The organism is Microbacterium rhizophilum (assembly GCF_039605615.1).
In the GTDB taxonomy this organism is placed as follows: Bacteria; Actinomycetota; Actinomycetes; order Actinomycetales; family Microbacteriaceae; genus Microbacterium; species Microbacterium rhizophilus.
Genome location: NZ_JBCNUN010000004.1, coordinates 83,566 through 289,517, shown reverse-complemented (window position 1 = coordinate 289,517; position 205,952 = coordinate 83,566). Strand labels below are relative to the sequence as shown.

Here is a 205,952-nt window from a genome sequence, read left to right as displayed (position 1 = left end):
TGTCACCGATGTCCTGATGCAGGAACCGTCACCGATGTCCTGATGCAGTTCCGTCACCGATGTCCTGAGACATCACACGCGGTTTCTGGCGCGAAAAGGCGTGTCCTCGCTGAGAGCACGTGTTCTCAGGGAAGAGAAGCCCGCGCGGGGGTCAGTCCTCTTCGACGTCGTTCTGGTTGCGCAGGGCCTCGTCGTCGAGGAGGGCGAGGTCGGCGCGCGTGACGAGCTGGGACGTCACGGCGTACTCCACGAGCCGCGCGCGGCGGTTCGTGGCGAGCTTGCCGGGGCCGCCGCGCAGGCCCTGCACGCCCATCCGGTCGAGCTTGTCGCACACGTTGTCGAGCTTGCGGTTGAACTTGCTCATGGTCCAGCCGAGGCGCTGCGCCGCGGCGCTCGACGACGGCAGCTCGCTCATGCTGACACCCTCGCGGCGCAGCATGGGCTCGGCGAGCGCGACGATCAGCAGCTTCTGCAGCGGCGTGAAGCTCACGGGCATGACCGTGGTCTCGCCGCTCATGGACGCCTCGATCTGGCTCGAGACGGCGTACTGCGCCTCCTCCGTGTAGAGCGTCAGCTCGTACGTCGTGGGGCCGGCGGTGAAGACGATCACGCTCTGCGCGAAGACGATCGGCATGCGCGCGCCGGGCGAGAGCCACGACTGCACGGCGCCGCCGGCGCTGGAGATCGTGGCGGCCAGGCGCGATCCGACGTTCGCGAGCCACCACAGGCCGTCGTGGTACTGCAGCTCGAGGAACTGGCGGTGGAGGTACTGGTTGTCGTCGATCTCGAGGTCACCCTCGCGGCCGATGACGAACGGGCGCCCCATGGGCACCTCGATCCACTCGCCCGCGAATTCGACGCGCAGCGGCGCGATCCTGCCCGGCATGGTGTTGACCTCGACCTCGTCGAACTCCCCCGTCGACGAATTCACATCTGCCAAGATTCGACCCCCTCCCCGGGACATATTGTCATGCCCGGCGTGTCACCGCCCGCTCCGGGGTCAGGGTCAGAGCACGTCGGCGACGCGATCGCCGAACAGGATGCGGTCTCCCGCGGTCACGCGGACGGCCGCGCCGGGCGGGACGGGGATGGTCGCGCCGCCGCGCAGGATGCTCGTGCCGTTCGTCGAGCCGCGGTCGCTCACGAACAGTCCGTGCGCGTCGACCGCGAACGCGAAGTGCGTCTTGGAGATCGAGCGGGCCTCGTCGGCGATCGGCACCACGTGCATGACGACCTCCTCGGCTGCGGCGACGGGCGCGCGGCCCGCGAGGCCCGGGCCGTGGACGTCGACGAGCTCCCCGGTGTCGAAGCGCAGGCGCACGGTCTGCGGGGTCGGGGCGACGGGCGCGGGCGCGGCCTGAGCCGGCGGCACGGCGCTCGGCGCAGGCGCCGCCTGGGCCGGGGCGCCCGCGGCGACGCTGCGGACGCGGGCGCGGCCCCGCGCGGCCTCGAACGCGACCGGATCGGCGGGGTCGACCGCGTCCAGGTCGATCAGCCACGCGCGCGCCGCGTGGTCGTGCCAGCCGCGGCCGCGCTGCTCGATGTCGAGCAGCGGCGAGATCAGCATCACGGCGGATCCGACGAGCGGCACGATGCCCGATGCCGCGACGATCAGCGCGCGCAGCAGCGCGCGTGCGAAGCCGATCGGCTTCAGCGTGGCGGGGTCGAGCGTGCGCAGCCGCGTCAGCTGCTTCCCGAAGGTCTGCCCGCGCCGTCCGTTCGAGGCCAGCTGGATCAGCCCGTACACGACCAGCAGCACGACGCAGATCGCGCCGACCAGGATCGCCCACAGCTCGCCCGTGAGGAGGAGCGGCAGCGTGAACGGCAGCGGCAGGAGGAACAGGATCGCGGGGATCGCGTCGATGATCGCGGCGATCACCCGGCGGCCCGTGGGCGCGGGCGCGATGCCGAGCAGAGCGGCGCGCTCGATGCTCACGGGCGCGGGCTCGGGCGCCGCCTCGCGCTCGTTGATGATCGCCCAGCCGCTCACTCGATCCCTCCCACGGTCGTCATCCTGTCACGCGCGCGGGGGCCGCGCGGGAGACGCGGGCGTCACCACCCCGGCATGCCGGCGCAGGCGATCGAGAGCTGCTGCAGGCCGAGGCGGGGGTCGCTCAGGATCGCGCGGGCGGCGGGGACGTCGCCGTTCTCGAGCTCGCGCGCGACCGAGGCGAGCATGTCGTCCGCGGTCGCATGCCACTGCAGGTATGCCGCCGAGGCGATGCCGTCGGTGCCCTCGGCAAGGATGTCCCGCAGCCTCTGCACGGCTCGTAGCGCGGGCTGCGCGGCCGAGGCGTCGAAGCCCGCGCTGACCGCGGCGCCCATGAGCTCGAGCACCGGCCGCACCAGGTCGCCGCAGCGCTGTTCGATCGTCGTCACGTCGTCTCCGATGCGCTCAGGCCGTTGCGAGATCGCCCGTGAACCGGTCGATCCGGATGGACACGGGCGCCGCCGCCGTGAGCCGCTCGCGCGCGTCCCGCTCGAGCGCGGCGGTCTGCTCGGGGCCGACCTTCTCGTCCGGCGCGATCTCGAACACGGCGCGCACGGTGCGGCCGTCGACGTCGAACGAGTGCCACAGGGCGAACGTCGTCCCGGGCAGGAACACGACCTCCTGCTCCTCCCGCGCGGCGGAGAACAGCGACACGTCGCGGCCGTTCCGCGACGCGATGGCGTAGACGTCGGGCGACTGCGCGAGAGCCCCCTCCCTCTTCGTCGCCGACACGAGGCCCCGCGCGACGGCGACCTGCCCGTCGCGCACGAACTCGGCGCCGTCGGGGCAGGCCCGGAACACGAGGCCCTCGTACGCCGGGAGCTTCTCCAGGCCGGCGATCAGGTTCTGCACCTGCGAACCGCTCATGAGGTCTCCTCGCTGGTCATCGGTCCATCCTCTCCGTCGGCCGCGAACGGCGCGAGCGCCGCGGTGCGCGCCTCCTCGCCCAGCCGGTCGCCGGCGAGGATCGCGGTGCCCGCTCGCGCAACGGCGCCGGAGAACGCCTGCCACGCCTCGCCCCGACCGACCTCATCGAGTATGCCCGGGGTGTCCGAGACCCGGCGGGTGAACATGCGCAGCCGCATCAGGTCCTCGTCCTGCAGGCGCAGCTCCTGCCACTCGCCTCGCGCCTCGGCCGACAGGTCCGCCGGCCAGGCCGCCGCCCGCCGGACGGCGAGCTGCCGCTCGGCCGGCGACTGCGCCACCAGCCGCCGCCCGAGCCGGTCGAGCAGGACCTCCCGGTCGTCGTCCGCCGTCACTGCGCGGGCCCCTCGGGGATCTCGCGGACCGTGAGGTGCCGGATGCCGTCGGCATCGGGCCCGTGCCAGTCGAGCACCTCGAATCGCTCGCCCGGAGCCAGCAGGATCTCCGCCTCGCCGCCGCGGTACGCCGAGAACGGATCCACGTTCGCCCCCGTCGCGGACTCGTACGTGATGATCGTCGGGTACTCCGGGTCGTACTTCAGCCCGCCCTTGAACCGGTCGGCGACCGCCGGATCGGTGGAGGTGCTCGAGAACGCCAGGTCTCGATAGGTCGGATCGCCGGCGTCCAGCGCGACGACGACGTGCTCGGGCAGGTCCGTGCCGCGGTACAGCGGGCCGGTGTACTGCGGCAGCGCCTCGCGGCCCGACATCGCGTTCGTGAGGCGGTCCAGCATGGCCTCGTCGACGACGCGCGGATTGCGGAGCGCATCGTTGATCTCCCGGTACGCGCCGGTCGTGTACTCCCACATGCCGCGGATCTGCTCCTTGGACAGCTCCGGGTGCAGCGCGTGGGTCTCATCGATCCACTGCTGCACCGAGGGGTCGTCGAGCGGGGTGCCGTCCGCGGGAGGCTGGGGCACGTCGTCGTAGCGATGCAGCGCCTCGTGGTTCGGATCCGCCGGCGGCACGCCGTCGGAATCGGCGGCGCCGTCCGGATCAGCGGCGCCGTCCGGATCGGCATCGCCGTCGGGCGCGGAGGCGTCCTCGGCCGGGCCGCCGGGCTGGTCGGCGTCACCGGGGCCGTCGGGCTGGGTGTCGTTCGCGGCGGCGTCGGCCACCTCGTCGGCGATCGCGTCGTCCATCCGGTCGCCGAGGCGGTCGATCGCGCTCGCGTCGGGCACGTCGATGTCGGCGACCGGCACGATCCCGGGAGCCGCCGCGCCCGCCCCCGCGGGCGTCGGCGTGTCGTCCGCGCCGTGATCCGGCGTCGGATCCGTGCCGTGCGGCGCGGAGTCGGGGCTCGGCTGGACGCGATCGGCACCCTGCGGCGTCGGATCGGCCTGGTCGGCGCCCGGCGCGTCGCCGCCGCCGGCCGGCGCATCGCCGTCCACACCGGCGGGCGAGACCGGGGCGTCGCCCGGCAGGTCGGATGCGGCCGGAAGGTCCGATCCCGCCGGAGCATCGGGCGAGGCCGGAGCATCGGGCGAGGCCGGAGCATCGGGCGCGGCCGGAGCGTCGGGCGCGACCGGAGCGTCGGGCGCGGCCGGGGCACCCGAGGAGTCCGGCGCGTCGCCGCCGCCCGGCAGATCGCCGTCGCCCACGGGGCTGACACCCGGCACGTCGACGCCGCCGCTGTCGCCGCCGAGACCGCCGGCATCGCCCGCGCCGGCGGGGGTCGGGGCGTCGATGTCCGGGGTGGTGGCACCACCCGCGTTCCCGGCGGGGGAACCCGAGGGACCGCCGGCACCGCCGGGCGCCGGCGGGTCGAGCGGACTGCCCGGGCCGCCGGGTCCGCCCGCGCCGCCGCCGGGCGTCGAGCTCGGGGACGGTCCGCTGCCGCCGAAGTGCAGGCCGAGCGGATTCAGCGTGTTCGGCAGGAGGCCGCCGAGCTTCGTCGCGCCCATGGCGCCGCCCGACATCACCCCGCCCGTCAGGACGCCCATCACGGCCGCGTTCAGCGGGTTGAACCCGCCGCCGTCGACCGCGTCGGCGGTCACCTCTCCCGCGACGCTGCCGGCGACGTCGCCGCCGAACGTCCGGAACGGCGAGCTCCCGCCCGGGTCTCCCGTCACGCCGCGTGTGATGGGACCGGATCCGCCCCCGACGTACCGCGTGACGGTCGACGAGACCGACGAGCTCAGTCCGCCGACGATCGCGGCCTGGAACACGCTCTGCTGCTGGTAGTAGGGGTCGTTCCTGTTGGTCGCGTTCATGATCAGCGTCGAGCCGCTCGAGGCCACCGCGCCGATCGCGCCCTGCTTGAGGGCGCTCGTGATGTACTTCAGCTTGCGCAGATCGCTCGCCGAGCTGCCGAGGCGGAAGAGCGTGCGCAGCAGGTCGCGCAGGTCGTCGATCAGCTTCTTGATCTTGTTCACGAAGCGGACGATCGTCAGCATGATCTTGCCCGCGCCGGCCGCCGCGCCGAGGCCGGCGGTGAAGATCGACACGACGACCGTGGCGCCGATCTCGATGCCGACCTCGATCACCATCTGACGCATCGTGTCGGCGATCTGCTCGCGCGTCGCCTTCAGCTGCTCCTTGTAGTTGCGGCACTTGCCGAGCAGGTAGACGGCGGTGCCGCGCGCGGACTGGATGATGTCGAACAGCGCGTCGATCGCCTGACCGATGTCCGTCTTCTGGGGCAGGTCGGCGCCCGGAAGCGGATCGAAGCCCAGCAGCTCCGCGTTCGCGCTGTTGAGGGCGATGCCGAGGTCGCGCCAGGCCGACTCGGCCGTCTCGAGCAGGTCGGGGTCGCCCGAGGGCAGCTTGACGCCCACCTTGTCGAGGCCGTCCTGGATCCAGTTGTCGAACCCCCCGAGGTCGAACGGCATCGCGGTCCCGCCGTCGCCGAAGGCGCTCGGCACGAAGACCGATCCGCCGGCCGTGGTCGCCGGCACGGGGGTGATCGTCGGCTTCTCCCCGGCGCCGGGCTTCTGGGCGGCGTCGTACGTGTGGGCGGTGTTGGTGATCGCCGCCTCGAGCATGTAGACGAGGTCGGCGGCGGCCAGCGCGCCCTCGAGCGCCTTCCGCGAGAGGTCGTCATAGCCGGAGCTCTCTCCTCCGACGGACTCGTGGCAGAACAGCTGCCCGAGGTCGGAGTCGCCCGCCATGCTGCCGGTGCCGGACAGGGCCGCCTGCGCGGTCCCCACGGCCGTCTCGATCCGGTTGGCGATGCCCCGCAGCTGGGCGGCCTGCCCGATCACGGTCGCGGGATCGATCTCGATCGTCGTCATGTCAGCCCCCCAGCTGGCCCAGGATCCGGGTCCAGCGCTGATCCTCCGCCTCGATCGCGGAGGTGTACGCCGCCTCGGCCGCGCCGGCCTGGCCCCACAGCGACTCGGCCACGGTCCGCATCCCCTGCGCGCCGACCGCCCAGGCCTCGAACTGCGCCATGAAGCGCTGCGACGCCGGGCCCTGCCAGTCGTTCGGCAGCATGTAGGCGAAGCCCGAGGCCCCCAGGCGCAGCGCCTCGCAGTACTCCATGAGCGACTGCAGCGTCTGCTTCAGCGCGCGCAGCTCATCCGTGTCCGCCCTCTGCTCGGCCATCAGCCGCGCTCCCCTTCGAACGTGAGGCGCGCATCGCGCCCGCCGCGGCGGTCGCCGTCACCCCGGTCGCCGTCGTGCGCCGCCTCGTTCTTCTCCGTGGAGGGTCCGGGCTCGCCGCCGTCGGCGCCCGGCACGCCGTTCAGCTCGTCCACGCTGTCCTGCAGCAGGAACGGCCCCGCGCCGATGCCGTCCGAGTCGCCGTCGCCGTCCGTGTCCTCCGTGCCGCCGCCCGAGTAGCGCCCGGCGCCTGCGCGCACCGCGCCGCCGCCGAACTGCTCCCTTTCGCGGTCGCCCGCGTAGTCGCGGCCGAAGAACTCGGCCATGTCCTCCGCGCGCGCCTCGCCCGCGCCGACCGCCCTGCCGTGCGCCGCGCTGTATCTGCGGACCGCCGAGACCGTCGGGCGGGCGGTCGCGAAGCCGCGGCTGACGCCCGCCTCCGTCGTGTCATAGCCGGCGCTCGCGGCCATCAGACCGCCCTGCAGCGCGGTCAACGACATCCGCACGGCGTCGGCCATCGCCGTGAACGCCTTCCAGTGCTCGGCGAACGACTCCTGGTCATCGCCCTTCCATGTCGGCAGGACGCCGTTCACCTGGGACTCGACGGCCGCGAGATTGCCGTCGAACGTCGCGATGACCGACCCGAGGTGGGCGGCCACCTCGGTGAGCGACTCCGCCCTGACCCTGAACTGCACCATCAGATCCCCCCTGACACGCGAGAAGCCGCGCCGATTCCGGAGCCCGCGACCGCCTCAGGCGAGGCGGCCCGCCGGGCCTTCCGCTGCTGCGGCTCAGCCGTTGAAGGTCGAGGCGATCGCGGTCTCGCTGTCCTCGTACGACAGCGACGCCTGGTTCAGCAGGTCGCTGATGCCCTGCAGCGACTCCTTGAGCTGCTGACCGGCCTGGTCCCACTGCGAGTACAGCTCGTTGAACGCGACCGATGCCGAGCTCGTGACCCAGTCGCCCGAGACGAGGCCGTCGACGAGCGACTTCAGGTTGGCCAGCTGCGACTCGATCGACTGCGATCCGCTCGAGAGCTGACCGGCGACGCTGGCGAGCGACTCCGATGTGACCTTGATGTCTGCCATTTCCCTACCTCCGTGTGTGAGCGGTGCCGTCGAGGCCCGCACGTTCGGTGAAAGCGATCGGATCCTGCGCTCCGCACCTCACGGATCCCCCCGATCGACGACAACGCTAACCGCGACTGAGATATCTGTCTGTGGGGATCGCTCCCCCGGGCACCGCGACCGGGGGAACCTCGACCCCGGGGAGCGCTGCCCATCCCGCTCACCGGCGCTCAGCCGAGCCCCTGCACCAGGAACGCGACCACGGCGACCACCGCGCCGAGGATCAGCAGGCAGCCGAGCCCCGACCAGTCGCGCGAGCGGCGCAGCCTCGGCGAAGCCGGCACCCCGTCCGCCGCGGCGGCGTCGTCTGAGGTCACGCCGCGCCAGCCATCCCACTGGTCGAGCTTGGCGGTCACCGCCTGCACGATCGACCCGACCTGCTCCCAGCGCCCCGGGTTCAGGGTCGAGAACCGCTTCGGCGCGTAGACCAACAGCCACGGACCGACGATCTCGACGTAGTGACCCTCGGCGCCATCCACGAACCGCGCCATGACGTCCGGGGTGAACAGGTACAGCGCATCGCGCTCGGCGCCCGCGGGGCAGTACAGCGTGTACCAGCGGTCGAAGTCGCCCTCCAGGGAGAGGTGCTGGCTGCCGATCAGCGGATCGGGGAACGCGACGCCGTTGCCGACGCGCGGCTCGAGCACGATGTGGGGCAGGCTCGTGCGCAGACGCACCGCGATGTAGCCGAACACCTCTCCCGCGTTCGCGCCCTTCCCGCCGGCGGTGACGATCGCGTTGCCGACCTCGACGTGCCGCGGCGCGTCCACCGAGTACACCTCGACGGCGCGCACGCCGAGGGGGCCGTCGAACAGCGCGCCCGGCGGTCGCTCGCCCTGCCGCTCGGCATCGAAGCGCAGGCCGTTGGCGGCCGCGAACCGCGTGCGCGCATCCGGCGCCGCGAGCACCATCCGCCCGCCCGGCGCCACCAGCTGCCACACCACGATCGCGACGAACGGCAGCGCGAACACCGCGAGCCACCATCCCCCGAACGACAGCGCCAGGATGTACCCCACGACGCCGAAGGTGGGCAGGTACAGCAGGCCGAACAGACCGAGGATCCTCGGGAGCTGGCGGATCCGCTCGCCCCAGCCGGGGACGTCGTGCGTGCGCTCGACCAGGCGGTCGTGGCCGAACTCGTCCTCGGCGCCGGCGAGCGCCGACGTGTCGAGCCGCCCCGGGGCGAAGGGCGAGCTCACAGCGGAGCCGCCTCGACGCGCACGTCGCCGACCCACAGCACGTCGCCGCGCAGCACCGTGACCCGCTCGCCCGTGCCGGGGAGCGGGATCCGCCGGCCGCCGCGCTCGATCGCGGATCCGTTGCTCGATCCGGCGTCGCCCACGCGCAGCTCGCCGTCGCCGAGGTCGAGGAACAGGTGCACGCGGGACATCGAGCGCGTGTCGTCGGCGACCTCGATCGCCTGAGCGCCCATGTTCACGGCCGTCTGCTCGGGCTTGCGGCCGATGACGGCCGCGCCCGCCACCGCGATGCGCTGCCCCGTCGAGAACGTCAGCTGCACGCGATCCGGCCACCCCTTCGCGACGGGCACGGGGGCGGACACGTGTGCCGCCGGGGCCGCGGGGCGCGGCGGCCGGGGCGGCGGCGCCCAGCCGGTCGCGGCCTCGTCGCGCGCGGCGCCGGGCAGGATCAGCTGCCCGCAGCCCAGGCAGTACATCGTGTTGGGTTCGAGCGTCGCGCCGCAGTGGGCGCAGCGTGCGGAGGCCAAGAGTCGCTCCTCGGTCGGGATCGGATCGTCAGGATCGGATCGGGCGGGTCATTGACGGAGATCCGGCACCCGCACCTGGATCCATCCGGCGGGGGTCATGAGCACGCCGCCGCCCGCGGGGACGGCGCCGAGCATGAACTTCGGGATGGGCATGCCGGCGGTCTGCGTGCCGTACATGGCGGACTGGGGCTGCAGCACGAGGGCGCGGCGGGCGCGCTTGGCCTCGACGAACGGGCCGCCGAACAGCGTGGAGACCGACTCGATGTCGGCCGCCACGATGAACCGCGCGCGGTGCTTGACGCCCGTCAGCGCGTGCTCGATGGCCGCGTTCTTGAACTGCTCCGCGTCGTCCACCACGACCGTGACGACCTGCTCGCCGAACGGCGCGAGCAGCTCGTCGAGCTCGGGCGGGGTGAGCGTGCCGTTCTCGATCACGGGCACGCCGGACGCCCGCGCGGTCTCCGTCAGCACCGACGGACGCGGGGCCGCCACCACGACCGGCGCGCGACGCGCCGCGAGCTGCGCGACGACCAGCGCGAGCGTCGACGAGCGCCCGGACCGGCGGCCGCCCACGGCGATGAAGCCGCCGTCCTCGGGCCACTCGAGCGTGTACCGCTCGAGGCGATCGCCGCCCACGCCCACCACGACGCCGTGCGGGGCGCTGTCGTGCGCGACCGGCAGGTCCGCCGCCGTGCTCATCGCCACGTACTTGGGCATCGGGTCCACGCGGAACGGCGCGGGCGCCGTCGACGGCTGGGACAGCTCCTCCGCCGCCTGATCCCACGCGTCGCGCACCGCCTCGACGATCCGGCGCAGCGCGGTCGTCTGGGCCTCGCCGCTCGTGTCGCGGCCGAGCACCGCGAGCTGCGCCTCGGCGGCGTCGGCGCCGAACAGCACACGACCGGCGGGCAGGTTCGTGGGGATGTCCTTGGCGTAGATGCCCGCGGCGCGGTAGTCGCCCACGTCGCGCACGGGCAGCACGTACTGCGTGTCGATGAAGGTGGCGATCTTGTCTCCCGGGACACCGCGGTCCGCCGTCATCACCACGCGCACGCCGACCGCCGGGCCCTCCCGCAGCAGGCGCAGGAACTGGTCGCGGAACGCGATGAGCTGGTCCGGGTTCATGGTCGAGAGCATCCGCTCCCAGCCGTCGACCGCGACGATCGCGAACGGCAGCGCGCCGCCGGGCGCCGCGCCGCGGCGCTGCTCGGCGATGTTGCCGACGCCCGCGTCCGACAGCACCGCCTGCCGGCTCGCGAGGTCCTCGAGCAGCCGCCGCATCAGGCGCGGCAGCCGCTCGGAGTCGAGCTGCGTGACGACCGCGCCGCAGTGCGGCGCGTCGGCCAGCGGCAGCAGCGCGCCGTTGCCGAAGTCGGCGGCGTAGACGTGCACATCCGCGGGGCGGAAGCGCTGCACGACCTGCGCGAGCACGGTGCGCACGGCGCTCGTGCGGCCGGACATGGCGCCGCCGAAGAAGAGCAGGTGCGATCCCGTCGCGAGATCCCAGGTGAGCGTGCGCTGCGCCTGATCCTCCGGCACGTCCTCGAGGCCCAGCACCAGCTCGGTCTCCCCGCGCTCCTCCACCTCGAAGCGCTCCAGCGGCAGCGTGGCGGGCAGCGGCATGAGCCAGGGGCTCGGGTTCTTCGGGATGCCGAGCTGCTCGGTCGCCGCGGCGACGAGGTTCACGAGGGCCCGCAGGTCCGTGTCGTCGTGGTCGTGGTTCTCGGCCTTGGCCGATTGCGGGTACTTGGGCGGGAAGCCCAGCGAGTCCCACTCGAGGGGCGCCTTGGGCGGCAGCACCTTGACGGCGCGCTGCACGCCCGGCCGGATGCCCGCCACGCGCGCCGTCTGGAACGGCGACGGCGCGGACGACGGGCTGAGTCGCGCGAAGCCGCGACCGGGCGTGGAGGGCGCGATGAGCGCCGCCTCGCCCGAGCCGAGGACATCGCTCGAGTCGCTGCGGTCCACCACGCGCAGCGCGATGCGCAGGTTGATGTTCGACTGCATCTCGGGTGTCACCACGCCCGAGGGGCGCTGCGTCGCGAGCACCAGGTTGACGCCCAGCGACCGGCCCACGCGGGCGATCCGCACGAGGCCGTCGATGAACTCCGGCAGCTCCGTGCGCAGCTCGGCGAACTCGTCGATCACGAGCATCAGGCGCGCGAGCCCGCGCTGCGCGGCGGTCTCGGCGTCCTTCGCCCAGGCCGCGTCGATGTCCTTGGCGCCCATCTCGCGCAGCACCTGCTCGCGGCGCTTCAGCTCCGCGTCGAGCGACGCCAGGGCGCGCTCGGTCTCGCGCGCGTCGAGGTTCGTGACCATGCCGACCGTGTGCGGCAGGCGCTCGCAGTCGGCGAAGGCCGATCCGCCCTTGTAGTCGATCAGCACGAAGTTGAGCGCATCCGGCCGGTTCGCCATCGCCAGGCCGATCACGAGCGCCTGCAGGAACTCGGACTTGCCGGATCCGGTCGTGCCGGCCACGAGCGCGTGCGGCCCGTCGCGCGAGATGTCGAGCGCGAACTCGCCGTCCGCGTTCGCGCCGACGACCACGTAGGTGTTGCGCGGCTGCTGGGTCCACCGGCGCACGAGCGGCGAGGGGTCGTCGAGATCGATGCCGAGCAGGTCGACCATCCGGACGCTCGTGGGGAGCATGGCCTCGTCGCCGACGCCCGACACGTGCTGGATGGAGCACAGGCTGCGGGCGATCCGCTCGCACTCCGGCACCGACAGCCCGTCGAGCAGGACCGCCGGGAAGTAGCCCGCCGGCGTCTCGAGCGTGGCGAGCGACGCATCGGCGGGATCGACCACGACCAGGCTCTTGGCCTCCTCCGGCAGGCGCGAGCGGTCGCTGTCGAGCGCGATCACGTGGATGCCGTGCGCGGGGCCGTGCTCGAGCAGCGGCACCATGCCGGGCAGCATGCGGAACCGGCGCGCGCCGTCCACGACCACGAGCACATCCGTCGGCGCCTCGTACCCGCGCTGCCCGGACATCCTCATCCGCAGGTCGAGCGCGACGGCGATCTCGCGCAGCCGCTCGCGACGCGTGTCGTCGTCGTTGCCGACCATGGCCGGCACCTCGTCGGCCAGGTGCGTGTGCGGCAGCCAGGCGGTCCAGCCCCACTCCGCGTCCTGCGCCTCGTCGCACAGCACGATCAGCTCGGCGTCGCGGGGGCTCCGCAGCGTCGCGAACGACGCGACCATGGCGCGCGCGGTCGCCCGCACGGCGTCGGCGGGTCCCGCGAGGCCCACGACGCCCTGGCGCAGGTCCACCGCGACGGGCGCGGGCGACACCCCCACGCGCTGTTCCGTGCCGCGGTCCCGGCCGCCGCCCTCGAAGCGCACGTCCAGGTCGATCTCCGTCACGCCCACGCGCAGCTGCGCCGCGTCCGCGTCCCGGCGGCGGCGCTCCCACAGGCGCGACAGCGGCCGCAGCGCGATGTCGCGGATCACCACCGGATCCGGGAAGCGGTACCAGGCCTCCAGGCGCTGTCGCTTCACGAGCTCCCGGATGCGCTCGCCCGCGCGGCCGATCTCCTCGATCCACTGCGCCTCGGTCTTCAGGCCCTTCTTCCTGGCCTGGCGCTGCTGGGTGACGAAGGAGCCGACCACCATGATCGGGCTCGCGGCCGCCATCAGCAGCATGACGGGACGCTGGAAGACCATGGCCATCGTCACTCCGAGGATCACCGGGATCAGCGCCGACAGCCACGGCAGCGGCGAGGCGTCCTGATCGTCCGGCTTGTCTCCCGGCAGCGGGATCATGGGCTGCGGCCGCTGCGGCTGGATGCGCGAGGGCCGGTTGAAACCGCGCGCGCCGAGGGCGTCGGTGAGGTCGGCGTCGGAGCCCGGCGCGATGCCGATCCGGATGAGCATGCTGCCCAGCTGCACGAGGTCGGCGGGCACGATGCGCTCGGCCGTCCGGATCTCGATCCCGTTCACCAGGACGACGGCGCCCGGGGCCGGCGTGACGGTCGCCAGGAGCGGATCGGCGGGTCCGCCGAGGGAGATCTGCATCGTGAGGTGCCCCGCGCCGAGCGACGGATCCGCGACACGCACGTCGTCGCCCTCGCCCGCCCCGATCGTGATCGCCTGGCCGCGCTCGAGCGGCACGGTCGCGCCCGCGAACGGGCCGCCGATGACCTCCAGCCGCACCGTGCCGGGCGCCGGCTCGGGCGCCGAGACGGGCGGGATGATCGACCCGGAGAGCAGACCGGCCTCGGTGAGCGGCGTGGCGGGCTCGGCGTCGCGCACGAGCAGCTGCGGGCTCACGCCGAGCGACTCGGCGACCTCGCCGACCGTGGTGGCCTCGTCGACCCTCAGCAGCCACGACCTGCCGTCGCGCTCCGCCGGCGAATCCCGCAGCGTCAGCCGCACGCTCATCGGCTCCTCCTCGTCATCGATCCTGTCCTCATCGTGCCCCGACGCGGTCGAGCAGCTCCACGAGCGGCGCGAAGACGCCGGTCTGCGCGCCGCGGTCCTCGGGGGGCGCGGGCGGCGCGATCGCGGTGGCCACGCGCAGCAGCACGTACTCCTGGGGCTGCTCCTCCTCTTCGGGCTCGCCCTCGCCCGATCCGTCCGGACCGGCGGAGGCCGATGCGTCCGCCGGCTCCTCGCTCTCCCGCGCGTCCGGGTCCGGGGAGGGTGCCGGGCGCGGCGTCGTGCGCGGCTCCGCAGGCGCGAGGCCGGGGGCGGGCAGGTGCACGTCGGCGCCGTCCGCGACGAGCGTGACGGATCCGGTGACGAGGTCCCCGCCGCGCGCGACGTGGAAGGAGAACTGGTCGACGGCGGCCCTCTCGAACGGCCGGTAGGTCGCGACGCCGGCCGCGTCGCACACGACCGTGCCGTGGATCGCGCCGCCGCACAGCACGTGCGACTCCGCCTCGGCGGCGCCCGCCGGCACGTGGATCAGCTCGCGCAGGTCGATCTCGCCGCCCTTCGCGGGCAGGGGCCGCTGCACGTGCTGGGCGAGCGGCGCATCGCCGCCCTGCCGCGACACCGGCACCGTCAGCGCGGTCGGCTGCGACCAGCCGTCGTACCCGTCGCCGAAGCGGATCGTGATCTCGAGCGGGCCCTCGAACGACGGCTTGGGCCGCACCACGAGGTGCGTCTCGGTGGGCAGCACGGTCGCGACGCCCTCGGGGGCGAAGGACGTGACCTCGAGGCCGCCGCCGTCGGCGCACGCGGTGCACTGCACGCCCAGGTCGCTGATCGGGATGAGCAGCACGCCGCCCGCCGGCGCCGGGAACGGGTACGTCGCGGTCGGCAGCTCGGGCGCGGCGGGCGGCTCCAGCCCGAGGACGTAGTCGATCGTCGTGCTCGAGCGGCCGTTCGACATCGCCACGGGCACGACGACGTCCTCGAACTCCGGGTCGTAGCCGGGCGAGACCACCGTGAACCCCTCGGCGGGGTCGCACGCCGCGACGAGCGGCGCGCCCGCGGCGAGCACCGCCGGGCAGTCGCGGAGGCTCCAGCCCTCGGCGGGCTTGACGACCTTCTCGCCCGTGTAGGGGACGGCGATCGCGTTGGGCCCCGCGTAGCCGGCGGCGTTCGCGGGAGCGCCCGGGGCACCCGCGCCGCCGAGCACCAGGAACGCGGCCGCGGCGAACGCGCCGAGGACGACCGCGATCCGCGCGCGCATCCGATCCCCCTCCCGGCGGCCGCCCCCGCAGCCGACGCGCTCCATGCTAGGCCGCACGGCGGGCGCGGCCGGGGTGGAGGCCTCCCCGGCCGTCGGCATGCGGTCTCGCGGCGATCCGTGCAGGATGGGATCCGGGGCCGCGTCCGCGGTCCGGACGACCGAGGGGGATCGGGCATGGCGGACTCGCGACGCGCGCTGCGCGACCGCAGCGCGCCCGCCCCGGCTCACGCCCCCGCGCCGGCTCCGACCCCCGCCCCGCGGCCCGCGCCCCGGCCCGGCCCCGGCACCCTGCTCGGCGTCGAGCCGGGACAGCCGGCCCTGCGCTCGGTCGTGCCGAAGCCGCCCCTCGGGCGCGGCGGCTGGCCGCTCCCGACGCTGAGCGCGCGCGAGCAGCGGCCTCGCCGCTGGTGGGCGCATCCGGCGTTCATCGTGTCGGCGGTGCTCACGTTCCTCTCGATGGCGGGCATGGCGGCCTGGATGATCGTGGCCGCGGTGACCGCGACGGACGTCGTCGTGTCGAGCCTGGCCGTGACGGAGGCCGGCGGGGCGCTGCACCTCGACTGGGAGGGCCCCGACGCGTCCTACAGCCTGTACGCGCTGCACGGCGACGGGCAGGTCGTCGACGTCTCGACGGCGATCCGCGGCGGCACGGACGCATGGCTGCCGTCGGCCGCGGGCCTGTACGACCCCGAGACGTGCTTCGTCGTGCGCGAGGCGGGCCTGGAGGCCGAGGTGACCCTGAACGCCGCCGACCTGGAGGCGCAGGGCGGACGCAGCGCGTGCGTCGCGGACGCGCGCGCCGAGGGATGATGCGGGTCGCGCGTCCGGCCGCCGTCGCGGCGGGGATCCTGGCGCTCGCGCTGGCGCTCGCGGGCTGCCGCGGCGACGACGGCGAGACGCCCCCGCCGCCGGCCGCGCCCGAGGCCGACGCATCGCGGTGGGATCCGGACAGCGGCGACAACGGCCTGTGGCTGCTGAGCGGGCCCTCCGCCATCGCGCAGATCGTGCGGGCCATGCGCGACGCCGGACCCGTGACGGTGAAGGGCGAGGTCACCGAGCTCGTCACGCCGGAGGACGCCCAGCAGGACCCGTTCCCCGGCCGCCGGATCGCGGTCGACTACGCGGGCGAGTACGGGCACCTGCGCGCCGCGGTCGACGCGGGCGACGTGTCGATCGAGGTCGTGATGACGGATGGGCGCGCCTACGTGCGCGGCAACGCGGCGCTCGCGGAGCGCACGGGCGTCGCGGCGTTCCGCAAGGGCTGGGTGTGCACGACCTCGCCCGACGTCCTGCTCGGAGACTGGGCGCCGCTGCTGGAACCCGCGGCGCTCGTCGAGACCCTGGCGTCCGGCGCCGAGGAGTTCGCGGTCATGGAGCCCGAGCCCGGGGCCGAGACGACCGAGGCCGTGATCGGGGCGAGCGAGAGCCCGTTCGGCACCCTGACGGTCGCGTCCGTCGGCCCTCCGCTGCCGCAGGCGTTCCTCGCGGGAGACGTGTCGGGCGACGGATCCTTCACGTTCGGCGACTGGGGGACGTCCCCCGAGATCGCCGTCCCGACGGACGTGTCCCAGCCCTGCGACTGACCCGGATCAGCCCCGCGGCTCGTCCTCGCCCGTGTTGTCCTTGGGAAGCAGCACGGGGCGGTCGATCGTCTTCTCGCGATCGGCGGGGTCCACGACGAGCAGCAGCAGCGACAGGCCCAGCAGCACCACGATGAACGCCACGCCCGCCACGATGCCCGCGGTCGACCACGCGCGCGCGATCTGATCGGCAGGAAGCGCCTGGAACGCGCCCATCACCATGGCCGTCACGAAGCCCCCGAACAGGGCGGCGGCGAACGCGATGCCCAGCAGCTGGGCGGGGCGCATCAGGTCGCGGCGGGTGGGCTTGTCGGTCACGGGCGGTCCTCCTGCGCCGTCGCGGCGCTCGCGGTCTCGGCGGCGGCTGGCTGCGGGGAGAGCCCCGCGATGCCCAGGTACACCGCGACGACGGCGGCGTACCCGCCGAGCAGGCCGACCGCGATGATCGTCCCGGTCAGCGTGAAGCCGCGTCCGGCGTCCTCGATGAAGTAGTTCAGCGTGTAGTCCGCCGGGACGAACAGCAGGGCGACTCCCAGCAGGATCGTCAGCGCGCCGACCACGACGGCGTCGCGCGACTCGCTGCGGCCGAGGCGCGCGCGCTGCCGGATGCCGACGAGCAGCTCCGTCAGGCCCGCGATCAGCGCCCACGCGATCGTCACGACGAAGAACAGCGTCCCCGAGCGCAGGGTGACGGCGCTGGCCGCCATGCCGGCGACGAGATACAGCGAGCCGAGCAGGATCGCGGCGCCCCGGTGCCCCGCGGGAGACACGAGCCACGCGGACACGGCGAACACGAGGGCGGTCGCGATGCCGAACCCGCCGAACACCGCGAGTCCGACCTCGGCCGAGTGATCGGGCGAGAACGTGACCATCAGCGCCGCGAGCGCCGCGAACAGCGCACGCAGCAGCTGGATGTGACGCGCGGTCACTCGCAGGGGGGCGCTGGGCATGGTGGATCCGGGATCAGGCTCGAAGGGACGGATCCAGTCTAGGCGCGCGAGTCTGTGCGCTTTCTCTGGTCTGCCCGCTTCGCGGGGTAGAGCATCACGCGTCATCGATCGCTCGACTGTTCCTCTCCCGCTTCGCGGGGGTAGTGCAGTGAACGTCATCGATCGCTCGTCGGACGCTTCGCGCCGGAACTCGGGATCGATCGCTGTCGCTTCGCTCCATCGAGGGCGGATCTCGCGTTTCGAGATGGCCGGCAGTCGGTGCGCTCCACGCTCCGCGCTGGGCGCGTCGCACAGGGGCACACGTTCTGGAGGCGTCGCGGCCCGTGAGCCGGAGCGAGCCCCAGGCGGGCCCTGCTACAGCGCGGCGAGAGCCTGGTCGAGGTCGGCGAGCAGGTCGTCGACGTGCTCGATGCCGACGGACAGGCGCACGACGTCGTCGGGCACCGCGAGCTCGGTGCCGCGCACCGACGCGTGCGTCATCTCGTCGGGGTAGTTGACGAGCGACTCCACGCCGCCGAGCGACTCGGCCAGCGTGAACAGGTGCGTGGACTCCGCGAAGCGGCGCGCCGACGCGGCGTCGCCCAGCGCGACCGAGACGATGCCGCCGAAGCCGGTCATCTGCGCGGCCGCGATGTCGTGGCCGGGGTGCGACGCGAGGCCCGGGTAGTAGACGCGCGCGACGCGGTCGTGGCCCTCGAGGAACCCGGCGACGGCCTGGCCGTTCGAGGAGTGCCGCTCCATCCGGATCGCGAGGGTCTTGATGCCGCGCGTGGTGAGCCACGCGTCGAGCGGCCCCGAGACCGCGCCGGCCGCGAACTGCAGGAACTGCGGCTGCTCGGCGAGCGCCGCGTCGGCGAACACGAGCGCGCCGCCGACGACGTCCGAGTGGCCGCCGAGGTACTTGGTGGTGGAGTGCACGACGACGTCGGCGCCGAGCGCGATCGGCTGCTGCAGCGCGGGCGAGGCGAACGTGTTGTCGACGACCACGACGGATCCGGCCGCGTGCGCCTTGTCGGCGAGCGCGCGGATGTCGGTGATCCGCAGCAGGGGGTTGCTGGGCGTCTCGACCCACACGATCTGCGGCGCGCGCTCGGCGAGCGCGGCGTCCACGGCGGCGGGGTCGCTCAGGTCGACCACGCGCAGCTTCACGCCCCACGGGCCGAGCACGCGGGCGAGGAGGCGGTGGGTGCCGCCGTAGACGTCGTTGCCGAGCAGCACCTCGTCGCCGGGGCGAAGCAGGCCGCGCAGCAGCGCGTCCTCGGCGGCCAGGCCCGACGCGAACGACAGCGCGCGGGCGCCGCCCTCGAGCGCGGCCAGCTGCGTCTCGAGCGCGGTGCGCGTCGGGTTGCCCGCGCGGCCGTACTCGTACCCGTTTCGCAGCCCGCCGATGCCGTCCTGCGCGTACGTCGTCGAGAAGTGCACGGGCGGGATCACCGCTCCCGTCGTCTCGTCCGGCGTCTGCCCCGCGTGGACGGCAGCGGTGTCGAACTTGCGCGAACTGGTCATGCGATGCTCCCTGCGGTTGCCTCATCGGTCGGAATCGGGGCGGCGGCGGCCGCGAGCTCGGCGTGCAGCGACGCGGGCACGAGCGGCGCCGGACCGTCGACCTCGAAGCCGTGCGCACGCATCCAGTCGTCGTCGAACACCTTGCCGAGATACCCGCGGCCGTGGTCGGGCAGCAGCACGACCACCACCGCCTCGGCGGGCAGGTCGCGCGCGGCGCGAAGCGCGGCGACCACGGCCATGCCGCTCGAGCCGCCGACCAGCAGGCCCTCCTCGCGCGCGAGCCGCCGGGTCATCGCGAACGACTCGGCGTCGCCGATCCGGTGGATCTCATCGACCACGGTGGGATCGTAGGCGCCGGGCCAGAAGTCCTCGCCGACGCCCTCGACGAGGTAGCCGTGCACGCCCGAGGCGTCGTCCGCCGAGTAGATGGATCCGACCGGATCCGCTCCGACGATGCGCACGCGCCCCTCGGACGCCTGCTTCAGGAAGCGGCCGGTGCCGGTGATGGTGCCGCCGGTGCCGACGCCCGCGACGAAGTGCGTCACGCGCCGGTCGGTGTCCCGCCAGATCTCGGGGCCGGTCGAGCCGAAGTGGCTGCGCGGCGCGTTCTGGTTCGAGTACTGGTCGGGCTTGTAGGCGCCCGGGATCTCGCGCACGAGCCGGTCGGACACGCTGTAGTACGAGTGCGGGTCGTCCGGCTCGACGTTCGTCGGGGTCACCACGACCTCGGCGCCGTACGCGCGCAGCACGTTGCGCTTGTCCTCGGAGACCTTGTCGGGCACGACGAACACCGTGCGATAGCCGCGCTGCTGGGCCACGAGCGCGAGCCCGACGCCCGTGTTGCCGCTGGTCGGCTCGACGATCACGCCGCCGGGGGCGAGCTTCCCCTCCCGCTCGGCCGCGTCGATGATGCTGCCGGCGATGCGGTCCTTGGAGGAGCCGCCGGGGTTGAAGTACTCGACCTTGGCGAGCACGGTGGCGGCGATGCCCTCCGTGACGCGATTCAGGCGGACGAGCGGGGTGGAGCCGACGAGGCCGTCGACCGAGTGTGCGTAACGCAAGAGTGTGTCCTCAGGGGTGATGCACGGCGGAATGGTCGTCGCCGTGGAAGCTGTCGATGGTCGTTCTGGGGCGCGCTCGAAGAGGGAGCGCGCGGGCCTCAGCGACAACAGCGACAGGTGTGCACGCGACCACGGTAACGCGCGTCCCCCGCATCCGCCAATCCCCCGGCCTCCCCGCCGCCCGTCGTTGACCCGATCGGCCCGGATTCCAGGCCGAATTCGGGCCGATCGGGTCAACGGGCGGCCCGGGGTGCGCGTCGTGCGGGCCAGACTGGAGGCATGACAAGCGCCAAGGTCTACGCGATCCACGAGAACCCCGAGTGGTGGCCGCCGTTCGCGGCCGCGTTCGAGGCGCAGGGCGTTCCGGCCGAGCAGTGGCTGCTGACGGACGGGTCGATCGACCTGTCGTCCGAGCCGCCGGAGGGCGTGTTCTGGTCGCGCCTGTCGGCCTCCGCGCACACGCGCGACCACGCGGCGTCCAAGGAGTACGGGCGCGCCGTGCTGCGCTGGCTCGAGTCATGGGGGCGCACGGTGATCGGCGGCAGCGGCACGCTCGAGTTCGAGATGAGCAAGGTCGCGCAGCACGCCGGGCTGCGCGCCGCGGGCGTGGACGTGCCGCGCACCGTCGCGGTGTTCGGCGCGGGAGACCTGAAGCGGCGGGCGCGCGAGTTCCCGGTGCCGTTCATCAGCAAGCACAACCAGGGCGGCAAGGGCCTGGGCGTGCGCCGCTGGGACGCGCACGCCGACTTCGAGGCGTGGGTGGACGGCCCCGGCTTCGAGCCCTCGCCGGACGGCATCACCCTGATCCAGGAGTTCCTCGCGACGCGCGAGCCGTTCGTCACGCGCGCGGAGTACGTCGACGGCGAGTTCGTCTACGCCGTGCGGGTCGACACCAGCGCGGGCAGCTTCGAGCTGTGTCCGGCCGACGCGTGCGCGATCGACGGCGAGGCGCTGCCGCCCTTCGCGCTGCGCGCCGAGGTCGGGGCGGATCATCCGCTCGTCGCCCGGCACCGCGCGTTCCTCGCGGCATCCGGCATCCGGATCGCCGGCATCGAGTTCGCCGAGACGGTCGACGGGCGCCTGGTCACGTACGACGTCAACACCAACACGAACTACAACCCCGATGTGGAGGCGACCGCGCCCCGCTCGGGGCCGGGCGAGATCGCCCGCTTCCTCGGCGGGCTGCTCGCGGCCGAGGCGGCGGTCCCGGCCTGAGAGAAGGCGGGCCGCGCGGGGACGTTCACCACAAGCGTCCCCGCGCGACCCCGTGTTCTCGCCTCACCACCGCAGAGGAGTGAAGGAGCAGCGGCCAGGCGAGAGTCTCAGGCGGTGATCTCGAACTCCGCGCGCAGCAGGTCGTCGTCGCGCGAGGACGGGCCGATCCGCAGCTCGAACCGCCCGGGTTCCACCACGCGGCGAGCGCGCGCGTCGACGATCGTGCAGGCCGAGGCCGGCAGCTCGAGCCCGACCACGCGCTCCTCGCCGGGGGCGAGCGGCACCTGCGTGAAGTGCTTGAGCTCCTTGTCGGCCCAGCTCACGGACGTCACGATGTCGCTCACGTAGACCTGCACGGTCTCCAGCGCGGGGCGCGATCCGGTGTTGCGCACCGTCACCTCGGCGCGGACCGTGCCGTCCGCCGTCACGGTCGGCGTCAGGATCCGGGCGTCCGCGTACTCCACGGTCGTGTACGACAGCCCCTCGCCGAACACCCAGGCCGGGGCCTGCGTCAGGTCGGCGTACCGGTCGCCGTGCTGGCCGCGGATCTGGTTGTAGTACGTCGGCTGCTGGCCCACGTGCCGCGCGAACGACAGCGGCAGGCGGCCGCTCGGCTCGATCAGCCCCAGCAGCAGCTCGGCGATCGCCCGCCCGCCCCGCATGCCCGGGTTCGCGACCCACAGGATCGCGGACGCGCCCAGAGCGGACGGCGGCAGCACGAGCGGCTTCGACGCGAGCAGCACCACGATCAGCGGCTTCCCGGTCGCGGCCAGCGCGTCCAGCAGCGCGACCTGGGCGCCGACCAGCTCGAGCGTCGCGGTCGAGCGCGCCTCGCCGACCAGCTCGATCCGGTCGCCCACGACCGCGACGACGTAGTCCGCGTCGGACGCGCGCTCCACCGCCTCGGCGATCATGGCGGCGTCCGGCTCCGCGGGCTCCACGACGAACGGCCGCGGCTGCCCGTCCGGGAACAGCGCGCCCGCGGGATCCGGCACGAGCGAGAGGATCTCCGCGCCCTCCGCGAACGAGACGTCCCAGTCCGCCGGCGCGTGCGCGCGCAGACCGTCGAGCACGGTCGTGATCATGTCGCGCGGCTGACCGTCGGGCAGCCATCCCGCCTGTCCCGAGCTGCCGGCCCAGTCGCCGAGCTGCGTCTGCGCGGCGTCCGCGAGCGGCCCGACCACGGCGATCCGGCGCTTCCCGGACCCGCCCGTGGCGCGCCCGTGCGCATCGGCGGCGAGCCCGCCCTCCAGCGGCAGCACCCCGTCGTTGCGCAGCAGCACGAGCGAGCGGCGCGCGATCTCGAGGTTCAGGTCGGCGTGCTCTGCCGCGCCGAGCACCTCGGTCATCCGCCCGAGGTCGGGGTGGCGCGGCCGCTCGAACAGCCCCAGCTCGAATTTGAGCGTCAGGATGCGCGCGACCGCGTCATCCAGATCCGACTCCGCGAGCATCCCGCGCTCGAGTGCCTCGAGCGCGCCCTCGAAGAACGTCGGCGTGGTCATGATCATGTCGTTGCCGGCCTTCACCGCCGCGGCCGCGGCGTGCGCGATGTCGGGCTGCACCTTCTGCTCCCACACCATCCGGCCGACGTTGTCCCAGTCGGTGATGAGCGTGCCGGTGTAGCCCCACTCGCCGCGCAGCACGTCGCTGAGCAGCCACTCGTTGATCGTGATCGGGATGCCGTCCGTGGTCTGGTAGCCCAGCATGAACGTGCGGCAGCCCTCGCGCGCGACGCGCTCGAACGGCGGCAGGAACCACGAGCGCATCTTGCGCCGCGAGATGTCGGCCTCGCTCGCGTCGCGCCCGCCCTGTGTCTCGGAGTAGCCCGCGAAGTGCTTGGCGGACGCGAGGATCGCCGTCTGGTCCGTGAGCCCGTCGCCCTGGTAGCCGCGCACCATGGCGCTGGCGAGCTCGCCGATCAGGTGCGGATCCTCGCCGAACGTCTCGTTCACGCGGCCCCAGCGCAGATCGCGCGTGATGCACAGCACGGGCGAGAAGGTCCAGTGCACGCCGGTCGCGGCCACCTCCACGGCGGTCGCGCGCGCGGCCCGCTCGAGCAGCGAGGCGTCCCACGTCGCCGCCATGCCGAGCTGGGTCGGGAAGATCGTCGCGCCCTCGCAGAACGAGTGCCCGTGGATGCAGTCCTCCGCGACGACCAGGGGGATCCGCAGGCGCGTCCGAGCGGTGAGCGCGTGCGCGCGCTCGAGCCGCTCGGGCGACGTGTGCAGGATGGACCCCGCCTGCCGGCGCAGGATGTGGTCGTCGAGGTCGTCGCGCGCGTCGAGCTGCAGCATCTGCCCGATCTTCTCCTCGACCGTCATGCGGGCCAGCAGGTCGGCGACGCGCTCCGCGACCGGCAGCGACGCGTCGAGGTAGGCGGCGGTCGCGGTGTCGGTCGTCGTCATGAGGATTCCTTGCTCGCGGGGCGGACCGCGGTGACGGCGGAGGTCGCGCTCAGGCCCCGCTTCTTCAGGGCGCGGGCGCGCTCGCCGGCCGAACGGAGGCGGGGGTTCACGTACTCGTCGATGCCGAAGTTCACGAGCGACAGCGCCACGCCCAGGATGGCGATGCACAGGCCGGCCGGGACGTACCACCACCAGTACGCCGGGAAGGCGCCGTTCTGCTGGGCCCAGAACAGGATGGTGCCCCAGTTCAGGTTGGTGATCGGGATCACGCCGATGAAGGCGAGCGTGGTCAGGCCGAGCACGGCGGCCGTCACCGTGCCGACGAAGCTCGACGCGATGATGGCGAGCAGGTTCGGCAGCATCTCGACCAGGATCAGCCGCGGCAGCGACTCGCCGTTGGCGCGCGCGGCCTGGATGAAGTCGCGGTTGCGCAGCGACATGGTCTGCGCGCGCAGCACGCGCGCGCCCCACGCCCAGCCCGTCACGGCGAGCGTGAGCGCGATGATCCACAGCGGCGGGTCCTCGAACGACGACGCGACGATGATGATGAGCGGCAGGCCCGGGATCACGAGGAACACGTTCGTGAGCGCCGACAGCGACTCGCTGCGCCAGCCGCGCGTGTAGCCGGCGACGACGCCGACGAGCACCGCGATGATCGTGCCCATCAGCCCCGCGAGGAAGCCGACGACGAGCACGCCGCGCGTGCCGAACACGATCTGGCTGAAGATGTCCTCCCCCATGTGGGTCGTGCCGAGCAGGTGCGTCGCGGAGGGCGCCTGGCGCAGCGCCTGGTAGTCCTTCTCCATCGGGCCGAACGGCGCGATCAGGTCGCCGAACAGGGCGACCAGCACGAACACGCCGATGATGATCAGGCCCGCGAGCGACTTCGGGTTGCGGAACATCGCGAACGACGCGGCGATCTGCCCCGCGAACGTCTTGCGCCGGGGCGGCTCGCCGCCCGCGGTCGAGCGGATGGTCGCCGTCTCGGGCACGCCGATCCCGGCGGCCGGGACCTCTGCGGCAGCGGTGTTGGTCATCTCAGGCCTCCGACTGACGGGTGCGGGGATCGAGGATCGCGTGCGCGATGTCCGCGAGGATGTTCGCGCACAGCACGGCGAGCGTGATGATGAGGAACAGGCCCTGCATCAGCGGGTAGTCCTTCGCGGCGGTCGCGTCGAGCAGCATCTTGCCGACGCCCGGGTACGAGAACACGAGCTCCATCACGATCGTGCCGCTGACGATGAAGCCGATCGACAGCGCGAAGCTCGACAGCTGCGGCAGCACGGCGTTGCGGGCGGCGTAGCGCCACAGCACACGCCGGTTCGGCATGCCCTTGGCCTGCGCGACCGTGATGTAGTCCTCGTCGAGCACCGTCAGCATCATGTTGCGCATGCCGAGGATCCATCCGCCGAGAGACGCGATCAGGATCGTGATGAGCGGCAGCGCGCCGTGCGCGATCACCTGCCCGATGAAGTCGAGCGTGAACTCCGGGGCGGACCCCTTGTCGTACGCGTGCGACGCGGGGAACAGCCCGAGCGTGGACGAGAACACCGCGATCGCGATGAGGCCCAGCCAGAAGTACGGCACGGTCGAGAAGAACGTCGTGATCGGCACGATGACGTCGGCGCGGCTGCCGCGCTTCCACCCGACCACCGCGCCGAGCACGGTGCCGGTCAGGAACGACAGCACCGTCGCGAGCCCCACCAGGCCGATCGTCCACGGCAGCGCGACGGCGATGACGTCGCCCACGGGGGCGAGGCCGTTCGAGAACGACCGCCCGAGGTCGCCCCGCAGCAGCAGCCCCCAGTAGTCGGCGTACTGCTGCCAGAGCGAGGTGTCCTCGTCCAGGCCGAACAGCGTGCGGATGGCGTGCTCGGCCTCCGGCGTGATCTGGCCGCGGTACTTGTTCATGTACGCGCTGACCGGGTCGCCCTTCATCATGCGCGGCACGAGGAAGTTGATCGTGATCGCTGCCCAGAGGGTGAACAGGTAGAACGCGGCGCGGTTCAGGATGAACCGGAGCGGGATCCTCACGCGATGCCTCCGTCCGTGTGGTCGGCTGCGAGCCCGGGCGCCGACGCGAAGTGCTTCTCCGGGTCGGGCGAGGCCGCGCGCAGCTCGCGCGTGTACTCGTGCTGGGGATTCAGGATGACGTCGTCGGCGGGCCCCGACTCGACCACGCGGCCGTGGTGCAGCACCATGATCTCGTCGGAGAAGTGGCGCGCGGTCGCGAGATCGTGCGTGATGTAGAGCACGCCGAGACCCTCGTCGCGCTGCAGCTCGGCGAGCAGGTTCAGCACGCCGACGCGGATCGACACGTCGAGCATCGACACGGGCTCGTCGGCCACGAGCAGGCTCGGCCGGGATGCCAGCGCGCGGGCGATCGCCACGCGCTGCCGCTGGCCGCCGGACAGCTCGTGCGGGCGGCGGTCGATCACAGCGTCGGCATCCAGACGCACGCGCTCGAGCAGGCGCCGCACCTCGGCCTCGGTCTCGGCCTTCGGCACGACGGCGTCGAGGCGCAGCGGCCGCTCGAGGTGATAGCGGATGGAGTGGTAGGGGTTCAGCGAGGCGAACGGGTCCTGGAACACCATCCGGAGCTTCTGGCGATAGGCGCGCAGCCCGCGGCCGCGCTGCGGGATCGGCTTGCCGTCGAGCAGCACCTCGCCGCTCGTCGGTGTCTCCAGCTGCGTGAGGATCTTCGCGATCGTGGACTTGCCGGATCCGGACTGGCCGACGAGCGCGATCGTGCGGCGCTCGCGCAGCGTGAAGCTGACGTCGTCGAGCGCGAGGATCGGATCCGCGCCGCGGACCCGGTAGCGCTTCGTGACGTTGCGGAACTCGAGCGTGGTCATCGCGTGAGCACCCCCCGGGCGCCGGTGAGGCGCGGGAAGGAGCTGAGCAGCTTGCGCGTGTACTCGTGCTGCGGGCGCTCCCAGATGTCGCGGGAGGCGGCGAGCTCCACGATCTCGCCCTCGCGCATGATCGCGATCCGGTCGCTGATCTCCAGCAGCAGCGGCAGGTCGTGCGTGATGAAGATGACCGAGAAGCCGAACTCGTGGCGCAGCTCGGAGATCTGACGGAGGATCTCGCGCTGCACGAGCACATCGAGCGCGGTGGTCGGCTCGTCCATCACCATCAGCTGCGGCCGCAGGGCCAGCGCCATCGCGATCATGACGCGCTGGCGCATGCCGCCCGACAGCTCGTGCGGATAGGAGCGGTAGCGCTCTCGCCCCACGGCGACGATCTCGAGCAGCTCCTCGCACTCGCGCCGCCGGGCCGCCTTGGTCATTCCGGGGCGGTGCACGACGAACACGTCGTCCAATTGGGATCCGATCGTGGCGACGGGGTTGAGCGCGTTCATCGCGCCCTGGAACACCATCGACACCTTGTCCCAGCGGAAGCGCTGCATATCGTGCACGTCGAGGCCGTTGATGTCGATGTCGCCTTCGGCGGCGTCGTGGAACACGACGCCGCCGCCGGTGATGACGGCCGGCGCGCGCAGCAGCCGCTGCACGCCGTAGGCGAGCGTCGTCTTGCCGCAGCCGCTCTCGCCGGCGAGACCCAGGATCTCGCCGCGCTGCAGCTCGAGGGACACGTTCTTCACCGCCTCGACGGGAGGGGTGACGTCGTACACGACCGAGAAGTCGCGCACGGTGAGCAGGGGGTCTGGCATCGGGATCGCTTTCATCACGGCGCACGCGCGCAGGAGGTGCCCGCGCGGGCACCGGTGGCTGGGGACGCGGGAGGCGGGGGCCCGGCGCACGCCGGGCCCCCGCCGGGAGATCACTCCGCGGGCTTCAGGTGCATCAGCACCTGGACCGCGGCGACCTGCAGCGGGTCGCCGGGCGCGTACGGGTCCTCGTCGCTCGGCCAGCCGACGTAGTTGCGCGTGTTGAACTCGGCCAGGATCGGGTGCGTGCCGACCGGGATGACCGGGACGTCCTCGACGAAGGCCTTCTGCACCTGCTCGATGGCCGCCGTGCGGTCGTCGTCGCTGGACGCGTTCGCGTACGTGTTCAGCAGCTCCGTGACCTCGGGGTTGTCGTAGCGGCCGAAGTTGTAGTCGACGAGCTCGCCCGCCTTGAGCCAGCGGCCGTCCATCGTGTCGGAGTACAGGTCGTACGGCGTCGTGCCCGAGTCGGTCCAGTGCATGATCGCGTCGAACGTGCCGGCGCGCTTGTTCTGCGTCCACGTGTCGACGTCGGGGGTGTCGACCTTGGCGTCGGCGCCGAGGGTCTTCTTGACCTGGTCGGCGATCAGGCTGATGCCGGTGACGTAGTCGTTCCAGCCCTGCGGGACCTGGAGCGTGAACTCGACGGGCTCTCCGTCGGGGTCGACCAGGGCCTCGCCCTCCCACGTGTAGCCGGCGTCCTCGAGCACGGCCTTGGCGCCGTCCACGTCGATCTCGAACTCCTCGCCCTGGTACTCGGGGGCGATGTACTGCTCGCCGACCGGGGTGGGCAGGCCCGTCACGCTCGTGAGCTGCGATCCGGCGTTCTCGCGCGCGATCGTGGTGTGCGCCTCGCGGTCGATGACCATGTTGACGGCCTTGCGGAACGCGACGTCGTCGAACGGCTTCTCCTGCGTGTTGAGGAACAGCACATCGGGGGCCATCACGTTGGCCGGCCAGAAGATGTTGTTCTCGTCCTTCGACAGGTACTGGTTGTCGATGTCCGAGATGAACGCCTGGGCCCAGTCGGCCTCGCCGCTCGCGAGCGCGGTGGTCAGCGCGGTGTTGTCGTTGTACGAGACGTAGTACAGCGTCGGGACGGCGGGCTCGCCGCCCCAGTAGTCGTCGCGCGCGGTCAGCGTGACCGACTGCGAGCTGAAGCTGTCGAGCACGTACGGGCCGGTGCCGACGGGGTTCTCGTTCGTGAACGTGGTCGGGTCCTCGACGTCCTTCCAGATGTGCTCCGGCACCATCTGGATGTTCAGGACCTGGGCCTGCTTGACGAACTTCGACTCGGCGAACGACAGCACGACGTTCTCGCCGTCCTTCTGGATGTCGGTGAGCTGGATGTTGCCGGTGTCGAACGCGGGGGTGTTCCGGATCAGATCGAACGTGAAGACGATGTCGTCGGCGGTGAAGTCCTCGCCGTCGTTCCACGTCACGCCCGTGCGGGGCGTGATCGTGAGCTGCGTGTAGTCCTCGTTCCACTCGACCTTCTCGGCCAGCCACGGCGTGGTCTCGTTGCTGCCGGTCGGGTTCACGATCGCGAGCGGCTCGAACACGACGTTCTTGTAGCCGAGCTTGTTGGCCGACGAGTCGCCGACCCACGGGTTGTTCGACTCGGTGGTGATGGCACCGTCGGGCTTCGCGATCGTGAGTGCGGCGCCGCTCTCGGGCGCGCCCGATGACGACTCCTTCGGTCCCGAGCCGCCGGCGGCGCATCCGCTGAGGGCCAACGCGGTGACCAGGCCGACCGCGAAGACCAGTGACTTCTTCTTCATCGCTTCTCCTTCGAAGAGACGTTTTCCTGTGATTGCAGGGTTGGCTCCCGGGACGTTCCGGAGGCGCTTCCATGAACTTACTCAGCAGTAAGTAACTTGTAAAGCAGAGGATGATGTAGACAGGCCCGACGAGAAGGAATCGTGATCATGGCGAAGAGGCAGGCGAGGTCTCGACCGGAGACGCTGCGCAAGCGCGCGGAGATCCTGCACGCCGCGATGGAGATCTTCGGCGCCAAGGGGTTCGCGAACGGCACGCTCGCCGACATCGCGGACCAGGTCGACATGACCCACGCGGGCGTGCTGCACCACTTCGGCTCCAAGACGCAGCTGCTGCTGGAGGTGCTCACCTACCGCGACGAGACGGATGTCGCGGATCTCGTCGAGCAGCACATCCCGGGCGGGCTCGAGCTGTTCCGCCACCTCGTGCGCACGGCGTTCGTGAACGCGCACCGCGCGGGCATCGTGCAGACGTTCGCGGTGCTGTCGGGCGAGTCGGTGACGGACGATCATCCGGCCCGCGCGTACTTTCAGGAGCGCTATCGCAACCTGCGCGCCGAGGTCGGCCGGGCGTTCGAGACGGTGTGCGCCGAACGCGGCGTGACCGCGCCCGACACGGTCGGGCACGCGTCGGCCGCCATCCTCGCGGTGATGGACGGCCTGCAGGTGCAGTGGCTGCTGGATCCCGAGGCGGTGGACCTGGGACCCGCGAGCGAGTTCGCGATCGAGGCGATCGTCTCGGCGGTGCTCGACCCCCGGCCGCCCGCGATCGCGACGCCGGATCTGCCGCGCTGAGACCGCGGCGCGCCGGTATGTTGCGCTGGACGACGGGATTCTGCCCTCGGCCCCCGCACGTGAGTATCGTCGAGTCATGACCGAGACGAATGCGCAGCGGATCCCGGACGGCTACGACGAGTCGCGCGGCCGCCTCGCCGGCGACCTCCTGACCGTGCCCGGCGCGCTCGATGCCGACGGCTTCAAGTCGCTGTTCCGCGGCCACCCCGGCGGCGTCTCCGTGATCACGGCCGAGGGGCCCGACGGACCCGTCGCTCTCACCGCGACGTCCGTGGCGTCGGTCAGCGTCGATCCGCCGATCCTGATCTTCTCGGTGTCGTCGCTGTCTTCGGCCACGCCCGCGATCCTCGCCGCCGACTCGATCGTCGTGCACCTGCTGGATGCGGAGGACATCGACCTCGCGAAGCTCGCATCGACCAGCGGCGTCGACCGCTTCGCCGACACGTCGGCATGGACGCGCCTGCCCACGGGCGAGCCGCTCTTCCCCGGCGTGCGCGCCTGGACGCGCTGCGCGATCGTCAGCCGCCTCGAGGCCGGCGGATCGACCGTGATCGCCGCGCACGCGCTGCAGGGTCAGACCAACCGCGGCCCCGCCGACGACACCCCGCTGGTGTACCACAACCGCGCCTGGCACGCGCTAGGAGAGCACTCGAAGCTCCCCTAGCCGCGCGAGTCGATCGCTCGGCCGACGCTCCGCGCCGATCAGCGGGGGCTGACGGGGATGGTGCCGGTGTAGCCCTCGCGGGTGGCGGCGGCCTCCATGATCTTCCTGCGGGCGGCATACCAGCCCGCGATCAGCATGGGGATCCAGACGACGAGCGACGCGAGCACCCAGCGCCCGGTCTCCGAGAAGCCCATCGTCACGAGCACGAACGCGAGGAATGCGAGCGTCAGGTACGACGTGAACGGCGCCCCGAACAGCCGGAACGACGGGCGCCGGGCGAGGCCCTGACGCGTCCACCGCACGAACCTGATGTGGCAGATCATGATCGTGGCCCAGCCGCCGACGATGCCGAGCGCCGACACCTCGAGCACGATCTCGAAGGCCTGCGACGGCCACAGCGCGTTGATCCCCACACCGAGCAGCGTGACCGCACCGGTGAGCAGGATGCCGCCGAACGGCACGCCCGAGCGGCTCATGGAGCCCGTGAACGCCGGGGCCGATCCGTTCACCGACATCGAGCGCAGGATGCGGCCGGTGGAGTACAGGCCGGCGTTCAGGCTCGACAGCGCCGCGGTCAGCACGACGAAGTTCATGACGGATCCCGCGATCGCACCCGCCTCGGGCGACCCGATGTTCGCGAAGAACGTCACGAACGGCGACTCGCCCTCCTGGTACGCCGTGAACGGCATCAGCAGCGACAGCAGCAGCACGGAGCCGACGTAGAACACCGCGATCCGGATCACGACGGTGTTGATCGCGCGCGGCATCACCTTGGCGGGGTTCTTCGTCTCGCCCGCGGCGGTGCCGACGAGCTCGATCGCTGCGTACGCGAACACGACGCCGGAGATCGCGAGGATCGGCGCGAGGCCGCCCGCCGGGAACAGGCCGCCGTTGCCCGCGATCACCCCGAAGCCCGTGTCACCGGCGCGCGTGGCGCCGCCGAAGATCAGGAAGCAGATGCCGAAGACGAGGAACAGCACGAGCGCGCCGACCTTGATCGCGGCGAACCAGAACTCCATCTCGCCGAACACCTTCACCGACACGAGGTTGAGCGACAGCACGACCACGAGCGCGATGAGGGCGACGAGCCACTGCGGGATCTCCGCCAGCGGCGGCCAGTACCGGCCCCAGAACCTCACGTACAGCGCGGCCGCGGTGACGTCCACGATCGCGGTCATGGCCCAGTTGACGACGTACATCCAGCCGGAGGCGAACGCGAGCTTCTCTCCGAAGAACTCCCGTGCGTACGACACGAAGGATCCCGACGACGGGCGGTGCAGCACGAGCTCGCCGAGCGCGCGCAGGATCAGGAACGCGAAGAAGCCGCACACGGCGTAGACGAGGATGAGCGACGGGCCCGAGCTCTCCAGGCGCCCGCCGGCGCCCATGAACAGTCCGGTGCCGATCGCGCCGCCGATGGCGATCATCTGGATCTGCCGCGGGCGCAGCGACTTGTGGTAGCCGGCGTCCTCGTCGGAGAAGTCCTGCGCCGCCATCAGGCGGTCGCCGGTCAGCTCGCGATCCGACTCCAGATCGTCCGCCAGGTCGCGGCGGTGCGTGGGCTCGGTCATGGGGGTCCCCTCCCGGAAGCAGGGCGAGGCTCGCCCTTGGCCGAAGGGTGCAACCCTTGCGCACTCGGATCAAGGTCGTGTGCGAGTCCCCTGGCAACGTGCGTGTCGGGTTGCGGGGCCGCGGGCGCACCGGTATTTCGCGCGGGGATCCCGCTAGATCCGGCCGAACAGCGACAGCGGCGACTCGATCGCGTCGACCACCTGGCGCAGGAACCGCGCCGCGTAGCCGCCGTCGCACACGCGGTGGTCGAACACCAGCGAGAGCTGCGCGATCCGGCGCGGCGTCATGACGCCGTCCACGACCCACGGCCGTTCGAGCACCCGCCCGACGCCCAGGATCGCGACCTCCGGGTGGTTGATGATCGCGGCGGACCCGTCGACCCCGAACGCGCCGTAGTTGTTGAGCGTGAACGTGGATCCGGACAGCCGCGCGGGCGGGAGCGATCCGGCTCGCGCGTCCTCGGCGAGCGCGCGCAGCGACGCGTCGAGCTCGGCCACGGACATCCGGTCGGCGCGCGGCAGGACGGGCACCATCAGGCCGCGCGGGGTGTCGGTCGCGACGCCGAGATTCACTCCCTCGAACGTGACGAGCTCCTCGCCCTCCACGCGCCCGGCCAGGAGCGGATGATCCTGCAGCGCGAGCAGGACGAAGCGCGCCAGCAGGGCCGTGAAGGACGGCGGCCGCTCCCCCATCGCGGGGCGCAGGGTCCACAGCTCGGTCGCGTCGACGTCGACCCACACCGTCGCCTCGGGGATCTCGGAGCGGCTGCGCACGTAGGTCGCCGACGCGGCGCGATGCAGCATCGACATCCGCTCGCGCGAGGCCTCGGCGAGGCCGGGCTGCGGGAGCGCGGTCTGACGGGCCGGAGGGGCGGATGTGCGCGTGTCGGCCCCGGGAGGCGCCTGCCGTCCCGCGGGCCCGTCAGTCGGCACGGCGGCGCGCAGCACGTCGTCGCGCGTCACGTCGCCGTCCGGTCCGGTGGGGGTGATGGCGGCGACGTCGACGCCCAGGTCGCGGGCCAGCCGCCGCACCAGCGGCGAGCGCACGGTCGGCTTCTCCGGTGCCGTCTGACGGGCCGGCGGTGCGGCCGTGCGCGTGTCGGCCACGGCAGCGGTCCGTGGCCCCACGGGCCCGGCAGGCCGCTCGGGCCGGGGCCGCCGGCGGCGCACGCCGGACGACGCGGACGTGCCGTAGCCGATCAGGACGTTGCCGGATCCGGCCCGCTCCTCGGTCCGGTGCGCCTCGAGCTCGGTGGTGTCGGACGCGGCCTCCGCGGGCTCGGCTCCGGTCGGCTCCGCATCGCTCCGCTCGCCCACCGGGGCATCCGCACCCGCGACCTCGAGCACCGGCTCGCCCACCGCGAGGGCGGATCCGGGCTCGCCGTGCAGCGCGACGACCGTCCCGGCGAACGGCGAGGGCAGCTCGACCACGCTCTTGGCGGTCTCGACCTCGGCGATGGCCTGGTCCACGCGCACGACGTCGCCGACCCGTACGAGCCACTGCACGAGCTCGGCCTCCGTGAGCCCCTCGCCGAGATCCGGCAGCCGGAACACCTGCCTGGTCGCGGTCGTCATCGGTCCTCCCAGTTCAGGGTGTCGATCGCGTCGAGCACGCGATCGAGGTCGGGCAGGTGGAAGCGCTCGAGCTTCGGCGGCGCGTACGGGATGTCGAACCCGGTCACGCGGCGGACGGGCGCCTCGAGGTGCGCGAAGCAGTGCTCGGAGATGCGCGCCGCCAGCTCCGACGCGACGCTCGCGAAGCCGGGGGCCTCGGCGATCACGACCGCTCGCCCCGTCCCGCGCACGGCCGCGAACAGCGTCTCGTCGTCCAGCGGCGCCAGCGTCCGGACGTCCACGACCTGCACGCTGCGACCCTCCGACGCGGCGACCTCGGCCGCGTCCAGCGCGACGCCGACGGAGTTGCCGTACGCGACGAGCGTGACGTCCGTCCCGGGCCGCGCGACGCGCGCGTGGCCGAGCGCGGCCGGGGCGGTCACGTCGACCGGCGCCTTCGTCCAGTAGAGCTTCTTGGGCTCGAGGAAGATGACCGGATCCGGGTGCTCGATCGCGGCGCGCAGCAGGCCGTAGGCGTCCTGCGGGGTCGCGGGGCAGACGACCGTGAGGCCCGGCGTGTGCGCGTAGTAGGCCTCGGACGAGTCGCAGTGGTGCTCCACCCCGCCGATGCCGCCGCCCGTCGGGATCCGGATCACCATCGGCAGGCGGACGGCGCCGCGGGTGCGGTTCGCCGTCTTCGCCACGTGACTGACGATCTGCTCGAACGCGGGGAACGCGAACGCGTCGAACTGCATCTCGACGACCGGGCGCATCCCGTTCATGGCCATGCCGACGGCCGTGCCGACGATGCCCGACTCGGCGAGCGGGGTGTCGAAGCAGCGGTCGGCGCCGAAACGGGCCGCGAGCCCGTCGGTGACGCGGAACACGCCCCCGAGCGCGCCGACGTCCTCCCCGAAGACGAGGACGGACGGATCCGCCTCCATCGCATCGGCGAGCGCGCGGTTGATCGCGGCGGCCATCGTGAGGGTCGGCGCCTCGGTCGCCGTCGGGGCGGGCTCGAGCATGGTCATGATGTCGCCTCCCGGCTCAGTTCGTCCTGCAGCAGACGCCGCTGCGCGTCCAGCTGCGGCGAGCGCGCCGCGTGGACGAAGCGGAAGAGGTCGTCGGGGTCGGGCCGCACGTCGCGGTTCATCGCGTCGCGCAGGGCCGCGGCGGTCTCCTCCGCCTCGGCCGCGAAGCGCGCCTCGGTCTCGACGTCGAGCGCTCCCGACTCGGTCAGGTGCGCGCGCATCCGGAGCAGCGGATCGCGATCCGCCCACGCCTGCACCTCGGCGCGCTCGCGGTAGCGCGTGTCGTCGTCCGCGTTGGTGTGGGCCTGCATGCGGTAGGTGTGAGCCTCGATCAGCGCGGGGCCGCCGCCCTCGCGCGCGTTCTCCACCGCATCGCCGAGCACCGCCAGCAGCGCCGCGGCGTCGTTGCCGTCCACGCGCTGCCCGGGCATGCCGTAGCCGATCGCCTTGTGCGCGAGCGACGGCGCCGCGGTCTGGCGCGAGAGCGGCACCGAGATCGCGAACTCGTTGTTCTGCACGAAGAACACGACCGGCAGGTGGAACACGGCCGCGAAGTTCAGCGCCTCGTGGAAGTCGCCCTCGCTCGTCGCGCCGTCGCCGCACATCGCCACGACCACGGTGTCCTCGCCGCGCAGCCTGGCCGCGTGCGCGAGCCCGACGGCATGCAGCAGCTGGGTCGCGAGCGGCGTCGCCTGGGGCGCGACGCGGTATCGATGGGGGTCGTAGCCCGAGTGCCAGTCGCCGCGCAGCAGGACGAGCGCCTCCTCCGGGTCGACGCCGCGCGTGATGACCGAGACCGAGTCGCGGTACGTGGGGAAGAGCCAGTCGCCCTCGCGCAGCACGAGCGCCGCGGCGACCTGACAGGCCTCCTGCCCGTGCGAGGAGGGGTAGACCGCGAGCCGGCCCTGGCGCACGAGCGCGCCTGCCTGCTCGTTGATGCGGCGGCCGCGCACGAGCGCGCGGTATGCGTCCAGCAGGCGCTCGGCCGAGGGCGCCGGGTACCGGTCGTCGGCGGTGAGCCGGCCGGTCTCGTCGATGAGCCGCACCGGGTGCTCGCGCGGCAGCAGGTCGTCGTGCATCTCGTCTCCACGTCGTCGGGGATGCCTTCAGGATGCCCGCCGTGGATCAATCCGTCTTCCCCGGCCGCGGATGCTTCGGACGATCCGACGCTCGAGCGCTACATTGAGTGCATATCGTCCAGCGTCCACCGGAAGGATCGCCATGGAGTTGGATCAGACGGATCGCGCGATCCTGGCCGCGCTGCGCCGCGACGGCCGCGCGTCCATCAGCGACATCGCCGCCACCGTGAAGGTCTCGCGCGCGAGCGCGTACGCGCGCGTGAAGCGGATGGAGGACACGGGCGTCATCCAGGGCTTCACGGTGCGCACCGACCCCGTGCTGGAGGGCATGCACGCGAGCGCGTACGTCGGCCTCAACGTCGAGCAGGCCGACTGGCAGGATCTGCGCGAGCGGCTCACGCGGATCCCGGAGGTGCATCACGCGGCGCTGCTGGGTGGCGACTTCGACGTGCTGCTGCTCGTGCGGGCGCGGGACAGCCGCGACCTGCGCCGCGTCGTCCTGGAGGAGCTGCAGGGCATCCCCGCCGTCCGCTCGACCCGCACGTTCATCGTGTTCGAGGACCTGCCGACCATCTCGTGACCCCGGTCGATCCGGTGGTTCACCCGGCCCGGCGAGCGACGACAGCGGCGTGAGGGCGCGCCTCCGCCGTGCGACGACGGACAACCTCCTCGATGCGGAAGCCGGCGCGGTCCAGCTCCTCGCCGAGCCGCTCCGGCGGCCAGAACCAGGCGGGAGCGACCGCGTGGGCGAACTGCTCCACCTCCCCGCCGTCGAAGAAGCCGACGAGCAGCGCGCCGCCCGGGCGCAGGACGCGCGCGATCTCGGCGAGCGCCGCGGTCAGTTCGTCGGGTGCCAGATGGATCAGCGAGTACCAGGCGAGGACTCCTGCCACGGAGCCGCCCGGCAGGTCGAGTCGGCGCGCATCGCCGGCACGGAACTCGAGTTGCGGATGACGCGACCGCGCGATCGCGACGAACTCGGGCGTCGGGTCGACGCCCGAGATCTCCGCACCGTGCGCGTGGAGGAAGTCGGTCCACTGACCGGGGCCGCAGCCGAGATCGACGACGGGACCGTCGAGGCCGCGTGCCCACTCGGCGACGAGCGCGCGGTCGTCGGGGTGCGCCGAGGCGATGTCGCCGAACAGCGAGGTGTACTCGTCGGACCGTGCGCCGTAGGCGGCGGTGACCGTGCTCTCGGGCACGGGCTCAGCCGCGGAGGGAGTCGAGGATCTTCGCGATGCGGCGGTCGCGCGTCGCGTCCTGCTTCGCCTCGGCGACGGAGCGGGCGGCCTCCTTGCGATTCGTGAAGGAGAGCCTGTCGAACGCCGCGCGGGCGGCGGGGTCCGCATCGAGTGCGGCGCGCAGCGCCTCCGGGATCTCCACGGTGCGCTCGGCCGCGTCGAGCTCGATGAGCACCTCGATCTCGTCGCCCGCCTCGATGCCGAGCTCGCGGCGCGCGGCCTTGCTGAGGCCGATCAGGATGTCGTCGCCCATCCGCCCCACGCGCAGACGCGCGGAGCGGTCGCCGACCGTCACGATGACCGGCGGGGTCTTCGCCGGACCCAGCACCGCGACCTGCTCGGCCGTGAGCGGGATCGCGGCGGCGGGTCCGTACTCCACGACGGTGGTCTCGAGCGACAGCGACGTCATGCGCTCAGCGTAGGCGCCCCGCGGATGCCTCGGCAGACCCGCACAGCGCGCGTCCGGCGCCGCGATGCGCCATCTGGGATGCTGAGCGCATGAGGCGGACCGGCGCATGGGGACTCGTGGCGATCGCGGCGGCGCTGACCGCGTGCACGCCGGCGCCCGCCGGCGCCGCGGACGTCGAGGCGCGCTTCCTCGAGGCGCTGCCCGCGTCCGCGACAGGGGCGAGGTGCGGGTGTCGGACATCCTGCCCGACGCGCGCTGGGACCGCCTCACGCTCGTCTGCTCCTACGAGGAGTCCTGGCTGATCCACGACCGCCTGCAGGCGTGGGCGGGGCCGGTCGTGCCGGAGCTGCGGGACCGCGACGACCGGCAGGCCCTCGTGCTCGCGCGCGGCGACGAGATCGCGCAGGTGTGGACGTTCGGCCGCGACCGCATCGACCTGTGCGGTCGGAGCACGCGCGGCGAGGTGCTCGTGCGCGACGACAGCGGGATCTCGTTCACGCGCGAGCCGGACGGCCGCTGGGCCGCCGACTGACACCGCGGCCCGGCGCCCTGCTTCGCGCGCGGTCTTCGCGTCGGCGACGATCGCGCTTGCATGACCGTGCCCGAGCCCGTTCGCGCCCTTGAGCCAGGCGACCCGCCGGCGCCGCGGCGGCGGGCGGTGGCTTAGCCTTGGATGTCGCGGCCGAAGGGAGAGGGATGTCGGGCAGTCCGCTCTCCGCCTCGGCGTACGAGGTACTCGGCGTCGCGCCGACCGCGACCGACGAGGAGCTGCGGCGCGCGTATCGCCTGCGGCTGCGGCAGACGCACCCCGACACCGGCGGCGACGCGGCCGCGTTCATCCGGGTCCGGCACGCGTGGGGGCTCGTGGGCGACCCCGTCGCGCGCGCCGCGTACGACCGCGGGCAGGGCGTCTCCCCCGCCGAGGCCGAGTGGCGCGTCGCCACGCCCGCCGCGCCGGCGCGCGATTCGCGGCCGCGCGCCCGCTCGTACGGGCATCCGGGCGGCTGGCACCGGGCGCGCTACCTCGAGCTCGTGCGCGAGTGGGCCGGCCGCGGCGCCGACCTCCGCGATCCGTACGCGCCGGAGATCGTGCGCGCGGCGCCGCTCGAACTGCGCGAGCTGCTCGCGCAGGCGCTGGCGGAGGAGGCCACGGCGCGGACGGTCGCCGAGCTCGGGATGGGCTACACCGCCTGGCACGATGTCGCGACCGGTGGGCGACCCGAGCACAAGCTCGACCACATCGTCCTGAGCCCGTCGGGTCTGTACGGCATGTCGTCGTCGGACTTCGGCGAGGAGGCGCGCTTCCGGCGCGGCGAGATCATCGGCGAGCGGGTCGCCCCGCGGGCCCCCGTCGCGACGCTGATGTCCGGCATGCGGGCGGTCGCGCGCGAGGCCAAGGTGCGCTTCGGCGGCGCGATCATCGTGCTGCCGGACGAGGACCTGATGCAGCCGATCAACGCGCTCGGCAGCGTGCGCGGCGTCCCCGTCGTTGTCGTGCGCCGCGGCGTGCTGGGCCATCTGCTGCGCACCGGCGTCCCGGGCGCGCGCGACATCGGCGGCAACGAGCTGTTCGACGTGCGCACGCGCCTGCAGCAGGCCGTCCGCTTCGTCTGACCCGGCTCCGCGCCTCGCTCGCCCGGCCCTAGGCGAGGTGATCTCCCCGATCGAGGACGGATCCGGATCGGACGCCCTCGACCGCGGAGAATTCCTCGGTGGGTGGCGGCGCCGTCAGTGCTCGTGCTCGCCCTCGCCCTCGCCCTCGCCCTCGCCCTCGCCCTCGAGCAGCATCCCGACCGACGTGGCGCACGCGTCGCCGCGCCATGCCTCGACGCCCTCGCGCACCGCGAATCCCGCGATCACGAGGCCCGCGACCGCGTCCGCCCACCACCATCCGAGCAGGCTGTCGAGCATCAGCCCAGCGAGCACGGCGGCCGACAGGTACGCGCAGATCAGCGTCTGCGTCGAGTCGGCGACCGCCGTCGCCGAGCCCAGCTCACGGCCGGCGACGCGCTCCGCGCGCGACAGGAACGGCATCACGACCAGGCTGAGCGAGGTCAGGACGATGCCGACGGGCGAGTGCGCGGCATCCGACCCGGTCAGCAGGGCGATCGCCGACGACGCGGTGACATACCCGGCGAGCGCGAAGAAGGCCGCGGCGATCACCCGGAGCGTGTCCCTCTCCCAGCGCTCGGGGTCGCGTCGCGTGAACTGCCAGGCCACCGCGGCAGCGGACAGCACCTCGACCGTCGAGTCCAACCCGAAGCCGATGAGCGCGCCGGAGGACGCGGCGGCTCCCGCGGCCAGCGCGACGACCGCCTCCACCACGTTGTACGCGATGGTGCCCGCGACGATCCAGCGGATCCGACGGTGCAGCAGATCGCGCCGCTCGACGGAGACGGCGGTCACGCGCAGCACTCGCACGCGTCGTCGCCGCACGGCGCGCCCTCGTCGACCGCGACCACAGCCTCGAGCAGCTGCCGCAGCCCGCGCGTCAGGTGCGGATCGGAGATGTCGTAGCGGGTGCGGCGGCCCTCGGCAGTGGCGACGATCAGGCCGCATCCGCGCAGGCAGGTCAGATGGTTCGACACGTTGGTGCGCGTGAGCCCGAGGTCGCGCGCGATCTCGCCGGGATAGCCGGGCCCCTCGAGGAGGGCGAGCAGGATGCGCGCGCGCGTCGGATCCGCCATCGCCCGGCCCAGCCGGTGCATGACATCGAGGCGCGAGGCGATGGTCAGCATCTGCTGACCATACAGCAAGCGCTGACCAATTGACGACCGCCGACCCGCCGCTGCGCGAGGAGATCTCCCGGTTCGAGGACGGATCCGGATTCGGCGGCCCTCGGCGGAGGATATCTCCTCGCCCGACGGTGCGTCGGCGCTCCCGGGCTCAGCCCCGCACAGCCTCCACCGCGAGCTCGGCCATCCGGTATCCGCCCGCGTGGTCGTCGGCCGTGACCGTGACGACCGCGTCGCCCGCGAACACGACGAGCTGGCCGTGCGCGCCGTGCAGGCGCCAGGCGTCGCCCGGCCCCGCCCAGCCCGACAGCGCGTAGCGGTCGTAGCCCGGCGAGCCGCCCGTGGCGATCCAGTCGGTGTGCATCGCATCGGTCCACGCGGCGCCGACGACCCGGCGGCCGTGCCACACGCCTCGGTCGCGGATCAGCCGGCCGATGCGGGCGAGCTCCTCGGTCCGCAGGCGCAGACCGTCGCCGGCGCGGATCCACCCGAGCGGGCAGCGATCCCACTCCGGCGCGTCGATGCCGAGCGGCGCGAACAGACGCGGGACGAGGTACTCGCGGACGTCGCCGACCGCCGCGGCGAGCGCCCGCATCGCCGTGTAGGTGCTGGCGTTGGAGTAGTCCATGACCCGACCCGAGGAGGGGCGACGCAGGAACTCGCGCGCGAGATCCGGCCATTCCTCGAACATGGTCTCCGACCACGGCAGGTCGATGCCGCTCGTCATGGCGAGCAGATGCCGCGTCGTCACGTCTCCCACGCCGTCGCCGAGCTCGAAGCCGGGCAGGTACCGGGCCACGGGCGCGTCGACGTCGAACAGGCGCTCGTCCGAGGCGATGCCCGCGGCGAGGACGCAGACCCCCTTGGCGACCGAGTGGACGTCGGCGCGCACGTCGTCGGCCCAGCGGTGGGACGCGGCGTCGTCGCCGATCAGGACGTGCGCGCCGAGCGCCCCGAGGCCCTCCTCGTCGACGCGGCAGGCGAAGCGGTCGACGGCGGCCCGGGCGGAGATCATCCGCTCAGTCTTCCAGGCCCCCGCGCACCCGCCGACGTGCACGTTTGCCCGGCGTCGCGGATCGACTCTTGCCACGCGCCGCGCGCGGGGCCAGCATGCGAGGAGGAGCCCCCCGAAGATCCTCGGCGAAGAGGGTCTGGCCCCACCCCGAGTCGAAGGAGACCCGCGCATGAAGAAGCTCATCAACTCCCCGGACACCGTGCTGGCGGACGCCCTGCGAGGCGTCGCGGCCGCGCACCCCGAGCTCACGGTGGATCTGGAGAACCGCGTCGTCGCCGCCCCGCGCACGAGCGAGCCCCACGTCGCGCTCGTCTCGGGCGGCGGATCCGGACACGAGCCGCTGCACAGCGGGTTCGTCGGCGAGGGGATGCTCGACGCGGCCTGCGCGGGCGAGATCTTCACGTCGCCGACGCCGGATCAGATGCTCGCCGCCGCGCAGCTGGTCCACTCGGACCAGGGCGTGCTCTTCATCGTCAAGAACTACACGGGCGACGTCCTGAACTTCGAGATGGCCGCGGACCTCGCACGCGAGGAGGGCATCGAGGTCGAGTCGGTGCTCGTCGCCGACGACGTCTCGGTCGAGGACTCGACGTGGACCGCGGGGCGCCGCGGCGTCGGAACGACCGTGATCGTGGAGAAGATCGCGGGCGCCGCCGCGGCCGAGGGGCGCTCGCTCGCGGACGTGAAGGCGATCGCCGAGAAGGTCAGCAGGGCCGGACGCTCCATGGGCGTCGCCCTCACGAGCTGCACCGTGCCCGCCGTCGGCAAGCCCAGCTTCGACCTGCCCGAGGACGAGATGGAGGTGGGCGTCGGCATCCACGGCGAGCCGGGCCGCCACCGCGAGCCGCTGGCCTCGGTGCACGACATCGCCGAGACGATCGTCGACGCGATCGCGGCCGACCTCGACTTCACGGGAGCGCCCGTGATCGCGCTGCTGTCGGGGCTCGGCGGCACACCCCTGATCGAGCTCTACGCGGCGTACGGCGAGATCGCGGCGGCGCTCGAGCAGCGCGGCATCACGGTCGCCCGCTCGCTCGTGGGCGACTACATCACGAGCCTCGACATGGCGGGCGCCTCGCTGACCCTGGTGCGCGCGGACGACGAGATCCTGCGGCTGTGGGACGCGCCGGTCGTCACCCCCGGCCTGCGGTGGGGCCGCTGACATGGCGGGAGCGTTCACGACCGACGCCGCCGTCGCCTGGCTGCACGGTTTCGGCGAGAAGGTGGCGGCGCAGGCCGAGTACCTGACGCAGCTCGATTCGGCGATCGGCGATGCGGACCACGGCACGAACCTCAAGCGCGGGATGGCCGCCGTCGAGCCGAAGCTGGAGGGCGCCGAGAGCCTGCAGGCGCTGGTGAAGGCGGTCGGCATGACGTTCATCTCGAAGGTGGGCGGGGCGAGCGGCTCGCTGTACGGCTCGTTCTTCCTCGAGGTCGCCAAGGCGCTGCCCGACGGCGCGGAGGCGGAGGCATCCGACGTCGAGGCCGCCCTGCGCGCCGGGCTCGGCAGCATCGTCGCGCGCGGCAAGGCGGAGCCGGGCGACAAGACGATGGTCGACGCGCTGCGGCCCGCGCTCGAGGCGCTCGGCGCCTCGCTCGCGGGCGGCGGCTCGCTCGCCGACGCGGCCGCCGCCGCCGCCGCGGCCGCCGCCGAGGGACGCGATGCCACCGAGCCGCTCGTGGCCCGCAAGGGACGGGCGTCGTACCTCGGCGAGCGCAGCGCCGGGCACATCGACCCGGGCGCGGCCTCGTCCGCTCTCCTGCTCGAGGCGCTGGCGGAGGCCGTCGCGGCATGATCGGGCTGGTGATCGTCTCCCACAGCGAGCCGCTCGCCCGGGCGACGGTCGACCTCGCGATGCAGATGGCGCAGGGCGAGCGGCCGGAGGTGCGGATCGCGGCGGGCGCCGACGGCGGCTTCGGCACCGACGCGGCCGCGATCGCCGCGGCGATCGACGAGCTGGCGGATCTCGAGGGCGTGCTGGTGATGACGGACCTCGGCTCCGCCGCGCTCAGCACGGATCTCGCGCTCGACCTGCGCGAGAGCACGCAGCCGGTCCGGATCAGCGACGGCCCGCTCGTCGAGGGCACGACGGCCGCGTTCGTGCGCGCGGCCACGGGCGGCACGCTCGACGAGGTCGCCGCGGAGGCGGCGAACGCCCTCGCGGCCAAGCGGCGGGAGGAGGAGCCCTCGACGCCGGCGCCCGAGCCGGCGCCAGAGCCCGCGGCCGCCGAGGCGAGCGCCGAGGCCACGCTGGTCAACCCGCTCGGCGTGCACTCGCGCCCCGCCGCGGCCCTCGCGCGCACCGCGGGCGGCTACGACGCGCGGATCCGGATCCGCAACGTCACCGCGGACCGCGGGCCGGTCAACGGCGCGAGCCTCGTCGGGCTGCTCTCGCTCGCGGCGGCAAAGGACCACGTACTGCGGATCGACGCGCAGGGCCCGGATGCCGCGACCGCGGTCGAGGAGCTGCGGAAGCTGATCGCCGACGGCCTCGGCGAGGCCTGAGCCCCGGCGCGAGGAGATATCCACGCTCGAGGACGGATCCGGCCGGATCCGTCCTCGATTGCGGATATCTCCTGCCCGCGCGGCGAGCGGACGGATCAGCGCGCGGGCGCGATCCAGATCGTCGTCTCGGCGGGGACGGATCCAGCCGTCCCGCCGTCGCTCGACAGCACGACCTCGCCGTCGCCGGACGCGAGCTCGGACGGCCCCAACTCGTAGGGCTCGGTGCCGAAGTTCGTCACGACCTGCCAGCCGTTGGGGCGCCGGAAGCGGAGCACGTCGTCGCGGCCGGTCTCGATCCAGTCGAGCTGCTCGCCGCTCTGCAGGTCGTGGCGCAGCCCCAGCGCGCGGCGGTAGAGCGACAGGGTCGACGCGGCGTCGGCCTCCTGGCTCTCGACCGCGTACTGCGCGAACCACCCCGGCTGCGGCAGGTGCGCACCCTCCGGGCCGAAGCCGAACGAGGGCCCCGACGCGGTCCACGGCAGAGGCACGCGGCATCCGTCGCGCCCGATCTCCGCTCCCCCGGTGCGGAAGAACGTCGGGTCCTGACGCTCCTCCTCGGGGATGTCGGCCACCTCGTGCAGGCCGAGCTCCTCGCCCTGGTACAGGTAGGCCGAGCCGGGCAGGCCGAGCAGGAACAGCGTGGCCGCCCTCGCGCGTCGCGCGCCGCGCTCGCGGTCGAGCAGCGCCTCGTCCCCGCCGCCCAGCAGCCACTCGCCGCCGTGCCGCGCGGGCGCCGTCGAGTCGGCCGGCGCGGGCGGCAGGCCGTAGCGGGTCGCGTGGCGCACGACGTCGTGGTTCGACAGCACCCAGGTGCTGGACGAGCCGGACTGCGCCGCGAGCGCGAGGTTGTCGGTCACGATCCGCCGGAACGACGGCGCGTCGAAGTCGGCCTCGAGCAGGTCGAAGTTGAACGACTGGCCGAGGCTCTCCGGGCTCGCATAGCGCGGCACGCGGTCGGAGGCCACCCACGCCTCGGCGACCGCCGTGCGCGGCGGGTCGTACGAGTTGAACAGCTGCCGCCACTCGGCGTAGATCTCGTGGACGTCGTCGCGGTCGATCAGCGGGTGGTTGCCGTCGATCGGGATCCGCGTGAGCTCCTCGCGCGAGGGCAGCGGCTCGGTGAGGTCCTTCGTGAGCATGTGGGCGACGTCGATGCGGAAGCCGTCGACGCCGCGGTCCGACCAGAACCGCAGGGTCGTCAGGAAGTCCTGGCGCACCTCCGGGTTGTCCCAGTTCAGGTCGGGCTGCTCCTTGGCGAAGTTGTGGAAGTACCACTGGCCGTCCTCCACGCGGTGCCACGCGGGACCGCCGAACACGGACAGCCAGTCGGTCGGCGGCTCGGCGCCATCCGGTCCCGTGCCCTCGCGGAAGATGTACCGCTCGCGCGCGGCGGATCCGCGGCCCGCGGCGAGCGCCTCCTGGAACCACTCGTGCAGGTCGGACGTGTGGTTCGGCACGATGTCCACGACGACCTTGATGCCGCGCGCGTGCAGCGCCGCGACCATCGCGTCGAAGTCGTCGAGCGTGCCCAGGCGCGGGTCGACGTCGCGGTAGTCGGCCACGTCGTATCCGCCGTCCGCGAGGGCCGACGGGTAGAACGGGCTCAGCCACACGGCGTCCACGCCGAGCTCGGCGAGGTAGTCGACGCGGGTCAGGATGCCGGGCAGGTCGCCCAGCCCGTCGCCGTTCGCGTCGGCGAAGCTGCGCGGGTAGATCTGGTAGACGACGGCCTGGCGCCACCAGACGGCGGCGGGGTCGGCTTCACGGGTCTCGGCGGGCAGCACTTCGGTCATGAAGCGGGAGCTCCTTCTGTGTCGGGTTCGGTGCGTGCGACGTGCGGGTTCAGCCCTTGACGGCGCCCTGCGTGACGCCCTCCATCACCCAGCGCTGTGTGAACAGATAGGCGACGATCGCGGGCGCCATGGCCATCAGGTACGAGGCGAAGGCGACGTTGTAGTTGTTGCTGAACTGATTCTGGAACAGGTTCTGCCGCACGGGCAGGGTCTGCAGGGCCGGATCCGAGATGATCAGCGACGGCATCATGAAGTCGTTCCAGGCGTACAGGAACGCGAAGATGCCGACCGTCGCGCTCATCGGCGCGAGCAGCGGGAAGATCAGCTTCCAGAACGTCTGCCACGTGGTCGCGCCGTCGATCCGGGCGCTCTCCTCCAGCTCGAGCGGGATCGAGCGCAGGAACGCCGTGAACAGCAGCACGCTGAAGCTCAGCTGGAACATCGTGGCCAGCAGGATGACGCCCACGGGGTTGTCGAGGCCCACGCGGCCGGTCAGCTGGATCTGCGGGAGCGCCACCACCGGGAACGGGATGAACATCGCCGCCAGCAGGTAGAAGAACGAGTACCGGAACAGGCGGCGGTCCCAGTTGCGCACGATCGCGTAGGACGCGAACGCGGCCAGCAGGATCGTCAGGACGACGGTGCCGGCGGTGACGAACAGCGAGATGCCGGCGCCGACGGGGAACCGCGTCAGGTTCCACGCCTCGACGAAGCCGTCGACGCTGAACGGCGCGGGCAGCGAGAACGCGTTGCCGTCGACCGCCTGGCTCGAGGTCTTGAACGCCATGGAGATCGTGACGTACAGCGGCAGCACCACGGTGACCGCGCACAGCAGGAGCAGGATCGTGCCGGACCAGTTGATCCGCTCGGCGCCGACGCGCGAGGTGCGCGGCGACGTGGCGATGTCCGCGGTGGAGGGCGAGGTGGAGGTGTCGGTGGACATCAGAACGTGTTCCTTCCGCGGGTCAGCGACAGCTGGAGGAGGGAGATGAGCACCGCGACGACGAAGAAGATCGTCGCGTTGGCCATCTGGTAGGCGTAGTCACCGCCGAAGAAGCCCTGCACGATCGTCATCGCGACGCTGCGGGTGGCGGTTCCTGGGCCGCCGTTCGTCAGGCCGACGATGATGTCGTACGAGTTCAGGAAGTTCTTGAAGCCGAGGATCACATTGATCACGACGTAGCCGGCGACGAGCGGGACCGTGATCCGGAACAGCTGCTGCGTCCTGCTGGCGCCGTCGATGTCGGCCGCCTCGTACACGTCGCCCGGCACGGAGAGCAGGCCGGCGATGTAGATGAGCAGCGTGCCCGGCACGGCCTGCCACGCGGTCACGATCACGATCGCCACCCACGCGAGATCCGGATTCGCCAGCAGGCTCTCCGCGAGCCACGGCACGCCGATCGCCGATCCCGCGGCCGGGAGCGAGTTCGAGAACAGGAAGTTGAAGACGTAGGCGATGATGATGCCCGAGATCACCATGGGGATCACGAACACCGTCCGCAGGCCCGTCTTCAGCCGGATCCGGGAGGTCAGCCCGATCGCCAGCAGGAACGCGATGACGTTCACCACGATCACGGTCGCGATCGAGAACCCGAACGTGAAGAGGTAGCTCTGCAGGATGGCCGGATCGCTGAACATCGCGACGTAGTTCGTCACGCCGTTGAAGCTCCACTCGCCGATGCCGATCGAGTCGGTGAAGCTGAAGAAGATGCCGACGATGCCGGGCACCGTGATCGCCAGCGTGAACAGCACGAGGCTCGGCAGCAGGAACAGGTAGTAGATCGGCTCGACGCGGCGGGAGCTGCGGGACGTCCGCCGGTCCCCGCCCGTGACGATCGTCGTGGTGGTGGTCATCCTGCGGACTCCTTCGTCTCGCCGCCTGCGCTGTCGCTGCGGGGCGCGGGCGCCCGGAAGGCGAGGCGCGCCCAGTCGGCGTCCATGATGCGCAGGGTCGCGCCGGGATCCGACCCGAGCACCATGGCCTGCGCGTAGTTGAAGACGGGGATCGTCTTGGGCACGAGCACCGACGGTCCCTGGAAGATGCGTCCCTCGTCGTAGTACTCGGCCATGCCCTCGATGCGCGGGTCGTCCGGCGCCGGGGCGTCATCCGTGGGCGTGAAGCCGAGCTGCGATGCGTTGTACGCCTCGATGTTCTCGGGCTGGTACAGGTACTCGAGGAAGTCGCGGGCGGCCTCCTGGTGGCGCGACTCCTCGGGGATCATCGCCGCGAGGTCCATGTTGACGCGCACCGCGAGGTCCTCGGGATCGTCCGTCATCGGCAGCGGGAACGTACCCAGCTCGAGGTCGGGCGAGGTCTTGGCGATCTCGCTGAAGGCCCACGGGCCCTGCAGGTACATGGCGGCCTCGCCGTTGGCGAACGCCGTGTTGCCGTCGTTGTACCCGCGGCTGTCGGCGTCGTCGTTCACGTGGCCGGCGAGCTCGAGCATCCGGTCCATGGGCTCGGCGAAGTCCTTCTGGAACGACACCTCCGAGTCCGGCCCGACATCGGCGCCCTGCGCCGCGAGCCGGTCGAAGAAGTCGAGCACGTCGATCGATCCGCCGAGCGCGTAGTCGTACCAGCCTTGCGCCACGGTCCAGTCGTCCTTGAACGTGGCGTAGATCGGCGTGACGTCCGCGGCCTCCAGCTCCTCGCACACCGCCAGCAGCTCGTCCCAGGTCTGCGGCACCTCGAGGTCGTGCTCGGCGAAGATCTCCTTGTTGTAGATGACCGAGGCGGCCATCACCGAGAACGGCAGCGCGCTGACGCGCCCCTCGCATGTCCCGTACTGGTCCATGAGGGGCTGGAGGTCGTCGCGGATGCTCGCCGCCGCGTCGGAGTCGGACAGGTCCGTGAGCGCGCAGCGCTGCACGAAGCGCGCGACCTCGTAGTTGTAGTTGGCGAGCATGATGTCAGGCGGATTGCCGCGCACGAAGCTCGCCGAGATGACGTCGACGCCGGAGGTGTCGACCTCGACGCGGACCTCGTCCTGCGAGTCGTTGTACTCGGCGACGAGCTCGGTCATGAACTCGATCGCCTCGCGCTTGTTGAAGGTGAAGCGGATGGTCTCGCGCCCGTCCGCGGAGCAGCCGGCGAGCATCGCGCCGGCGAGCGTGAGCGCGGCCCCGGCCGCCAGCGGCCGGATCAGCCGGGTGGTTCTGGAAGACACCGTTGTCCTTTCCTGCCGACCAGCATCGGAGCTCGCGCTTCGCCGCGGAGTAGATTTACTGGTCGAATCAATTGGATTGGGGAAGACTCTCTCAGGACGCACGCGAAAGGTCAAGGGGATGGCGCGGAGGGCAGCACCGGATCTCGGCACGGGCCGAGCCAGCCTCGGTCGCGTGCTCGAGTTCGCCTGGGACGCGGGGGTGTTCACCGCGAGCGACGCCATGTCGGCCACGTCGCTGACGAGGTCGACGACGATCGACGCGATCGACACGCTCGTCGAGGCGCGCGTGCTGCGCGAGCTCCCCAATGCCCGCGACGCCGGGGAGTACCGCGCCGGACGGCCGGCCCGCCGCTTCGAGCTGCCCGCGGATCTCGGCCTGGTCGCCGGCCTCGACGCGGGCGACTCGCACCTCAGCCTGACGGTCGCCGACCTCGCCGGCCGGGCGATCCTGCACCGGCGGGTGGAGATCGATCCGGCCCACTCGATCCCGCAGCGGCAGGAGGCGGTGCTCCACCTCCTCGAGTCCGCCGTCGCCGAGACCGACGTGCCCCGCGACGCGCTGCTCGCCCTGTGCGTCGGCGTGGCCGCGCCGGTGAACCGCGACGGCCACTCCCCGCCGCACCCGGAGGGGTTCTGGGAGCGCACCAACGCGGGACTCGTCGACCTGCTCGCGGACCGCGCGCGCGTCGTCGAGGTCAAGAACGACGCGCAGCTGGCCGCCACGGCCGAGGGCACGACGGGCGGCGCCGTGGACTGCCGCGACTACGTCGCGCTGCTGGCCGGCGAACGGCTCGGCGCCGGGGTCGTGATCGACGGCCACCTGCTGCACGGCATGCACGGCGGCGTCGGCGAGATGTTCGCGTTCGACTACGTCCGCGGCGTCGATTCGGCGTTCGGCCTCGGCACGATCATCGAGCAGCGGGCCCGCGCCATGATCGCCGCGGGCGAGGCGGCGCCGGACGGTGCGCTCGCCGCGCTGCGCCCGGGTGAGATCGACGCACGCCACGTGCTGGCGCTCGCCGCCGACGGCGACCCCGACGCCTCGAGCATCGCGCGCGTCGCGGGCGAGAGCCTCGCCCGCATCGTGGGCGTGCTCGGGAGCATGTTCGACCCCGAGCGCGTGATCGTGTGCGGCGCGATCGCGGACGGCGTGGAGCCGGTCCTGGAGGCCGCGCGCGCCGCCCTCGGCCCACACCTGCACCTGCCCGCCCCGAGCCTCGTCCGCTCGCGTCTCGGCGCGGACATCGTCACGCAGGGCGCCGTGCTGCGTGCGCTCGACAGCGCGCGCCACGTGGCACTCCCCCGCCTCGCGGAGGAGCGCCTGCGCGGCGCCGCGGCGCGGGTGTAGGCGCGAGGATCATCGGCGGCCCGCCCGGGCGGGCGGATCGCTACTGGAAGTCGTTCGCCGGGGCCATGTCCGCGAAGCGCGAGAAGTGGCCTTGGAAGGCGACCTCGATCGTGGCGGTGGGGCCGTTGCGGTGCTTGGCGACGATCAGGTCGGCCTCGCCCGGGCGGGTGTCCTTGTCGTACACCGAGTCGCGGTGCAGCAGGATCACCATGTCGGCGTCCTGCTCGATCGAGCCCGACTCGCGCAGGTCGCTCACCTGCGGGCGCTTGTCGGTGCGCTGCTCGGATCCGCGGTTCAGCTGCGACAGCGCGATGACCGGCACCTGCAGCTCCTTCGCGAGCAGCTTCAGAGCACGCGAGAACTCGCTGACCTCCTGCTGACGCGACTCGACCTTCTTGCCGCTCGTCATCAGCTGCAGGTAGTCGATGATGACCATCTTGAGCCCCGCGCGCTGCTTGAGCCGGCGGCACTTCGCGCGGATCTCCACGAGCGTCATGTTCGGGCTGTCGTCGATGAACAGCGGCGCCTCGTGGATGCGACCGCGCGTCTGCGCGATGTTCGTCCAGTCGCGCGAGTCGAGCGTGCCCTTGCGGATGTTCTGCAGCGGGATGGCGCCCTCGGCGCTGAGCAGGCGCATCGCGATCTCGGCCTTGCCCATCTCGAGCGAGAAGAACACGGCGGGCATGTTGTTCTTGATCGCCGCGGCGCGGGCGAAGTCGAGCGCGAGCGTCGACTTTCCCATGGCGGGACGCGCGGCGACGACGATCATCTGACCGCCGTGCAGGCCGTTGGTCAGCTCGTCCAGCTCGTTGAAGCCGGTGGGCACGCCCGTCATGCCGCCGTCGCGGCCGCCGGCGGCCTCGATCTCCTCCATCGCGGCGTCCACCGCGATCGAGAGCGGCACGTAGTCCTCGGTGCGCTCGGTGCCCGTGACGCTGTAGATCTCGGCCTGCGCGTTGTTGACCAGGTCGACGGCCTCGCCCTCGCCGGCGTACCCCATCTGCACGATGCGCGTGCCGGCGTCGACCAGGCGGCGCAGCAGCGCGCGCTCGGCGACGATGTTGGCGTAGTAGCCGGCGTTCGCGGCGGTCGGGACGATCGACGTGAGCGAGTGCAGGTAGTCGGCGCCGCCCGCCCTCTGCAGGTCGCCAGTCTTGATGAGCTCGTCGGTGACCGCGACCACGTCGGTGGGCTCGCCGTGCGAGTACAGCGACAGCACGGCCTCGAAGATCAGCTCGTGCTTCGGGATGTAGAAGTCGGCGCCGCGCAGCGACTCGATGACGTCGGCCACCGCGTCCTTCGACAGCAGCATGCCGCCCAGCGTCGACTGCTCGGCGAGGAGGTCGTGCGGGGGCGTGCGCTCGTGCTCGCGGCGCCCGCCCATGCGCTCGTCGGAGATGTCGGCGATCGACACGTGGACTTCCTTTCCTCCCGGGCATGGGATGCGGGCGCGGGCGCGCTGCTCGGGTTCGGGGATCCGGCTGGGGTGATCCGGATCGGGACGCGCTGCGACCAGGGAAGCAGGGGCCTCCGACATCCGCCCGTTCACCGTAGGGTCGGGGTTCTCCCCAAGCAAACCGGCCTGTGGATAACTCTGTGGAAGAGTTGCGGAAACCGCCGACGCAGGTGTGGAAACCTCCTGTGGAGAAAAGCGACGCGCCCGGGAGCGCGCCTGCTTTATTTCATCCCCGACCAGGGATTCGCAGTTCCCACATCCTGTGGATGACGTTGTGATTAAACAACTGCTTGAAGGTTGGTCGAACCATGCCCGGGTGTGAACAACTCCGGGGCGACCGGTCCCCCGGAAGGCCGATATGTCAAGTGCGGATGAACGGGATCTGACCACAAAGAATCCTCGGCTCCCGCTGTGGCTCCGCACATCCCCGGGCACCCGTCGGCCGACACGCTCCCGCCGCCCTCACGGGCACCGGATCGCCCAGCCCGGGGTCGATCGACCCATGCCCGTCGCCGGAGGCCGCGGCCCGGGTGGACGCCATGTCCGCTCCGGTCCACGGTGATTCAGGCGGGTCCGCCCCATGCAGATCGCCCCCGCATCCCGCGATCACGCCGCTCCGGCACGACGAAAGCGGGGCGGATCCCGAAGGATCCGCCCCGCTTCGAGAGCGTCGGACGCTTACTTCTTGAGCGCGACGACCTGCAGCGAGATCACTGCGGTGACGTCGTCGTGCAGGCGCACGACGGCCTCGTGGTCGCCCACCGACTTGATGGCGGCGGGGATGGTGATCTTGCGCTTGTCCAGCGAGCCCAGACCGGCCTCGGACACCGCGTCGGCGATGTCACCGGTCTTGACCGAACCGAAGAGACGACCCTCGGCGCCCGCCTTGACGGCGAGCTTGACCTTGGCGCCCTCGATCGTGTTCTTCAGGGCGACGGCCTCCTCGTGCGTCGCGATGGCGCGAGCCTCGCGGGCGGCACGGATCGACGTGACCTGCTTCTCCCCACCGCGCGTCCACGCGGTGGCGAAGCCCTGGGGGATGAGGTAGTTGCGGGCGTACCCGTCCTTGACCTCGACGACGTCGCCGGCAGAACCCAGGCCGTCGACCTCATGCGTGAGAATCAGCTTTGCCATGGTTGCTCCTTAGCGGCCGGCGCCGGCGTAGGGCAGGAGCGCCATCTCGCGCGCGTTCTTGATCGCCTTGGCGATCAGACGCTGCTCCTGCACCGACACACCGGTGATACGACGGGCGCGGATCTTCCCGCGCTCCGAGATGAACTTGCGAAGGGTGGCGACATCCTTGTAATCGATGAGGCCGACCCGGATCGACTTCGCGGGAGCGGCGTTCTTCGCGCCCTTCCGCGGCTTGCGGCGGTCGCCGCTCGACTTTCCAGCCATTATTGGTCCTTAGAGATTTGCTTCGGATGCCGCGAGCGGCATCCAGAGGTTCAGAACGGGGTGTCGTCTCCGAACGACCCCGGGGTGCTCCATGCGTCGGCGCCCGTCTGCGACCCAGGGGTCGACCACGGCTCCTGCGAGGCCTGCTGGCGCGGCTGACCGCCGCCGCCGAACTGGCCCTGCTGACCGCCGCCCTGACCGCCCGCGGCGCGGGTGACCTGTGCGGTGGCGTAGCGCAGCGACGGCCCGATCTCATCGATCTCGAGCTCGATCGTGGTGCGCTTCTCGCCTTCCTTCGTCTCGTAGGAGCGCTGACGCAGACGGCCCTGCGCGATGACGCGCATGCCCTTCGTCAGCGTGCCCGCGACGTGCTCGGCGAACTCGCGCCACACGCTGGCGCGCAGGAAGAGAGCCTCGCCGTCCTTCCACTCGCCGGACGCGCGATCGAAGTTGCGCGGCGTCGAGGCGATCGTGAAGTTCGCCACGGGCAGTCCGTTCTGCGTGTAACGCAGCTCGGGGTCAGCCGTGAGGTTCCCCACGACGGTGATGACGGTTTCGCCGGCCATGGGACTTAGGCCTTCGCCGCCGTCTTGCGAGCAGCCCGCTCCTCGGCGCGCTTGGCCTCGGAGGCGATCATGGCGATGGCCTCCTCGGCGCGCAGCACCTTGGTGCGCATGATCTGCTCGTTCAGGCCGAGCTGGCGGTCCAGCTCCTGGGTGGCCTCGCTGGTCGCGGTGAAGTTGACGACGGCGTAGATGCCCTCGTTCTTCTTCTGGATCTCGTAGGCCAGACGGCGCTTGCCCCAGATGTCGATGTTCTCGATCGAACCACCGGACTCGGTGATCACGGTCAGGAACTTGTCGACGATCGTGGGAACCTGGCGCTCGTCGATCTCCGGCTGCAGGATGGCCATGAGCTCGTACTGGTGCGTCACTTACCCACCTCCTTCGGACTTGATCGGCTGCCGGGCATTTCCCGACAGCAGGAGGGTGTTGTGCACGTCATGCGGGCGAGCGCGAGCGCGCGCGGATCCGCACAACCTGGACAGTCTATCGGACCGGGGCGGGCCCCGCGAGACGAGCTCCCAGGATCGATGCGGATCATCCGTCGGGCGCCGGATCCGCGCGCTACCGTGACGAGCGTGAGCCTGCCTCCCCCCGCCCCGCGCGCGTTCCCCTTCGAGGCGCGGCCGCTGCTGGATCCGGTGGATCGGCAGGACGTGCGCCGCTTCCACGAGGAGCTGAAGCGCCGCTTCCCCACCTCGGGCGCGAACGTCGTGGTCATCGTCGTGCTGGGCGTGATCTTCGTCCCGGTCGTCCTGGTGGTGCTCGGGATCTTCGCGACGGTGATCGGGTCGTTCGTCCGCGACGGCCGGGGCCTGATCGCGCTGCCCTTCCTGCTCGTCATCCTGGCGGGCCTCTCCGTGGCGGTCTGGGCGATCGTGCGGCACGTGCTCGGCGGCCGACGGGAGCGGCGCTACCGGCTGGACCGGTTCGCGCGGGCGAACGGCCTGGCCTACATCCCGAAGCTGGATGCGCCGCCGCTGCCGGGCCTGATCTTCGACGACGGCCACTCGAGGGTCGCGACCGATCTCCTGCGCGGCGAGCAGCCGCGGTTCGTGGAGTTCGCGAACTACCAGTACACGACCGGATCCGGGAAGAACCAGCAGACCCACCGCTGGGGCTACGTCGCGATCCACACCGGCACGCCGCTGCCGCACATCGTGCTCGACGCCGTGGGCAACAACTCGGTGTTCGGCTCGAACCTGCCGGCCCGCTTCGCCAAGGCGCAGCGCCTGAGCCTCGAGGGCGACTTCGACCGGTACTTCACGCTGTACTGCCCCGAGGGGTACGAGCGCGATGCGCTGTACCTCTTCACCCCCGACGTCATGGCGCGGTTCGTCGACAGCGCCGCGCAGCTCGACGTCGAGATCATCGACGAATGGCTCTTCCTCTACACGGGGCGCCCGGTCTCCACGACGGATCCGGCCACATGGGCCTGGCTGTTCTCGGCGGTGTCCGCGCTGACCGACAAGCTGGCGCAGTGGCAGCGCTGGCGCGACGAGCGGCTCGTCCCCACCGCCGCGGCGCTCCCGTTCCACACCGCCTCGGCCGCCACGCCGCCGCCCGCGGGCGACTGGCTCGGACCGAGGGGTGTCGCGCAACCGGGCCGCCGGCTCAAGGGCGGCATCCCCTGGATCGCGATCGTCGTGATCCTGCTGGCGCTCGGCGTCTTCGCGGGCCCGCCGCTGCTCGGCGCGCTCGGGCTCCTCTTCGCCCGCTGAGCCCGCGGGGCCGGAGGGGAAGAGTCAGGGCCCGGAAGTCCTCCCCCGAGGCATCCGGGCCCCGCACGGCCGGTCTCGTCCGGGCCGCACAGCCTGACACGGAGCCCCCCGGCATCACGCGTCTGGCGACGTCTTCACTCAGAGAGACGCGCGCGGTGCGGATCGGTTACGCGACTTCCGGGATTTTCTCAGAGGTCTTCCGGGTGCCCCTCGAAGGGGCGCAGGATCCGGTCGAGGAACCGCCGCGTGCGCTCGTTCTGCGGGTCGCGGAAGATCTGCGCCGGTGCGCCGCGCTCGGCGACCACTCCGCCGTCGAGAAAGAGCACCTCGTCGGCGACCTCGCGCGCGAACTGCAGCTCGTGCGTGACGACGACCATGGTCCAGCCCTCGTCGGCGAGCTCCTTCATCACGACGAGCACCTCGCCCACGAGCTCGGGGTCGAGGGCCGACGTCGGCTCGTCGAACAGCAGCAGGTCGGGCCGCAGCGCGAGCGCGCGCACGATGCCCACGCGCTGCTGCTGACCTCCCGACAGCTCGTGCGGGTACGCGTCGCGCTTGGCCGCGAGGCCGACGCGGTCGAGCAGCTCCTCGGCGTTCGCGAGGGCCTCCGCCCTCGGCACGCCCTGCACCGTCACGGGGCCCTCGATCACGTTCTGGATCACCGTGCGGTGCGGGAAGAGGTTGTGGTGCTGGAACACCATCGCGGAGCGGTCCCGGATGGCGAACCGCTGCGGTGTGGAGATCCCGCCCGCGAAGTCGACCTCCGGGCCGCCGTCGAACGCGAGCGTGCCGGCATCCGGCGTCTCGAGGCCGTTCAGCGAGCGCAGCACGGTCGTCTTGCCCGAGCCCGACGGCCCGATCAGCGCGACGACCTCGCCGCGGCGCACCTCGAGGTCGATGCCGCGCAGCACCTCGTGGTCGCCGAATCTCTTGCGCAGGCCCGTGGCCCTCAGCAGCACGGGTCCGTCAGTGCGCGACATAGCGATCCAGCCTCTTCTCCACGCGGCCCTGCACGGCGGCCAGCACCGTGCAGAACAGCCAGTAGACGAACGCGGCCACGAGGTAGATCGTCATGAACTCGCTCGAGAAGGTCGCGATCCGCTGGGCCTCCTTGAACATCTCCGTGACGAGGATCGTGGACGCCAGCGACGTGTCCTTCACGAGCGAGATGAACGTGTTGGACAGCGGCGGCACGCTCACGCGCGCGGCCTGCGGCAGGATGATCCGGCGCAGCGTGACGGCGTTCGACATGCCGATCGTGTACCCGGCCTCCCACTGCCCGCGCGGCACCGACAGGATCGCCGCGCGGATGATCTCGGCCGCGTAGCCGCCGACGTTGAGCGAGAGCGCGATGATGGCCGAGGGCCAGGGCGGCAGCGTGACGCCGAGCGAGGGCAGGCCGTAGAAGATCACGAACAGCTGCACCAGCAGCGGCGTGCCGCGGATGACCGAGACGTACGCGCGGCCGATCCACGACAGCACGGGGTTCGACGACAGCCGCAGCAGAGCGATCCCGAGCGCGATCACGAGGCCGAGCGCGAACGAGGCGAGCGTCAGGGGGATCGTGCCGGTCAGGCCGCCGAGCACGAGCGGCCAGAACGACTGCAGGATGAGCTCCCAGTCCACGCCGATCTCCCTCTCATCGCCCTCGCTCCGCGGGGCATGTCCCAGTCTCGGCCCGAAAGCCGATCACCGTGTCCCACTTGACGCCGTCATGCCATCGCATTCGGGCGCCGAGTGGGACACGGGCGGATCACTTGCTCACGTCGGCGCCGAAGAACTCCTGGCCGAGCTCGGCGAGCGTGCCGTCCTCGGCCAGCTCCGCCAGCGCGCCGTCGATCGCCTCGGCGAGGTCGGCGTCGTCCTTCGCGAAGACGAACGCCATCTCGCCCTTCTCGGGCGTCTCGGCGGCGATCTTCAGGCCCGCGTCGGGGTTCTGCGCGACGTAGTCGAGGTAGGTCAGCTTGTCGTTGATGGTGGCGTCCACGCGGCCCTGCGCGAGCAGCTCGACCGACTGCGCCCAGCCCTCGACGGCCTCGACCTTCGCGCCCGACTCCTCGGCGAGCGCGTACCAGTTGCTCGACAGCGACTGCGCGGTGGTCTTGCCGTCCAGGTCGTCGAACGACGCGATGTCCGTGTTGTCCTCGGGCACGACGATCACACCGGGCGAGACGGTGTACGGCGCCGAGAAGGTGTACTTCGCCTTGCGGTCGTCGTTGATCGTGACCTGGTTGGCGATCGTCTCGAAGCGTCCCGCGTCGAGGCCCGCGAAGATCGCGTCCCACTGCGTCTCCTCGAACTGGATCTCGACGCCGAGCTTCTCGCCGACCGCCTTGGCGACCTCGACGTCGTAGCCCGTGAGCTCGCCCGCGCCGTCCTCGTGGAAGCTGAAGGGAGGGTAGGTGCCCTCGGTCGCGACGATGAGGGTGCCGTCGGCGAGCGCCGCGGGGCCGTCGGCGTTCGCGCCGCTCCCGGGCTGTCCGCTGCAGCCGGCGAGGGCGAGCACGGTGAGCGAGGCGGCGGCGACGGAGGCGATGCGGGTCATGCGCATGAGTGGATCCTTCGTGAGGAGACGGTACGGGCGACGGCCCGACCATCAAGCTCAGCACGCGGGCCCAGGGGTTGTCGAACCGGGATGACGCCGTGTTTCTTCCCCGGGACGCGGATCCGGGCCTCAGAACACCACGACCGGCTTGATCACCTCGCCCGACTCGGAGTCGGCGAAGGCCGCGTTGATCTCGCCGAACGGGTAGCTCCGCACGAGCCGGTCGAACGGGAAGTGGCCGGCACGGTGCAGCGCGATCAGCTCGGGGATGAACAGCTGCGGCACGGCGTCGCCCTCGACGACCCAGGTGACCCGGATGCCGCGCGACAGCGCCGTGGGCAGGTCGATGACGCCCTCGCTGCCGGCCGCGGCCGCGCCGAGCGCCCCCGCGTGACCGGCGACGCCGAGCGCGTCGATCATCTGCCGGAACACGCGCGCGTTGCCGGTGGTGTCGAGCGCAGTCTGCACGCCGCCGCCGGTGATCTCCTGGATCCGCGCGACGGCGTCCTCACTCGCGCCGTTGATCACGTGCGTCGCGCCGAGCTCGGTCGCCAGGCTCAGCCGGTCGTCGTTGATGTCGACCGCGATGACCGTGCCCACGCGGGCGGCGACGGCGGCGAGCAGGGCCGAGAGGCCGACGGCGCCCGCGCCGAACACGACGAAGCTGCCGCCGGGGGCGGGGCGCAGCACGTTGAGCACCGCGCCGGCGCCCGTCTGGACGCCGCAGCCGAGCGGGCCCGCGAGCTCGAGCGGGAAGTCCTCGGGGATCTTCACGACGCTGCGCACCGACGCGTTGACGACCTCGGCGAAGGACGACTGGCCGAAGAAGTGCGACAGCACCGGAGATCCCTCGCCGGTCGCGAACGCGGCGGTGCCGTCGGGGCGCCCGCCCGCGAAGTTGTGGACGTAGATGTTCTCGCAGTACGCGGGGTGACCGCCGAAGCACGAGCGGCACGCGCCGCAGCTGTTCACGCTGAGCACGACGCGGTCGCCGGGGCTCAGGTGGCTCACGGCCGAGCCGACGCGCTCCACGATCCCCGCGCCCTCGTGGCCCAGGACGATCGGCAGCCCGCTCGTGGGGATCCATCCGTCCCGCACCACGGCGTCGGTGTGGCACACGCCCGTCGCGACGAGGCGCACCTGCACCTCGTCGGCGCGCGGTTCGTCGAGCGCGAGCTCGCGGATCTCGAGCGGCTTCCCGATCTCCTCCAGGACGGCGGCCTTCACGTTCATCCGGAACCTCCTCGTCTCCGGGGCGCCCCGTCGCGCCCGCCGCCGGACTCTACGCCCGGAGCCCGGACGCGGTCGAGGCGTCCTTCCGTTGAAGTGGAGCCGCGCGGTTGGGCTCCGCGGGGCGCCGGGTTGCCTCTAACTGACGCCGTTCGGTCGATCGGGCGTCACATCGAGGCAAGCGGCCGCGCGACCGGGCTATGCGGCGGGGCCGGGCGCGCGGGCCTCGTCGCGGCGGCGGATGAGGTCGCGCCGGGTGCGGGAGGTGAGGAGGGACGGATCGCCCAGGGCCGGCAGTGACGGCCAGGACTCCGGATCGCCCACGCCGAGCGCCGCGAGGTACGCGCCCGCGCGGGCGGCCGGCGTTCCGCCGCGCAGCCCCAGGGTCGCCATGAGCGCGGCCGGATCGGCCGCGCCGGCGGGGGCGAACGCGTCGTTCGCGGTGCCGGCGATCCACGCGATCGCGGCGGCCGCCAGCTCGGGCTTGCCCTTCGCGAACAGGCGCGGGTCGGTGTCGGCGAGGAGGTCGGCGATCCGGGTGGCCGAGATGGCGAGCTCGGGATCCGCGAACAGCTCGCCGCACGCGCGCTCGATCAGGGCGCGCACCCGCTCGACACCGGCCCGGGCGCGCTCGTCGAGGCCCCGGTGATCCGGCACGACGCGGGTCATGGGCACGGCGTCGAGCGCGTCCAGGTGGCGACGGCCGCCGACGCGCGCCGCCAGCAGCGTGAGCTCGTGGTCGCCGCCCGCCGGCGCCTCGTCGTCGAGCTCGAGGAGGTCCAGGAGCGCGTCCTCGAGCTCGTCGACCGCCTCGAGCGACCGCGCCGTGAGCCGGTCGGCGACGCCCGCGCGCGCGTGTCCCTCCTCGATCAGGATCTTCAGCGCGGCCAGCATCCCCTCGGGCTCGGCCTCCGTCTGCTCCTCGAACGGCAACAGCTCGAGCAGCAGCGCCTCGACGAACGTGTCGCTCCACAGTCGCGGGTCGCCCGCGCCGCTGTGCTCGCGGTTGAGGGCGATCAGCAGACGCGCGTGCGCCTCCGCGTCCGGCTCGCGGCGCGCGACCGCGCCGGCGAGCTCGTCGTCCAGCGCCGCATCCGCGGCGGGGCGCGGGAACCCGCTGCCCCCGTCGGGCAGCGCCCGCAGGATCCAGGCGAGCAGCGGCCGCGACGACGGCCACGTCGCGGTGACGAGCGGCGGCTCGAGGGTCAGGTCGTCCGCGACCGCCCGCTCGACGCGGGCCCGGGCATCCGCCGCGGAGATCTCCACGCGGGGGAACTCGTCGGCGTCCACGCCGCGCCCGCCCGCGGCGAGCGCGGCCTGCAGGGTCTCGGGCGCGAGGAACGCGTCGCCGATCGTGCCGCCGCCGTCGCGATCGATGAACACGGTGGCGGTCACGGGTGTGCCGTCGGCGAGGATCGCGCCGATCAGGATCGTGGCGTCCGCGCCCAGCACGTGGTCGAACGCGGCGACGCCGGTGATCTCGGGCGCCCCGCCCTGCGCGATCCATCCGGGCAGCGTCCGCCAGCGCCCGGCGGCCTCCGTGCGGACCCGCTCCGCCAGCGCGGTGTCCCCGGATCCGGATCCCTCGAGCAGCGTCGCCATCGCCAGCAGCAGCGCGTCGGACTGCCGCACGGCGTCGGCCAGCGTGCGGTCCACCATCTCCGCGAGCGTCGGCATCCCCGACACGGGATTGCCCTCCGCGTCGAGCGGGCGGCGCAGCATCTCGAGCACGGTGCTCGCGTAGGCCATCAGGTCGAACGCGTCACCCCGCAGCGCCTCGTCGACGTTGCGGATGAGATCGAGGTCGCGGCGGGGCATGCATCGAGGGTATCCGCGGGGTCGCACGCCCCCAGCCCGTGCACGAGAACACGTCCTCTCAGCGGCGACATGCCCGATCTGCGCGGATTCGGCGTGGCCTCGCTGAGAGGACGTGTTCTCGCGGGAGGAGGCCACGGCCTCTCGCGGGCGGAGGCCATGGCCTCTCGCGGGGGCACCCGGGCGACCGTCATACCGGGCGCGGATAGACTGGATCCCCGTCCGGCCCGCCGCCCGTCGAGGAGCCTCCCGCGTGACCACCCCCACCATCGACACCGTCGCCAACGCGGCCGCCACGCCCGAGCGCGAGCAGCCCTACGAGGCGCTCGGCCTCAAGCCCGACGAGTACGCGAGGATCCGCGACATCCTCGGCCGCCGCCCCACCTCGGGTGAGCTGGCGATGTACTCCGTGATGTGGTCGGAGCACTGCTCCTACAAGTCGAGCAAGATCTACCTGCGCCGCTTCGGCGACAAGGTCTCGGACGAGATGCGCAAGCGCCTCATGGTCGGCATGGGCCAGAACGCCGGCGTGGTCGACGTGGGCGAGGGCTGGGCCGTGACGTTCAAGGTCGAGTCGCACAACCACCCCTCGTACATCGAGCCGTTCCAGGGCGCCGCGACCGGCGTCGGCGGCATCGTGCGCGACATCATCTCGATGGGCGCGCGCCCCGTCGCCGTCATGGACCAGCTGCGCTTCGGCGCCATCGACCACCCCGACACCGCGCGCGTCGTGCACGGCGTCGTGTCGGGCATCTCCTCGTACGGCAACTGCCTGGGACTTCCGAACATCGGCGGCGAGACCGTGTTCGACTCCGTCTACCAGGCCAACCCGCTCGTCAACGCGCTCGCGGTCGGCGTCATGCGCCACGAGGACATCCGCCTCGCCAACGCCACCGGCGCCGGCAACAAGATCGTGCTGTTCGGCGCGCGCACGGGCGGCGACGGCATCGGCGGCGCGTCGATCCTCGCCTCCGACACCTTCGCCGACGGCGGGCCCACCAAGCGCCCCGCGGTGCAGGTGGGCGACCCGTTCGCCGAGAAGGTGCTCATCGAGTGCTGCCTCGAGCTCTACGCGGGCGACCTCGTCGAGGCGATCCAGGATCTCGGCGCCGCCGGCATCTCGTGCGCGACCAGCGAGCTCGCCGCCAACGGCGGGTCCGGGATGAACGTCGAGCTCACGAACGTGCTGCTGCGCGACCCCTCGCTGACCGCCGAGGAGATCCTCATGAGCGAGTCGCAGGAGCGGATGATGGCGATCGTCGCACCCGAGAAGCTCGACGCGTTCCTCGCGGTCGTGAAGAAGTGGGACGTCGAGACCAGCGTGCTCGGCGAGGTCACCGGCGACGGCCGCCTCGTCATCACGTGGGACGGCGAGACCATCGTCGACGTCGATCCCTCCACCGTCGCGGTCGACGGCCCGGTCTACGAGCGCCCCGTCGCCTACCCGGCCTGGATCGACGCGCTGCAGGCCGACTCCGCCGCGTCCCTCCTGCGCCCGACCGAGGGCGCGGAGATCGTGGATCAGCTGAAGCGGCTGACCGCGTCGCCGAACCTCGCCGACGCGTCCTGGATCACCAACCAGTACGACTACTACGTGCTCGGCAACACGGCGCTGGCGTTCCCGGACGACGCCGGCATGATCCGCGTGGACGAGGCCTCGGGCCTCGGCGTCTCGATCGCCACGGACGCGAACGGCCGCTACTGCCAGCTCGACCCGTATGCGGGCGCGCAGCTGGCCCTGGCCGAGGCGTACCGCAACGTCGCCGTCACGGGCGCGATGCCGACCGCCGTGACCGACTGCCTGAACTTCGGCTCGCCGGAGAACCCCGAGGTCATGTGGCAGTTCTCGCAGGCCGTCGACGGCCTGTCGGACGCCTGCCTCGAGCTCGGCGTTCCCGTCACGGGCGGCAACGTGTCGTTCTACAACCAGACCGGCGACACCCCGATCCACCCGACCCCGGTGGTCGGCGTGCTCGGCATCATCGACGACGTCTCCCGCCGCATCCCGAGCGGATGGCAGGACGCCGGCGAGAACATCTACCTGCTCGGCACGACGGCCACCGAGCTGGACGGATCGGCATGGGCCGGCACGATCCACGGCCACCTCGGCGGGCGCCCGCCGCGGGTCGACCTCGCGGGCGAGCGCACGCTGGCCGGGCTCATCCAGGCCGCGAAGGACGAGATGCTCGTCTCCAGCGCGCACGACCTGTCGGAGGGCGGTCTCGCGCAGGCGCTGGTCGACGCCGTGCTGCGCTTCGGCGTCGGGGCCCGCGTCTGGCTGCGCGAGATCATCGAGCGCGACGGCGTGGATGCCGCGACCGCCCTGTTCTCGGAGTCGACCGGACGCGTCATCGTCACCGTGCCGCGCGAGGAGGATGTGAAGTTCCGCGGCCTGTGCGAGGGCCGCGGCTACCCCGTGCTGCGCATCGGCGTGACCGACAGCGAGCCCACGCTCGAGGTGACCGACCTGTTCCAGGTGCCGGTCGCCGAGCTGCGCGCGCTGTCGTCCGGCACGCTGCCCGCCGCGTTCGGGCCGACCGTCGTGGAGCCGGCGGCATGACGCTGATCAACCACAGCGAGCTCGAGCCCGACGGCGAGGCGGCGGACCACTGGTCGGAGCGGCGCAATCGTCGGATCCGCGTGGTCGCGTGGATCGTGATCGGCGCGCTGATCGTGACGGGCGGCGGGGCCACGCTGTTCGCCCTGCTCGTCGGCTGACGCGCACCGGCACGCACGGGCCGGTGCGGCGGCCTCCCCCGCGCCCTAGAGTCTGAGCGTGGGCGAGATCCTCGGCGCCGTCGGCGACTTCATCGGCGGCAACTGGTGGCTGTGGTTCGTGTTCGGCGGATCCATCATCGGCGGCGTCCGCGGCATCGCGGCATGGTCCGAGCGGGCCGCGAAGCGGCGCCACAGGCGCCGCCTCGAGGTCATCCGCGCCAAGGCCGAGGCGAAGGCGCTCACCGCGACGCCGCTGCCGGCGGGCGTCGAGGAGTCGGACCAGCGCTCGCGCGCCGACCGGCTGCAGCGCCTGATGGACGCGCACGACGACGTCACGCGGCGGTGGCTCGACTACGAGCTGGACGTGGCGAAGCTCATCGCGTTCCCGACCATGAGCGACGGCCGCGAGGCCCTCACCGCGGCGTTCCTGCGCGCGAAGAAGGCGGCGGACGGGCTGCGCCCCGCATCGGCCGACGCGCGCGTCGACGCGGATTCGCTCGCGGAGTACCGCGACGCCGTGCACGACTACGAGGTCGCGTTCGACGTGGCGGAGCAGGATGCCCGCCGCGTGCGCGACAGCGGATTCACCGAGGCCGAGCGCAAGCGCCTCGACCGCGCGCAGCAGCTGCTGCAGGTCGCCGTCGACCAGTCGGCCACGGCGGCCGAGCGCCGGCTCGCGTACAGGCGGGTGCGCGACGAGCTCGACGGCCTGATCGCGATCTCGGACGAGGCGATCCGGGTGCTCGAGAAGAAGGTCGCCCCGCCCATCGAGCGGCGCCGTCCGCCCGAGCCGGCCTGACCGGCCCGCGCTCCTCCACCCACCCGGCATCCGATCTCGCGCGGGTTCGACGACGAGCGTGAATGTCGGACATGCGTCGTAGCGTTGTCGGTGATGTCCCAGGCAGCTCCTCCCGCTTCTCGCGCGCGCTCCCGGCCCGACCGACGGGCGGGCGCGTCGACGCATGCGCCCGGACGTCCGGCATGGCGTCGGCTCGACTGGCGGCGCCTGCGGAGCGTCGCGTCGTTCTCCGCGATCCTCCTCCTCGTCGCGGGTGCGACCGGCCAGGCGGCCGGAACCGTGATCGCCGGCCGGCTCGCCGGCGGCCCCACGTCGGGCGCGCTCCTGCTCTTCGCTCTGTGCGTCGTCGGCGGGGCGGCGCTCGACAGCGTCGGCCAGGTGCTGTGGGCCGGGGTCGTCGACCGCGCCGAGGGTCGCCTGCGCGGCGACCTCCTGACGGCAGCGATGAGCCAGCCACTGTCCGTCCTGTCCGAGCAGGCCGTCGGCGAGGTGATGGACCGGGTGGACGACGACACGCGCGCGGTCGGCTCGCTCGTCCGGCGTCAGCTCTGGGGAGCGGGCCGCACGGTCGCGGGCGTCGTGCCGCTCTGGGTGGTCGCGAGCGTGGCATGGTGGCCCGCCTGGATCATGTTCCCGGTGCTCGGCGTGCTGGTGGCGCTGGTGGCGCGTCCCCTGCTGCGCGAGATCGCGCGCCGCAAGGTGGTCGAGGAGGAGGCCTGGACGGATCATGCGGCCGCGTTCGAGGAGGCGGTGGCAGCTCGGAACGACCTGCGCACCAGCCTGGGGCAGGCGTTCGCCGTGCGGCGCCTCGCGCAGATCTCCGCCGTCGTGCATGCCCGACTGCGGGACCTCACCGGCCTGGAGATGCGGCTGATCAACCGGGCGGAGCTGCTGCTGCACGCTCTCCTGGGCGGCGTCGCCGTCGTGGGAGCCGTGCTCGCGTTCGGCGGCAGCCTGCCCGTGGAGCAGCTCGTCACGCTGTTCCTGGCGACAGCGCTGCTCGTCGGATCGGTGTCGAACCTGGTGCATCACCTCCCGGACATTCAGGAGGGGGTCGGCGCTCTGGTCCGCATCCGGCAGATGCTCGAGGTCGAGCCGGAACCGGTCGGCGGCCTCGACCTGCCGGCCGGGCCCGTCGGCCTGGAGGTGCGCGATCTGGACTTCGCGTACGCAGAGGGCGAGTTCGCGCTGAAGGACGTGTCACTTGAGGTGCCCGCCGGAGAGACCGTGGCGCTCGTCGGGAGGACGGGGTCGGGCAAGTCGACGCTCGCCGCGCTGATCTCCCGTGCCCAGGAGCCCGCCCCAGGGACGGTGTTCCTGGGCGGGACCGACGTGCGCGCCCTGGACCTGCAGAAGCTGCGCGCCGCCGTGGGCGTCGTCACCCAGCGCACCGAGATCCTCGCCGGGACCCTGGCCGAGAACATCGCCCTGTTCGCACCGGTCGGGCGCGGCGAGATCGAGGCCGCCGTGGCCGAGCTCGGACTCGCGGACTGGGTCGCAGGTCTCCCCGACGGGCTCGACACCGCGCTCGGCCCTGGCGGCACGGCCCTGTCCGCCGGCGAGGAGCAGCTCGTCGCCTTCGCGCGGCTGCTCGTGCGACACGTCCAGGTGGTCGTGCTCGACGAGGCGACCGCCCGCATGGACCCGCTCACGGAGGCGCGCGTCGTCGCGGCCTCCGAGCGGCTGCTGACCGGGAGGACGGGCGTGCTCGTCGCGCACCGGCTCACCACGATCGAGCGCGCCGGCCTCGTCGCCGTGCTCGACCACGGGCGCGTCGTGCAGCAGGGGCCGCGAGCGACCCTCGCCGCGGAGGACGGACCGTTCCGGCGCCTGCGGGAGGCCGCCGCATCGGAGGGCGTGATCGATGACGCCGCGGACGGCGAGCGCGCAGACGCCCCGAGCGTCGGGGCCGATCCGGCGACGGGCGACACGACAGAAGCCGTCGGGACCCGGCGCCGCACCGGCACGCCGCCGGATCTCGCCGCACCCGGCGACGGGCCCTCGCTCGCGCGCGGCATCCTGCACGTCCTGTTCGTGCGGCCCCGGTGGGGCGTGCTCGGCGCGGCGCTGTTCCTGGTGTCTGCGCTCGCGTCGGCCCAGGGTGCGCTGACCGGGTTCCTGTGGGGTCGGACGGTGGAGGCCCTGCAGGAGGGCGACCTGCCGTGGGCGCTGCTCGCGGGGCTCGTGACGCTGGTGCTCATCAGCCCGCTCGCGCTCGGCCGGGCGATCTACCTCTACCCGAGCTGGTGGGTCGAGAATCTGCTGCGGGTCCGCATGCGCGTCATGTTCGGGCAGACACGGCAGCACCGCCTGCCGACCACGCCGCCGGGCGAGATCGTCGCTCGCGCGATGGATGCCGACCGCTACGTCATGTACGCCGACCGCTGGGTCGATTTCGTCAACGGCCTGATCATCGCGGGCGTCACCGCGCTCGTATCGCGATCCTGGCTCGCGGGCGGCGTGCTGCTCGGGGTCATGGTGGTGTCGGCGCTGGCGGCCGCCGTCGGCCGGCCCGTCGCCGGGCGTTCGGCGACGCGGTCGTCCGCCGCCCGCGCGCGGTTCGGGCGCTCGCTCGTGTCCGCGCTCGACGCGGCCCGCACGGTCAAGCTCGCGGCCCGCACCCCCGACGTGCACCGGCACCTGCAGGAGGTCGACAGCGGCCGCGTGCGGGCGGCGATCTTCGAGCACCGCGTCCAGGCCGTGCTCGACGGCGTGCCGATCGTCGCGCTGCACATCGGCGCGGTGGCCGCGTGGGCGGCATTCCTCGCGGACGTCTGGAACCTGGCGACCACGCTTCTCGTCGCGAACGCGGTGACCGGCTTCGGCTGGTTCGGCGTGGTCGCGGGCGCCGTCGTGACCGAGGCGCCGGGGACGCGCAGCTGGCAGCAGGCGACCGCCCGCTTCGCGGGCGGCGTCGACCTCGTCGACCGGGTGCCCGGGGTCGACCTCGTCGCCGGCACCGCACCCGAGCCTTCCACCGCCCGGCGGGAGCCGCTGCAGACCCTGGAGCTCGCGGGCGTCACCGCCGTGCACGACGACGGGACGCTCGGGGTCACCGGCGTCGATCTCGTGGTCCGGCGCGGCGAGCTGGTCCTGCTGCTCGGGCAGGTCGGCTCCGGGAAGTCGAGTCTGCTCGCGGCCCTCGCGGGCCTCATGGAGCACACCGGCGAGATCCGATGGAACGGCGCCGAGATCGCCGACGCCGAGGCGTTCCTGCGCCCCGGCCAGGTGGCGCACGTCGCACAGGTGCCGCGCGTCCTCAGCGGGACCTTCGCCGACAACGTCCGCCTCGACCACGAGCGCGACGTCGACGGACCGATCGACGGCGCGCGACTCGGCCAGGACGTGAGCGAGGCGGGCGGCTCGCACGCGCTGGTCGGGCACCGCGGGGTGCGGCTGTCCGGCGGGCAGGTGCAGCGCCTCGCGCTCGCGCGTGCGCTGGCCGCCGATGCCGAGCTGCTGCTCGCCGACGATGTGTCCTCGGCGCTGGACGCGCGCACCGAGATCGAGCTCTGGCAGGCCCTGCGAGACCGCGGCACGACCGTCATCGGCGCCACCTCCAAGCGGGCCGCACTCGCCCGCGCGGATCGGGTCGTCGTGCTGTCGGACGGCGAGGTCGCGGCCGACGGCCCGTGGCGCGAGCTCGCCGCACGCTGGAGCCACCTGGCCGGCTGACCCCGCCGACGGCCCTGCGGATCGACGTCCGGACCCTCTTGAATTCGGATCGCGAGAACGTGTCGAATCGACGGGGGCGCATTCGTAGCTCTCATGAGGACCGCCGCAGGCGATCGAAGGGAGCGCGATCATGGCGCGGTATCTGCTGTCGGTCATGGGCCGCCAGGACCACACCGCCTTCGGGGGCTACGACTCGGAGGAGGAGATGCGCGAGGGGATGGCCGAGACCGGCGCCTTCAACGCGCGGCTGGCCGAGCGCGGCGTGCTCGTGTTCGTCGACGGCCTCGAAGCGCCGGCCACCGCGACGGTCGTCGACGGCCGAGGATCGGCGCCGATCCTCACGGACGGCCCCTTCATCGAATCGAAGGAGGGCCTGAACGGTCTGTGGATCATCGAGGTCCCCGACCTGGACGAGGCGCTGACGATCGCGCAGGAGGCGTCGCGTGCGTGCCGCGAGCTGGTCGAGGTCCGTCCGTTCGCCCGCGACTGGTGATGACCGAGACCGTCGAGGCCACGATCGCCAGGACCCACCGCGACGAGTGGGCGCGGGTCGTGGCGGGGCTCGCGCGGCGCTACGGCGACCTCGACCTGGCCGGGGACATGGCCGCCGAGGCCTTCGCCACCGCGATCGAGCGCTGGCCCGCCGACGGCGTGCCGCCGAACCCCGGCGCCTGGATCACCACGACCGCGCACCGCAAGGCGATCGACCGGCTGCGTCGAGAGAACCGCCGCGACGAGAAGCACAAGGAGGCGTTCATGCTGCAGGACGACTCCCCGGTAGGGCCTCTCGGCGCCGTTGAAGACGACCGGCTCCGGCTGGTGTTCACGTGCTGCCACCCCGCCCTCTCGACGGACGCGCGCGTCGCGCTCACGCTCCGGATCGTCGGCGGTCTGACGGTCGCCGAGATCGCGCACGCGTTCCTCGTGCGGGAGACCACGATGGGACAGCGGATCAGCCGGGCGAAGGCGAAGATCAAGGCTGCCCGGATCCCGTACCGCGTTCCCGAGACCGCCGACCTCCCCGCCCGCGTCGCCGGCGTCCTGTCGGTCCTGTACCTGATCTTCAACGAGGGCTATCTCGCTTCCGGCGCGCAGTCGGGTCCGATCCGACGCGACCTGACGGGCGAGGCGATCCGACTCACCCGGCTTGTGCGCGAACTGCTGCCTGCCGGCTCCGCGGAGCGCGGGGAGGCGACCGGGCTGCTGGCGCTGATGCTGCTCACGGAGGCCCGCGCCGCCGCGCGCGTCTCGGCCGACGGCGAGCTCGTGCGCCTCGACGAGCAGGATCGCGGATCCTGGGACCGCGCGCTGATCGAGGAGGGGATCGGGTTCGTGAACGCGCGGATCGACGCGGTCGCCCGAGGCGAGGGCGCGCCCGGCCGGTATCAGCTCCTCGCCGCGATCAACGCCGTGCATGTCTCCGCGCCGCACGCGCGCGACACCGACTGGTCGCGGATCGTGGCGCTGTATGGGCAGCTGGAGCGAGTCGATCCGAACCCGATCGTCACGCTCAACAAGGCCATCGCGGTCTCCGAGCTCGACTCGCCGGAGGTCGGCCTCGCCATCGTCGAACGGCTCGACGACGCGCTGTCCGGATACCACGCGTTCCACGCGACGCGCGCCGAACTGCTGCGGCTGCTCGGACGGTCGCACGACGCGCGCGCCGCGTACGACCGGGCGATCGAGCTGGCGGGGAACACCGCCGAGGTCGCCCACCTGACCCGCCGCCGCGGCCAGCTCGCGGCGACCGCCCCGAAAGGAGAAGCACCATGACCGAGAAGTTCCTCGTCCTCCACCTCACCGACCCGACGGGATCCGACCTGCCGCCGGAGGAGGACCAGCGCATGCTGGAGGCCTGGGCCGACGAGGGCGAGGCGGCCGGCACCCTCGGCGCGGGCGCCCCCGTCGCGGGACGGGATCGGGCCAGGTCCGTCGTCGTGCGCGACGGAGAGTCGATCGTCACCGACGGCCCGTTCCCCGAGTTCAAGGAGTGGTTCGCCGGCTACGACCAGCTCGAGGCCGATTCCATCGACGAGGCCGCCGCCTACATGGCGAAGCACCCGTCCGCCGTGCTCGGACGGATCCTGATCCTGCCGGTCGTGAAGCTGCCGTGGGAGCAGGACGCATGAGCGCCGGCATCCCGCCCGTCGTCGACCGGACGGCGTGGCAGGCGGCGCGGGACGAGCTGCTCGTGCGCGAGAAGGCGCACACGCGCGAGGGCGACGCGATCGCGGCGGCCCGGCGCCGGCTGCCGATGGCGGAGATCGACGCGGCCGTCGAGGTCACGGGCCCGGACGGCCCGGTGCCCTTCGTCTCGCTGTTCCAGGGCCGAGACGAGCTGCTCGTCTACAAGCACATGTGGCACGACGGCGCGCCCTTCCAGGGCCAGTGCGAGGGCTGCACGGTGTCGGCCTGGCACATGCGCGACGCCGTGTACCTCGAGGCGCGCGGGGTGTCGTTCGCGATCCTGTGCGAGGGTCCGTGGGACGAGATCGCGCCCTACCTCTCGTTCATGGGGTACACGCAGCCGTGGTTCTCGGTGCGCGGTGCAGCCGAGCCGCTCGGCGGCGCGATGGGCCACATCACGGTGTTCCTGCGCGACGGCGAGCGGGTGTTCCTCACCTACGACACGACCGGACGCGGCACCGAGGCGATGGACTCGTCGTTCGCGCTGCTCGACATGACGCCGTACGGCCGCCGCGAGGCGTGGCAGGACGTGCCGGACGGCTGGCCCGAGGGCCGCCCCGCGTGCTGGTACTGGCGCACCGACGAGGAGGGCTCCGGCGGCTTCACCGAGACGAGCCGCCCCACGCCGCAGTGGACGCGCCCCGGCGCCGGTCCCGTCGACCATCTCGGCCGCCACGCGCACCATCACTGATCCGGATCCGCGGGACGACCCCGGCCGTCGGCAGGCGGGCCCGAGTCACTCCTCCGCGACGGCGTCGCGCGCGCGGCGCGCGGCCTCGCGGGCGATCTGCGGCGCGAGCCCGACATGGCCGGCGGGATCGAGCAGCTGCCGGATCCGCGCGGGAGGCAGCGCCGCGATGACCCGCGGATCGGACACCAGCAGCCCCTCGAAGTCCTCGCCCTCCGTCGCGCAGCGCATGGCGGCCTCGTACACGATGCGGTGCGCCTCGTCGCGGCCGATCTCCTCGCCGAGCGCGAGCATGACCGCCTCCGAGCCGATCAGGTTGCCGCTCAGCTCGAGATTGCGCCGCATCCGCTTCGGGAACAGCTCCAGCCCCTCGAGGATCACCTTCAGCCGCATCAGCAGGTCGCCCATCGCGACGAGGCTGTTCTGCATCGCCGCGTCGAGCTTCGCCGTCGCGCCGCCGTCGGCCTCGTGCGGGTGGATCACCGCCGCGACCGCCTCGGGCGCGGTGGAGCGCACGAACGCCGCGAGGTCGAGCACGTCGGCCGAGAGCTTCGGGTTGCGCTTGTGCGGCATGGTCGAGCTGCCGACGGACCCCTCCGGCACGGGCTCGGACACCTCGCCGAACTCGGTCTGCATCATGGTCTCGACCTCGATCGCGATGCGCGCGCAGGATGCCGCCACGATCGCGAGGTCGGAGATGTAGCCCGACTGCGGCGACAGCAGCGCGCGCGACGGCACCGGCATGGGGTCGAGGCCGAGCAGGTCGGCGACGCGGCGCTGCACCTTCGGGCCCACCTCGCCGAGTGACGCGAAGCTGCCGACGGCGCCCGCCATCATGACGCGCAGGCACGGCCGCACGCCGTGCTCGATGCGGTCATGACCGCGCAGCAGATCATCGATCCACGTGGCCACCTTGAGGCCGAACGTGATCGGCACCGCGTGCTGCCCGTGCGTGCGACCGGGCATGATCATGGTCGCCGAGCGCTCGGCGAGGTCGGCGAGGGCGGCGAGGCAGTCGAGCAGCAGGCGGCTGACGATCGCGTGGGCGCGGCCGATCAGGATCGCGTGCCCCGACTGCATGATGTTCTGGCTCGTCGCGCCCCAGTGCACCCATCCCCCGGCGCCGTCGCCCGCGGCCTCGGCGAGCTCCTCGATCAGCGGGACGAGCGGATGCCCCTGCACCCGCATCCCGGCGATGACCTTCTCGCGGTCGAGGTGCGAGAGCCGGCCGACCTGCGCGATCCGGCGCGCCGCGTCCTCCGGCACGATGCCGACCTCGGCCTCCGCGCGCGCGAGCGCCACCTCGACGTCCAGCCACGACTGCCAGATGCTCTCCGTCGTGTAGAGCGCGCGGATGCCGGCGTCCGGCACGCTGTAGTCGGTGAACCTCCCCGCGTCGCCCGCGACCTCTGCGATCGTGAGGTCGCTCGCGAGCGTGCCGAGGGAGGAGACCGCGGGGTACGGCGGGATCGCGACGGGCGGACTGTCCGGATCGGCGGAGGACACGATCACACCCCCGCGGCGGCGGATTCGAGTCGGGCGTGCTCGGAGGCCATGCCAGCAGAGTAGAACGCCCCGCGCACCGGGCGCGCCGCCGCGGGCGATTTCCGCGTAGACACTTGACAGTCGAGGTGTTAGATGGTTACTTACTCAAGTAAGTAACCAGACCACCGGAGGATCGGGTTGATCGAAGAGGGCAAGCCGCTGTTCGTGCAGATCGCCGAGCAGATCGAGGACTCCATCGTGGACGGCAGTCTCGCCGAGCAGGCGCAGGCGCCGTCCACGAACGAGCTCGCCGCCTTCTACCGGATCAACCCGGCCACCGCCGCGAAGGGAGTGGCGATGCTCGTCGAGAAGGACGTGCTGCACAAGCGCCGCGGCATCGGCATGTTCGTCGCCGACGGCGCCCGCGACCTGCTGCTGCGCGAGCGCCGCGAGGCGTTCGCCGACCGCTACGTCGCTCCCCTCATCGCCGAGGCCCGCAAGATCGGCCTCGACGCCTCGGACCTCGCCGCGCTGATCCGCGAGCACGGCGCCCCCACCCCCACGGAAAGGCGATCATGACGGCGGTCATCGAGGTGAGGAACCTCACCAAGCGGTACAGGGACGCGCTCGCACTCGACGACGTGAGCTTCGACATCGAGCGGGACACGATCTACGGCTTCCTCGGCCGCAACGGCGCCGGCAAGACGACGGCCATGTCGATCCTGACCGCGCAGAACTTCGCGACGTCCGGATCCGTCCGCGTCTTCGGCGAGGACCCCTACGAGAACGCGCGCGTGCTGAGCCGGATGTGCTTCGTGCGCGAGAGCCAGAAGTACCCGGACGACGCCACGGCGCGCCACGCGTTCCGGGCGGCGCGGCTGTTCTTCCCTAACTGGGATCAGGATCTCGCCGAGCGTCTGATCGACGAATTCCAGCTGCCGCTCAAGCCGATCATCAAGAAGCTCTCGCGCGGCCAGCTGTCGGCGGTGGGCGTGGTCATCGGCCTCGCCTCGCGCGCCGAGATCACCTTCTTCGACGAGCCGTACCTCGGCCTGGACGCCGTCGCACGGCAGATCTTCTACGACCGCCTGCTCGCGGACTACGCCGAGCATCCGCGCACCGTGCTGCTGTCGAGCCACCTGATCGACGAGGTCGCGAACCTCATCGAGCGCGTCCTGGTGATCGACCACGGCCGGATCATCATGGACGAGTCCACGGACGAGGCCCGCGAGCACGCCGCGAACGTGGTCGGCGACTCGACCGCCGTCGAGGCGTTCGTGCGCGGCCGCGAGGTGATCCACCGCGAGAGCCTCGGTCGCGTGACGTCCGCCACGTTCCTCGGCGCCCTGTCGGCGGCCGAGCGCGCCGAGGTGCGGGCCGCGGGCCTCGACCTCGCCCCCGTCTCGCTGCAGCAGCTCATCGTGCGCAGCACCCAGCACGCGCAGGCCGGCCGGCCCGCGCCCGCCTCGGAGGAGGTGACCCGATGAACGGCCGCGTGCTGAACGTCGTCCGGCTCCAGTTCGTCAACCGGCAGACCTATCTGTGGGTGCCGCTGATCATCCTGACGGGATCGCTGCTGATCTCGATCCTGATCTTCGCGATGATCCCGATCGGCACCCCGAAGTACGGCGGCGGCAGCCAGGCGCCGCTGTGGTATTTCCTCGCGGTGGGCATCCAGGCCCTGACCCTGTCGTTCCCGTTCTCGCAGGCGATGAGCCTGACGCGACGGGAGTTCTACCTCGGCACGCTCGTCGCGGCCGCGATCACCGGCGTCCTGCTCTCGACCGTGTTCGTGCTGCTCGGCCTGCTCGAGCAGGCGACGAACGGGTACGGCGTGAACGGATTCTTCGCCTACCTCCCGTACCTGTGGGAGGCGGGACCGCTCGGCGCCTGGTTCGTCTTCTTCGTCACGACGATGTTCTTCTTCGTCACCGGCTTCTGGTTCGCGACGATCTACAAGCGGTGGAGCACCACCGTGCTGACGGTGCTGATGATCGGCCTCGGCCTGATCCTCGTCGGCCTCGCCTTCCTCGTCACGCGCCTGGAGGCCTGGCCCGAGGTGTGGACGTGGCTCGTGACGACCGGGGGCGTCGGGCTGGCGCTGTGGGCCGTGCCCCTCATCGCGCTGATGGCGCTGGGTTCCTTCCTCACCCTGCGCCGGACGACGGTCTAGTCGCGGAGTGCTTCGTGGTGGCGGATGACCTCCGCCACCACGAAGTTGAACCACTTCTCGGCGAACTCCGGATCGAGGTGCGCGGCCTCGGCGAGGGCGCGCAGGCGCGCGACCTGCTGCTCCTCGCGATTCGGGTCGGACGGCGGCATCGCGTGCCGCGCCTTCAGCCGCCCGACCTGCTGCGTCGCGCGGAACCGCTCGGCCAGCAGATAGACCAGCGCGGCGTCGATGTTGTCGATGCTCGCGCGCAGGCGCAGCAGCGTCTCCTGGGGGTCCTCGGCCGTGGTCGGATCCGGGGTCGAGGCGGCGTCGGTCATGTGTCCGAGATTACCGGCGCGTGCGTGCGAGACGCGAGCGGGACGCGAGCTATGAGAACGGCAGGATGTGCTGCGGCGACGGCACCGCGAGGCGGTGGCGCACGCGCCCGGGCACCCCGGTGCGCTCGTCGACGTCGAGCGAGGCGATCTCGTGCGAGTCCTGGCCCGCCACCAGCAGCGCGTCGCGCAGGATGACGTGGTGCCGCGGCTTGCGGATGCCCGACTCGGCGAGCGCGACGTGCTCGATCCGGTCGCCCTCGTCGCGCACGCGCAGCACCGCGATGGTGTCGCTGCCGCGCAGGCCCGCGTACAGGTGGCGCCCGTCGCGCGAGCGCGTGAGCTCGGCGCCGGAGTCCCCGGGCAGCGACGCCGGCGACGCGGCGAGGCCCGAGCGCAGCCGCCACCGGCCGTCGGGCCCCGCGGACAGCACGTACACCTCCGACGTGAACTCGGTCAGCACGTACAGGTGTCCGCTGGGGTGCGGCGTCATGTGGCGCGGGCCCGCACCGAGCGGCAGCGCGACCTCGTGGTCGAGGGTCATGCCGCGCGCGCTCGTGCGCCAGAAGCGCACCAGGTCGTAGCCGAGGTCGGTCGTGGCCACCAGACCGCGCGGCAGGAACACGCTGCAGTGCGCGCGCGGCGTGCGCGACTCGGACGGCTCCGCGGCGGGCGCGCCTCCCAGGGAGACGCCCCCGGCGAGCGGCTCGCCCGCGCCGCGCAGGATGTCGCGCACGGCGGGATCGTCGAACGGGTTCTTCGACTGGCCGAGCAGGGCCAGGATGTCGTCCATCCCGGCGTCCGCGTCGATCGCGGGCGTCGGCGTGGACCCGGCGAGCATCGCGGCCAGCTGCGACGCGTCTGCGCCGCGCTCGACGAGGGCGCGCAGGTCCGCGACGCCGGGCTGCTCGTCGAGCAGCCGCGCGGTGTCCGGCTCGGGCTTCTTCGCGACGGCGTAAGGATCGGCGGCGGGCACGGCCTCCGTGCGCTTTCCGAGGCGCCCGGCGGCGTCCAGCGCGATGTGCGTGACGACGCCGTCGCCCCAGGCCGCGGCGACGAGGTGCGACCCGTCGGGCGCGACCGCGATGTGGCACGTGGTCTCGCCCGCCTCGACGGTGCCGCCGAGCGGCGCGAGCGTCGTCTCGCCCGTGCGGCGGAAGGCGCCGACGCGGCCCTGCTTCTCGAGCGCGGCGTACACGACGTCCTGCGTCGGATGCGCGGCGAGCCACGTGGGCGACGGCGCCTCGACCGCGTCGCCCGCCAGCACCAGCCGCCCGCTCGCGAGGGGCGAGTCGGCCTCCCCCGCCGTGGCGGCCATGACGCCGCGCGCCTCGCTGCCCATGTCCGCGCCGCGCGCCCCGATCCAGAACCTCATGCCGTCGATCCTTTCACTCGCGAGACCGCATCCCCCCGCCGAGACCGCAGCGGTCCACTGCTGTCTCGGCGGGGCGTTGCGGTCTCGGCGGGGCGTTGCGGTCTCGTCAGCGCGTCGCCGTCCGGGCGGTCAGTCCACCAGATCGTGCCGCACGACGACCGCGTCGCGCGCGGGGCCGACGCCGATGACCGAGATGCGCGTGCCGCTCATCTTCTCGAGCGCCAGCACGTAGTCCTGCGCGTTCTTCGGCAGGTCCTCGAACGTGCGCGCCGTGGAGATGTCCTCCTGCCAGCCGGGGAAGGTCTCCAGGATGGGCGTGGCGTGGTGGAAGTCGGTCTGGTTCACGGGCAGCTCGTCGAAGCGCGTGCCGTCGACGTCGTACGCGACGCACACCGGGATCTCGTCCAGACCGGTCAGGATGTCGAGCTTGGTGAGCACGAGGTCCGTGATGCCGTTGACGCGGGTCGCGTAGCGCGTGATGGGGGCGTCGTACCAGCCGACCCGGCGCGGGCGGCCCGTCGTGGTGCCGAACTCGAAGCCGCGACCGCGCAGGAAGTCGCCGTTCTCGTCGAACAGCTCGGTCGGGAAGGGGCCCGAGCCCACGCGCGTCGTGTACGCCTTCACGATGCCGACGATGCGGTCCAGGCGCCCGGGTCCGACGCCCGATCCGGTCGACGCGCCGCCAGCGGTCGCCGAGGACGACGTCACGAACGGGTACGTGCCGTGGTCGACGTCCAGCATGGTCGCCTGGCCGCCCTCGAAGACCACGACGTCGCCCGCGTCGAGCGCGTCGTTCAGCAGCAGGCCGGTGTCGCACACCAGGGGGCGCAGCCGGTCGGCGTACGACAGCAGGTCCTCGACGATCTCGTCGGCCGTGATGGCGCGGCGGTTGAAGACCTTCACGAGCAGGTGGTTCTTCTGGTCGAGCGCGCCCTCGACCTTCTGACGCAGGATCGACTCGTCGAACAGGTCCTGCATCCGGATCCCGACGCGGTTGATCTTGTCGGCGTAGGCGGGGCCGATGCCGCGGCCCGTCGTGCCGATCTGCCGCTTGCCGAGGAAGCGCTCGGTGACCTTGTCGAGCGTGCGGTGGTAGTGCGTGATGACGTGCGCGTTGGCGCTCACGCGCAGGCGGGAGACGTCGATGCCGCGGGCGTTCAGCGCGTCGAGCTCGGCGAACAGCACCTCGAGGTCGACCACGACGCCGTTGCCGATCACGGCATTCACGCCGGGCGAGAGGATGCCGGAGGGCAGCAGGTGCAGGGCGTACTTCTCGTCGCCGATCACGACCGTGTGGCCGGCGTTGTTGCCGCCGTTGAACTTGACGACCCAGTCGGTGCGGTCGCCGAGCAGGTCGGTGGCCTTGCCCTTGCCCTCGTCGCCCCACTGGACTCCGACGATCACGATGCCCGGCATGGAATTACCCCCTGTTGGGTCGTTGAGCCCGGATGCCGCGCACGGGGCGCCCGGATGGCCACGGCGGGCCTGGACCAGTCTACCGACGGGGTGGATCGGGCCCCGGTCGCGGCCGGGAACGGCCGCGGCGGCGGGATCCGGCGCGGTTAGGCTGACCGCGGGGGAACGGCCGCGCCGGGCGCAGCGGCGGACGTCCGCCCGGCGAGGGGAGAGCACATGGATCAGCCGACGAGCGCGCCGACGCCCGAGGAGATGGCCCGCGCCGTCGAGATCGTGCGGATCGTCTCCGACTCGTACTCGTCCAAGATGGTCGGCCAGGAGAGGCTCCGCACGAGCCTGCTGATCGGGCTGATCGCGGGCGGGCACGTCCTGCTCGAGAGCGTGCCGGGCCTGGCGAAGACGACCGCGGCGTCCACGCTCGCGGACACGGTCGACGCGCAGTTCAAGCGCATCCAGTGCACGCCCGACCTGCTGCCGAGCGACATCACGGGCAACCAGGTGTACGACGCGTCGACCGGGTCGTTCCGCACGGTGCTGGGGCCCGTGCACGCGAACTTCGTGCTGCTCGACGAGATCAACCGCTCGAGCGCCAAGACCCAGAGCGCCATGCTCGAGGCCATGCAGGAGCACCAGACGACGATCGGCGGCGAGGTGCACCGCCTGCCCAAGCCGTTCCTCGTGATCGCGACGCAGAATCCGATCGAGCAGGAGGGCACGTACGAGCTGCCCGAGGCGCAGATGGACCGGTTCCTGCTCAAGGAGATCGTGGAGTACCCCAGCCCGCAGGAGGAGTACGAGATCCTCGAGCGGATCGACTCGGGGGCGCTCGACCCCGAGCGTCACGTCCGCAGCTCGGTCACGCTCGACGACGTGCACCTGCTGCAGGACGTCGCGAGCCGCATCCACGTCTCCCCCGCGATCCGCAACTACATCGTCGGCATCGCGTACGTGACGCGCAACGCGGCGCCGTACATCGGCGAGGAGCAGGCCCGCTACATCACCTACGGCGCGAGCCCGCGCGCGTCCATCGCGTTCCTGCAGGCCTCGCGCGCACTCGCGCTGCTGAACGGCCGCGCCCACGTGATCCCCGAGGACATCCGGGCGCTGCGCCACGTCGTGCTGCGCCACCGCGTGCTGCTGAACTTCGAGGCCGAGGCCGACGGGGTGCGCAGCGAGGAGATCGTCGACGCGATCTTCGCGGCCGTCCCGACTCCCTGATCCTGATCCCATGCCCAGCCTGCTCATGCGGGTGAAGAGCCGCCTCTTCATCCACACCTCGCGGAAGTCGATGCACGCGCTCGACGGCGCGTACGCGTCGCTGCTGCGCGGCCGCAGCACCGACTTCGAGGACCTGCGGGAGTACCAGCCGGGCGACGAGGTGCGCGACATCGACTGGCGCGCGACGGCGCGGCTGAGCACGCCCATGGTGAAGCGGACGCGCGCGTCGCGCATGCACACGGTGCTGCTCGTGGTCGACACGGGACGCGGCATGGCGGCGCTCGCGGCCGACGACCGGCCCAAGCGCGAGCTCGCGGTGCTGGCGGTCGGAGCGCTGGGCGTCCTGGCGCTGCGCCACGACGACGACGTCTCGGTCGTGCTGGGCGACGCGGACCGGGTGCGGCGCCTGCCGTCGAAGCGGTCGGAGGGCGCGCTCGAGCACGCGCTGCGCGCGATCGACGCCGGATGCGCCCCGGATGGCCCCGCGAGCGCCCGCGAGCGCCTGCTCGACTTCGTGGCGCGCACGATCGCGCGGCGGATGATCGTGGCGGTCGTCACGGACGACGCGCCCATCACCGACGAGACCGAGCGCCTGCTGCGGCGCCTGCGCACGCAGCACGACGTGCTGTGGGTGACGCTGCGCGACGCGGATCCGGTCCGCGCGTCGGCCGGCGGATCCTCCCGCCGCGACGTGGACACCGGATGGACCGTGCCCGAGTTCCTGCACGGCGACGCGGCCGTTCTCCGCGAGATCGACGAGCGCCGCCGCGCCGAGGAGCTCCGGCGGGACGCGCTGCTGACGGCCCTGGAGATCAGCCACACCGAGCTGCGCACGCAGGACGACGCGGTGCCGCAGCTGCTGCGGATGCTCGACCGGAGGGCGCATGTCGGAGCCTGACGAGCTGTACCCGCCGGTGCAGTACGCGCCGGGCTGGATGCTGCTCGCCCTCGGGGTGATCGTGCTGTCGATCCTGGCGATCTGTCTGATCCTGCTGCTCACGCGGCCGCGCCCCGCCGCGGCGGCGACCGTTCCCGCGGCGGGCGACGTGGTCGCGCTGCTGCGCCGCGAGCACCTCGACGCGATCGACGGCATCGAGCGGGCGTGGCGCGACGGGGAGCTCTCCGCGCGCGCGGCGAACCTCGAGCTGAGCCGCGCCACGCGGGCGTTCGTGAACGAGTACAGCGGCCTCGAGGCGCCCGTGCTCGCGCTCGACGACCTCGTCGCGCGCGGCGTGCATCCGGCCCTGGTCGACGCGCTCCGCCGCCACTACTACCCGAGCATCTTCGGCCGCGGCCCGGCCGTGGACCCGGCCGCGGGCGCCGAGGCCGCGCGCAGGGTGGTGAGCGCGTGGCACTGAGCAGCACGTGGATCGTCGGGGTCGTCATGCTCGTCGTGGCGGCGGCGATCGCGCTCGGCGTCGCGCGCGGGAGGCGGGCGGGCTCGCGCGCGCCGGAGGCCGCCCCGGTGTCGCGCGCCGAGCGGCTGCGCGGCCTGCCGAGCGTGCGGCGCGCCACGGCGCGGCGGGCGATCGCGGTGGGCGGGGCGATCGCGCTGTGCGCGGGAGCCGCCCTGGCCGCGGGCGTCGTGGGCGCGCGGCCGATGGCGGCGCAGACCATCCGGCCCGTCGACGCGAGCCGCGACATCATGCTGTGCCTGGACGTGTCGGGCTCGATGAGCGAGGTCGACGTCGAGGTGCTCGAGGTGTTCGAGGATCTGCTCGAGGGCTTCCGCGGCGAGCGCATCGGGCTGACGATCTTCAACAGCTCGCCCGTGCAGGTCTTCCCGCTGACGGACGACTACGACTTCGTCCGGGAGCACCTGGGATCGATCCGCGCGGCGTTCGACGACTACGCGAGCGACATCCCGGAGCATTGGATCGGCACCCTCAACGGCAGCGGCTCGTCGCTCATCGGCGACGGCCTCGCGGCGTGCGCCATGCGATTCGATCACGCGGACGAGGAGCGGTCGCGGTCGATCGTCCTGGCCACCGACAACGAGGCGCAGGGCGCGGGCATCGTGACGGTCGAGCAGGCGGCGGGGTACGCGCGCGACGCCGGCGTGCGCGTGTTCGCCCTGAACCCCGTCGAGGGCAAGGACGCGGGCGTCACGGCGCAGCTGACGCAGGCGGTCGAGGCCACGGGCGGGCAGGCGTACGCGCTGCGCGCCGACACGACCGTGGCCGACATCGTCGACGAGGTGCGGCAGCAGGATGCGCGTGCGCTCGAGGGCGAGGCCCGCGTCGTGTGGCGCGACGTGCCGGACGCCTGGATCGCCGTCCTGCTCGCGTTCGTGGTCGGCGGGATCGTGCTGGTCTGGAGGGCGCGCCTGTGACCTTCCAGCCCGTGCTGCATCCGCTGCTGCTGCTCGTCCTGTGCGCGCCCGTGGCGTTCGTCGCCGTCCGCTCCCTGCTGCGCGCGAAGGACGGCCGGACGCGGGCGTCCTGGATCCTGCGGCTCGGCGCGCTGCTGGCGTGCGCCGTGCTTGCGCTGCGCCCGGGCGTCCCGGGTGGCCAGACCGAGACGCTCGCGACCGAGACGGACATCGTGATCCTGGTGGACAGCACGGCGAGCATCGTCGCCGAGGACTGGGGCGACGGCGCGCCGCGGCTCGCGGGCGTGCGGGACGACGTGCGGGAGGTCGTGACGGCGTACCCGGGAGCGCGGTTCGCGCTCATCACGTTCGACGCCGACGCCGAGCTGCGACTGCCGCTCACGACCGACACGGCGGCGCTCGGCTCGGCGCTCGAGGTGCTGACCCCCGAGGTGACGCGGCAGTCGCGCGGCAGCTCCATCGGCATCGCGAACGACCTGCTCGCGCAGACCCTGCGGGACGCCGCGGCGAGCGCGTCCGGCCGATCCCGCATGGTGTTCTACCTGGGCGACGGCGAGCAGACCGCCGCCTCGGCGCCCGAGTCGTTCCGCGCCGCCGCCGGCCTGGTCGACGGCGGCGCCGTGCTCGGCTACGGGACGCCGGAGGGCGGCCGGATGCGGGTGCAGACCGGCGACCTCGGCGCCGCGCCCGGAGAGTACATCCTGGACGGAGCGGATCCGGCGCTGTCGCGCATCGACGAGGACGCGCTGCGGACGATCGCGGACGAGCTCGGCGTCCCCTACGTGCACCGCACGGCCGACGCGCCGCCGACGCTGCCCGAGGCGCCCACGTCGACCACGACCCGCGCCGCCGGCACGACGGGCGACGTCACCGAGCTCGGCTGGATCCTGGCGCTTGCGATCGTCGGGCTGCTCGCCGCGGACGCGGCGATCCTGGCGAGCCGGCTCCCGGAGATCCTGCGCGTGCGGAAGCGGGAGGCGGCATGACCCTCGACCCTGCCGCGCTCATCGCCGCCAACCGCCGACGGGCGCGGCTGCGGCGCATCCTGCTGTGGATCGCGGTGCCCCTCGCGGTCGTCGCGCTGCTGGTGCCGGCGAAGATCGTGTCGATGTACGCGTTCGCCCATCGCGCCATCACGGCGCACGTCGCGGGCGACTTCGCCGGGTCCACCGCCGCGGCGCAGAGCCAGGGGCTCGCGAACGTCTTCGAGCCGTACAAGGCGCCGTACAACCTCGGCGTCGGCCTCGCCCTGTCGGGCAATCTCGCCGGCGCCCGCGCCGAGTTCGAGGAGGCGCTTCCGCTCGCGCCCGGCCTCGAGGCGTGCGCGGTGCACATCGATCTCGGGCTCACGATCGAGTGGATGGGCGATGCCGCGCGGCAGGCCGGCGACGCGGCGGGTGCCCGGCAGCTGTACGGCGAGGCTCTCGGGGTCGTCGCCGACACCCCGCCGGAGTGCCACTCGGAGGAGGCGGACGAGCAGTCCCCGGATCCGCCGCGCAGCTCCGGGCAGAGCATCGACGAGCTCGAGGAGCGCCTGAGGCAGAAGCAGCAGCCGCCCCCGCCGCCCCCGGAGGATCCGTCCCAGGACGACCAGCCGTCGGACGACCAGCTGGGCGAGCTGGAGCAGAAGCTGCAGCAGGGCGACGGCGAACGGCGGCAGGACCAGGGCGACGGCGAGCCGTCCGGCCCGGAGACGGACAGGCCGTGGTGACCCCCGAGACCGGAGCCCCCGAGCCCCGACCCCGCGAGCCGCGTCCCGCCGGGCGCCGCGACGCGCACACCGGGAGCCGGTACGTCACGCGCTCGGACGGCGCGCCGCCGCTGCCGCCGCCCGGCGGGTACCGCGGGGCGCGGCGCGTGTCCGCCGATCCGGTCCCGGAGGCGGCGGCCGCCGCCCGGCCGCGGCGCGGCGCCATGGGCTGGGCCGCGCTGGGCGCGAGCGCGCTGTTCGCCGTGGTGCTGCTCGCGCTGCTGGCGTCCGGCGCGACCGATGCGATCTACGGCGCGACGGTCGTCGTGCTGCAGCTCGCCGTGGTCGGGGTGATCGTCGCGGCGCTCGCCACGGCGCGCGGCCGCACGCTCGGGGCCGCGGCGCTGGCGCTCGCGCTCGTGCTGAACGTCGGCACGGTCGGCGCACTGAGCGCCATGCGCACATCGGCCGAGGGCGGCTACGCCGGCACGGAGCCCGAGGAGCAGCGGCACCGGGAGTCCTTCCCCGGCGTGAAGGACGAGGCCGCGAGCGCGACGCTCGCGCGGCTGTCGCTCGAGCAGGTGCGTGCGACCTCCGACGCGCTGTCCGCCGAGATCCGGGACGCGCTGTCCGCCGAGTACGGGGTCACCTGGACGGCGGCGCCGGCCGAGGACCTCCGGCCCGAGCGCAACGGCTACGGCGGCGAGTCGATGCTGGTCCGGTACACGTCGACCACCTGGTCGACGAACGAGCCCGTCACCGGCGTCGCCCGCAAGACGGCGATGATGCGCGCGATCGAGGACGTCATCGCGCGCCACGACTGGTGGGCGATGATCGCGTTCAACGAGCCGTCCTCGGGCATGGACCCGTCCATTCTGGAGAGGTTCTACGGCAGCGCGGATCCCGCCGCCCAGGTCGCCTGGGAGTGGTACACCGAGGACCGCACCGGCGACATCGCGCTCTACGCCACCATCGCCGATCTCTCGAACGATGGGACGGGCGAGTGGCGCACCGACCGCGAGGCGCAGCATGCCCAGACCGGCGAGCCGGTCGAGGGCCTGCAGATCTCCTTCTACGCCGAGCGCCTGCTCAGCGAGACGGACCGCGGGGAGTTCACCAGGCGCATGGCGGAATACGGCGACTGAGCCAGGATGGACGCATGACCTCGCACCTTCCGCGCCCCACGAACCGCACCGCCTGGGTGGCCTTCTGGCTCGCCCTCGCCGGTCTCGTCCTCATGCCGATCCCGCTCTTCATCGGCCTCATCCTCGGCGGCGGTCTGTCGATCGTCGCGGCGGTCTTCACCGTCATCGCGCTGCTCAAGGGCCTGAGCCGCCAGGGCCGGGGCATCGCTCCCGTCGTGTTCGCGGGCATCTTCATCCTGCTCACGTGGGGCGGCATCTCCGCCGGCGGCGGCATCGTCTGGTAGCCCGCGCCACCGCGGACGCGAAGCGTCCGCCTCAGAGCGTGGCGAGGCCCGCGGCGAGCGCGAACCCCAGGACCGTGGCGATGCCCGCCAGATCCTTCGCGCGCCTCTGCGCCTCGGGGATCATCGAGTCGACCATCATCACGAGCAGCGCGCCCGCCGCGAAGCCGTTGAGGCTGGTCCGCACGGCGACCGTCGCGACGTCGGCCAGCGCCCAGCCCGCCACCGTGGCGAGCGCGCAGAGCGCCGCGACGACCGACCAGATCCCGAGCACGGCCGGGCGCCGGACGCCTCCCTCGATCAGGTCGGCGGACGATCCGACCGACTCCGGCAGGTTCGAGACGAAGATCGCGACGACGAGGGCGACGCTGACCCCCGCACCGTCGGCGAGACCGAAGCCCAGAACGAGCTGCTCCGGGATGCCGTCCAGCAGCGCCCCCAGGGCGAGCGGCACGCCCGCGGCCGCGCCACCGCCCGCACGCCTCGCCCAGCGCTCGACCAGCCGGTCGGCCGTGAAGTAGACCGCGGCGCCCAGCGCGACCCCGACGGCCAGCGGAAGCGGTCCGCCCTGCGCGAGCCCCTCCTCCCAGAGCTCGAACGCGATGCTCGCGATCAGCGCGCCGGCGCCGAAGCCCAGCACGATCCCGACCAGCCGGTCCGGCCAGGTCCGGAGCCCCGCAAGCACCGCGCCGATCACGAGCGGCACCGCGCCGACCACTCCCCACAGCACGCTCTCGAGCACGGCGCCACACTCTCACGCCCCCCGCGCGGTCTCACACTCCGACACGAGCTGCACCCCTGTGCGAGCAATGCGAGCGTGCCGCGAAGCGGCCGGACGCGGGCGCGAAGCGCGCGCCCGCGATGGAGCGCAGCGACAGCGCTCGCTCGCCGAGCGGCGGCGCGAAGCGTCGCCCGAGCGCGTGCGACCGCTTCTGAAGAGAAGGCGTGTCATGATGACCTCGTCGACGGGGCCGGACCGCCGGCTCCGCGGCATCGCGGGGATCCGTGATCGGATCCCCCGTGAATGGAGGATGCGACATGGTCCGTGTTCTGTTCCGCGAAGGCGCCGCCGCCGAGGTCGCCGCCGATCTGATCAGCTTCGACGCCGGCGAAGCCGTGTTCTGGAGGGGCGAGGCCGAGATCGCCCGCCACGCGCTCGACCGGATGGGCGGCGTCCGGCTGGCCGCCCACCGCCCGGATCCCGCCGACGTGATGGCGGGCATCCGCCGGCACCATCCGCGCGCGTACGAGCGCTGGGACGACGCCGAGGACGAGCGCCTGCTGCAGCTCGACGACGAGGGCCGCACGGCGTACGAGATCGCGGGCGTGCTCGGCCGCCAGGAGTCGGCCATCCGCTCGCGCCTTCTCACGCTGACGGCCGAGTCCTGACGCGGACGGGCCGGTCAGGCCCCGCCACGTAGGATTGAACGCATGTCGAAGGTCCTCGAGTCCCTGCCCGTCGGCGAGCGCGTCGGCATCGCCTTCTCCGGGGGTCTCGACACCTCCGTCGCCGTGGCGTGGATGCGCGACAAGGGCGCGATCCCGTTCACGTACACGGGCGATCTCGGCCAGCCCGACGAGGACGACATCGAGTCGATCCCCGGGCGTGCGCTGAACTACGGCGCCGAGGCCGCCCGCCTGATCGACTGCAAGCCGATGCTCGTCGAGGAGGGCTTCGGCGCTCTCGCGTGCGGCGCGTTCCACATCCGCTCCGGCGGACGCACCTACTTCAACACCACGCCGCTCGGCCGCGCCGTCACGGGCACGCTGCTCGTGCGCGCCATGAAGGAGGACGGCGTCGAGATCTGGGGCGACGGCTCGACCTACAAGGGCAACGACATCGAGCGGTTCTACCGCTACGGCCTGCTCGCCAACCCCCGCCTGCGCATCTACAAGCCCTGGCTCGACGCGACCTTCGTCGCCGAGCTCGGCGGGCGCAAGGAGATGAGCGAGTGGCTCGTCGCGCACGACTTCCCGTACCGGGACTCGGCCGAGAAGGCGTACTCGACCGACGCGAACATCTGGGGCGCGACGCACGAGGCCAAGACGCTCGAGGAGCTGAACGTGTCGCTCGAGACCGTCGAGCCGATCATGGGCGTGCGGTTCTGGGACCCGTCGGTCGAGATCGCCCCCGAAGACGTCACGATCACGTTCGAGGGCGGCCGCCCCGTCGCGCTGAACGGCGTCGAGTACGCGGATGCCGTCGAGCTCGTCTTCGAGGCGAACCGGATCGGCGGACGCCACGGTCTCGGCATGAGCGACCAGATCGAGAACCGCATCATCGAGGCGAAGTCGCGCGGCATCTACGAGGCCCCGGGCATGGCGCTGCTGTTCATCGCGTACGAGCGCCTCGTGAACGGCATCCTGAACGAGGACACCCTCGCCACGTACCACGAGCAGGGCCGCCGCCTCGGCCGCCTGATGTACGAGGGCCGCTGGCTCGAGCCGCAGTCGTTCATGCTGCGCGAGTCGATCCAGAAGTGGGTCGGATCCGCGATCTCGGGCTCGGTCACGCTGCGCCTGCGCCGCGGCGAGGACTACACGATCCTCGACACGTCGGGCCCCGCGCTGTCGTACGCGGCCGAGAAGCTCTCGATGGAGCGCGTCGGAGATGCCGCGTTCGGCCCGACCGACCGGATCGGCCAGCTCACGATGCGCAACCTCGACATCGCCGACTCGCGCACGCGCCTCGAGCAGTACGCGGGCCTGGGCCTGATCGGCGGCCCGACGGCCGAGCTGGTCGGCGCGCTCGAGCGGGGCGGCGCGAACGACATCACCCAGTCCGCCGAGCCCGCGGGCCTCGGCGAGGAGGAGAGCGCGTCCGCGATCGAGGCGGCCAACGAGTCGGCCGCCTTCGACTCCGGCACCGACTGACCCTCGCCGATCCTCCAGGGACCGATCCTCGCCCTGCGGGGCTCCGGTCTGCCACGATGCAGGGGTGACCGTCGGCCTTCCCCCCGCCCAGCCCGCGTGGGCGGACGCGACCGCACCGCGGACGGCGCCCGAGTACGCGGGCTGGGGCGTGCGCTTCGTGGCCATGCTCCTCGACCTCGCCATCGTGTCCTTCGCCACGTGGCTCATCGCGGGTGACGTTCCGATCCTCTCCCCCGCGCCGGGCTGGGCGCCGACCACGAACGGTCTGACCTGGCCGGACGCGGGGACCCTGCAGTGGTGGGCGCTCGCGATCCTGTATTCGGGCATGGTGTGCCTGCAGGCCTACACGGGCGCGACGCCCGGCAAGGCCGCGCTCGGCATCCGCGTGGTCGGCGAGACCGGCGGGCGTCCCGTCGGCATCCTCCGGACGGTCGTGCGCTGGTTCGCGCACTTCCTCGACGCGATCCTGTTCGTCGGCTACCTGCGGCCGCTGTGGCACGCTCGTCGGCAGACGTTCGCCGACTCCCTGCTCTGCACGGTCGTCGTGCATGCGACACCCCGTCGCTTCGGCCCGTGGCGCATCGCCGCACTCGTGGCCGGGCTCGCGGCCGGGGCGCTGTCGTTCGTCTCCGGCGGCGGCGCGAGCAGCACCGCGGTCGCGACGGATGCGTCGTGCACGGCGCCCGACGGCACGCGCGTGACGGCCTCGTACGGGCGCGAGGCTCGATGGAGCTCGCGGGGATTCATCCGCCGCGACGCCCCCACCACCTGGAGCGTCGACATCGACCTGCGGGGGTTCGCCCCGGGCACGCAGGGCATCGACCTCGGCGTCGGCGAACGGGTGTGGAACGCATGGTTCGACGGCGACGCGGGGTCCGCGACGGCGGGCGATGTCACGACCGAGTACGACCGGATGTCGGCCGAGCCGTGGGCGACGATCCATCTGACGGGCCTCGATGACGCCGCGATCGCCGGCCCGCTTCAGGTCACGCGCCTCGATTCGTCCGGCACGCAGGACGTGCTGTGCACGCTGCCGCGAGTCGACGCCGGCACCGACTGATCGCGGTCACTCGATCACGAGGCGCGAGATCCGGCCGTCCCGCAGCCGGAACTTCAGCGGACCCGTGCCGTTGAAGCGGTTGCTGCGCACCGCGAGCGTCACCACGTGCTCGCCGTCGTCGTCGCCCGACGCGTAGTCCACGACGTCGAAGTGCGCCTGCACGCCGATGTTGTCGGTGCGGTTCCACTCGGCCGCGCCCTCGGGCCCGCGGAACTCGCGACTCCAGTCGCTCAGGTAGGCGTCATCCGTGAAGACGGCGGCGAACCGGGCGTCGTCGCCCGCGTTCGTGGCGTCGACGAACTCCTGGATCGGCGCGGGCAGTGCGACGTCGGTCATGGATCCTCCCGATGCGCGCGTGTGTCCCGACGCTAGCCATCGCACCGCACCGGATCCAGGGCCCCGCGATCCCCGGTTCCCGTGTGCCGGGCGGCTCAGCCCGACTTGCGCCGGAACTCGCGCTTGCCTCCGGCGGCGCCGTGCGTGCCGTGGATCGCGCCGCTGCCGTGCGGGCCGCCCGTGCCGGGCCCCCCGCCATTGGCGGCGTTACGTGCATTCTTCCGCTCGAGCGCCTCGCGGAACTTCGCCTTCGCCTCGTCGCTCGCGGAGTTCTTCGATTCCTCAGCCATGCGCTCCAGTGTAGGCGCGTCCGTCGCCGCGCGATCCGTTCATCCGGCGGCCTACCGGATGTCGGCGGCGGATGGGATCCTCGTCGTGGATCCGGGCACAGCATCTGTGGACCCGGCGACGAGAGGAATCCCGATGGGCTACAAGGTCGCTCCGTACATCTCCTTCCGCGACGGCGCGGCGGAGGCACTGGAGTTCTACAGGTCGGTGCTGGGCGGCGAGGTCTCCGTCATGAAGATGGGCGACATGCCGAATCCCGAGCTTCCCGAGTCCGACCGCGACAAGGTCATGCACGGCCAGCTCGATCTCGCGAACGGCTTCGCTCTCATGGCGTCGGACACCCCGACCGGCATGGACTACAGCGAGGGGCAGCGCGTCACGGTCACGCTGTTCGGGGATGACGGCCCCGAACTCGGCGCGGTGTTCGACAAGCTCGCCGAGGGCGGCGCCGTGGTCGAGCCGTACGCGCAGGCGCCGTGGGGCGACTCGTTCGGCATGCTCACCGACCGCTACGGCGTGTTCTGGATGCTCAACGCCTCCGCCGGCGAGCAGGGCTGAGGACGCTCAGCGGCGCAGGATGCGGCGGGCCAGCCAGTTGCCGAGGCCCTGCACGAGCTGGGTGATCACGATGATGATGACCAGCGCCGACCACGTGACGACCGGATTGAACTGCCGGAAGCCGTACGACAGCGCGTAGTTGCCGAGGCCGTCGCCCCCGACGAGGCCGGCCACGGCGGACATGTCGATGATGGCGATGGTCGCGAACGTGTAGCCGAGGATCACGGGCCCGAGGCCCTCCGCGAGGATGACGGTGCGGATGATCCGCCACGGGCTGGCGCCCGTCGATCGCGCGGCCTCGATCACGCCCGGATCGACCGTGACCAGATTCTGCTCGACGATCCTGGCGATGCCGAAGGTGGCCGCCGCCGAGATCGAGAAGATGATCATCTCGTTGCCGAAGCCGGTGCCGATCAGGACGCGCGCGATCGGCTGCATCGCGACGAGGAAGATGATGAACGGAATCGGCCGGAAGGTGTTCACGAGCGCGTTGAGCACCCAGTAGACGATCGGCTGGGCCAGGATCGCGCCCTTGCGGGTGACCGTGATGGCGGTGCCGACGATCAGGCCGCCGATGCCGCCGAACACGAGCGATGCGGCCACGAGCCACAGGGTCGTGCCGGTCTGCTCGAGCAGCTCAGGCAGGAGGTCGGCGATCTCCGCGAGGAGGTCGTTCATGCCGCCACCTCCGTGATCGTCACGCCCGCGCCGACGCCCGCGAGGGCGTCCCGGACGGCCGACTCCCCGCCGCGCACGGCGATCGTGAGCAGGCCGTACACGCGGCCCTGGATGTCGTCGATGCCCCCGTGCACGAGGTTGAAGTCCACGCCGGCGCGGGCGAGGGCGCCGAAGACGCGCGCCTCGGATGCGCCCTCGTCGGTGAACGAGATCGTGAAGAAGCGGCCCTCGTGCTGCGCACGCAGTGCCGCGAGGGCGTCGCCCTCGGGCAGCGCGCGCACGACCGTGCGCACGAACCGCTTCGCCGTGTCCGTCTTCGGGCGCGTGAAGACGTCGTACGTGGGCCCCTGCTCGACGACGCGTCCGCGCTCCATCACCGCGACCTTGTTCGCGATCCGCGCGATCACGTCCATCTCGTGCGTGATGACCACGATCGTGACGCCGAGTTCGCGGTTCACGCGCGCCAGCAGATCCAGCACCTCGTCGGTCGTCTCCGGATCGAGCGCGCTGGTCGCCTCGTCGGCGAGCAGGATCGCGGGCTCGGCGGCGAGAGCGCGCGCGATGCCCACGCGCTGCTGCTGGCCGCCCGAGAGCTGCTCGGGATACGCGTCCGCCTTGTCGGCGAGCCCCACGAAGTCGAGCAGCTCGGTCACGCGCGCCGCGCGCCGGGCGCGCGGCACGCCCGCGACCTCCAGGGGGTACGCGACGTTGCCGCGGATCGTGCGCGAGCGGAGCAGGTTGAACCGCTGGAAGATCATGCCGATGCCCTGCCGGACCTCGCGCAGCCGTCGCTCGGGGAGGGCGACGACGTCCACGCCGTCGACCTCGATCGATCCGGCCGTCACCGGCTCCAGCCCGTTGATCAGGCGCACGAGCGTCGACTTGCCGGCTCCCGAGTACCCGATCACGCCGAAGACGTCGCCGCGCTCGATGTCGAGCGTGACGGAGTCGACGGCGACCACGGGATCACCATGGCGGCGCTGCGGCGGGTACGTCTTGGTGACGTCGGCGATGCGGATGTGGGGCATGGCTCCTCGAAGGCTCGCGGGGCGGGGAGGCGACGGAGGGCGCGGCGTGAAGACGCCCGCGCCCTCGCGCGTCACTTCTGGATGCCGTCCTCGACGTCGGTCAGCGCGGCCTGCAGGTCGGCGGCCGGCGTCGTGGCGAACACCGCCGTGCCGCCCGCGGTCTCCTGCACCCCGTCGAGCACGTCCTGGTTCGACTGGTAGATCTCGACGAGCTTGTTCAGCACCTCGGAGTCCACGTCGGCCTTCCGCACCGCGAAGATGTTGATGTACGGCGCGGCGGTGGGGTCGGACGGGTCGTCGGCGGCGATGGCGTCCTCGGCCGTCAGCCCCGCGTTGCCGAGGAAGTCGTTGTTGACGATGGCCGCCGCGACGTCCGGCAGCGACGTGACGGTCAGCGCCGCGTCGGCCGCGTCCACCTTCACGCGCGATCCGTCGAGCACGTCCTCGAGCGTCGAGAAGGACGATCCGCCGTCCTTCAGCTCGATCAGACCGGCGGCCTGCAGCACGAGCAGGCCGCGCGCCTGGTTGACGGTGTCGTTGGGCACGACCACGGTCTCGCCGTCGGGGATGTCCTCGGGGGTCTCGTACTTGTCCGAGTACAGGCCGAGCGGGTAGATCGCGGTGGCGCCGATGGGCTGCAGGTCGTCGCCGGCCGAGACGTTGTAGTCGGCGAGGTACTGGATGTGCTGGAACTGGTTGATGTCGAGCTCGCCCTCGCTCAGCGCGGGGTTGGGCTGCGTGTACTCGGTGAAGTCCTCGATCTCGAGCGAGATGCCCTCGGCCTCGACGGCCTCCTCGTACGTCTCCCAGTAGGGGTCGCTCGCGCCGACGACGCCGAGCCTGACCGGGTTGCCCTCGCTGCCGAGTTCGGCCTCCGCGGCGCCTCCGGATCCGGACGCGCACCCGGCGAGGGCGAGCAGGCTGAGAGCGGCGAGGGGCGCGATGAGACGGGTGGTGCGGGACATGGCGGGGCTCCTTCTGGGGTGCTGTCCCTCCACGCTAGGCACGGGCGCGCGAGCCGCGAATCCGGTCCGACACACGGCGCAACACGACGCCGCGCGCCCCGGCGGATCACCGGAACGGCGCCGCGACCGCGTTGCGGTGGTACTCGAAGATGATGCTCGTGCGCGTCGAGGCCACCGACTGCTGCGCCGACAGGTGCTCGACGACGAACCGGCGCACGTCGCTGGACCCCTCGACCGCGATGTGGACGAGGAAGTCGTCGGTGCCGCCGACGAAGAACATCTGCAGCACCTCCGGCAGCCGACGCACCTCGTCGGCGAACTGCACGATGCTGTCGTGTCGCGATCCGGGGCGCAGCGTCACGCCCACGATGGCCTGCAGCCCACGGCCGAGCCGGTTGTGATCGACGCTGGCGTGGAATCCCCGGATGACGCCGCGCTCCACCAGCGAGCGCGTCCGCGCGTGCGCGGTCGACGGCGCCACGTCCAGCGCCGCCGCCAGGTCGGCGTTCGTGATGCGGCCGTCCTGCGCCAGGATCCCGACGATCCGCTCGTCCAGCTCGTCGAGTTCGCCGGGCCGTGGATTCTTCGTCTCGGAACCGGATCCAGGCCTCGCCATGCCCCTCGCCTTCCGCAATCGGGATGATCTTCCGAACGATCTTCGCATGCAACGCGTTGGAAACGAAGGAACTGCGATCCTGTCGGCATGCGCATCGGCATCCCCACGGAGATCAAGAACAACGAGCACCGCGTCGCCATCACGCCGGCCGGCGTGGACGCGCTCGTCGCCCGCGGCCACGACGTGCTCGTGCAGTCGGGCGCGGGGCTCGGATCCCGCATCACGGACGACGACTACGCCCACGCGGGCGCGCGGATCGTCGCGGAGGCGGCCGACGTGTGGCGCGAGGCCGAGCTGCTCGTGAAGGTCAAGGAGCCCATCGCCTCGGAGTACGGCCACCTGCGGCCCGACCTGACCCTGTTCACGTACCTGCACCTCGCGGCCGACGCCCCGCTCACCCGCGCCCTGGTGGACGCCGGCACGACCGCCGTCGCGTACGAGACCGTCCAGCTGCCGGACCGCTCCCTGCCGCTGCTCGTGCCGATGAGCGAGGTCGCCGGGCGCCTGTCGATCGCCGTCGGCGCGCACACGCTGATGCGCGGCGAGGGCGGGCGCGGCACGCTGCTGGGCGGCATCGCCGGCACGCCGCGCGGCAAGGTCGTCGTGATCGGCGGCGGCGTCGCGGGCGAGCACGCCGCGGCCAACGCGCTGGGCCTCGGCGCCCAGGTGACCGTGCTGGACGTGTCACTCCCTCGCCTGCGCGAGCTCGAGCACCGCTACGGCGGCGCGCTGCAGACCCGCGCCTCCACCCGCTACGCCGTGGCCGAGGCGCTCGCGGACGCCGACCTCGTGATCGGATCCGTGCTGATCCCGGGAGCCGCGGCCCCCAAGCTCGTGACCCTCGACATGGTCGCGGACATGAAGCCCGGCTCGGTGCTCGTCGACATCGCGATCGACCAGGGCGGCTGCTTCGAGGGCTCGCACGCGACGACGCACGACGACCCGACCTTCGCGGTGCACGGGTCGCTGTACTACTGCGTCGCCAACATGCCCGGCGCCGTGCCCGAGACGTCGACACGCGCGCTGACGAACGCGACGCTGCCGTACATCGCACGGATCGCCGACCACGGCTGGGACGCGGCCGCCGCCGCGGATCCGGCCCTCGCCAAGGGGCTCAACGTGCGCGGCGGCGAGATCGTGAACGAGGGTGTCAAGGCGGCGTTCGCCAACTTCGCCCTCGCGAACTGAGGCCCGCTCGGCCATCGGGGCCACCAGGATCCCGGAGTTCACCAGTTCTCCGGACGATCTCCCGCGGCGGAGTCCGCCATCCTGGTGTTCTCCGGGATCCTGGCGCCGAGCGAGGCGGAGCCGAGCCGAGACGGCCTGAGCGGGCGGGGCGAGCCGAAGCCGCCCCCTCAGGCCAGCAGCGCCGCGAGCTCGTCGGATGCCGCGGCGTTGCGCTGGGCGGCCGCGAGCACGAGGTCCATGCGGTCGCTCGGCCCGGCGGCGCACAGCGCCGCCACGAGCGCACCCGACTCGGCGCGCACCGGCACCGCGGCGCACGCCCGTCCGGCGGCGAGCAGATCCGACTGCACGGCCATTCTGGAACCGGGCATGCCGGAGTCCGGCGCCCCGGATCCGTCCTCCGCGCGCTCCGCGAGCAGCAGCCGTCCCGCGGCGGAGCGGTCGAGCACGACCGCGAGCGCATCCGGATCCGCCAGCGGCAGCGCCGGGTCGACGTCGAACGGCACGGGCACCCCCGCGTCGTACACGAGCACGTGCACGGCGACCCGCGGATCGGCTGCGCGCAGCCGCGCGAGCAGGTCCCGCGCGGCGCGCGGCGGGCGCACGAGGGTGAGACCGCCCGCCGGGGCCGGATGCGACGCGCCGGCCGCGCCCAGCAGCCGCGACACGCGCCGCCCCAGCGCGAGGCCGGAGATGTCGGCCAGGCGCACGAGGTACTCGTCCTCGACCAGGAGGTTCACGAGGCGGTACACCGTCGCGCGCGGCAGCGAGAGGCGCTCCACGAGCTCGCGCACCGTCACGCCGGGCCCGGCCGTGGCGACCTCCTCCAGCACCACGAGCGCCGAGTGGATCGCGCGCGGCTGCTTCGGGTGGAGGTCCCACTCGCTCACGGCCGCTCGCCCTCTCCCGGCGCCGCGGCGGCCGCCAGCACGCGCGCGCCGCCCAGCACGTCGGACGCGAGCGGCACGTCGCGCGCGACGCCGCGGCGCCCGCCGCCCGGACGGATCCGCATCAGCGCGAGCGCCGCCACCGCCGCGGCCAGCGCGACCGCGTACAGGATCACGCCGCCCGCCTGGCCCGACACCGCCGCGATCGCGAGGAACGCCACGAGGCTCGCGCCCAGAACCACGGCCGCCACCACCGCGCGCGCGATCGGCCACACGGCGGGCTCGCCGATGCGACGCAGGAACGGCCACACCGCCGCGCACACCAGCACGTACCCGAGCACGAACGCCGCCACCGCGGCGACCACGATCGTGTCCATCGCGCCGCGCAGATCCATGCCGGCCGCGCGCAGGATCAGCGGCGCCAGGACGAGCGGCACGCACGCGAGCGTCGCGATCACGGGCACGCCGGTGCGGCGGCTGGTGCGGCCGAGCGCGCGGGGCAGCATCCCCTCCCGGGACAGCGAGAACAGCAGCCGCACGAACGCCGTGGTGGCGGCCACCGCGGCGGCGAAGAACGAGAAGCCCACCAGCAGGTCGAGCACCGTGGCCGCCCAACCCGCGCCGTAGAGCTCGGCGACCGCGTCGAACGGCAGGTCGCCGGAGATCTGATCGAAGCCCAGCGCTCCCGCCGCGACCAGACCGGCGACCGCGACGAAGACGAACACCGCCCCCGACCCGGCGACCGTCCACAGCAGCACGCGCGGGATCGTCGCGAACGGCCGCTTGGCCTCCACGCCCAGCGCGGCGGCGCTCTCGAAGCCGACGAAGGCGCTCATCGTCACGACGACGCCGAGCACGATGCGGTCGAGGCCGACCGGCCGTGGCAGCAGGTCGGCGGGCTCGAACGGCAGCACCGTGAGCAGCACCGCGACCACCACCACCAGGGTCGCGAGCGTGACGACCTCGACCAGCAGCATCAGCCGGGTCGACAGCCGGATGCCGCCGAGCAGCACCGCGAGCAGGGCAGCTCCGAGCAGCACGCCCAGGATCAGCGGGATCACCGGACCGTCGCCGAGCGCGTGCCCGACGAAGTGCGCGGCGGCGAACAGCTCGAACACCGCGATCAGCCCGTAGCCGAGCAGCATCGCCGCGCCCGACACGAGCGACCCGCGCGGACCGAGTCCGAGCGAGACGAACGTGTAGATCGATCCCGCGGCGGCGACGCGCTTCGCGAAGACGTTCACGCTCGCGGCCACGCCCAGGGCGATCACCGCCGTGATCACGACCGCGACCGCGGATCCGCCGCCGGCCACCGCGAACGTCAGCATCGGGATCGTCGTGGCCGCCGCCGAGGGCGCCAGCGCCGCGACCGACTGCCCGAGCACGTCGAAGAAGCCGACCGAGCGCCGGGCCAGGCCGTGCACGGGCGAGGCGGCCCCGATGGCGCGTGCGCGCATGTCGAGCTCCTTCCGTGCATCCGGATCGGGATCCGATCCGTCCTCCCGAGATCTTCGGCCGACGCTATCGCCGGCGTGTGTCGGGCGTGTGTCGTGGCGTGCGCGGCAAATGAGACAGGGCCGTCTCACAGCGGATGCGGCACTCGTCACGACGGGGCAACGGCGGGGCAATCGCGGCGCGCGACAGTGTCGTCATCCGATGCTCCACCCCACCCGTCCCGGAGGATCCCATGACATCCACCCCCGTGAACGCCGCACCGGCCGTGCCGGTCCGCGAGCGCTCCCTGTCCGGCAGCCTCGGCGTCGGCGCCATCGTGCTGATGGTGGTCGCCGCCGCGTCGCCGCTCACCGTGATCGGCGGCGGCGCGCCGCTCGGCGTGCTGCTCGGCAACGGCATCGGCTACCCCGCGATGTACGCGGTCGCCGGCGTCGTGCTGCTGCTGTTCACCATCGGCCTCTCGGCCATGTCGCGCGCGGTGCCCCGCCCCGGCGCGTTCTTCACGTACATCGGCCACGGCCTCGGCCGCTCGACCGGGGTCGCCGGCGCCTGGCTCGCCCTGCTCACCTACACGGCCGTGCAGCTGTGCGTGTACGGCTACATCGGCGCGATCCTCGCCGTGACCTTCGAGGGCATGGGCCTGCCCGCCATCCCATGGTGGGTCTACACGCTCGCGATCGTGGCGATCGTCGGCGTGCTCGGCTACGTGCACATCGACCTGAGCGCCAAGGTGCTGGGCGTGCTGCTGCTCGGCGAGGTGGTGATCGTGCTCGCGCTCGTGGTCGCGGTGATCGCGAGCGGCGGCGCCGAGGGCCTGTCGGCCACGCCGTTCCTGCCCGAGAACGTCTTCTCGGGCGCCCCGGGCATCGGCCTCATGATGGCGATCGCCGCGTTCATCGGCTTCGAGTCGACGGCCATCTACCGCTCGGAGGCGAAGGATCCGGATGTCACGGTGCCGCGCGCCACGTACGTCGCGGTCATCGGCGTCGCCCTGTTCTACACGCTCTCCTCCTGGGCGCTGGTCATGGCCTGGGGTCCGTCACAGGCGATCGACACCGTCGCGGCCGACTACGCGAACGTCGTGATCCTCACCATGGGCCAGTACCTGGGCCCGGTCGGCTACGTCATCACCAACGTGCTGCTCGTGACGAGCATGTTCGCGTGCGTGCTCTCGTTCCACAACGTCCTCACGCGCTACCAGCACTCGATGGCCGACGGCGGCCTCCTGCCGATCGAGCTGACCTGGGTGCACCCCACGCAGAAGTCGCCGTACCGCTCGTCCCTGCTGCAGACGATCACCGCCGCCGTGCTGGTCGGGATCTGCGCCGTGCTGGGCCTCGACCCGGTGCTGCAGGTGTTCACCTGGTTCTCGGGGGTCTCCACCCTCGCGATCGTCGTGATGATGGCGATCACCTCCGTGGCCGTGGTCGTCTACTTCGTGCGCACGAAGACCGCCGGACGGGTGTGGGCGACGCGCATCGCCCCGGTGCTCGGCTTCCTCGGCCTGGTGGTCAGCGCCGTGGCGGTGGCCGCCTTCTTCCCGGTGCTGGTCGGCGACGTCGACGCCGAGGGCGCCCCGACGTTCGGCATCGTCAGCGTGCTGCTGATCGGATCCGTCCCCGTGTTCGCGCTGATCGGCTACGGCCAGGCGCTGTACCTCAAGCGCTTCCGCGGCGAGAGGTACTCGCGCGTGCTCGACACCATCGCCGAAGCCGGCTCCTGAACCGTCCCGAGGAGAACGACATGACCATCGACATCACCACCCCCGTCACGACCGCCGCCGCCCACCCGCTCGCGGTGCTGACGGCCGAGGAGATCGACGCGACCCGAGAGATCCTCGTCGCCGCCGGACTCGTGACCGAGACCACCCGCTTCGCGCACGTCACGTTCGAGGAGCCGCCGAAGGCGGAGCTGCTCGCCTGGGCTCCCGGCGATCCGATCACCCGACGGGCGACCGCCGTGCTGCTGGACGTCGCCGCCGGCGAGGGATCCGTCGCCACGGTGGACCTCACGGCGGGCGAGGTCGTCGCCCACCGCGTGATCGACAGGGCCCTCGAGGGCCAGCCGGCGATCCTCGACGAGGAGTTCGAGAAGATCGAGGGCTGGCTGCTCGCGAGCCCCGAGTGGGTCGCGGCGCTCGCCAAGCGCGGCATCGACCCGGCCATGGTCCGCGCCGCTCCGCTCTCGCCCGGCAACTTCGGCGCGCCGGCCGAGGCCGAGCGCCGGATGTGCCGCGTGCTCGGCTTCCTGCAGTACGACGAGAAGGACCTGATGTGGGGCCACCCGATCGACGGCCTCGTCGCGCTCGTCGATCTCACCACGGGAGAGGTCTTCTCGGTCACGGACTACCAGGAGTACGCCGTCCCGACGGAGCGCAGCGAGTGGGACGCCGCGCCGCACGGCGACGGCGTCGCGCGCACGGACATGAAGCCGATCGAGATCACGCAGCCCGAGGGCGCGAGCTTCACGGTCGACGGCAACCTGATCACGTGGGGCGACTGGCAGTTCCGGTACGGATTCGACCCGCGCGAGGGCCTCATCCTGCATCAGCTGGGCTGGAAGGACGGGGATCGGATCCGCCCGATCGTGCACCGCGCCTCGGTCGCCGACATGGTGGTGCCCTACGGCGATCCGCAGCCGGCGCGCAGCTGGATCAACTACTTCGACTCGGCGGAGTACATCTTCGGCCGGTACACGAACTCGCTCGAGCTGGGCTGCGACTGCCTCGGCGAGATCACCTACTTCGACGCGGTCGTGGCCGATGAGGCGGGCGCGCCGCGCGTGATCCCGAATGCGATCTGCCTGCACGAGGAGGACTTCGGGGTGCTGTGGAAGCACAGCGACCTGTTCAACGGGATGAACGAGACGCGCCGCAACCGCCGCCTCGTGATCTCGTTCTTCGTGACGATCGGCAACTACGACTACGGCTTCTACTGGTACCTGTACCTCGACGGCCAGATCGAGCTCGAGGCCAAGGCGACCGGCATCGTGTTCACCTCGGCGTACCCCGGCGAGGGCTACCCGTACGCGACCGAGATGGCGCCGGGCCTCGGCGCGCCGATCCACCAGCACCTGTTCTCGGCGCGGCTCGACATGGCCGTGGACGGCTTCACGAACGCGGTCGACGAGGTCGACGTGGTGCGCGTGCCGATCCAGGAGGACAACCCGATCGGCAACGGCTTCGCGCAGCGCAGGACGCGCCTGAGCCGCGAGTCGGAGGCGGGGCGGATGGCCGACAACCTCGTGGATCGGCACTGGATCGTCTCGAGCACGGAGGCGGTGAACCGCACGGGCCGGCCCACCGGCTACGCGCTCTACCCCGAGGGCAAGCCGGTGCTGCTGGCCGACCCGTCCAGCGCGATCGCGCACCGCGCGGCGTACGCGACCAGGCACCTGTGGGTGACGCAGTACGCGGACGGCGAGCGGTGGCCCTCCGGCGAGATCGTGAACCAGAGCCCCGTCGCGGGCCCGCTGCCCGGCGTGCCGGGCTACGCCGCGGCGGATCGCCCGCTCGACGGCGAGGACGTCGTGCTGTGGCACACGTTCGGCCTGACGCACTTCCCGCGCGTGGAGGACTGGCCGGTCATGCCGGTCGACCGGACCGGCTTCACGCTGAAGCCCGTCGGGTTCTTCGACCGCAACCCCGCGCTGAACGCCCCGCTGTCGCAGTCGGCGCACTGCGCGGCGCCCGCCAGCGGCTCCGGCTCCGGCTCCGGCTCCGGAGAGGAGGCGATGGCCGGCCACGGCGTTGCGTCGCACGGCGGTTGCCCCCACTGCAGCACGGGTCAGGGCGCCTGCACGTGCCACTGATCCTGTCGCTCGCGATGATCGTCCCGGGGGCGGTGTGCGTGGCCTGTGCGGCCGCCACCCGCCCCCGGGCGTCGCGCACGGCGATCCTGGGAGCGGCCGCGATGCTGGCCGCCATGATCGCGATGGCGGCCGGATCGCTCGGCTCGCCGATCGCGTGGACCGCCGCGCTCGTCGGGATCGCCGTCGTCGGGGCCGCTGCGCGGCGGGTGCGACGCGGACGCGTGGACGCCGCGTCGCACGAGGCCTTCGACTGGCACCGGCCGGTGGGCATCGTCGTCATGGCGGCGCTGATCGCAGGCCATTCTGCAGGGGCGCCCGCGAGCGCGGGCCATGCGCACGGGCCCTCGGCAGCCGCGCTGCCGCTTCTCGCGCTCGCCTACGTCGCGGCGCTGGTGGTGTGGATGCTGCGCCGCCGCCGCGACCTCACCCCGCGCCACGCCGCCGAGGGCATCAGCATGGCCGTCATGACCGTCGCGATGGTGTTCGCCTGACGCGCTCAGTCATCGGGTCTGCCGCTCAGTCGTCGGGCGCGCGGTGCGCGTGGGGGTCGTGGGCCTCAGGAGGCGACATCCGCCCCGCCACTCCGACGACCGAGCGTCGGCTCCGACGACTGAGCGTCCCGCAGCGGTCTCAGCGATCGGCGTCGCGAAGCTCGTCCACCACGAGGGTCTCCTCGTGGATCGTGCCGTTGCGGTAGGCCTGGCGGCCGATCATGTGGGCGCTGAGCGGCGCCGTCGCCATCTGGATCAGCACGACCGGGACGAGCGAGGCGACGACCGTCCAGGAGCGCAGCGACAGCGCCACGGCGAGCGCGATCAGCAGCAGGCCCAGCACCTGCGGCTTGGTCGCCGCGTGCAGGCGCGAGGGCACGTCGCGGAAGCGCAGCAGGCCGATCGCCGCGGTGACGCACAGGAGCGCGCCGATCAGCACGAGCACGAGGGCGACGATGTCGAGGGCCATCACTGATCCCTCCGCGCGACGAAGCGGGCCACCGAGATGGAGCCGAACACTCCGACCGCCGCGATGATCAGCATGATCGGGATGGATCGCGTGTGCTGGTTGATCACCATCTCCGCGCCCAGGATGCACAGCACCTCGGTCAGCAGCACGTCGCTCGCCACCGCGCGGTCCAGGATCGACGGGCCCACCACGATCCGGACGATCGTGAGCGCCGCGGCGATCGCGAAGGCGACGAGGATCACCGCGATCAGCACGGTCTGGATGGTCATCGCGCGGCCTCCTTCCGTGCCTGCTTCAGCGCGGCGACGTCGGCGCGCGAGCCGACCGCGCGCACGATCCGCTCCTCCCACACCAGCACGTTGCGGCGCTGCGCCTCCGCGTCGGCCGCGTGGCGGATGCCGAGCACATGGAGGTACAGGATGCGGCGCTCGCGGTCGGCCTCGACGATGAGGGATCCGGGGATCAGCGACGACGCGACGGACACGTGGGTCATGATCAGGTCCGCGTCCGTGCGCAGCTGCACGGCGATGATCCCGGAGGTGGTCTCCCCCGGTCGCAGCGCCTGCCACGCGACCATCACCGCGCCGCGCACGAGCTCGGCGAGGAACAGCACGACGAACACCAGGCCGTACCAGAGGTTCACGCGGCCGGACAGCTCGGCCGTGGGCAGGTGGAAGACCTTGGTCACGCCGATCGCGACCGCCACGCCGGTGACCGCCGCGAGCACCGTGAACTGGCCCCACAGCATCATCCAGAGCACGACGAGCCAGACGAAGAACGGCAGCTGGTTCCAGAAGCGGCGCGCGGCGGCGGGGAAGGTGGGGCTCATGACGACTCCTCGACCTCGCCGAGATCGAACAGGTGCACGGGCTCGAGCAGGCCCACCCCGATCCGGTCGCAGATGTCGTACAGCGGACCGGCGAACACCGTCAGCCCCACGGACACGGCCACCATCCCGACGGTCGCGGCGGTCATGATCCGCGGGATCACCCGGCGCTCGCTGACCTCGTCGGCCGCCGGCGCCCCGCCCAGGTGCTGGATGCGCGCCTCGGTCTCGACCGAGTCGTCCTCCTCGCGCCAGAACGACAGGTTCCACGCCCGCATCAGCGCGTACAGCGTCAGCAGCGACGTCACGATGCCGCCCGCGATCAGCGTGTACATCAGCGGCGAGCCGATCTGCGCGGCCGCGTCGAACAGCGCGTACTTGCCGATGAAGCCCGAGAACGGGGGCAGCCCGCCGAGGTTCAGCGCCGGGATCAGGTACAGCGCGGCCAGCAGCGGCGCCGCGGTCAGCAGGCCCTTCACCTTCAGGATCGACGTGCTGCCCGCGCGGCGCTCGATGAGGCCCACGGCGAGGAACAGCGTGGTCTGCACGACGATGTGGTGGACCATGTAGTAGATCGTCGCGCCGATCGCCGCCTCCGTCACGACCGCGAGCCCGAAGATCATGTACCCGACGTGGCTGACGAGGGTGAACGACAGGATGCGCTTGAGCTCGGCCTGCGCGACGGCGCCCAGCACGCCCACGATCATGGTCGCGAGCGCCACGATCAACAGCAGCACGTTGACGTCGCTGTCGGCGAACAGCTGCGTCTCGGTGCGGATCAGCGCGTAGACGCCGACCTTCGTCAGCAGGCCCGCGAACACGGCTGTGACGGGAGCGGGCGCGGTCGGGTACGAGTCGGGCAGCCAGAACGAGAGCGGGAAGACGGCGGCCTTGACGCTGAACGCGACGAGCAGCAGCAGGTGCAGCACGAGCTGCACGTTGTCGGGCAGCTCGGTCATCCGCTCGGCGATATGGGCCATGTTGACGGTGCCGAGCGCGCCGTAGATCACCGCGATCGCCGACAGGAACAGCACGGACGACACCAGCGACACGACGATGTAGACGACGCCCGTGCGGATGCGCGACTCGGTGCTGCCGAGCGTGATCAGCACGTACGACGCGACCAGCAGGATCTCGAAGCCGACGTAGAGGTTGAACAGGTCGCCCGCGATGAACGCGTCGAAGATGCCCGCCGCCAGGATCAGGTACGACGGGTGGAAGATCGACACCGGCGTCTCGTCGTCGCCGTCGGCGGCACCCTGGCCGACCGAGAACAGCAGGACGGCGAGCAGCACGACGCTCGAGACCGCCACGAGCAGCGCCGCCAGGCGGTCGACGTACAGGACGATGCCGAACGGCAGCGGCCATCCGCCGACCGAGACGGCCAGGGGCGTGCCGGCGTCGACGATCACGAACATCGCCACGGCGAGGGCGAACGTGAGCGTGAGCGTGCCGATCGAGACGCCCACCTGCAGGCGACGCCGGCGACCGGCGACGAGGGTCACCGCGGCGCCGACCAGCGGCAGCCCCACGACGAGCGGCACGAGGAGGCTCGGGGTCATGAGCGGTCCTCCTCGTCGGGTGCGGTGTCGCCTGCGGTTCCGGATCCGTCGTCATCCGGGGATGCGGGTCCGTCCGGCTCGCGCGATCCGGGCCTGCCGTATGCCGATGAGGGGATGTCGACAGGCGCATCCGGCAGCAGGCCGAGGGCGCCGGCGCCGTCGAGCGCGCGCAGCGGCGAGGCGACCGTGTCGACGAAGTCGGTCGTGGCCTCGTCTCCCCCGCCCTCGGCGAGGATGCGCTCCGCCTCGGCGGAACGCACGCGCAGCGCGAGGTCCTCCGTGTCGTCCTCGACCGTGTCGGCCTGCCCCAGCTGCCACGAGCGGTAGATGAGCGCGAGCAGGAAGGCGCTCACCGCGAAGGTGATGACGATCGCCGTGAGCATCAGCGCCTGCGGCAGCGGGTCGCTGCGTGGTCCGCGCTCGCCCGCGTACTCGCCCTCGCCCGCGAACGGCGCCGTGCCGGGGAAGCCCATCACGATCAACAGCAGCAGGTTGGTGGCGTTGCCCAGCAGCAGGAAGCCGATCAGCACGCGCGTCAGGCTGCGCTCCAGCATGGCGTAGACGCCCGCCGCATACAGCACCGCCATCACGATGACGAGGGTGAGGGAGACGCTCATCGCTCGCCTCCGTCCTCGGGCGCCCGGACGCGCCAGGTGGTCTCGGAGCCCTTCAGCTGCCGGTCGACCTCGGCTCCGAGACTGCGCAGCACGTCGAGCACGAGCCCGATCACCACGAGGTAGACGCCCACGTCGAAGATCGTCGAGGTGACGAACTCGACGTGCCCCAGGATGGCGACATCCGCCTCGAGCACCGCGCGCGTCAGCGGATCGACGCCGAACGCGAGCGGCACGAGGGTGGTGCCGACGGCCAGCAGCATCCCGGTGCCGAGCAGCCAGCCCGCGTCGGTCGGCGCCGCGACGCCGAGCTCGTAGCGGCCGCCCGCGACGTAGCGCATGACGAGCGCCATGCCCGCGACGAGCCCGCCCGCGAAGCCGCCGCCGGGCAGGTTGTGCCCCGCGAAGAGCAGGTAGATCGACACGACGATGATCGTGTGGAAGAGGATCCGCACGATCACCTCGAGGATGATCGAGCGCGACTCGGCGCTGAGCTTCTGGCCGCCGACCAGCCACGCGCGCGGCTGCTCCCGGTTCTGGGCGCTCTGCACCTCGACGCCGCCGGTGGTCTCGACGAGCGGGCGGCGGGGTGCGCCGAGGCGCCGCCGGCGGGATGGGCGCCCGGTGCCCGCGAGGCTCCGCGAGAGCCGCTGCAGGGTGTCGCTGCGGTGCGTGACGAAGACCAGCGAGGCGACGCCGGTCGCGGCGAGGATCAGCACGGACAGCTCGCCCATGGTGTCCCAGCCGCGGAGGTCGACGAGCGCGACGTTCACGACGTTCTCGCCGTGGCCGATCTCGTAGGCCAGATGCTCCCACTCCTCCGAGACGGACCGGTGGATCCGCGCGCTGGAGGCGATCACGACGAGCGCGGCCATCGTGACGCCGACCGCGGTGGCGAGCAGGGCGCGCAGCAGGGGCGCGGCGGTGCCGTTGTGCGCGCCCATGCGCGACGGCAGCCGCCGCAGCACGAGCGCGAAGGCGATCAGCGTGACCGTCTCGACCAGCACCTGCGTGAGGGCCAGGTCGGGCGCGCCGGTCACCGCGAACAGCGTGATCATGCCGAGTCCGGTGACCGCGACGAGCACCACGCCCGTGTAGCGCTTCTGCGCGCGGACCGCGATCACGCCGGCCGCGATCATGATCGGCGCGACGGCGAGCTGGACGGGGTGCTGCCAGGCGTCCAGCGCGATCCGCCAGCCCGGGGTGGCGAGCAGGGCGATCCCCTCGCCCACCACCAGCACGATGAAGATCGTCGCGACGTAGATGGGCAGCGAGCCCCGCTGGGTCAGCGAGGTGACGGCGACCGACACGCGGTCCACGCCGCGCGTGATCGCGTAGTAGACGTCGGCGGCCGTGAACCGCAGCACGCGGCCCGTCATGTCGAAGCCGGTCGCGCGCGTGAGCCACAGGATCGCCGCGCCGCCGGCGAGTGTCACCAGCGACAGCAGCAGCGCGGGTCCCGGTCCGTGCCACAGCGCGAGGTGCGCGTGGTGCTCGGCGACCGGGGCGATGGTGGCCGCGGTGTCGGCGTACGGGGCGAGCAGGGTGTCGAGCATCGGCGCGACCAGTCCGCCCGCGAGCCCGAGCGTCGCCAGCAGCAGCGGCACGCCGAGGAAGCCGATCGGCGGATCCGGCCACTCGGTGCGCGGCAGCGTGCCGCCCCGATTGTCGCGCTTGGTCCAGAACGCGCCCCACAGGAAGCGCGCGCCATATGCCACCGTGAGCATGGAACCCACCACGACGCCGACGAGCGCGGCGACGCCCCAGCCCTCGCCCGCCCCCGCCGCCTCGAGCAGCGCCGTGAGCGCGCCCTCCTTGGCGACGAAGCCCAGGGTGGGCGGCAGTCCCGCCATCGAGGCGACCGCGACGAACGCCACCACGGCCATCACCGGAGCCTGCCTGCCCACGCCCGAGAGCTCGTCGATGTCGCGGGTGGAGAGCTGGCGGTCGATCACGCCGACGACGAGGAACAGCGCCGACTTGAACAGCGCGTGGCCCAGGAGCAGGGCGAGTCCGGCGAGCGCGGCGCCGCGCGTGCCGTAGCCGATCACGACCGAGATGAAGCCGAGCTGGCTCACCGTGCCGAACGCGAGGATGCGCTTCAGATCGCTCTCGCGCAGCGCCTGCACGCCGCCGAGCAGCATCGTGAAGACGCCGAGCGTCACGATCACGGGCCGCCACGGATCCGCCTCGGCGAACACGGGCGCGAGGCGGGCGAGCAGGTAGATGCCCGCCTTCACCATGGCCGCCGCGTGCAGGTACGCGCTGACCGGGGTGGGCGCGGCCATCGCGCCGGGCAGCCAGAAGTGGAACGGGAAGATCGCCGACTTGCTGAGCGCGCCGACCAGCAGCAGCACGAGGGCGACGTTCACGAGCGGTCCGGTCGGGGCCTGCTCCAGGGTGCCGCTCAGGCTCGTGGTCCCGGTGGCGGCCGCGAGCATCACGACGCCGATCAGCATCACGAGGCCGCCCAGCGTGGTGACGAGCAGCGCCTGCAGCGCGGCCCGGCGACTGCCCGCGCGCAGGTGGTAGTGGCCGATCAGGAGGTACGACAGGATGCTCGTGATCTCCCAGAACATCACGAGCACGACGATGTCGTCGGTCAGCACCAGGCCGTACATCGCCCCGGCGAACGCGAGCAGCACGCTCGAGAACCGGCCGAGGCCGTCGGTCTTGCCGCGGAAGTACCAGCGGCAGTAGATCATCACGAGCGCGCCCACGCCGCTGACGACGAGCGCCATGATCCAGCCGAGCGTGTCCATCCGCATCGAGATGTCGATGCCGAGCGGGCGGATCCATTCGTATGCCGCGAACGGGATGTCCCGGTCGAGCACGCGCGCTCCCATCAGGACCGCGTGCACGAACGCCGCGAGCGGGAACAGGGCCCCGACGTAGAACACCCGTGCACCGAGCGGCTTCGCGAGGAGCGTCAGCAGCAGCGACCCGGTGGCGAACGACAGCAGGAGAGGCAGCATGGGCGTCTCCTCGGCGCGTCGGGCGAAAGCGGCGGCTCAGGCAGGCGGAAAGTGTCTGCCCACTCTACCTGGGGACTTGTCCCCCGGGGTCCGGGTTCGGGCCCGAGCGCCTCAGCCGTGCGCGGCCGCGGCCGCGCGCGCCGCGGCGGGAAGCGCGTCGGCGATGCGCGACAGCGCCGCGTCGTCGTGCGCCGCCGTGAGGAACCACGCCTCGAACACGCTCGGCGGCAGGGCCACCCCCGCGTCGAGCATGGCGTGGAAGAACGGACGGTAGCGGAACGCGTCCTGCGCCTTGGCAGCGGGGTAGTCGCGCGGCGCCTCCGCCGCGAACACCGGGTTGAACAGGCTGCCGGCGCGCGAGATCGCGTGCTCGACGCCCTCCGCGGCGAGCGCCGCCGACACCTCGAGCGCGACGCGATCGGCCGCCGCGTCGACCGCGGCGTAGACCTCGGGGGTCGCGAGGCGCAGGGTCGCGATGCCCGCCGCGACCGAGAGCGGATTCCCCGACAGCGTGCCGGCCTGGTACACCGGGCCCACGGGCGCGAGCTGCTCCATGACCGCTGCCTTCCCGCCGAGCGCGGCGAGCGGCATCCCCCCGCCGATGACCTTGCCGAACGTGATGATGTCGGGCTCGTACGCCTCGCCGGCCTCGACCTGCAGGCCCCAGTAGCCGGCGGGCCCGACCCGGAACCCGGTGAGCACCTCGTCCAGGATCAGCAGCGCGCCGTGCTCGTGCGCGATGGCCGCGAGGCCGGCGTTGTAGCCGTCGGCGGGCCGGACGACGCCCATGTTCGCGGGCGCGGCCTCGACGATGATGGCCGCGATCTGATCGGGACGCTCGGCGAAGATCGCCCGCACGGCGTCCAGGTCGCCGTAGGGCGCGACGAGCGTCTGCGCCGCGATCGGCGCGGGCACGCCCGCGGTGCCGGGCAGCGCGAGGGTCGCGAGGCCCGACCCGGCGGCGGCCAGGAGGCCGTCGGAGTGCCCGTGGTAGTTGCCGTCGAACTTGATCAGCAGGTCGCGGCCGGTGACGCCGCGGGCGAGCCGGATCGCGGTCATGGTCGCCTCGGTGCCGGTGGACACGAGACGCACCTGCTCGACGGGCTTCAGGCCGCCGGCGGCGACGCGGCCGGCGACCAGGTCGGCGAGCTCGACCTCGCCCTCGGTGGGGGCACCGAACGACAGGCCGCGCGTGGCCGCCTCGCGCACGGCCTCGACGACCTCCGGATGCGCGTGGCCCAGCAGCGCGGGACCCCACGACGCGACGAGGTCGACGTATTCCCGGCCCGCGGCGTCCGTGACGTACGCGCCTCGCGCCGACTGCACGAACCGCGGCGTCCCACCCACGGACCCGTACGCCCGGACCGGCGAGTTCACGCCCCCGGGGATGACCTCGCGGGCGTGGGCGAACAGGGTGTCGTTGCGATCGGCCATGGCTCCATTGTCTCGCGCCCCGGCTGACGTCGATCCGAGAGGCCCCGCAGGATCACGGGCCGTGACAGGTCCGCATAATCGACCAGCACTGTCGCATCGGCGACGGGCTTCGGCTGCGGAGTGAGTGAAGGCGATCCGTGAAGCCGACTTTCTCCCCGCCCCACCCGAGTTTCGAACAAATGTCCGAGGCTGGTGGGATGATGGGCGCATGCCGAAGTTCTCCGATTCCGACGGGCTCACCTGGGGTTTCACCCCGGGTGAGCGGGCGCGGACGCGGGCGGGCGTCGAGCGGTTGAAGCAGATCCGGTCGGAGCGGGCGGCCATGGACGCGGAGGAGGCTGCGCTGCTGGCGGGGCTCGCCGGGATCGCGGTGGATCAGATCGGCCGGATGCCGTCGAACAGCGACTGCGCATTCCCGCTGCGGTCGATGGCCACCGAACTGGGACTCGCGCTGAAGGAGCCGCCGCGGGCGATGCAGGGACGGATGGAGCGGGCTTCCGAGCTGGTCGCCAAGTTCCCCGCCACGCATGCCGCGCTCGCGGGCGGCCGGATCACCGACCGGCACGCCCGCGCCGTCGCGGACGCCGGGGCCGACATCTCCGAGCCCGGCGCGCGGGCCGCCTACGAGACAGCGGTGCTCGCTCTCGCCGAGAAGACCACGCCGTACCGGATCAAGGAGCTCGCCAAGCAGGTCGCCGACACGCATCAGCCCACCGCGATCATCGATCGGCATGAGAAGGCGAGGGCGGATCGCGGCGCGTTCGTGGAGGATCTGCCCGACGGGATGGCGATGCTGGGCCTCATCGGTCCCGCTGTCAGAATCCACGCCGCCTATGACCGCCTCACCGGCTGCGGTCGGGCCGTCAGACGCGATCGCCGCGCCCTCATCCGCGAGCTCGACGGTGCCGAGCCGGGTCCGGAGGATCCGGCGCACGTGAAGTACCTCGACGACCGTCACCTGGCGCAGTTGCGCTCGGACATCGCGCTGGACCTGCTGCTGACCGGCACCCCCACCGGGCACGACCTCGACCAGCACATCACCGCGACCGTCGAGATCACGATCCCGGTCGAGACGCTGGCGGGCCTGGACGACGGGCCCGCCCTGCTGGCCGGCTACGGTCCGATCGACCCCGACACCGCCCGCCGCCTCGCCGGCCATGCGCCTGGCTGGGAGCGACTGTTCCTGAACCCGGACACCGGGGCGCTGCTCACCGTAGATCACTACGCGCCCTCGGCGGCGCAGCGCCGGTTCCTGCACGCGCGCGACAGGAGCTGCCGCGTCCCCGGCTGCACCACCAGGGCGAAGCACTGCGACATCGACCACACGATCCCGTACTCGACCGGCGGGATCACGAACGTGGAGAACCTGAACTGCGTCTGCGAGGGTCACCACATGATGAAGCACCACGCCCCCTGGGGCTTCACCAATCTCGGCCACGGCAGGATCAGGATCTCCAGCCCCTGCGGCTTCGACTACACCGAGGGACCGCCCCTGCTCTTCCCGGCCCTCGGACCACCCGCGCCCTTCTGATGCCCAGGCGGGTCATCCCGACTCGCTGCGCTCGCTCGATGACCGGGCCCGGGCAGCGCCTCTTGGGAGCGAAGCGACCCGCGCAGCTGCGCGGCCTAGAGCGCCTCGCGCAGCCACCCCGCGGCCTCGGCGGCCCAGTAGGTGAGGATCGCGTCGGCGCCCGCGCGACGGATGCCGAGCAGCGACTCCGTGATGGCGCCGCGGCGGTCGATCCAGCCGTTGGCCGCGGCCGCCTCGATCATCGAGTACTCGCCCGACACCTGGTACGCCCACACCGGCACGTCGACCGAGGCGCGCACGTCGGCGAGCACGTCGAGGTACGGCAGCGCCGGCTTGACCATGACGACGTCGGCGCCCTCCTCGACGTCGAGCAGGGCCTCCTTCACGCCCTCGCGGCCGTTTCCGGAATCCATCTGGTACGTGCGGCGGTCGCCCTTGAGCTGCGAGTCCACGGCCTCGCGGAACGGCCCGTAGAACGCGCCCGCGTACTTCGCCGAGTAGGCCAGGATCAGCGTGTCCGTGAAGCCCTCCGCGTCGAGCGCGTCGCGCACGGCCGCGACCTGGCCGTCCATCATCCCCGACAGGCCGAGCAGCGCGGATCCGGCCCGCGCCTGCGCCACTCCCATCGCGGCGTACCGCTCGAGCGTCGCGTCGTTGTCGACCACGGGCTGGCCGGGTCGGCGGCCTCCGGCCGCCTTCTTGTCCGCCGCCAGCACGCCGCAGTGCCCGTGGTCGGTGAACTCGTCCAGGCACAGGTCGGTCTGCACGACCAGCGCGTCGCCCACCTCGGTGACGACCGCCTCGGTCGCGACGTTCAGGATGCCATCCGGATCGTCCGCGCCGGATCCGGTCGCGTCGCGCGTCGCGGGCACGCCGAACAGCATCACGCCGCCGACGCCGGCCTCGGCCGCGGAGACCGCCGCGCGGCGCAGCGAGTCGAGCGTGTGCTGCTGCACACCGGGCATGGACGAGATCGCAGCGGGCTCCGAGAGCCCCTCGCGCACGAACATCGGCAGCACGAGCTGCGAGGGCACCAGGTGGGTCTCGCGGACCAGCCGCCGCACCGCGGGCGACTGACGCAGCCGACGCGGGCGGTGGGTGGGGAAGCTCATCGAGAGGTCTCCTGGCGGATGTCCGTCACGGTCTCGATCAGCCCGGTCGGTGCGGGATCCACCCGGATGGAACCGGTCGGCACCGGCCCGGTCACGGGCACGGCGAGCGCTTCGGCCGACGGCTCCGGCACCGGGAGGTCCGCGAGGGCGTGGATGAGCGAGTCGATCGTCTGATCCGGCGCGATCACGTGGATCGGCAGGCCCAGCACATCCGCGTCGTGCGCCGTGCGCGGGCCGATCGCGGCGATCACCGTCTCGTCGGGGATCTCCGGGAACTGCTCGCGCACCTGCTCGGCGACGGATCCGGACGTGACGAGGATCGCGTTGATCCGGCCGGTCACGACGTCGCGGATGATGTTGTCCTTGGCGGGCACGCCCACGGTGCGGTACGCCACGACGCTGCGCACGTCGTGACCCGCGTCGATCAGCATCTGCGTGAGCACGGGCTTGGCGATCTCGCTGCGCAGAGTCAGGATGCGCCGGGGCTCGGGCTCGAGGCCGTTCATCTGACGCGCCATGCCGGCGGCCGAGTTGTCGCCCTCGGGCACGAGGTCGACGCGGTAGCCGACCGCGCTGAGCGCGGCCGCGGTCGTCTCGCCCACCGCCGCGACCTTGGTCGCGTCCGGGATCTTGGCGTCGTACGCGTACAGGACGTCGACCGTGGTCGCGCTCGTGACGGTGAGCCATTCGAACCGGCCCGCGGCGAGGTCGGCGAGCGCGGCCTCGAGGGTCGCGGAGTCGTCGGTGGGCGCGAAGTTGATCAGCGGCGCGATGACGGGGACGGCACCCTTGCCGCGCAGGGTGGCGGCCACGCTGTCACCCCAGGGGCCGCCGCGCGGCACGAGGACGCGCCAGCCGGCCAGGGGCTTCTCCGGGCGTTGAGTGGAAGCTGTGTTCATGAGGGGGACTCTCGGGGTACGAGGTCGGCCGCCCCACGTTCGAGCAGCCGACGCGCGAGATCGGATCCGATCTCGCGTGCGTGGTCGATCTGATCCACGCCATCGGCAGCACCCGCACCGTTGCCGCTGCCCTGCCGACGAATATACCCCTGTCCCGGCGCGTCGGCCGACACGGACTCGATGACCGCGAATTCGGCCACCTCCTCACCGTCCGGGCCGTAGACCGCGGCGTGCACGTGCAGCGCGTCGCCCGCGAACCGGGCGTGCACGCCGACCGGCGCGTGGCATCCGGCCTCGATTCCGCCGAGCACCGTGCGCTCGACCGTCACCGCGAAGCGCGTGCGCGGGTCGTCGAGTCGGCGGATCGCGGCGAGGAGATCCGGATCCGCATCCGCTCGCGTCTCGACCGCGAGCGCGCCCTGTCCCGCGGCCGAGGGCCACGCGTCCAGGTCGCGGTGCTCGTACGCCAGCGGCGTCTCGGGGCCGAGGCGGTCGAGCCCCGCGGCGGCGAGCACGATGGCCGACAGCTCGCCGTCGATCACGCGCTGCATGCGCGAGTCGACGTTGCCGCGCAGGTCGTGGATCGCAAGGCCCGGGTTGGCGCGCAGCGCCTGCGCGACCCGCCGCGGCGATCCGGTGCCGATCACGGCGCCCGCGGGCAGCTGCTCGAGCGAGGTGCCGTCGCGGGTCAGGATCACATCGCGCGCGTCCGCGCGCACCGGCGTCGCGGCGATCTCGAAGCCCTCGGGCTGCGCGGTCGGCAGGTCCTTCAGCGAATGCACGAGCAGGTCGCACTCCCCCGCGGCGAGCGCCTCGCGCAACCGCGTCGCGAACACGCCCGTGCCGCCCAGCTGCGACAGCGATCCGCGGTTCGTGTCGCCCTCGGAGACGATCTGCACCAGCTCGACGGGCCGGCCCGACACCTCCTCGAGGGCGCGGGCGACGTGGCCCGACTGGGTCATCGCGAGCGCGCTGCGGCGCGTGCCGAGCCGGATCGGCGTGACCGCGCCCGTCGACACGGAGGTCACTGCAGGATCTCGGCGATCTCGGCGATCTCGATGCGGCGGCCGGTGAAGAACGGCACCTCCTCGCGCACGTGGCGGCGCGCCTCGGTGTAGCGCAGCTCGCGCATCATGTCGACGAGGTCGGTCAGCTCGTCGGCCTCCATCGGCAGCATCCACTCGTAGTCGCCGAGCGCGAACGAGGCCATGGTGTTGGCGGTGACGCCGCGGAAGGCCGCGCCCTTCCTGCCGTGGTCGCGCAGCATCGCGCTGCGCTCCTCCTCGGGCAGCAGATACCACTCGTAGCTGCGCACGAACGGGTAGACCGTGAGCCACCGCTTGGCGTCGATGCCGCGCAGATAGCCGGGCACGTGCCGCTTGTTGAACTCGGCGTCGCGGTGCACGGCCATGGCGTTCCAGGTCGGCAGCAGCGGCGACAGCAGATCGGTGCGCCGCAGGCGTCGCACCGCGCGCTGCAGGTCCTCGGGGACGGGGCCGTGGACCCACACCATCAGGTCGGCGTCGGACCGCAGGCCGCTCACGTCGTAGAAGCCGCGGACCGTCACGCCGCCGTCGGCCAGGAACGACACGATGTTCTCGAGCTCGATCGCGTCGGCCTCTCCGACCGGATGCGCCGGGTCGCGGCGCCAGACGGCCCAGAGGCTGTAGTTGTCTCCCGTGACCTCGGGTTCTGCGGACGCGTCGGACGAAGCATGGTGCGAGTCAGCCATGGCTCCATCCTCCCCCTCGGCCAGGTGGAGGCAAAACCGCGAGCATCACGAGGAGGTTGCGGTTTGGGACGACCGCGCTCCCGAAGAACCCTCAGCGCGCGATGAGGCGTGCGACGCCCCAGATCGCAGCGCCCACCGCGACGGCGACGCCGACGGCCGCCGCGAGCGCGAGGCCCGGCTCGCGGTTCGCGAAGGCGCGCGCCCTCTCGGTGCCCGCCTCGATCCGCTCCGCGGCGCGCGCCGGGAGGTTGGCCTTGTGCTCGATCGCGGCGAGCGCGGCCGACAGCTCGGCGCGGGCGCGCTGGACGGGATCCGTGATCCCGCTCGGCACCACCGTGCTCGGGGTGAGGGTGGTGTAGCGGACGGCGTCAGTACTCACTGGCGGCCTCCTTCACGATCTGCACGTCGGTCTTGGCGGCCTGGATCGGACTCTCGCGCTTGCCGATCTTCCGGTAGAAGACGAGTCCGGCGAAGCCCGCGGCGATCGCCAGCAGGATCCCGACGCCCATCACGATGAGCGCGGACGCCCAGACCGGCAGCCACAGCGACAGGAGCGCCACGAGGAACGTCAGGAACAGCGGCACCACCCAGGCGATGAAGAACAGTGCGACGAACATCAGGCCCGTGCCGATGCCGGCGTCGGTCGCGGTCTTGACGAGCCAGCCCTTGATCGCGTTGAATTCCGCGACGATCAGGTTCTTGACGAGCTGCGGCACATCGCCGACGAGCGTGAAGAGCCCGTCGTCCGCGCGGTCGCGCACGGGCGAGGCCCTGCCGTCGCGGCGGGGCGACTGCACGGTCATTTCGCGCCAGCCGCCTTCGTGCCGGTGGGCGAGCCCGTGTCCGCCGCCTTCTTCACGTCGTCTGCGGCGTCCTTGGTCGCGTCGATCGCGGCGTCGAGCTTGGTGCCGGCGGAGCCCTGCTTGTTCACGGCCTTCACGACGCCCGCGGCGCCGTTCCAGGCGGCGCGCGGAAGCACCATGGCGCCCGAGGCGGCGAGCTTCTTGGCCTTGCCCACCTGCTCCTGCACCGGGTCGAGGTTCCAGACCTTCAGGGCCTGAGTCTTGATCTGCTCGTAGCGCTCACGGCCCGCTCGCGTGCCGAGCACGTAGCCCGCACCGAGGCCGATCACGAGTCCCAACTTCCCCCGCATGGGTTCTCCTCACGTTGTGGGGTCGCGCTGTGCGCGATCCCGCGGTCTGATCTGGCGAGTGCTGCGTTGCACTCCCGAGAGTAGCCCTGTATGCCGATCTGGGCATCCGGTTGCGGTCCGCGGGATCACGCGCTAGAGGCGCGATGGGCGGTCAGCCGAACAGCGCCCCGCGGCGCACGCGGTCCGCCTCCTCCAGCGCGTCCGGGACCACCTGTGCGAGGCCCGTGCCGGCCAGCCACGCGCCCACGGCGCCGAGAGCGGGGACGGACCGGATCGCGCCCCGCGTGCGCTCGGTCGCCTCGCGCAGCCCGATCGTCGCCGCCGGCTGCGACTGCGCGAAGCGCTCGATCGCGAAGCCGCGCAGCTGCGCACGCGTCAGCGGCACGCCGAGCAGCGCGCCGGCCTGCTCGACGGCGAGCGCGGCGATCTCGTCGTCGTCCATGCCGTCCGTGACGGGCGGCTCGCCCTGCGCCCCGAACGAGACGCGCACGACGTGGCGACGCGACCCGGCGCGGTCCCTCACCCAGCCCCACTTGGCGCTGGCGTGCGTCAGGGCCTTGGCGCGGAAGGCGCCCGGCACCGTCAGCACGCCCGTGCCGCGCGGGGCGGCGTCGAGCTCGGGCGCATCGAGCACCAGCGTCACGATGTGCACCACGGGGCCGGGCGTCGACGGCTCGGCCGCGAGGCCGGGCACGTGCGGCGCGAGCAGGCGCCGGGCGGCGACCTCGTCGGTCGCCACGACGACGGCGTCCGCGACGAGCGGCTCCTCGCCCGCGACGATCCGCCATCCGGCGCCGTGGCGCTCGAGGCGCTCGACGGGAGACCCGGTGCGGAGGTCCGCGCCCTGCGCGCGCAGCTCGGCGGCGAGCGCGTCGACCAGCCGGCCCATGCCGCCGTCGAGCCCGAGCACCGCGGCGCCCGGGACCCTCCCCTCGCGGGGCGCGGCCAGCTCGGCGACCGCGCCGGTGAGCGATCCGGCGCGGGTCAGCGCGGCGCTCAGGCCGGGCGCGGCGATGTCCGGATCGATGTCGTCGGGACGCGCGGAGTAGACCCCGCTCGTCACCGGCGCGACGAGCCGGTCGAGCACGGTGCGCCCCAGGCGGGAGCGGACGAGCCGGCCGAGGCTGCGCTCGTGGCCGATCGTCAGGGGCGGGCGCAGCCGGTCGAGGTATGCGCGCCACGCGCCGCCCCAGCCGATCACGCGGCGGACGTCGTCCGCGAACGGGTTCGCCGGAATGCCCAGGATGCCGCCCTTCGGCAGCGGCGCGGCCCTGCCGCCGGGCAGCCCCGCGACCCACGCGCCGGCGCGGTTCGGTGCCACGACCGCGTCGCCGAGGCCCAGTTCGTCGACCAGGCGCCGCACGTGGCCGCCGCGCGTGGCGAAGCTCTCGGCGCCGAGGTCCAGCGGGATGCCGTCCACCTCGCCCGAGCGGATCGCGCCGCCCAGTCGCTCGGACGCCTCGAGCAGCGTCACGGTCATCCCGACCTTCGCGAACTCGCGCGCCGCGAGGAGCCCGGCGATCCCGCCGCCGATCACCGCGACGCGCGTCGCGTGCGCATGGTCGACGAGGCCTTCGAGGTCGTCCGACATCTCAGAGCGAGTGGACGAGCTCGACGACGCGCGTCAGGACGGCCGGATCGGTCTCGGGCGGGACGCCGTGCCCGAGGTTCACGATGTGCGCGCGGGCGGCGCGGCCGCGCTCCACGACGTCGCGCACGTGCGCCTCGAGCACGTCCCAGGGCGCGGCCAGCAGCGCGGGATCGATGTTGCCCTGCAGGGTGACGTCGGGGCCGGCCACGGCCGCGGCCTCGTCCAGCGCGAGGCGCCAGTCGACGCCCACCGCCGACGCGACCCCGTCGAGGCGCATGTCGCCGAGGAACGGACCGGTGCCGACGCCGAAGTGGATCACGGGGACCGGCAGATCCTGCACGGCGGCCTTCGAGTGGGGCGCGACGAAGCGGCGGAAGACGTCGGGCGCGAGAGAGCCCGCCCAGGAGTCGAACAGCTGGACGGCCGCGGCGCCCGCGTCGATCTGCGCCTGCAGGAAGGCCCGTGAGACTCCCGACAGCCAGCCGGCGAGGCGGTGCCACGACTCGGGGTCGGCCTGCATCATGGCGCGCGCCCGCATGTGCTCCTTCGACGGCCCGCCCTCGACGAGGTAGGCCGCGAGGGTGAACGGGGCGCCGGCGAAGCCGATCAGGGGCGTGCCGGACCGGTCGAGCTCGGAGACCGTGAGACGCACGGCCTCGCGCACGGGATCCGCGGCCGCCGCCACCTCCGCCGGGTCGATCGCCGTGACGCGGGCGACGTCGTCCGCCGTGCGGATGGGCGACGCGAACACCGGGCCGCGGCCGGGCTCGATCTCGACCTCGACGCCCGCCAGGCGCAGCGGCACGACGATGTCGCTGAAGAAGATGCCCGCGTCCACGCCGTGCCGACGCACGGGCTGCAGCGTGATCTCGGCCGCGAGATCGGGCGTCAGGCACGCGTCGAGCATGCGCGTGCCGACGCGCAGGTCGCGGTACTCCGGCAGCGAACGGCCCGCCTGCCGCATGAACCAGATCGGGGCGGTCTCGGGGCGGTCGCCGCGGAGAGCGCGCAGCAGGGGTGCGGAGGCATCGGGCATGCCTCCATCTTGCCGCGGGCAACTTCGGGATCCGCTGGAACGGCCCGCCCCACCTCCCACCACGCCGCGCGCCGGCCGGAATCTCGACGTCGAAGCATTCCGGATCCGCGTCCAGCGGGGATTCAGACACCGGTTTCGACGCGGCGTAGAATCGGGGCCGTGCTGCTCTGTGTCACCGCGAGTCATAAGACCGCGCCGTTCGACGTCCTCGAGCAGCTGTCGACCCCCGGCGCCGGGAGGATCGCGCCGCTGATCGCCCCCGCCGTGGACGGCGTCGTGGTGCTCTCGACGTGCAACCGCGTCGAGGCCTACGTCGAGACCGACACGGACGAGACCGCCCTCGTGATCGCCGACGCCATGCGCTCGGCCTCGGGGCTGAGCGCCGAGGAGTTCGCCGGGGCGTACGCCGTCAAGACCGACGCCAAGGCCGCCGAGCACCTGTTCGCCGTGGCCGCCGGCCTCGAGTCTGTCGTGATCGGCGAGGGCGAGATCGGCGGCCAGGTGCGCCGCGCGCTCACCGACGCACGCCACCAGGGCACCACCACCGGCGACCTCGAGCGCATGTTCCAGCGCGCCACCGAGACGCAGAAGGCCATCAAGAACGCCACGGCCCTCGGCCGCGCCGGCCGCTCGCTCGTGCGCCTCGCGCTCGAGCTGACCGACAGCCGCCTCGCCGACTGGACGACCCAGAAGGTGCTGCTGATCGGCACCGGCATGTACGCCGCCGCGACCATCGCGGCGCTCCGCGACCGCGGCGTCACCGACATCACCGTGTACTCGGGATCCGGCCGCGGCAGGATCTTCGGCGAGAAGCACGGGATCGCGCACGTCGCGCGCACGGACGTCATCGACACCGCCGACCGCAGCGACATCGTGATCACCTGCACCACGAGCGACGAGCCGGTCGTGAAGCCTGCCATGGTCGCGGGGCGCGAAAAGCCGCTGTTCGTCATCGACCTCGGCATGCCGCGCAACGTCGACCCCGCGGTCGGAGACGTGCCGGGCGTCACGCTGCTCGACCTCGAGACCATCCGCGTGCACGCCCCGCTCGAGGAGCTGCAGGCCACCGACGCCGCGCGCGCCATGGTGAAGGACGCCGCCGCGCGCTTCGTCGACGTGCGCCGCAGCCGCAGCGCGCAGCCCGCGATCGTCGCGCTGCGCCAGCACGTGTTCGGCCTGCTCGAGGCCGAGATCGCCCGCCGTCCCGAATCGGAGGCGGCGCTGCGCCACCTCGTCGGCACGCTGCTGCACACCCCGACCGTGCGCGCGGCCGACTACGCCATGCAGGGCCGCGCGGACGAGGTGTTCGCCGCGATCGAGACCCTCTTCGGCGTCGACGTGCGCCCCGCGGTCGACGCCGCCGGCGCCGCGGCCCGGCCCGGGCTGCCGGCCACGGCCGCCTGCCCGGTCGTGGGCGACGTCACCCCGGTCTGAGCAGCTCCGGAAGGATCATCCGCATGGCCCTGAAGATCACCGGCGACGCCGACGCCGACGCCCTCCTGACGGAGAACCCGCTCGCGCTGCTGATCGGGATGCTGCTGGATCAGCAGATCGCGATGGAGACCGCGTTCACCGGCCCGGAGAAGATCCGGCAGCGGATCGGATCCGTCGACGCCCGCGACATCGCCGGGCACGACCCCGACGCGTTCACGGAGGCGTTCAAGACGACTCCCGCCGTGCACCGCTTCCCCGGGTCGATGGCCGACCGCGTGCGCACGCTGTGCCAGACGATCGTGGACGACTGGGGCGGCGACGCCGCCGCGATCTGGACGCAGGGCGATCCGGACGGCCGGGAGGTGCTGAAGCGGCTCAAGGCCCTGCCGGGCTTCGGCGATCAGAAGGCCCGGATCTTCCTGGCGCTGCTCGGCAAGCAGTACGGCTACGACGGGGCGGGATGGCGCGAGGCCGCCGGCGCGTACGGCGAGGAGGGCTCGTTCCGCTCGGTCGCCGACATCACGAGCCCGGAGACCCTCGCCAGGGTGCGCGAGTTCAAGCGCGCCGCGAAGGCCGCCGCGAAGGGCTGATGCCTAGACCGCGACCGGCGTGCGCGCGAACCACGCGGGCGCGCGGTACAGCAGGGCGGTGAGCGGCAGCGCCTCGGCCGCCCGCGCGAACAGCAGGCTGAGGACGATCGCGACGATCGCCAGGACGACCGGCAGGACGGGCGCGACGGCGGCGAGGAGCCCGCCCGACGGCAGCGCCATCAGCGCGGTCGTCATGGCCGACAGCAGCAGCACGTGCGTGACGTACACCTGCAGCGTCCGCCCACCGAGGTGCGCGAACGGCCGCGCGAGGCGCCGGTCCGCGAGCGCGCGCGAGGCCCCGAGCGCCCCCAGCACGCCCGCCGAGGCGATCGGCAGCGCGGTGATCGTGTCGACGACGGCTCCCGCGACGGCACGCAGCGCGATGCCGGCGACGAACGCGCCGAGCAGCAGCACGGTCGAGGTGGTCGACATCCGCTCGACGAGGCGGACGATCCGGTCGCGGAACCAGAGCCCCGCCAGGAAGAACACGAAGTAGCGCAGGATGCCGTCGTACGCCACGTTCCCGGTCGTGAACCCGGAGTGCAGCGCGACGGATGCGGCGCCCGCGACGGCGAGCACGACGGCGCGCGGCGCGCGGGCGTCGACCGCCTTGCCGACGACGAGGAAGACGGCGAGCGCGAACAGGAACCACAGCCCGTTCGACGGCCGCACGACCGACAGCACGAGATCCACCCAGCTCGACTGGTTCAGGTCGATCGGCTCGGGCATCACCCGGTAGTAGAGGAAGCGCAGGATCGTCCACAGCACGAACACCCACACCAGCACCGCCAGGCGCGTGGACCACAGCCGCGCCCATGTCCGCCGCACCGCGCCGACCGCGAGCAGGCCGGACACGAGGAAGAACAGGGGCATGCGCAGCAGTGCGAACGCCAGGTTCAGGTCCGTCCACCAGCCGGGCGCGAGGCCGGTCGGCACCGTGAACATGCCCGTGTGGAACAGCACCACGAGCGAGATCGCGACGCCGCGCGCGACGTCGATCCAGGCCATCCGCGTCCCGGGATCCGTCATGTCGGTCCTCCCCGCCGGTCAGCCCTGGGGCGTGTAGCGGATCCAGTCGATCTTCATCTCGGCCACCTCGGGCGTGGTCTCATCCGGCTCCCCGGGCCAGTCGCCGCCGACCGCGAGGCTGAACAGCGCGTGCATCGGCAGGTCGAAGACCCAGGTCCCCTTCCGGATGTCGTCGCGGTCGACGGTCATGGCGACCTCTCCGTCGACGGTGATCTCGATGTGGCCCGGCGAGCGCGTCACGCCGAACACGTGGTAGTCCTCGGAGAGCGGCCGCTCGAAGCGCACGCCCTCCCCGACCGACCACTTCTTCGTGAAGGAGACCGGCCCGTGCACATGGTGCGAGCTGGCGCTGGTGGTCGACGGCGTCTCGACGATGTCGATCTCGCCCGCGGCGGGCCAGCCGACGACGTCCGTGGTGTCGCCGAGCATCCAGAACGCCGGCAGCAGTCCCTGTCCCCCGGGGAGCTTCATGCGGGTCTCGAGTGTGCCGTACTGGAACGAGAACTTCCCCTTCGTGGTGAGTCGCCCCGACGTGATCGCCGAGCCGTCGCGAGGGATGGTCGCCGTGATGACGAGGTTGCCCTCGCCGTCCAGCGCCGTCGCGTCGCTCGTGTACTCCTGGAGCTCGTTGTTCCCCCAGCCGCCGCGGCCCACGTCGTTGCCCCAGATCTTCGGATCGGGGGCGCTGCCCGCGGCGCCGTCGAAGTCGTCGAAGAACTCGCCCGGTCCGTCGGGGGTCAGGTAGGAGACGACCCAGATCCCGGCGGCGATCAGCACGAGCAGGAGGACGACGCCGATCGCGACGAGCACGCGACGCACCGGATGCCTGCGGCGTGGCGCGGCGAGCGCGTCGGCGGCAGGGGCGGGGGGACGAGTGGTGACGGTCATGCGGGGAGCAGCTCCAATGGGGCGGTGCAGAGGCGCTCGCCGGCGGCGACGACGCGGTCTGCGGGGAAGATGGACGAGTCGAAGCTCAGGGAGACTCCGAACCGACCGCGCAGCACGGTCGTCAGGGCCGTGATGCCGCCGCGGGTCGCGGGGTCCACCGACACCTCGATGGTCGGACGCTGCGGATCGACGCCGTCCCACGGGAGGCGCTCCAGCGGACGAAGCAGCCCCATGTCGCTCACGATCGGCACGGCCGCCTCCGGGACGGTCTCCGCCGTCGGGGCCGCCCGCAGCACGGGGCGCCGTGCCACGGCGAGCGCGGCGAGCGGACGACCGAGGTGCAGGTCGCGCGTCAGCTGAGCGCCCGCCGCATCGGGCCCGCGGCGGAGGTCGAGCGGATGGCCGATCACGAAGTTCGCGAGCGTCGCGCGGCCGGACGGCAGGTAACGGCGCAGGTCGACGAGCACGATCCCGCTGTCGGCGACCGGGATGCCCTCGGCCCGCAGCGCCGCCTGGAAGGCCGCCACGATCGCCGCCGAGCGCGGCATCCGGCCCCGTGTCCAGGCCGAGAACGCCCGGTACGCGTCGGGCGTCATCATCGTCGCGTGGAGGGCCAGCGACCCGGGTCCGTCGACCACGCGCGAGGGACCCGACGCGGCGCCGGGAGCGGTGACGAGCTTGTCCCGCACGACGTTCCACGCCCGCGACGGATGCCGGCCGAACGTGGCGGCGAGCGCCGCGGGCAGCGGATCGCGGTCGTCCGCACCCTCGAACACGCGCGGGACGCCCTCCTCGGCGAACAGGGCGGCCAGCACCATGACGGCGAAGAAGCCGTCCCCCAGGCGATGGTCGAACAGCACGGCGATGCGGTCGGTCCCGAGGAACAGCGACAGCGGGAGCATCGGATCGGCGCGCTCGCGCAGCCGGGGCAGGTCCTCGGCGGTGCCGAGGTCGTCGGGCAGGCGCCCGACCATGCGCTCGGCATGCTCCTCGATCGCGGCCGGTTCGTACGACCAGCGGCGCTCGTCCAGGATGCGCCCGACGCGCGCGGACGGACCCAGTTCGAGGAGCGCGCGGACGCGGGCGACGACCTGCTCGCGGGGCGGCACCCGCAGCGGACGCATCAGCACCGTGATGCGGGTGCCGGACGCCATCCGGTCGCCGGCCTGGATGCGACCGGCCCCGCGCGCGGGCGGCACGGCCGTGAGCCGGATCGGCGGCGGCGACGTGGTCTCGATGCGCGGGGACATCTCAGTGCACCGCCTCGCGGGCCTCGGCGAGATCGGAGACGAGCTGCAGCGGCATGTCCAGATCGCCGAACCACGTGTCCACGTAGCTGCTGAGCTTGCCGGTCGAATTGTCGATCGCGATCACGCGGCGCCCCAGCTGCAGCGCGAGCAGCATCGCGTGGAGACGGTCCGTCACGATCGTCTCGCCCCGACCGAGCAGGGCGACGCCCGTGCGCAGCCGGGCGTCGGCGTCCGCGAACCAGCGCTCGGTCGTCCGGTTGGTCCGGCGCGTGAGGGCGCCCTCGCGCACGATGCGCTCCAGGCGCCGCCGGGCGCGATCCGCGTTCGTCATGGCCGGCCAGTCGACGCTGCCGTCGATCGCGCCGGCGCCGGCGGCTCTCGCGCGCAGGGTGCTCTCGTCGTCGCGCCGCAGCACGTAGAGGATCTCCTGCACCGGCGCCGGCGCATCCACCGCCCCCAGCATGTGCACGCTGTCGGGCGAGAGCGCGGCGTCCGGGACGTGAGCGCACACGGTCTCGAGCGACGTCCGGTCGCGGACGGCCAGCCGCAGGCCGGGGCGCGTCGCCATCCGGTCGCGGAACTCGGACCGCTCCGCGTCGGTCGTGAAGTGCACGGACTGCGGCTCCTGGATGAGGAGGGTGCCGGCCCGCAGCCGCTCTGCGAGGCGATACCGGTGCGCGGAGTGCCGCGGGTACAGGCCGCCGAAGTTGCCACCGCCCTGAATCGCCACCGGGACGGTCGAGGCGTACACGCGGTCGTCGATCGTCATCCACGAGTACGTCGCGCGGAGCCGGATGCCCGCCCGGCGCCAGAACGCCGCCTGGCCGAGCGCGATCATCGAGTCGCCGATGTTCTCGTAGTCCGGGAAGTCGGTGAGCACGAGCTCGTCCACGCCCGCGTGCAGGTCCGAGAGCGCGGCGAACGTCCTGCGCTGCATCTCGTCGATGAACGTCGTCACGCGGAGTTCTCCTCATGGGTGGGGGCGGACCGACCGGGTCGCACGAGGCGGCGGGCGGCGGCGCGGGCGGGCGGATCGAACAGCACATACACGGCGGCGAGCGCGACCGCCCACGCCGCGCTCAGGGTCGCGGCCAGGGCGAAGCCGGGGCGGGTCGCGGCGGTGGCCACGACGAGCACGACCGCGAGGGGCAGCGCGGGCAGCAGCGGTCGCGCGAGGCAGCGCGCGAGGAACTCCCGCGCCGTCGCGCCGATGCGGCGCAGGACCACCCAGACGTAGATCGGCTCGAGTGCGATGACCGGAAGGGCGATGCCCAGCGCGATGCCCGGCAGACCCATCGTCGCTCCGAGGATCGCCGCCAGCACGGTCCCTGACACCGCCCACGTCGCGTGCAGCACGGCGAACGCGCGCACCCTCCCCTGGGCCGTCAGGACCGGCAGGGCGAGCAGGTGGTTGTTGTTGGCGAACAGCGACAGGATCAGGATCTGCGCGACCAGCGCGGCCGCGGCGCCGTCCGCGCCGATCCAGGCCTGCATGATCGTCGGCATGAACAGCACGGCGGGGACCAGGACGATCGTCATCAGCATGTTCGCGTAGCCCGTGCCGGACAGGTACAGCTCGCGCTGCGATCCGACGGCGCCCTCGCCGTGCCGCAGGGACGCGATGGGCAGCAGCGCGGTCGCGAGCGAGCCGGTGACCTCCTTGACCACGAGGTACATGCGCTGCGCGGCGGCGAACAGCGTGGCGAACGCGATGGGCAGCAGCAGCGCCGTCAGCACGCTGCCGACCTGCGTGATGACCACGGCCGACAGCCCGATCACCAGCAGCTGCGCGCTCATCGAGAACAGCTCGCGGAACGCGTCCCACCGGAAGTCGCGCAGCCGCACCACCAGACCCGGCATGCGGCGGCGGCGCAGCCACAGCGTGGCACCGCCGAGCGCGAGCGTGGCGGCGACGTCGACGACCGCGACCGCGACGATCCCCCAGCCCAGCGCGCACACCGCGAGCGTGAGGACGATCCGCATCGCCGCCTGCCCGATCAGCACGAGGTTGACGTCGTCGATCCGGCCGATGCCCGCGAGCACCTGCCGGTGCGGGGACATCGCCAGCAGCAGGAACACGTTGGCGACCCCGAGGGCGACCAGGATCCGCGCCGTCGTGTCCAGCGGTGCGGGGACGTCGGCGGCGGCCACCGCGAGCACGAGCGCGACCGCCACGCCCGCGCCCATCACGACGGCCGCGGCGAGCGAGAAGCCGGCGCTCGCGGCGGCGGTGCGGCGCATCCGGTCGAGATCGCCCGCGGGGCGGGCGACCGCGATGAAGCGCGTCGTGGCGTCGCCGATGCCGAGGTCCTGCTGGAAGATCGCGCCGAGGGCGACGGTCAGGGCGTAGAGGCCGTACGCGTCCGCGCCCACCGACTGCAGCACCACGGGCAGCAGCACCAGGAACGCGACGAGCGTCGCGAAGCGGGCGCTGTACGTCGTGACGACCGAGCGCAGGATCGACGCGGGCGCCGCGGGGACTCCCGCGGTCGCGCGAGCGACGTCGGTCGCCGCCGTCATCCGCCGTCTCCGCCCGGCGCGATCCCCTGGGAGAAGCCGGAGTCGAGGCGGTACATCAGGATGTCGTCGCTCTCGTACTCGAGGGTCCACCGCGGGTCGTCGGCGATGATGTCCAGGAAGTTGTCGAGGGCGCCGGGGGGCAGCGTGCCGTAGTAGTCGTTGTAGTACTGCATCTGCCGCGTGATCAGGATGATCGACTCCTGGCCGCCGCCCAGCAGCGCCTGCGTCATCTCGTTCATCCGGGTGGGATCCGAGAAGTCGTCGCCCTCCATCCAGGTGTTGAGCCACGTGTCGATGCCGGTGTCGAACGACTCGTGCGCGTGCACGAACTCCGTGTACTCGGCCACGAGTCGGCCCGGGGCTCCCGGCGCGACGCCGATCGTGAGCGTGTGCGGATCCTCCTCCTTCAGGATGCGCGTCGCGACGTCGACCGACTCGGTCGTCACGAGGTTGGCGAACCACCCGCCGTAGTACGCCTGCGCCGACACCAGCGTGAGCACGGTCAGGGCGGCCGTCGCCGCGATCCGCCTGCGCAGCGCCGCCCTGACCGGGCGGGCAGCCTGCAGCAGGGCCGTCAGGGCGGGGGCGATGATCAGCGCGCAGCCGGGCAGCGAGTACATGAACACCCGGAAGATCGCCTCGCCGCCGTAGCCCTGGCCGACCAGGATCAGCACGGGCGAGAAGGCGATCGTCGCGAGGGTCAGCGTCGCGCGCCACTCGTCCCGCCGCCGCCACAGGCGCCACGCGACGATCGCCGCCGCGCCGCCGCACACGACGACGGAGACAGCACGCGCGGCGATCGAGTTGACGCGCTGGCCGATGCTCGGGTCTCCGCTCGCCCGCTGGGCGCTGGTCTGCAGATTGGCGAGGAGGTCGAGGTTGAGCAGGCTTCCGAAGCGGGTCAGGACCCCGAGGTGCAGCGCCATGTACCCCAGCGCGATCGCGATCAGCACGAACACCAGGTAGCGCGGACGGATCCGGCGCAGCACCGTGAGCGCGACCGTCGCGGCGATGATCCAGTACGGCGTCAGCTGGTGCGCGACGACGATCGCCGCGAAGATCGGCACCGCCACCCAGGCCGCGGCCGGGGACCGCGGCGAGGACAGCAGGAGCGCGATCACGACGATGCCGAGAGTGAAGGCGATCGCCTGCGGCGACATGTAGTCCTGCGCCACCCAGTTGGCGGCGTGGGCGAGGAACGCCCCGACCAGCGAGGCGCTGACGGACAGGCGCTGCGAGCGGCACAGGTAGTAGACGGCGCCCGCCATCGCCAGCTGCACCACGACGGGGAACCACAGCGCGACGCTCATCGTGTCGGTGCCCGTCACGGAGTTCAGCCAGGCGACGAACGCGAACGCCGCGGGCCAGTTGTGGTAGATGTCCACCGACTGGTCGACGGACCCGTAGCGCTCGATGTAGTCGACGACGCCGAAGTGCTTGTACGTCCACGAGTAGGAGGGCGCCTCCACCCCGATCGTCATGGGCAGGCGCACGACGAGCACGGTCGCGATGAGCCCGATCGCGGCCATCCGCGGGGCGCGCAGCGCGATCGCGAGGCCGAAGCCGGTCGCCGCCAGCCCGATCGAGACCGCCAGCAGCGGGCTGGCCGCGGTCAGCAGTCCGAACATGCTCCACGGGGCGTCCCGCAGGGTCGGCGCCGCGATCAGCCACGTGACGCCCGCGGCCAGCACGAGCAGGGCGGGCACCAGCCACGGCCGGCGCCGGCGGGCGGGGGCGGCGGGCGCCTCCGCGATCGTCTGGGCGCCGGTCTGCGGCGCCGGGGCCAGGGCGGTCATGCGCGCACCCCCGTCCGGTAGGTCACGAGCGCGCCCACGCATGTCGCGAGCGCGATCGCCGCGAGTCCGAGGGCCGGTTGCCACCACGTCGCGAAGACGGAGGCCGTCACGAGCAGGATCACGGCCGACAGTCCGAGCGCCGGCACCGCGACCGGGGTCAGGTGCGGCGGCAGCGGCACCCAGGCGCGCACGACGGCGCCGGGGCCGACGAACACGAAGCACGCCAGCAGGATGAGCGACAGCCACGTCGGCAGCGGCAGCGCGGCGAGGAGGCCCAGGATCCCGGCGACGGCGGCGAGCGCCGCCCACAGCCGCCGCTCCAGCGGGGCGCCGCGCGACGCGGGCCCCGCGAAGGCGCCCGCGTCGAGCTGGCGGCGACGCTCGCGCAGGTAGCTCGTCGGTCCGCTCAGCACGCTCGACAGCTCGAGCCGGGAGACGGCCCGGTCGGACGCGGTCGCGACGTGCGGGCCGTCCGCGTCGACCGTCGCCATGGGCTTGCGCAGCAGGCGCCCCACCGCGCGCGGCGCGCGGCGCATCGCGGCGCCGAGCATCGCGGGCTCCAGCATCACGGTCGTCGCCCACGCCCCGAAGCCCCTGCCGTAGCCGACCGCCTGGGCGGACAGGGCATCGAGGTCCGACCGGTGCCGGTGCCAGACGATCGCGGCGGGGTTCACGGCGATGGCCGATCCGGAGTACAGCATCCGCAGGAACATGTCGAGGTCCTCGCCGCCCTTCGTGCCGGTCCCGGCGCCGAGCGCCGTGTCGAAGGCCCCGAGCGCGAGCATCGCGTCGCGCCGCACCGCGAAGTTGGCGCCCGTGCCGAACTCCCCCACGCAGAAGGGGAACATCGGCAGATCCGGCGGCGGATCGCTCAGGCGGAACAGCCGCGGGGCGATGAGCTTCGACCAGCTCACGCGCGCATCGAAGTACGCCTGCACGCGGTTGCGCAGCTCGCCGCTCGGCACGGCGCCGGTCACGCAGTCGACGTCGTCGGCCGCCCCGAAGCCCGCCACGAGCTGGGCGATCCACTGCGGATCGACGATCACGTCGTCGTCGGTGAACGCCACGATCGGCGAGGTCGCGGCCCGCAGGCCGGCGTTGCGCGCGTGCGACAGGCCGGGAGCGTCCTCGCGCACGTAGCGGAAGTCGGGGTACTCGCCGTGCACGAGCTCGGACGTCTCCGCGGTCGACGGCGCGTTGTCGACGATCACGACCTCGAGCGCGCCCCACTCGACCGCCGCGAGCGAGTCGAGCGTCTCACGCAGCATGCCGGCGCGGTCTCGCGTGCAGACCACGATCGTGACCGGCGGCGCGTCCGCCCCCATCTGCCAGCCCGCGGCGGCGGGGAGTGCCGCGACCGCGGCGCGGACGTCGTCGCCCGGGAGCGTCTCGCCCGAGAGCGGCAGCGTGACGTAGCCGCGCACGCCCGCGTCGTCGCGCACCAGGAGCCGGGCGCGCGCGAAGCGCTCGCCCTCGGCCAGGACGAGCGTGCCGGCGTCCGGGAGCGCCGCGGCGTCGAGCAGGCCGACCCACGTCGCGTCGTCGCGCTCCACGTCGCCGTGCAGGGGCATCGCCGGAGTCAGGATGAGGGTCGTCACGGGGCAGTCCTTTCCTTGGGGCGGGCGTGCGGCCATCCGGCGGCGCGCGCATCCTGCACCGCCGCGGGGAGGTCATCCGGCGTCACCGGGGCATCCGGCGGGCGCGTCGCGGTCCGCGCCGACGCGAGGAGGCCGAACACCGCGAGCGCGACGGCGCCGGCGAGGATCGCGAGCGCGGCGCCGAGTGCGCCCAGCGGCGGGACGAGCGTGAGGCAGCCGGCCAGCACGATGGCGCACCAGACGACGTTGCCGAGGATCACGGGAGCCACGCGCTGCCGCGCGCGCATCAGGGCCGACCAGAGGTCGTATCCGGGACGCAGCACGCTCGCGGCCGCGAGCGCCGCGACGATCACGGCGCCCTGTGCGGCGTCGTAGCCCTCGCCCAGGAACGACAGCAGCAGCGGCGTCGCGCCCGTGGCGACGGCGCCGAGGCCGAGGACGATGAGCGAGACCCGGCCGCTGAGGCCCCGCGTCACCCTCTCGCTGACGTCGTAGTCGATGGACGCGTTGCGGGCGAGCGATGTGGCCACCCCGACGCCGACGAGGTCCAGCGCCACGGCGACCTGGTAGGTCAGGGCGAACACCGCCCCCTGCTCGGCCGACGAGAGCACCGTGACGAGGAACGACAGGGACAGCCCCAGGGCGAGGACGAGCCCCGTGGCGACGGTGTTCTGCAGCGTGAAGCGCGAGAACGACCGGGCCAGCTCCGGCCCCCAGGTGCGCGCGCCCGCCGCCGCGCCGCGCAGCCGGGCGATCGCTCGCGGCGCGAGCACGGTCGCGCTGAGGATCATCGCCCCCGTCGCGGGCACGAGCGTCGCGATCACCAGCAGCAGCGGCAGCTGCGGCGCGAGCGCCGCGACGCCGAGCAGCAGCACGAGCTTGCCGACGCTGGCGGCGCCGTTCACCCACGCGGTGGAGCGCGCGTTCCCGGCGCCCGCCAGTGCCTGCGTCTGTACGTTGAACAGCGCCCAGGCGACCGTCGCGAGAGCCACGAGCGCGATCACCGTGGCCGGCGCCTCGTCCGTCAGCAGGAACGCGCTCGCGAGCGCACCGGCGGCGGTCCCCGCCACCACGGCGGCGGCGGCCGTGACCAGCAGGGCCCGCGACAGCACGGTCGCCGCGGCGGGCCCGCCGGCGGGGAGCAGGACGATGAGCGCGCTGCCGGGGCCGATGCTCGCGAAGGCGGCGGCGGCCGTGATGATCGCGAGCAGCGACGCCTGCACGCCGAGCGCGGACTGCGGGATCAGGATGGCCGCGGCCACCCAGAACACGAAGCCCGAGCCGCTCGTGAGCGCGTAGCCCGCGAACAGCCACGCCGCGTCGCGGGAGATCGCCGAGCGGGTCGCCGTGTGCTCGGCTCCGCTCGCGGTCTCCCCCGTGCGCACGTGGAGCGTCATGCGACGGCGTTCTCCCGGACGCCGGAACGCTGCGGGACGGAGGGGGTCGAGAGCCGGCCGCGCGCGAAGCCGAGCGCCGCGAACAGCACCGAGGCGACGATCGCGCTCGCGCCGATCCATCCGGCGGGCCCGCTGCCGATCGCACGGGCGACGCCCGACGGCAGCACCGTCGTGACGTACGACGACTCCGACGCCAGGGCCTGCTGCCGCCCGACGGTCCGGCTGATCGCGGCCTTGGACACGCCCTCGCACCAGCTGCGGTGCACCACGTACCGCATGCGCACGCGGTCGGGGCTCACGTGGTGGTGCACGACCGAGTCCGGGATGTACCGGATGACGCGGCTCGCGTCGGCCGCGCGCAGCCGGATGCAGACCTCGGTCTCCTCGCAGCCGATGGGCAGCCGACCCACCCGGCCCGTGTCGGGGTTGAAGCCGCCCAGCTCCCGGAGCGGCTCGGCGCGGTAGGCCATCGAGCAGCCCATGACGTTGCGGACCTCCGCGTCCTGCTCGGGCAGCCCGCGGTAGCTGCATCCGACGATCCACAGCAGCTCCGGGGGGAGCACGGCCGGCGTCGCGCCGGGCCAGATCGGCAGCGCCCGTCCGCCGGTGGCGACCACGCGGTCGTCCTCGAAGGGCGTCACCAGGTGCTCGAGCCAGCGCTCATCCGCCCACGCGTCGTCGTCGAGGAATGCCACGACGTCGGCGCCGGTGACCGCGAGCGCGCTGTTGCGCGCCGATGACAGGCCGCGACGTCCGACGTTCCGGATCACCGTCAGGTCGGGCCAGCGCTCGCGAGCACGCAGCATGAGGGGCTCGTTGTGGTCGACGACGAGGATCGTCTCGTGCTCCGGGTCCTGCCGGAGCACCGACTCGACCGAGAGGACGAGCTGGTCCCATCGTGCGAGCGTGTAGGCGCAGATGACCACCGCGACCTCCATGGGTCACCCCAGCGCGCTGCTGGGGGCGATCGCGGAATCGATCTGCTCGGCCGCGGGCTGCAGCCGTGCCACCGCGACGCGGGAGCGGTCGCGCCACCGCCGCCGCTCGTCGAACACCGTGCGCAGCACGCGCAGGCCGTCGGTGAGGGCGTTGAGGTTCGACTCGCCGTGGATGCGCGGCAGCTCGACGCTGGCCACCTCGACGACCGCCAGCCGCTGCTCGGCGAAGCGGCAGTTCAGCAGCGTCTCGATCTCGAAGCCGTCGCCCCACACCATCTCGCCGTCGTCCACGTCGAGGTGGGCGGGCGGCAGGTCCAGCAGAGGGAGCGTGCGGCGCCAGAACGCGTTGTAGCCGTAGCAGAGATCGGTGTAGCGGGTGCCGAGCAGCACGTTGGTGAGCGTGCTGAGGCACCAGTTGCCGAGCCTGCGGTGCGGCGTGATGTCCTCGCTGCCGCCGCCCGCCATGAACCGGCTGCCCTTGCCGACATCCGCGCCGTTCAGGAGAGCCTCGACGAAGCGCGGGATCTCGTCCGCGTCCGCTGAGCCGTCGGCGTCGAACATCACGATGATGTCGCCGGTGGCGCGCTCGAAGCCGCAGACCAGGGCGTTGCCCTTTCCGCGGCGGGTCTGCGTGATGACCTCGACCGAGGGGCGCACGCGCCGGGCGACCTCGGGGGTGCCGTCGACGGAGTGGCCGTCGACGACGATGATCTGGTGCACGTCCGGCAGCAACGGGAGGACGATTTCGAGGTTCTTGGCCTCGTTGCGTGCCGGGACGATGATCGAGATGCGGGGCTGAGTGGTGCCGACCATGGAGACTCCTTCCGGAGGGAGGGGCTGACGGACGAACTTCGGTGGGATTCCGCACAGGCGTGTCCACCTGCACGGCGGTGTGTCCTGCGTGGAACCCACTCGTCTCGACATGATCCGGAGGGGTTCGGCTCTAGCGCTGTCTCACCTCCAGGGTGACCACCCGCTGTTACACCCGCGTGAACGTCGTGGCAGGAATGCGTTACAGGCTGTGCCCCGTTCGGGGTCGCCGTTGTGGGAGATCTCCAACGATCTCAGCCGCCACTCACCGACGCATGGGAAGATGCGACAGACCAGACGGCATATATAGGACGGTGCGACAGCGGTGTCGCCTCGACTGCATGAAGGAGCGGGGATGGGGATCTTCCGACGCCCGGTGACGATCCAGGCCGACATGTGCGCCTGCGGACACGCGCGCGAGGCGCACGAGCACTACCGTCGCGGCACCGAATGCGCGATCTGCGACGTGCGCCAGTGCGACCACTTCACGGCGGTCGCCGCCGAGGAGTACTCGCCGAGCAAGTGATCCGGGGTCGTGCGGAGAGCGGGACCTGACATGCGACCATCGGGCGGCGACGTCGGCGCCTTCCTCCTCGACGTGACGCCGGCGCGGCGCCGCGCCGACGCGGAGGCGCTCGTCGACCTGATGCGCGAGGTCAGCGGGCGAGAGCCGGTGCTGTGGGGGACGATGGTCGGCTTCGGCGCCTGCCACTACGTGTACCCGACCGGCACCGAGGGCGACATGCCCGTGCTGGCCTTCGCGCCGCGCAGGCAGGCGACCACGATCTACCTCGAGAGCACGGATGCGCACGCGGAGGCGCTCTCCCGGCTGGGCCCGCACACCACGGGCCGCGGCTGCCTCTACATCAAGAGCCTCGAGGACATCGACGTCGACGTGCTGCGGGACATCCTGACCCGCTCGCTCGCGTGGACCGAGGCGGGCGGCACCGATCAGATGACGATCACCGTCACCGGGTGAGCGGTCAGGCGATGCCGTGCATGCGGCGCACGGCCGTCTCGGCCCCTGCCGCGTCGCCGCGCGCGACCGCGTCGCGCAGGGTCCGCGCCCGACCGGCCACGTGCTTCATCAGCTCGTCGACCGGCACCGTGCGCGCGATGCGGGACACCAGATACGCGATGTCGCTGCGACGGTCGAGCACCTCGTTCCCGGACGCCGCGAAGACGTAGAGGTAGAACGCCCGCAGCGCGAGCAGGCCCCGCGCGTTCGTCGGAGCGGCGATCAGCGAGTCGAGCAGCGCGACGGCGTGGGCGCGCTGGGCGTCGCCCATCCGGGTGGTCGCCATCCACGTGGCAGCGCCATACAGGAAGCCGGCGTACTCGATGCCCGCGGCGATGCGCTCCGTCGTGAACACCGTCACGCGCGTGTAGCGGCTCGCGGCGGTCTCGACGAGGCCCACGCGCTCGAGACGCTGCAGGGCCTCGCGCACGGGCATCCGGGACACCCCGAGCTGCTGCGCCAGCACGTGGTCGCGCAGAGGCTCGCCGGGGGCGAGGACACCGTCGACGATCGCCTGGGCGAGGCGCTCGAACGCGAGATCGGACAGTCGCGGGCCGCTGTTGGTGAGCGGCGCGGCGAAGTCGAGGGTCATGCGGGGGTCCGTTCTTGGGCGCGCGAGAACCCCACCCCCGAAACCGAGTTTACCTTCTGTACACGAACGAATGTTCCACAGAAGGAGTCGGCGCTCCCGCTCCCCGGGCCGACGCGGCCCGCTGAGCGGGCGGTCGTCAGCGCAGGCGCTCGCCGAGGTACGCGCGCAGGCCCTCGAGCGGCACGCGCTCCTGGCCCATCGTGTCGCGATCGCGCACGGTCACGGCGCGGTCGTCGAGCGAGTCGAAGTCGATCGTGACGCACAGCGGCGTGCCGATCTCGTCCTGCCGGCGGTAGCGGCGGCCGATCGCGCCCGCGTCGTCGAAGTCGACGTTCCACGTGCCGCGCAGATCGTCGGCCACCTCGCGCGCGAGCGGCGACAGGCGCTCGTTGCGCGACAGCGGCAGCACGGCCACCTTGACGGGGGCGAGGCGCGGGTCGAGCTTCAGCACCGTGCGGGTGTCGGTGCCGCCCTTTGCGTTGGGCACCTCCTCCTCGGTGTACGCGTCGATCAGGAACGCCATCATCGAGCGGGTCAGGCCGAACGAGGGCTCGATCACGTACGGCACGTACTTCTCGCCCGAGGCCTGGTCGAAGTACTCGAGCTTGCTGCCCGAGGCCTTGATGTGGTTGGTCAGGTCGAAGTCGGTGCGGTTGGCGACGCCCATGAGCTCGCCCCAGCCCTTGCCCGGGAAGCCGAAGTCGTACTCGACGTCGATCGTGCGGTCGGAGTAGTGCGCGCGCTCGCCGTCCGGGATGTCCAGCTTGCGCATGTGATCCGGGTCGATGCCGAGGTCGATGAACCAGTTCCAGCACGCGTCGACCCAGTGCTCGAACCACTCAGGCGCGTCGGCCGGCGGCACGAAGAACTCGATCTCCATCTGCTCGAACTCGCGCGTGCGGAAGATGAAGTTGCCGGGCGTGATCTCGTTGCGGAAGGCCTTGCCGACCTGGCCGACGCCGAACGGCGGCTTCTTGCGGGACGCCGTGAGCACGTTGGCGAAGTTCACGAAGATGCCCTGCGCCGTCTCGGGGCGCAGGTAGTACAGGCCCGACTCGTCGTCGACGACGCCGAGGTAGGTCTTGACGAGGCCCGAGAACGACTTCGGCTCGGTCCACTGGCCGCGCGTGCCGCAGTCGGGGCAGACGATGTCGGCCATGCCGTTCTCGGGCTGACGGCCCTTCTTGTCCACGAACGCCTCGATCAGGTGGTCCTCGCGGTGGCGCTTGTGGCACTGCAGGCACTCGACCAGCGGGTCGGTGAACGTCGCGACGTGGCCGGACGCCTCCCACACCTTCGTGGGCAGGATGATCGACGAGTCGAGGCCGACCATGTCGCCGCGGCCGCGCACGAACGTCTGCCACCACTGGCGGCGGATGTTCTCCTTGAGCTCGGTGCCCAGGGGCCCGTAGTCCCAGGCCGACCGCGATCCGCCGTAGATCTCGCCCGCCTGGAAGACGAACCCGCGGTGGCGGGCGAGGCTGATGACCTTGTCGAGGCGGGAGGGCTCGGCCACGGTGGCTCCAATGGTCGGGATGAGCGGGATGACGTGCGCCGACACGCGCGCACAGATACCTCGATCCTAGTTCGCGGGCACGCTCCCCGCCGCCGCGCCGGATGCACCGGCCGCCGGATGTCGGCGGCCGGTGCCAGGATGGCCGCCATGCGATCGCTCGTCGCGATCGGATCGAGCGAGGGAGGGACGTGACCGAGTCGAGATCACAGAGTCTGCCGACGCTGGGCGTCGTGTTCCGGCCGCAGGCGCCACCCGAGGCCCTGCGGGAGATCGTGACGGCCGTCGACGAGTCGGACGTCGCCGAGCTGTGGCTGTGGGAGGACTGCTTCCTCGAGGGCGGGATCGCGACCGCGGCGGCCATGCTCGCCTGGAGCGAGCGCGTGCGCGTCGGGATCGGGCTGCTGCCCGTGCCGCTGCGCAACCCCGCGCTGGCCGCGATGGAGCTCTCGACGCTCGAGCGGCTCGCGCCCGGGCGGCTCATCGCGGGCCTCGGGCACGGCGTGCTGGAGTGGATGGGGCAGGTGGGCGCGCGCGCCGAGTCTCCGCTGACCCTGCTGCGCGAGTACACGACCGCCGTGCGGGCGCTGCTCGCCGGCGAGACCGTGGACGTCGCCGGCCGCTACGTCACGCTCGACGGCGTCACGCTCGACTGGCCGCCGCGCACGCCGCCCGAGCTCGTGCTCGGCGCGACGCGGCGGAGGACCCTGCACGTCGCGGGCGAGCTCGCCGACGGCGTGCTGCTGACCGGCGACTCGGGCGCCGACGGCGTGCGGGCCGCGCGTCCGATCGTCGACGAGGGCCGCGCGGCGTCGGGCCGGGACGGTCGCACGCGCGTCATCACGTACGCCGAGGTCGATCCGCGGCAGCCGGGGCTGCGCGACGCGCTGCTGTCGCGGGCGGAGGCCCTCGCCGCGGCTGGCGCCGACGCCGTGGCCTTCCACGGCACGGCCGACGCGCCCGATCCGCGTCCGTTCCTCGACGCGCTGGCCTGAGGCGATCAGCGGGCGGGGAGGACGTCGGCCGGGCGGGGTCCGCCGGCCGCGACCTCCGCGGGGCGGCCCATCGACACGAGCGAGATCCCGAGCATGCCCCACGCGAGCGCGTAGGTCAGGCCGCCCCATCCCTGGATCCGCTCCACGTCGCTCGTGGCGGTGCCGCCCGCGATCCAGATCCCGAGGGAGATCGCGGCGACGCCCGCGACCAGGATGACGCTGGACCCGAGCCGGGTGCGCCGCACGATCGCCCGGGGCTCGATCAGCGGCGAGGCGAACCGCGCGGCCGCCATCCATGCGGGCATGAGCACGATCGATGCGGCCATTGCGGTCAGGGCCGTCGCCACCACGACGAGCGACGCCCGGCTGCCGAGCGCCGCACCCGTTGCGGGAACGCCGAGCATGACCGCGAGCGCCGCGAGCGCCGGCAGCAGCATGCAGATCGCCGCGAGGGTCCCGACCAGCAGCGTCGGCACCGCCCGCCTCCGCCGCGCGCGCACGACGACCGCGATGAGGCCGATCGCGAGCGCGGCCCCCACGGCCGGGAGGACGAGTGCTGCGGGCTCGTACATCCACGGCAGCTGCGGCAGATTCGGCACCACCAGCGCGACCCACGGGGCGATCACCGCGACCGCCGAGTACGCGATGGCGCGCGGAAACCCGGCTCGCGGCGAAAAGGTCATGACCGACATGATCTCCCGCGCGCCTCGCGGTCGTTATCGGCCATTCGGGGGACAAGCGCGGCGCGCTCTCCCACTCAGTCGATCCCGGCGGCCCTCATCCCCACGGCGACGAGGCCTCGTCCGGGCGCATCGGCCGCAGCCCGGTGGGCGGCCAGGGCAGCGCGAAGGTCTCATAGGGGATGTCGATCGCGCCGTAGTCCTCGGTCTTGACCACGACCCGTCCGGCACCGCCGTCCGCGGCGGGCGGCGAGACGTCCACGATGCGGACGCGGATCGGATCCGCTCCGTCCCGCTCGAGCATCCACGGCTCCGCGAGCCACCCGAGGCCCTCGGCCTCGAGCGCCTCCTCGGCCGCCACCCAGTCGAGTGCACCGCTGACGTCCGCGCCGAACAGTGAGACCGCGACCCACTCCTCGCCCTCGGGACGGATCCAGCCGACCAGCTCGCGATCGAGGCCCCGCCGGTGCGGGATCCAATCGGGATCGATCCGCGGGCCCGTCATCGGGGTCAGGCCTGGACGAAGAGGTAGCCGCGGGCGGCGTCGAAGCCCGCGATCCGCAGGCCGCGGCCGAACTGCTCCTCCATCTGGCCGCGCAGGGCGGTGCGCCACTCGTGCGCCGCCGCGGGGTCCTCGACGCGCATCGTCTCGACGTCGCCCGGGATCTCGACCGTGGCGACCACGGTCTCCTCGGCCGGCGGCTTCGCGATGTCCGCGAGCGCCCACTCGACGTCGAGGCGGTCGCTCTCATCGCCCGCGTCGCCACCGCCGAAGATGCCGTAGCGGTTCACGGCGTAGCCGGTGACGCGCGCGCCGAGCACCGTGAGGAAGAAGTGCGCGTTGCGGGCCACGAGCGGGTCGAACGTCCACGTGATGTTGCCGACCTCGCGGGAGAACGCCCACTGGCGCTGGTGCTCCTTGAGCTCGCGCCCCCAGCCGCGACCGCGATACTCGGGCAGCAGCGCCGTGATGTGCGAGTGCATCGTGCGCTTGGCGGGCGGGCCGAAGAAGGCGATCGACGCTCCGACCATCCGCTCGTCGCCGTCCTCGCCGTCGAAGATCCCGACCACGTAGCTGCCCGCCTGCTGCAGCGCGCGCAGCGTGCCGGCGTCGATCGTGCGCTCCGAGCGGCGCAGGGCGTCGAGCAGCCCCTGCGCCTCGATGATGAGCTCTACCGTGTCGAGGTCGCGGATGGTTCGCATGGGGATCAGTCTCTCGCGTTCTCTTCCCCAACGGTGATCGCCGAGACGGATCCGCCCTCTCCGGGCGCCGATAGCCTGGCGGGATGGGTGGACGGGATGACAGACGCAGGCTGACGAGATCCACCCCGAAGTGGCTGACGGTCGGCGTGCTGGCGTTCACCGGCCTGTGCTCGGCCTACATGTTCACGCTCGTCGTGCCGATCCAGGCCGAGCTGCCGCATCTGCTGAACGCCGAACGCGCCGACACCGCGTGGGTCGTCACGATCACGCTGCTCGTCGCGGCGTGCGCCACCCCCATCTCGGGCCGGCTCGGCGACATGTACGGCAAGCGCCGGATCGTGCTGGTGCTGATCGGCGCGCTGATCCTCGGATCGCTCGTCGCGGCCCTGTCGGGCGGCATCGGCGGCGTCATCCTGGGCCGCGCGCTGCAGGGCGCGACGACCGGCGTGATCCCGCTCGGCATCGCGATCATGCGCGACGTGCTGCCGCCCGCGCGCCTCGGCACCGCCGTCGCCCTCATGAGCGCGACCATGGGCGTCGGCGGCGCCGTCGGTCTCCCCGCCAGCGCGCTCATCGTCGAGCACCTCGACTGGCACGTGCTGTTCTGGCTCGCGGCCGCGCTCGGCGTGGCGGCGCTCATCGTGGTGGCGCTGTTCGTGCCGCCCAGCACGCTGCGCACGCGGGGCCGGTTCGACTTCCTCGGCGCGGCGGGACTCGCGGCGGGCCTCGTGGGAGTGCTGCTGGCGATCTCGCGCGGCGCCGACTGGGGCTGGCTGTCGCCGATCACGCTGGGCTCCGGGATCGGCGGGGTCGCGATCCTGATCCTGTGGGGCTGGTATCAGCTGCGCATCGCGGAGCCGCTGCTGGATCTGCGCGTCGCCGCGCGGCCCACGGTGCTGTTCACGAACCTCGCCGCGATCGGCATGGGCTTCTCGCTGTTCGGCACGAACGTGACCCTGCCGCAGCTGCTCGAGCTGCCCGCCGAGTCGGGATCGGGTCTCGGCCAGACGCTCTTCGCCACGTCGCTCGTCGTGATGCCGTCGGGGCTCGTGATGCTGATCATCTCGCCGCTGTCGGGATGGCTCGAGCGGAACCTCGGCGGCCGATTCATGCTCGCGTTCGGCACGGGCTCGGTCGCCGTCGCCTACCTGTTCCTTCTGCTGTGGTCGAGCGAGGTGTGGCACCTGCTCGTCGCGAACATCATCGTCGGCGTGGGGGTCGGGTTCAGCTTCGCCGCCATGCCGATGCTGATCATGCGCGCCGTCCCGTCGCACGAGACCGGGGCCTCGAACGGCATCAACGCGCTGTTCCGCTCGCTCGGCACGTCGGTCGCGTCTGCCGTGATGGCCGCCGTGCTGGCCGCGCTCACGCTGGACTTCCAGGGCACGCCGGTGCCCACCACGGAGGCGTTCGACGTGTGCTTCTGGCTCGGCGCCGGCGCCGCGGTCGCCGCATGCGTGCTGTCCCTGCTCATTCCGCGCCATCCGCACGTCGAGCGCGCGTCCATCCCGGATCGCGGCTGATCCGGATCCCGCTGTTCCCTCGGCGTGCTCACGCGAGCAGACTGGGCGCACGTCCGCCGCCCCGGGCGGACCGGCAGGAGGGACGAGGATGTCTCACACGTACAGCGTCAGCGAGATCGTCGGCACGTCGCCGGACGGCACGGATGCGGCGATCCGCAGCGGACTCGCGCGCGCGGCCGCGACCGTCCGCAACATCGAGTGGTTCGAGGTGGTCTCCACGCGCGGCCACGCCGACGAGTCGGGAGTGCTGCACTTCCAGGTGACGCTCAAGGTGGGCTTCCGCCTGGAGGAACCCGCCTGATCAGACGGTCGCGAACGGGTCCTCAGGCACGTTCCACGCCGGCTCGCGCGGCGGGCGCTCCCGCACGCGCCGGGAGCGGATGAGCAGGGCCGCGCCGAACGCGGCCATCGCGAGCGCCCACACGACGCAGACCGTCGCGAGCCACAGGGGCTCCTGCGTGTGCGTGGCTGTGCCGAGCGGCCACTCGCAGCGCAGGCCGAGCGGCAACCAGGAGAAGGTCGCCGCCGGCGGCACGGAGCCGGGCAGCAGGTCCGCTTCGACATATGCGGTGACGCCGGGCGCCGAACCCGACGACGCGCATCGCTCGACCGCCGAGCCGCGGTGGGCGTCCGCCGCGCTGACGCCGATGATCGCCGCCGCGAGCACGATCCCCGCCACGAGGCAGACGATGCCCCCGTGGCGGCCCGGCGAGCGGGCGACGCGGGCGGGCAGGATCAGGCGCGCGGCGCACAGCGCCGACGCCGCGAGCCAGACGGGCCCGGCGACGACGAGGAACACGAGCGGACCGCCGACGAGGCCGAACAGTCCGTACGCCGTCGCGGCGACTTCGCCGGAAGCGGCGATGACGACGACCGGCAGGAGGAGACCGACCAGCGCCGCCGCCCCGAACCCGGTGGCGGCGGCCGCGAGCGCGAGGGCGGGTACGTCGAGCACGCGACGACGGCGGACCACGAGCGCGAGGCCCACCGCGCCGACCACCGAGACGACGGCGGCGAGCGGGCCGAGTGTCAGGCTCACGACGGCATCGCGCTCGAGCAGCGCGGCGAGCACCCAGCCGACGGCGAGCGGCCCCGCGTAGACCACGGCCGCGAACGCGATCACGCGGCGCCAGGTCACCCGCACCGCGTCGCCGTCCATGACGCCAGTCTGGCGGACGCCCGTCAGAGGTGGCGGAGCTCGGCGTCGATCGCCGCCGTGGTGCGCAGGAGCGCGGGCAGGTAGTCGCCCCGCAGGCGCTCGAGCGGGACGAGGTTGGAGGACGTCGGGATGTTGACGGCCGCCACGACGCGGCCGTCGCGGCCGTGCACGGGCGCGGCCACGGAGCGCAGCCCCGGCTCGAGCCCCGCCTCCACGATCGCCCAGCCCTGCGCGGCGATCCGGTCGAGCTCCGCCGCGAACGCCGGGTCCGCGGGCCGCTCGGGCCGGCCCGCGAGCAGCACGCGCCCCATGCTCGTGTCGCGCGCGGGGAAGCGGCTGCCGATCAGGATGCCGACGCTCAGGATGCGGCGGACGGGCACGCGCGCGACGTAGACGATCTCGTCGCCGTCCAGCACCGCGGCCGACACGCTCTCGTCGATCTCGTGCGACAGGCGCTCGAGGTGCGGCTGCACGACCTCGGGCAGGGACAGCGAGGAGAGGTAGCTGAAGCCGAGCTCGAGCACGCGCGGCGTCAGCTCGAAGTCCCGCCCGCGGCTGCGCACGTAGCCGAGGTGCTCGAGCGTGAGCAGGAACCGCCGCGCGGCGGCGCGCGTGACGGCGGCGCGCGCGGCGACCTCGCTCAGCGTGAGGCGCGGATGATCCGCGTCGAACGCCCGGATGACCGCCAGCCCGCGCGCGAACGACTGCACGTACTCGCGCGGGTCCAGCTCGGTCATCCGGTCAGCCTCTCACGTGGCATGTCCCACCTCTCGCCGCTTCCGCCCGGCTCGTGTCCCACTTCGCGCCCGATTGCCGGTTCATACGGGCGCGAAGCGGGACATGAGCGAGGCCGGGCTCAGCGCTCGAGGACGACCGCGAGGCCCTGGCCGACGCCGATGCACAGCGCCGCGACCGCGACACCGCCGCCGCGGCGCTTGAGCTCGTGCGCGGCGTGGCCGATGATGCGGCCGCCGGACGCGCCCAGCGGGTGGCCGATCGCGATCGCGCCGCCGTGGATGTTGACCTTCTCGGGGTCGATGTCCCACTGCCGGATGCACGCGAGGCTCTGCGACGCGAACGCCTCGTTGAGCTCGACGAAGTCGACGTCGGCCCACGTCTTCCCCGCCCGGGCGAGCGCCTTGTTCGCGGCCTCGACGGGCGCCACGCCGAACACGTCGGGCTCGTTGCCGTGCACGCCGCGGCCGGCGATGCGGGCGAGCGGCTCGACGTCGATCGCGCCCTCGGCGCCGAGCAGCACGGCCGACGCGCCGTCGTTGATCGACGACGAGTTGGCGGCCGTGACGGTGCCGTCGACGGCGAACAGCGCCTTCAGGCCCGCGAGCTTCTCCACGGTCGACCCGTCGCGGATGCCCTCGTCGCGCGCGAGCTCGGCACCGGCGACCTGCACGATCTCGGCGTCGTACGCGCCCTCGGCCCACGCCTTGGCGGCGAGGTCGTGGCTGCGGACCGAGAACGCGTCCTGGTCGTACCGGGAGATGTCGTAGATCGCCGCGAGCTTCTCGGCGCTCTCGCCGTTCGAGATCGTCCACTCCTTCGGCAGCGCGCGGTTCGTCATCCGCCAGCCGATCGACGTGTTCCACATGGTCTGGTTGCCCACGGCCGGGAACGGCTTGGCCGACTTCTCGACGATGTACGGCGCGCGGCTCATCGACTCCACGCCGCCCGCCAGGACGATCCGGTTGTCGCCGGACTCGATCGCGCGGGATCCCTGGATCACCGCCTCGACGGAGGAGCCGCACAGACGGTTCACGGTCGTGCCCGGCACCGTCACCGGGAAGCCCGCGAGCAGCGCCCCCATGCGGGCGACGTTGCGGTTGTCCTCGCCGGCCTGGTTGGCGTCGCCGAAGATCACGTCCTCGATGAGCGCGGGATCGAGGCCCGTGCGCTCCACGGCGGCCCTCATCACCACGGCGGCGAGGTCGTCGGGGCGCACCCCGGACAGGGCGCCGGCGGCCTTGCCGAACGGCGTGCGGACGGCGTCGTACACGAAGGTGGATGTCATGATCGGTCCTCCAGGGTCAGTCCGGTGAGCTCCTCGAGCCCTTCGATGGTGTTGTCGCCGAACAGCTCCCGCACGCGGAAGCCGCCGTCGGCCACGTCGAAGACCGCGTGATCCGTGTACACGCGCGTCACGCATCCGACGCCCGTGAGCGGGTACGTGCAGTCCGCGACCAGCTTCGACTCGCCCTGCTTGGTGAGCAGGTCGGTCATGACGTAGACGGACTTCGCGCCGATCGCGAGGTCCATGGCGCCGCCCACGGCCGGGATCGCGCCCGGCGCGCCCGTGGACCAGTTCGCGAGGTCGCCCGTCTGCGACACCTGGAACGCACCCAGCACGCACACGTCGAGGTGGCCGCCGCGCATCATCCCGAACGAGTCGGCGTGGTGGAAGTACGCCGCGCCCGGCTGGGCGGTGACGGGCTGCTTGCCGGCGTTGATCAGATCCGGATCGATCCGGTCGGCCGCGGGCGCCTCGCCCATGCCGAGCAGGCCGTTCTCGGTGTGCAGGATGATCTCCTGGTCGGCCGGCAGGAAGTTCGCCACGAGCGTCGGGGCGCCGATGCCGAGGTTCACGTAGGCGCCCTCGGGGATGTCGGCGGCGATGCGCTTCGCGAGGTCGTCGCGGCTGATGGTGGTCACTGATTCGCTCCTTCCAGCGGGCGTCCCTCGATGTCGACGCCGCCCACGAAGGCGCCGTCGCGCAGCCAGCGGCGGGGGCCGACCGCGACGACGCGGTCGACGAAGATGCCGGGGGTGACGACGTTCTCGGGGTCGAGGCCGCCGAGCTCGACGGTCTCGTCGACCTGAACGATCGTGGTCGCCGCCGCCGTGGCCATGATCGGGCCGAAGTTGCGGGCGGTCTCGCGGAACACGAGGTTGCCCCAGCGATCGCCCTTCAGCGCGCTGATCAGGGCGTAGTCGGCCCTGATCGGGTACTCGAGCACGTAGCGGCGGCCGTCGATCTCGCGCTCCTCCTTGCCCTCGGCGAGCTGCGTGCCGACGCCCGTGGGCGAGAAGAACGCACCGATGCCGGCGCCCGCGGCGCGGATCCGCTCGGCGAGGTTGCCCTGCGGCACGAGCTCGAGCTCGATCTCGCCCGCGCGATACAGGCCGTCGAACACCCACGAGTCGCTCTGTCGCGGGAAGGAGCAGATGATCTTGCGCACCCGCTTCGCCGCGAGCAGCGCCGCCAGGCCCGTGTCGCCGTTGCCGGCGTTGTTGTTCACGATGGTCAGGTCGCCGGCGCCGTGGGCGATGAGCGCGTCGATCAGCTCGACGGGCTGACCCGCGCGCCCGAAGCCGCCGATCATGATCGTCGAGCCGTCCTCGATCCCGGCGACGGCGTCCTCGACGCTCGCCACGGTCTTGTCGATCATCCGGCCTCCTTGCTGGCTGCTCGTTCGCTGTGCGAACGTGTGTGCGTATCTCGCACACATCCTAATCGCAGCGATCCGGATCGCGCCAGCCCTCGCCGTCGCGCGCCGAGCCCGCGGGTTCGACGCTGACCCGGGTCGAAACGTGCGGGGTGGGCTCGGACAGGATGTCAAGAGCGTTCCGGATCGGCGGGAAGGCGAGTGGAATGCGGGCATGAGCGCACCGACCACCGAGGCCCTGACCTTCCAGCCGACCACCGCCGTCGTGACCGCCTCCGACTCGGGGATGGGGCGCGCGACCGCCATCGCGCTCGCCCGCGCCGGGCTGGACATCGGCGTGACCTGGCACTCCGACGAGGACGGGGCGCGCGAGACCGCGCGGCGCGTCGAGGCCGAGGGCCGGCGGGCCGTGGTGGCGCAGCTGGACGTGACCGACATCCCCGGCTGCGGCGACGTCATCGACCGGATGGCCGAGGAGCTCGGCGGCATCGACGTGTTCGTGAACAACGCCGGCACGGGCGAGAGCGTGCCGTTCCTCGACGTCGACCTGGAGGGGTGGCGCCGCGTCGTCAGCACGGATCTCGAGGGCGCGTTCGTCGTGATGCAGCGCGCCGCGCGGCTGATGGTCTCGCGCGGGCGCGGCGGCCGGATCATCGGCGTGACGAGCGTGCACGAGCACCAGCCGCTCATGGGCTCCTCGGCGTACGACGCCGCCAAGCACGGCCTGGGCGGACTGCTGAAGACCATGGCGATCGAGCTGGCCGAGCACGGCATCACGGTCAACGCGGTCGCCCCCGGGCTCGTCGCGACGCCCATGACGGACATCGACCCGGCCGAGGCCGAGCAGACCCACCGCCCCGGTATCCCGCTCGGTCGGCCCGGGGTGCCCGAGGAGATCGCGGCCGTGATCGCGTTCCTCGCCTCGCCCGCCTCCTCCTATGTCACCGGCGCGTCCTGGCCGGTGGACGGCGGCATGCTGCAGATGGGCCCGATGGCGGGCGCGGCGCTGGAGAGCGACGACTGGCGCCGGATCTGACCCTGCCGGACGGGACCGGGGACGCCTACGCGGGGCGGCATGGCGCTTCAGCACACCGTCGTGTTCACTCTTGCCCACGCGGCCGGCTCCCCCGAGGAGGCCGCCTTCCTCGATGACGGGCGACGCATCCTGTCCGCGATCCCGGGGGTCACGGACTTCACGATCCGCGAGCAGGTCAGCCCGAAGAGCGACCTGCGCTGGCAGTTCTCGATGTGGTTCGAGGATCTCGCCGCGCACGAGGCGTACACGGCGCATCCGGATCACGTCGACTTCGTCGCGAGTCGATGGGCCACCGAGGTCGCGAAGTTCCAGGAGTACGACTTCGTCGACCAGCCCTGACGACGGCAGACACCGGCACATCGTCGGGACGCGGCTGCGGCATGCTTATGGGCATGGTGCACACCGAGGACGCCGCGCCGGCGCGGTCCCGCGAGGAGCTGCTGCGGGTGCTGCTCGACACCGCGACCGACATCACCGCGCTGCGCGACGTCGACGCCGTGCTGCAGACGATCGTGCGGCGCACGCGCGCCATCGTGGGCACCGACATGGCGTACTTTGCGCTCACGGACGTCGAGGGCGGCGTCACGGCCATCCGGCAGACGGACGGCGTCGCGACGCATGCGTACCGCACGCTGCGCCAGCCGCTCGGCACCGGGGTGCTGGGCGAGGTGGCGCGCGGGCTCGCGCCGTTCCAATCGGCCGACTACCTCGCCGACACCGCGCTGGTGCACGTGCCCGAGATCGACGAGGTGGTCCGCGGCGAGGGCGTGCACGCGATCATGGGCGTGCCGCTCACGGTCGCCGGGCGGGTGATGGGCGCCCTGGTCGTCGCCGAGCGCCACCCGCGCGTGTTCGCGCCGCAGGAGGTGGCGCTCGTCGACTCGCTCGGCACGATCGCCGCCGTCGCGCTGGACAACTCGATGCGCTTCGAGGCCGCGAACCGCCTGGCCGAGGACCTCGTCCGGCAGCAGCAGCGCAGCGCGTCCGAGCTGGCACTGATCACACAGGTGCTCGAGCTCGACGACCGCCTGATGGACGCCGTCATGGTCACGCCCGACGTCGGCCGGATCCTCGCCATCGGCCAGGGCGTGCTCGCGTGCGAGCTGTGGCTGCGGGATCCGGATGGCGCCGTCCTCGTCGCGACCACGACGGATCCGGCGCCCCCTGAGGCGCCCGGGTCCGTCGCCGTCACCGCGGCGGGCGAGCGGCTCGGCGTGCTGGTCGCGGAACGTGCGCTCGACGCGCCCGCACAGGCTCTGCTCGAGCGCGTGGCCGTGCATATCGCGCTCGCGCTGCTGTTCGCACGGGCGGAGGAGGACGCGGATCTGCGCCGGCAGTCGGAGGTGCTCGACGACCTGCTCGAGCGCGCCGACGTGCCCCGTGAACGACTCGAACGACGGCTGCAGCGCTGGGGGCTGCAACCCGGGGAACCGCTCTGGTCGGTCGTGATCGAGGCGCCCGAGGCCGATCGGCGCCGGCGCCTGCAGGCGGTGCGGGGCCTCGGCACGCGCTCGGTCATGATGGCCGCGCACCACGACCACCTGTGCCTCGTGACCGCCGACCCCGACTGGGAGCGACAGCTGCGACCCCTGTTCGCCGCCCGCGGCTGGCCGCTGCGGGCGGGCCTCGGCGGTCCGGTCGAGGACGTGCGCCGGCTCGGCGACGCGCACCGCCGCGCCGAGCTCGCGCTGGGGTCGCTCACGACACTGGGCCGCGACGGCGTGCTCGACGGCGCCGAGCTCGGGCTGCTGGGCGCGCTGCTCGATCTCGCCCGCCGCGGCGACCTGCCGCAGAGCCTCACCGCGGCGATCGACCCGCTGCGCGACTACGACCGCACGCGCGACGCCGACCTCACCCGCACGGCCTACGTCTACCTCGAGTCGGACGGCAACGTCGCCCGCGTCGCCGAGCTGCTGCACCTGCACCGCAACACCGTGCGCCAACGGCTCGAGCGCATCGGCGCGCTGCTCGGACCGGGCTGGGACGTGTCGCCCCGCCGCCTCGAGACCCACCTCGCCCTGCGCGTGCTCGAGGCGCAGGACAGGGGTTAGAGAGACAGCCGCAGGAAGCGGTCCCTGTGGCGGTCCCTTCGCGAAGAGGCGTGCTCGGGCGGGCCCGCGGGACCGGCGACGCGCAGGATCGCCCGCGCGAGCACGGCGTCCGGATCCACCCCGGTCATGCGCAGGGAACGGCGGGCGCTGTCGTCCGCGCGCATCTCGACCAGGGCCGCGACCTCGCTCTCGGCCCGCGCCGCGATCGGGAACCACGGCAGCGCCTCGCGCCACGCCTTGAACGCGACCAGCAGCACCTCGTGTCGCTGCTCGACGTGCGCGCGCTCGTGCGCGATCACGGCGGCGAGCTCATCCGGATCCAGCTCGTCCAGCAGCCCCTGCGACAGCACCGTGACGGATCCGATGCCCCGCGGCAGGCAGTACGCCACGGGCGCGGCGTCGTCGAGCACGCGCGTGCGCGCCTGCGTCGGGTGCGGCGCCGAGAGCAGCAGCAGCAGCTCCAGGTGCCGGCGGCGCTGGCGCTCGAACTGCACGACCGTGATGCCGAGGTGCACGAGCAGGTACGCGGCCAGGGCGGCGGGCGGGATCGGCGCCAGCAGAGGGGCGCCCGGCAGCAGCGCCAGGCACACGAGCCACAGTGCGCCGATCATGGACAGGCCGCCGGCCACCGCGATCAGCTGCCACAGCAGCAGCGCGCGGCCGGGCGCCGACGCGGGCCACGCGGCGCGCGACAGCAGGATCGGCACGGGCCACGCGAGCAGCACCGCGATCAGGATCAGGGCGGCCGCGGCGGCCAGCTCCTGCAGGGTCATGGAGCTCAGGCGGCGCCCGCGAGCAGCCGGCGCAGCACCTCGGCGTCCTCCGGCGTGAAGCCGCCGACGAAGCGGGCGAGCACCGCGCTGCGGTCACCCGCGTCGCCCAGCGCCTCGTGCATCAGCTCGGCGACGTGGTCGACGCGACTCGCGGTGGCGCGATAGCGATGCGGTCGGGCCGAGCGGTCGGACGCCACGAAGCCCTTCTTCTCGAGGCGCGACAGCACGGTCAGCAGCGTGGTCGCCGCGAGCTGGCGCCCCTGCTCGCGCTCGAGGTGCTCCTGCACGTCGTAGGCGGTGAGCGCGAGACGGTCGCTGTCCCACAGCACGTCCATCACGGAGCGTTCGAGTTCACCCAGGCTGCTCATCTCGCCCCTCCTCCACCGATGGTTCATCGTACCCGACTTCGCTCCCTCGTAGAACATCTTCGATCGCTTGTAGAAATACTTCTACACTGCGTAGAATCGCCCCGCCGGAGTACCTTCGGCATCAACCGAGGCCTTTCCCCCATCGGCCTCGCTGCAGGGAGGCTCCCATGGATCCGCTCGACATCGCTCGCTGGCAGTTCGGCATCACCACCGTCTACCACTTCCTCCTGGTCCCGCTGACGCTCGGCCTCGGTGCCGGCGTCGCGATCATGCAGACGGCATGGGTGCGCACGGGCGACGAGCGCTGGCTGCGCATGACGAAGTTCTGGGGGAAGCTCTTCCTGATCAACTTCATCCTGGGCGTGGCCACGGGCCTCGTGCAGGAGTTCCAGTTCGGCATGGCCTGGAGCGAGTACTCGCGCTTCGTGGGCGACGTGTTCGGCGCCCCGCTCGCGATGGAGGGCCTGTTCGCCTTCTTCGCCGAGTCGACCTTCCTCGGCGTCTGGATCTTCGGCTGGGGCCGGCTGCGCAAGGGCCTCCATCTCGCGGCGCTCTGGCTCGCCGTCGGCGGATCCTGGCTCTCGGCGTACTTCATCATCGTCGCGAACTCCTGGATGCAGCACCCGGTCGGCGTCGAGCTCGACGCCGACGGCCGCCCGGTCATGACCGACATCTGGGCCGTGCTGGGCAACAACACCGCGATCGCCGCGTTCGCGCACGTGATCGCGGGCGCGCTGATGGTCGGCGGCATGTTCCTGCTCGGCATCGCCTGGTACCACCTGTGGCGGCGTCGCCACGACGGCATCGACAGCGTCGGATCGGATGGCCGGGTCGTCATCGGATCGCACCCGGAGATCGCGGGACGGGACGAGAAGGACCACGGCGTGTGGATCCGGTCGCTCCGGATCGGCGCGGTCGTCACGATCGTCGGGTTCGCCGCGGTCGTCATCACGGGCGACTACCAGGCCAAGCTCATGTACGAGCAGCAGCCGATGAAGATGGCCTCGGCCGAGGCGGCGTGCGTCACCGGCTCCGACTTCTCCGTCCTGGCGATCGGCGATCCCGGATCCTCCGACTGCGACTCGGTGCAGACGCTCATCGAGGTGCCAGGCGTGCTCGGCTGGCTCGGAAAGGGCGAGTTCGGCGCGGACATGCCGGGCATCCGCGACCTCGAGCCGCAGTACGTGGAGCTGTTCGGCTCGCACCTTCCGGACGATCCCCGCCTGGGGGCTCACGCAGACCGCGAGATCGACTACGTGCCGCTGATGTGGGTGACCTACTGGGGCTTCCGGCTGATGATCGGTCTCGGAGCGCTCCCCGCCGGCGCGGCGGTCATCGCGCTGTGGCTCACGCGCAAGGGCGTCGTGCCGGCCTCGCCGTGGATCATGCGCCTCGCGATCCTCGGCATCTCGACCCCGTTCCTCGCGAACATCGCGGGCTGGATCTTCACGGAGCTCGGCCGGCAGCCGTTCGTGGTCGCACCGAACCCGACGTTCTGGGGCAGCGATCCGGTGTTCATGTTCACCGCGGCCGCGGTCTCTCCGGGCACGACGGTCGGCGAGCTGCTGTTCTCCGTCATCGCGCTCAGCGCGGTGTACGGCGCGCTGCTGATCGTGCTGCTCGTCCTGATGGTGAAGTACGCGCGCGGCGGCGTCGCCGGCGCGATGCCGGACATGGAGCACGGGATCGAGCGCACCGACATGGGGCCCGACGACCATCCGGACGACCAGAGTCCGGGCGACGATCCCGACAAGAGGGACGACGTCCTGTCGTTCGCGTACTGATCGCGAGGGAGAAACCGAAATGGAACCTCTGGCCATCGTCTGGTTCGTCGCGATCGGCGTGCTCTGGATCGGCTTCCTGCTGCTCGAGGGCTTCGACCTCGGCGTGGGCATGCACATGATCCTCCGCGCCCGGGACGATCGCGACCGACGCGTCATGCTCAACACGATCGGGCCCGTGTGGGACGGCAACGAGGTGTGGCTGATCACGGCCGGGGCCGCGCTGTTCGCGGCCTTCCCGGCCTGGTACGCCTCACTGTTCTCCGCGCTGTACGTGCCGCTCACGGTCGCGCTGCTCGGCCTCATCCTGCGCGCCGTGAGCATCGAGTACCGCGGCAAGATGACGGATCCGCGCTGGGCGACGTTCTGGACCTGGACGCTGGGCCTCGGCTCGGCGATCAGCGCGTTCTGCGTCGGCGCGGCCCTCGCCATCACCTCGACCGGCCTGCCGCTGGACGAGTTCGGCGACCGCGTCGGGCATCCGTTCGTGTGGCTCACGCCGCCGGCCGTGATCGGCGGGCTCGCGGTGGTGGGCTTCTCGCTCACACACGGCGCGACGTTCCTCGCACTCAAGAGCGACGGCCCCGTGCGCGAGCGCGCCGGATCGTTCGCCGCGACGTGGGGGCCGGTCTGCCTGGCGCCCGCGGCCGTGTGGGCGCTGTGGGTGCAGTTCCAGCACGGCGGGAGCATCCTGTCGTGGGCGCTCGTCGTGCTCGCGGTCCTGGCCGCGGCGTTCGGGTGGTGGAACGCGCGCGCCCGCCGCGAGGGCCTCGCGTTCGCCGGCTACGCCGGCTTCATGCTGTTCGGCGCGGGGTCGATCTTCGCGGGCATGTTCCCGTACGTGCTGCCGTCGACGCTGGATCCGGCCGATGGCCTGACCGTGGAGAACGCCGCGAACAGCCCGTACACGCTGCTCGTCATGACGATCGTCGCGTGCATCGGCCTGCCGATCGTGCTCGCCTACCAGGCGTGGTCGTACTGGATCTTCCGCAAGCGCGTCACGCCCGGCGCGATCCCCACCGCGCACGGGTTCCTGCCCGCCGTGCTGCGGGCGAAGTGAGCCGCACCGACCAGGCCTACGACCCGTGGGCCGTCGAGGCCGCGCGCCCGAAGCGCCCCGCGACGCGGCCCGACCTCGGGCCCGTGCGGCCGCCGGCGGTGCTCGGCCTCGGCGTGCTCGCGGCGCTGCGCGCCCTGGGCCTCGTGCTCGTCGCGGGCGCGATCGCCGCGGGCGTCGCCGGCCTGCAGCGCGGCGAGCTCGACGCGACGAGCATCCTGCTGCTCGGCGGCATCGGCGCGATCCTGCGCTCCGGATCCGGATGGGCGACGGACGTCGTCGCGCGGCGGATCGCGATCGCGGCGAAGCGCGCCCTGCGTCGCGACCTCTGGCGCCGGATCGCGGACGGCGGCCCCGGGGCGGGTGAGGGCGGGATCGCAGTGCTCGCCACCGACGGCCTGGACGACCTCGACGAGTACTACGCGCGGAGCCTGCCGGCGATGATCGCGGCGGTTGCCGTGCCGGCGATCCTCGGCCTGCGGATCCTCGGCGCCGACTGGGTCAGCGCGCTGGTCGTGGTGCTCACCGTGCCGCTCATCCCGTTCTTCATGATCCTCATCGGCCGGCACACGCAGGCCCGCACGGACGACGCGCTCGCGGCGCTGACGCGGCTGGCCGACCACCTCACGGAGCTCGCGCGCGGACTGCCGGTGCTCGTGGGCCTGGGTCGCGTGGCCGAGCAGACACGCGCGCTCGACGGCATCCAGCGCGCCTACCGCGGCCGCACGCAGGAGACGCTGCGCACGGCGTTCCTGTCCGCGCTCGCGCTGGAGCTGATCGCGACGATCTCGGTCGCGATCGTCGCGGTGCTCCTCGGCGTGCGGCTCATGGACCGCACGATCGCGCTCGAACCGGCGCTGCTCGTTCTGATCCTCGCGCCGGAGTGCTTCGCGGTGCTGCGCGACGTCGGCACCGCGTTCCACGCGTCGCAGGACGGCCTGTCGGCCCTGCAGCGCGTGCGGGAGATCCTGCGGGGAACCCCCCTGCCCGGCCGGCGTGCGCGCGAAGCGGGCGCCCGAACGCGCGTCGCCGTCCGCGCGCTCACCGTCCGCTACGCGGGCCGCGAGGCCCCGACCCTCACCGGTCTCGATGTGCGCCTGGAGGGGATCACCGCGATCACGGGACCGAGCGGATCCGGCAAGTCGACCCTGCTGGCCGCGCTGGCGGGAACCCTGCCCGCGGACGCGGAGACGTCCGGATCGGTCGACGGCGCGGATGTCGTGGCCTACGCGCCGCAGGCGCCGCACGGGTTCGCGGCGACGCCCGGGGAGGAGCTGGCGCTGTTCGGCGCGCCGGACCCGGCGGCGGCGCTCAGAGAGCTCGGCCTGGGGCACGTCGCCGACGCGCGGATCGCCGAGCTCAGCCCCGGCGAGCTGCGTCGCCTCGCGGTCGCCCGGGCGCTCGCCCGCGTGGACCTGGGCGCGACGCTGCTGGTCCTCGACGAGCCCACGGCGCACCTGGACCCGGCGTCCGCGGACCGCGTGCGAGCGGCGATCCGCGCCAGGGCCGCGCGCGCCACGGTCGTGCTCGCGACCCACGAGCCCGAGACGCTCGCGCTCGCGTCGGCGACCGTGGCGGTCGGCGCGGCGGGTCGTCCGGACGGTTCGGACGGCTTCAGCACCGGCGCTTTGCGCCTCCGCTCGACGACCGGCGCGCCGAACCCTCGGGCGTCGAGCGAGGCGGAGCCGAGTCGAGACGTGCTGAGCGAGCGACGCGAAGCGAAGCCGAATCCCCTGCTCCCCTGGCTCGTCGGGATCCTGCTGGCGTTCCTGGCGGTCGGGCTGGGGCTCGCGCTGAGCGCCGTGTCGGGGTGGCTGATCGTGCGCGCGAGCGTCGAGGAGTACATCCTGTACCTGCTCGTCGCGATCGTCGGCGTCCGGTTCTTCGGCATCGGGCGCTCGATCGCGCGGTACGCGGAGCGGCTGTTCACGCACGAGGCCGCGTTCCGCGTGGTCGACGCGCTGCGCCTGCGGCTGTGGCGCGGGATCGCGGCGCGCGGCGCGGGGTCGCGGCGCCTGCTCGAGGGCGGATCGCCCGTCGACTACCTGGTGGTGCTCGCCGACGAGCTGCGCGACCTGCTCCCCCGGGTCATCCCGCCCCTCGTGGTCGGCGTGCTCTCGGTCGCGGGCATCGCCGTCACGACGGCGCTCGTGCTGCCGCGCCTCGCGGTCGCCGTGCTCGCCGCGCTGGGCGGATCCGCGCTGGTGGCTGCGGCGCTCGCGGTCGTCGCCGCCCGCGGCGCGCAGCGGACGCGGATCCGGGAGCGCTCGGCGCTCGCGCGCGGCACTGCCGCCCTCGTGGCGGCGGCCGACGACCTGCGCGCGAACGGGGTCGCCGGACGCGCGCTCGCGACGCTCGACGACGCCGACGCGCGTCTCGTGCGCGCCGAGCGCCGCGTCGCGTGGGGCGTCGGGCTCGGCACCGCCGTCGTGGTGCTCGCCACGACGCTCCTCGCCGTGAGCGTGCCCGTGCTGTCGGCCGGAGCGCCCGCCGAGCTGGTCTGCGTGATCTCGCTGCTGTCCCTCACGGCGCTCGAGCCGCTCGCCGATCTCGTCGCGGCCGGGCACCGCCTGCCCGCGCTCGGCGAGGTGCGCGCCCGCCTCGCCCCCCTGCTCCACGCCCCCGTTGACCCAATCGGCCCGAATCCGGGGCCGAACAGGGGCAGTTCGGGTCGACAGCGGGTCGGGGAGCTCGCGCTGGACGGACTCGCCGCGCGGTACGGAGAGGTCGAGGTGTTCGCGGGGATCGACGGCGTCGCGCGGGCCGGCGAGTGGCTGGTGGTCGAGGGGCCGAGCGGATCCGGGAAGTCCACGCTGCTGTCGATCGTGATGGGCGCCCTGCCCGCGGCCGGCGGATCCGTCCGCGTCGACGGCGTCCCCCTCGCGGAGCTCGATCCCGACGCGTGGCGCTCCCGCGTCGCGTGGTGCCCGCAGGACGCCTACGTGTTCGACTCGACCCTGCGCGGCAACCTGCTGCTGTCCCGGCCGCGCGCGGATGCCCCGACGGAGACCGAGATGACGACAGTCCTGGATCGCGTGGGCCTTGGGCCGCTGCTCGGCACGCTGCCGCGCGGGCTCGACACCCGCGTCGGCGCCGGCGGATCCGCCCTGTCCGGCGGGGAGCGCCAGCGCCTCGCGGTCGCGCGCGCCCTGCTGACGCGCGCCGACGTCATCCTGCTCGACGAGCCCACGGCCCACCTCGACGCCCCGACGGCCGCGGCCATGATGTCCGACGTCCGCCGCGCCACGGCCGATCGCATCGTGCTGCTGGTCTCCCACCGCGCCGACGACCACCGCCCCGGCGACCGCGTGATCTCCCTCCCCCGCTGAGAGCACGTCCTCTCGGCGAGGACACGCGGTTTCCGCTCAGATCTCGCGTGTCGTCGCTGACAGGACGTGTTCTCGATGAGGTGGGGGCGGACCTCACTCGGCGCCGAAGACCTCGTTCGCGATGCGGAAGGCCGTGTTGGCGGCGGGGACGCCCGAGTAGATCGCGGACTGCAGGATGACCTCGCGGATCTCGTCGATCGTGAGGCCGTTGCGGATCGCGGCGCGCAGGTGCATCGCGAGCTCCTCGTGGTGGCCGTGCGCGATGAGGGAGGTCAGCACGGCGACCGAGCGCGAGCGGCGGTCGAGGCCGGGGCGCGACCACACGTCGCCCCACGCGACGCGCGTGATGAAGTCCTGGAAGTCCGCGCTCAGCGCGGTCTGGTTGGCGGTGGCGCGGTCGACGTGCTCGGGCGAGAGCACCTCGCGGCGCACGACCATGCCCTGGTCGTAGCGCTCCTCGTCGCTGAGGCCCTCGCCCATCGGCCGCGTCATCGCGCACCCCCGAAGAAGTCGTTCAGGACCGCCGCGACCTCGTCCGGGCGCTCGGCCGGGGCCAGGTGAGAGGCGTCGTCGATCCGGATCATCCGGCCGTCGCGCACGCCGTCGGCGATCGTGCGGGCGTGCTCCTCGGGCGAGACGCCGTCGTGCTCGCCGTACACCGCGAGCAGCGGCGTCGCGATCTCGCCGAGCCGTCCGGTCACGTCGTACTGCGACAGCGCATCGCAGCACAGCGCGTAGCTGGTGTCGTCGGCGTCGCGGAGGCTGTGCAGCAGGCGACCGGTCAGCACCGGCCGGCGCTCGATCGACCCCGGCGCGAACCAGCGCTGCGCGGATCCGACGATGAGCGATCCGGTCCCCTGCGTCCGCACCTGCGCCGCGCGATCCTGCCACATCCCGGGATCGCCGAACCGCGGCGACGCGCACACGATCGCGGCCGCGCTCACGAGGTCGGGATGGCGCAGCAGCAGCTCGAGCCCCGTCGCGCCCCCCAGTGAGACGCCCGCGTACAGCGCGGGCGCGCCGAGCTCGCGGATGCCGTCGGCGACGGCGTCCGCGAGCTCGCCGACCGTGAAGGGCTGGCCCGCGGGCCGCGCCGCGCCGTGACCGGGGAGGTCCCACAGCACGACGCGGTAGCGCTCGGTCAGGTGCGGGACGACGTCCTCCCACAGGATCGTGGATGTCCCGAGCGACGGGCCGAGCATGAGCAGGGGCGCCCCGTCGGGTCCGGCGGGAGCGGTGAACGCGAGGGTCGGCTGGGTCACTTCTCGTCCTCTCCGTGGCTGAAGTGGTCGGCGAACGGATCGAACCCGCGCGGCCGGGGCGGGGGCAGGCGCGAACCGTCGTCGAACGGATCGTACGGCCCGGGCTCCTCGTGCGGCAGCGGTGCCGTGGGATCGACGACGTCGACGTACGGCGCGGCGCCGAGATCGCCGTCGACGAGCCGGGCCGCGAGGCCCGTGTACGCGGCGGGGTCGAGCAGCTCGTCGAGCCCGGCGGGCACCGCCGTGTTGGCCGCCGCGAGCGCGTTGTGCACGAGCAGGCCGAGGTCGCCGCCGAGGGCCGCGGTGCGCACGATGTCCGACACCTTGTCGGAGCCCAGGATGGGGCCGAGCACGATCGAGAGGCGCTCGGAGACGATCAGGCCGCGGGTCGCGGCGAGGTTGCGCGCGACCGCCTCGCTGTCGGCGTGCAGCCCTTCGGCGAGGTCCGCCGCGTGCGCGGCGGCGCCGAGCGCGAGCCGCAGCAGCTCGCGCAGCGTGGGCCACTCGACGTGCCACGCGCCGTCGGGCCGCTCGTCGACCGCGAGCGCCGCGGCGGTGTGCAGCGCGGCGCCGAGGTGCGGGGCGCGGATCGCGACCGAGCGGATCAGCACCGAGCGCGCGGGATTCTGCTTCTGGGGCATGGCGGAGGAGCCGCCGCCGGATCCCTCCGCCAGTTCGCCGATCTCGGTGCGCGAGAGCGTCGCGACGTCGGCGGCGAGCACGCCGAGCGCGTCCAGGGCCTGCACGAGCGCGTCGCCGAGCTCGGTGACGGGCCACCGGGCGGTGTGCCACGGCGCGTCGGGAGCGGCGAGCCCGGTCGCCTCCGCGAACGCGGCAGGCAGCTGCGTCGCGCGATCCGGACCCAGGATCTCCGCGAACGACGCGAGCGTGCCGCCGGCACCGCCGAGCTGGGCGGGCAGGGCGTCGCGCGCGTGCGCGAGCCGGCCGCGCGCGCGGAGGATCGCGCGGCGCCAGTTCGCGGCGCGCAGGCCGACCGTGGTGGGCACAGCGTGCTGCGTGAGCGTGCGCGCGGCGGCGACCTGGTCGCGGTGCTCGCGTGCGAAGCGGTCGAGCGCGTCCGCCGTCGCGTCGAGGCCCGCGAGCACGTGGCCCGCGGCATCCTTCGCGACGATCATCAGCGCGGTGTCCAGGATGTCCTGGCTCGTCGCGCCGCGGTGCACCCACGGCTTCACGAGCATGCCGGCCGTGCGACGCAGCTCCTTCACGAGCGGGATGACGGGATTGCCGCCGGCGACGCCCGCCAGCGCGATCTCCCGCGCGTCCCCCGCGCGCAGCTCGCGCGCCTCCGCGAGCACGGCGGCGCGATCCTGCGCCTGGTCGAGGCCGCCGACCGCGGCGTACGCCTCGACGAGCGCGATCTCGGCGGTCACGAGCGCGGCGAGCACCGCCCGATCCGTGACGGGTCCTTCGTGTCCGGCGGTCGCCGGCGAGAGGAGTCCCAGATCCAGGTCGCCGCCGCCGGACGCGTCAGAAGTCAATGGGGTCATCCAAAGACAATAAAGGCGGTCTCCTTCGCGCCCTGCAGGTGGATGTCGTGCCGCAGGTGCCCGTCCCCGGTGCGGGTCGCGGTGACGGACGCGCGCTCCGCCCCATCCAGGCTCGCGAGGAAGGGATCGGCCGCGCGCAGCTCGTCGTGCTCGGGCAGGTAGATGCGCGTGTGCAGCTTGTCGGGCAGGCCGCGGGCGTAGACGATGGCCGCGAAGAACGGCGCCTTGCCTCCGACGGGGCCCGGCTCCCGGGTCCAGAAGTGGAAGCCGCCGTCGTCGCTCGTCATGGCGCGGCCGAATCCCGTGAACGTGAGGCCGTCGCGGTGCAGCGAACCGCGCGCATCGGGCACCGTGCCGTCCGTGTCGGCGCCGAAGATCTCGATCACGGCGTCGGGGATCGGGGCGCCGTCGCCGTCGTGGATCGTGCCCTTGAGCATGATCGCGCCGGGGCTGTGCGGGAAGGCGATCTCGTTCATCCGGTCGTACTCGAGGCCGAACTTGAAGAACGGCCCGATGGTCTGTCCGGCCGTGGGCTCGAGCGTCTTGTCGCCGCGAGGCATGTCAGTGCTCCCCTTCTTCGGGCTCGAACCAGGTGGCATCCGGGCCGTCGACCACGATGTCCCAGCGGTAGCCCATCGAGAACTCCGGCACGGTCAGATCGTGGTCGTAGGTCGAGATCAGGCGATCGCGATCCTTCTCATCCCGGATCGAGTTGTAGATCGGGTCGAGCGCGAAGAGCGGGTCGCCCGGGAAGTACATCTGCGTGATGATGCGCTGCGTGAAGCCCGAGCCGAACACCGAGAAGTGGATGTGGGCGGGGCGCCAGGCGTTGATGTGGTTCTTCCACGGGTACGGGCCGGGCTTGATCGTGGTGAAGAAGTACTCGCCCGCGTCGTTCGTGACCGTGCGGCCGGCGCCCGTGAAGTTCGGGTCGAGCGGCGCGGGGTGCTGGTCGCGCTGGTGGATGTAGCGGCCCGCGGCGTTGGCCTGCCACACCTCGATGAGCTGGTTGCGGATCGGGCGTCCCCAGCTGTCGAGCAGGCGCCCGGTCACGGTGATGCGCTCGCCCTGCGGCTCTCCCGTGTGCTGCAGCGTCAGGTCGGACTCGATCGCGGCGACGTCGCGCTGGCCGAAGGCCGGAGAGCAGAGCTCGATGGTCTCGGGGTCGACCAGGCGCGGATTCTTGGTGGGGTGGCGCAGGATGCTGGAGCGGTACGGCGCGAAGTCCCGGATCGTCTTCGGCAGGGTCTCGCCGGCGGCGACGCGCTGCTCGTATGCGGCATGGAGATCCTGGATCTCCTGCGTGATCTGGGATTGCGGCGGGAAGTCCGCAGACCGCAGGAGCGACTCCGGCGCGGCCGCCTGGGGCGCGGTGTCAGTCATGGCGTCTCCTTCGACGATCGGGTCGTCTCAGGCTCGCACCGGCGACGCCGCCAGCCCCTCGTTTTTCCTATTCAATGGGAGATTCGGGGTCGAATGTCCCACTCCATGGGATCGGGGAGTGGGTCTCAGAACGCGCGCAGCGCGCGGCCCAGATCGGCCGCCGTCTGCGTCACGAGCGCGCCGAGGCGGCGCGTGTCGGCGCCGTCGATGCGCGTCACGACGCCCAGCGCCGTCGGCGGCAGACCGGCGACGGAGCCGACCGGGGCGGCCACCGAGATGTTGCCCAGCGTCATCTCCTCGCGGGTGGTCGCGTAGCCGCGCGAGCGCGCCCGGTCGATCTCGGCCCGCATGACCTCGGGCTCCGTGATCGAGTGCAGCGTCTCGCGCTCGAGCGGATGCGACAGGAAGCGGTCGAGCCAGTCCCCCGTCTGCGTCGCCAGCAGCGCCTTGCCCACGCCGGTGGTGTGCAGCGGCTGGCGCCCGCCCATGCGGCTCAGCGTCGGGATGGACGCGCGCCCCGTCAGGCGACCGACGAACAGTGCGCTCGCGCGCTCGGGCGCCGGGGCGTCGAGCACCGCGAGGTGCACGTTCTCGCCCGTCGCCTCGTACAGCCGCGACATGTAGGGCAGGGCGGTCTCGCGCAACCGCAGCGCCAGCGGCGAGAGCTCGCCGAGCTCCCACAGTCGCGCGCCCACCGCGTAGCGCCGCCCCGGCGTGCGCGACAGCAGGCCCAGTTCGAGCATCTGCGCCAGGATCCGGTGCAGGGTGGACGACGACAGCCCGGTCAGGGCGCCGAGGCGCGAGGCGGAGAGCTCGGGCTCATCCGCCGTGAAGCAGCCCAGGATCCGCATGGTGCGCGCCAGCATCCCGTCGGCATCGACAGACGTCGCCGCGATCCCCTGAATGGAGTCAGTAATCGTGTCGGTCGACATGGAGCAAACGTAGCGACCGTGGAGGACATCACTGGAGGGGGTTGACGGATCGGCCACGCAACGCAAGCCGGTATCTCGGTCTGCGGGACTCCGGCCGCCACGGATCCGGAGCGCGGAGCGCCGCCGATACGATCGACGGATGCGGATCGACGGCCTCACCGACCACGCCTGCCTCATCGTCTCGGGCCCGGATAGGGAGGGGATCGTCGCGGCGGTGACGGCCCTGCTGGCGCGCCACGGCGGCAACATCGTGTCGCTGGATCAGCACTCCACCGACCCCGTCGGGGGTGACTTCTTCCAGCGGGTCGTGTTCCACCGCGAGGGACTCGCGGGCGCGCTGGGCGACTTCGAGGCCGACCTCGCCGAGACGCTCGCGCCGCTCGGCATGACCTGGGTGCTGCGCGACAGCTCGATCCCGAAGCGGATGGCGATCCTGGCGTCCACCGAGGATCACTGCCTGCTCGATCTGCTCTGGCGCCACCGCCGCGGCTCGCTGCCGGTCGAGATCGCGCTGGTCGTGTCCAACCACACGCGCACGGCCGACGACGTCGCCGCGTTCGGCGTGCCGTTCGTGCACGTCCCGTCGCAGAAGGGCCCCGACAAGAGCGCGTCGGAAGCGGAGATCCTGCGCCTGCTGGCCGAGGCGGACGTCGACTTCATCGTCCTGGCGCGCTACATGCAGATCCTGTCGGGCGACTTCCTGCAGCGGATCGGCGTGCCGGTGATCAACATCCATCACTCCTTCCTGCCGGCGTTCATCGGGGCGAACCCGTACCAGAAGGCGAAGGACCGGGGCGTGAAGCTGATCGGCGCGACCGCGCACTACGTGACCGAGGATCTGGATGAGGGTCCGATCATCGAGCAGGACGTCGTGCGCGTCACGCACGCCGACAGCACGCCCGAGTTGCGCCGCCGCGGCGCCGACGTCGAGCGCGCCGTCCTCTCGCGCGCCGTGCTGTGGCACGCCGAGGACCGCGTGCTCCGCAGCGGCAACCACACGATCGTCTTCTGACGAGCGACGCCCCTCCGCTGGATCAGCGGAGGGGCGTCGAGGGCGCGCGGTGGATCAGCGGGCGGGCTGGAGCTCGCCCTCGCCGATCGGGGTCTCGACGAGCACCTCGGTCGCCTCGACGCGCGCCGGGCGCGACAGCAGCGCGACGACCGCGGCCCCCGCGGCGAGCGCCGCCAGCACCAGGAAGCCCGTCGTGTAGCCCTGCTCGGTGGGCTCGCCGCCCGGGGCCGCCGCGGATCCCGTGATGATCGCGGCCGCGAGGGCCGTGCCCACGGCCGATCCGATCGTGCGCAGGTTGGAGTTCATGCCCGCGGCGACGCCGGTCTGGTGCACCGGGACGCTGCCGATCACGAGGTTCGTGAGCGCGGCCATCGTGATTCCGAGTCCGAGGCCGAGCAGGGCCGCCTCGGCCGTGAGCATCCAGAGCGAACCGTGCAGCAGCGCGATGCCGGCGGTCGGCACCGCGATGAGCGCCGTGCCCGCGACCAGCTGCGCGCGCAGCGACAGGATCCGCGTGAGCGGGCCGGTGAAGAAGCCCGCGAGCGCCATCAGCACCAGCATGGGCAGCATCACGAGGCCCGCGGTCGTGACGGTGCCGCCGAAGCCGTAGCCGGTCGAGACCGGCTCCTGGATGAAGCGCGCGAAGAACGCCCACACGCCGAACATGGCGGCGCCGACGAGCATGGCCGCGGCGTTCGCGTTCCAGACGCCGGGCAGGCGCATCATGCGGACGTCGACGAGCGGCTCGCGGGCGCGCAGCTCGACCGCGATCCACGCGGCCAGCAGCGCCGCGGCGAGGACGAACAGGCCGATCACGAACGGCGAGCCCCAGCCCCATGCCGAACCGGTGCTGAGCGGCAGCAGCAGGGCCACGAGCCACGCCGACAGCAGCAGCGCGGACGGGATGTTGATCCGGCCGCCGACCGCACGATCCGCGGCGGGGACGCCCCGCAGGACGAGGATCGCGCCGATCGTCACGCCCGCCAGGGGCAGGATGAACAGGCCGCGCCAGCCGATCGCGGTGGCGAGGGGTCCCGCGAAGACCGTGCCGATGCCGGACCCGACCGCCATCAGGGCGGACAGGATGCCGATGCCGCCCGCGACCCGCGGGGCCGGGAGCACGTCGCGCACCAGGCCGAAGCCGAGCGGGAACATCGCCCCGCCGATGCCCTGCAGCGCGCGACCGCCGAGCAGGACGCCGAGGTTCGGCGCGAGCGCGGCCACGATGCTGCCCGCCGCGACCGCGGCCAGCGCGATCAGGAAGATCCGGCGCTTGCCGTACAGGTCGCCGGCGCGGCCGAGAAGGGGCGTCGCGACCGCCGCGACGATGAGCCAGATGGTCAGCGCCCAGGTGATGCCGACCGCATCCGTGCCGAGGTCGCCCTGCATCACGGGCAGCACGGGCACGAGCAGCGACTGCAGGCTCGCGAAGGATCCGATCGAGACGCCCAGAGCGGTGAGGGCCTGGCGCGGGGAGGTCGTGCGGGGCGCGGCGGCGCGGCGTCGCGCGATGCGACGGATCGCGAGCGGCGCGCGCAACGGGGACGGCGCGCTCTTGCGGCGCGCGGATCCCGTGCGGGAGGAGGAGGTGCTCATGGTGTGCCGTCCGTTTCTGAGCGATGGTGGAGGAGCCGCGGCATCGGGGCTAAAATGGGAGGAAGGCTCCACTCGGAGGATCCCTCCGGTTACGTTACCGGAGGATGCCTCCGTTTTGCAAGCCGCTGCATTCGTGTTCTGTCGACCCCGGAGAGGAGAGGCCATGTCGAACCAGACCGCGGAGGCGCCCCTGCCCTCCTGGACCGGCATCCAGCGCCCCCAGCGCGCCGACGCGCGCCGCAACTTCGACGCGCTGCTGGCCGCCGCGCGCGACGCGTTCGCCGAGCACGGCACGGAGGCGTCGCTCGAGGACATCGCGCGCCGCGCCGGGGTGGGCATCGGCACGCTGTATCGCAACTTCCCCACGCGCGACGCGCTCATCGAGGCCGTCTACGTGGCCGAGGTCGAGAAGCTCGTCACCTCGGCGCAGGAGGCCATGGCCCTCGAGCCGTGGCCGGCCCTCGAGCACTGGATCCAGAGCTTCATCGGCTACATCGGCACCAAGCGCGTGCTGATCGAGAGCCTGAACCGCGAGTCCGACGTGCTGGTGAGCTGTCGCGGCGCCATGTACGGCGCGGGCGCCCCGCTCGTCAGCCGCGCGCAGGACGCCGGCGTCATGCGCACGGACGTGGAGATCGAGGACGTCGTGCGCCTCATGTCGGGCGTCGCGGGCGTCGCGTTCCCCGACGAGGATCAGCGCCGTCGCGTCACCGGGCTCGCGCTGGACGGGCTCCGCGCGCGTTCTCTCTGAGAACGTCTCGCACGCGCTCGGGCGACGCTTCGCGCCGCGGGGCCGCATCTGCGGCACGCTCGCTGTGCTCGCAGGGGGCTGCACTCCGCTCTCACTGGATGGGACACATCGAATCCGACCCGATCGCATCGCGGGGATAGAGTCACGCCCTGTGAGCGATGACGCGCGGGCCCAGGCGACCGGATCCGCCGAGCGCGCGTCCGGCGGCGTCGCCGGCCGAGGCGTCCACCTGGGGTTCCTGCTCGTCACGCTGTGCCTGATCGCCGTCAACATGCGCGCGACCATCACGGGCATCGGGCCGCTGCTCGAGCAGCTCACGGCCGACACCGGCGTGCCCCTCGCCGCACTCAGCGCGCTGACGTCCGTGCCGCTCGTGGCGTGGGCGCTGTGCTCGCCGCTCGCGCACACCGCCGCGCAGCGCTGGGGATTGAACCGCGTGCTGACCGTATCGCTCATCCTGCTCACGGCGGGCACCGTGATCCGGTCGCTGCCGTTCGTCTCGGTCGGCGGCTGGCCGATCGCGACCCTGTGGCTCGGCACGGCCGTGATCGGCGCCTCGCTCGCGGCCGCGAACGTGCTGCTGCCGGCGGTCGTGAAGCAGTCGTTCGGCACGCGCGTGCCGCTCGTGACGGCCGTCTACACCGCGTTGCTGGCCGGCTGCGGCGCGATCGCCTCGGGCCTCGTCGTGCCGATCTCGCACGTCCGGACCGGCGAGGATCCGTGGGGCTGGCGGATCGCGCTCGTCGCGGTGTGCGCGACGCTGCCGATCGCGGCAGCGCTCTGGATGATCCATCACCGCCGCGCGGGCCACGGCAGGGCCGCGCGGCGCGCAGCGGGCGTGCGGCGCGGGCCGAGCGTCTGGGGCGACGCCGTCGCGTGGCAGGTCGGCGCGTACTTCGGCGTGCAGGCATCGCTGTTCTACGTGCTGCTGACGTGGATCGCGCCCATGGCGATCTCGTACGGACGCGGCGAGGCGCAGTCGGGCGTCGACACCATGATGTTCCAGCTCACGGGCGTGATCAGCTCGCTCGGGCTGCCGTTCGTGCTGCGCGGCCGCCTGGAGCGGTGGGTGCCCGCGCTGCTGCCGCTGCTCGCCCTCGTCGCGGTCTTGGGCATGATCGTCGCGCCCGGCGGCATCCTGTGGTGGGGCATGCTCGCGGGGCTCACGAGCGGAGCGTCGCTCGCCATGTCGCTCACGCTGATGGCCTCGCGCGCCCGAGACCACCACACCGCCTCGGCGCTGTCGGGCATGGGTCAGTCGGTCGGCTATGCGTTCGCGGCCTTCCCGCCCATCGTGTTCGGCCTGCTCCACACGGCCGTCGGCGGATGGATCGCGTCGCTCGCGTTCGCGGCGATCCTGCTGTGCACACAGGCGCTGCTCGGGCTGCTCGTCGGCCGCGACCGCTACGTGCTCGACCGCTGAGGCCCGCGCGTCAGACGTGCCAGGGGAAGCGTGCGATGCGCTCGAGATCGGCCGCCAGCAGCTTCGCGAGCGCCCGATGCCCCGCGATCGTGGGGTGCAGCTCGTCCACCGCGCCCTTCGGGTTGATGTAGGCGCGGTAGTCGCGCGCGGTGATCCAGTCCTCGGCGATGGGCGAGATGTACCACCAGCCGCGTTGCGCGGCGAGCCTGGCGAGCTCGCGGTCCACGCGGGCGATGCCCGGCTCGACCGGCAGCATGCGCGGCGCGGGGCCGAGGATCACGATCGGCGTGCCGGGATGCTTCGCGGCCAGCGCGTCCCACGCGGCGTTCACCGCGCCGGGATAGAAGTCGGCCACCTGGTCGCGGTCGTTGAGCGAGCCCTGCACCACGATCAGGTCGTAGCGCGACGTCGGCTTCATCCGCTCGATGCGCTCGACGAAGGTCGCATCGGTCGCGCCGGGCATCTGATATCCGGATCCCGGGGCGCCGTCGACCGTGCTGCGTCCGCCGAGGAGATCCCCGAGCTGGTAGGCGTAGCCGCGCTCGTTGGCCCCGGCGGGACCCCACGTCCACGAGTCGCCGAACACCAGCACGCGCGGGTGATCGGGCAGGTAGATCACCCGCGTGGGCTTCGCGGGCGGCTCCGCGACGGGTGCGTCGCGTCGCACGCCGAGGGTGTCGCGGCGGTCGCCGTCCCAGTCGCCCACGAGCGTGCTGTCGGCCGGGCGTCCATAGGCGAGCACCCGACCGGCGGGACCCGGGGCGAAGCGGTCGGTCACGAAGTACGTGGCGCCGCGCCGCACCGCGGGGGTGTCGCGGCGGTCGCCGTCCCAGTCCCCCACGTACACGCGGTCGGCCTCGCGGCCGTAGGCCACCTCGCGCGACGCGCGTCCGCCGGTGAGGCGGTCGGCGAAGTAGAACCGGCTGCCGCGCCGCACGGCGAGCGTGTCGACGCCGTCGCCGTCCCAGTCGCCCACCAGGACCTGGTCGGCCGGCCGGCCGTAGGCGAGCTCGCGCTCGGCCGGACCGCCCTCGAGCCGGTTCGTGAAGAAGTAGCGGCTGCCACGGCGCACCGCGAGCGTGTCCACGCCGTCGCCGTCCCAGTCGCCCACCAGCGTCACGTCGTCGCTGCGGCCGTACACGAAGCGCGTGCCGACCGTCCGGCCGTCGTCCGTCAGGTAGTACTGGGTGCCGCGGCGCACCGCGATCGAGTCCCGGCCGTCGCCGTCCCAGTCGCCCGTGTACGCGCGATCCGCCCGGGCGCCGAACGTCAGCTCGCGATCCGCCACGCCCGTCCACGCGTTGTTGAGGAAGTAGGTCGCGCCCGCTCCGCCGCTCTCGCCGCCGCGCGCGTGCGCGCCCGACACGCCCAGCACGAGCAGCGCCGCGGCGAGCGCGACGACGACCGCGACCGCGACCGGGCGCACGCGAAGACGGTGGGAAAGCACGAGGGGGTCCTCCGGGGAGACGAGGGGATCACGCGACGAGCGCACTCACGGTCGGGCACCGGAGGATCCGCAGGACACGAGCCTACGGAAGCGCACCTCCGATCCGGCTGATCGGCGCCCGCGCCTCCCGCCCACCGGGTGCGGTGTCCCGCGGAGCCGGATTTTCCCGCACACCTATGGACATTCCCTATCGACATAGGTAACGTGCGTCGCGGATGCGCGAAGAAGCGCAGCAGACCGGAAGGATCGCTGGTGTCCGATTCCCTGGGGGCAGCCCCCACCTCGCCGCAGGCGAAGCTCGCGGCCGACTACTCGCTGGAGATGACCGGGAAGGACGTGCCCGGGCTCCATGAGGCCGAGGACGTGATCCCGCAGGGGACGCGCGTGAACGTCACGTTCCTCGGCAACGAGGACCTCGAGATGCGCGTCGCCGCGGCGAAGGCCGTGAAGGACGCGGGATTCATCCCGGTGCCGCACATCTCCGCCCGCCGCCTGTCGTCGCAGGCGCAGCTCGAGGAGTTCCTCGACCGGCTGCAGCAGGTCGGCGCGACCGAGCACGTGTTCGCCGTCGGCGGCGACCCGGCCACGCCCGAGGGCCCGTACGACAGCGCGTTCGACGTGATCCGCTCCGGCGTCCTGCAGTCCTACGGCGTGCGCGAGGTGTCGATCTCCGGCTACCCCGAGGGCCACCCCGACATCGCGGCCGATGTGCTGTGGGACCACCTCGAGAAGAAGTCCGCGTCGCTGAAGGAGCAGGGTCTGGGCGCCGTCGTCCTCACGCAGTTCGCGTTCGACACGGACCCGGTGATGCAGTGGATCGACGGCGTGCGCGACCGCGGCATCGACGCGACCATCCGGATCGGCACGCCGGGCCCCGCGGGCATCAAGCGGCTGCTGAACTTCGCCCGCCGCTTCGGGGTGGGCGCCAACGCGATGATCGTGAAGAAGTACGGCTTCTCGCTGACCAACCTGCTCGGCACCGCCGGCCCCGACACGTTCGTCACCGAGCTGGGCGACCTGCTGGCCGCCGACCCCAGGGCGGGCGACGTGAAGCTGCACATGTACGCCTTCGGCGGCCTGCGCGCCACGGCCGAGTGGGCGCGCGACTACCAGGCGAAGGTGTCGCGATGAGCGTGCACAACCCGGCGCTGCTGGACCGCGCATGCCTGATCGTGCACGGTCCGGATCAGCCCGGGATCGTCGCGGCGGTCGCGGCGCTCATCACGCGCAACAACGGCAACATCGTCTCGCTCGACCAGTACTCCTCCGACCCGGTCGGGGGCGACTTCTTCCAGCGCGTGGTGTTCCACCGTCCGGATCTGATCGCGGCGATGGCCGACCTCGAGGCCGACCTCGCGGAGACGCTCGAGCCGTTCGGAATGGAATGGACGCTCACGGACCAGTCGGTCCCGAAGCGGATGGCGATCCTGGCGTCCAAGAGCGACCACTGCCTGCTCGACCTGCTGTGGCGGCACCGCCGCGGCGAGCTGCCCGCGACGATCCCGATGGTGATCTCGAACCACACCAACACCGCCGAGGACGTCCGCACCTTCGGCGTGCCGTTCTTCCACGTCCCCTCGCAGGCCGGACCCGACAAGAGCGAGTCGGAGGCGCAGATCCTGAAGCTGCTCGACGGCAACGTCGACTTCGTCGTGCTCGCCCGCTACATGCAGGTGATCTCGGGCGACTTCCTCGAGAAGGTCGGCGTGCCGGTGATCAACATCCACCACTCGTTCCTGCCCGCCTTCATCGGCGCCGGCCCGTACCGCAAGGCCAAGGAGCGCGGCGTCAAGCTCATCGGCGCCACCGCGCACTACGTGACCGAGGATCTCGACGAGGGCCCGATCATCGAGCAGGACGTCGTCCGGGTCACGCACGTCGACACGGCGGAGGACCTGCAGCGCCGCGGCGCCGACGTCGAGCGCGCCGTGCTCTCCCGCGCCGTCGCCTGGCACGCGGAGGACCGCGTCATCCGCCAGGGCAACCACACCATCGTCTTCTGACCACCCCGTACCACCACCCACCAAGACAGAGAGGTTCCACCGTGGGACACAAGAACCTGCAGGAAGTCATCGACGCCAAGGGATCGGCCGTCGAGCTGCTGCGCAACTCGCAGATCGGCTCGTACATCTACCCGGTCGTGCCGGCCGACTTCCAGAACTGGATCAAGGAGCAGCGCGCGTGGCGCGAGACGGCCGTCCTGTACGACCAGTCGCACCACATGGACAACCTGTTCCTGAAGGGATCCGACGCGATCAAGCTGATCAGCGACACCGCGATCAACTCCGTCGCGACCTTCCCGGTCGACAAGGCCAAGCAGTACGTGCCGACCAGCTCGACCGGCGGCGTGATCGGCGACGGCATCCTGTTCCGCGAGGCAGAGGACGAGTACGTCTACGTCGGCCGCGCGCCCGCCGCCAACTGGCTGCTGTTCCACGGTGAGACGGGCGGCTACGCGAACCTCGACATCGAGGTCGACCGCCGCTCCCCCTCGCGCCCCTACGGCGACGCCGTGCAGCGCAAGTACTACCGCTTCCAGATCCAGGGCCCGCGCGCCTGGGAGGTCATCGAGAAGCTCAACGGCGGCCCGCTCGAGCAGCTGAAGTTCTTCAACATGTCCACGATGCAAATCAAGGGCAAGACCGTCCGCACGCTGCGTCACGGCATGGCCGGCGCGCCGGGTCTCGAGATCTGGGGTCCGTACGCCGACCACCACGAGATCCGCGACGCGATCGTCGAGGCCGGCGCCGAGTTCGGTCTCGTGCCGGTGGGCTCGCGCGCGTACCCGTCGAACACGCTCGAGTCGGGCTGGATCCCCTCGCCGCTGCCGGCGATCTACTCCGGCGAGGCCGAGCGCGCCTACCGCGAGTGGCTGCCCGCCGACAGCTACGAGGCCACCGGCACGCTCGCCGGATCCTTCGTCTCGGAGGACATCGCGGACTACGAGCTCACCCCGTGGGAGCTGGGCTACGGCTCGTTCGTGAAGTTCGACCACGACTTCATCGGCCGCGACGCGCTCGAGAAGGTCGACCCGGCCTCGCAGCGAAAGAAGGTCACGCTCGCGTGGAACCCCGAGGACCTCGCGAAGGTCTGGGCGTCGCTGCTGGACGTGGACGGCCCGCAGTACAAGTTCTTCGACCTGCCGCTGGCCAACTACGGCTCGGCGAACTACGACAAGGTCGTCGACGCGGACGGCACGACCGTCGGCTTCTCGATGTTCACGGGCTACAGCGCGAACGAGAAGCGCGGCCTCTCGCTCGGCACGGTCGACCCCGACGTGCCCGAGGGGACCGAGCTCAAGGTCGTCTGGGGCGAGCCCGACGGCGGCTCCACCAAGGCGTCGGTCGAGCCGCACGAGCAGTTCGAGGTGCGCGTGGTCGTCAGCCCCGTGCCGTACTCGACGGTCGCCCGCCAGACCTACCAGGGCGGCTGGCGCACGGGCTACAACGCCTGACCCGGATCCGAGGGGCCCGGGCTGGACGATTCGTCGCCCGGGCCCCTCGTCTTGTACAAGTGGATGACGGTCGAAGGGGAAGACCGGATGCGGTGCATCGAGCGAGTCGAGATGAGCCAGCGTGGAGCGAGCGGAATGAGTCGAGATGAGCCTGCGTAACGCGCTGATGGCGCTGCTGCGCGTCGGACCCCTGTCGGGCTACGACCTGCAGAAGCAGTTCCAGGTGTCGGTCGGCCACCTCTGGCACGCGCCCGACAGCCAGATCTACCCGGAGCTGCGGAAGATGGAGGGCGAGGGACTCGTCGTCGGGGAGGACCAGCCCCGCGGCGAGCGCGGCACGCGCCGCGTCTACCACCTGACCGACGAGGGCGAGCAGGCGTACGCACGCTGGATGGAGGAGCCCCTCACCTACTCGCGCGTGCGGGAGCCCGCGAGCCTCAAGGCCGCGTACCTCGAGGCGGCCTCCCCGGCCGCCGCGCGCGCGTTCCTGGACGAGCACATCCGCCACTGGCGCGGCGAGCTCGAGCAGTGGGAGGCCGAGCTGGAGCGCATCGACGCCCGCACGAACCCCATGCTGATGCGTCGGCTCGAGTCCACGAACGCCGCCGACCACGACCGCACGGTCGCGTTCAAGCGGTTCGGCTACGAGGGCCTCGTCGACCGCGCCCGCGCCGAGATCGCCTGGGCCGAGCGCGGTCTCGTGATGCTCGACGGCCTGTACGGCCCGGAGGACGCGGTCTCGGGCCACGCCTGACCGCTGGTTGTCGAGCGAGCGCAGCCAGTCGAGATGACCCGCCTGGGCCGATGTCCGCGGGTTGATGCGCCGGAGTGCGCCCGCGGCGGCTGCGCGGTGTCGTCCCCCAACGTGGGCCCGTTTCGAGGATTGAGCGAGGCGCAGCCGAGTCGACGCTCCGCAACATGCCCACGACCCCGGGGGCCTCCCTGTCGTCCACAGGCGACCGCCGGATCGAGTTATCCACCGTTTCGTGGATATGTGGGCTGAGCTGGGGATTACCGGTTGGAATGTCGGTGGCCCGGAGGAGACTTCGGGCATGGACTTCCTCACCGACCTCGCACAGCGCGTGGACGCGATCGACGCGTTCACCGCCGTCGATGTCGCCTCGGTGTCCGCGTTCACGGACGAGGACGTGGTGCGGTTCATGGCACTCGGGGCGGCCCTCGCGAAGGCGGGGCAGCGGATGCAGACCCTCGCCGCCGGCGTGGTCGCATCGCGATCCGCACGAGAGGTCGGGCATGGCGGGCTGGCGCAGTCCCGCGGACACCGCAACGCCGTCACCCTCGTGCAGGAACTGTCCGGATCCACCCGGGCGGAGGCCGTGAAGCACGTCCGGCTCGGGGAAGCCCTGCTGGAAGCTGTGCTCGCCGAGCGCGCTCAGGTGGAGATCGAGCCGGAGCGGGCAGCGCCATGGCATGCACCCATCGATGCGGCGCTGCTGGACGGCACGGCGTCGACGTCGCAGGCCGACGCGATCCTGCGCGGCCTGGCCGAACCCCCCGTGGAACCCGGTGCGGAGACCGCGGCCGTGGATGCGGTGGACGCGTGGCGGGTGGCCGCGGAGCAGCTGCTCGGCGAGGTCGGATCGCTCACTGTGGAGGACCTGGCCGCGGCGGCGCGGCAGGTCCGCGACCGCCTCGACCCCGCCGGGGCCGAAGCCCGGTACCTGGCCCGGCATGAGGCACGGTCCTTCACGATGTGGACCGACGCGGGTGGGGTGCATCACGGGAGGATCCGGTTCGACGACCACGGCCACGCCTGGGTGCGCACCATCGTCGACGCCGCCCTCCGCCCCCGCCGCGGCGGGCCCCGGTTCGTCGACCCGGCCGAGCAGCAGAAGGCGCAGCAGCTCGTGGAGGATCCGCGCACGAACGAGCAGCTGACCTACGACCTGATCATGGATGTGCTGCGGGCCGGGGCGACCGCCGACGCGGAGACCGTGTTCGGCACCCGACAGGCCGGCGTGCGCGTCGTCGTGGTGAAGGACGATCCGGTCGGGCACTACGAAGACGGTGGAGACGCGGTGCCGGCCGCGGCGGTGCAGCAGCAGGTGTGTGCCACCGGGACCGTCGATGTCGTGATCGACCCGGCCGGGAACCCCCTCGATGTCGGGCGGGAGCAGCGACCGTTCACCCCGAAACAGCGCATCGCCCTCGCGGTGCGGGACGGCGGATGCGTCTGGCCGAACTGCACCCTGCCCGCCTCGTACTGCGAAGCGCACCACATCGACGAATGGCACGCCCACGACGGACGCACCGACCTCGACCGCGGCGTGCTGCTGTGCCGGCACCACCACATGAACCTGCACCACCACCGGTACCGCATCCGCCGCGACGGACACGGACCGCTGACCCTGCACCCGCCCGACGGGCCACCGATCCCGCTGCGATCGAAGTCGCCGCTGCGGTGGCTGTGGGACCCACCCCCACGAGCCGCCTGACGGCCGGGTGCCTGACGGCCCGGTGCCGCCCTGTGGGGAGGGCGACCGGCCGACGGCCGATGCACGCCCACAGCGGTGGGCGCTCACGGTAGCGGCGCGAACGGCGACGGCGGCAGACGCCCACAGCGGCGGGTGCGCGGAGGGCCTAGGTCGCGTACTCGAGAAGGTCGCCGCCGAGGGCGTGGAACGCGCTGTGCACGCGGTGGCGGTGCAGCAGGGACAGGTCATCGAACGCGACGATGAGCGCGTAGGCGAACGCTCCGCGGCGGCCGGCGACCACGCCCGCGTCCGCCCGGACGCCGCGCTCGCGGCCGGTCTTGGCGAAGTGCACCAGGCCGTGGCCGTCGGGCTCGTGCGAGAACGGATCGCCTCCCACGGCCGCGCCGACCAGGCCGACGTCCGTCACGGGGCTGAGCCAGCTCACCACGCGCTCGCTCACGGCCGGCCCGACCGCGGTGCCTCCGGCGAGCGCGGCGAACAGCCCCGCGAACTCCTCGGCGGTGCCGAGCGCGATGTAGGGCGCGTCATCCGGTCCGCGCTCGGCACGGAAGCCGTCGAGCAGCGCGGAGCGGGGCATCCCGAGGTCGACGAACCGCCGCGTCACCTGCTCGTGCCCCACGGTCTCGAGCAGGGCGTTGGCGGCCGCGCCGTCGCCGGCCGCCGCCGTCAGCACCGCGAGATCGACCACGGGCAGCGTCGGCACGGCCATGTCGCGCCACACGCCGGTGGGTGCGGGGCGGTCGGGCTGCGCGCGGTCGACGAGCGCGAGCGGGTCGACCGAGCCGTCCTCGATCCGCGCGGCGGTCTCGACCAGCAGCGGCACGACGCCGAGGCCGCCGACCGGGAGCGGCCGGTGATCGTCGCCGGCCAGCACCACGTCGCCCTTGTCGAGATCGGCCACGTGCACCCCGACCTGGGCGCCCGCGAGAGACAGCCCCTCGAGGGCGCTCGTCGTGGCGCGGAACGTGCGCGTCTGCCGCCCCCGGCCATGCTTCATGGCCCGCCGGGTGCCCTGCGGCACGTTCGTCACTTCGGCTCGCTCCGCTCGCTCAGCACGGCGCACGTCGGTCCTTCGGTCATCCCTGCTCTGCTGTCCTTCGCCGTCCATTCTGCGCCTTCGCGACGAGCACCGAAGCTCGCTCAGGCGACGATCCGGTGAAGAAGTGGCGATTCTCGCGCGCCTCCCGCCACCGAGCGGGAGCCTGCAGCCGCCGCGCCTCGCGCGGGTGCGCCGCGGGCGGGAGGACCCGGATCAGCCGACGAGCGAGCGGAAGTCGGTCGCGCTGAGGGTTCCGATCGCCGCGGGGTCCTCCCCCGCCAGCACGTCGCGGAACAGCCGCGACTTCTTCTCCTGCATCGCCACGACCTTCGACTCGATCGTGCCCTTCGAGATCAGCCGGTACACGACCACCGGCCGCGTCTGCCCGATCCGGTGGGCGCGGTCCGTGGCCTGCGCCTCGGCCGCGGGGTTCCACCAGGGGTCGAGCAGGATGCAGTAGTCGGCCTGTGTGAGGTTGAGGCCGAAGCCGCCCGCCTTGAGCGAGATGAAGAACACCGGCACGTCCCCCGACGTGAAGCGGTCGATCATCCGCCTCCGCGCGCCCATGGACACGGATCCGTCGAGGTACGCGAACGGGATCCCGCGCTTCTCGGCGACCGCGGCCGCGCGCCCGAGGAACTGCGTGAACTGGCTGAACACCAGCACGCTGTGCCCGTCCGCCACGATCTCGTCGAGCAGCTCGCCGAGCTTCTCGAGCTTGGCCGAGGGGGCGGTGCCGTCGCCCACGAGATCCGGATCCAGCGCGAGCAGGCGCAGCGTCGTGAGCGAGCGCAGGATCTCCATCCGGTTCGCGTCGACGTCGTCCAGCAGGCCCAGCACCTTCTGCCGCTCGCGCTGCAGCCGCATGGCGTACGCGCGCCGGTGCGCGGGATGCAGCTCGATCTCGAGCAGCTGCTCGGTCTTCTCCGGCAGGTCGGAGGCGACCTCCTCCTTGGTGCGGCGCAGCATGAAGGGCCGCAGGCGCCGCCGCAGCCGGACGAGCCGCTCGCCGTTGCGCTCGCGCTCGATCGGCTTGCGGTACTGATCCGTGAACGATCGCTCGCCGCCCAGCAGCCCCGGCGCGACGAGCGAGGCGAGCGCCCACAGCTCGAGCAGGTTGTTCTCGAGCGGCGTGCCGGTGATGGCGAACTTGCTCGGCGCCTCGAGCAGGCGCGCGCACCGGTGCGTCTGCGCGCGGTGGTTCTTGATCTGCTGCGCCTCGTCGAGCACCAGCACCCGCACGCCGAGCGCCTGGTACTCCTCGAAGTCGAGCCGGAACAGCGCGTAGCTCGTCACCACGAGCCGCGCGTCGCCGACCGCCTCGGCGAGCGGTGTGCCGCGCTTGCCGCTCGTCTCCTCGACCGCGACAGCCGGCAGCGCGGGCGCGAAGCGCTCGGCCTCCGACACCCAGTTCGACACCACGCTGGTCGGCGCGACGACGAGGTATCGGTCGTCCGGCGACTCCTGCCGGGCCCGCTCGAGCGCGGCCAGCACCTGCACGGTCTTGCCGAGTCCCATGTCGTCGGCGAGGATCCCGCCGAGCCGGTGCCGGATCAGGAAGTCCAGCCACGACAGCCCCACGCGCTGGTAGTCGCGCAGGTGGGCGCGGAAGCCCTCAGGCGTCTCGACCGGCTCGAGGCGGTCGGCGTCGGACAGCCCGCGCAGCCGATCGAGCCACTCGTTCGCCTGCGCCTGCACCAGGCCGATGCCGACGAGCTCCTCCCAGAGATCCGTCTGCCAGCGGCTGATCCGCAGCGGGCCGGTGGGGCGATCCTGCAGCCCGCGCGCCTCGTCGAGCAGCTCGCGCAGCGGGTCGAACTGCGCCTGGCTGAGCGTGAACACCGTGCCGCTCGGCAGCACGACGTAGCGGTCGCGCGCGACGAGCGCGGTGAGCAGCATGCCGAACGGCACGGCCTCGCCGCCGACGTTCACGCTGACCTCGAGGTCGAACCAGTCGTTGCCGTGCGGCGACGTCGCCACGTGCACGACGGGCGGATCGGCCGCGAATCGATACTCGGGCTGCTCGTCGGTCTCGTCGATCCGGAGACCGTCGATCCCGCGCAGCGCGGGCAGCACGCCCGTGCGCAACTCGACCGTCTCGTCCCTCGTGAGCATCGCGGCGCCGAAGCCGGTGCCCGATCGCACCCCGAGCAGCCCTCGCCGCTCGCCCGCGGCCGCCTCGACCGTGTCGCCGATCGCGCGCTCGTCGGCGGGCATCCGCGCGCCCGACGCGTCCGGGTAGTCCCAGCGCCAGGCGAGCGTGGCGCGCGCGTCGTCCTGCGCCAGGGTCAGGACCAGCGTCGGCCGCGTCGGGGCCGGGATGTCGTAGGTGCCGGCGACCGAGCGCAGTGGCGCGATGCGACGCAGCTTCGGCAGGTACTCGCGCTCGAAGTCGCCGAGGGCCTCGACGGGGATCGTGAACGGCTCGCCCTCCATCAGCCGCGTGAAGGCCTCGGCCAGGGGCTCGCGCAGCGGCACCAGCTCGCGCAGACCGGCCTCGCCCACCAGCGCGAGCGCGGCGACGGGCGTCCCGATCGGCAGGATCCGCGTGCCGTCGGCGCCCGGCAGGTCGATCACGGGCTGCACGTGCAGCGCACCGTCGCGGCGCTCGAGCGCGAGGTGGTGCCCGGCGGGTTCCGCGCGCAGGGTCACGCCGTGCTGCGCCTTGACGTCGGCCACGAGGTGCACGCCCGCGTCGCGCAGCTCGACCAGCACGTCCCACAGGCCGCGGCTCGGCAGCTCGTCGAGGCGGATCCACTGCGGCGCCCGGTCGTAGGAGCCCCATCGGCTGCGGGCGACCGGGCGACGGGAGACCGGCGTGCCCGGGAAGTGCTCGCGCGCCTCGTACAGCGCCTCGAGCTCGCCGAGCGCGCGCCGCTGGTCGGCCGTGATGCCCTTGCCGTCGAGGTCGCGCCATCCGATGCCCGTGCGGATCCACGTGCCGCGCGTGCCGCGCAGCGCGGGCCGGATCTGCACGCCCTCACCCGCACGGTCGCGCTCAAGGCCGATCAGCAGAGCGACGTCCACCGGCTCGGCGGCTCCGTTGTCGTCGAGCGCGCGCTCGAGCACGCGGCGCCACGGCTCGACGAGCCCGCCGCGGGGCAGGTCGGTGCCCGATGTCGCGCCGTGCGCGATCAGGTGCAGGATGGCCGCCGCGTGCACGCAGCCGTCCCTGCCGCACTCGTCGCAGTCCACGGCGATGCCGTCGCGGTCGCTGAGGTCGACGTAGATCGTCCATCGTCCGACGCGGCCCTCGTATGAGGTGGTGCCGCCGAGATCGAACCGCTCGACGATCCGCGCGACGCCCTGCTCCGCCAGGTGCGCGCCGTGCTGCACCATCCACGCGGGCAGGATCCGCGGCAGGTCCGCGGGGCTCAGCTCGAACGGCACCCCTCGAGCCTAGGCGCGGGCTCCGACAGCGAGCTCACTCGAGCGCCGTCATGTCCCCGGTGCGCAGCGGCCCCGCCGGACCGTAGCGCAGCAGCACGGCACCCTTCTCGGACACGACCGGCGGGGCGAGAAGCTCCAGTGTGGCCGGTACCGCGCCGTCCGGGAAGACCTTCCTGCCCTGTCCGATCACGACGGGGTACACCCACAGCACGAGCTCGTCGTAGGCCTCCGCCGCGAGCAGCGACTGCACGAGGTCGATGCTGCCGATCACGTGGATGCTCGCGTGACGCTCACGGAGCGCGGCCACGTCGGCCGCGGCATCCTCCCCCAGCTGAGTCGTGCGCCGCCACGCGAGCACGGGGGCCCCGCGCGAGGCGACGTACTTCGGGATCGCGTCGAACCTGCGCCCGACGACCCCGATGCCGTCGCCCTCGGTGTGCCTCGGCCAGTAGTCCGCGAAGATGTCGTACGTCCGGCGGCCGAGCACGAGGGCGTCCATCTCCTCGATCCCCCTGCCGATCTCCCGGCCGTCGACCTCCCCCTCGACGGGCGCCTGCCAGCCGCCGTAGGCGAAGCCACCGGACGTGTCCTCGTCGGGTCCGCCCGGAGCCTGGGCGACGCCGTCGAGCGAGCAGAACAGGTCGATGAAGATGCGCCCGGTCATGGCCGGCTCCTCTTCCGCAGGGATCGCGCGGCGGACGCCGCGTCCGATCCGATCCTCGCCAGGCCAGGATCGCCCGGTCAAGAGCGGCGGCGCACAGGGGAGCGCCGGACACTCAGCATCGATCGGCCAGAATCTATCCGTGCCGAACGATCCCGCTCCCCTCGCCCACGTCGTCCTCATCGGCGGGCCGAGCGGATGCGGCAAGTCGCGACTCGCCGAGCAGTCGGGCCTGCCCCTGCTGCGGCTGGACGACTTCTACCGCTCGGGCGACGATCCCGCCCTGCCGCACCTCCCGACCGGCGAGGTGGACTGGGACCACCCGGGATCGTGGCATCGGGATCGCGCGCTCGCGGCGCTGGACGAGCTCGCCCGCACGGGACGCACCGAGGTGCCGATCTACGACATCGCCGCGAACGGCCCGGTGGGAACGCGCACGCTGGAGCTCGGCGGCGCCACGCGCTTCGTGGCCGAGGGCGTGTTCGTCGCGGAGGTGGCGGCGGACGCACGCGAGCGCGGCATCCTGGCCGACGCCGTGTGCGTGCACCGCTCGCGGTGGCTGACGATGCTGCTGCGGTTCGTGCGCGACGTGCGCGAGCATCGCAAGCCCGTGCCGTTCCTCATCCGGCGCGGATTCCTGCTCGCCCGGCGCGAGCCCGCGATCCTGGCGCGCCTGCGCGACGCGGGCTTCCGGCCCGTGACCGCGCGCGGCATCCGAGGGCTTCTCTCCTAGAAGATCTCGCACGCTGCGGGGCCGCAAGCGGCGCCCTTGCGAGCGAGGGCGCTGTCGCTTCGCTCCATCGCCGGCAGCGCTTCGCGCTGCGGGCCCCATCCGGGGCACGCTCGCTTCGCTCGCACGGGGCTCCAACCGGGCCCCGCGCGCACCCTCACCAGATGCTGACGCGCTGGTCCTCCGGCAGCCACAGGGCGTCGGTCTCCGTCACGCCGAACGCGTCGTAGAACGCGTCGATGTTGCGGACGATCTGATTGCAGCGGAACTCGTTCGGCGAGTGCGGGTCGATCGTCAGGAGCCGGATCGTCTCGGCGTCGCGGCCCTTCTGCTGCCACACCTGCGCCCACGACAGCAGCAGGCGCTGCACGCCCGTGTAGCCGTCGATGACCGGAGCCTCCTGGCCGCCGAGGGACAGCTCGTACGCCTTCAGCGCGATGCCGAGACCGCCCAGGTCGCCGATGTTCTCGCCGATCGTGAGCGCGCCGTTGACCTTGTGCGCCTCGTCCAGGCCGACCGGCGTGAGCGCGTCGTACTGCGCGATGAGCGCCTTCGTGCGCTCCTCGAACGCGGCGCGATCCGCTTCCGTCCACCAGTCGTTGAGCGATCCGTCCGCGTCGTAGCGGCTGCCCTGGTCGTCGAATCCGTGACCGACCTCGTGACCGATCACGCCGCCGATGCCGCCGTAGTTGGCGGCGTCGTCGCGCTCCGGATCGAAGAACGGGTACTGCAGGATCGCGGCGGGGAACACGATCTCGTTCATCAGCGGGTTGTAGTACGCGTTCACGGTCTGCGGCGTCATGAACCACTCGTCGCGATCGATGGGCTTTCCGACCTTCTCGATCTGGCGGTCGTGCTCGAACGCGCTCGCGCGGCGGACGTTGCCGAGCAGGTCCGTCGCGTCGATCTCGAGCGCGGCGTAGTCCTTCCACGCCACGGGGTACCCGATCTTGGGGTTGAACGTGTCGAGCTTCTTCAGCGCGCGCTCGCGGGTCTCCGGGCTCATCCACTCGAGCTTCGCGATGCTCTGGCGGTAGGCCTCGAGGAGGTTGGCGACCAGGGCGTCCATCGCGGCCTTCGCGGCCGGCGGGAAGTGTCGCTCGACGTAGACCTTGCCGACGGCCTCGCCCAGGGCGCCCTCGGCGAGCGCGACGCCGCGCTTCCAGCGCTCGCGGATCTCCGGCACACCCGTGAGCTCGGTGCCGTTGAAGGCGAAGTTCTCCTGCACGAACTGGTCGGGCAGGTACGGGGCCGCGGCGCGCACGATCTTGAAGCGCAGCCACGCCTTCCAGTCCTCGATGCGCTCCTCGGTGAGCAGCGTGCCCAGGCCCTCGAGGAACGACGGCTGGTACGCCACGACCTCGGCGAACGCCTCCGGGTTGCCGGGGGCGACGCCCTCGAGCCAGGGCGTGAGGTCGAGCCCCGTGAGCTGCCGGATCTCGTCCCACGTCTTCAGGTTGTAGGTCGCGACCGCGTCGCGGCTGCGCACGTTGTCCCAGTGGTGCGATGCGATGTCGGTCTCGAGCGAGACGACGCGATCCGCCTGGCCGGCGGCATCCGGGATCCCGGCCAGATCCAGCATCTTCTCGACGTGCTCGCGGAACTTCTCCCGCGTGCCGGCGAAGTTGTCGAGGCGGTAGTAGCTCTCGTCGGGCAGCGAGATGCCGGCCTGCACGAGGAACGGCACGTAGCGCGTCGGCTGTCCCGGGTCGGGCTCCACGAAGAGGCCGATCACGGACGCGACGCCCTGCCGGTCGAGCGCGCCCACCGTGCTGAGGAACGACGCCACGTCGGTCACGGCCTCGGCCTGCTCCAGCTGGCCCTCCAGGGGGGCGGTGCCGAGCTGGGCGATCCGCTCCTCGTCCATGAAGCTCGCGAACGCGTCGCCCACCTTCCGGGCGTCGGTGCCGGGCTCCGCCTGCTGCGAGTCCTCGATGATCTCGTGCACGTGCTTCTCCGCCTGCTCGGCCAGCAGGTGGAACGAGCCCCAGCGGGCCTTGTCGCCGGGGATCGCGGTGCGTTCGATCCACGCGCCGTTGACGTGGCGGTACAGGTCGTCCTGGGGCCGGATCTCGTCGCTGAGCTCCTCGAGCGCGATCCCGGAGCGAAGCGGGGCAGGCGTGGCGTCGGTCATGCCTCCCACCCTATGGGCATAGGGACTCCGGACGTCGCGGAATGACGCGGATCCGCGGCGCGTCGAATCAGGCGCGACCGGTATCCCGATGGACCGGATCCGCGGGCGTCGACGACGACGCCGAGCCGCCCCATCCCGGCCTCGTGTCGGAGCCGCGCACTAGCCTCGAACGGTGACCCGGACCCGCACCCTGAACCGCGACATCCTGCGGCTGGCGGTGCCGGCGCTCGGATCTCTCGTCGCCGAGCCGCTGTTCCTGATGGTCGACGCCGCGCTCGTGGGACACCTCGGGCTCGCGCCGCTCGCGGGGCTCGGGATCGCCTCGGCCGTGCTCAGCACCATCGTCGGCCTGATGGTCTTCCTCGCCTACGCCACGACCCCCGGCGTCGCACGCCGCTTCGGCGCGGGCGACACCCGCGGCGCGGTGTCGGTAGGCATCGACGGCATGTGGCTCGCGCTGGGCCTGGGCGCGGTGCTCGCGATCGCGGGGTCCTTCTCGGCGCCGACGCTCGTGGCCGCATTCGGGCCGACCCCGGAGGTCACGGCCCAGGCGACCACCTACCTCGGCCTGTCGATGTGGGGCCTTCCCGCGATGCTCGTGGTGTTCGCCGCGACGGGCCTGCTGCGGGGTCTGCAGGACACGGTCGTGCCGCTGTGGATCGCCGGCCTCGGCTTCCTCGCGAACGCCGCGCTGAACGCGCTGTTCATCTACGGGCTCGGCTGGGGCATCGCCGGATCCGCGGCCGGCACGTTGGCCGCGCAGTGGGGCATGGTCGCGGCGTACGTCGTGGTCGTCGGCCGCCTCGCGCGGCGGCACGACGCGCGGCTGCGGCCGCAGCGCGACGGCATCCGCGGATCCGCGCGCGCCGGCGGCTGGCTGTTCCTGCGCACCGTGAGCCTGCGCCTCGCGCTGCTGCTGACGGTCGCGGTCGCGACCGGCCTCGGCACGCACGAGCTCGCCGGCTGGCAGGTGGTCTTCACGATCTCCTCCACGGCGGCGTACGCCCTGGACGCCCTCGCGATCGCCGCGCAGGCGCTGATCGGCAAGCACCTGGGAGCGCGGGACCCGGATGCCGTGCGGCACGTGCTGCACCGCACGCTCGCGTGGGGCGGGTGGTTCGGGCTCGCGCTCGGCGTCGTGGTCGCCGCGCTGTCGGGCGTGCTCGGCCTCGCGTTCACCGGCGATCCCGCGCTGGCGTCGCTGATCCAGCCCGCGCTGATCCTGATGGCGATCGGCATGCCGCTCGCCGGCCTCGTGTACGTGCTCGACGGCGTCCTGATGGGCGCGGGCGACGCGCGCTACCTCGCGGTCGTGGGCGTGCTGAACCTCGTCCCGTTCCTGCCGGTGCTCTGGCTCGTGTCGTGGCTCGTCCCCGCCGGAGCGACGGGCCTGGCCTGGCTCACGGTGGCGTTCTTCGGCGTCTACATGGCCGCCCGCGGCGTCACGCTCGGGGCGCGCGTGCGGGGAAGTCGCTGGATGACGGCGGGCGAGCGGATCGCACCGCCCGCGTCGTAGCGTGGCTCGCGTGACCGAGACCCGCACCCACCTCATCGAACTCGGCGACGGCCTGCGCGTGTCCCGGCAGGGCTACGGCGGCATGTCGCTGAGCGACGTCTACGGCCCGGTGACCGACGACGACGCCCTGCGCACCCTGACGCACGCGGTCGACGCCGGCGTCACCTTCGTCGACACCGCGAACATCTACGGCGGCGGGCGCAGCGAGCGCACGGTCGCGCGGCTGCTGCGCACCCGCCGCGACCAGGTGCAGCTCGCGAGCAAGTTCGGCATCCTGACGGGCGGCGGGATCGGCCGGCGCGGCATCCGGGGCGACCGGGAGTACGTGCGCGAGCAGATCGAGCTCAGCCTCAGCCGGCTGGGCACCGACCACCTCGACCTCTACTACCAGCACCGCGTCGACCCGAACGTGCCGATCGAGGACACCGTCGGCGCGCTGGCCGAGCTCGTGGCCGAGGGGAAGATCCTGCACATCGGCCTGTCGGAGGCGACCGGCGAGGAGATCCGCCGCGCCGCGACGGTGCACCCGATCGCGGCGGTGCAGACCGAGTGGAGCATCGTCAGCCGCGATGTCGAGGCGCACGTGATCCCCGCGGTCCGGGACCTGGGCATCGGGTTCGTGCCCTACTCGCCCCTCAGCCGGCAGTGGCTCACGGGCCTGTTCGACGCGGCGGCGCTGACCGAGGGCGACGGCCGCCCGAAGTTCCCGCGGTTCGCGCCCGAGGCGCTCGCGGCGAACCGGCCGGTTCTCGCGGAGGTGCTCGACGTCGCGCGCGACGCCGACGTGACGCCCGCGCAGCTGGCTCTCGCGTGGCTGTACGACAAGGGCCGCGCGCTCGATCTGCCCGTCGCGCCGATCCCCGGCACGCGCTTCACGGAACGCGTCGACGAGAACCTCGCGGCCGCGGACATCGCGCTCGCGCCCGAGCACGTCGCGCGCCTCGACGCCCTCGCCGGCCGCGTGGTCGGGGCCCGCTCGGCCAATCCGCAGTGGGTGTCGGCCGGGCGCGAGTGACGCCCGCGACCGCCGGGGTCAGCGGGCGAGCGCCTCGAGCTCGGCGATCTCGATCTTCTTCATCCGCATCATGGCCTGGACCTGCTCGGGCGTCTGCATGAGGGCGTCCATCCGCGCGGGCACGATCTGCCAGCTCACGCCGAACCGGTCCTTGCACCAGCCGCACTGCTCCGACTCGGGCACGGCCGACAGGCGATCCCAGTAGTAGTCGATCTCCGCCTGGTCCTTGCACGCCACGACGAACGAGACCGACTCGTTGAACGTGAAGAGCGGACCGCCGTCCAGGCAGCCGAACGCCACGCCGCCGAGCGTGAACTCGCCGTTGATGACCTTGCCCGCCATCCCCTCGAAATGGGTGTCGAGGCTCTCGTCCGGGTACTCCTCGATGCTGTCGATCCGGCTCTCCGGGAACACCTCGCAGTAGTAGTCCATCGCCTCGCGGGCGTTGCCGTCGAACCACAGGAACGGGCGGATGAGCGGTGCGCTGATCATGGTCGACCTCCTCGTCGCGCGTCACGCTACGCCGCGCGTGCGTCAGCGTCGAGAGCCCCACTCCCCCGAGAGAGCGGTACTCACCAGCGGCAGAGTTCGCACTCACCCAGCGAGAAAAACAGCGAAAGGGGTTTCCCCGGCGCGTCGCGTCCCCCACGATGGACGAGGAAGGATCATGCACCCACCTATCGCGAAGCCCGTTCAGCACGTCGCGACGCCCTCCGCGCGTCGCGTCTTCGCGGTACGCGCGGGCCGCTCCGTCGGCGTGCTGACCCTCCTCACCGCGGCCGTCGCCGCCACCGGCGCGGCCGTCCCGACGCCCTCGCCCGGCCCGCTCGCGGCGCCCGTGTCCATCGTCGCCGAGACCGCGGCGGACATCACCGGCGCCGACGAGGAGCAGGCCGGCTTCGGCGCTCCCGACGTCGGCCTGCCGCGGTTCGTCGGCGAGGGCCTGCCGGAGGAGAGCGCGCAGCTGGCGGCCGACGTGCAGGCCGGCTCTCCCGCGCTGACGTCGAGCACGTACGCCGCGACCACGCCGGACGAGCTGGCCAGGATCCACCGCGACGCGCGCGCCGCGCTGGTGCGCGCCGCCCTCGCCGCCGGCATCCCCGTCGATCTCTCCCGCTTCGCCGAGGCCGGCGACATCGACCTCGCCTCCGTGGGACGCCTCGCGTGGCCGCTCGCGGGCGGGGCCATCACGGACGTGTTCGGAGCCCGCGGCGGCCGTCACATGGGCCTGGACGTCGCCGCCGCCGCCGGCACGCCGATCGGCGCCGCGGCGCCGGGCATCGTCATCCTGTCCAGCGAGTCCTACTTCGGCTACGGCGTCGCGGTCATGATCCTGCACGTGGACGGCATGGTCACTCTCTACGGCCACATGACGCACGGCAGCCGCGTGGTCGAGGCCGGCGACTGGGTCGAGACGGGGGACCCGATCGGCCTGGTCGGCAACACCGGGCACAGCTTCGGCGCGCACCTGCACCTCGAGGTGCGGATCGGCGGCGTGCCGGTCGATCCGCTCGGCTACCTGAACGGCGACTCGAAGCGCCCCGTGATCAAGGCGTGGACGCCCAAGGACGTCCCCGCGCCGCCGCAGCCGGCCGCGCTGCCCCCGGAGCCGAAGCCGACCGCCACAGCCAAGCCGACGCCGACCGCGACGCCCACGGGCACGCCCACCCCCTCCCCCACCGGGACGCCGACGCCCACGGGCACCCCGCCGCCGGGTCCGACCGGGACGCCCACGCCGACCGCCACCCCGACGCCGACCGCGACGCCGACGCCCACGGGCACCCCGAGCCCGCAGCCGACCGCCCCGCCCGCCACCTCGACGCCCGCGCCGACCGCCCCCGCCCCGACGCCGACCACGTCGTCCACGCCGACGAAGGCGCCCGCCACCCGGGCACCGACCACGAAGGCGCCCGCGACGAGCACCCCGACGCCCACGGCACCCGCGCCCACGACCACGCCGACCGGATCGAACCTGCTGTCCGACGTCGTCGACTCGCTGCTCTGAGTCAGCCCGCCGCGTGACGGCGGCACCACTCGTACATCACCACGGCGGCCGCGGCCGAGGCGTTGATCGACCGCGTCGAGCCGTACTGCGTGATCTCGATGTGCCCGGCGGCCGCGGCGAGGGCCTCGTCGGACAGCCCGGGGCCCTCCTGCCCGAACAGGAGCACGCATCGCTCCGGCAGCGCCGCGCGATCGACCGGCACGGCCTCCCCCACGTTGTCGACGGCCAGGATCGGGATGTCCGCCTCGCGCGCCCACGCGGCGAACGCCGCGACGTCCTCGTGGTGCACGACGTGCTGGTAGCGGTCGGTGACCATGGCTCCGCGACGGTTCCACCGGCGGCGCCCGATGATGTGCACGGTGTCGGCGAGGAACGCGTTCGCGCTGCGCACGATGGATCCGATGTTCATGTCGTGCTGCCAGTTCTCGATCGCGACGTGGAACGGGTGCCGCCGCGCATCCAGATCCGCGACGATCGCCTCCATGCGCCAGTACCGATAGCGGTCGATCACGTTGCGGGTGTCGCCGTGCGCGAGCAGCTCGGGATCGTAGACCGGCCCGATCGGCCACTCCCCCTGCCACGGACCGACGCCGTGGCCGCGCACCTGGTCCATGGGCTGGTGGCTCGCGGCATCCGTCACCACGAAAGGCTACCGCGCGGCTCTTTTCGGGTCACCTAAATATCTGCCACACTGAGCAGATGACGACGACCGCGGTCCGCACCGCGCGCCCCCCTCGGGTCGCGTGGCTGCTCGGCCCCGCGCTCGTCGCCGGCGTCGCATACCTGGACCCCGGCAACGTCGCCGCCAACATGACCGCGGGCGCCCGCTACGGCTACCTGCTCGTGTGGGTGGTCGTGCTCGGCAACGCGATGGCGTGGCTGATCCAGTACCTGTCCGCCAAGCTCGGCGTCGTGACGGGCGAGAGCCTGCCCGAGGTGCTGGGGCGGCGCATCCGGCACCGCTGGGCGCGGCGCGCGTACTGGGTGCAGGCGGAGCTCGTCGCCATGGCGACGGACGTCGCCGAGGTGATCGGCGGCGCGGTCGCGCTGAACCTGCTGTTCGGCGTGCCGCTGCTGTGGGGCGGGATGATCACGGGCGCCGTGTCGATGGCGCTGCTGGTCGTGCAGTCCGCGCGCGGCGCGAAGCCGTTCGAGTTCGTGATCATGGGCCTGCTCGCGATCATCGCGATCGGGTTCGCTGTGGGCGTCTTCGTCGCGCCGCCCGACGGCGGCTCGGTGCTCGCGGGCCTCGTCCCGCGCTTCACCGATGCGGGATCCGTGCTCCTCACCGCCTCGATCCTCGGCGCGACCGTGATGCCGCACGCGATCTACGCCCACTCCGCCCTCAGCCGCGACCGCTTCGCGCCGCGCGGATCCGCGCACCTCGCGACCGGCGACGGCTCCCTGCGCGAGGGCGGCGTGAGCGTGGCGCGGATCCTGCGGGCGACGCGGTGGGACGTCACGATCGCGCTGGGCGTCGCCGGATCCGTCAATCTCGCGATCCTGCTGCTCGCCGCCGCGAACCTGCCCGGCGTGGCCGGCACCGACAGCCTCGAGGGCGCGCACGCGGCCATCGCGGCCGGGCTCGGCACGGCGATCGCGACGCTGTTCGCCGTGGGCCTGCTCGCGAGCGGCCTCGCGTCGACATCGGTCGGCGCCTACGCGGGCGCGGAGATCATGCAGGGCCTGCTGCGCGTGCGCATCCCCCTGCTCGCCCGGCGGCTGGTCACCCTGGTGCCGGCCCTCGTGATCCTGGGGCTCGGCTTCGATCCGACGCTCGCGCTCGTGCTGAGCCAGGTCGTGCTGTCCTTCGGCATCCCGTTCGCGCTCGTGCCGCTGGTCGTCCTCACGGCGCAGCGCCGCACGCTCGGCCCGCACCGCAACCGCGTCTGGACCACCGCGCTGGGCGCCGCCGCGGCGGCGTTCCTCATCGTGCTGAACTCGCTGCTGCTCTGGCTGCTCGCGACGGGCGCGTGAGCGGCCGCTCCTCGTCCGCCCAGGGACCGCGCCCTACGATCGATCCGTGCCGAACTCACCCGCGATCGACGACTACCTGAAGACGGTGTACGCCCACACCGAGTGGCAGGATGCGCCCATCACGCCGTCGGTGCTCGCCGCCAAGCTCGGGATCGCGCCGTCGAGCGTGACCGAGATGGTCAAGAAGCTCGGCGCGCAGGGCCTCGTCGCGCACGAGCCTTACCGCGCCGTGCGGCTGACGCCCGAGGGCGAGCGCCGCGCGCTGGAGATGGTGCGCCGCCACCGCCTGATCGAGACCTGGCTGGTCGAGGAGTACGGCTACGCGTGGGACGAGGTGCACGAGGAGGCCGAGGTGCTCGAGCACACCATCAGCGACCGCCTGCTGGAGAAGATCGATGCGCGCCTGGGGCGTCCGCGCTTCGATCCGCACGGCGACCCGATCCCGGATGCCGCGGGCGTGGTCGAGCGCGTGCGCTTCGTGCTGCTCGCGGAGGCGCCCGCCGGTCACGAGGGCCGCGTCCTGCGCGTGAGCGACCGCGACCCCGGACTGCTCCGCCTCATCGAGGGCGCCGGGATCGCGGTCGGCCAGGACGTGCGCGTCGCCCCCGCCGGCCTGGAGATCGCCGGCACCCCCGTCGCGCTCCCCGCCGGCGCGGCCGAGGTGATCTGGCTCAGCGCCTGACTACTGGTTGCTGAAGGCCGCGTCGAAGGAGGCCTCGGGGCGCTTCCAGAGGAGGGAGCGGATGCGGCCCACGGCCTCGGCGGCACCGTGCAGGCGGTCCATGCCGGCGTCCTCCCACTCGATCGAGATGGGGCCCGAGTACCCGATCGACCCGAGCGCGCGGAACGCGTCCTCCCACGGGATGTCGCCGTGCCCGGTGGAGACGAAGTCCCAGCCGCGGCGCGGGTCGCCCCAGGGCAGGTGCGAGCCCAGGATCCCCGAGCGGCCCGTCTGCGGGCGCAGGCGGGTGTCCTTGCAGTCGACGTGGTAGATCCGGTCGGCGAAGTCCGTGATGAACCCGATCGGGTCCACGCCCTGCCAGAACATGTGGCTCGGGTCCCAGTTCAGGCCGAACGCCGCGCGGTGGTCGATGGCCTCCAGCGTGCGCACGGTGGTCCAGTAGTCGTACGCGATCTCCGACGGGTGCACCTCGTGCGCGAAGCGCACCCCCTCGCCGTCGAACACGTCGAGGATCGGGTTCCACCGGTTCGCGAAGTCCTCGTAGCCGGCGTCGATCCGCTCGGCGGGCACGGGAGGGAACATCGCCACGTACTGCCAGATGCTCGATCCCGTGAACCCGACGACCGTGTCGATGCCGAGCTTGCGGGCCACGCGCGCGGCGCGCTTCATGTCCTCCGCCGCGCGCTGCCGCACGCCCTCCCCGTCGCCGTCGCCCCACACGTAGGGGCGCACGATCGCCTGGTGACGGAAGTCGATCGGGTCGTCGCACACGGCCTGGCCCGCGAGGTGGTTCGAGATCGCCCACGCCTTCAGCCCGTGCCGGTCGAGGATCTCCAGGCGCGAGCGCACGTACGCGTCGTCCTCATCCGCGCGCTGCAGGTCGAGGTGGTCGCCCGACGCCGCGATCTCCAGGCCGTCGTACCCCCACTCCGCCGCGAGGCGCGCCACCTCCTCGAACGGCAGGTCGGCCCACTGGCCGGTGAACAGGGTGACGGGATGCGATGCCTCGCTCATGCGGAAGCTCCTTCTGAGGGAACGGGGATCCAGGTGTCGGAAGCCGCGGCGGCCAGCACCGCCTCGGTCAGGATCGCGGCGCGCGCGCCGTCGGCGAAGCGCGGCAGGCCCTCCGGCTCCTCGCCGCGGATAGCCGCGTACGTGTCGCGCGCGAATGCCGTGAAGGCGTCCAGGTAGCCCATGGGATGCCCCGAGGGCACCACCGACAGCCGGGCCGCGTCGGGCGACAGCGCCTCGCGGGAGATGACGCGGGAGACGTCCCGCCCGCCGAGCCACAGCTCGTCCGGATGCTCCTGGTCGAACGCGATCGCGCCATCCGAGCCGGACACCTCGATCGTCAGGGCGTTCTTGCGACCGGCGGCGACCTGCGAGACCAGCAGCGATCCGATCGCCCCGCCCGCCGTCTCCACGACGACCGCGACGGCGTCCTCGGTGCGCACCTCGGCGCCCGCCCGCTCGGGGTGCGCGGTCCGGGTGCGCGCGGCGAGGCGGACGACCCGGTCGCCCGTGACGAACTCGAGCAGGTCGACCAGGTGCGACCCGATGTCGCCGAACGCCCGGGAGGCGCCCCCCGCGACGGGGTCCACGCGCCAGTTCTGATCGCCCGGCTCGAGCAGCCAGTCCTGCAGGTACGAGCCGCGCAGCGTCAGCACGCGCCCGATCCCGCCGGCCGCGATCCGCGCACGCGCCTCGCGCGCCATGGGGTGGAAGCGGTACACGAAGGGCACGGTCCCGACGATCGACCCGGCGGCGTCCACGAGCCGCTCGGCGTCGGCGGCGGTCGTCGCGAGCGGCTTCTCGCACACCACGTGCCTGCCGGCGGCGATCGCCGCGAGCGACTGCTCCAGGTGCCAGCGGTTGGGCGAGCACACGTGCACGACGTCGACGCGGTCGATCAGCTCCTCGAGCGAACCGGCCGCATGCGGCACCGCGAGCTCGGCGGCGGCCCGCGCCGTACGATCCGGCGCGGACGACAGGATGGTCGCGACGTGCGCCCCCGCGGCCCGCGCCGCGTGCGCGTGCGTGCGCGCCATGAACCCGCCGCCGACGATCCCGACCCGCAGACCGCCGGGCGCTCCATCCGTCATTTGACCGCTCCCGCCGACAGCCCGGAGATGAGGTGGCGCTGCACGATCAGGAAGCCGATCAGCACGGGCAGCGACACGACCACGGACGCGGCCATCATCTGGTTCCAGTAGACATCAGTCTGCGACGCGTATGCGCGCAGTCCGATCGACAGCGTCCGCGTGGCCGAGTTGGTCAGCACCGAGGCGAACAGCACCTCGCTCCAGGACGTGATGAAGCAGTACACCGCCACGGCGATGATGCCGGGCCGCGCGACCGGCAGCACGACCCGCACGAGCGCGCCGAACCGGCCGAGACCGTCGATCATCGCCGCCTCCTCGAGCGCGCGCGGCATCGCGGCGAAGAAGCCCGACAGCATCCAGATCGAGAAGGGCAGCGAGAACGTCATGTACGTGATGATGAGGCCGAGGTACGACCCGTTCAGCTGGATCCCGACCGTGCGCTGGATCTGCGTGAAGATCAGGTACAGCGGCAGCAGGAACAGGATGCCCGGGAACATCTGCGTCGACAGCACGACGAGGCTGAACGCGCGCGCACCTGGGAACCGGAACCGCGATAGCGCATACGCCGCGAGGATCGCCAGGATCACCGAGCACGCCGTCGCGAAGACCGTCACGATCAGGCTGTTCGTGAAGTAGTGCGCGAGCGGGACGGTCGTCCAGATGTCGACGTACGGCTGGAACGTGATGGCCGACGGGATCCACTGGAACAGGCCGCGCACATCCGTGAGCGGCTTCACCGACGTGGTCAGGATCACGTAGAGCGGCACGATCACGACGAGCGTGAGGAAGACGAGCCCGAAGGCCCGCAGGATGCGGAATCCGCGCGTCTCAATCATCGACGGTCTGTCCCTTCGGCATCACGAGCCGGATGTAGAACGCCGACGCGATCAGCAGCACGACCAGCAGCATCACGCTGAGGGCGCCGCCCACGCCGAAGTTCCAGTTGTTGAACGACTGCTGGTAGATGAGCGGCGAGATCAGCGTCGCCTCCTCGGGCGAGGCGGGGCCGAACAGCAGATACGGCACGTCGAACTGGTTGAACACCCACAGGCTGATCATGAGCAGCAGCACGGTGTTGGCGTGCTTGATCATCGGCAGGGTGATGCTCGTGAACTGCTTCCACAGGCTCGCGCCGTCGAGCGACGCGGCCTCGTACACCTCGTCCGGGATCGACTGCAGCGCGGCGAGCAGCATCAGGAACGCGAAGGGCCAGAACTGCCACACGGTCACCACGATCACCACGATCAGCGAGTTGCCGCCGAGCAGCCAGAACGGCCGGTCCTGCAGGATCCCGAGGTCGTCGACCAGCAGCCGGTTGAGCATGCCGTCGCGCTGGTTGAAGATGAACGCCCACGCGATCGTCGTGACGAAGCCGGGCAGGGCATACGGCACGAGGAAGAGCGTGCGCAGCACGCCGTTGCCGCGGAACTTCGAGTTCAGCAGCACGGCCGCGAAGATGCCGAGCGTCCACGCAATGGCGACCACGATGATCGTGAACACGATCGTGCGCAGGAGCGCGGCGTAGAACTGGCTGCCGATGGGACCGGCGGGGTCGAGCGCCTGGACGAAGTTCTGGAACCCGACGAACGGCGCGGCCACCCAGTTGGCGATCGACAGCTGCGTGAGCGACAGGAACGCGATCCACACGCCCAGCAGCATCGGGATGATGTGGATCAGCAGCTCCATCACGCCGGCGGGGGCGATGAGCGCGTAGGGGAAGAGCGTGCGGCGCCGGCGGCGGCCGGTCGCGGGCGTCGGTCCGCGGCCCCGGCGCCCCGTGGTGATCACCTCGGTGGCGTTGGCGTGCGTGGTCATGCGTCCTCCATCGCAGGACAGGTCGGATGAGCGGATCGGGGCCGCGCCCCCTTCCCCGGCCGGCGAGCGGATGCCGCCCGACGACCGGGGAGGGGGATGCGCATGCCTCCGGTCAGCTGGCCGGCATCTGGGCCTGGGCGTCCTCGAGGGCCTTCTTGACGGCGGCCTCGTCGACCTCCTCGCCCTGCGCGATCTTGGCGAACAGGCCGCCGATCGCCTCGCCCACGAGCGTCTCCATCTGCCCCTCGGACGGGAACAGCGGCATCGGCTGCGAGTGGTCCGCGTACGTGATCTTCTTCGCGGACATCTCCGGGGTCTCGAACGCCGGGTCGTCCATCGCCGCCGTGACGACGGGCAGCGAGGTGTAGGCCGCGTTCAGCGTCTTCTGCTCCTCGTCGCTCGTGAGGTGCTTGACGAACGCGATCGAGGCGTCCTTGGCGTCGGTGTTCGCGAACACGCTGACGTTGATGCCGGCCACGTGGCTCTGCGTGCCCTCGATGCCGGTCGCATCCGCCGTGTTCATCGGGATCGGAGCGACGCCGAAGTCCTCGAAGTCCGCGCCCGCGAACGTCTTGCCCGCCGCCTGATCGAACATCATGGCGGCGCGGCCCTCGATCAGCTCCGGCGGCAGCTGGCTGCCGTCGTTGAACTCGGCGTTGGACGGGTCGACGACGCCGTCCTCGCCCATCAGGTCGAGCCACTGCTTCACGCCCGCGACCACGCCGTCGTTCGCGAAGTCGGGCTCGCCGTCCTCCGTGTAGAGCTCGCCGCCGTTCTGCATGCCGCGGATGAACGCCTGGTGGGCGTTGTTCGACACGCGCTGACCCGCGAGGGTGAAGCCCCACTGGTCGTTCTCGCCGTCGCCGTCGGTGTCCTTGGTGAGCTTCTTCGCGGTCTCGATGAACTCGTCCCACGTCGCGGGCGGCTCCTCGATGCCGGCTTCCTCGAACATCGCCGTGTTGTAGTACAGCGAGTAGGCGAGGCCGTACAGCGGCACGGACGTGGGCGCCTGGCCCTCGGCGCCGCCGGTCGCCCAGCTGGTCTGCACGAAGCGGTCCTGACCGCCGATCGCCTCGAGGGCCTCGCCCTCCCATGGGATGAACGCGCCGCTGGACTGCAGCGGCACGGCCCACGTGTTGCCGATGTTCAGGACGTCGGGGCCCTCGCCGCTCGAGACGGCCGCGAGGATGCGGTTGTACAGGTCGGGCCACGGGATGACCTCGAGCTCGACCTCGACGCCGGTCGCCTCGGTGAACCGGTCGATCGACTCGCCCAGCACCTCCTCGTCCATGCTCACGGACGAGCCCTGGTTGCTGGCCCAGTACGTGATCTTCTGGCCCTCGAGCGAGCCGTCTTCGCCTCCGGCTGCGCCTCCGCCGCCTCCGCCGGCGCAGCCGGCGAGGGCGGCGGTGACCGCCGTGGTGGCGGCCAGGGCCGCCCACCGTGTCGTGCGGGACATCTTCGTGGTGCGGGACATCTTCATCGCTGTACTCCTTGGTTCTCTTCGTTGAGGGGTGGGGCGCTTCACGGATGAACTGCGGACGGATCGCGCGGGGGGGCGGATCCCTAGAGGGTCGCGACCGAGGGATCCCACTCGGGATCCAGCGACGCGGCGGGGGTGACCTCCGAGGTGACCGCGACCGGCTCGCCCGCCTCGGCGGAACGGGCGATCGCGACCATCACCTCGAGGACGTGGAAGGCGAGCTCGCCGGGCACCCGCTCAGGCCGTCCGGCGCGGATCGCCTGCGCGAGCTCGGCGACGCCGGTGCCGCGCGTGTAGCGCGAGCCGACCGCCTCGATCACGCGCTCGGAGTCGTCGGCGCCGTGGATCACGGTCTCGCCCTCGAACGTGTTCGGGTCGGGGAAGACCGCGGTGCCGTCGGTGCCGGCGATCTCGACGAAACCGGTGCGCTTGAGCTTGGAGTCGAAGCTGAACACGATCTGCGCACTGGCGCCCGAGACGAACTCGAGCAGCGCGCTGACGTGCGTGGGCACCTCGACCGGGAACTCCGTGCCGGCCTTGGGGCCGCTGCCGATCACGCGCGACTCGCGCGACCGGGAGCCGTGCGCGTACACGCGGCGGACGGACCCGAACACCTCCACGAGCGTGGTCAGGTAGTACGGGCCGATGTCGAACAGCGGCCCGCCGCCCTTGGCGTACAGGAACTCCGGGCTCGGGTGCCACGACTCGGGGCCCGGGGCCTGGAACAGCGCGAGGCCCGTGAGGGGCGCGCCGATCTCGCCCTCGCGCACGGCGCGGAACGCGGTCTGCAGGCCGGCGCCCAGGATCGTGTCGGGCGCCACGGCGACCCGCACGCCCTTCGCCTTGGCGGCCTCCACCAGCACGCGGCCGCTCTCGACGTCGAGCGCGTACGGCTTCTCGCCCCACACGTGCTTCCCGGCCTCGACGGCCTGGAGGGCGACCTCGACGTGCACCGCGGGGATCGTGAGGTTCACGACGATCTCGATCGCGTCGTCCGCCAGCAGCTCGTCGTACGTGCCGGATCCGGCGATGCCCCACTTCTCGGCCTGGGACGCGGCGCGCGCGGTGTCGATGTCCGCGACGAAGCGCACATCCAGATCCGGGAACGCCGTCAGGTTCTCGAGGTACTGGTCACTGATCGTGCCGGCGCCGACGACGCCCACTCCGACCCGGCCGCTCACGCCTGGCCTCCCGTCAGGAACCCGAAGCTGCGCTGGAGCGCCGCGAAGATGTCGCCCGCGTGGTCGTCGAGCTCGACGACGCGCAAGGCCTGCGGGGCCGCGGCGAGGATGTCCGCGATCGGCAGGATGCCGTCGCCCACGGCCACCTGCTCCTTGTCGTCCTTCGTGCGCGGGCCGTCCTTGACGTGCAGCGCCTGCACGCGGTCGCCCAGGCGGCGCAGCAGCTCGACCGCCGGCTCGCCGCCGACCTCGGCCCAGTAGGTGTCGACCTCGAGCACGACCGACGCGGGCGCAACGGCCGCGAAGACCTCGAGTGCGGCGACGCCGTCGATCCGGCGCTCCAGCTCGAATGCGTGGTTGTGGTAGCCGACGCGCAGGCCGTGGTCGGCCGCGCGCTCGGCGATCTCGCACAGGCGAGAGGCGACGCGCTCGACGCCCTCCCGGTCGGTCCAGTTCTCCTCGGGCACGTGCGGATCGATGATCGTCGTGACGCCGACGCGCTTCGCGGCAGCGAACACGGCATCGAGGTCGGCGTCGAGCAGGTGCACGTGCGCCGTGGGCGCCTCGAGGCCCAGGTCGGGCAGGTGCTCCGCGAGCAGGTCGGCCCGGTCGACCAGACCCCACGGCTCGACGCGGCGGTATCCGATCTCGACCAGGCGGCCGAGGGTTCCGGGAAGGTCGCGCGCGATGTGCTCGCGCACCGTGTACAGCTGCACCGACAGTTCGCCGGCTGACACGAGGCTGGTGGCCAAGGGAGTCTCCTCATCGAGGTCCGATCCGGCGACGTGCCCTAGCCGTCGCCGCTGACGGCACTCAACGTAGCCCGGCCTTCCGTCGAGTGTCAACGAAAGTAGGAAGATCTTCGACGAAGTTCTCCCGAGGCTCGGCGCTCTGCTTGAATGACCGCATGACAGACGGAGGGTCCGCGCTCGGAGGCGCCGACGCGAGCGAGCTGTTCCAGCTGCTGCGCGACGGCCTGCCGCGCACCGTCGCGGATCTCGCCGCGGCCACCGGCGTGGCGCGGTCGACCGTCAGCCTGCGGCTCGACGCGCTCACCTCGCTCGGCCTGATCGGCCCCGTCGATCCCGGCCTGTCGACCGGCGGGCGCCCGCCGCGGCGTGTCGCGCTGCTCCCGGAGGCGCGCCTCGCGCTCGCGATCGACGTCGGCGCAAGCCACGTGCAGGTGGGCCTCACCAACCTCGTCGGCGACGTGCTGCTGCGGCGGCGCGCGCCGAGCAGCGTGGCGGACGGCCCCGATCCGGTCCTCAGCCTGGCGCTCGCGATCGCGGATCCGCTGCTCGAGGAGCTCGGGCGCGACCGCGACGCGATCATCGCGGTCGGCGTGGGCCTGCCGGGACCCGTGCACTTCGAGACGGGACGCCCCTCCAAGCCGCCGCTGATGCCCGGTTGGGACGCGTTCGACGTGCCCGGCTGGTTCCGCGACCACATCGCGGCACCCGTCCTGGTGGACAACGACGTGAACATCATGGCGCTCGGCGAGCACAGCCGCCTCGGCGCCGAGGCCGGCCACTTCCTGTTCGTCAAGGTCGCCACCGGCATCGGCGCCGGCATCATCTCTGGCGGCCTGCTGCAGCGCGGAGCGCAGGGCATCGCGGGAGACATCGGGCACGTGCGCGTGAGCCGCGGCGCCGGCGTGCTGTGCCGCTGCGGCAACGAGGGCTGCCTCGAGGCGCTGGCGTCGGGGCCCGCCGTGGCGGCCGACCTGCGCGAGGACGGGATCGACGCCGCGACCGCACGCGACGTGGTCTCGCTCGTGTCGGCCGGCGACCTGCGCGCGATCCGGGCCGTGCGCCAGGCGGGTCGCGACCTCGGCGAAGTGCTCGCGGCGAGCATCAGCTTCCTCAACCCGTCGGTGATCTCGATCGGCGGGCAGATGGCGGCGGCCGGCGAGCACCTGCTCGCGGGCGTGCGCGAGGTGGTCTACCAGCGCGCCATGCCGCTGGCCACGCGCAACCTGCAGATCATGACGGCCCGCACGGGAGACCGCGCGGGTCTCATCGGCGCGGGCATGCTCGCGATCCACCACGCGCTCTCCCCGCAGGGCATCCAGGCCCTGGACGAGAAGGTGTTCTCCTAGCGAGCGGCGCGGGCCGCGCGCGCGAGCGGCCACTCGATGCCCGTGAGGCGCTCGCACTCCTGCCACACGCGCGTGCGCACCTCCTCATCCGCGGCCCAGCGCGAGGGGCGCTGGCGCACCGTGCGGCCCTGCGTCCAGAACCGGGGGCCCCAGTACTCGCCGCCGCGGACGTCCGGATCGACCAGCGCGCGCACGAGCGACATCGCGCCGCTGCGCTTGCTCTGCGCGAAGGGCTGGGCGCCGTCGCGCAAGCGCTTCCAGCGGCTCGGCTCGTTCACGCCCTGCACGCGCTCGGTGCGGCCGCCGATCGAGTAGCCGGGGTGAGCCACGACGCTGTCGATGGGCACATCGGCCTCGCGCAGCCGCGCATCGGCCTCGATGCCGAGCGCATGCACCACGAGCTTCGACTGCACGTACGCGTGCCACGCCTCGTAGCGCTTCTCGAGCTGGATGTCGGTCGGCTGCGAGATGCCGAGGTGCGTCGAGGCGCTGCCGACCCACACCAGGCGGCTGTGTTCGCGGCGCGACGCGGACTTCGCCAGCGTCGTGAGCAGCTCGGCCGCCAGCACGAAGTGGCCGAGCGCGTTCGTGGCGAACACCAGCTCCCGCCCGTCGCGCGTGAGCTCGCGCGTGCGCGGCGTGTGCACGATGCCGGCATTGAGCAGCACGCCGTCCAGGCGCGACCGCGAGAACAGCCCGCCGCGCACCGAGGCCGCCGCGGCACGGATCGAGCCCGGGTTGCTGACGTCCAGCAGCAGCGTCTCGACCGAGGCGCCGGGCACGCGCGCCTCGATCGCGTCGTGCGCGGCCGCGAGCCGGTTCGGATGCCGCCCGCTCAGCACCACGTGCGCGCCGGCGGCCGCGAGCTGCTCGCTCGCGAAGTAGCCGAGGCCCGCGTTGGCCCCGGTCACGAGGTACATGCGGCCCGACAGGTCCGGAAGCGCGTCCGGATCCCAGTCGGCCCGGCCTCGCGTGATCACAGGGCAACCGTATCCCTCCGGGTACCGCGGTTCCTCCCGACCCGCGCATCCGTGCACGACGCAGGACCCGTTTCGCCGGGGCTTCCTGCGTTGTGCGGATGGATACCCTGTTCCCATGCGACGCGACGAGATCGAGTGCTGGCTCACCGACATGGACGGGGTCCTGGTGCACGAGAACGTGCCGATCCCCGGCGCCCGCGAGCTGCTGGCCAAGTGGCGCGACGAGGAGACGCCGTTCCTCGTGCTCACGAACAACTCGATCTTCACGCCGCGCGATCTCAGCGCACGGCTGCGCGCCTCGGGCATCGAGGTGCCGGAGGACCGGATCTGGACGAGCGCGCTCGCGACCGCCGACTTCCTGAAGTCGCAGGCGCCCGGCGGGTCCGCGTTCGTGATCGGCGAGGCCGGCATCCTGACCGCGATGCACGAGGCGGGCTTCATCATGACGGAGACGGATCCCGACTACGTCGTGGTCGGCGAGACGCGCAACTACTCCTTCGAGGCGATCACCAAGGCCATCCGGCTGATCGGCAGGGGCGCGCGGTTCATCGTCACGAACCCCGACGCGACCGGCCCGAGCGCCGAGGGCCCGCTGCCCGCGACGGGAGCGATCGCGGCGCTCATCACCAAGGCCACCGGACGCGTCCCCTACGTGGTCGGCAAGCCCAACCCCATGATGTTCCGGTCGGCCCTGAACCGGATCGGCGCGCACTCCGAGAACACCGGCATGATCGGCGACCGGATGGACACCGACATCGTCGCCGGCATCGAGGCCGGCCTGCACACGGTGCTCGTGATGACCGGCATCAGCGACGACCGGGAGATCTCCCGCTATCCGTTCCGCCCGAACGAGGTGCTCGCCTCGGTCGCCGATCTGCTGACGCCCGCCGCGCCCGCGGAGGAGCGGGCCCCCGGCCAGCCCGCCGCGGAGCCCGCGGGTGACAGCGCCCCGTCCGGATCCACCGGCGAGGGCAACCGGTGACGGATCCCGCCGCGACCGCAGACCTCACCCCCTCGCGCGTGCTGCGCTGGAAGATCGCGATCTTCGCGATCTTCCTCACGAGCGGCCTCAGCATCGCGACGTGGGCGTCGCGCGTGCCCGCGATCAAGGACGCGCTCGACGTGGACAACACGCAGATCGGCGCGCTGCTCATGGCGGCGGGCGTCGCGTCGATCCTGGGGCTCAGCCTCTCGACCCCGGTGCTCGCGCGCTTCGGCGCGCGGCGCGGCATGCTCGCCCTGATGCTCACGTTCGCGGCCGGCGTCGCGCTCGTCGGCGTCGGCACGGACGCGCTCGGCTCCTACCCCGTCGTGCTCGCGGGGCTCGTGCTGTTCGGCTTCGGCAACGGCTGCCTCGACGTCATCATGAACGTCGAGGCGACCGCGATCGAGCAGCTGGGCGGGAAGACGATCCTGCCGCTGTTCCACGCGTTCTTCAGCTTCGGCACCGTGATCGGCGCGGGGCTCGGGACGCTCGCGGTCGGGGTCGGGGTGGACGTGCTCGGGCACACCGCGGCCGTCGCGGTGCTGATCGCGGCGTTCGCGGTCGCGGCGATCGCGAACGTCCCCGTGCGTCCGTCCGTGGATCCGGATCCGTCCGAGCACGGCGCGGGATGGCGCGGCCGGGTCGCCGTGGCGCTGTCGGCCTGGCGCGAGCCGCGCACGTATGCGCTGGGCGTCATCATGCTCGGGATGGCGTTCGCCGAGGGCTCCGCGAACGACTGGCTGGCGCTCGGCATCGTCGACGGGCACGGCGGCGACGAGACCCTGGGCGCGGTCGGCCTGACGGTGTTCTCGGTCGCGATGACCGCCGTGCGCGTGTTCGGCGGCCCGCTCGTGGACCGCTTCGGACGCGTCGTGATGCTGCGGGTGCTCGCGCTGTCGGCCGCCGCCGGCCTGACGCTGTTCATCCTGGCCCCGAACCTGCCGCTCGTGCTCGTCGGCGCGGCGCTGTGGGGCGTGGGCGCCTCGCTCGGCTTCCCGCTCGGCATGTCCGCGGCGGCCGACGACCCCGCGAAGGCCGCCGCCCGCGTGAGCGCCGCCGCGACCATCGGCTACATCGCGTTCCTGGCGGGCCCGCCGATCCTCGGTGTGATCAGCGATCGGATCGGCCTGCTCAACACGCTGTTCGTGATCGTCGTCCTGTCGATCGCCTCGGGCCTCGCCTCGGGCGCCGCCCGACCGCTGGCGAAGGACTGACCGGTCTCACGCCGCGGCGAGCGCGACCCGCCAGGGGCGCACGCGCACCTCGAGCAGACCGGCCGCGACCGCGCCGTCGTCGTGCTGCGCCGCCAGGATCAGCTCGCGCGCGGCCGCGGCGTGCGGCACGCGCGCGATCGTCATGCCGGATCCCGGATCGTCCGGCAGCGGCCCGCCCGCGACCAGCTGGCCGCGCGCCTGGAGCTCACGCAGGAACGCGATGTGCTTCGGGAAGTCCGGCGACGCGAACACGCCCTCGGGCGGCGTCGCGGGACCGGCGGTGTGCTCGAGCACGAACCAGCGCTCGCCCGGGGCGTCGCCCGCGACGGCGGGCGCATCCGCGTACCGGGCGAGCACCGTGACCCAGCCGCCCGCGGACTCGCCGCGGATCCGATCCGCATCCGCGCGCGCCTCCCAGCCCGCGTGCACGAGGGTGACCAGCGTGGCGGCCTCGCCGGCCGGCACGAAGGTCAGCCTGACGCGCGTGGCGTCCTCCGGCCCGCGGCCGGGATGCCACGTGAACGACACCTCGCGCGGGGCGGCCGATTCCACGACGGTCCCCCACACGGCGGTGCGGCCATCCGGAGCCGTCTCGACGATCCGCTCGCCGTCGAACGCGACCGCGGATCCCTCCCCGAAGCAGCCGTGCGAGGCGACCGGCCACCACGATCCGATCTCGTCGAGGAACACGCGGTAGGCGATCTCCGGGTCGCACGCCACGAGCACCTGGCGGCGCAGCGGCGCGACGCTCACGACGCGCTCCGCCGGGATCCGGGCGCGCGCTCGCCCGCGTGATGCTCGGCGACATGGGCGGCGAAGGCGCCGAGCACGCCGTCCCACTGCGCGACGAGCCACTCCTGGACGGGCGCGAGGCCGTCGGGCGCGAGCGCGTAGAGGTTGCGCGTGCCGACCGAGTGGTGCTCGACGAGCCCCGCCTCCCCCAGCACGCGCAGGTGCTTGCTCACCGCCGGGCGGCCGACGGGCAGGTCCGCCGCCAGCTCGCCCACGGGACGGGGCCCCTCGCGCAGGATCTCGATGATCCGCCGCCGCGTGGGGTCCCCCAGCGCGTCCAGCGCGACGTCCGCGTCCATGCCGATCCTTTCGTCACTCTCGGGTAACCGTCACCCTAGAGTGACCGAAGGATCCGCGCAAGACCGTTAGGCTCATCCGGTGCGTCTCGTCATCGCCCGCTGCTCCGTGGATTACACCGGCCGTCTCAACGCGCACCTGCCGCTCGCCACGCGGCTGCTCGTGCACAAGGGGGACGGCAGCCTGCTCGTGCACTCCGACGGCGGATCGTACAAGCCGCTGAACTGGATGAGCCCGCCCTGCCGGCTCGACGTCACCGCCCCGAGCGACGAGCTCGCCGAGGCCGGCGTGACCGAGCTGTGGAAGGTCACGCACCAGAAGACCGGCGACGCGCTGACCGTGCACATCTACGAGGTGCTGCACGACTCGAGGCACGAGCTCGGCGTGGATCCCGGCCTGATCAAGGACGGCGTGGAGTCCGATCTGCAGCGTCTGCTCGCCGAGCAGGTCGACCTGATCGCGGAGGGCGCGAGGCTGGTGCGCCGTGAGTACCCGACCGCCATCGGCCCCGTGGACCTCCTCGTGCGCGACGCCGGCGGCATGCCGATCGCGGTCGAGGTGAAGCGCCGCGGCGACATCGACGGCGTCGAGCAGCTCACCCGCTACCTGGATCTGCTGGGCCGCGATCCGCTGCTCACGGGCATCCAGGGCGTGTTCGCCGCGCAGGAGATCAAGCCGCAGGCCCGCGTGCTCGCACAGGACCGCGGCATCCGCTGCCTGGTCCTCGACTACGACGAGATGAAGGGCATCGACTCCGGGGCGCCCCGCCTGTTCTGATTCTTTCCCGCTTCGCGGGGTAGTGCAGTGCACGTCCTCGATCGCTCGCCCGACGCTTCGCGCCGGAACTCGCGCTCGAGCGCTGTCGCTGCGCTCCATCGACGGGGAACGTCGCGTTCTCGAGATGGCCGGCAGTCGCTGCGCTCCACGCTCGCGTCGCTCGCACGGGCCTGACGCGCACGCGCCTCTCACTAGGCTGAGGGGCATGACGTCCTCGCCCTGGTCCTGCATCCTCTGGGACGTGGACGGGACGGTGGCGGACGCGTCGGCCGGCATCCTGCCGCGGATCACCGAGGTGCTGACCGCGATGGGGCGCACGACGCCCGCCGCCGCCGAGCTGCGGCACTGGATCGGCCCGCCGCTGCTCGAGTCGTTCCAGACGCGTGCGCTCCTCTCCACGGAGCAGGCCACCGAGGCCGTCGCGGCGTACCGCGCGCTCGCCTCGCGCGACGGCTACGCCGCGTCCGTCGCGCTGTACCCGGGCGTGCCCGAGCTGATCCGCGAGGTGCACGAGGCCGGGGTGCCCCAGGCGACGGCCAGCACCAAGCCCCAGAACCAGGTCGAGGCGATCCTCACGCACTACGGGCTCGACAACGCGTTCACGGCGATCGTGGGCGCGCGCCCGGAGGCCGATGTGCTTGACACCAAGTCGGACGTGCTGGGCCGCGCGCTCGAGGGCCTGGCCGCGGCGGGCATCGACACGTCGCGCCCCGTGCTGATCGGCGACCGGCACCACGATGTCGACGGCGCGGCCGTGCACGGCGTGCCGGTGGTGTTCGTGCGATGGGGCTTCGGCTCCCCCGGCGAGGAGGACGGCGCCCAGGCGGTCGTCGACGACGCGACCCAGCTGCGCGAGCTGCTCCTGTCGGGAGCCTGAGCGTGGGCGCGCCCGAGCCCGACGCGCTGGGATGGATCGTCCCCGCGCTCGTCGTGTTCGGATCCGCGGCGGTGCTCGTGCTCGTCGTGATCCTGCTGGTGCGCCACGCGCGCCGCGGACCGCGCGCCCGGGGTCGCGCCGCCGCCGCGACCGAACGGGCCGGAGCCGCGCTGGTGCGCCTCGATGACGCGATCGACGAGCTCGAGCTCGAGGTCGGCCTGTCCGGCGCGCTCTACGGGGGCGGCGCACCGGCGTCCCTGCGTCGCGCGCGGATGACCGCCCAGCACACGCGCGACGAGGCGTTCGCCGCGTACCGCGACCTTCTCGCGGCGGAGACCGCCGCCGCGACGATCGACCGGCGGGCGCGCGACCTGCTGCACCGCATCGAGCGCACCACGACGACCATCGCGGGCGCGCGCGCCGAGCATCGGGCCTGGATCGACCGGCACGTCACCGCCGCGGATCAGGTGACCGCCGCAGAGCGGCGCCTCGCCGAGCTGCGCGCGCGCATGGGCGACCCCGACGCGCTGCTGCGCGAGCTGGAGGAGCGCGCCGACCGGTCGGAGTGGACCGAGGCCGAGCGCGCGACGGAGGCGGCACACGCCGCGGTCGCCGACGCCGAGCGGCACCTGGCCGCCGCCCGCGCGCGAGCCGCGGATCCGTCCCGCTCGGCGCTCGAGGACCTCGCCGCGGCCGAACGCGCCCTGCGCCGAGCGGACGCGGAGTCGCGCGCGCTTGAGGAGGCGCACCGGCTGGTGATCCAGGCCGGACTCGCGGTAGCGGACGAGGTCGCGGATGCCCGCGGCGCCATCCGGTCCGCCACGGGCATCCGGTCGGCGCTGCCGCCCGACGAGTCCGAGCGCCTGGGCGACGAGATCCGGTGGGCCCACGGCGAGGTCGACCGCATCGCGCCGACGGCCGCGCGCCGTCCCGTGTCCGCCAACGAGGCGATCGCCCGCGTGCGGGAGCGCCTCGACGCGGCCCTCGCCGACGCCCGCACCGCGCAGCAGCGCCTGCGGGGCGCCCGCAGCGCCCTGCCCGGCACGCTCGCGGCGGCCCGCAGCGCGATCGCCCGGGCGGAGACCGCGCTGCCGGCCCGGTCCGCGGGGCTCGACGCCCGCGTGCGGCTCGACGCCGCGCGGCAGGAGCTCGCGGACGCTCGGCAGATGCAGGATCCGGTGGCGGCGCTCGACGCCGCGCGCCGCGCGATCCGCCACGCCGAGGACGCGAAGGCCCTCGCGGACTACCGCCGCGAAGGCCTCGCCCCCGCCGACGGCCCGGACTGACCGGGGCAAAGGAAAGAGCCCGGTGCCGAAGCACCGAGCCCTTGTCGTCGGACCGCCGCAGCGGCCGACTTGGAGAGATCGTGGATCAGATGGGGCGGATGTTCTCCGCCTGCAGGCCCTTGGGGCCCTGCGCGATCTCGAACTCCACGCGCTGGTTCTCCTCCAGCGAGCGGTATCCGGAAGACTCGATCGCGGTGTAGTGAGCGAAGACGTCAGAGCCGCCCTCGTCGGGAGAGATGAAGCCGAAGCCCTTCTCCGAGTTGAACCACTTGACGGTGCCCTGCGTAGCCATTTACTGCCGTTCTTCTTGATTGAAACCGGCCCGAGAATCGTGCCGACCCTCCCCACGGTAACGGAGTCACCTGTAAAGGGGTAGGGATGTTTTTTTCGTGACGTAACCGTTGCACCGCCTGGCGGGAGCATCCGGCCCGCATCTCCGCGTCGCGCCCCGGGAAACGAGAACGGCCCTCACCGAAGGGGGGATTCAGTGAGGGCCGGACGACCATTGGGGGGCGTCAGGGAAAGAGTATCGGAAGACCCGCCGATTTGTCCCCCATTCGGTGGACATGCCCGGGCAGTCCGAGCGCGGCCGCCGTCACCGCCTGGTGAGCAGGATCGGCGCGTTCGCGTTCACGAGCACGTCGTGCGCCACGGCGCCGATCGGGGGGCGCGCGTCGCCGTCCGCGCCGGGGCCGAGCACGAGCAGCTCCTTGTCGAGCGCGGCGTCGAGCAGCGCCTCGGCGGCGGGGCCGGAGAGCACGCGCCGGCGCACCTCGACGCCGGCGTCGCTCGCCGCCAGCAGCGCCTCGGCGGCGTCGAGGCCCGCGGTGCACCGCTCGGCGCACGCGGCGTGCACCAGCGTGACCGGGCGACCCGGCGCGTTCGCCGCGATCGCGGCTGCGATGGGCCCGGCCCCCTCGGGGCGTCCGATGCCCGCGACCACGCCGCGGCGGAAGCGCAGGTCGATGTCGGGGATGACCGCGACGGCGCACGGCGCGGCGATCGCCAGCTGCACGCCGAGCGATCCGCGAGTGCGCCCGCGGGCGTACTCGTCCTTGCCGCTGCCGATCACGATCGTGTCGTGCGGGGTCGCCGCGCGCGCGAGCGCGCGCCACACCGGCCCCTCGAGCAGGAGCCGCTGCACCGCGAGGTCCGGGTGCTCCGCGCGGAGGGAATGAGCGGCGTCGGCGAGCAGGGTCTCGCCGACGCCGCTCTCGTCCTGAGGGACCGCGACATGCGCGAGGACGAGGGGTGCTCCGTCCGATTCGGAGCGGGATGCCGCCCATCGCAGCGCGGCGAGGCTCGGGGGGAAGCCGTCGACGCCAACGATGCGGCGCGGGGGGAGGGTGTCGGATGTCATGCGGGAACCAGCATCGGACGGACGCGGCCGTGTCAACAGGGTCGAAGGTCCCGCCGGTTTGGGACTAATCTCACCCGACGGGGATATCTCCTTGGAGGAGGTGCGGGTGAGCGACGAGCTGGGCTTCGCGGAGGTGCCGCGCACCGAGCTGGAGCGCACGATCGCGCAGCTGGTGCAGGACGCCCAGCGCGTGCTGACGACGAAGAGCCGGATGCGCGCCCTGCTCGCGGCGTATCGCTCCGTGACCGAGACGCTCGATCTGGATGACGTGCTGCAGCGCATCGTGGACGCCGCCGTGAGCCTCGTGGACGCGCGCAGCGGCGCCGTCGCGGTGTTCGACGACGACGGCACGGTCGAGCGCATCATCCGCGCGCGGGAACCGGAGGACGCCGGCGCCGCGTCCGTCCCGCTGGCCGACGCGCTCGAGAGCGGACGTCCGCCGCGCGTCGAACGCGTGGAGCGCGATCCGCAGGCGGTCGGCATCGCCTCCGCCGAGGTGGACGGGACGGGATTCCTCGCCCTGCCGATCCGGGCCCCGCGCGGCGCCTACGGCGCGCTGTACCTGTCGGGGCGAGCGGACGGCGACTTCACGCACGAGGACGAGGAGCTGACGAGCGCCCTCGCCGCGAACGCGGGCGTGGCGCTCGAGAACGCCCGCCTGTTCGAGCAGGCGCGGCGCCGCCAGCGCTGGAGCGCCGCGCTCGCCGAGGTGTCCTCGGCGCTGCTGTCGGAGAACATCGGCGACGTGACCGGCGTCGTGCTCGCGCGCGTGGCGACCCTCGTCGGGTCCGACCTGGCGTGCGTGATCCTGCCGCTGCCGGGCGTCGGCGGCGCGGACGGCGACGAGCTGCTCGTCCACACCGCGCGCGGCGTGGGATCGGATCCGCTGGAGGGGCGGCGCTATCCGCGGGCCGGCTCGCTCGTCGATCGGGCGCTGTCGTCGGGGCGCCCCGTGCTCGCCGCGCGCAGCCCCGCGGCGATCTCGATCGAGGCCGACATGGGCCCGACCATGGTGATCCCCGTGGTGGTGTCGGGCGAGCCCATCTGCGCGCTCACGCTGTCGCGCTCGCGGGGCGGCGCGAGGTTCACGAACGAAGACGTGGACCTCGCCGCCGACTTCGCGAGCCAGGTCGGTCTCGCGGTCGAGCTCACGCAGGCGCGCGCCGACCGGCAGCGCCTGGAGCTGGCCGACGAGCGCGCCCGCATCGCACGGGATCTGCACGACCAGGTGATCCAGCGCCTGTTCGGCGCCGGCCTGTCGCTGCAGTCGCTCGCCGCACGCCATCCGGAGGCCGCGAGCGGGATCCTGGATCAGGTGGACGCGATCGACGGCGCGATCGCAGAGATCCGCACCGCCGTCTTCGCGCTCACCGCGCGGCGCAGCGACGAGGACGCCTCCACCCGCCGCCGCGTGCTCGACGTCGCGACGGAGCTCGCGGACGCCCTGAGCAGCACTCCCCGCCTCTCCTTCACGGGCGCCGTCGACCTGATGGTCACGGAAGGCCTCGCGGACGACGTCGTCGCGGTCGTGCGCGAGTGCCTCGCGAACGCGGCCCGCCACGCCTCGGCGGACCTGGTGTCGGTCGAGGTGGCGGTCGACGACGAGGCCGTCACGGTGACCGTGACCGACGACGGCATCGGGCTGTCGGCGGAGACCGGACGACGCAGCGGCACGGCCAACCTGGCCGACCGCGCGAGCCGACGCGCCGGCGTGTTCGAGCTCGGCCCCGGCGACGACGGCGGCACGCGCGCGTTCTGGCGGGCTCCCCTCTCCGCGCCGGACTCCCGCAGCGGGGCGGAGAGGAGACGCGCGTGACACGCGTGTTCCTGGTCGACGACCACGAGATCGTGCGCCGCGGAATCGCGGACCTGCTCGACGCGCAGCGCGACCTCGAGGTGGTGGGCGAGGCGGGATCGGTGCAGCAGGCTCTGGTGCGCCTGTCCGCGATCGTCCCCGATGTCGCCGTGCTCGACGTGCGGCTCCCCGACGGGGACGGGATCCAGCTGTGCCGCACGATCCGCTCCGCGCATCCGGACGTCGCGTGCCTCATGCTCACGGCGTACGACGACGACGCGGCGAGCACCGCGGCGGTGCTCGCGGGCGCCGCCGGCTACGTGCTGAAGGACATCCGCGGCCAGAGCCTCGCCGACGCCATCCGGCGGGTCGCGGCGGGTCACTCGCTCGTCTCCCCGGCGGTCG

The 205,952-nt window shown here is 72.6% G+C and carries 198 protein-coding genes and 2 pseudogenes (1 of these 200 running past the window's edge); 76 read left to right on the top strand and 124 right to left on the bottom strand.

Translation table 11 applies throughout. The annotated features are described in order from the left end of the window. Window positions 1-151: 151 nt before the first annotated feature. The 13 genes from AAD528_RS09865 to AAD528_RS09805 form a co-directional block, all read right to left on the bottom strand. A complete protein-coding gene (locus tag AAD528_RS09865) occupies window positions 152-874 on the bottom strand; it encodes an FHA domain-containing protein (protein WP_375339602.1) in 723 nt (240 codons plus the stop codon). Window positions 875-1,006: 132 nt separating this feature from the next. Continuing rightward, window positions 1,007-1,990 carry an RDD family protein gene (locus AAD528_RS09860; RefSeq protein WP_345751901.1) on the bottom strand — a complete coding sequence of 328 codons (984 nt, stop codon included), beginning with the start codon at window positions 1,988-1,990 and terminating at the stop codon, window positions 1,007-1,009. Between the two features lie 62 nt (window positions 1,991-2,052). Continuing rightward, on the bottom strand, window positions 2,053-2,379 hold the full coding sequence (locus AAD528_RS09855; protein WP_345751900.1) for a hypothetical protein: 327 nt from the start codon (window positions 2,377-2,379) through the stop codon (window positions 2,053-2,055). Between the two features lie 16 nt (window positions 2,380-2,395). Next, window positions 2,396-2,857 carry a hypothetical protein gene (locus AAD528_RS09850; protein WP_345751899.1) on the bottom strand — a complete coding sequence of 154 codons (462 nt, stop codon included), beginning with the start codon at window positions 2,855-2,857 and terminating at the stop codon, window positions 2,396-2,398. Then, window positions 2,854-3,249, bottom strand: a complete 396-nt coding sequence (locus AAD528_RS09845) for a hypothetical protein (protein WP_345751898.1) — start codon at window positions 3,247-3,249, stop codon at window positions 2,854-2,856. The genes AAD528_RS09850 and AAD528_RS09845 overlap by 4 nt, the downstream gene beginning before the upstream one ends. Then, entirely contained in the window at window positions 3,246-6,146 is a 2,901-nt protein-coding gene (locus tag AAD528_RS09840; protein WP_345751897.1) for an ADP-ribosyltransferase, read from the bottom strand. The genes AAD528_RS09845 and AAD528_RS09840 overlap by 4 nt, the downstream gene beginning before the upstream one ends. 1 nt (window position 6,147) lies before the next feature. Further along, a complete protein-coding gene (locus AAD528_RS09835; protein WP_345751896.1) occupies window positions 6,148-6,459 on the bottom strand; it encodes a hypothetical protein in 312 nt (103 codons plus the stop codon). After that, window positions 6,459-7,154, bottom strand: a complete 696-nt coding sequence (locus AAD528_RS09830) for a WXG100 family type VII secretion target (RefSeq protein WP_345751895.1) — start codon at window positions 7,152-7,154, stop codon at window positions 6,459-6,461. Before AAD528_RS09830 ends, AAD528_RS09835 begins: the two co-directional genes overlap by 1 nt. A gap of 93 nt (window positions 7,155-7,247) precedes the next feature. Continuing rightward, a complete protein-coding gene (locus AAD528_RS09825; RefSeq protein ID WP_345751894.1) occupies window positions 7,248-7,544 on the bottom strand; it encodes a WXG100 family type VII secretion target in 297 nt (98 codons plus the stop codon). A gap of 209 nt (window positions 7,545-7,753) precedes the next feature. After that, on the bottom strand, window positions 7,754-8,782 hold the full coding sequence (locus tag AAD528_RS09820) for a hypothetical protein (protein WP_345751893.1): 1,029 nt from the start codon (window positions 8,780-8,782) through the stop codon (window positions 7,754-7,756). Further along, on the bottom strand, window positions 8,779-9,309 hold the full coding sequence (locus tag AAD528_RS09815; protein WP_345751892.1) for an FHA domain-containing protein: 531 nt from the start codon (window positions 9,307-9,309) through the stop codon (window positions 8,779-8,781). Before AAD528_RS09815 ends, AAD528_RS09820 begins: the two co-directional genes overlap by 4 nt. Before the next feature lie 48 nt (window positions 9,310-9,357). Next, complete coding sequence (locus AAD528_RS09810; RefSeq protein WP_345751891.1) at window positions 9,358-13,686, bottom strand: FtsK/SpoIIIE domain-containing protein; 4,329 nt, start codon at window positions 13,684-13,686, stop codon at window positions 9,358-9,360. A 28-nt stretch (window positions 13,687-13,714) separates the two neighbouring features. Beyond that, entirely contained in the window at window positions 13,715-14,944 is a 1,230-nt protein-coding gene (locus AAD528_RS09805) for a hypothetical protein (RefSeq protein WP_345751890.1), read from the bottom strand. Between the two features lie 174 nt (window positions 14,945-15,118). Here AAD528_RS09805 and AAD528_RS09800 point away from each other — a divergent pair, with 174 nt between their 5' ends. Both AAD528_RS09800 and AAD528_RS09795 read left to right on the top strand, forming a co-directional pair. After that, entirely contained in the window at window positions 15,119-15,754 is a 636-nt protein-coding gene (locus AAD528_RS09800) for a hypothetical protein (RefSeq protein ID WP_345751889.1), read from the top strand. Further along, window positions 15,754-16,527, top strand: a complete 774-nt coding sequence (locus AAD528_RS09795; protein ID WP_345751888.1) for a hypothetical protein — start codon at window positions 15,754-15,756, stop codon at window positions 16,525-16,527. The genes AAD528_RS09800 and AAD528_RS09795 overlap by 1 nt, the downstream gene beginning before the upstream one ends. 6 nt (window positions 16,528-16,533) lie before the next feature. Here AAD528_RS09795 and AAD528_RS09790 read toward each other — a convergent pair whose 3' ends face one another. The 4 genes and pseudogenes from AAD528_RS09790 to AAD528_RS09775 form a co-directional block, all read right to left on the bottom strand. Next, the gene (locus AAD528_RS09790; protein ID WP_345751887.1) at window positions 16,534-16,842 is read right to left on the bottom strand and encodes an amino acid transporter; all 309 of its coding nucleotides are present in this window, start codon (window positions 16,840-16,842) and stop codon (window positions 16,534-16,536) included. Continuing rightward, window positions 16,839-17,474: an acyl-CoA synthetase gene (locus AAD528_RS09785; protein WP_345751886.1), complete on the bottom strand. Its 636-nt coding sequence runs from the start codon at window positions 17,472-17,474 to the stop codon at window positions 16,839-16,841. Before AAD528_RS09785 ends, AAD528_RS09790 begins: the two co-directional genes overlap by 4 nt. Before the next feature lie 354 nt (window positions 17,475-17,828). Further along, window positions 17,829-18,980, bottom strand: a complete 1,152-nt coding sequence (locus tag AAD528_RS09780; RefSeq protein ID WP_345751885.1) for a cystathionine gamma-synthase — start codon at window positions 18,978-18,980, stop codon at window positions 17,829-17,831. Window positions 18,981-19,006: 26 nt separating this feature from the next. After that, window positions 19,007-20,041, bottom strand: a pseudogene (locus AAD528_RS09775) (pyridoxal-phosphate dependent enzyme); the annotation flags it as partial. A gap of 279 nt (window positions 20,042-20,320) precedes the next feature. Here AAD528_RS09775 and AAD528_RS09770 point away from each other — a divergent pair. Next, a complete protein-coding gene (locus AAD528_RS09770) occupies window positions 20,321-21,256 on the top strand; it encodes an ATP-grasp domain-containing protein (RefSeq protein WP_345751884.1) in 936 nt (311 codons plus the stop codon). A gap of 107 nt (window positions 21,257-21,363) precedes the next feature. On the opposite strand, the gene AAD528_RS09765 is transcribed toward AAD528_RS09770, so the two are convergent. The 6 genes from AAD528_RS09765 to AAD528_RS09740 form a co-directional block, all read right to left on the bottom strand. Beyond that, on the bottom strand, window positions 21,364-23,661 hold the full coding sequence (locus AAD528_RS09765) for an exo-beta-d-1,3/1,6-glucosidase (RefSeq protein WP_345751883.1): 2,298 nt from the start codon (window positions 23,659-23,661) through the stop codon (window positions 21,364-21,366). After that, a complete protein-coding gene (locus tag AAD528_RS09760) occupies window positions 23,658-24,698 on the bottom strand; it encodes an ABC transporter permease (protein WP_345751882.1) in 1,041 nt (346 codons plus the stop codon). The genes AAD528_RS09765 and AAD528_RS09760 overlap by 4 nt, the downstream gene beginning before the upstream one ends. A 1-nt stretch (window position 24,699) precedes the next feature. Next, window positions 24,700-25,695 (bottom strand): ABC transporter permease, encoded by a 996-nt coding sequence (locus AAD528_RS09755; RefSeq protein WP_345751881.1) that lies wholly within the window; start codon window positions 25,693-25,695, stop codon window positions 24,700-24,702. After that, window positions 25,692-26,516 (bottom strand): ABC transporter ATP-binding protein, encoded by an 825-nt coding sequence (locus tag AAD528_RS09750; RefSeq protein ID WP_345751880.1) that lies wholly within the window; start codon window positions 26,514-26,516, stop codon window positions 25,692-25,694. Before AAD528_RS09750 ends, AAD528_RS09755 begins: the two co-directional genes overlap by 4 nt. Beyond that, window positions 26,513-27,337 (bottom strand): ABC transporter ATP-binding protein, encoded by an 825-nt coding sequence (locus tag AAD528_RS09745; protein WP_345751879.1) that lies wholly within the window; start codon window positions 27,335-27,337, stop codon window positions 26,513-26,515. Before AAD528_RS09745 ends, AAD528_RS09750 begins: the two co-directional genes overlap by 4 nt. 110 nt (window positions 27,338-27,447) lie before the next feature. After that, a complete protein-coding gene (locus AAD528_RS09740) occupies window positions 27,448-29,115 on the bottom strand; it encodes an ABC transporter substrate-binding protein (RefSeq protein ID WP_345751878.1) in 1,668 nt (555 codons plus the stop codon). A gap of 147 nt (window positions 29,116-29,262) precedes the next feature. On the opposite strand from AAD528_RS09740, the gene AAD528_RS09735 reads away from it, so the two are divergent. Together AAD528_RS09735 and AAD528_RS09730 are read left to right on the top strand one after the other, a co-directional pair. Next, entirely contained in the window at window positions 29,263-29,907 is a 645-nt protein-coding gene (locus AAD528_RS09735) for a TetR/AcrR family transcriptional regulator (RefSeq protein ID WP_375339600.1), read from the top strand. Window positions 29,908-29,983: 76 nt separating this feature from the next. Continuing rightward, window positions 29,984-30,571 (top strand): flavin reductase family protein, encoded by a 588-nt coding sequence (locus AAD528_RS09730; RefSeq protein ID WP_345751876.1) that lies wholly within the window; start codon window positions 29,984-29,986, stop codon window positions 30,569-30,571. A 38-nt stretch (window positions 30,572-30,609) separates the two neighbouring features. On the opposite strand, the gene AAD528_RS09725 is transcribed toward AAD528_RS09730, so the two are convergent. From AAD528_RS09725 to pdhA, 4 genes are all read right to left on the bottom strand, one after another. Further along, a complete protein-coding gene (locus AAD528_RS09725; RefSeq protein WP_345751875.1) occupies window positions 30,610-32,142 on the bottom strand; it encodes an amino acid permease in 1,533 nt (510 codons plus the stop codon). A gap of 153 nt (window positions 32,143-32,295) precedes the next feature. Further along, window positions 32,296-33,717 (bottom strand): dihydrolipoamide acetyltransferase family protein, encoded by a 1,422-nt coding sequence (locus AAD528_RS09720; protein WP_345751874.1) that lies wholly within the window; start codon window positions 33,715-33,717, stop codon window positions 32,296-32,298. Beyond that, window positions 33,714-34,727 carry an alpha-ketoacid dehydrogenase subunit beta gene (locus AAD528_RS09715; protein WP_345751873.1) on the bottom strand — a complete coding sequence of 338 codons (1,014 nt, stop codon included), beginning with the start codon at window positions 34,725-34,727 and terminating at the stop codon, window positions 33,714-33,716. The genes AAD528_RS09720 and AAD528_RS09715 overlap by 4 nt, the downstream gene beginning before the upstream one ends. Then, window positions 34,724-35,806, bottom strand: a complete 1,083-nt coding sequence (pdhA, locus tag AAD528_RS09710; RefSeq protein WP_345751872.1) for a pyruvate dehydrogenase (acetyl-transferring) E1 component subunit alpha — start codon at window positions 35,804-35,806, stop codon at window positions 34,724-34,726. Before pdhA ends, AAD528_RS09715 begins: the two co-directional genes overlap by 4 nt. A gap of 142 nt (window positions 35,807-35,948) precedes the next feature. Here pdhA and AAD528_RS09705 point away from each other — a divergent pair, with 142 nt between their 5' ends. After that, window positions 35,949-36,386 (top strand): Lrp/AsnC family transcriptional regulator, encoded by a 438-nt coding sequence (locus AAD528_RS09705; protein ID WP_345751871.1) that lies wholly within the window; start codon window positions 35,949-35,951, stop codon window positions 36,384-36,386. A gap of 19 nt (window positions 36,387-36,405) precedes the next feature. Here AAD528_RS09705 and AAD528_RS09700 read toward each other — a convergent pair whose 3' ends face one another. Together AAD528_RS09700 and AAD528_RS09695 are read right to left on the bottom strand one after the other, a co-directional pair. After that, window positions 36,406-37,008, bottom strand: a complete 603-nt coding sequence (locus AAD528_RS09700; RefSeq protein WP_345751870.1) for a class I SAM-dependent methyltransferase — start codon at window positions 37,006-37,008, stop codon at window positions 36,406-36,408. A gap of 4 nt (window positions 37,009-37,012) precedes the next feature. After that, window positions 37,013-37,456: a YdeI/OmpD-associated family protein gene (locus tag AAD528_RS09695; protein ID WP_345751869.1), complete on the bottom strand. Its 444-nt coding sequence runs from the start codon at window positions 37,454-37,456 to the stop codon at window positions 37,013-37,015. 229 nt (window positions 37,457-37,685) lie between these two features. Here AAD528_RS09695 and AAD528_RS09690 point away from each other — a divergent pair, with 229 nt between their 5' ends. Next, window positions 37,686-37,988: a hypothetical protein gene (locus AAD528_RS09690; RefSeq protein WP_345751868.1), complete on the top strand. Its 303-nt coding sequence runs from the start codon at window positions 37,686-37,688 to the stop codon at window positions 37,986-37,988. A gap of 42 nt (window positions 37,989-38,030) precedes the next feature. Here AAD528_RS09690 and AAD528_RS15515 read toward each other — a convergent pair. Next, window positions 38,031-38,087, bottom strand: a pseudogene (locus AAD528_RS15515) (DUF4287 domain-containing protein); the annotation flags it as partial. 65 nt (window positions 38,088-38,152) lie between these two features. On the opposite strand from AAD528_RS15515, the gene AAD528_RS09685 reads away from it, so the two are divergent. Continuing rightward, entirely contained in the window at window positions 38,153-39,070 is a 918-nt protein-coding gene (locus tag AAD528_RS09685) for a J domain-containing protein (RefSeq protein ID WP_345751867.1), read from the top strand. Between the two features lie 114 nt (window positions 39,071-39,184). Here AAD528_RS09685 and AAD528_RS09680 read toward each other — a convergent pair whose 3' ends face one another. From AAD528_RS09680 to AAD528_RS09670, 3 genes are all read right to left on the bottom strand, one after another. After that, a complete protein-coding gene (locus tag AAD528_RS09680) occupies window positions 39,185-39,871 on the bottom strand; it encodes a cation efflux transmembrane domain-containing protein (RefSeq protein ID WP_375339599.1) in 687 nt (228 codons plus the stop codon). Continuing rightward, window positions 39,859-40,194 carry a Cd(II)/Pb(II)-sensing metalloregulatory transcriptional regulator CmtR gene (cmtR, locus tag AAD528_RS09675; RefSeq protein WP_345751865.1) on the bottom strand — a complete coding sequence of 112 codons (336 nt, stop codon included), beginning with the start codon at window positions 40,192-40,194 and terminating at the stop codon, window positions 39,859-39,861. The genes AAD528_RS09680 and cmtR overlap by 13 nt, the downstream gene beginning before the upstream one ends. 148 nt (window positions 40,195-40,342) lie before the next feature. Continuing rightward, window positions 40,343-41,206 carry a serine hydrolase domain-containing protein gene (locus AAD528_RS09670; RefSeq protein WP_345751864.1) on the bottom strand — a complete coding sequence of 288 codons (864 nt, stop codon included), beginning with the start codon at window positions 41,204-41,206 and terminating at the stop codon, window positions 40,343-40,345. Between the two features lie 169 nt (window positions 41,207-41,375). On the opposite strand from AAD528_RS09670, the gene dhaK reads away from it, so the two are divergent. The 3 genes from dhaK to AAD528_RS09655 are packed head-to-tail and all read left to right on the top strand — an operon-like array spanning window position 41,376 to window position 43,712. Next, window positions 41,376-42,368: a dihydroxyacetone kinase subunit DhaK gene (gene dhaK / locus AAD528_RS09665; RefSeq protein WP_345751863.1), complete on the top strand. Its 993-nt coding sequence runs from the start codon at window positions 41,376-41,378 to the stop codon at window positions 42,366-42,368. 1 nt (window position 42,369) lies between these two features. Continuing rightward, window positions 42,370-43,002: a dihydroxyacetone kinase subunit DhaL gene (dhaL, locus tag AAD528_RS09660; protein ID WP_345751862.1), complete on the top strand. Its 633-nt coding sequence runs from the start codon at window positions 42,370-42,372 to the stop codon at window positions 43,000-43,002. Between the two features lie 8 nt (window positions 43,003-43,010). Further along, complete coding sequence (locus tag AAD528_RS09655) at window positions 43,011-43,712, top strand: HPr family phosphocarrier protein (RefSeq protein WP_345751861.1); 702 nt, start codon at window positions 43,011-43,013, stop codon at window positions 43,710-43,712. A gap of 95 nt (window positions 43,713-43,807) precedes the next feature. Here AAD528_RS09655 and AAD528_RS09650 read toward each other — a convergent pair whose 3' ends face one another. The 4 genes from AAD528_RS09650 to AAD528_RS09635 are packed head-to-tail and all read right to left on the bottom strand — an operon-like array spanning window position 43,808 to window position 48,672. Then, complete coding sequence (locus AAD528_RS09650) at window positions 43,808-45,505, bottom strand: glycoside hydrolase family 13 protein (RefSeq protein ID WP_345751860.1); 1,698 nt, start codon at window positions 45,503-45,505, stop codon at window positions 43,808-43,810. A 49-nt stretch (window positions 45,506-45,554) separates the two neighbouring features. Continuing rightward, window positions 45,555-46,448: a carbohydrate ABC transporter permease gene (locus AAD528_RS09645; RefSeq protein ID WP_345751859.1), complete on the bottom strand. Its 894-nt coding sequence runs from the start codon at window positions 46,446-46,448 to the stop codon at window positions 45,555-45,557. Then, window positions 46,448-47,359, bottom strand: coding sequence for a carbohydrate ABC transporter permease (locus AAD528_RS09640; RefSeq protein ID WP_345751858.1), 912 nt, complete (start codon window positions 47,357-47,359; stop codon window positions 46,448-46,450). The genes AAD528_RS09645 and AAD528_RS09640 overlap by 1 nt, the downstream gene beginning before the upstream one ends. Beyond that, on the bottom strand, window positions 47,356-48,672 hold the full coding sequence (locus tag AAD528_RS09635; protein WP_345751857.1) for an ABC transporter substrate-binding protein: 1,317 nt from the start codon (window positions 48,670-48,672) through the stop codon (window positions 47,356-47,358). Before AAD528_RS09635 ends, AAD528_RS09640 begins: the two co-directional genes overlap by 4 nt. A gap of 172 nt (window positions 48,673-48,844) precedes the next feature. On the opposite strand from AAD528_RS09635, the gene AAD528_RS09630 reads away from it, so the two are divergent. Beyond that, window positions 48,845-50,020, top strand: a complete 1,176-nt coding sequence (locus AAD528_RS09630; protein ID WP_345751856.1) for an ROK family protein — start codon at window positions 48,845-48,847, stop codon at window positions 50,018-50,020. A 40-nt stretch (window positions 50,021-50,060) separates the two neighbouring features. On the opposite strand, the gene dnaB is transcribed toward AAD528_RS09630, so the two are convergent. The 5 genes from dnaB to rpsF all read right to left on the bottom strand — a co-directional run bounded on the left by dnaB (window position 50,061) and on the right by rpsF (window position 53,808). After that, the gene (gene dnaB, locus AAD528_RS09625; RefSeq protein ID WP_345751909.1) at window positions 50,061-51,404 is read right to left on the bottom strand and encodes a replicative DNA helicase; all 1,344 of its coding nucleotides are present in this window, start codon (window positions 51,402-51,404) and stop codon (window positions 50,061-50,063) included. Between the two features lie 750 nt (window positions 51,405-52,154). Further along, complete coding sequence (rplI, locus tag AAD528_RS09620; protein ID WP_345751855.1) at window positions 52,155-52,610, bottom strand: 50S ribosomal protein L9; 456 nt, start codon at window positions 52,608-52,610, stop codon at window positions 52,155-52,157. Between the two features lie 9 nt (window positions 52,611-52,619). After that, window positions 52,620-52,874 (bottom strand): 30S ribosomal protein S18, encoded by a 255-nt coding sequence (rpsR, locus tag AAD528_RS09615; RefSeq protein WP_055987764.1) that lies wholly within the window; start codon window positions 52,872-52,874, stop codon window positions 52,620-52,622. 50 nt (window positions 52,875-52,924) lie between these two features. After that, window positions 52,925-53,440 carry a single-stranded DNA-binding protein gene (locus tag AAD528_RS09610; RefSeq protein ID WP_345751854.1) on the bottom strand — a complete coding sequence of 172 codons (516 nt, stop codon included), beginning with the start codon at window positions 53,438-53,440 and terminating at the stop codon, window positions 52,925-52,927. Window positions 53,441-53,445: 5 nt separating this feature from the next. Further along, entirely contained in the window at window positions 53,446-53,808 is a 363-nt protein-coding gene (gene rpsF, locus AAD528_RS09605) for a 30S ribosomal protein S6 (RefSeq protein ID WP_345751853.1), read from the bottom strand. 207 nt (window positions 53,809-54,015) lie between these two features. On the opposite strand from rpsF, the gene AAD528_RS09600 reads away from it, so the two are divergent. Further along, window positions 54,016-55,158: a hypothetical protein gene (locus AAD528_RS09600; protein WP_345751852.1), complete on the top strand. Its 1,143-nt coding sequence runs from the start codon at window positions 54,016-54,018 to the stop codon at window positions 55,156-55,158. Between the two features lie 188 nt (window positions 55,159-55,346). On the opposite strand, the gene AAD528_RS09595 is transcribed toward AAD528_RS09600, so the two are convergent. From AAD528_RS09595 to AAD528_RS09575, 5 genes are all read right to left on the bottom strand, one after another. After that, on the bottom strand, window positions 55,347-56,138 hold the full coding sequence (locus AAD528_RS09595; protein ID WP_345751851.1) for an amino acid ABC transporter ATP-binding protein: 792 nt from the start codon (window positions 56,136-56,138) through the stop codon (window positions 55,347-55,349). Continuing rightward, entirely contained in the window at window positions 56,125-56,784 is a 660-nt protein-coding gene (locus AAD528_RS09590; protein WP_345751850.1) for an amino acid ABC transporter permease, read from the bottom strand. Before AAD528_RS09590 ends, AAD528_RS09595 begins: the two co-directional genes overlap by 14 nt. A gap of 127 nt (window positions 56,785-56,911) precedes the next feature. Next, a complete protein-coding gene (locus tag AAD528_RS09585; RefSeq protein WP_345751849.1) occupies window positions 56,912-57,709 on the bottom strand; it encodes an amino acid ABC transporter substrate-binding protein in 798 nt (265 codons plus the stop codon). Between the two features lie 123 nt (window positions 57,710-57,832). Then, complete coding sequence (locus AAD528_RS09580; protein ID WP_345751848.1) at window positions 57,833-58,936, bottom strand: NAD(P)-dependent alcohol dehydrogenase; 1,104 nt, start codon at window positions 58,934-58,936, stop codon at window positions 57,833-57,835. A 195-nt stretch (window positions 58,937-59,131) separates the two neighbouring features. After that, window positions 59,132-60,751, bottom strand: coding sequence for a hypothetical protein (locus AAD528_RS09575; protein WP_345751847.1), 1,620 nt, complete (start codon window positions 60,749-60,751; stop codon window positions 59,132-59,134). Window positions 60,752-61,001: 250 nt separating this feature from the next. On the opposite strand from AAD528_RS09575, the gene purL reads away from it, so the two are divergent. The 8 genes from purL (at window position 61,002) to AAD528_RS09535 (ending at window position 70,818) form a co-directional block, all read left to right on the top strand. Beyond that, a complete protein-coding gene (gene purL, locus AAD528_RS09570; RefSeq protein ID WP_345751846.1) occupies window positions 61,002-63,308 on the top strand; it encodes a phosphoribosylformylglycinamidine synthase subunit PurL in 2,307 nt (768 codons plus the stop codon). Further along, window positions 63,305-63,466: a hypothetical protein gene (locus AAD528_RS09565; protein WP_345751845.1), complete on the top strand. Its 162-nt coding sequence runs from the start codon at window positions 63,305-63,307 to the stop codon at window positions 63,464-63,466. Before purL ends, AAD528_RS09565 begins: the two co-directional genes overlap by 4 nt. Window positions 63,467-63,524: 58 nt before the next feature. After that, window positions 63,525-64,265: a hypothetical protein gene (locus AAD528_RS09560; protein WP_375339598.1), complete on the top strand. Its 741-nt coding sequence runs from the start codon at window positions 63,525-63,527 to the stop codon at window positions 64,263-64,265. A 93-nt stretch (window positions 64,266-64,358) separates the two neighbouring features. Further along, a complete protein-coding gene (locus AAD528_RS09555) occupies window positions 64,359-67,940 on the top strand; it encodes an ATP-binding cassette domain-containing protein (protein ID WP_345751844.1) in 3,582 nt (1,193 codons plus the stop codon). 130 nt (window positions 67,941-68,070) lie between these two features. After that, window positions 68,071-68,433, top strand: a complete 363-nt coding sequence (locus AAD528_RS09550; RefSeq protein ID WP_345751843.1) for a YciI family protein — start codon at window positions 68,071-68,073, stop codon at window positions 68,431-68,433. Further along, window positions 68,433-69,713, top strand: coding sequence for an RNA polymerase sigma factor (locus AAD528_RS09545; protein WP_345751842.1), 1,281 nt, complete (start codon window positions 68,433-68,435; stop codon window positions 69,711-69,713). Before AAD528_RS09550 ends, AAD528_RS09545 begins: the two co-directional genes overlap by 1 nt. Continuing rightward, entirely contained in the window at window positions 69,710-70,069 is a 360-nt protein-coding gene (locus tag AAD528_RS09540) for a YciI family protein (protein ID WP_345751841.1), read from the top strand. The genes AAD528_RS09545 and AAD528_RS09540 overlap by 4 nt, the downstream gene beginning before the upstream one ends. After that, window positions 70,066-70,818 carry a DUF899 family protein gene (locus AAD528_RS09535; protein WP_345751840.1) on the top strand — a complete coding sequence of 251 codons (753 nt, stop codon included), beginning with the start codon at window positions 70,066-70,068 and terminating at the stop codon, window positions 70,816-70,818. The genes AAD528_RS09540 and AAD528_RS09535 overlap by 4 nt, the downstream gene beginning before the upstream one ends. A 45-nt stretch (window positions 70,819-70,863) precedes the next feature. Here the strand turns inward: AAD528_RS09535 and AAD528_RS09530 are convergent, their stop codons facing one another. Further along, window positions 70,864-72,321 carry a class-II fumarase/aspartase family protein gene (locus AAD528_RS09530; RefSeq protein ID WP_345751839.1) on the bottom strand — a complete coding sequence of 486 codons (1,458 nt, stop codon included), beginning with the start codon at window positions 72,319-72,321 and terminating at the stop codon, window positions 70,864-70,866. Between the two features lie 177 nt (window positions 72,322-72,498). Here AAD528_RS09530 and AAD528_RS09525 point away from each other — a divergent pair, with 177 nt between their 5' ends. From AAD528_RS09525 to AAD528_RS09515, 3 genes are read left to right on the top strand one after another with little or no spacing between them, the layout of a single operon-like run. Then, window positions 72,499-72,879, top strand: a complete 381-nt coding sequence (locus tag AAD528_RS09525) for a GntR family transcriptional regulator (RefSeq protein WP_345751838.1) — start codon at window positions 72,499-72,501, stop codon at window positions 72,877-72,879. Then, window positions 72,876-73,787: an ABC transporter ATP-binding protein gene (locus AAD528_RS09520; RefSeq protein WP_345751837.1), complete on the top strand. Its 912-nt coding sequence runs from the start codon at window positions 72,876-72,878 to the stop codon at window positions 73,785-73,787. The genes AAD528_RS09525 and AAD528_RS09520 overlap by 4 nt, the downstream gene beginning before the upstream one ends. Further along, a complete protein-coding gene (locus AAD528_RS09515) occupies window positions 73,784-74,473 on the top strand; it encodes a hypothetical protein (RefSeq protein ID WP_345751836.1) in 690 nt (229 codons plus the stop codon). The genes AAD528_RS09520 and AAD528_RS09515 overlap by 4 nt, the downstream gene beginning before the upstream one ends. On the opposite strand, the gene AAD528_RS09510 is transcribed toward AAD528_RS09515, so the two are convergent. The 3 genes from AAD528_RS09510 to AAD528_RS09500 form a co-directional block, all read right to left on the bottom strand. After that, window positions 74,470-74,790 (bottom strand): chorismate mutase, encoded by a 321-nt coding sequence (locus tag AAD528_RS09510; protein WP_345751835.1) that lies wholly within the window; start codon window positions 74,788-74,790, stop codon window positions 74,470-74,472. The two genes, AAD528_RS09515 and AAD528_RS09510, sit on opposite strands and share 4 nt — an antisense overlap. A 49-nt stretch (window positions 74,791-74,839) precedes the next feature. Further along, complete coding sequence (locus AAD528_RS09505; protein WP_345751834.1) at window positions 74,840-76,162, bottom strand: lactonase family protein; 1,323 nt, start codon at window positions 76,160-76,162, stop codon at window positions 74,840-74,842. A gap of 129 nt (window positions 76,163-76,291) precedes the next feature. Beyond that, window positions 76,292-77,578 (bottom strand): adenylosuccinate synthase, encoded by a 1,287-nt coding sequence (locus tag AAD528_RS09500; protein ID WP_345751833.1) that lies wholly within the window; start codon window positions 77,576-77,578, stop codon window positions 76,292-76,294. A 216-nt stretch (window positions 77,579-77,794) separates the two neighbouring features. Between AAD528_RS09500 and AAD528_RS09495 the strand changes: the two genes are divergently transcribed. The 8 genes from AAD528_RS09495 to AAD528_RS09460 are packed head-to-tail and all read left to right on the top strand — an operon-like array spanning window position 77,795 to window position 84,247. Then, a complete protein-coding gene (locus AAD528_RS09495; RefSeq protein ID WP_345751832.1) occupies window positions 77,795-78,796 on the top strand; it encodes an AAA family ATPase in 1,002 nt (333 codons plus the stop codon). Between the two features lie 10 nt (window positions 78,797-78,806). Further along, entirely contained in the window at window positions 78,807-79,694 is an 888-nt protein-coding gene (locus AAD528_RS09490; protein ID WP_345751831.1) for a DUF58 domain-containing protein, read from the top strand. Beyond that, window positions 79,681-80,154 carry a hypothetical protein gene (locus AAD528_RS09485; protein WP_345751830.1) on the top strand — a complete coding sequence of 158 codons (474 nt, stop codon included), beginning with the start codon at window positions 79,681-79,683 and terminating at the stop codon, window positions 80,152-80,154. The genes AAD528_RS09490 and AAD528_RS09485 overlap by 14 nt, the downstream gene beginning before the upstream one ends. Then, window positions 80,145-81,128 (top strand): vWA domain-containing protein, encoded by a 984-nt coding sequence (locus AAD528_RS09480; RefSeq protein ID WP_345751829.1) that lies wholly within the window; start codon window positions 80,145-80,147, stop codon window positions 81,126-81,128. The genes AAD528_RS09485 and AAD528_RS09480 overlap by 10 nt, the downstream gene beginning before the upstream one ends. Next, window positions 81,125-82,114, top strand: a complete 990-nt coding sequence (locus AAD528_RS09475) for a VWA domain-containing protein (RefSeq protein WP_345751828.1) — start codon at window positions 81,125-81,127, stop codon at window positions 82,112-82,114. The genes AAD528_RS09480 and AAD528_RS09475 overlap by 4 nt, the downstream gene beginning before the upstream one ends. Then, entirely contained in the window at window positions 82,111-82,839 is a 729-nt protein-coding gene (locus tag AAD528_RS09470) for a hypothetical protein (protein ID WP_345751827.1), read from the top strand. The genes AAD528_RS09475 and AAD528_RS09470 overlap by 4 nt, the downstream gene beginning before the upstream one ends. Then, window positions 82,833-83,963, top strand: a complete 1,131-nt coding sequence (locus tag AAD528_RS09465; RefSeq protein ID WP_345751826.1) for a hypothetical protein — start codon at window positions 82,833-82,835, stop codon at window positions 83,961-83,963. Before AAD528_RS09470 ends, AAD528_RS09465 begins: the two co-directional genes overlap by 7 nt. 14 nt (window positions 83,964-83,977) lie before the next feature. After that, complete coding sequence (locus AAD528_RS09460) at window positions 83,978-84,247, top strand: hypothetical protein (protein WP_345751825.1); 270 nt, start codon at window positions 83,978-83,980, stop codon at window positions 84,245-84,247. A gap of 31 nt (window positions 84,248-84,278) precedes the next feature. Here AAD528_RS09460 and AAD528_RS09455 read toward each other — a convergent pair whose 3' ends face one another. Next, the gene (locus tag AAD528_RS09455) at window positions 84,279-84,986 is read right to left on the bottom strand and encodes a ZIP family metal transporter (RefSeq protein WP_345751824.1); all 708 of its coding nucleotides are present in this window, start codon (window positions 84,984-84,986) and stop codon (window positions 84,279-84,281) included. A 296-nt stretch (window positions 84,987-85,282) separates the two neighbouring features. Here AAD528_RS09455 and AAD528_RS09450 point away from each other — a divergent pair, with 296 nt between their 5' ends. From AAD528_RS09450 to AAD528_RS09440, 3 genes are all read left to right on the top strand, one after another. Beyond that, window positions 85,283-85,633 carry a hypothetical protein gene (locus AAD528_RS09450; RefSeq protein ID WP_345751823.1) on the top strand — a complete coding sequence of 117 codons (351 nt, stop codon included), beginning with the start codon at window positions 85,283-85,285 and terminating at the stop codon, window positions 85,631-85,633. 42 nt (window positions 85,634-85,675) lie between these two features. After that, entirely contained in the window at window positions 85,676-87,118 is a 1,443-nt protein-coding gene (gene argG, locus AAD528_RS09445) for an argininosuccinate synthase (protein ID WP_345751822.1), read from the top strand. A 64-nt stretch (window positions 87,119-87,182) separates the two neighbouring features. After that, window positions 87,183-88,178, top strand: coding sequence for an RDD family protein (locus AAD528_RS09440; protein WP_345751821.1), 996 nt, complete (start codon window positions 87,183-87,185; stop codon window positions 88,176-88,178). A gap of 6 nt (window positions 88,179-88,184) precedes the next feature. Here AAD528_RS09440 and AAD528_RS09435 read toward each other — a convergent pair whose 3' ends face one another. Together AAD528_RS09435 and AAD528_RS09430 are read right to left on the bottom strand one after the other, a co-directional pair. Further along, window positions 88,185-88,514, bottom strand: coding sequence for a nuclear transport factor 2 family protein (locus AAD528_RS09435; protein ID WP_345751820.1), 330 nt, complete (start codon window positions 88,512-88,514; stop codon window positions 88,185-88,187). A gap of 95 nt (window positions 88,515-88,609) precedes the next feature. Continuing rightward, the gene (locus AAD528_RS09430) at window positions 88,610-88,804 is read right to left on the bottom strand and encodes a DUF5302 domain-containing protein (RefSeq protein WP_345751819.1); all 195 of its coding nucleotides are present in this window, start codon (window positions 88,802-88,804) and stop codon (window positions 88,610-88,612) included. Between the two features lie 133 nt (window positions 88,805-88,937). Between AAD528_RS09430 and AAD528_RS09425 the strand changes: the two genes are divergently transcribed. Then, a complete protein-coding gene (locus AAD528_RS09425) occupies window positions 88,938-89,360 on the top strand; it encodes a VOC family protein (RefSeq protein ID WP_345751818.1) in 423 nt (140 codons plus the stop codon). A gap of 6 nt (window positions 89,361-89,366) precedes the next feature. On the opposite strand, the gene AAD528_RS09420 is transcribed toward AAD528_RS09425, so the two are convergent. From AAD528_RS09420 to AAD528_RS09405, 4 genes are all read right to left on the bottom strand, one after another. After that, entirely contained in the window at window positions 89,367-90,038 is a 672-nt protein-coding gene (locus AAD528_RS09420) for a methionine ABC transporter permease (protein ID WP_345751817.1), read from the bottom strand. Further along, window positions 90,035-91,066 (bottom strand): methionine ABC transporter ATP-binding protein, encoded by a 1,032-nt coding sequence (locus AAD528_RS09415; RefSeq protein ID WP_345751816.1) that lies wholly within the window; start codon window positions 91,064-91,066, stop codon window positions 90,035-90,037. The genes AAD528_RS09420 and AAD528_RS09415 overlap by 4 nt, the downstream gene beginning before the upstream one ends. A 71-nt stretch (window positions 91,067-91,137) precedes the next feature. After that, entirely contained in the window at window positions 91,138-92,031 is an 894-nt protein-coding gene (locus AAD528_RS09410; protein ID WP_345751815.1) for a MetQ/NlpA family ABC transporter substrate-binding protein, read from the bottom strand. Between the two features lie 106 nt (window positions 92,032-92,137). Further along, window positions 92,138-92,647 carry an Lrp/AsnC family transcriptional regulator gene (locus AAD528_RS09405; RefSeq protein WP_345751814.1) on the bottom strand — a complete coding sequence of 170 codons (510 nt, stop codon included), beginning with the start codon at window positions 92,645-92,647 and terminating at the stop codon, window positions 92,138-92,140. Between the two features lie 87 nt (window positions 92,648-92,734). On the opposite strand from AAD528_RS09405, the gene ald reads away from it, so the two are divergent. Then, window positions 92,735-93,835 (top strand): alanine dehydrogenase, encoded by a 1,101-nt coding sequence (ald, locus tag AAD528_RS09400; RefSeq protein ID WP_345751813.1) that lies wholly within the window; start codon window positions 92,735-92,737, stop codon window positions 93,833-93,835. Between the two features lie 167 nt (window positions 93,836-94,002). Here the strand turns inward: ald and AAD528_RS09395 are convergent, their stop codons facing one another. Beyond that, on the bottom strand, window positions 94,003-94,722 hold the full coding sequence (locus AAD528_RS09395) for a helix-turn-helix domain-containing protein (protein WP_345751812.1): 720 nt from the start codon (window positions 94,720-94,722) through the stop codon (window positions 94,003-94,005). Next, a complete protein-coding gene (locus tag AAD528_RS09390; RefSeq protein WP_345751811.1) occupies window positions 94,719-96,176 on the bottom strand; it encodes an APC family permease in 1,458 nt (485 codons plus the stop codon). Before AAD528_RS09390 ends, AAD528_RS09395 begins: the two co-directional genes overlap by 4 nt. Before the next feature lie 230 nt (window positions 96,177-96,406). On the opposite strand from AAD528_RS09390, the gene AAD528_RS09385 reads away from it, so the two are divergent. Genes AAD528_RS09385 through AAD528_RS09375 form a run of 3 tightly spaced genes read left to right on the top strand, consistent with a single transcriptional unit; the run spans window position 96,407 to window position 100,475 of the window. Continuing rightward, on the top strand, window positions 96,407-97,897 hold the full coding sequence (locus tag AAD528_RS09385; RefSeq protein WP_345751810.1) for an APC family permease: 1,491 nt from the start codon (window positions 96,407-96,409) through the stop codon (window positions 97,895-97,897). Window positions 97,898-97,917: 20 nt separating this feature from the next. Beyond that, window positions 97,918-99,984, top strand: a complete 2,067-nt coding sequence (locus AAD528_RS09380; protein WP_345751809.1) for a primary-amine oxidase — start codon at window positions 97,918-97,920, stop codon at window positions 99,982-99,984. Beyond that, on the top strand, window positions 99,975-100,475 hold the full coding sequence (locus AAD528_RS09375; protein WP_345751808.1) for a hypothetical protein: 501 nt from the start codon (window positions 99,975-99,977) through the stop codon (window positions 100,473-100,475). The genes AAD528_RS09380 and AAD528_RS09375 overlap by 10 nt, the downstream gene beginning before the upstream one ends. Window positions 100,476-100,614: 139 nt before the next feature. On the opposite strand, the gene mnhG is transcribed toward AAD528_RS09375, so the two are convergent. From mnhG to hemL, 7 genes are all read right to left on the bottom strand, one after another. After that, a complete protein-coding gene (gene mnhG, locus AAD528_RS09370; protein ID WP_345751807.1) occupies window positions 100,615-100,944 on the bottom strand; it encodes a monovalent cation/H(+) antiporter subunit G in 330 nt (109 codons plus the stop codon). Continuing rightward, on the bottom strand, window positions 100,944-101,213 hold the full coding sequence (locus AAD528_RS09365; RefSeq protein ID WP_345751806.1) for an MrpF/PhaF family protein: 270 nt from the start codon (window positions 101,211-101,213) through the stop codon (window positions 100,944-100,946). The genes mnhG and AAD528_RS09365 overlap by 1 nt, the downstream gene beginning before the upstream one ends. Next, window positions 101,210-101,773: a Na+/H+ antiporter subunit E gene (locus tag AAD528_RS09360; RefSeq protein ID WP_345751805.1), complete on the bottom strand. Its 564-nt coding sequence runs from the start codon at window positions 101,771-101,773 to the stop codon at window positions 101,210-101,212. The genes AAD528_RS09365 and AAD528_RS09360 overlap by 4 nt, the downstream gene beginning before the upstream one ends. After that, window positions 101,770-103,332 (bottom strand): Na+/H+ antiporter subunit D, encoded by a 1,563-nt coding sequence (locus AAD528_RS09355; protein ID WP_345751804.1) that lies wholly within the window; start codon window positions 103,330-103,332, stop codon window positions 101,770-101,772. Before AAD528_RS09355 ends, AAD528_RS09360 begins: the two co-directional genes overlap by 4 nt. Further along, complete coding sequence (locus tag AAD528_RS09350; protein ID WP_345751803.1) at window positions 103,329-103,949, bottom strand: Na(+)/H(+) antiporter subunit C; 621 nt, start codon at window positions 103,947-103,949, stop codon at window positions 103,329-103,331. Before AAD528_RS09350 ends, AAD528_RS09355 begins: the two co-directional genes overlap by 4 nt. After that, complete coding sequence (locus AAD528_RS09345; protein ID WP_345751802.1) at window positions 103,946-106,921, bottom strand: Na+/H+ antiporter subunit A; 2,976 nt, start codon at window positions 106,919-106,921, stop codon at window positions 103,946-103,948. The genes AAD528_RS09350 and AAD528_RS09345 overlap by 4 nt, the downstream gene beginning before the upstream one ends. Before the next feature lie 111 nt (window positions 106,922-107,032). Then, window positions 107,033-108,355: a glutamate-1-semialdehyde 2,1-aminomutase gene (gene hemL, locus AAD528_RS09340; protein ID WP_345751801.1), complete on the bottom strand. Its 1,323-nt coding sequence runs from the start codon at window positions 108,353-108,355 to the stop codon at window positions 107,033-107,035. Window positions 108,356-108,563: 208 nt separating this feature from the next. On the opposite strand from hemL, the gene AAD528_RS09335 reads away from it, so the two are divergent. Beyond that, the gene (locus AAD528_RS09335; protein ID WP_345751800.1) at window positions 108,564-109,886 is read left to right on the top strand and encodes an HNH endonuclease signature motif containing protein; all 1,323 of its coding nucleotides are present in this window, start codon (window positions 108,564-108,566) and stop codon (window positions 109,884-109,886) included. A 95-nt stretch (window positions 109,887-109,981) separates the two neighbouring features. Here AAD528_RS09335 and hemB read toward each other — a convergent pair whose 3' ends face one another. From hemB to hemE, 9 genes are all read right to left on the bottom strand, one after another. Further along, entirely contained in the window at window positions 109,982-110,998 is a 1,017-nt protein-coding gene (gene hemB / locus AAD528_RS09330) for a porphobilinogen synthase (RefSeq protein WP_345751799.1), read from the bottom strand. Beyond that, window positions 110,995-111,897, bottom strand: coding sequence for a uroporphyrinogen-III synthase (locus AAD528_RS09325; protein WP_345751798.1), 903 nt, complete (start codon window positions 111,895-111,897; stop codon window positions 110,995-110,997). The genes hemB and AAD528_RS09325 overlap by 4 nt, the downstream gene beginning before the upstream one ends. Further along, window positions 111,894-112,925: a hydroxymethylbilane synthase gene (gene hemC, locus AAD528_RS09320; protein ID WP_345751797.1), complete on the bottom strand. Its 1,032-nt coding sequence runs from the start codon at window positions 112,923-112,925 to the stop codon at window positions 111,894-111,896. The genes AAD528_RS09325 and hemC overlap by 4 nt, the downstream gene beginning before the upstream one ends. Further along, a complete protein-coding gene (gene hemQ, locus AAD528_RS09315; protein WP_345751796.1) occupies window positions 112,922-113,629 on the bottom strand; it encodes a hydrogen peroxide-dependent heme synthase in 708 nt (235 codons plus the stop codon). Before hemQ ends, hemC begins: the two co-directional genes overlap by 4 nt. A 91-nt stretch (window positions 113,630-113,720) precedes the next feature. Then, entirely contained in the window at window positions 113,721-114,008 is a 288-nt protein-coding gene (locus tag AAD528_RS09310; protein WP_345751795.1) for a hypothetical protein, read from the bottom strand. Then, window positions 113,998-114,432, bottom strand: a complete 435-nt coding sequence (locus AAD528_RS09305) for a phage holin family protein (protein ID WP_345751794.1) — start codon at window positions 114,430-114,432, stop codon at window positions 113,998-114,000. The genes AAD528_RS09310 and AAD528_RS09305 overlap by 11 nt, the downstream gene beginning before the upstream one ends. Beyond that, window positions 114,429-114,782 (bottom strand): hypothetical protein, encoded by a 354-nt coding sequence (locus AAD528_RS09300; protein ID WP_345751793.1) that lies wholly within the window; start codon window positions 114,780-114,782, stop codon window positions 114,429-114,431. Before AAD528_RS09300 ends, AAD528_RS09305 begins: the two co-directional genes overlap by 4 nt. 151 nt (window positions 114,783-114,933) lie before the next feature. Next, window positions 114,934-116,373 (bottom strand): protoporphyrinogen/coproporphyrinogen oxidase, encoded by a 1,440-nt coding sequence (locus AAD528_RS09295; RefSeq protein ID WP_345751792.1) that lies wholly within the window; start codon window positions 116,371-116,373, stop codon window positions 114,934-114,936. A 1-nt stretch (window position 116,374) separates the two neighbouring features. Beyond that, complete coding sequence (hemE, locus tag AAD528_RS09290; protein ID WP_345751791.1) at window positions 116,375-117,409, bottom strand: uroporphyrinogen decarboxylase; 1,035 nt, start codon at window positions 117,407-117,409, stop codon at window positions 116,375-116,377. Between the two features lie 159 nt (window positions 117,410-117,568). Between hemE and AAD528_RS09285 the strand changes: the two genes are divergently transcribed. Continuing rightward, window positions 117,569-118,843: a glutamyl-tRNA reductase gene (locus AAD528_RS09285; protein WP_345751790.1), complete on the top strand. Its 1,275-nt coding sequence runs from the start codon at window positions 117,569-117,571 to the stop codon at window positions 118,841-118,843. A 23-nt stretch (window positions 118,844-118,866) separates the two neighbouring features. Beyond that, a complete protein-coding gene (locus AAD528_RS09280) occupies window positions 118,867-119,433 on the top strand; it encodes an HhH-GPD-type base excision DNA repair protein (protein ID WP_345751789.1) in 567 nt (188 codons plus the stop codon). Between the two features lie 3 nt (window positions 119,434-119,436). Here the strand turns inward: AAD528_RS09280 and AAD528_RS09275 are convergent, their stop codons facing one another. From AAD528_RS09275 to AAD528_RS09230, 10 genes are read right to left on the bottom strand one after another with little or no spacing between them, the layout of a single operon-like run. Further along, the gene (locus AAD528_RS09275) at window positions 119,437-120,462 is read right to left on the bottom strand and encodes an acyltransferase family protein (RefSeq protein WP_345751788.1); all 1,026 of its coding nucleotides are present in this window, start codon (window positions 120,460-120,462) and stop codon (window positions 119,437-119,439) included. Window positions 120,463-120,480: 18 nt separating this feature from the next. Further along, entirely contained in the window at window positions 120,481-121,350 is an 870-nt protein-coding gene (locus tag AAD528_RS09270; RefSeq protein WP_345751787.1) for a glycoside hydrolase family 16 protein, read from the bottom strand. Continuing rightward, window positions 121,347-122,600, bottom strand: coding sequence for a hypothetical protein (locus AAD528_RS09265; protein WP_345751786.1), 1,254 nt, complete (start codon window positions 122,598-122,600; stop codon window positions 121,347-121,349). Before AAD528_RS09265 ends, AAD528_RS09270 begins: the two co-directional genes overlap by 4 nt. A 1-nt stretch (window position 122,601) precedes the next feature. After that, window positions 122,602-123,558, bottom strand: a complete 957-nt coding sequence (locus tag AAD528_RS09260) for a polysaccharide pyruvyl transferase family protein (protein ID WP_345751785.1) — start codon at window positions 123,556-123,558, stop codon at window positions 122,602-122,604. Next, window positions 123,555-125,120 (bottom strand): lipopolysaccharide biosynthesis protein, encoded by a 1,566-nt coding sequence (locus AAD528_RS09255; protein ID WP_345751784.1) that lies wholly within the window; start codon window positions 125,118-125,120, stop codon window positions 123,555-123,557. Before AAD528_RS09255 ends, AAD528_RS09260 begins: the two co-directional genes overlap by 4 nt. Next, window positions 125,117-126,916: a hypothetical protein gene (locus AAD528_RS09250; protein ID WP_345751783.1), complete on the bottom strand. Its 1,800-nt coding sequence runs from the start codon at window positions 126,914-126,916 to the stop codon at window positions 125,117-125,119. Before AAD528_RS09250 ends, AAD528_RS09255 begins: the two co-directional genes overlap by 4 nt. Beyond that, a complete protein-coding gene (locus AAD528_RS09245) occupies window positions 126,913-128,514 on the bottom strand; it encodes a glycosyltransferase (RefSeq protein ID WP_345751782.1) in 1,602 nt (533 codons plus the stop codon). Before AAD528_RS09245 ends, AAD528_RS09250 begins: the two co-directional genes overlap by 4 nt. Then, window positions 128,511-129,911 carry a hypothetical protein gene (locus AAD528_RS09240; RefSeq protein ID WP_345751781.1) on the bottom strand — a complete coding sequence of 467 codons (1,401 nt, stop codon included), beginning with the start codon at window positions 129,909-129,911 and terminating at the stop codon, window positions 128,511-128,513. The genes AAD528_RS09245 and AAD528_RS09240 overlap by 4 nt, the downstream gene beginning before the upstream one ends. Then, window positions 129,908-130,849 carry a glycosyltransferase family 2 protein gene (locus AAD528_RS09235; RefSeq protein WP_345751780.1) on the bottom strand — a complete coding sequence of 314 codons (942 nt, stop codon included), beginning with the start codon at window positions 130,847-130,849 and terminating at the stop codon, window positions 129,908-129,910. The genes AAD528_RS09240 and AAD528_RS09235 overlap by 4 nt, the downstream gene beginning before the upstream one ends. Before the next feature lie 3 nt (window positions 130,850-130,852). After that, window positions 130,853-131,662: a glycosyltransferase family 2 protein gene (locus AAD528_RS09230; RefSeq protein WP_345751779.1), complete on the bottom strand. Its 810-nt coding sequence runs from the start codon at window positions 131,660-131,662 to the stop codon at window positions 130,853-130,855. Window positions 131,663-132,014: 352 nt separating this feature from the next. Between AAD528_RS09230 and AAD528_RS09225 the strand changes: the two genes are divergently transcribed. Beyond that, on the top strand, window positions 132,015-132,185 hold the full coding sequence (locus AAD528_RS09225; RefSeq protein WP_345751778.1) for a hypothetical protein: 171 nt from the start codon (window positions 132,015-132,017) through the stop codon (window positions 132,183-132,185). A 30-nt stretch (window positions 132,186-132,215) separates the two neighbouring features. Then, window positions 132,216-132,638, top strand: a complete 423-nt coding sequence (locus tag AAD528_RS09220) for a DUF1801 domain-containing protein (RefSeq protein ID WP_345751777.1) — start codon at window positions 132,216-132,218, stop codon at window positions 132,636-132,638. A gap of 4 nt (window positions 132,639-132,642) precedes the next feature. On the opposite strand, the gene AAD528_RS09215 is transcribed toward AAD528_RS09220, so the two are convergent. Both AAD528_RS09215 and AAD528_RS09210 read right to left on the bottom strand, forming a co-directional pair. Then, entirely contained in the window at window positions 132,643-133,269 is a 627-nt protein-coding gene (locus AAD528_RS09215; RefSeq protein WP_345751776.1) for a GntR family transcriptional regulator, read from the bottom strand. A 136-nt stretch (window positions 133,270-133,405) separates the two neighbouring features. Next, window positions 133,406-134,785 carry a glycine--tRNA ligase gene (locus AAD528_RS09210; protein WP_345751907.1) on the bottom strand — a complete coding sequence of 460 codons (1,380 nt, stop codon included), beginning with the start codon at window positions 134,783-134,785 and terminating at the stop codon, window positions 133,406-133,408. 188 nt (window positions 134,786-134,973) lie between these two features. Between AAD528_RS09210 and AAD528_RS09205 the strand changes: the two genes are divergently transcribed. Further along, on the top strand, window positions 134,974-135,777 hold the full coding sequence (locus AAD528_RS09205) for an LLM class flavin-dependent oxidoreductase (protein WP_345751775.1): 804 nt from the start codon (window positions 134,974-134,976) through the stop codon (window positions 135,775-135,777). 5 nt (window positions 135,778-135,782) lie between these two features. Here the strand turns inward: AAD528_RS09205 and AAD528_RS09200 are convergent, their stop codons facing one another. The 3 genes from AAD528_RS09200 to AAD528_RS09190 all read right to left on the bottom strand — a co-directional run bounded on the left by AAD528_RS09200 (window position 135,783) and on the right by AAD528_RS09190 (window position 137,660). Further along, window positions 135,783-136,460: a hypothetical protein gene (locus tag AAD528_RS09200; protein WP_345751774.1), complete on the bottom strand. Its 678-nt coding sequence runs from the start codon at window positions 136,458-136,460 to the stop codon at window positions 135,783-135,785. A gap of 94 nt (window positions 136,461-136,554) precedes the next feature. Next, on the bottom strand, window positions 136,555-136,962 hold the full coding sequence (locus AAD528_RS09195) for a hypothetical protein (protein WP_345751773.1): 408 nt from the start codon (window positions 136,960-136,962) through the stop codon (window positions 136,555-136,557). A gap of 5 nt (window positions 136,963-136,967) precedes the next feature. Further along, window positions 136,968-137,660 (bottom strand): GNAT family N-acetyltransferase, encoded by a 693-nt coding sequence (locus tag AAD528_RS09190; protein ID WP_345751772.1) that lies wholly within the window; start codon window positions 137,658-137,660, stop codon window positions 136,968-136,970. 83 nt (window positions 137,661-137,743) lie between these two features. Between AAD528_RS09190 and AAD528_RS09185 the strand changes: the two genes are divergently transcribed. Continuing rightward, the gene (locus AAD528_RS09185; protein WP_345751771.1) at window positions 137,744-139,183 is read left to right on the top strand and encodes an MFS transporter; all 1,440 of its coding nucleotides are present in this window, start codon (window positions 137,744-137,746) and stop codon (window positions 139,181-139,183) included. Window positions 139,184-139,271: 88 nt separating this feature from the next. Beyond that, window positions 139,272-139,484, top strand: coding sequence for a dodecin (locus tag AAD528_RS09180; protein WP_345751770.1), 213 nt, complete (start codon window positions 139,272-139,274; stop codon window positions 139,482-139,484). Here the strand turns inward: AAD528_RS09180 and AAD528_RS09175 are convergent, their stop codons facing one another. The 5 genes from AAD528_RS09175 to AAD528_RS09155 form a co-directional block, all read right to left on the bottom strand. After that, window positions 139,485-140,342 (bottom strand): hypothetical protein, encoded by an 858-nt coding sequence (locus AAD528_RS09175; protein WP_345751769.1) that lies wholly within the window; start codon window positions 140,340-140,342, stop codon window positions 139,485-139,487. A gap of 23 nt (window positions 140,343-140,365) precedes the next feature. Further along, complete coding sequence (locus tag AAD528_RS09170; protein ID WP_345751768.1) at window positions 140,366-141,079, bottom strand: IclR family transcriptional regulator domain-containing protein; 714 nt, start codon at window positions 141,077-141,079, stop codon at window positions 140,366-140,368. Between the two features lie 119 nt (window positions 141,080-141,198). After that, window positions 141,199-142,365, bottom strand: coding sequence for a thiolase family protein (locus AAD528_RS09165; RefSeq protein WP_345751767.1), 1,167 nt, complete (start codon window positions 142,363-142,365; stop codon window positions 141,199-141,201). Continuing rightward, window positions 142,362-143,003: a 3-oxoacid CoA-transferase subunit B gene (locus AAD528_RS09160; RefSeq protein WP_345751766.1), complete on the bottom strand. Its 642-nt coding sequence runs from the start codon at window positions 143,001-143,003 to the stop codon at window positions 142,362-142,364. Before AAD528_RS09160 ends, AAD528_RS09165 begins: the two co-directional genes overlap by 4 nt. Further along, on the bottom strand, window positions 143,000-143,740 hold the full coding sequence (locus tag AAD528_RS09155) for a 3-oxoacid CoA-transferase subunit A (protein WP_345751765.1): 741 nt from the start codon (window positions 143,738-143,740) through the stop codon (window positions 143,000-143,002). Before AAD528_RS09155 ends, AAD528_RS09160 begins: the two co-directional genes overlap by 4 nt. Window positions 143,741-143,951: 211 nt before the next feature. Between AAD528_RS09155 and AAD528_RS09150 the strand changes: the two genes are divergently transcribed. From AAD528_RS09150 to AAD528_RS09140, 3 genes are read left to right on the top strand one after another with little or no spacing between them, the layout of a single operon-like run. Then, window positions 143,952-144,773, top strand: a complete 822-nt coding sequence (locus AAD528_RS09150) for an SDR family oxidoreductase (protein WP_345751764.1) — start codon at window positions 143,952-143,954, stop codon at window positions 144,771-144,773. Window positions 144,774-144,812: 39 nt separating this feature from the next. Beyond that, a complete protein-coding gene (locus AAD528_RS09145) occupies window positions 144,813-145,112 on the top strand; it encodes a Dabb family protein (protein WP_345751763.1) in 300 nt (99 codons plus the stop codon). Between the two features lie 53 nt (window positions 145,113-145,165). Beyond that, window positions 145,166-146,824 carry a helix-turn-helix domain-containing protein gene (locus tag AAD528_RS09140; protein WP_345751762.1) on the top strand — a complete coding sequence of 553 codons (1,659 nt, stop codon included), beginning with the start codon at window positions 145,166-145,168 and terminating at the stop codon, window positions 146,822-146,824. On the opposite strand, the gene AAD528_RS09135 is transcribed toward AAD528_RS09140, so the two are convergent. After that, a complete protein-coding gene (locus AAD528_RS09135) occupies window positions 146,821-147,597 on the bottom strand; it encodes a M56 family metallopeptidase (protein ID WP_345751761.1) in 777 nt (258 codons plus the stop codon). The two genes, AAD528_RS09140 and AAD528_RS09135, sit on opposite strands and share 4 nt — an antisense overlap. Window positions 147,598-147,602: 5 nt before the next feature. Beyond that, window positions 147,603-147,965, bottom strand: a complete 363-nt coding sequence (locus AAD528_RS09130; protein WP_345751760.1) for a BlaI/MecI/CopY family transcriptional regulator — start codon at window positions 147,963-147,965, stop codon at window positions 147,603-147,605. Window positions 147,966-148,132: 167 nt separating this feature from the next. Here AAD528_RS09130 and AAD528_RS09125 point away from each other — a divergent pair, with 167 nt between their 5' ends. From AAD528_RS09125 to cydC, 3 genes are read left to right on the top strand one after another with little or no spacing between them, the layout of a single operon-like run. Further along, window positions 148,133-149,749, top strand: a complete 1,617-nt coding sequence (locus AAD528_RS09125) for a cytochrome ubiquinol oxidase subunit I (RefSeq protein WP_345751759.1) — start codon at window positions 148,133-148,135, stop codon at window positions 149,747-149,749. Between the two features lie 19 nt (window positions 149,750-149,768). Further along, window positions 149,769-150,806 carry a cytochrome d ubiquinol oxidase subunit II gene (cydB, locus tag AAD528_RS09120; protein WP_345751758.1) on the top strand — a complete coding sequence of 346 codons (1,038 nt, stop codon included), beginning with the start codon at window positions 149,769-149,771 and terminating at the stop codon, window positions 150,804-150,806. Further along, entirely contained in the window at window positions 150,803-154,132 is a 3,330-nt protein-coding gene (cydC, locus tag AAD528_RS09115; RefSeq protein WP_345751757.1) for a thiol reductant ABC exporter subunit CydC, read from the top strand. Before cydB ends, cydC begins: the two co-directional genes overlap by 4 nt. A gap of 93 nt (window positions 154,133-154,225) precedes the next feature. Here cydC and pcaC read toward each other — a convergent pair whose 3' ends face one another. From pcaC to AAD528_RS09085, 6 genes are all read right to left on the bottom strand, one after another. Next, window positions 154,226-154,624 carry a 4-carboxymuconolactone decarboxylase gene (gene pcaC, locus AAD528_RS09110; protein ID WP_345751756.1) on the bottom strand — a complete coding sequence of 133 codons (399 nt, stop codon included), beginning with the start codon at window positions 154,622-154,624 and terminating at the stop codon, window positions 154,226-154,228. Beyond that, window positions 154,621-155,394, bottom strand: coding sequence for an alpha/beta fold hydrolase (locus AAD528_RS09105; RefSeq protein ID WP_345751755.1), 774 nt, complete (start codon window positions 155,392-155,394; stop codon window positions 154,621-154,623). Before AAD528_RS09105 ends, pcaC begins: the two co-directional genes overlap by 4 nt. Continuing rightward, window positions 155,391-156,902: a lyase family protein gene (locus AAD528_RS09100; RefSeq protein ID WP_345751754.1), complete on the bottom strand. Its 1,512-nt coding sequence runs from the start codon at window positions 156,900-156,902 to the stop codon at window positions 155,391-155,393. Before AAD528_RS09100 ends, AAD528_RS09105 begins: the two co-directional genes overlap by 4 nt. Beyond that, window positions 156,899-157,462 (bottom strand): protocatechuate 3,4-dioxygenase subunit alpha, encoded by a 564-nt coding sequence (gene pcaG / locus AAD528_RS09095; protein ID WP_345751753.1) that lies wholly within the window; start codon window positions 157,460-157,462, stop codon window positions 156,899-156,901. The genes AAD528_RS09100 and pcaG overlap by 4 nt, the downstream gene beginning before the upstream one ends. Window position 157,463: 1 nt before the next feature. After that, window positions 157,464-158,285, bottom strand: a complete 822-nt coding sequence (gene pcaH, locus AAD528_RS09090) for a protocatechuate 3,4-dioxygenase subunit beta (RefSeq protein WP_345751752.1) — start codon at window positions 158,283-158,285, stop codon at window positions 157,464-157,466. Between the two features lie 125 nt (window positions 158,286-158,410). After that, window positions 158,411-159,217, bottom strand: a complete 807-nt coding sequence (locus AAD528_RS09085; protein WP_345751751.1) for an IclR family transcriptional regulator — start codon at window positions 159,215-159,217, stop codon at window positions 158,411-158,413. Window positions 159,218-159,356: 139 nt separating this feature from the next. Here AAD528_RS09085 and purU (AAD528_RS09080) point away from each other — a divergent pair, with 139 nt between their 5' ends. Continuing rightward, the gene (gene purU, locus AAD528_RS09080; RefSeq protein WP_345751750.1) at window positions 159,357-160,229 is read left to right on the top strand and encodes a formyltetrahydrofolate deformylase; all 873 of its coding nucleotides are present in this window, start codon (window positions 159,357-159,359) and stop codon (window positions 160,227-160,229) included. A 54-nt stretch (window positions 160,230-160,283) separates the two neighbouring features. Here the strand turns inward: purU (AAD528_RS09080) and AAD528_RS09075 are convergent, their stop codons facing one another. Then, window positions 160,284-161,825 carry an MFS transporter gene (locus tag AAD528_RS09075; RefSeq protein ID WP_345751749.1) on the bottom strand — a complete coding sequence of 514 codons (1,542 nt, stop codon included), beginning with the start codon at window positions 161,823-161,825 and terminating at the stop codon, window positions 160,284-160,286. Between the two features lie 163 nt (window positions 161,826-161,988). Here AAD528_RS09075 and AAD528_RS09070 point away from each other — a divergent pair, with 163 nt between their 5' ends. Together AAD528_RS09070 and AAD528_RS09065 are read left to right on the top strand one after the other, a co-directional pair. Further along, a complete protein-coding gene (locus AAD528_RS09070) occupies window positions 161,989-162,576 on the top strand; it encodes a TetR/AcrR family transcriptional regulator (RefSeq protein ID WP_345751748.1) in 588 nt (195 codons plus the stop codon). Between the two features lie 151 nt (window positions 162,577-162,727). After that, a complete protein-coding gene (locus AAD528_RS09065) occupies window positions 162,728-163,999 on the top strand; it encodes an MFS transporter (protein ID WP_345751747.1) in 1,272 nt (423 codons plus the stop codon). A 10-nt stretch (window positions 164,000-164,009) separates the two neighbouring features. On the opposite strand, the gene AAD528_RS09060 is transcribed toward AAD528_RS09065, so the two are convergent. Beyond that, complete coding sequence (locus tag AAD528_RS09060; RefSeq protein WP_345751746.1) at window positions 164,010-165,446, bottom strand: SGNH/GDSL hydrolase family protein; 1,437 nt, start codon at window positions 165,444-165,446, stop codon at window positions 164,010-164,012. Window positions 165,447-165,767: 321 nt separating this feature from the next. Between AAD528_RS09060 and AAD528_RS09055 the strand changes: the two genes are divergently transcribed. The 5 genes from AAD528_RS09055 to AAD528_RS09035 all read left to right on the top strand — a co-directional run bounded on the left by AAD528_RS09055 (window position 165,768) and on the right by AAD528_RS09035 (window position 171,356). Beyond that, window positions 165,768-166,577, top strand: coding sequence for a methylenetetrahydrofolate reductase (locus AAD528_RS09055; RefSeq protein WP_345751906.1), 810 nt, complete (start codon window positions 165,768-165,770; stop codon window positions 166,575-166,577). After that, window positions 166,574-167,449, top strand: a complete 876-nt coding sequence (gene purU / locus AAD528_RS09050; protein WP_345751745.1) for a formyltetrahydrofolate deformylase — start codon at window positions 166,574-166,576, stop codon at window positions 167,447-167,449. Before AAD528_RS09055 ends, purU (AAD528_RS09050) begins: the two co-directional genes overlap by 4 nt. A 41-nt stretch (window positions 167,450-167,490) precedes the next feature. Continuing rightward, window positions 167,491-168,900: a vanillate/3-O-methylgallate O-demethylase gene (gene ligM / locus AAD528_RS09045; RefSeq protein ID WP_345751744.1), complete on the top strand. Its 1,410-nt coding sequence runs from the start codon at window positions 167,491-167,493 to the stop codon at window positions 168,898-168,900. A 145-nt stretch (window positions 168,901-169,045) separates the two neighbouring features. Beyond that, window positions 169,046-169,654, top strand: a complete 609-nt coding sequence (locus AAD528_RS09040; protein ID WP_345751743.1) for a PadR family transcriptional regulator — start codon at window positions 169,046-169,048, stop codon at window positions 169,652-169,654. A gap of 298 nt (window positions 169,655-169,952) precedes the next feature. Next, window positions 169,953-171,356, top strand: a complete 1,404-nt coding sequence (locus AAD528_RS09035) for an HNH endonuclease signature motif containing protein (protein WP_345751742.1) — start codon at window positions 169,953-169,955, stop codon at window positions 171,354-171,356. 145 nt (window positions 171,357-171,501) lie between these two features. Here the strand turns inward: AAD528_RS09035 and AAD528_RS09030 are convergent, their stop codons facing one another. The 3 genes from AAD528_RS09030 to AAD528_RS09020 form a co-directional block, all read right to left on the bottom strand. Next, on the bottom strand, window positions 171,502-172,386 hold the full coding sequence (locus tag AAD528_RS09030; protein ID WP_345751741.1) for a serine hydrolase: 885 nt from the start codon (window positions 172,384-172,386) through the stop codon (window positions 171,502-171,504). A 222-nt stretch (window positions 172,387-172,608) separates the two neighbouring features. Then, window positions 172,609-175,785, bottom strand: coding sequence for a DEAD/DEAH box helicase (locus tag AAD528_RS09025; RefSeq protein ID WP_345751740.1), 3,177 nt, complete (start codon window positions 175,783-175,785; stop codon window positions 172,609-172,611). Window positions 175,786-175,819: 34 nt separating this feature from the next. Continuing rightward, a complete protein-coding gene (locus AAD528_RS09020; protein ID WP_345751739.1) occupies window positions 175,820-176,449 on the bottom strand; it encodes a dihydrofolate reductase family protein in 630 nt (209 codons plus the stop codon). Window positions 176,450-176,588: 139 nt separating this feature from the next. On the opposite strand from AAD528_RS09020, the gene AAD528_RS09015 reads away from it, so the two are divergent. Then, the gene (locus AAD528_RS09015) at window positions 176,589-177,179 is read left to right on the top strand and encodes an ATP-binding protein (RefSeq protein WP_345751738.1); all 591 of its coding nucleotides are present in this window, start codon (window positions 176,589-176,591) and stop codon (window positions 177,177-177,179) included. A gap of 154 nt (window positions 177,180-177,333) precedes the next feature. Here AAD528_RS09015 and AAD528_RS09010 read toward each other — a convergent pair whose 3' ends face one another. After that, window positions 177,334-179,310, bottom strand: coding sequence for a M13 family metallopeptidase (locus AAD528_RS09010; protein WP_345751737.1), 1,977 nt, complete (start codon window positions 179,308-179,310; stop codon window positions 177,334-177,336). 172 nt (window positions 179,311-179,482) lie between these two features. On the opposite strand from AAD528_RS09010, the gene AAD528_RS09005 reads away from it, so the two are divergent. Then, on the top strand, window positions 179,483-180,826 hold the full coding sequence (locus AAD528_RS09005) for an MATE family efflux transporter (RefSeq protein ID WP_345751736.1): 1,344 nt from the start codon (window positions 179,483-179,485) through the stop codon (window positions 180,824-180,826). 10 nt (window positions 180,827-180,836) lie between these two features. Then, on the top strand, window positions 180,837-181,841 hold the full coding sequence (locus AAD528_RS09000; RefSeq protein ID WP_345751735.1) for an aldo/keto reductase: 1,005 nt from the start codon (window positions 180,837-180,839) through the stop codon (window positions 181,839-181,841). Window positions 181,842-181,859: 18 nt separating this feature from the next. Here AAD528_RS09000 and AAD528_RS08995 read toward each other — a convergent pair whose 3' ends face one another. Continuing rightward, window positions 181,860-182,333 (bottom strand): VOC family protein, encoded by a 474-nt coding sequence (locus tag AAD528_RS08995; protein WP_345751734.1) that lies wholly within the window; start codon window positions 182,331-182,333, stop codon window positions 181,860-181,862. 175 nt (window positions 182,334-182,508) lie between these two features. Here AAD528_RS08995 and AAD528_RS08990 point away from each other — a divergent pair, with 175 nt between their 5' ends. Next, entirely contained in the window at window positions 182,509-183,846 is a 1,338-nt protein-coding gene (locus tag AAD528_RS08990; RefSeq protein WP_345751733.1) for a M23 family metallopeptidase, read from the top strand. Window position 183,847: 1 nt separating this feature from the next. On the opposite strand, the gene AAD528_RS08985 is transcribed toward AAD528_RS08990, so the two are convergent. Continuing rightward, entirely contained in the window at window positions 183,848-184,459 is a 612-nt protein-coding gene (locus AAD528_RS08985) for a TrmH family RNA methyltransferase (protein ID WP_345751905.1), read from the bottom strand. An 86-nt stretch (window positions 184,460-184,545) separates the two neighbouring features. Between AAD528_RS08985 and AAD528_RS08980 the strand changes: the two genes are divergently transcribed. Both AAD528_RS08980 and AAD528_RS08975 read left to right on the top strand, forming a co-directional pair. Further along, window positions 184,546-185,823 (top strand): Nramp family divalent metal transporter, encoded by a 1,278-nt coding sequence (locus AAD528_RS08980; RefSeq protein ID WP_345751732.1) that lies wholly within the window; start codon window positions 184,546-184,548, stop codon window positions 185,821-185,823. A 46-nt stretch (window positions 185,824-185,869) separates the two neighbouring features. Next, window positions 185,870-186,505, top strand: a complete 636-nt coding sequence (locus AAD528_RS08975; RefSeq protein ID WP_345751731.1) for a metal-dependent transcriptional regulator — start codon at window positions 185,870-185,872, stop codon at window positions 186,503-186,505. Here the strand turns inward: AAD528_RS08975 and AAD528_RS08970 are convergent, their stop codons facing one another. From AAD528_RS08970 to AAD528_RS08940, 7 genes are all read right to left on the bottom strand, one after another. Beyond that, a complete protein-coding gene (locus tag AAD528_RS08970) occupies window positions 186,506-187,519 on the bottom strand; it encodes a sugar phosphate isomerase/epimerase family protein (protein ID WP_345751730.1) in 1,014 nt (337 codons plus the stop codon). It abuts the gene before it with no gap. Next, complete coding sequence (locus tag AAD528_RS08965; protein ID WP_345751729.1) at window positions 187,516-188,607, bottom strand: Gfo/Idh/MocA family protein; 1,092 nt, start codon at window positions 188,605-188,607, stop codon at window positions 187,516-187,518. The genes AAD528_RS08970 and AAD528_RS08965 overlap by 4 nt, the downstream gene beginning before the upstream one ends. After that, window positions 188,604-189,443 (bottom strand): carbohydrate ABC transporter permease, encoded by an 840-nt coding sequence (locus tag AAD528_RS08960; protein ID WP_345751728.1) that lies wholly within the window; start codon window positions 189,441-189,443, stop codon window positions 188,604-188,606. Before AAD528_RS08960 ends, AAD528_RS08965 begins: the two co-directional genes overlap by 4 nt. After that, window positions 189,436-190,422 carry a carbohydrate ABC transporter permease gene (locus tag AAD528_RS08955; RefSeq protein ID WP_345751727.1) on the bottom strand — a complete coding sequence of 329 codons (987 nt, stop codon included), beginning with the start codon at window positions 190,420-190,422 and terminating at the stop codon, window positions 189,436-189,438. The genes AAD528_RS08960 and AAD528_RS08955 overlap by 8 nt, the downstream gene beginning before the upstream one ends. A gap of 112 nt (window positions 190,423-190,534) precedes the next feature. Beyond that, on the bottom strand, window positions 190,535-191,905 hold the full coding sequence (locus AAD528_RS08950; protein ID WP_345751726.1) for an ABC transporter substrate-binding protein: 1,371 nt from the start codon (window positions 191,903-191,905) through the stop codon (window positions 190,535-190,537). Between the two features lie 83 nt (window positions 191,906-191,988). Continuing rightward, complete coding sequence (locus tag AAD528_RS08945) at window positions 191,989-193,086, bottom strand: Gfo/Idh/MocA family protein (RefSeq protein WP_345751725.1); 1,098 nt, start codon at window positions 193,084-193,086, stop codon at window positions 191,989-191,991. Continuing rightward, window positions 193,083-193,838, bottom strand: a complete 756-nt coding sequence (locus AAD528_RS08940; protein ID WP_345751724.1) for a sugar phosphate isomerase/epimerase family protein — start codon at window positions 193,836-193,838, stop codon at window positions 193,083-193,085. The genes AAD528_RS08945 and AAD528_RS08940 overlap by 4 nt, the downstream gene beginning before the upstream one ends. A 155-nt stretch (window positions 193,839-193,993) precedes the next feature. On the opposite strand from AAD528_RS08940, the gene AAD528_RS08935 reads away from it, so the two are divergent. Continuing rightward, entirely contained in the window at window positions 193,994-195,184 is a 1,191-nt protein-coding gene (locus AAD528_RS08935) for an ROK family transcriptional regulator (RefSeq protein ID WP_345751723.1), read from the top strand. Here AAD528_RS08935 and AAD528_RS08930 read toward each other — a convergent pair. After that, window positions 195,181-196,164, bottom strand: coding sequence for an SDR family NAD(P)-dependent oxidoreductase (locus AAD528_RS08930; protein ID WP_345751722.1), 984 nt, complete (start codon window positions 196,162-196,164; stop codon window positions 195,181-195,183). The genes AAD528_RS08935 and AAD528_RS08930 overlap by 4 nt on opposite strands. A gap of 115 nt (window positions 196,165-196,279) precedes the next feature. Between AAD528_RS08930 and AAD528_RS08925 the strand changes: the two genes are divergently transcribed. Further along, window positions 196,280-197,146 (top strand): HAD-IIA family hydrolase, encoded by an 867-nt coding sequence (locus AAD528_RS08925; protein ID WP_345751721.1) that lies wholly within the window; start codon window positions 196,280-196,282, stop codon window positions 197,144-197,146. Further along, complete coding sequence (locus tag AAD528_RS08920) at window positions 197,143-198,363, top strand: MFS transporter (RefSeq protein ID WP_345751720.1); 1,221 nt, start codon at window positions 197,143-197,145, stop codon at window positions 198,361-198,363. The genes AAD528_RS08925 and AAD528_RS08920 overlap by 4 nt, the downstream gene beginning before the upstream one ends. A 6-nt stretch (window positions 198,364-198,369) precedes the next feature. On the opposite strand, the gene AAD528_RS08915 is transcribed toward AAD528_RS08920, so the two are convergent. Next, the gene (locus AAD528_RS08915) at window positions 198,370-199,116 is read right to left on the bottom strand and encodes an SRPBCC domain-containing protein (protein WP_345751719.1); all 747 of its coding nucleotides are present in this window, start codon (window positions 199,114-199,116) and stop codon (window positions 198,370-198,372) included. Then, a complete protein-coding gene (locus AAD528_RS08910; RefSeq protein WP_345751718.1) occupies window positions 199,113-199,454 on the bottom strand; it encodes an ArsR/SmtB family transcription factor in 342 nt (113 codons plus the stop codon). The genes AAD528_RS08915 and AAD528_RS08910 overlap by 4 nt, the downstream gene beginning before the upstream one ends. Window positions 199,455-199,533: 79 nt before the next feature. Here AAD528_RS08910 and nucS point away from each other — a divergent pair, with 79 nt between their 5' ends. From nucS to AAD528_RS08895, 3 genes are all read left to right on the top strand, one after another. Further along, window positions 199,534-200,229 carry an endonuclease NucS gene (gene nucS / locus AAD528_RS08905; protein WP_345751717.1) on the top strand — a complete coding sequence of 232 codons (696 nt, stop codon included), beginning with the start codon at window positions 199,534-199,536 and terminating at the stop codon, window positions 200,227-200,229. Window positions 200,230-200,434: 205 nt separating this feature from the next. Further along, entirely contained in the window at window positions 200,435-201,106 is a 672-nt protein-coding gene (locus tag AAD528_RS08900; RefSeq protein WP_345751716.1) for an HAD hydrolase-like protein, read from the top strand. Between the two features lie 2 nt (window positions 201,107-201,108). After that, on the top strand, window positions 201,109-202,392 hold the full coding sequence (locus tag AAD528_RS08895) for a hypothetical protein (protein ID WP_345751715.1): 1,284 nt from the start codon (window positions 201,109-201,111) through the stop codon (window positions 202,390-202,392). A gap of 85 nt (window positions 202,393-202,477) precedes the next feature. Here AAD528_RS08895 and AAD528_RS08890 read toward each other — a convergent pair whose 3' ends face one another. Both AAD528_RS08890 and AAD528_RS08885 read right to left on the bottom strand, forming a co-directional pair. Further along, on the bottom strand, window positions 202,478-202,684 hold the full coding sequence (locus tag AAD528_RS08890) for a cold-shock protein (protein ID WP_345751714.1): 207 nt from the start codon (window positions 202,682-202,684) through the stop codon (window positions 202,478-202,480). Between the two features lie 303 nt (window positions 202,685-202,987). Next, window positions 202,988-203,752, bottom strand: a complete 765-nt coding sequence (locus tag AAD528_RS08885) for a universal stress protein (protein WP_345751713.1) — start codon at window positions 203,750-203,752, stop codon at window positions 202,988-202,990. 106 nt (window positions 203,753-203,858) lie between these two features. On the opposite strand from AAD528_RS08885, the gene AAD528_RS08880 reads away from it, so the two are divergent. Continuing rightward, window positions 203,859-205,568: a GAF domain-containing sensor histidine kinase gene (locus AAD528_RS08880; RefSeq protein WP_345751712.1), complete on the top strand. Its 1,710-nt coding sequence runs from the start codon at window positions 203,859-203,861 to the stop codon at window positions 205,566-205,568. Continuing rightward, window positions 205,565-205,952: the 5' portion of a response regulator gene (locus tag AAD528_RS08875; RefSeq protein ID WP_345751711.1), read on the top strand. It continues 254 nt past the right edge of the window; 388 of the gene's 642 nt are visible here — the first part of the coding sequence; it begins with the start codon at window positions 205,565-205,567; the stop codon falls past the right edge of the window. Before AAD528_RS08880 ends, AAD528_RS08875 begins: the two co-directional genes overlap by 4 nt.

Coding starts and splice junctions, on each gene's coding strand:
- AAD528_RS08890 (WP_345751714.1), bottom strand. CDS start 202,684: ATGGCTACGCAGGGCACCGTCAAGTGGTTCAACTCGGAGAAGGGCTTC.
- AAD528_RS09405 (WP_345751814.1), bottom strand. CDS start 92,647: ATGGCGAGGCCTGGATCCGGTTCCGAGACGAAGAATCCACGGCCCGGC.
- AAD528_RS09035 (WP_345751742.1), top strand. CDS start 169,953: ATGGACTTCCTCACCGACCTCGCACAGCGCGTGGACGCGATCGACGCG.
- mnhG (WP_345751807.1), bottom strand. CDS start 100,944: ATGGCCCTCGACATCGTCGCCCTCGTGCTCGTGCTGATCGGCGCGCTC.
- AAD528_RS09830 (WP_345751895.1), bottom strand. CDS start 7,154: ATGGTGCAGTTCAGGGTCAGGGCGGAGTCGCTCACCGAGGTGGCCGCC.
- cmtR (WP_345751865.1), bottom strand. CDS start 40,194: ATGCTGACCATCGCCTCGCGCCTCGATGTCATGCACCGGCTGGGCCGG.
- AAD528_RS09705 (WP_345751871.1), top strand. CDS start 35,949: ATGGAGTTGGATCAGACGGATCGCGCGATCCTGGCCGCGCTGCGCCGC.
- AAD528_RS09510 (WP_345751835.1), bottom strand. CDS start 74,790: ATGACCGACGCCGCCTCGACCCCGGATCCGACCACGGCCGAGGACCCC.
- AAD528_RS09190 (WP_345751772.1), bottom strand. CDS start 137,660: ATGCGAACCATCCGCGACCTCGACACGGTAGAGCTCATCATCGAGGCG.
- AAD528_RS09365 (WP_345751806.1), bottom strand. CDS start 101,213: ATGACCATCCAGACCGTGCTGATCGCGGTGATCCTCGTCGCCTTCGCG.
- AAD528_RS09765 (WP_345751883.1), bottom strand. CDS start 23,661: ATGACGACGACCGACACCGCGACCGCCGCCTACCTCGACGCGTCGCTG.
- AAD528_RS09810 (WP_345751891.1), bottom strand. CDS start 13,686: ATGAGCGTGCGGCTGACGCTGCGGGATTCGCCGGCGGAGCGCGACGGC.
- AAD528_RS09165 (WP_345751767.1), bottom strand. CDS start 142,365: ATGACATCCACCTTCGTGTACGACGCCGTCCGCACGCCGTTCGGCAAG.
- AAD528_RS09735 (WP_375339600.1), top strand. CDS start 29,263: ATGGCGAAGAGGCAGGCGAGGTCTCGACCGGAGACGCTGCGCAAGCGC.
- AAD528_RS09545 (WP_345751842.1), top strand. CDS start 68,433: ATGACCGAGACCGTCGAGGCCACGATCGCCAGGACCCACCGCGACGAG.
- cydB (WP_345751758.1), top strand. CDS start 149,769: ATGGAACCTCTGGCCATCGTCTGGTTCGTCGCGATCGGCGTGCTCTGG.
- purU (WP_345751750.1), top strand. CDS start 159,357: ATGCGGATCGACGGCCTCACCGACCACGCCTGCCTCATCGTCTCGGGC.
- AAD528_RS08955 (WP_345751727.1), bottom strand. CDS start 190,422: ATGACCACGCACGCCAACGCCACCGAGGTGATCACCACGGGGCGCCGG.
- AAD528_RS09515 (WP_345751836.1), top strand. CDS start 73,784: ATGAACGGCCGCGTGCTGAACGTCGTCCGGCTCCAGTTCGTCAACCGG.
- AAD528_RS09505 (WP_345751834.1), bottom strand. CDS start 76,162: ATGAGGTTCTGGATCGGGGCGCGCGGCGCGGACATGGGCAGCGAGGCG.
- AAD528_RS09170 (WP_345751768.1), bottom strand. CDS start 141,079: ATGACCGAGCTGGACCCGCGCGAGTACGTGCAGTCGTTCGCGCGCGGG.
- AAD528_RS09390 (WP_345751811.1), bottom strand. CDS start 96,176: ATGCGCGCACGCGCCATCGGGGCCGCCTCGCCCGTGCACGGCCTGGCC.
- AAD528_RS09430 (WP_345751819.1), bottom strand. CDS start 88,804: ATGGCTGAGGAATCGAAGAACTCCGCGAGCGACGAGGCGAAGGCGAAG.
- pdhA (WP_345751872.1), bottom strand. CDS start 35,806: ATGCACGACGACCTGCTGCCGCGCGAGCACCCGGTGCGGCTCATCGAC.
- AAD528_RS09275 (WP_345751788.1), bottom strand. CDS start 120,462: ATGACGGATCCCGGGACGCGGATGGCCTGGATCGACGTCGCGCGCGGC.
- AAD528_RS09335 (WP_345751800.1), top strand. CDS start 108,564: ATGCCGAAGTTCTCCGATTCCGACGGGCTCACCTGGGGTTTCACCCCG.
- AAD528_RS09010 (WP_345751737.1), bottom strand. CDS start 179,310: ATGACCGACGCCACGCCTGCCCCGCTTCGCTCCGGGATCGCGCTCGAG.
- AAD528_RS09380 (WP_345751809.1), top strand. CDS start 97,918: ATGACCATCGACATCACCACCCCCGTCACGACCGCCGCCGCCCACCCG.
- AAD528_RS08935 (WP_345751723.1), top strand. CDS start 193,994: ATGACAGACGGAGGGTCCGCGCTCGGAGGCGCCGACGCGAGCGAGCTG.
- AAD528_RS09070 (WP_345751748.1), top strand. CDS start 161,989: ATGTCGAACCAGACCGCGGAGGCGCCCCTGCCCTCCTGGACCGGCATC.
- dnaB (WP_345751909.1), bottom strand. CDS start 51,404: ATGGGCGGGCGCCGCGAGCACGAGCGCACGCCCCCGCACGACCTCCTC.
- AAD528_RS09770 (WP_345751884.1), top strand. CDS start 20,321: ATGACAAGCGCCAAGGTCTACGCGATCCACGAGAACCCCGAGTGGTGG.
- AAD528_RS08950 (WP_345751726.1), bottom strand. CDS start 191,905: ATGAAGATGTCCCGCACCACGAAGATGTCCCGCACGACACGGTGGGCG.
- hemB (WP_345751799.1), bottom strand. CDS start 110,998: ATGAGCTTCCCCACCCACCGCCCGCGTCGGCTGCGTCAGTCGCCCGCG.
- AAD528_RS08885 (WP_345751713.1), bottom strand. CDS start 203,752: ATGACATCCGACACCCTCCCCCCGCGCCGCATCGTTGGCGTCGACGGC.
- AAD528_RS09230 (WP_345751779.1), bottom strand. CDS start 131,662: ATGGTCGGCACCACTCAGCCCCGCATCTCGATCATCGTCCCGGCACGC.
- AAD528_RS09760 (WP_345751882.1), bottom strand. CDS start 24,698: ATGACCAACACCGCTGCCGCAGAGGTCCCGGCCGCCGGGATCGGCGTG.
- AAD528_RS08985 (WP_345751905.1), bottom strand. CDS start 184,459: ATGGACCAGGTGCGCGGCCACGGCGTCGGTCCGTGGCAGGGGGAGTGG.
- AAD528_RS09850 (WP_345751899.1), bottom strand. CDS start 2,857: ATGAGCGGTTCGCAGGTGCAGAACCTGATCGCCGGCCTGGAGAAGCTC.
- AAD528_RS09840 (WP_345751897.1), bottom strand. CDS start 6,146: ATGACGACGATCGAGATCGATCCCGCGACCGTGATCGGGCAGGCCGCC.
- AAD528_RS08925 (WP_345751721.1), top strand. CDS start 196,280: ATGCGACGCGACGAGATCGAGTGCTGGCTCACCGACATGGACGGGGTC.
- AAD528_RS09685 (WP_345751867.1), top strand. CDS start 38,153: ATGTCGGGCAGTCCGCTCTCCGCCTCGGCGTACGAGGTACTCGGCGTC.
- AAD528_RS09490 (WP_345751831.1), top strand. CDS start 78,807: ATGCCCAGCCTGCTCATGCGGGTGAAGAGCCGCCTCTTCATCCACACC.
- AAD528_RS09550 (WP_345751843.1), top strand. CDS start 68,071: ATGGCGCGGTATCTGCTGTCGGTCATGGGCCGCCAGGACCACACCGCC.
- AAD528_RS09800 (WP_345751889.1), top strand. CDS start 15,119: ATGGCGGACTCGCGACGCGCGCTGCGCGACCGCAGCGCGCCCGCCCCG.
- AAD528_RS09020 (WP_345751739.1), bottom strand. CDS start 176,449: ATGACCGGGCGCATCTTCATCGACCTGTTCTGCTCGCTCGACGGCGTC.
- AAD528_RS09585 (WP_345751849.1), bottom strand. CDS start 57,709: ATGCGCATGACCCGCATCGCCTCCGTCGCCGCCGCCTCGCTCACCGTG.
- AAD528_RS08910 (WP_345751718.1), bottom strand. CDS start 199,454: ATGGACGCGGACGTCGCGCTGGACGCGCTGGGGGACCCCACGCGGCGG.
- hemE (WP_345751791.1), bottom strand. CDS start 117,409: ATGCCCGATGCCTCCGCACCCCTGCTGCGCGCTCTCCGCGGCGACCGC.
- AAD528_RS09435 (WP_345751820.1), bottom strand. CDS start 88,514: ATGACCGACGTCGCACTGCCCGCGCCGATCCAGGAGTTCGTCGACGCC.
- AAD528_RS09295 (WP_345751792.1), bottom strand. CDS start 116,373: ATGTCGGACGACCTCGAAGGCCTCGTCGACCATGCGCACGCGACGCGC.
- AAD528_RS09125 (WP_345751759.1), top strand. CDS start 148,133: ATGGATCCGCTCGACATCGCTCGCTGGCAGTTCGGCATCACCACCGTC.
- rpsR (WP_055987764.1), bottom strand. CDS start 52,874: ATGGCTGGAAAGTCGAGCGGCGACCGCCGCAAGCCGCGGAAGGGCGCG.
- AAD528_RS09255 (WP_345751784.1), bottom strand. CDS start 125,120: ATGACGGCGGCGACCGACGTCGCTCGCGCGACCGCGGGAGTCCCCGCG.
- dhaK (WP_345751863.1), top strand. CDS start 41,376: ATGAAGAAGCTCATCAACTCCCCGGACACCGTGCTGGCGGACGCCCTG.
- AAD528_RS09575 (WP_345751847.1), bottom strand. CDS start 60,751: ATGCCCCGCCGCGACCTCGATCTCATCCGCAACGTCGACGAGGCGCTG.
- AAD528_RS09785 (WP_345751886.1), bottom strand. CDS start 17,474: ATGCCCAGCGCCCCCCTGCGAGTGACCGCGCGTCACATCCAGCTGCTG.
- AAD528_RS09155 (WP_345751765.1), bottom strand. CDS start 143,740: ATGATCGACAAGACCGTGGCGAGCGTCGAGGACGCCGTCGCCGGGATC.
- AAD528_RS09100 (WP_345751754.1), bottom strand. CDS start 156,902: ATGACCCCATTGACTTCTGACGCGTCCGGCGGCGGCGACCTGGATCTG.
- AAD528_RS09740 (WP_345751878.1), bottom strand. CDS start 29,115: ATGAAGAAGAAGTCACTGGTCTTCGCGGTCGGCCTGGTCACCGCGTTG.
- AAD528_RS09805 (WP_345751890.1), bottom strand. CDS start 14,944: ATGCGCGCGCGGATCGCGGTCGTCCTCGGCGCGTTCGCCGCGGCCGCG.
- AAD528_RS09720 (WP_345751874.1), bottom strand. CDS start 33,717: ATGACGACCGCGACCAGGCAGGTGTTCCGGCTGCCGGATCTCGGCGAG.
- AAD528_RS08970 (WP_345751730.1), bottom strand. CDS start 187,519: ATGAGCGAGGCATCGCATCCCGTCACCCTGTTCACCGGCCAGTGGGCC.
- AAD528_RS09265 (WP_345751786.1), bottom strand. CDS start 122,600: ATGTCCCCGCGCATCGAGACCACGTCGCCGCCGCCGATCCGGCTCACG.
- ald (WP_345751813.1), top strand. CDS start 92,735: ATGCGCATCGGCATCCCCACGGAGATCAAGAACAACGAGCACCGCGTC.
- AAD528_RS09640 (WP_345751858.1), bottom strand. CDS start 47,359: ATGACCACCACCACGACGATCGTCACGGGCGGGGACCGGCGGACGTCC.
- AAD528_RS09175 (WP_345751769.1), bottom strand. CDS start 140,342: ATGGACGGCGACGCGGTGCGGGTGACCTGGCGCCGCGTGATCGCGTTC.
- hemQ (WP_345751796.1), bottom strand. CDS start 113,629: ATGGCTGACTCGCACCATGCTTCGTCCGACGCGTCCGCAGAACCCGAG.
- AAD528_RS09825 (WP_345751894.1), bottom strand. CDS start 7,544: ATGGCAGACATCAAGGTCACATCGGAGTCGCTCGCCAGCGTCGCCGGT.
- AAD528_RS09420 (WP_345751817.1), bottom strand. CDS start 90,038: ATGAACGACCTCCTCGCGGAGATCGCCGACCTCCTGCCTGAGCTGCTC.
- AAD528_RS09425 (WP_345751818.1), top strand. CDS start 88,938: ATGGGCTACAAGGTCGCTCCGTACATCTCCTTCCGCGACGGCGCGGCG.
- AAD528_RS09215 (WP_345751776.1), bottom strand. CDS start 133,269: ATGACCCTCGACTTCGCCGCGCCGCTCACCAACAGCGGCCCGCGACTG.
- AAD528_RS09345 (WP_345751802.1), bottom strand. CDS start 106,921: ATGCTGCCTCTCCTGCTGTCGTTCGCCACCGGGTCGCTGCTGCTGACG.
- AAD528_RS09500 (WP_345751833.1), bottom strand. CDS start 77,578: ATGCCGGGCATCGTGATCGTCGGAGTCCAGTGGGGCGACGAGGGCAAG.
- AAD528_RS09535 (WP_345751840.1), top strand. CDS start 70,066: ATGAGCGCCGGCATCCCGCCCGTCGTCGACCGGACGGCGTGGCAGGCG.
- AAD528_RS09355 (WP_345751804.1), bottom strand. CDS start 103,332: ATGACCCCGAGCCTCCTCGTGCCGCTCGTCGTGGGGCTGCCGCTGGTC.
- purU (WP_345751745.1), top strand. CDS start 166,574: ATGAGCGTGCACAACCCGGCGCTGCTGGACCGCGCATGCCTGATCGTG.
- AAD528_RS09040 (WP_345751743.1), top strand. CDS start 169,046: ATGAGCCTGCGTAACGCGCTGATGGCGCTGCTGCGCGTCGGACCCCTG.
- AAD528_RS09305 (WP_345751794.1), bottom strand. CDS start 114,432: ATGACCGTGCAGTCGCCCCGCCGCGACGGCAGGGCCTCGCCCGTGCGC.
- AAD528_RS09495 (WP_345751832.1), top strand. CDS start 77,795: ATGGATCAGCCGACGAGCGCGCCGACGCCCGAGGAGATGGCCCGCGCC.
- pcaG (WP_345751753.1), bottom strand. CDS start 157,462: ATGCCTCGCGGCGACAAGACGCTCGAGCCCACGGCCGGACAGACCATC.
- dhaL (WP_345751862.1), top strand. CDS start 42,370: ATGGCGGGAGCGTTCACGACCGACGCCGCCGTCGCCTGGCTGCACGGT.
- AAD528_RS09695 (WP_345751869.1), bottom strand. CDS start 37,456: ATGACGTCGCTGTCGCTCGAGACCACCGTCGTGGAGTACGGACCCGCC.
- AAD528_RS08965 (WP_345751729.1), bottom strand. CDS start 188,607: ATGACGGATGGAGCGCCCGGCGGTCTGCGGGTCGGGATCGTCGGCGGC.
- AAD528_RS09565 (WP_345751845.1), top strand. CDS start 63,305: ATGACGCTGATCAACCACAGCGAGCTCGAGCCCGACGGCGAGGCGGCG.
- AAD528_RS09145 (WP_345751763.1), top strand. CDS start 144,813: ATGGCGCTTCAGCACACCGTCGTGTTCACTCTTGCCCACGCGGCCGGC.
- AAD528_RS09280 (WP_345751789.1), top strand. CDS start 118,867: ATGGCCCTGAAGATCACCGGCGACGCCGACGCCGACGCCCTCCTGACG.
- argG (WP_345751822.1), top strand. CDS start 85,676: ATGTCGAAGGTCCTCGAGTCCCTGCCCGTCGGCGAGCGCGTCGGCATC.
- AAD528_RS09135 (WP_345751761.1), bottom strand. CDS start 147,597: ATGACCCTGCAGGAGCTGGCCGCCGCGGCCGCCCTGATCCTGATCGCG.
- AAD528_RS09645 (WP_345751859.1), bottom strand. CDS start 46,448: ATGTCCACCGACACCTCCACCTCGCCCTCCACCGCGGACATCGCCACG.
- AAD528_RS09470 (WP_345751827.1), top strand. CDS start 82,111: ATGACCCTCGACCCTGCCGCGCTCATCGCCGCCAACCGCCGACGGGCG.
- AAD528_RS09835 (WP_345751896.1), bottom strand. CDS start 6,459: ATGGCCGAGCAGAGGGCGGACACGGATGAGCTGCGCGCGCTGAAGCAG.
- AAD528_RS09140 (WP_345751762.1), top strand. CDS start 145,166: ATGGTGCACACCGAGGACGCCGCGCCGGCGCGGTCCCGCGAGGAGCTG.
- AAD528_RS09185 (WP_345751771.1), top strand. CDS start 137,744: ATGGGTGGACGGGATGACAGACGCAGGCTGACGAGATCCACCCCGAAG.
- AAD528_RS09730 (WP_345751876.1), top strand. CDS start 29,984: ATGACCGAGACGAATGCGCAGCGGATCCCGGACGGCTACGACGAGTCG.
- AAD528_RS09220 (WP_345751777.1), top strand. CDS start 132,216: ATGCGACCATCGGGCGGCGACGTCGGCGCCTTCCTCCTCGACGTGACG.
- AAD528_RS09150 (WP_345751764.1), top strand. CDS start 143,952: ATGAGCGCACCGACCACCGAGGCCCTGACCTTCCAGCCGACCACCGCC.
- AAD528_RS09055 (WP_345751906.1), top strand. CDS start 165,768: ATGACCGGGAAGGACGTGCCCGGGCTCCATGAGGCCGAGGACGTGATC.
- AAD528_RS09450 (WP_345751823.1), top strand. CDS start 85,283: ATGGTCCGTGTTCTGTTCCGCGAAGGCGCCGCCGCCGAGGTCGCCGCC.
- AAD528_RS08995 (WP_345751734.1), bottom strand. CDS start 182,333: ATGATCAGCGCACCGCTCATCCGCCCGTTCCTGTGGTTCGACGGCAAC.
- AAD528_RS08900 (WP_345751716.1), top strand. CDS start 200,435: ATGACGTCCTCGCCCTGGTCCTGCATCCTCTGGGACGTGGACGGGACG.
- AAD528_RS09795 (WP_345751888.1), top strand. CDS start 15,754: ATGCGGGTCGCGCGTCCGGCCGCCGTCGCGGCGGGGATCCTGGCGCTC.
- AAD528_RS09750 (WP_345751880.1), bottom strand. CDS start 26,516: ATGACCACGCTCGAGTTCCGCAACGTCACGAAGCGCTACCGGGTCCGC.
- AAD528_RS09350 (WP_345751803.1), bottom strand. CDS start 103,949: ATGAGCGTCTCCCTCACCCTCGTCATCGTGATGGCGGTGCTGTATGCG.
- pcaH (WP_345751752.1), bottom strand. CDS start 158,285: ATGACTGACACCGCGCCCCAGGCGGCCGCGCCGGAGTCGCTCCTGCGG.
- pcaC (WP_345751756.1), bottom strand. CDS start 154,624: ATGACGCGGCCGATGGGCGAGGGCCTCAGCGACGAGGAGCGCTACGAC.
- AAD528_RS08980 (WP_345751732.1), top strand. CDS start 184,546: ATGACGACGACCGCGGTCCGCACCGCGCGCCCCCCTCGGGTCGCGTGG.
- AAD528_RS09130 (WP_345751760.1), bottom strand. CDS start 147,965: ATGAGCAGCCTGGGTGAACTCGAACGCTCCGTGATGGACGTGCTGTGG.
- AAD528_RS09725 (WP_345751875.1), bottom strand. CDS start 32,142: ATGACCGAGCCCACGCACCGCCGCGACCTGGCGGACGATCTGGAGTCG.
- AAD528_RS09195 (WP_345751773.1), bottom strand. CDS start 136,962: ATGACGGGCCCGCGGATCGATCCCGATTGGATCCCGCACCGGCGGGGC.
- AAD528_RS09485 (WP_345751830.1), top strand. CDS start 79,681: ATGTCGGAGCCTGACGAGCTGTACCCGCCGGTGCAGTACGCGCCGGGC.
- AAD528_RS09595 (WP_345751851.1), bottom strand. CDS start 56,138: ATGTCGCGCACTGACGGACCCGTGCTGCTGAGGGCCACGGGCCTGCGC.
- AAD528_RS09520 (WP_345751837.1), top strand. CDS start 72,876: ATGACGGCGGTCATCGAGGTGAGGAACCTCACCAAGCGGTACAGGGAC.
- AAD528_RS09410 (WP_345751815.1), bottom strand. CDS start 92,031: ATGTCCCGCACCACCCGTCTCATCGCGCCCCTCGCCGCTCTCAGCCTG.
- AAD528_RS09540 (WP_345751841.1), top strand. CDS start 69,710: ATGACCGAGAAGTTCCTCGTCCTCCACCTCACCGACCCGACGGGATCC.
- AAD528_RS09670 (WP_345751864.1), bottom strand. CDS start 41,206: ATGATCTCCGCCCGGGCCGCCGTCGACCGCTTCGCCTGCCGCGTCGAC.
- AAD528_RS08990 (WP_345751733.1), top strand. CDS start 182,509: ATGCACCCACCTATCGCGAAGCCCGTTCAGCACGTCGCGACGCCCTCC.
- AAD528_RS09360 (WP_345751805.1), bottom strand. CDS start 101,773: ATGAGCCCCACCTTCCCCGCCGCCGCGCGCCGCTTCTGGAACCAGCTG.
- AAD528_RS09610 (WP_345751854.1), bottom strand. CDS start 53,440: ATGGCCGGCGAAACCGTCATCACCGTCGTGGGGAACCTCACGGCTGAC.
- AAD528_RS09085 (WP_345751751.1), bottom strand. CDS start 159,217: ATGTCGACCGACACGATTACTGACTCCATTCAGGGGATCGCGGCGACG.
- AAD528_RS09325 (WP_345751798.1), bottom strand. CDS start 111,897: ATGAACACAGCTTCCACTCAACGCCCGGAGAAGCCCCTGGCCGGCTGG.
- AAD528_RS09650 (WP_345751860.1), bottom strand. CDS start 45,505: ATGACCGAAGTGCTGCCCGCCGAGACCCGTGAAGCCGACCCCGCCGCC.
- AAD528_RS09200 (WP_345751774.1), bottom strand. CDS start 136,460: ATGACCTTTTCGCCGCGAGCCGGGTTTCCGCGCGCCATCGCGTACTCG.
- AAD528_RS09460 (WP_345751825.1), top strand. CDS start 83,978: ATGACCTCGCACCTTCCGCGCCCCACGAACCGCACCGCCTGGGTGGCC.
- AAD528_RS09075 (WP_345751749.1), bottom strand. CDS start 161,825: ATGAGCACCTCCTCCTCCCGCACGGGATCCGCGCGCCGCAAGAGCGCG.
- AAD528_RS09555 (WP_345751844.1), top strand. CDS start 64,359: ATGTCCCAGGCAGCTCCTCCCGCTTCTCGCGCGCGCTCCCGGCCCGAC.
- AAD528_RS09250 (WP_345751783.1), bottom strand. CDS start 126,916: ATGACCGCCCTGGCCCCGGCGCCGCAGACCGGCGCCCAGACGATCGCG.
- rplI (WP_345751855.1), bottom strand. CDS start 52,610: ATGGCAAAGCTGATTCTCACGCATGAGGTCGACGGCCTGGGTTCTGCC.
- AAD528_RS09240 (WP_345751781.1), bottom strand. CDS start 129,911: ATGACGCTCCACGTGCGCACGGGGGAGACCGCGAGCGGAGCCGAGCAC.
- AAD528_RS09270 (WP_345751787.1), bottom strand. CDS start 121,350: ATGACCGTCACCACTCGTCCCCCCGCCCCTGCCGCCGACGCGCTCGCC.
- AAD528_RS09300 (WP_345751793.1), bottom strand. CDS start 114,782: ATGCGGGGGAAGTTGGGACTCGTGATCGGCCTCGGTGCGGGCTACGTG.
- AAD528_RS09745 (WP_345751879.1), bottom strand. CDS start 27,337: ATGCCAGACCCCCTGCTCACCGTGCGCGACTTCTCGGTCGTGTACGAC.
- AAD528_RS09225 (WP_345751778.1), top strand. CDS start 132,015: ATGGGGATCTTCCGACGCCCGGTGACGATCCAGGCCGACATGTGCGCC.
- AAD528_RS09235 (WP_345751780.1), bottom strand. CDS start 130,849: ATGGAGGTCGCGGTGGTCATCTGCGCCTACACGCTCGCACGATGGGAC.
- AAD528_RS09180 (WP_345751770.1), top strand. CDS start 139,272: ATGTCTCACACGTACAGCGTCAGCGAGATCGTCGGCACGTCGCCGGAC.
- hemL (WP_345751801.1), bottom strand. CDS start 108,355: ATGGCCGATCGCAACGACACCCTGTTCGCCCACGCCCGCGAGGTCATC.
- AAD528_RS09385 (WP_345751810.1), top strand. CDS start 96,407: ATGACATCCACCCCCGTGAACGCCGCACCGGCCGTGCCGGTCCGCGAG.
- AAD528_RS09580 (WP_345751848.1), bottom strand. CDS start 58,936: ATGAACGTGAAGGCCGCCGTCCTGGAGGAGATCGGGAAGCCGCTCGAG.
- AAD528_RS08960 (WP_345751728.1), bottom strand. CDS start 189,443: ATGATTGAGACGCGCGGATTCCGCATCCTGCGGGCCTTCGGGCTCGTC.
- AAD528_RS09415 (WP_345751816.1), bottom strand. CDS start 91,066: ATGCCCCACATCCGCATCGCCGACGTCACCAAGACGTACCCGCCGCAG.
- AAD528_RS09780 (WP_345751885.1), bottom strand. CDS start 18,980: ATGACCAGTTCGCGCAAGTTCGACACCGCTGCCGTCCACGCGGGGCAG.
- AAD528_RS09715 (WP_345751873.1), bottom strand. CDS start 34,727: ATGACCATGCTCGAGCCCGCCCCGACGGCGACCGAGGCGCCGACCCTC.